Source organism: Mesorhizobium sp. ESP-6-2 (genome assembly GCF_020164675.1).
Lineage (GTDB): Bacteria > Pseudomonadota > Alphaproteobacteria > Rhizobiales > Rhizobiaceae > Mesorhizobium.
This window is the reverse complement of sequence record NZ_JAIUGT010000001.1, coordinates 390418-615607: the sequence shown is the minus strand read 5'-3', so window position 1 is coordinate 615607 and position 225190 is coordinate 390418. Positions and strand designations below refer to the sequence as shown.

The window sequence follows — 225190 nt, the reverse complement described above, 5'->3', positions numbered from 1 at the left end:
GGCACCGGCGCCGCCCTTGCCGCGGCCATTAATCGTCGGCGTGCCGGTGGGGCTGGCCATCGGCATCAGGACCATCGGCCGTGGCGTCTTCGATCCGCTGCTCGAGTTCCTGCGATCGATCCCGCCGCTCGCCTATATGCCGCTGGTCGTCATCTGGTTCGGCATCGGCGAGCCGTCGAAGATTCTTGTCATCGCCATCGCCATGCTGGCGGTTCGCCTTGCGGATTGCGTCGGTCCGGGCCGCTTGCGTGTTCGTCCTTTCGGACAAAGGCCACGGACCTGCTCTCACTCCCCCACCCGACCGGCCGGCTTTGACCTCATCTTATGCGGCCTGATTTGCCGCTCTGCGCTATCTGCCGCCGGCCCCACCATTGCCACCCGTTCCTCCAGTACCGCCGGTGCCAGCAGCGCCTCCGGTGCCTCCCGTGCCGCCATTGCCGAACAAGCCGCCGGCGCTGCCTCCGGTCCCGCCAGTGCCACTGCCGGACAAGCCTCCGGTGCCTCCGGACCCTAGCACGCCGCCCGTGCCACCTGCGCCACCATTGCCGAACAAGCCGCCAGCGCTGCCGCCAGTGCCACCACTGCCGGACAAGCCTCCGGTGCCTCCGGACCCCGGCACGCCGCCTGTGCCACCTGCGCCACCATTGCCGAACAAGCCGCCAGCGCTGCCCCCTGAGCCTCCGGTACCTCCGGCGCTGCCAGTGCCTCCAGTTCCTCCGGTGCCACCACTGCCGGACAATCCTCCGGTGCTTCCGGACCCTGGCGCGCCGCCCGTGCCGCCCGTGCCACCATTGCCGGACAAGCCGCCAGCGCTGCCCCCCGAGCCTCCGGTACCTCCAGTACCTCCAGTACTGGTGCCGCCGTCACCGGACACGCTTCCAGCGTTGCCTCCTGTACCGCCATTGCTGCCCGTAGCTCCGGACCCTGGCGCGCCGCCACTGCCTCCGGTGCCACCCACGCCGCTCGAGCCCTCCGCGCCTTGGCCACCGGTACTGCCTCCGCGATCTCCGACGCGGCTACTCCCGGCGGAGCCGCCAGCCCATGGAGAACGCTCGCTCGGCTTGGTATTTGACGCCGTCAATATGCAAATCCCGTCGGCGTGCATCTGCGGGATAGATGAGCCAGGTACCGAAGCGCAAAGCGTTTCGAACTGGGCTCTGCTGATCAACATCTCACGCGCGGATAGTTCCGCGTGAGCGTTAGTCGGCAGGATAGGCGAAATTCCAAGCAATATCGCCGCACCAATCGCCCAGTCCTTCGGAAGTTTGCTTGCCATCGCCATCGGAAACTCCAACTAACCGGCCTATATAAAAGCAATACCTAACATAGATGGTGCATTATACATCGACAAAGGACTTATCGGAGACTCAACTGCGCGAACGGTTCGCCCACACCAGGCCGGCGAGACCGAGCAGCATGACGACGATGCCGATGGTGAGCCATTGCGACTGGCCGGTCATGAAGCTGCCGCCGATCGCGCCGATGCCTTGCAGCGACCACAGCGCGCCGACGGCCACCACAATCAACGCCAGCAAATTTTTGGTCAGTCTCATTGCCGGATTCTTCTTCCCAAGTTGATCGGTTGCATCGCCGCCGTCGCGATGAAAAAGGCAAAGGAATCGGGTCAAGCGCAACACCTTCTACTAGGTTGTTGCCGCTCGATCTTGTCAAACAAGACATGGATGTCGACTGGAACATCATCGTGACTTGATCGCGGATCACCGAAAAATCACTGACAGACTGTTACCGGGCGACTCTAAACGTGTGCCGATGCCATGGAACTGCCAGATGATTGCCGCATTTCGTGCCTTATTGTCTCCGTAACGGCTGGGGTCTGTCAAAAACGGAGCCATCCCCCAGATATGAATAACAACAACCGGACCGCGCTTGTCGCGGGGACGATCGCTGCTGGCCTGATGGTCGGCGCCTCGGCCACTCCAGCCGCCGCCGCCCAGTGCGGCCGCGCTTCCTGGTACGCCCTGCACTCGCGCACCGCATCGGGCGAACGCATGAACCCATCGGCGATGACCGCCGCGCATCGCACCCTGCCTTTCGGCACCAAGCTGCGGGTAACCAACAAGAACAACGGCCGCAGCGTCGTGGTGCGCATCAACGATCGCGGCCCCTTCATCCGGGGACGCGTGCTCGACCTGTCGAAGGGCGCGGCCGGCCAGCTCGGCTTCATCGGTTCGGGCCATACCGCGGTCTGCATGGCGCGCGTCTGACCACGTTGCCCGGCCGAGGGGCCGGGCCGCCTGGCGGGCCTTCGCACCTGCACAATGCGCCGGCTTGTACCGTCCGAGGCTGATTTCCAACGCTTTGGACCAAGAATGCGTATAGATCACGCCCTGTGACGTATTGCATCGCAGCAATTAGTTGTTAACTTCCCCGCGAGACAGTTAGGGCCAGGCGCTGCTCGCCGCCCCTTCGGTCGCAGGCCGCAGCGGGGTAAACGGATGTTCTACCAGCTCTATGAAATGAACCACGCCGCCCTGCAGCCGGCACGCCTCTATGCCGATGCGGTGCGGCTGTTCTACTCCAACCCGCTCAATCCGTTCTCGCACACCTCATGGGGCCGCTCGATCGCGGCGGGCGCCGAGCTGTTCGAGCGCACCACACGCCGCTACGGCAAGCCGCAATTCGGCCTCGACAAGACGGTGGTCGACTGGAAGAGCGTGGCAGTGACCGAGAAGACCGTCTGGTCGCGGCCGTTCTGCAATTTGGTGCGTTTCGAGCGCGCCGTGCCTGCCGGACGGCGGCGCGATCCGAAGCTGCTGATCGTGGCGCCGATGTCGGGCCACTATGCGACGCTGCTGCGCGGCACCGTCGAAGCCATGCTGCCGCATGCCGACGTGCACATCACCGACTGGATCGACGCTCGCATGGTGCCGCTGGCCGACGGCCAATTCGATCTCGACGACTATATCGACTACATCATCGAGATGCTGCACACGCTGGGCCCCGACACGCATGTGATGGCGGTGTGCCAGCCTTCCGTGCCGGTGCTGGCGGCCGTGGCGCTGATGGAAAGCAAGGGCGACCCCTTCGTCCCTTCGACGATGACCCTGATGGGCGGGCCGATCGACACGCGCCGCAACCCGACCGCGGTCAACCTTCTGGCCGAGGAGAAGGGCATCGACTGGTTCCGCGACAATGTCGTCATGCGCGCGCCCTGGCCGGTGCCGGGCTTCGGCCGCGAAGTCTATCCAGGCTTCCTGCAGCTTTCGGGCTTCATGAGCATGAACCTCGACCGCCACATCATCGCCCACAAGGACTTCTTCATGCACCTTGTGAAGCATGACGGCGACAGCGCCGAGAAGCACCGCGACTTCTACGACGAGTATCTGGCGGTGATGGACCTGACGGCGGAGTTCTACCTGCAGACGGTCGACACGGTGTTTGTCCGCCATGCCTTGCCCAAGGGCGAGATGACGCATCGCGGCACGCCGATCGATCCCTCGGCCATCCGCAATGTCGCGCTGTTCACGGTGGAGGGCGAGAACGACGACATTTCGGGCCTCGGCCAGACGCGGGCGGCGCACGATCTGTGCGTCAACATTCCCGCCGACAGGAAGGCGCATTACATGCAGCCCGCGGTCGGCCACTACGGCGTCTTCAACGGCTCGCGCTTCCGGTCCGAGATCGTGCCGCGCATCGTCGACTTCATCACCAGCTATGGCCGCCAGAACCGGGTCGCGGTGAAGCCGAAGCTGGTCCGCACCGCCAAAAGATAGGCAGCCGGCATTGCCGGCCCGATAGCGCCGGACAGGCCGGGCAGGCCTGTCGCACGGGTGCCGCTGCCATGCGTCTCGCGGGTAACCATGTCGCAAATCACCCAATCGTGGTAATTGACACGGACTGTAGATCGCCCTTAACCTTTCATTAATAACAAGGGCGAGCGGGGACAATGAATTCCTCACCAATGGCGCGAACGCTTCGTGCGTGCGCAGTAGCCGGACTGGCGACAATGATGGGAGGCTGGGTTGCGCCGGCCCTGGCGGCTGGAGCGATGACGACCGGCGGTATCGCGTCGCAACCGATCGGCCACTATGATTTCTGCAGGCTCAATGCCCGCGAATGCGCGATCCGTCCCGGCAATCTTGCGCCGGCCGCCATGACGGACAGGTTGTGGAGCAAGCTGGCCAAGGTCACCGCCAGGGTGAATGCCGCCGTCAAGCCGATGAGCGATATGGACATCTACGGCAAGGACGAGGTCTGGGCCTATCCCGCCAAGGGAGTCGGCGACTGCGAGGATTATGTGCTGGAAAAGCGGCGCCTGCTGTCCCGGATGGGCATATCGCTTGCCGATCTTCTCATCACCGTGGTGCGCAAACCCGATGGCGAAGGGCACTCGGTGCTGACGGTGCGCACCGACAAGGGCGACTATGTGCTCGACAATCTGACCGACAAGGTCAAGGCATGGGACCAGACCGGCTACCGCTTCCTCAAGCGGCAGGCGATCGACAACACCGGCCGCTGGGTCTCCATCCGCGGCGGCCAGCAGGTGCTGGTGGGGTCCGTGCAGTAGGACAGCGGCGGCTCCCTTGCTTCGTCATTCCCGGGCGGAGCAGGAGCGAAGCTCCGTCGCGGAGACCCATCAATGCGGTCCGCAGCGGTCCAAGACCGGGGTTCTTTTCACAGACATCGCCCGCCCTTTTTTTGCACCGTCGCGGCGCTCGCCGTTCGCGGCATGGAATCCTCGGGTCTGCGCCTCCGCTTCGCTTCCGCTGCGCCCGTGGATGATGAAAGCGGGGAGGCTTCGCGAACTATGCCGACCCGTGCCCGAGCGCTCGCCACGCACCTGCGAAAACTTTCTGCATCCCTCCGTGAACCATTTTCGGCCCGGCCGGCGACACACAGCCGTGAACCGAAACCAACCATGGAGACTTCAAATGACTGCTTTCCTGCGCAACACTCTTCTCGCCGCCGTCGCGGTGTCGGGCATGGCCGGATCCGCTTTGGCCGACCAGACCATTCCGAGCTGCGCCAACACCAACCTCAACGACCTGTGGAGCGGCCGCTGTTGCGGCGCCGCCGGCGCATCGGACTGCCTGGGTGGCGGCAATGGTGGCCGTGGCCATGGTGATCACGGCCGCGGCGGCAATGGCGGCAGCACGGCCGGCAAGAACTGATCTCATCACGGCTGCCCGCCGGCTGCTGCTGGCGGGCAGCGTTTTGCGATCGGGAGCTAATGCATGTCGCCCAAAAGTGACCTCGGTTTTGGGAGAACGACATGCATAAAAACAAAGACCTAAAGCGCGTCGCATGAATCCGTTTCGACGCGACGCGCTTTAGAGCCGCCGCGAGAGCCGGGCAAACCCGGCCTACCGCCGCCGCCCCAGCGCCGCCCGGATAGAGGCGGTTATGCCGCGCAGTTCCTCCTCGTCGAGCTTTTCGATGTTCTCGGCCAGGAGGTTGGCAAGCTCGGTCGCGGCCGGGCTCAGGCCCGACGTGTCGAGCCTGACGCGCGGATGCGAGCCTTCGGCCAGTCGCGCCAGTTCCTCGGCGTCGTCCCAGATGATGTTGAAATAACCAATGATCTTCTGGATCAACGTCCAGGTCGGCGCGCCGCGCCTTCCGTGCTCGAGCGCGGACAGATAGGCGGCGCTGACGCCGATGGCGGCGGCCATGTCCTTCTGGGTGACGCCGCGCTCGGCCCTCAGCGCCCGCAGCCTCTCGCCGAACGGGGTCACGACCCCATCCTCACGACCGGACCCGCCGCAGCCTGACATAGAGCGCGCCCGAGCCGCCATGATTGCGCGCGGCGTGGTCGTGACTGGAGACCAGCGGCCGGAACGCGGGCGTCGACAGCCAGGCCGGCACAGCGCGGCGCAGCACGCCGTCGCCGCCCGACGACGAGCCCTTGCCGGTGATGACCAGGACGTAACGGATGCCGCCGGCATGGGCGCGGCGCAGGAAGGAGAACAGCAGCGAATAGGCTTCGTCCTGCGTCATGCCGTGCAGGTCGACCCGGCCTTCGATGGGCAGCCGGCCTTTCGACAGCTTGTCCAGCGTCGGCTCGTCGAGCGCATGGGAGACATGCTGGGCCTTCGGCTTAGGCGCGCCGGCCGGACCGGCAACGGGCGGGGCTTTTTGCGTCGGCGCCGGCTTCGCCTCGATGCCGAAATCCGGAACGGGCACGGCGGCCTTGCCTTTCAGCGGCTTGGCCGTGCGCGCCACCAGGTTCCACAGCACCCGGTCGTCCTCGCTCAGCCTCTCGGTGCGGCCGGTCACGGCTTCGACCCCGAGACGAGCGGGCGCGGCACCAGCGCGTAGAAATCGGCCGGATTGCGCACCACGCCGGCGATCTCGCCGGCGGCGTCGCCCGAGCCGGCGAAGAGATCTCCGCGCGCCGGCCCGGTGATGGCGGAACCGGTGTCTTGCGCGATCATCAGGCGCCGGAACGGTTTTACCTCGAAAGCCGTCAGCGATGGCGCATCGACGTAAAAGGGCGTGCCGAATGTGTGCAGCAGCCGGTCGACGGCGATCGAGCGGCCCGGCGTCAGCGGCACCTTGGCGGCAGCGATCGGCCCGAGCGTTGCGTCCTCGACCGAGGCCTCACGGAAGAAGATATAGGAGCGGTTGCGCCACAGGATCTCGTCGACGCGGCCGGGATGCGCCCTGAACCAGGCGCGGATCGACTGCATCGTCACTTTTTCCAGCGGGATCTCGCCGAGTTCGCTCAACACCTTGCCGGGTCCGGTGAAGCGCTGGCCGGACTTGGCGGCATAGGTGACGCGGCACAGCCGGCCGTCGGTCATAAGAAGCCGCGCCGCGCCCTGCACATGGATGAAGAAGGCGTCGACCTTGTCGGCCAGCCAAGCGATTTCCAGGCCCTTGCCGGCGAGCGCGCCGCGCTCGATCGCGCCACGATCGAAATATTCGGCCGGCCCGTCCGGCGTCCGGCGCGCGAAAGCGAGATAGGGATCCATTGCGTCGGGCCGGTTGGCGTCGTCGATGTCGACGAGATCGGCGGGACGCGACAGCAGCGGCACGGCAAAACGCTCCGTGCGCACCGGCGAGGCCTCGACCTCCGGTTCGTAGAAGCCGGTGACGAGGCCGGCGCTGGTCTCCGGGCGCACCAGCATGGGGACGAAATGACGCTCGAAGAAGCGCCGCGCCTCCGACCGGCTGGCAGGAGGCGCCGCCCGCGCCTCGGCATAGGCACCGGCAAAGGCGTCAAAATCGACGCCGAGCGCGCCGCTGCGATAGGGCTTGGCCAGGACATGGAAGGCGGAGCGGCGAAAGGCTTCGAAGGCCGCCAGATGGTCGTCGTCATCCCAGCCGGGCAGAGCGCCGAAGGATCTTTCGCTGAATGCCTGATGGAAGGACACGACAGGCCCGCCGCGGTCGGGGATTCAATCTTCTTCTTCGGTGGCGACGAGCTTCCAGTTCGGATCGCGCGAGCGCGTGTCGCGGGCGAAGGTCCAGACGTCCTTGACCTCGGCGACGGTTTCGGGGTCGCCGTCGATGACCGCACCGGCCTTGTCGCGCGTCGCCGAAATCAGCTCGCTGATGATGCGCAGCGTGACATGCGCCTCGCCGCCCTTCATCTCGGCCGAGACGATGTCGGCCTTGTCGATGCCGACGAAGGAAGACTGGATCTTTTCCGACCGCGCCTCGCGCTCGCCGATCGCGGCGACGAAACCGTCATAGACGTCGCGCGACAGAAGGTTCTTCAGCGTTTTGCGATCGCCGTCGGCATAGGCCATGACGATCATCTCGTAAGCCATCTTGGCGCCGTCGACGAAACCCTTCGGGTCGAAGGACGGATCGTTGTCCTTGATCGTGCGCAGGCCCTTGTTGAGGTCGGTGCCGGGCTTGGCAAAGGCGTCGATGGCCGCATAGACCTCGCCGGCCGGCTCGCCGGGCTGGCGCTTGCGCGGCAGCGACACGACATTCTCGGATTTCTGCGCATCCTTGTCGCCGGTCCGGGCGGCGGTATAGGGGTCGAAAGGCGGCCGTTCGCTGCCGGTACGACGGCCCAGCACATTGCGCAGCTGGAAAAAGATCACAACTGCCGCAATCAGGAAGAAAATCGTGCCGAAGTCGAAGAAGCCCATATCTTCCGCCAATCAATCCTGCCCTCGGCCGGACCGCCCGGCCAACAGGGCAGCGGTCGCATAGCGTTCAACATGCAAACCATATAGAACGCAAGGCGCAATCATTCAAATCAAAGGCAGCCATACCTATCTAACAGCCTCGGCGCCAGCGGCCGGCGGCCGCTGGCAGGCAAAACAGACCAACGCCAGAACGATCGGAAGGATCGGCAAGACTTGCGCATTTCGTTATTTCCCGTTTTTCTTCTGGCGCTTCCGCTGCTGGAGATTGCCGGCTTCGTCATAGTCGGGCGCCAGATCGGCGCGCTGGCGACGGTCGGCCTGGTGCTCGCCTCGAGCATCGCCGGGGCGCTGCTGCTCAGGCGTCAGGGTTTTGGCGTCATGAGCCGCATCAGCACCGAGATGGGCGCCGGCCGCGATCCGAGCCGTCAGCTCGCGCACGGCGCCATGATCGTGCTCGCCGCAATCCTACTGATCATCCCCGGCTTCATATCGGACGTCTTCGGCATTCTCCTGTTCCTGCCGCCGGTGCGCGACCTTGCCTGGCGCAGGCTCAAGGGCCGCATCGTGGTGGCGACGAATTTCTCGGGCGGCGGCTTCCGCGGCCGGCCGCGCGACAGGGTCATCGACCTCGAAGACGGCGATTATTCGCGCGAAGACGATTTCAAGCGCGGGCCGGACCACAATTCGCCATGGCGCCGCCTGAAGGACGACTGAGGCGCTGCCTCCCCTCGTCATCCTGGGGCGAAGCAAGGAGCGGAGCGACGCGCGCAGACCCCAGGATCCATGCCGTGACGTGGAAGCGCTCTGACGGTGCTGAATTTCGTTCTACTCTAACCGTGGAAGTCGGTCGCGGCACCGGTCACTGGCAAGGTGTGCATTGGCTATTTTGGGCCGCTTCATTCTCCGGCCGATGTAACGGCATGGATCCCAGGGTCTACGCTCCGCTTCGCGTCGCTTCGCCCTAGGATGACGACGCGACAAGCAAGGCGGCAAACCTTGTCTTGTCATGCCGGCCATGGTAGCGAACGCCCGATTTCAATTCGGTCAGCAATGCTGCCCAGGCAAAAGGACACAAGGCTCATGGCCAGCAAAGATGACGCGCCGGTCGGCGCCAACGGAAACGGCAACACGGCGCAGCCCTCGCTCAACGTCCTTGCCCAGTATGTGAAGGATCTTTCCTTCGAGAGCCCCGGCGCGCCGAACTCGCTGCGCGGCCGCGACAAGGCGCCCGGCATCGCCATCAACGTCAACGTCAACGCCAATCCGCTCTCCGACAAGCAGTTCGACGTCAATCTGACGCTGAACGCCAAGGCGTCCTTCGACCAGGAAGTGCTGTTCAACGTCGAGCTGGTCTATGGCGGCGTTTTCGCCATCAGCGGCTTCCCGCAGGAACACATGCTGCCGATCCTGTTCATCGAATGCCCGCGGCTGCTGTTCCCGTTCGCCCGGCAGATCATCGCCGAGGCGACGCGCAATGGCGGCTTCCCGCCGCTGATGCTCGACCCGATCGATTTCGCGCAGATGTTCCAGCAGAAGCTGGCCGAGGACCAGGCAGCGTCGAAGGTCCAGGTGAGCTGAGGCGACGATAGCGGCAATTACAAGGAACCCGGCCTTTGTGCCGGGTTTTTTTGTAGGTGGGGTTGCACCAACATTCACCGTTCGTTGATGAACAATCGCCAACATTGGAGACTAGCCAAAATGATCCGTCCTTCGTCATCCTAGGGCGGAGCAGGAGCGAAGCGACGTCGCGGAGACCCTAGGATCCATGCCGTGACGTTGGCCATAGGGGTGCGGCCGATCAGAATGGCACGGGCAGTATCCTGAGTAATGACCGGCTACGTTTACATGATCGCAAACCAAAAGCGTGGCACGATTTATATCGGCGTCACCAATGACCTCGGTCGCCGCATACCGGAGCACAAATTCGGCCAGGGTTCCCGCTTTACCAGCCGCTACGTCGTGCAGCGGCTGGTGTGGTATGAGGAATTTTTCGACATCACTGACGCCATCCAGCGCGAGAAATCACTAAAGCGCTGGCCGCGTCAGTGGAAGATCGACCTGATCGAGAAGACCAATCCAGAGTGGTTCGAGCTTTTTCACGGGACGGGATGGTAGGCTAGGTTTTTGCACCCCCGGAGCACTACACGACCGTCACGGCATGGATCCTAGGGTCTCCGCGACGTCGCTTCGCTCCTGCTCCGCCCTAGGATGACGAAGGTGTGGAGTATCACCCAGCCATAATCTTCAGCCAAAGCGCCTTCTCGCCAAGCGTGGCGATCATGGCCGCGTGCGCCGCGCGCTCGGCTTCGCTCAGGCGCGGGGGGAGGGCGATCGGCCGCGCGCCGACCGAGATGTCGATGTCTGCCACTTCGCCCGCGCCGTTCATCTGCACGGCAACGGTGTCCAGGATCAGAGCCGTCTGCTTGCCGCCGATCAGCTCGATGTAGACTTCGGCCAACAGCTCCGAATCCAGCAAGGCGCCGTGCTTGGTGCGCCGCGCATTGTCGATGCCGTAGCGCCGACAGAGCGCGTCGAGCGAATTGGGACCCATCGGATGCCTGCGCCGCGCCAGCGCCAGCGTGTCGACGACGCGGCCGATGTCGACGGCCGGATGGCCGAGCCGGCCGAACTCGACATTGAGGAAGCCGATGTCGAAGGTGGCGTTGTGGGCGACCAGCTTGGCGCCGTCGGTGAAGGCGATCCACTCCTCGACGATCTCGGCGAAGGACGGCTTGCCCTGCAGGTCCGCCATGCTGATGCCGTGCACGGCCTGAGCCTCGGCGTGGATCGAGCGGCCCTGCGGGTTGATGTAATGGTGGAAGGTCCTACCGGTTGGAAAGCGGTTGACCAGCTCGACGCCGCCAAGCTCGATGATGCGGTCGTCGCGCATGTCGAGGCCGGTGGTTTCCGTATCGAAAATGATCTCACGCATCGAATCAGTCGCTCCTGGTGAGCAGAATCGTGAGAGCGGAACAAAATGGCAATGGGCAATGGCCTTTTTCCTTCTCCCCTTGTGGGAGAAGGTGTCGCCGAAGGCGACGGACGAGGGGTGTTCCAGGGAACGCCAACGCCTCATTCCGCTGGAGCACCCCTCAACCGTCTCGGCGCTGCGCGCCGATGCACCGCCCTGGGGCGAGCCACGGGTCTCGCCCCGTCCTTCGGACCCCACAAGGGGAGAAGGAAAGCGTCAGCGTTTCCCGGAGACTTTCGCGATGATCTCGGCGACCTCAGCCCGCGCGGCGTCCAGGCCCTGGCTGGTGTCGATGACGAAATCGGCGCGGCGGCGCTTTTGCGCATCCGGCACCTGGCTGGCCAGGATGGAGGCGAGTTTCTCTTCGCTCATGCCGGGCCGCGCCAGCACGCGCTGGCGTTGGACTTCGGCCGGCGCGGTAACGACGACGACCCTGTCGACCCGATCGCGGCCGCCGGTTTCGAACAGAAGCGGAATGTCGAGGACGGCAAGCGGCGCGCCGGCGGCGCGGTTGCGCGCCAGGAACGCGTCGGCATCGGCGCGCACCAGCGGATGTATGATCGCTTCCAGCCTTTTCAGCGCGGCCGCATCGCCAAGCACCCGAGCGCCGAGCTTCGCGCGGTCGACGCCTCCGGCGCCGGTGGTCCCGGGAAAGGCGGCCTCGACCAGCGGGGCTGCCTTGCCGGCATAGAGGCGATGCACCGTCTCGTCGGAATCGTGGACCGGCACGCCGGCATCGGCAAACATTTTTGCGGTGGTCGACTTGCCCATGCCGATCGAACCGGTGAGGCCGAGAACGATCATGGTTTTGGCACCAGATCGGCTTCAATGAGCGCGCGCAATTCGGGTGTGACCCGGGGCCGCACGCCGAACCAGCGCTCGAAACCCGGAACCGCCTGGTTGAGCAGCATGCCGAGGCCGTCCACCGTCTTCAGCTTGCGCGCGCTTGCCGCGGCAAGCAGCGGCGTCTCGAGCGGCACATAGACGATGTCGGTGACGATCGCGTGGTCCGGCAAAAGGGCCGGGTCGGCGGCCAGACCCTCATTGCCTTGCATGCCGAGCGCCGTGGTGTTGATGAGCAGGCCGGCATCGGCAAGCAGTTCACCGGTCGCCGCCATGCCATGCGCCGAGACACCGGCGCCGAACCGGTCGCGCAATTCCACCGCCCGGGCAAGCGTGCGGTTGACGATGCGGATATCGCTCATGCCACGCTGCTTCAGCGCGTGGATGACGGCGCGCGAGGCCCCGCCAGCGCCGAGCACCACCGCCGGGCCAATGGACGCCCAGCCCGGCGCATGATCGTCGAGATTGGCGGCGAAGCCATGGCTGTCGGTGTTGCCGCCCCAAAGGCGACCGTCCTCCAGCCACAGCGTGTTGACGGCGCCGATCTGCTGGGCTGCCCCATCGCGGCGCTCGACCAGGGCGAACGCCGCCTCCTTGTGCGGGATGGTGACGTTGCCGCCGAGATAACCGCTCGCTTGCAATGTCTTCAGGAATTCGGTGAAATCCTGCGGCGCCACGTCGATCGCCTGGTAGCTGCCGTCGATGCCGTATATGGCCAGCCAGTGGCCGTGGATCTTCGGCGAGCGCGAATGCTTGATCGGGTGACCGGTGACGAAGGCCTTTTTGGTCGCCTCAGCCATCGATCGCTCCCAGCGTGCGCAGTTCGGCCAGCAGCGGCAGCAGCGGCAGGCCGACAATGGTAAAATGATCGCCCTCGATCTTCTCGAAGAGCTGGATGCCTTCGCCTTCGACCTGGTAGGCCCCGACGCTCGACAGCGCCCTTGAGCCGACGCGCGCCAGATGGCGGCCGATGAAGGCCGGATCGAGCTTGCGCATGGTGAGGCTGGCTATGCCGACATGGCGCCACAGCACCCCGCCGTCGCGGACCAGGACCGCGGCGCTGTTGAGCTGATGGGTCTTTCCCGACAGCGCCAGCAGATGGCGGCGCGCCCCTTCCATGTCGGTTGGCTTGTGGAACACCTCGTCGCCGAGCGACAGCGTCTGGTCGCAGCCGAGCACCAGCGCACCGGGCCTGCGCTCGCTTACTTCGGTGGCCTTGGCCTCAGCCAGCACCAGCGCGACATCCTCGGGCGAGGCGCCGCTGCCTTGCAGGGGCGCCTCGAGCGCGCGCTCGTCGACCTCAGGCGCAACCGCCTCGACGTCGATGCCGGCAGCGAGCAGCATCGCCTTGCGGAATGGGCTGCCGGAAGCGAGGATGATTTTTTCGGTCATGGGCGTCTCGTTCCTTCGCGCCAGCGTTCCGGACCTAGCGCGTCTTCCCCCGCAGGGCAACGATGGCCGCCGCCGTTTCCTCGATCGAGCGGCGGCTGACGTCGATCATCGGCCAGCCGTGGCGGGTGCAGATCTGGCGGGCATAGGCGAGTTCCTCGTTGATGGCGGCGCGGTCGACATAGTCGGTCGGCACATAGGCGCTCGAGTTGCCGAGGATGCGGTTCTGGCGGACATGCGAGATCCGCTCGGCGGTGGCGACGAGGCCGACGATCAGCGGCGTCCTGGCGTTGACCAGGCTTTCGGGCACCGGCACGCCGAGCACGATCGGAATGTTGGCGGTCTTGATGCCTCTGTTGGCGAGATAGATGCTGGTCGGCGTCTTGGACGTGCGCGAAATGCCGACCAGCACGATGTCGGCATCGTCCATATTGGCCGGCAACTGGCCGTCATCATGCTCCATGGTGAAGTTGAGCGCGTCGATGCGGCGGAAATATTCGGCGTCGAGGACATGCTGGGCGCCGACGCGGCGGCCGGCCGGCGTGCCCAGATAGGACTGGAAGACGGTGAGCACCGGCTCCAGCACGGAGACGCAGGGCAGGCCCATCGCGGCGCAACGCTCGTCGATGCCGCGCGCCAGCTTCTGGTCGACGACGGTATAGAGGATGATGCCCGGCTCCTCCTCGATGTCCTCGAACACTTTGGCCACCTGTTTTTCGGTTCGGATGAGCGGGTAGATGTGCTCGATGGCGCGCGCATCCTTGTATTGGGCCGAAGCCGCGCGGCCGGCGGCGAGCAGCGTTTCGCCGGTGGCGTCGGAGATCAGGTGCAGGTGGAAGAAGCTCTGGGGTTTGTTCACAGGGTTTTACCTAGGGCTGTGGGCGGATGTGGATAAAGCAGGGTTCGGAAAACCCGCCGGCCGGAGCGACTGTATCAGATGCCGGTTTGTCCACAATTCGACGCGCTGTAGGCTTCGTCGGGCGGCTGGGGACAAGTCCGTGGACGAAGATTTTTGCCTTTTGTCTGTCCACAGGACCAGCCTGCAGGATCGCTGCTCTAGCGTATTGAGTCCAATGGAAGATTCCGGCTCGTCCCCAGAACCCTGCAAGGGGCGATTGGAAATGCGCGACAATATGCTTGCTGGTGTTTTGACGGCCAAAGCGGGACAGGTGACAACCACCACAACCAACAGACTCTTAGAATCAGAAGATTCTCTAGAAATAAGATATTTGTTTAAGGGAAAGCCGGGAGAGGCGAGCGCTCTATGCCTGCAAGACGGATCATGCTGGACGTGCTGAAGGGTGAGACGGTGTTTCCGCCGCCGCTCTGGATGATGCGCCAGGCCGGGCGCTATCTGCCGGAATACCGCGAGACGCGCCGACGCGCAGGTTCATTCCTCGACCTCTGCTATGATCCCGACCTTGCCTTCGAGGTGACCATGCAGCCGATCGAGCGCTTCGGCTTCGACGCCTCGATCCTGTTCTCCGACATCCTTGTCGTTCCGCATGCGCTTGGCCGCGACGTGCGCTTCGAAGAGGGGCGAGGGCCGCTGCTGACGCCGATCACGGCGGCTGAAATCGCAGCCCTGGACAGCACGGTGTTTCACGTGAATCTCGAACCGGTCTACGAGACGGTTCGCCGGTTGCGGGCGAAACTGCCCGATGAAACCACCTTGATCGGCTTCTGCGGCGCGCCATGGACGGTGGCGACCTACATGATCGCCGGGCACGGCACGCCGGACCAGGCGCCGGCGCGGCTGTTCGCCTATCGCGAGCCGGCGGCGTTTCGTCAGTTGCTCAAGGTGCTGGCCGATCATTCGGCCGCCTATCTCATCAGGCAGATCGAGGCTGGCGCCGATGTGGTGCAGATATTCGATTCCTGGTCCGGCGTGCTCGACGATGCTTGTTTCGAGCTGTTCTGCGTCGAGCCGGTGGCCGAGATCGTCAGGCAGGTTCGAGCGGTCCATCCCGATGTGCCGATCATCGGTTTTCCGAAGGGCGCCGGCACGCGCTACCGCAGCTATCGCGAGAAGACCGGCGTCACGGGGCTGGGGATCGACTGGACGGTGCCGCTGGAGACAGCGAAGGCGTTGCAGCGGGAAGGAGCCGTCCAGGGCAATCTCGATCCACTGCGGCTGGTCGCCGGCGGCAAGGCGCTGGCCGACGGCGTCAGCGCGATATTGGAGAGCCTGGGAAGCGGACCGCTGATCTTCAATCTCGGCCACGGCATCACCCCGGAAACGCCCATGGCCCATGTCGAGGCGATGGTGAAACTGGTGAGGAGCGCGACACGCTGATGGCCGGAATGAGCAACACCAACAGCACGGGCCAGGCGATGATGCGCATGGTGATCGGCATCGCCGCTTTGGTCGTGCTGACGGCGCTGCTGTTTCTGGCAGCGCCCGACGGCTTTTATCTCTGGGCCAAGGCGATCCATGTTCTTGCCGTCATCTCGTGGATGGCGGGCATGCTCTATCTGCCGCGGCTGCTGGTCTATCACGCAGACGCCGAGAAGGGTTCGGTGCAGTCGGAGACCTTCAAGGTGATGGAGCGCCGGCTGCTGCGCGGCATCATCAACCCGGCGATGATCGTCACCTGGGTGTTCGGCCTGTGGCTGGCCTGGAAAGGTTTCGGTTTCCAGGGCGGCTGGCTGCATGGCAAGATCGCGCTGGTGCTGGTTCTGTCGGGCATCCACGGCTATCTGGCCGGCGCTGTGCGAAAATTCGCCGAGGACCGCAATGAAAAGCCCGCGAGGCACTGGCGGATCGTCAACGAGATCCCCACATTGCTGATGATCGCTATCGTGATCCTGGTCGTCGTCAAGCCGTTATGAACCTTCAGACCTCTCTCACGACTTGCTAAAAGGCGGCTTGCTCTTTCAGCCGGCCGACGATAAAAGACGGGTCTTCCTTCCCGTCATGCGCCGCCCTTCATTGCTTTTGGCCGCGCCCGGCATTTATCGCATCCCGCCGATTTCCTCCCAAAAGCCTACCCAGAGTCTATCCTAATGCAAGAAATGAAACTCACCGAGTTCAAGAACAAGAAACCGCCAGAGCTGATCGCCTATGCCGAATCGCTCGAGGTGGAGAACGCCAGCGTCATGCGCAAGCAGGAGCTGATGTTCGCAATCCTCAAGAAGCTGGCCGCCCAGGACATCGAGATCATCGGCGACGGCGTGGTCGAAGTCTTGCAGGACGGTTTCGGTTTCCTGCGCTCGGCCAACGCCAATTATCTGCCGGGTCCCGACGACATCTATATTTCGCCCTCGCAGATCCGGCGCTTTTCGCTCAAGACCGGCGATACGGTCGAAGGGCCGATCCGCAGCCCGAAAGAGGGCGAGCGCTATTTCGCGCTGCTCAAGGTCAACACGATCAATTTCGACGATCCCGAGAAGATCCGCCACAAGATCCACTTCGACAATCTGACGCCGCTCTATCCGACCAAGCGGCTGAAGATGGAGATCGATAACCCGACCTCCAAGGATATCTCGCCGCGCGTGATCGACCTGGTGGCGCCGATCGGCAAGGGACAACGCGCGTTGATCAACGCGCAGCCGCGTACCGGCAAGACGGTTCTCATGCAGAACATCGCCCACTCGATCACCGCCAACCATCCGGAATGCTACCTGATCGTGCTTCTGATCGACGAGCGGCCGGAGGAAGTGACCGACATGCAGCGCTCGGTGAAGGGCGAGGTGATCTCCTCGACCTTCGACGAGCCGGCGGTGCGCCACGTGCAGGTCGCCGAGATGGTCATCGAGAAGGCCAAGCGGCTGGTCGAGCATGGCCGCGACGTCGTCATCCTGCTCGATTCCATCACCCGTCTTGGCCGCGCCTACAACACCGTGGTGCCGTCCTCGGGCAAGGTGCTGACCGGCGGCGTCGACGCCAACGCGCTGCAGCGCCCGAAGCGCTTCTTCGGTGCTGCCCGCAACATCGAGGAAGGCGGTTCGCTAACCATCATCGCCACGGCGCTGATCGATACCGGCAGCCGCATGGACGAAGTAATTTTTGAAGAGTTCAAGGGCACCGGCAACTGCGAAATCCAGCTCGACCGCAAGGTCGCCGACAAGCGCATCTACCCGGCCATGGACATTCTGAAGTCGGGTACCCGCAAGGAAGACCTGCTGGTGCCGCGCGCTGACCTGCAGAAGATCTTCGTGCTACGCCGCATCCTGGCGCCGATGGGAACGACCGACGCGATCGAGTTCCTCATCGACAAGCTGAAGCAGACCAAGACCAATGCGGACTTCTTCGATTCGATGAATACGTAAGCGGGCAAGGCGGGCCTCGCTTTCGTCATCCTCGGGCTTGACCCGAGGATCGATGCCGTCTCCCCGGAGGGTGCGACGGGAGCAGAACTGGCACTGTTGCAACGCTCTGATGTCACGGCATGGATCCTATGGTCTGCGCCGCGTCGCTTCACTCCTTGCTCCGCCATAGGATGACGAACTCTATCGTCTTCGCCGCAAAAATCCTTCCAGTTCATCACCATCCGTGATGACCGGCAGACACACCTGCCCCGTACAGAGCCACGCACCGGGCTTGTCCGTCGGCGGCAATACTCCACCCGGCAAGGAAGCTCGATTCGCCTGCGTACCGATCGCCAGCACAATATCCACCCGACGCGGATCGGGATTGCGATTCGCGACCGGAGCGAGCCCTGGATTCGCCAGATCGTCCACAAGCACCAGCTTTAGCGGCTCTATGGCGAGCGCCGAAGCGTTGACGATGCCGGCCTGGCCATAGGCCTGGTGCGCCGCGCGGCCGGCGGCGTGTTCGGCGACTTTCGTCGCTTTCTCCTGCAGGTCGAGATCGCCGGTCAGCGCGGCGAGCCGGACCAGCGCCTCGATGACCTGACCGGTGACCGACGCAATAGCCTCGTCGACGTCGCCCCTGATGCGGATCGGCACGTCGGTGCTGTCGGATGCGGTGAGATAATAACCGGTGCCGTCGGCATCGGCATGCCAGCGGTCGAGCTGCTCGACGAATTGCCGGGCCCGATCGGCGTAGCTCCAGTCGCCGGTGGCTTCGAACAGGGCGATCGCCGCATTGGCCATCGCCGCATAGTCGCTCGACAGGGCCGGGAACAGTTTCTTGGGGCCGAGCATGGAATGGGGCAGCCGTCCGCCCTCGGCGGAGGAGGCGATATGATCGAATGCGGCCTTGGCCGCGTCGATCCAGTCTTGGCGCGCCAGCGCGCGGCCGGCCTCGGCGAGTGCCAAGATCATCTGGCCGTTCCAGTCGGCGAGGACCTTGCCGTCGCGGCCGGGCCTGACGCGCCGTTCACGGACCGCCAGCAGCCTTGACTTGAGAGCGGCCAGAAGCGGTTGCTCGGCAATGCCTTGCACCTGCTGGGCCGGCGTCTGGTGGATGACAGGCTTGCCTTCCCAACCGGGTGGGCTGGAGAGCATGAAGTGATTGAAAAACAACGGAGAATCGTCGCCGAGCGCGGCCTCGATCTCTTCCCGGCTCCAGGTGTAGAAAAGGCCCTCCTCGCCCTCGCTGTCGGCATCGAGACTGGCGGCGAAGGCGCCGCCCTCGACGCGCATCTCACGCAGCAGCCAGTCGACGGTCTCCTCGATTCGGACCCGGAACAAATCCTTTCCGCCCGCGGCGTAGGCCCAGTTGCAAAAACGGATGAGCTGCGCGTTGTCGTAGAGCATCTTTTCGAAATGCGGCACCAGCCATTGCGCGTCCGTGGAATAGCGGCTGAGCCCGCCGCCGACATGATCGTAGATGCCGCCGGCCAGCATCCGTTCGAGGCTCAACAGGACATCGTCGCGGTGACCGGCATTGCCGTCGCGCAGCCACGACAGCCACAGTGTCTGCATGAACGGCGCGTTGGGGAATTTCGGCGCGCCGCGCAGGCCGCCGAGATCCTTGTCGATCATGCCGTCTATGCCTCTGGCGAGCGCGGCCAGCGTGTCGCGGTCGAGCGCGGTGCGGGCATGCGCTCCTGCGAGCCGGGTCTCGACATGCGAGGTCAGCCCATCGGCGCTCTGGTTCAGGCTTGCTCTTTTCTCGCGCCAAGCCTTGTCGATCGCCTCCATCACCTGAATGAAGCCCGGGCGGCCATAGCGCGGCTCGCGCGGGAAATAGGTGCCGCCCCAGAACGGCTTGCCCTGCGGCGTCAGGAACATGGTCAGCGGCCAGCCGCCCTGCTCGCCCATCGAGGACAGCGCCGCCATATAGATCTGGTCGATGTCGGGACGCTCCTCGCGGTCGACCTTGATATTGACGAACAGACGGTTCATGACGGCGGCGACGTCGTCATTCTCGAAGCTTTCATGGGCCATGACATGGCACCAGTGGCAGGCGGCATAGCCGACCGACAGCAGGATCGGCCGATCCAGCACCCTCGCCTCGTCAAGCGACGCCGGCGACCAGGCCCGCCAATGCACCGGATTGCCGCTGTGCTGCTGCAAATAGGGGCTGGCTTCGTCGGCAAGCAGATTTTGCGCAGGCAGTGTCACAATGAGCGGTCCGGCGAAACAGGGGTTGGATAGTGAAGCTAGGGCGGTCCAACAAGGCGGGCAAATGATTTCGGCCGACACCATCGTCGCGCTTTCCAGCGGGCGCCTGCCCGCCGGCGTCGCCGTCATTCGCATTTCGGGGCCAAAGACTCGATTCGTTATCGAAACGATTGCCGGCGGCATGGTTAAGAGCCGCGTGGCCAGCCTGCGCAGGCTGCGGGAGCCCGATGGGGGCGTGCTAGACAACGGCCTGGTGATCTTTTTCCCGGGCCCCGGTAGCTTCACCGGCGAGGACGTGGCGGAATTCCAGGTGCATGGCGGCCGCGCCGTGGTGGCGAGACTGTTGGAGACGATCGCCGGCTTCGAAGGCGTCAGGCACGCCGAAGCGGGCGAGTTCACGCGCCGGGCCTTCCTCAATGGCAAGGTCGATCTGGTGAGGACGGAGGCGCTGGCCGATCTGGTCAACGCCGAGACCGAGGCGCAGCGGCGCTTCGCGGTGCAGAATGCCGAGGGTGCGCAGGCCGAGCTTTATCTGAGCTGGCGGCAGCGGCTTATCCATGCGCGCGCCATGATCGAGGCCGAGATCGACTTTGCCGACGAAGACGACATTCCCGGCTCCGTTTCGGATACGGTCTGGTCTGATGTTTCGGCGCTGATCGGGGAGATCGAGCGCCACATTGCCGGGTTTCGTGCCGGCGAAATCATCCGCGACGGATTCGAGGTCGTTATCCTCGGTGCCCCGAATGCCGGCAAGTCGAGCCTGTTCAACGCTTTGGCGCGGCGCGATGCAGCTATTGTAACGGATGAACCGGGCACGACGCGGGATCTGCTCGAGATCGTGCTTGACCTCGAAGGCCTGCGGGTCAGGCTGACCGATACCGCCGGCCTGCGCGATACCGCCGGCAAGGTGGAAGCGATCGGCATCGAGAAGGCGCGAGCCAAGGCGCATGGCGCCGACCTCTTGCTTTTGCTCGAGGACATCGCCGACCCGCATCCCCTTGCTCTGCCACGCGAGGGTGTCGCGACATTGCGCGTGGGCACCAAGCTCGATCTGGTGCAGGAAAGAGCCCCCGCCTGGGTTACAGGTGGTTATGATCGCGTCATTTCGACCAAAGACGGGACGGGCGTGACGGAACTGCTGGCCGAAATCGCCAGGCTCGCGGCTGCGCAGGTCGGCGAAGCGGGCGACATCCTGCCTTCGCGGCTTCGCCATGTCGAGTTGCTCAGGGAAGCCAATCGCTTCCTGCTGCGCGCGGCCGAGAGCCCGGACGCCGGGCAGGAACTGCGCGCCGAGGATCTGCGGCTGGCCGCCGACCGGCTCGGCCGTATCGTCGGCGCGGTCGATGTCGAGGACATGCTGGATGTGATTTTTTCGCAGTTCTGCATCGGGAAATGATTCACGTGGAACATCGTCGGGGTGCGGAGGCCGCCGAGCTTCCCTTCTCCCCGGCGCCATACGGGGAAGGTGCCGGCAGGCGGATGAGGGGCAGCGCTGACTTCGGCTCGTGTTACTCCGGACCCGGCCGATGACTCACGTGAAACAGGGACTGTCCGACCGGCGCCGTTTCACGTGAAACGGCTGCGCCGAACCAGTCGCCAGCTGACCTTAGCGTTTGACTCACGTGAAACACGCAACGAAGTTCGCCGTCCTGTTTCACGTGAAACTCCCGCGAAGTTTCTTGACACCGTCCCGCTGCGGGGACATCTCTCCACCAAACTTCGAATCCAGGGCGTTTGAAATGACCGATCACTATGATGTGGTTGTGGTGGGTGGCGGCCATGCGGGCAGCGAGGCGGCCAGCGCGGCTGCGCGTGCTGGCGCCAGGACAGCGCTGGTGACGCTGCGTTTCGACACGATCGGCGTCATGTCCTGCAATCCGGCCATCGGCGGGCTCGGCAAGGGCCATCTGGTGCGCGAGATCGATGCCATGGACGGGCTGATGGGCCGGGTGGCGGATGCCGCCGGCATCCAGTTTCGCCTGCTCAACCGGCGCAAGGGGCCAGCCGTGCGCGGCCCGCGCACCCAGGCCGACCGAAAGCTTTACCGGCTCGCCATGCAGGAAGCGATTCGCGAGCAGAACGATCTCGACGTGGTCGAGGGCGAGGTGCTCGATTTCGACATCGACGATCCGGGGTGCCTGCGCGCCGTTATCCTGGCCGACGGCCGGCGCCTTGCCTGCGGCGCGGTGGTCCTGACCACCGGAACCTTCCTGCGCGGGCTGATCCATATCGGCGAGAGGAAGATCGTCGCCGGCCGCATGAACGAACAGGCGAGCCTTGGGCTGTCGGCGACGATGAGCCGCGCGGGCTTCAAGCTCGGCCGCCTGAAGACCGGCACGCCGCCGCGCCTCGACGGGCGAACCATCGACTGGGCGTCGCTTGAAAGCCAGGCGGCGGATGACGATCCGGTGCCGTTCTCGCTGATGACCGACCGCATCGAGACGCCGCAGATCGAGTGCGGCATCACGCGCACGACCGCGGCTACGCATGAGCTGATCCGCGCCAATCTCGGGCGCTCGGCCATGTATTCGGGTTCGATCGAAGGCGTCGGGCCCCGCTACTGTCCGTCGATCGAAGACAAGATCGTCAAGTTCGGCGACCGCGAAGGCCACCAGATTTTTCTCGAACCGGAAGGCCTGGACGACGACACGGTCTACCCGAACGGCATCTCGACCTCGCTGCCGGAGGAGGTGCAGCTCGAAATCCTGAAGACCATTCCGGGGCTGGAACGCGCGGTGATGCTGCAGCCCGGCTATGCCATCGAATACGACCATGTCGACCCGCGCGAGCTCAACCCGACGCTGGAGACCAAGCGCGTCGGCGGCCTGTTCCTTGCCGGGCAGATCAACGGCACGACCGGCTATGAGGAGGCCGCCGCGCAAGGCCTGCTGGCGGGCCTCAATGCCGCAAGGCGGGCGTCGGGCAGCGAGCAGGTCGTGCTCAGCCGCACCGAAGCCTATATCGGCGTGATGGTCGACGATCTGACCAGCCGCGGCATCAGCGAGCCCTACCGCATGTTCACCTCGCGCGCCGAATTCCGGCTTTCGCTGCGCGCCGACAATGCCGACGAGCGGCTGACGCCGCTGGCTGCAAGTCTGGGTATGGCGTCAGCCGGGCGGATGCGGCGCTTCGGCGAGGTGGAGCAGCGCCTCGACGAAGCGCGCCGGCTGGCGCTCGGCGTCAAGCTGACACCCAACGAGGCGGCGCGACACGGGCTGGAGGTCAATCGCGACGGCGTGCGCAGATCCGCCTATGAACTGCTCGCCTATTCCGGCGTCGATGTGGCCTGGCTGGCCCGGATCGATGGGAATTTCGGGACGATCGACGCCAGGACGGCGGAGCGCCTCGAAACGGAAGCGAAATATTCGGTTTATCTCGATCGCCAGAAGAGCGACGTCGCCCAGATCCGGCACGAGGAAAGCCGGCTCATCCCCGAGACGCTCGACTTCGCCGAGGTGCCGGGACTGTCGAACGAGCTGAAGCAGAAGATGCATGCACGGCGGCCGCGTTCGGTTGCAGATGCGCAGCGCATGGAAGGCATGACGCCAGCGGCGCTGGCCATCATCGTCGCTCATATCAGGCATTCTGAGAGCGCGCAAAGGGACGTCGCGTGAGCGCTGCTTCCTGGGAGAGCCTGCGCAACGCCGCCGGTTCGGTTTCACGTGAAACATTCGATCGCCTGGTGGCGTTCGAAGAGATGTTCCAGAAATGGAACCGCAGCATCAATCTCGTCGCGCAGTCGACGGCAGGCGATGTCTGGCAACGCCACATACTGGACAGCGCGCAGCTCTGGCGAATCGAGGATAAAGCGCGGCGATGGGTCGATATCGGCTCGGGCGGCGGATTTCCGGGACTGGTGCTGGCGTTCCTGCTTGCCGAGCGTGACGGCGCCAGCATCGATCTGGTCGAAAGCAATCGCAAGAAAGCGGGATTCCTGCAAACCGTCGTCGGCCAGTTCGGCCTGCCGGCGCGTGTCGTGGCGCGCCGCATCGACGAGAGCCATGCGCTTGTCGCGGCACCGGAAATCGTCACGGCGCGGGCGCTGGCGCCGCTTTCGACCTTGGTTGAGCTGGCGGGGCCGTGGCTGACATCGGGCGCGCGGGGGCTGTTCCACAAAGGCCGGGATTACCGCGCCGAAGTGCAAGAAAGCGTTAACCGCTGGAGCTTCGATCTGGTAGAACATCCAAGCATGACCGACCCTGGCGGTGTCATCCTTGAACTGTCCAATGTGCGACCTGTCTGAACAAAGACCTGTCCGAATCCGTGTTGGCGACCCAAAATGAATTCCTGGCATAGACCCATGATGAAGAACGGCCCCCGAATCATCACCGTAGCCAATCAGAAGGGCGGTGTCGGCAAGACCACCACTGCCATCAACCTGGCCACCGCGCTGGCGGCGATCGGCGAGAAGGTGCTGATCGTCGACCTCGATCCGCAAGGCAATGCCAGCACCGGCCTCGGCATCGACCGCAAGGACCGCACGGTGTCGTCCTATGACGTGCTGACCGGCGAGCTGGAGCTGGAGGAGGCGGCGATCCCTACGGCGGTGCCCGGCCTGTCGATCGTTCCGTCGACGCTCGACCTGCTCGGCATCGAGATGGAGATCGCCTCGGCGCCGGACCGGGTGCTGCGGCTGCGCAACGCCCTGCGCGCCGCATCTGGGCGTTCGGCCGGGTTTGGCTATGTGCTGATCGACTGTCCGCCGTCGCTCAATCTCTTGACCTTGAATTCGATGGCGGCGGCCGATTCCGTTCTGGTGCCGCTGCAATGCGAGTTCTTCGCGCTGGAAGGTCTCAGCCAGCTGCTCGAAACCGTCGAGCAGGTGCGCCGCTCGATCAACCCGGATCTCACCATCCAGGGCATCGTTCTGACCATGTATGACGGCCGCAACAACCTCGCCAACCAGGTGGTGCAGGACGTGCGCGAGCATATGGGGGACAAGGTCTATGAGACCATCATTCCGCGCAATGTGCGGGTGTCGGAAGCGCCGTCCTACGGCAAACCGGCGATCCTCTACGACCTCAAATGCTCCGGCAGCCAGGCTTATCTGCAGCTTGCCTCGGAAGTGATCCGCCGCGAGCGTAAATTACGCGCCGCTTAACAAGCGGCCGCGCATGGGGCAAAAGCCGATTCGACACCGAAACAATCTGGAACCGAAATGAGCGAAGACCTTTCGAGAAAAAGACTGGGCCGCGGGCTGGCGGCGCTGATCGGCGAGATCGACCGTCCGAGCGCGCCGGAGAAGCCTGGCATGAGTGCCGACGGCAAGGTGCCGATCGAGTTCCTGACGCCCAATCCGAAAAACCCGCGCCGGCATTTCGGCGACGCCGAGCTGACCGACCTGGCGCAATCGATCCGCGAGCATGGCGTGGTGCAGCCGGTGGTGGCGCGGCCTTCGCCGGCACAGGCCGGGCGCTACGAGATCATCGCCGGCGAGCGGCGCTGGCGTGCCGCGCAACGCGCCGGATTGACCGAGATCCCGGTCATCGTGCGCGAGGTCAACGACCGCACGGCGCTGGAACTGGCAATCATCGAGAACGTCCAGCGCGCCGACCTCAACCCGGTCGAGGAAGCGCTCGGCTATCAGCAGCTCATCGATGATCACGGCTACACCCAGGCCGATCTCGGCCAGGTCATCGGCAAAAGCCGCAGCCATGTCGCCAACACGCTGCGGCTGTTGAAGCTGCCCGACGTGATCCGCGACATGCTGGTCGACGGAGTCTTGTCGGCGGGCCATGCCCGCACGCTGGTGACGGCGGAGGACCCGGCGGGGCTTGCCAAGCGCATCGTCGAGGAAGGCTTCTCGGTGCGCCAGGCCGAAGCGCTGGCGCAGATGCCGGCCGGGACGCCGGCCAAGCCGAAGCAGGCGAAAAGCGCGCCGGAAAAAGACGCCGACACGCTGGCGCTGGAAAAGCTGATGACCGGCACGCTCGGCATGATCGTGACCATCGACCACACGAACAAAGGCGGCGAGATTCGCGTGGCGTACCGGACGCTGGAGCAGCTTGACGAGCTGTGTCGGAGATTGAAACAAGAGCGGTAGTTAGCCGGCGAACTTTAACAAAGCGGAAGCTACAACGCAGGAAAAACGAGGGCTTGGCTGTCCGCCAACCCTTTCGTTTGAGCGTCGGCGATCGGCGAAAAAGCCGCGCCATCAGTATCTGTCGCCAGCCGCGCTCGCGGCTTGACAGTGCCCGGCAACGGCGTAACCTCTATTAGACAAGGCTTAAATGAATTGCCCTGGCGTGCCGATCAGTCGCGGCGAGGGCTATCTGCCATTCCTCCAACAGGCGTGAAATGGCACCGCCTCGCCAAAGCGACATGCCGACGCGCGCCTGACGCAAATGGGAGGTGCAAATGGCAGTCCGCTGGCAATTGTCCGGAAGTTACTTCGAAAACTGTAGCTGCGATGTCGTGTGTCCTTGCCTGCTGTCCACCAACGCGCAGCTGACATCAAGGCCGACGAAAGGTTTTTGCGACGTCGGTCTGGTTTTTCATATCGATACGGGCAGTTACGGCGACGTTCGGTTGGATGGGCTGAGCGTCGCCATGGTTGCCCACACGCCGGGTCCGATGGCAGACGGCAATTGGACGGCCGCCGCCTATATCGACGAACGGGCCGATGACAGGCAGACAGAGGCGCTAGGCGCCATCTTCACTGGCGTCGCGGGCGGCCCCATGGCGGTGCTGGCACCCATGATCGGCACGAATCTCGGCGCCAAGAAGGTGCCGATAAGCTACCGGATAGACGGCAACAAGCGGTCGGCGGAGATTGCCGGCGTCATGCGGATGGCGGTCGAGCCGCTGCCGACGATGCGCGAGGACGGGCAGATGTGGGCGGCCACCGGCCATCCCGTCAATCCCGACTGGCTCGCCTTGGCGATGGGGGCGGAAGGCAGCACATTCAGCGACCATGGCATGAGCTGGGACAATTCCCGTCGAAACGGACATTACGCACCAATCAATTGGTCTGGCCAGCAGTAGCCGTTGGCCGCAGAGTACGGGACGTACTTCGTCCATGGTGCAGACGTTGCAGCGATACATCATTCTCGCGCTGCTGATCGCTATCGCGGCGGCGGCGTGGACCTTGCTTATCTGGCAGCAGACGGGCATGGACGCGGACATGCGCATGGAAATGTACTCACTCACCATGGGCATGAAGGCGCCGCTGTTTCTTGCCGTCTGGATGATCATGATGATTGCCATGATGTTTCCGACGGCCGCGCCCATGATCCTGACATTTCACCGGGTCCAGGCCGGCAAACGGGGCCGGGGCGAGACCTTTGTCTCGAGCTGGGTGTTCGTGGCCGGGTACATGCTGGTCTGGGGCGTGATGGGCGTTATCGCTTTTGCCGGCGCGGCGGGTGCGGAGATGCTTGCCGGGCATGTGGGATTGTCCACGGCGACGGCCGCGCGTATCGGCGGCGCGCTGCTGATGCTTGGGGGCGCCTATCAACTTTCCCCACTGAAGGATCTGTGTCTGGCCAAATGCCGCACGCCGATCGGCTTCATCCTGACCTCATGGCGCGATGGTTACTGGGGCGCGGTTCGCATGGGCCTGGAGCATGGACTTTTCTGCCTGGGCTGCTGCTGGCTTTTGTTTCTCGCCCTCTTTCCTCTCGGGATCATGAACGTTGCGGCAATGGCCGTGGTCACCTTGCTTATATTCGCGGAAAAGATCCTGCCGTCTGGAGATGGGATCGCGAAGCTGTCGGGTATCGCTCTGCTGCTCTACGGCGCTGCGGTGCTGGTCTTTCCACAGGCGCTGCCGACCTTTGAGCCGGTGGGCGCCATGACAATGAATTGACCAACGGAGGCAGGCGCCCGGCGCCGAAAGGGCCTAACGCTGCGCCAGCCTCGCGCTTTCCACCGCGATGCCGAGCAGCGCCTGCCTAGCCAGCGCCACCGACAGGTCCGGCCTTCGCCGTGTCTGCAGCACGGCGGTCTGCAGCCGGGTCAGCGCGCGGCCGAGCGCCTCGACGCTCCAGCGTTCCAGCGCCTTCTCCACCAGCTTGCGGCGCGAGAAGAAAACCGGCGGGCGCGCCGCCGCCACCACCGACGCGGCATTGCGGCCGCCGGCCTCCATCTGGCCGCGCATGGACTGCATCGCCTGAAACTGCCGCATCGCCGAGGACAGCACCAGGAAGGGCTGGCCGCCTGCCTGGCAATGGCGGGTGAAGGCGGTGTCGAACTCGCCGACCTTGCCTTCGAGAAGCGCGTCGACGGCATCATCGAAGGACGCGCCGGACACGTCGCCGGACATCGCCCTGACGTCGTCGAGGCCGATTTCCTTCTGGCCATGGACATAGAGCAGCAGCTTGTCGATCTCGCCGCGCGAGGCCAGCCGGTCGCCGCCGAGATTGCGGCGCAGCGCCTGTCTTGCCTCAAGCGTCATCGTCGCGCCGATCTTGCGCAGCTCGTCGTCGATGACGGCATCGATGTCCCTGGCCTCGTCGGCATAGCAGGGCAGCGCCATGGCGTTGTCGGCCGCCTCGACGACGGCGCGCAGCCCGACGCCCTTCTTCAGATCGCCGGCCTCGATGAGGATGATCGCGTCCCGCACGGGCTCCGCCGTCAGCGCCTTGACGTCGTCGGCAAGCGCCTTCTGGCCGCCGGCATTGCGCACCCACAGCAGGCGCCGGTCGGAAAACATCGGCACGGTGCGCGCCTCGTCGAGCAGGCGGCCCTCGTCGCGCTCGACTTCGGAGCCGTCGAGCCTGACCACCGAGAAAGGGTCGTCGAGCGGCAGGCCGGTCGCGGCCGCAAAAGCCTTGGCGCGCTCCGAGACGAGGCCGCGATCGGGACCATAGAGCAGCACGATCGCCATGCGCGGATCGGGCTTCGCGAGCCAGGAATCCACCTCGTATGCTTTCTTCTGTGCCATCGAGGGTGGTTAGCATGATGTTGGGGCGGAGTGAACGTTTTCCAGTTCAACTCCGAAGGACTGCTTCGAGGGAAGATCGCCCCCCACTCCGTCGCCTTCGCTCGACACCTCGCCCCCGATCGACGGGGGAGAGGAAGGGCGCCAGGTTTGGCGAACCCGCGCTTTTCCTCTCCGAGAACCCAAGTCTTGCCACCCAATTCTCTCATCTGGCGGCAAACCTGCTGCGATCTTGCGCCAAGTTGCGCGCCGCACCGCAACATCGACAAGAAATTTCGCGGACATACTTTATCCTGGTGCGGGGGGGCTGCATCGGCCGGCGTGGTCGGCGCGATGCGCGGAGGCTTGCCCGACGAATTGGCACTGGTGGGGCGATATGCGAATATCCACATCAGGCAACATTGGAGGACAGAGGTCATGGCCGATGCTGGGATGTTGCGCTTCCATGTTCCGGAGCCCGAGGTACGGCCGGGCGGCACGCCTGATTTCTCCAACGTGACCATCGCCGCTGCCGGCTCGGTGCCGCGCCCCGAAATCGATGTCGATCCGCGCACCATCCGCGACATGGCTTTTTCGATCATCCGCGTGCTGAACCGCAACGGCGAAGCCGTCGGGCCGTGGGCGGGGCTGCTTTCCGACGAGGAACTGCTCGAAGGCCTGCGCCACATGATGACGCTGAGGACCTTCGACGCGCGCATGCAGATGGCGCAGCGGCAGGGCAAGACCTCCTTCTACATGCAGCATCTGGGCGAAGAGGCGGTGAGCTGCGCCTTCCGCAAGGCGCTCGCCCCCGGCGACATGAATTTTCCGACCTATCGGCAGGCCGGGCTGCTCATCGCCGATGGCTACCCGATGGTCACGATGATGAACCAGATCTATTCCAACGAGGCCGACCCGCTGAAAGGCCGGCAGCTGCCGATCATGTACTCCTCGAAGGAGCACGGCTTCTTCTCGATCTCGGGCAATCTGGCGACGCAGTATATCCAGGCGGTCGGCTGGGCGATGGCCTCGGCCATCTCGAACGATTCGCGTATCGCGGCGGCCTGGATCGGCGACGGCTCGACCGCGGAATCCGACTTCCATTCGGCGCTGGTGTTCGCCTCCACCTACAAGGCGCCGGTGGTGCTCAACGTCGTCAACAACCAGTGGGCGATCTCGACCTTTCAAGGCATAGCGCGCGGCGGTTCGGGCACTTTCGCGGCTCGGGGCCTCGGCTTCGGCATCCCGGCGCTGCGCGTCGACGGCAACGACTATCTGGCCGTCCACGCCGTGGCGAAATGGGCGGCGGAGCGGGCGCGGCAGAATCTCGGGCCGACTCTGGTCGAATATGTCACCTACCGCGCCGGCGCGCATTCGAGCTCCGACGATCCCTCGGCCTACCGGCCGAAGACCGAATCCGACGCCTGGCCGCTCGGCGACCCGGTGGTTCGGCTGAAGAACCATCTCATCCGGCTCGGCGTCTGGTCGGAGGAGCGGCACAAGCAGGCCGAAGCGGAAATCCTCGACACGGTGATCGCGGCGCAGAAGGAGGCCGAAAGCCACGGCACGCTGCACGCCGGCGGCAAGCCGTCGACGCGCGACATGTTCGAGGGCCTCTATGCCGAGATGCCGCCGCATCTGCGGCGCCAGCGCCAGCAGGCGGGGGTCTGAGCCATGCCGAGGCGGACCATGATCGAGGCCATTCGCGACGCGATGGACGTGTCGATGGGGCGCGACGCCAAAGTCGTCGTGTTCGGCGAGGATGTCGGCTTTTTCGGCGGCGTGTTCCGCTGCACGCAAGGCCTGCAGGCGAAATACGGCAAGAGCCGCTGCTTCGACGCGCCGATCAACGAATCCGGCATTGTGGGCTCGGCCATCGGCATGGCCGCCTACGGGCTGAAGCCCTGCGTGGAAATCCAGTTTGCCGACTACATGTATCCGGCCTACGACCAGCTGACCCAGGAAGCCGCGAGGCTGCGCTACCGCTCCAACGGCGATTTCACCTGCCCTATAGTCGTGCGCATGCCGACCGGCGGCGGCATTTTCGGCGGCCAGACCCACAGCCAAAGCCCGGAAGCGCTGTTCACCCATGTGTCGGGGCTGAAGACCGTCGTGCCCTCGAACCCGCATGACGCCAAGGGGCTGCTGATCGCCGCTATCGAAGATCCCGACCCGGTCATCTTCCTTGAGCCGAAGCGGCTCTACAACGGCCCTTTCGACGGCCATCACGACCGGCCGGTGACGCCGTGGTCGAAGCATGAGCTGGGCGAGGTCGCCGACGGCCACTACACCGTGCCGCTCGGCAAGGCGGCGATCCGCCGGGCCGGCTCCGCCGTCACGGTGCTCGCCTACGGCACCATGGTCTATGTCGCGCAGGCGGCGGCCGAGGAGACCGGCATCGACGCCGAGATCATCGATCTCAGGACGCTGTTGCCGCTCGACCTCGACACCATCGTGGCCTCGGTGAAGAAGACCGGGCGCTGCGTCGTGGTGCACGAGGCGACGCTGACCTCCGGCTTCGGCGCGGAGCTGGTCGCGCTGGTGCAGGAAAACTGCTTCTACCATCTGGAGGCGCCGGTGGCCCGCGTCGCCGGCTGGGACACGCCCTATCCGCATGCGCAGGAATGGGACTATTTCCCCGGACCGGCCCGCGTCGGCCGGGCGCTTATGGAAACATTGGAAGCCTAGAACGGGGAGGCCAGACATGGGCGAACACATCATCAAGCTGCCCGATGTCGGCGAGGGCGTCGCCGAGGCGGAACTCGTCGAATGGCATGTCAAGGTCGGCGACATCGTGCGCGAGGACATGATGCTTGCCGCCGTGATGACCGACAAGGCGACGGTCGAGATCCCTTCCCCCGTCGATGGCGAGATCCTGTGGCTGGGTGCCGAGATCGGCGACACGGTGGCGATCGGCTCGCCCATCGTGCGGCTGAAGGTGGCCGGGGAGGGCAATGCGACGACGCAAAGCGGCGAGGCCCTGGCTGCCGAACCTCCAGCGAAGTTACCGACCCCGAAGCCCGAGACCGCCGTCCCGCCCGCAAAGCCTTCGCTAAAGGCCGGCGAGCCGGACGTGAAACCCGCTCCGGCAATCTCGAAAAACATCAGACAGCCTTCCGTCTCCGGCGCTCCTCGCCCGGAGGGTGAAAGGCCGCTGGCGTCGCCGGCCGTGCGGCTGCGTGCGAAGGAAGCGGGCATCGACCTCCGGCAGGTCCAGGGAAGCGGCCCGGCCGGCCGCATCGGCCATGAGGATATCGAGGCGTTCCTGGCGCGCGGGCCGCAAATGGCCAAGGTATCCGGCCTCGCCCGCAACGATGCCGTCGAGGACATCAAGGTGGTGGGCTTGCGGCGCAAGATCGCCGAGAAGATGGCGCTGGCCAAATCGCGCATCCCGCACATCACCTATGTCGAGGAGATCGACGTCACCGCGCTGGAGGAGTTGCGCGCCGCGCTCAACAAGGAGAAGCGGGCGGCCAAGGGAGCTGAAAGGCCCAAGCTGACGCTGCTGCCGTTCCTGATGCGCGCGATGGTCAGGGCGATCGCGGACCAGCCCAGCCTCAATGCGCTGTTCGACGACGAGGCCGGCATCATCCACCAGCATGGCGGCATCCATATCGGCATCGCCGCGCAGACGCCGTCGGGACTGGTGGTGCCGGTCGTCAAGCACGCCGAAGCGCTGGACATCTGGGAATGCGGCGCCGAGGTCGTCAGGCTGGCCGAGGCGGCGAAATCGGGAACCGCGACACGCGACGAGCTCTCCGGCTCGACCATTACCATCACCTCGCTCGGCGCGATGGGCGGCGTGGCGACTACGCCGGTCATCAACCACCCGGAAGTGGCGATCCTCGGCGTCAACAAGATGATGGTGCGGCCGGTATGGGACGGCACCCAGTTCATCCCGCGCAAGATGATGAACCTGTCGTCGAGCTTCGACCATCGCGTCATCGACGGCTGGGACGCGGCGGTGTTCATCCAGCGCATCAAGACGCTCCTGGAAACGCCGGCGCTGATTTTCGTGGAATAATAGTATGGATACGGAAGTCGCCTCCTCGCCTTCGTCATCCTCGGGCTTGACCCGAGGATCCATGCCGCGACCCATGCCGAATGGCGCCGCCGAGCAGAAGTTCGCACCGGTGCGGCGCCTCGACATCACGGCATGGATCCCAGGGTCTCCGCGACGGAGCTTCGCTCCTGCTTCGCCCTGGGATGACGAACTCCGCGCGGCCCTAGCCAATCGCCAAGGTCTGCCCTTGAATTCCCGACATTCGTCGCCGTGGACCGCCTGCCCGCCAGAATCCCCGTGCTCAGCAACGAGGACCACATGAAAGAAATCTCCTGCAAGCTGCTCGTCATCGGCGCCGGGCCGGGCGGCTATATCTCAGCCATCCGGGCCGGGCAGCTCGGCGTCGACACCGTCATCGTCGAGGCTGGCAAGCCGGGCGGCACCTGCCTCAATGTCGGCTGCATTCCCTCCAAGGCGCTGATCCATGCAGCGGAGGAGTTCGAGAAGGTCGCGCAGATGGCGGGCGGCAAGAATCCGCTCGGCATTTCGTTGGCCGCTCCGGCGCTGGATCTGGGCAAGACGGTGGCCTGGAAGGACGGCATCGTTAGCCGGCTGAACAGCGGCGTCGCCGGCCTGCTCAAGAAGGCCGGGGTGAAGACCGTGCACGGCTGGGCGACGTTCCGAGACGGCAAGACGGTCGCGGTCGAGACCGAGACCGGAAGCCAGGTGATCCGCGCCGAAAAGGTGGTGATCGCCACCGGCTCGGCGCCGGTCGAGTTGCCGTTCCTGCCGTTCGGCGGGCCGGTGATCTCGTCGACGGAAGCGCTGGCGCTGAAAGAAGTGCCGCAGCGGCTGGCGGTGGTCGGCGGCGGCTATATCGGCCTGGAGCTCGGCACGGCCTTCGCCAAGCTGGGCGCGGCGGTGACCGTGGTCGAGGCCTTGCCGCGCGTGCTGGCGCAGTATGACGCCGAACTGACGCGGCCGGTGGTCAAGCGGCTGGCGGCACTCGGCATCGAAATAATGCCAGGCGCCAAGGCCAAGGGCCTGTCGACGAAAGGCGATGCGCTGCTTGTCGAGACCCCGGATGGCAAGGATGCGAGGATCGCCGTCGACAAGATCCTGGTCACGGTCGGCCGCAAGCCGGTGACGGAAGGGTGGGGGCTCGACCAGATCGACCTCGACATGTCGGGGCGATTCATCCGCATCGACGAGCAGTGCCGGACTTCCATGCGTGGCATCTTTGCCATTGGCGACGTCACCGGCGAGCCGATGCTGGCGCACCGGGCGATGGCGCAAGGCGAGATGGTCGCCGAAATCGTCGCCGGCCATAAGCGGAGCTGGGACAAGCGGGCTATCCCCGCTGTCTGCTTCACCGATCCGGAGCTGGTCACCGTCGGCCTGTCGCCCGAAGAGGCCAAGGCGCTCGGCGGCGAAATCAAGATCGGGATGTTTCCCTTCGCCGCCAATGGCCGCGCGATGACCAGGCTTGGCGAGGATGGCTTTGTCCGCGTCGTCGCCCGCGCGGACAATCATCTGGTGCTGGGCATCCAGGCGGTCGGCCAAAGCGTGTCGGAACTGTCGACGGCCTTCGGCCTGGCGCTCGAAATGGGCGCGCGGCTGGAGGACATCGCCGGCACCATCCATGCCCATCCGACACAGGGCGAAGGCTTCCAGGAAGCGGCCCTGAAGGCGCTGGGACACGCGCTGCATATTTAGAAGAGGATGGAGCCGCCCTTTTCTTCGTCATCCTAGGGCGGAGCTGAAGCGAAGCGGAAGCGCAGACCCTAGGATCCATGCCGTTCCTTCCGAGAGCGACTACGGTGCGGAATAGTCTTCTACCCTGCCAAAAGGACCCTTCTGACCGCTACGCACCTCGGCTGAGGTCACGGCATGGATCCTCGGGTCAAGCCCGAGGATGACGAAGGCGAGGTGGCGACCTGAGAGAGTTAATTCGCCGCGCTCATCGCCTTGTCGAGCGCTTGCTTCACGTCGGCCGGCCAGTCCTTTGCCGGCGGCCATGCATCCGGCTGGCCGTTCTCGCCGCGGCGAGCGAAATAGAGCTTGTGCTGGCCCGGGTCGACCGCCATGAAGCCGTCATTGCCGCCGCAATCGTGCGGCACGCAGCCGCTGGCGTAGAAGGCGCCGGACGCGGTCTTTTCAGTGCCGCCGCCGACCAGCAGGCTGGTCGCCATGTCGGGCATGTCCCTGCCGAGCAGCGCCTCGGCCGCCTTGTAGACGGCCTCATTGTGGAAGGCATCGATGATGTTGTCGTATTTCGACGGATCAATGTCCTTCCAGTCGGTGCCGGGTTCGGGCATGTAGGTCAAATTGCCGGAGATCGTCAGCCCCGATGTCGGCGACCACTGCAATGCCGGTTTCGAATCGCCGGGCAGGAGATAAGGCACGAAATAGATGGCGCTGTCGGAGACGGCCGTGGGCGGCGCGCCGCACTCGTCCTGCTCGACGGTGGTGCTCTGGATCTCCGCGCCTTCCGGTTTCCAGACGATCACCGTCGCCGGCCCGCACTGATTGCCGCCGTCGCCGACGTCGAACAGCGCCACCTTGACGCCGCCGACCTCGACGATCTTGTCGAAGAAGACGTCGTAATTGCTGGCCAGCTGCTTGCCGTCATAGGCAAGCACCTTCTCGCCATACTGTTCCTGCTGGGTGATGGTGAACTGGCCGCCCTCGAACGGGACCGGCGCCTGTTTGTCGTCGTCGGAAACGTCGGCGGCTCCCTGGTCTGTGGCCGGCGTCTCGCTTGCCGCCGGTGGCTGCGCCTCTGGCGTCTCGGCCTGCGCATGCGCGCCGGCCATCGTCGCCACGGTCATGGCCAGGGCGCAGGCGCTGGCAAGAAGCGGGCGTGTCATGACTGTTCCTCCTTCAGCCGCCGCAAACCCGGCCAGCGACGGCCGGGCCGATGTCGTCAGCCGCGCCACTCAGGCCCAGGGGCGCAGCTCGGCGTTCTTCTTCTCGAACGAAGCGATGGCGCCGGCCTTCTCCATGGTCAGGCCGATATCGTCGAGGCCGTTCAGCAGGCAATGGCGCTTGAAGTCATCGAGGTCAAACTTGACCACGCCGCCGTCGGGCCCGCGAATCTCCTTGGCCTCGAGGTCGATCGACAAGGTGGCGTTGGAGCCGCGCGAAGCGTCGTCCATCAGCTTGTCGAGATCCTCGGGGCTGACGGTTATGGGCAGCACGCCGTTCTTGAAGCAGTTGTTGTAGAAGATGTCGGCGAAAGAGGTCGAGATGACACAGCGTATGCCGAAATCGAGCAGCGCCCACGGCGCGTGCTCGCGCGAGGAGCCGCAGCCGAAATTGTCGCCGGCGACAAGGATCTGCGCCTTGCGGTAGGCCGGCTTGTTGAGCACGAAATCCGGATTCTCCGAACCGTCGTCCCTGTAGCGCATCTCGGCGAACAGGCCGCTGCCGAGCCCGGTGCGCTTGATCGTCTTGAGATAATCCTTGGGGATGATCATGTCGGTGTCGACATTGACGATCGGCATGGGCGCGGCGACGCCGGTGAGCTTGGTGAATTTTTCCATGGTCTTTGCCCGTCTTCCTGGCATTGCGGGGGATTGCTGGCGCCCGGTTTACACAAAGCCGGCGACAAATAAAAGGCAGGTGTTCGCGCGCGTCGGCACGGGTGCCGCACAAACGGCTTCGAATTCGCGGCCCGATGGTGCAGTCTGGCTGTGATGGCTGAAAAAATCCTCTATGCCCGCGAACCCGCGCTCGACGTCGCCGAATTCCGCCGCGTGCTGGTGGACTCCGGCCTTGGCGAGATCCGTCCCGTCGATGATGCCGACAGGCTGCGGGCGATGCTGTCGGGCGCCAATCTGGTGCTGACCGCGCGGCTGGATATCGAAGGCAAGCCGCTGGTCGGCGTCATCAGGGCCGTGACGGACTTCTCCTGGGTCTGCTACATCTCCGATCTCGCCGTTTCCGGATCGGCGCAGGGGCTCGGCATCGGCAAGGGACTGATGGACGAGGCGCGGCGGCAGCTCGGCCCGTCCGTCGCCATCAGCCTGGTTTCCGTGCCCGACGCCGTCGGCTTCTACGAACGCATCGGCATGATGCGCATGGCCGACGCCTTCTGGTTCTCCCGCACGCGCTGACATTTTTTTCCTGTGGCCGGATCCAGCAGCCGTTGGCATGACATGTCGCGCTTGACACGCAACCAAATGGTTGCATATTAAAGCCATGAGCATGGACGCCGTCTTTCGCGCTTTGGCCGACCCGACCCGCCGGCAATTGCTGGACAGCCTTCATGACAGGAACGGGCAGACGCTGAACGGGCTGTGCGCTGAGATGGATATGACGCGCCAGGCGGTGACCAAGCACCTGGCGATCCTAGAGGAGGCAAACCTCGTCACCACAATCCGCAAGGGGCGCGAGAAGGAGCACTACCTCAACCCGGTTCCGATCAACGAGATCGCCGAGCGCTGGATCGGCAAATTCGAGCGGGGGCGGCTCTCTGCCCTCAGCGATCTGAAGAGACGCCTCGAAAGGGAAGATCGATGAGCAATGCCTTCGTTTATGTGACCTACATCCGCACCACGCCCGAGAAGCTTTGGGAAGCGCTGACCGATCCGGAATTTCACGAGCAATATTTTCTCGGCGCCCGCATGCAGAGCGACTGGAGAAAGGGCTCGGCGTGGAAGATGGTCTATGCCGACGGTCGGGTGACCGATAGCGGCGAGATCCTCGAGATCGATCCGCCAAGGCGCCTGGTGATCAAATGGCGCAATGAGTTCATGCCGGACGTGAAGGCCGATGGCTACACCACCTGCACCTTTGTCATCGAGCAGGAGGGCGACATGATGAAGCTAGCCATCACCCACGCGGCCGACGGCCCGCACAAGCTGCTGGAGCATGTCGGCAAGGGCTGGCCGCTCGTCCTGTCGAGCCTGAAAAGCCTGCTCGAAACCGGGCGGGGCCTATCGCGGCCGGCGTCGAAAGGCTGAAAAAATCGTTTCCGAGCCGAAATAATCCTCCGGAGGCATCGATGTTGCTTGTCCCAATGCCAACGTCAACCGTGCAGAGCATGACCAATGGCGAGACCGTGATGGCCCAGGCCGAGATCGGCGCGCCGGCCGAGCGCGTTTTCCGCGCGCTGATCACCGACGAGGTCGAACAATGGTGGGGATCCGCCGACACCTGTCGGATGGTAAAATGGTCGGCAGACCTTCGCGCCGGCGGCCGATGGACTGTCACGGTCCGTGGAGCCGACGGCAGCGAGCTGCCGGCCAACGGGGAATTCCTCGATATCGAGGTGCCGCGCCGGATCGTGCAGACAAGGGCCTATGCCTGGGATCATCCGACGCTTGGCCGCCGGCAAACGACGGTCGCCTGGCTGCTGGAACCAACCGCCGCGGGCACGCGCCTCACCATCTGCCATGGCGGCTTTGCCGGACTGAGCGAAGCGGCAGCCGAACATGCCGAGGGCTGGGGACGCGTGCTGAGCTGGCTACAGGCGTATTTGGGTGCGGGAAGCCGAGTGGCGGGTTAGCCGACTGGTGGCGGTGCAGACCCCCCTTGATGTCAGCGTCAAAGAGGACCCTAAACTCGCCTCAAATCACATTCAATTCGCGGAACGCCCGCCCCTCGGCCACGCGTTCGTAGCCAAAGGGCGAGCAATCGACCGTGCGGTAGCCGCCATGGACGATCAGCTCGGCCAGCGCCTTGCCGACGGCGGGCGCCTGCTGCAGGCCGTGGCCGGAAAAGCCGTTGGCGAAGAGGAAATTGCCGACTTCGGGATGCGGGCCGATCACCGCGTTCTGGTCGAGCGTGTTGTAGTCGTAATGACCGGCCCAGGCGCGCGTCGGCTTGATTGCCTCGAAGGCCGGGATGCGGGTCGCCAGCACCGGCCAGATCACCTCTTCGAACAGCGGCCAGTCGACGTCGAAATCGGCGGCATCGGCCGGGCCGTCGCCCTCTTCCGGCTCGGCGCCGCCGGTGAGATAGACCGAGCCTTCCGGCCTGACATAGATGCCGGAGGGATCGACCAGCAGCGGCATGTCGGAATATTTCTCACGCGCCTCGAAGACGAACACGTTGCGCTTGCGCGGCTCGACCGGCAGCGCCAGCCCGGCGAGTGCGGCGACCTTACCGGCATTCGGCCCTGCGGCATTGATGAGGATGCCCGCCTCGAGCCGTTCGCCATTGTCGAGGCTGACGCCGGTAACGCGGGCACCCTGCCGCTCGATGCCGGTGACCGAAGCGTTGATGAAGTCGATCTTCTTCTCCCGCAACGCCTTGCGGAACAGCGTCAGCATGGCATGCGCGTCGAACCAGCCCTCGCCGCTGCGGCCATAGGCGCCGGCGGTGATGCCCTCGGCCGACAGCCAAGGGAAACGGCGCACGAGCTGTTCGGCGTCCTCCAGCAAAATGTCGGCGCCTTCGGCAAGCTGTGCCTCGTGGTTGGCCCTGAGGATCGGCAGCCCGGCCTCGCCGGCGAGAATAAGATAGCCGCCCTCGCGAAAACCGATGTCGGCGTCGGCGCCGAATTCTTCCTTCAGCCGACGGAACAGTTTCAGCGTGAATTGCGACAGGCGGATGTTTTCCGGAATCGAGAATTGCTGGCGGATCGAGGCCATGGATAGCGTCGTCGCCGCATGGGAAAATTGCGGGTCGCGCTCGACCAGCGCGATCCTGCCGGAAAAGCCCTCCTCGCGCAGATAATAGGCGATCGAGGAGCCGACGATGGCTCCGCCGATGATGACAATGTCGTAGCGCACTTTTTTCTCCGATCGCTGCCGGCGTCCTTACGCGACCGGCAAAACAATCTCGAAGCGCGTGCCGCGCTCGGAGTCAACCGGCCTGATCGTGCCATCCTGCGCTTTCAGGAGGGCCAGCACGATGCCGAGCCCCATGTCGGTAGCGCCGGTAGAGCGCCGCGCGATGCCGCCTGCTCCCTTGCCTCAACCCGCGGCAGGCGGCATAGATTTGGCATGACGACCGATCCCTACCGCCCGCGCCGCTCGGTGCTCTATGTCCCCGCCTCGAACGACAAGGCGCTGGCCAAGATGGCGCAGCTTGTCTGCGACACCGTCATCATCGACCTGGAGGATGCCGTCGCCCCGGCCGACAAGGCCGTGGCGCGCGAAAGACTGGCCGGCATCTTCAGCAGTCGTCCTGATACCAACCATAGTGGCCGGCGCTGCGAGATGGTGGTGCGCATCAATGCGCTCTCGAGTGAATGGGGTGGCGCCGACCTGCTGGCGGCGGCCAAGGCGGAGCCGGACGGCATCCTGCTGGCCAAGGTCGACACGCCCCGCGACGTGCTCGAGGCCGGTGACGTGCTCGACGACAATTCCGTTCCCGACAGCGTGAAACTATGGGCGATGATCGAGACACCCAAGGCCGTGCTCAATGTCGGCGCCATCGCCGAACTTGGCCGCGATCCTGCCTCACGGCTTGATTGTTTCGTTGCCGGAACGAATGACCTGACCAAGGACACCGGCATTCTGGCGACGCCGGACCGGCGTTATCTCCTGCCGTGGCTGATGCAGATGGTGCTGGCGGCGCGTGCCGGCGACCTCGATATCGTCGACGGGGTCTTCAACGATTTTCGCGCGCTCGATGCTTTCAGCCGCGAATGCACGGAAGCGGCCGCCATGGGCTTCGACGGCAAGACGCTCATCCATCCCGCCCAGATCGAGGCGGCGAACCGCGCCTTTGCGCCATCGGCGGAGGCGGTGGCCAAGGCCCGCGCAGTGAAGCAGGCCTTTGCGCTTCCGGAAAACACCGGCAAGAACGTGATTGCGCTGGAGGGAAGGATGGTCGAACGGCTGCACCTTGCGCAGGCCGAAAAACTGCTGGCGAAGACGGCGGCCGTCGGCGCATGATGTGCCGTGTTGGATTGCCGATCGCGGGCGATGGACTGACGACAGGAATTGAATGATGAAACTCTACCGCTTTCTCACCGCTCCGGACGACGCCAGCTTCTGTCACAAGGTGACGGCGGCGCTGAACAAGGGCTGGCACCTGTTCGGCTCGCCCACCTACGCCTACGACAAGAAGACCAAGACCATGCGCTGCGGCCAGGCCGTGGTGAAGGATGTCGAGGGCCAGGAATACGGGCCGGACACCAAGCTCAGCGACTGGTAGGCGAAAGCGCTGAAGGGGCCTACTCGGCTGCCTCTTCGATCTTCTCCATATCGTCGTCCGACAGGCCAAAATGGTGGCCGATCTCGTGGATGAGCACATGGGTGACGATGTCGCCCAAGGTCTCCTCGTTCTCGGCCCAGTAGTCGAGGATGGCGCGGCGGTAGAGCGTGATGCGGTTCGGGCCTTCGCCGGTCTGCGGGTTCCAGCGCTCGGCAATGCCGCGTCCCTCGAACAGGCCGAGCAGGTCGAAGGGGGTTTCCAGCGACAGGTCGTCCATGATCTCGTCGGTGGGGAATTCGGCGATCTGGATGACGATCTCGCCGGTCAGCTTGCGAAAATCCTCGGGCAGATGGGCGTAGGCCTCTAGCGCCAGGAACTCTATCTCGTCCATCGACGGCGAAAGCTGGTCGTGCCAAATGCGGGTCTTGTAGATGCGGGCCATGCTTTGTCCTTTGATCCCGGCATATAGGCTTTCGCGCCACAATCGGCAAATGACGCGGCGGCCAACCCCGGGGAATTGCTTACGGCGCCGGGGAGCCGTTTCGCATGGCTTGCGGCGCTGACCGGCTTTGCCGACCCGCGTTGAACCTTCTTATTGAAGAGGAATAAATTCCCCATGAGTCTGCTTGACTCTTCGGGTCGCCTCTGGAATCAATAGGAACATAACAGGAACAATTGTGAGTGGAAGCTGACCGTCATGGCGATGACCGCCGTGGCGCGGGAGACTGTTTTTGCCCTGCGCCGCCAGATCTCGAAAATCGAGGGAACGCTGCCCGAGCGCCTGCAGGCGCCGGCCGGCGCGGCTTCCGGCGCCGGCATGGCCGACGCGGACCGCACCGTGGTCCGGCGCGGCATCGCCGTGGCCAGGCCGGATGCTTTCCTGCGCACCGGCATCGGCCGTCTCGATGCCGCCCTCGGTGGCGATTGGGGCGGCAATTTGGGCGGCGGCCTGCCGAAAGCGGCCTTGAGCGAAATCCATGGCGTCGAGACCCGCGATGCCGGCGCCGTCGCCGGCTTCGCCCTGTCGCTCGCCAGCCTGATCCTCAAGCCCAGCCTGATCCTCAAGCAAGGGCCGCGATCGCCGGTGCTGTGGATCGGCACCCAGGAGGTTTTTCGCGAGGCGGGCTTTCCCTATGCCCGGGGCCTCCACGCCGCCTTCGGCATCGAGCCGGAGCAATTGCTGTTTTCCGAGGCGCCACGGCTCGCCGATGCGCTGTGGGTCGCCGAGGAGGCGGCCCGCATGACGGCGCTCGCCGCCGTCATCCTTGAAGTCCGCGGCAATCCGCAGCGGCTGGACCTGACCGCGACGCGCCGGCTGCACGCCCGCGCGCAGAGCGCCGGCCGACCGGTCTTCCTGCTGCGGCAGGCGGCCGAACCCGAACCGACGGCGGCGCCCGTCCGCCTCATCGTCTCGGCGGCGCCGGCAGGGCCGCGCGACACGGTGGCCGGGCCGCTTGCCGGCTCGATCGGCCGCCCCGCCTTCACCATCAGCATCGGCAAGAGCCGCACGGCCCTGCCAGGACAATTCATATTGGAGTGGAACCCCGATGAACGCATATTCGATGAAAGAAGGATTGGGGAAAGAAGGGCCGGGGAAGAACGAGCAAAGAATCCTGTCCCTGTGGTTTCCCTATCTCGCGGCCGAACGGATCCTGCGGCAGCGCCTGGGGCGGTCCTGGCGTTCCCGGCCGTCGGATCACCGGCCGCTGGTGATCAGCCATCGCGACAGCAACGCGCAGCGCATCTTAGCCCTCGACGAGCGGGCTGAGGCGCTGCATCTGAAGCCCGGCATGGGCATCGCCGATGCGCGCGCCATGCATCCGTCGATCGACATAATGGAGGCCGATGCCGAAGCCGACCGGCGCCTGCTCGAAGGCCTTGCCGACTGGTGCGACCGCTATACCCCGCTGGTGGCGCTCGACGGGACCGACGGCCTGTTCCTCGACGTCACCGGCTGCACCCATCTTTTCGGCGGCGAACGCACCATGCTGGACGAGATCCTGTCGCGCTTCTTCCATCAGGGCTTCGACGTCCGCGCCGGGCTTGCCGCGACGCCCGGCGCCGCCTGGGCGGCGGCGCGGTTCTGCGGCGACCGCATCGTTGCCGGCGGCGAGGAGGAAGCGCTTCTGGCGCCCTTGCCGTTGGCGGCGCTGCGTATCGCGCCGGAAACCCGCGCCAGCCTGGAAAGCGTGGGCCTGCGCACGGCGGGCGCGGTCCTGGCCGCGCCGCGCGCGCCGCTCGCCCGCCGCTTCGGCGCCTCCCTGCTCTTGCGCCTCGACCAGGCGCTCGGCCGTCTCGACGAAGCGGTGTCGCCGCGCCTGCCCGTCGCGCCGCTTTCGGTCGAACGCCATTTGGCCGAGCCCGTCACGCTGACAGAGGACATAGAACGGCTGGTGGGCATGCTGGCGACGACCCTGAAGATCGACCTCGAGCGGCGCGGCGAAGGCGCGAGAAGCCTGGCGCTGCTCTTGTTCCGCGTCGACGGCGCCGTCAGCCGCATCGCGCTCGGCACGTCGCGGCCGATGCGCGAACCCCGGCTGATCCAGAAATTGTTCCATGAGCGGCTGGCCGCCCTCGAGCAGCATATCGATGCCGGCTATGGCTTCGACCTGGTGCGGCTCTCGGTGCTGGCGGCGGCGGCCTTCGACATGCCGCAGGCCGACCTGACAGGCGAAACGACCGACGACGGCGCCGATATCGCGCTGTTCGCCGACCGCATCCGCGCCCGGCTCGGCGAGGGAGCGGTTCTCAAGCCGGTCGCCGTGGAAAGCCATCTGCCCGAGCGTGCCGTCGTCACCATCCCCTTCACGGAAACCCCGCGCCGCACCACGCCGCCGAAGAAACCGGACAGGATTGAGGCGCCGATGACCATCTTCCCGCCGGAGCGGCCGATCCGGCTTTTCCGCTCGCCCGAGCCGATCGAGGTGCCGGCCACCGAAATGCCCGAGGGACCGCCGCTGAATTTCCGCTGGCGGCGCGCGCTCTACCGGGTCACCCGGGCAGAAGGGCCCGAACGCATCGCGCCGGAATGGTGGCGTGAATTTTCGAGCGACGAGGCGGCGTCGACACGTGACTATTTCCGCATCGAGGATGCCGACGGCCGCCGCTACTGGCTCTACCGGCAAGGTCTCTATGGCGGCTCTGAAATCCCGCCGCGCTGGTTCCTGCACGGGGTCTTCGCATGAACGCGCTGACCGCCATTCCCTATGCGGAATTCGGCATCCAGTCGAATTTCTCCTTCCTGCGCGGCGCCTCCAAGCCGGAAGAGCTGGTGGTCGCGGCCAAGCTCATGGGGTTCTCCGCGATCGGGCTCGCCGACCGCAACACGGTGGCGGGCGTGGTGCGCGCCTGGCAGCAGGCCAAGGTCGAGACGTTTGCCTACCACCCCGGCTGCCGGCTGGTTTTCTGCGACGGCACGCCTGATATTCTCGCCTATCCGCAGAACCGCAAGGGCTGGGGGCATCTGTGCCGCATGCTCACGCAAGCCAATCTGCGCGAGGAGACCGAAAAGGGCGCGACCTTTTTGAGGCGCAGCGACCTTCTGGAATGGGGCGATCTGATGTCGCTGGCGGTCCTGCCCGACCTGACGACGGGGGCCGAGGGCACACTGGCCCTGCTTGGCGAGCTCAAGCACCGTTTCGGCGAAAGCCTGCGGCTTGGCGTTTCGCCCGACTATGCGGGAAACGACCGCTTCAGGATCGAGCAGGCGGCGGCGCTGGCCGAGAGTGCCGGCCTGCCCTTGATGGCGACCAACGACGTTCTCTACCACACGGCCGAACGCCGCCCGCTGCAGGACGTGCTGACCGCGATCCGCCTCAACATTCCCGTTTCGGAGGTCGGGCTGGAACTCACGGCGAATGCCGAACGTCATCTGAAGCCGCCGCTGGAGATGGCGCGCCTGTTCCGCAGGCATCCCGACGCGCTGGCCGAGACGCTGCGCTTCGCGCAGGAATTGACCTTCTCGCTCAGCGACCTTCAGTACAATTACCCCGACGAGCCGACGCAATCGGGCCTCGGCCCGCAGGCGGAGCTGGAAAGGCTGGCACGGGAGGGGGCGGCCAGGCGCTATCCCTCGGGCGTGCCGCAATCGGTGACGAAGCGCATCGAGGAAGAGCTCGCCCTCATCGAGCGCCTGAACTATGCCCGTTATTTCCTGACCGTCCACGACATCGTCACATTCGCCCGCAGCCAGGACATTCTCTGCCAGGGACGCGGTTCGGCCGCCAATTCAGTCGTCTGCTTCTGCATCGGCATCACCGAGGTCGGGCCGGATCGGATCGATACGCTGTTCGAACGCTTCATTTCCGAGGAGAGAAACGAGCCGCCCGACATCGACGTCGATTTCGAGCATGAAAAGCGCGAGACGGTCATCCAATATATCTACGAGAAATACAGCTCCAAGCGCACCGCGCTGGCCGCCGCCGTCATCAGCTATCGCGGCCGCTCGGCGCTGCGCGAAGTGTCGAAGGCGATGGGCCTGTCCGAGGATGTCAGGGCATCGCTCTCCGGCTCGATCTGGGGCTGGTCGACCTCGGAGCTTGGCGAGAAGGAAGCCCGGGCCGGCGGCCTCGACCGCGCCGATCCCATATCGCGACATGTGATGGAGCGCGCCAACGAGATCATGGGCTTTCCCCGTCACCTCTCCCAGCATGTCGGCGGCTTCGTTATCACCCGCGACCGGCTCGACGAGATCGTCCCCATCGTCAAGACGGCGATGGAGGAACGCAAGATGGTCGAATGGGACAAGGACGATCTCGACGCGGTCAAGATCCTCAAGGTCGACGTTCTGGCACTCGGCATGCTGACCTGCCTGAAGCGCGCCTTCACTCTGCTGACTGAGCATTATCCGCAGGCGCGAGACCCTTACGGGCAGCCCTATGTCCTTGCCACCCTGCCGGAAGAGGACGAGCAGGTCTATAAGATGATCGGCCGCGCCGACACGATCGGCGTCTTCCAGATCGAATCGCGCGCGCAGATGTCGATGCTGCCGCGTCTCAAACCAAAAAAATTCTATGACCTCGTCATCGAGGTGGCGATCGTGCGGCCCGGTCCGATCCAGGGTGACATGGTCCACCCCTATCTGCGCCGCCGGCAAGGCAAGGAGCAGCCCGAGTATCAGAAACCGGAGCTGGAGGCGATCCTCCGCAAGACGCTGGGCGTTCCTCTGTTCCAGGAACAGGCGATGAACATCGCCATCGTGGCCGGTGGCTTCAAGCCGGGCGAGGCCGACGAGTTGCGCCGCGCCATGGCAACCTTCAAGCGCACCGGCACGATCGGCAATTACCGCCGGCGCATGATCGACGGCATGGTCGGCAAGGGCTACACCCGGGACTTCGCCGAGCGCTGCTTCAAGCAGATCGAGGGTTTTGGCGAATATGGCTTTCCCGAAAGCCATGCCGCCTCCTTCGCGCTGCTGGTCTATGCCTCCTGCTGGTTCAAGACCTTCTATCCCGACGTGTTCTGCGCCGCGATCCTGAATTCACAGCCCATGGGGTTTTACCAACCGGCCCAGCTTGTTCGTGATGCGCGCGACCATGGCGTCGACATCCGCGAGGTCGACGTCAATTTCTCGGTCTGGGACTGCACGCTGGAGCAGGCGGCTTTCGACCCGGCCCGCATCCTGCCGCGCCATGCCGAAATGCGCGGCGTCATCGCGACGCAGCACGCGGTGCGGCTCGGCTTCAGGCAGATCAAGGGACTTTCCAAGGAGCGCATGGACGCCTTCGTCGAGCGGCGCGGTTCAGGCTACGCATCCGTCCGGGATGTCTGGCTGCGCTCCGGCCTCGATGTCGCCGAGATCGAAAGACTGGCGCAGGCCGATGCCTTCCGCTCGCTCGGCCTCGACCGCCGCGCCGCACTTTGGGCGGTGCGCGCCCTCGACGGCAAGAGTGCCGCCGAAAAGCTGCCGCTTTTCGACCAGCCGGCGCTGCGGCTACGCGAGCTGGAGCCGGAGACGAAGCTGCCGAAAATGCCGCTCGGCGAGCATGTCATCCACGATTATCGCTCGCTCGGCCTCTCCTTGAAGGCGCACCCGGTCGCCTTCCTGCGCGAGCGGCTCGACCGGGCCGGGGTCACGCCCAATGCCAGGCTGGGCTCCGTACGCGACGGACGGCGCGTCTCGGTCGCCGGGCTCGTTCTGGTGCGGCAGCGCCCCGGCAAGGGCAATGCGGTCTTCCTGACGCTGGAGGATGACGAGGCGGTCGCCAACGTCATCTTCTGGGAGCGGACCTTCGACCGCTTCCGGCCCATCGTCATGGGCGCGCGCTTCGTCAAGGTCACCGGCAAATTGCAGTCGGAATCGGATGTCGTCCACATCGTCGCCGAGAAGATCGAGGATTTGACGCCCTGGCTGACGGTGTTGCTGGAGGAAGTGACGCCCGACGCGGCTGCGCGACGGGACATCGCGACGTTGTCGGGAAAGGCGGAAGAGGTCATGCCGAAGGGGCGGAATTTTCAATGATGCTCAGGAGCGTCGCGGGACAGCGCCGTAGAACGCAGACCTTAAGAACCGCCTCACTCAGCCACAACGTCACGTCGAATTGCCCGGCCCGCCCAGCCGGGGCGGCGACAGCACGTCTTCCGCCGGGATGCTCCGCGCCTCCGAAGGCAGCATGATCGGGATGCCGTCGCGCACGGGATAGGCGAGCTTGGCGACCCGCGAGATCAGTTCGCCGCGCTCGGGATCCCAGGCCAGCGGCCCCTTGGTCAGCGGGCAAGCCAGCAGCTCCAGCATCCTGGGGTCGACATTCGTGTTCTTGCCGTCCCGTCCGTCCGTCGCCATGGTGCCCTCTCCATCTGCAGGCCGGCATCACCCGATATCGACGCATCTTACTGCAGGCTCGAGCCAAAATCCTCGTTCTCGCGCGCCAGCGCCATTTCGGTGATGGCGATCAGCGTTTCGGCGCGGGTTTTCAGATCGGCCGCTTCGAGCAGCGCCTGCTTCTCGGCCGGTCCATAGGGCGCCATCATCGACAGCGCGTTGACCAGCATGGCGTTTTCGGCACGGCTGACGCTTTCCCAGTCGGCCTCCAGGTCGTTGGCCTGCAGATAGGAGCGGAACGCCCGCAGCAGCGCCGGCCGGTCGACCTCGGCGGCCGCCTGGTCGTCGTCGAGATCGGCGAGAAAGGGGGCGATCTTGCCTTGGCGGAACGGCGTCTTGACCGTCAGCTCATGGGTGACACGGAACCGGCACACGCCCTGCAGCGAGATCAGATAGCGGCCGTCGCCGGTCTCGGAAAGCGCTATGATGCGGCCGGCGCAGCCGACATTGCACAGTTCCGGCTCGCCATCGTCGCGCAAGGCGCCGTCGAGGCTGGGCTGGATGACGCCGATGAGACGGGAGCCGGCGATCGCCTCGTCGACCATCTGCAGGTAGCGCGGCTCGAAAATGTTGAGCGGCATGCGGCCGCCCGGCAGCAGAAGCGCGCCCTCGAGCGGAAAGACCGGAATGGTCGACGGCAGGTCCTTGCCGAGCCGGTAGTGAGCGTTTCCCGCTTGCACCTCGTTCCTCCGATCGCTTCGCCCGGGAAGCGCGTCCATGCCGCGATCCGCCTGCCGCCGCCCGGGTTGTTGGCTTCCCGAGGGAAAGGCGGGCCGGATTCGTCCTATCTGGCGCGGCTGGCGCCGGGTGCAAGCCCCGCGCGACCATTCGGCCGCGCCGGCTCAGGAAAACAGCAGCGACGACAATTTGCGCCGCGCGGCAAGCGTCGCCTCGTCGGTCATGCCCCAGGCCTCGAAGAAGCGCAGCAATTGCGCCCTGGCGCCGTCCTCGTTCCAGCCGCGGTCAGCCTTGATGATGGCCAGGAGATTGTCGGCGGCCGCGTGGCGCTCGCCCCTGGCGTTCTGGACCATGGCCAGATCGAAGCGGGCCTGATGGTCGCCGGGATTCTCGGCCAGGCGGCGCTCGAACTCCGCCGGGTTGCCGAGTTCGGACGCTTGCGCGGCCAGTGTCATCCTGGCGCGCAGCGCGGCCAGCGGCGGCGCATCGGCCTTGGCCTCCGGCGCCCGCGCCAGCATTGCCTCGGCGCCTTCGGTATCACCAGCCTCGAACAGCAACTCGCCCAGCCCCGCTATCGCCTCGATCGTCTCCGGCGCCTGCTCGAGCACGGCGTCATAGATGTCGGCCGCCGTCTGCACGTCGCCCGCCGCGCGCGCCTCGGCCGCCGCCGCCAGCGCCTCGGTCACATCGGGGGCGCCATTGCCCTTGCCGCCGACCTTGTCGATGAACTGGGCGATCTGGCTCTCGGGGATGGCGCCCATGAAGCCGTCGACCGGCTGGCCGTCCTTGAAGGCGATGACCGCGGGAATGGACTGGATGCCGAGCTGGCCGGCGATCGAGGGATGGTCGTCGATGTTCATCTTGACCAGCTTGACCTTGCCGCCGGCGGCGCGGACTGCCTTTTCCAGTTGCGGCGTCAGCTGCTTGCACGGCCCGCACCACGGCGCCCAGAAATCCACCAGCACCGGCTGGCGGCGCGATTCCTGGATGACATCGGCGGCAAAGGCCGCGGTGGTCGTATCCTTGATGACGTCGCCGGCGGGCGCGGCGCCGGCCGCGGGTTTTTGCGGTTCCGCGCCGCCGCCATACTGCACCGTCGTCGCATACTGGCCGCTGCTGTTGCCAAAGGAGCCGCCAAACGGATTGTTGTCACTCATGTCGTCGCCCTTTCGGTGGCGCCAGCGGATCGGCGCACTGTCCTTGGTTGGAAACCGGTTTCGCCATCCATGTGGCGATCATGCCGAGACTTTCAAGATAGCAGCATCGTGCCCGGTTGCCTCGACGAATCTGACGAGGTCGCCCGATGCGATCGACGTCGTCGCCTCATTGGTCAGCGGGTGCGCGTTGATCACCGCATGCCGCATCAGCGCCTCGTCGAGCACGACCTTGACCCTGTGCTGCGTGTCGTTGATCAGGCCAAACACCGTGACTGCGCCCGGGGCGACGCCCAGAAGCTCCATCAGCATCTCCGGCTTGCCGAAGGAAACGCGGCCGGCGGCGCCGATCACATGATGGATCTGCTTCAGGTCGACGACAGCGTCCTCGCCGACCGTGACCAGGAAGAAGGCGTCCTTCTTGTCCTTCAGGAACAGGTTCTTGGTGTGGCCGCCGGCGATTTCGCCGCGCAGCGCCTGCGAATCGGCGACCGTATAGAGCGGCGGATGGCGTTTCGTCGAAACGGCGATGCCGAGTTCGGCAAGAAAGGCAAAGAGCTCGGCTTCGGTCCTGGGCATGGGGTTCTCGTCTTCGGCTGGTTTCCAGCCATGCCGTTTACGGCCAATGACAGGGTCGAGACAAGACCGCCGCGCGACGCGGCGCCGAATCCTTCCGCCTGTCGACTGCGGCCCCGCCGGCCTCGTCCGGCGCAATGAAAAAAGCCTGCGATTTCCCTGTTGCAATCGCCGCGCTCTTCAGCCATATAGGCCCGGCTTGCGGCCCAAAGCCGCGCGAGCGGGTGTAGCTCAGGGGTAGAGCACAACCTTGCCAAGGTTGGGGTCGAGCGTTCGAATCGCTTCACCCGCTCCAGTTTCCTTCCAAGGGAATCAAGCAATTAAAAGAAAAGCGCCGCCTAGTGCGGCGCTTCTTTTTTTGCCCGTAGGTCATAGATATCTCCCATGACTTGGCAAGCCAGGGCACGATCTTTGTCGGTTCGCCATAGCTCTGGTCTGTTAGCGAATCGACAAGCTGACAAACGTCAACCGATCCATACCCGTAGTTGCTTTCTTGCGAATCGATGCAATCCGCCTGACTCGGACTGTCGCACCATCTCCGCTACGCACTGCCCAGAGCGATCGCGATACCCTGTCCGACACCGATGCACATCGTCGCCAGGGCCAGTCGTGCTTTTCGGGACCGCAACTCAAGCGCGGCAGTGCCGGTGATGCGAATGCCCGACATCCCAAGCGGGTGCCCGAGCGCGATCGCTCCGCCGTTCGGATTCACATGCTCCGCGTCCTCGGGGATCCCGAGTTCGCGGAGCACGGCGATGCCTTGGGAGGCAAATGCTTCATTCAGCTCGATGATGTCGAAGTCCGAAGGCGCGATGCCGAGGCGCGCGCAAAGCTTGCGTGTTGCCGGAGCCGGGCCTATCCCCATGATCCGTGGGGCAACCCCGGCCGTCGCGACGCCCAGAATCCGGGCGATCGGTGTGAGCCCGAATGCCTTGACGGAAGCTTCGGACGCGATGATCAGCGCTGCCGCTCCGTCGTTCACGCCAGAAGCGTTGCCCGCGGTGACGGTGCCGCCTTCCTTTTTGAACGGCGCTGGAAGCTTGGCGAGCGACTCGGTTGTCGTTCCGGCGCGTGGATGTTCGTCGCGATCGACCACGATCGCAGCGCCTTTGCGCTGGGGTACGATCACCGGAGTGATCTCCAGCGCCAGCCGGCCATTTTCCTGAGCGGCGGCGGTCCTGGCCTGGCTGCGTGCCGCGAATCTATCCTGATCGGCGCGGCTGACCTTGAAGGCTTCCGCAATGTTTTCGCCCGTCTCCGGCATCGAATCGACGCCATACTGCTTCTTCATCAATGGATTGACGAAGCGCCAACCGATCGTGGTGTCGTAGATCTCGGCGTTGCGCGAGAACGCCTCGCCCGCCTTCGGAAGCACGAACGGCGCGCGGCTCATGGATTCGACGCCACCGGCGATGATCAGGTCGGCTTCGCCGGCCTTGATGGCCCGTGCGGCGATGCCCACGGCGTCCATTCCAGAACCGCACAGGCGGTTGACCGTGCTGCCGGGGACTTCGATCGGCAGTCCCGCCAACAGCGATGACATGCGCGCGACATTGCGGTTGTCCTCTCCTGCCTGGTTGGCGCAGCCAAAGATGACCTCATCCACTGCGAACCAGTCCAGGCCTGGATTGCGTTGCTGCAGCGCTCTCAGCGGCACTGCGCCGAGATCGTCGGCCCGGACCGAGGACAGCGAACCGCCAAACCTGCCGATCGGGGTGCGGATGAAGTCGCAGATGAAGGCCTCAGTCATTCAGAGCTCCGGTGCCGTCAAGGATTTGATTTCACCATCGACCTTAAGCTCTGCGCCCGTCAGCGCCTGCAATTCATCGAAGCCCAGCGCAAGCAGCTTCTCGCGCAGCACGAAACGACAATCGATGATGTCTATGACCGCCAGGCTCGTGTAGACCCTCGTCACGCAGTGCACGCCGGTCAGGGGAAGGCTGCAGGCTTTCACCAGTTTCGGACGACCGTCCTTGGTGACGTGATCGGTGATGACGGCCACGCGTTTTGCTCCGTGCACCAGATCCATGGCACCACCGACCGCTGGTATGCCCTTGGGTCCTGTGCTCCAGTTCGCGAGGTCACCGGTCTCGGCCACCTCGTAGGCGCCGAGAATGGCGACGTCGAGGTGTTCGCCACGCACCATCGCGAAACTGTCGGCATGGTGGAAGAACGAAGCGCCCGGATTGAGCGTGACCGCCTTCTTGCCCGCATTGATCAGATCCCAGTCCTCGTCGCCTGCCGCCGGGGCCTCGCCAAAATTGAGGATGCCGTTTTCGGTGTGGAAGATGGCCCGACGCCCAGGCGGCTGAAAGCTCGCCACCATCTCGGGAAAGCCTATGCCGAGGTTCACATAAGCGCCGTCCTCAATGTCCTGCGCGGCGCGCCATGCAATCTGCGCGTTGGTCAGCTTGACAGTCATGCGTATGCGACCCCTTGGCGGATAAGCGCCTCTTCCTGCATCGGATTCGAGACCTCGATCACCTGGTCCACGAAGATCCCGGGCGTCACGACCATCTCGGGATCAATCGCACCGGGCTGGACGATCCGGCGCGCCTGAACGACGGTCGTGCGCGCGGCCATCGCCATCAGCGGCGAGAAGTTGCGTGCCGCCTTCCTGTAGGTGAGGTTGCCATGATGGTCGGCAAGTTCCGCCTTGATGAGGGTCACATCCGCCTTTAGCCAACGTTCCTGCACATAGTGGCGCCCCTCGAACTCGGCCACAGGCTTGCCGGCCGCGAGATCGGTCCCGTAGCTCGTCGGCGTGTAGAAAGCCGGGATGCCCGCGCCACCGGCGCGGATTCGTTCGGCCAGGGTCCCCTGTGGAACCAGTTCGAGCGCGATTTCCCCGGCGAGGTACCGCTCGGTGAATGCCCGCGGATCGGACGAGCGCGGGAACGAGCAGATCATCTTGGCGACCATGCCACTGTCGATCATGGCGGCGATGCCGATCCCTCCGTTCCCTGCATTGTTGTTGACGATCGTAAGGTTTTTCGGGGCGCCGGTAGCGCGAAAGTGGTCAATCAGTGCGTGGATCAGCTCTATCGGAGCACCTGCGCCGCCGAAGCCGCCGATCATGACGGTCATGCCGTCTTCGACGACTGCCACTGCTTCCGCGAGGCTCGCGATTGTCTTGTCCACGTAACCAGCCTTTCCGGCACCAAGATCGATTTCGCCGCCACACGTATCGGCAGATGAGATCTTTCGGCAAGCTGGCTTGTGCGATATCATTCATTTGTTGACATATCGCACAAGGTGAATGGATGCCCATTTCCGAACGGGACACGATGGGTGGCTTAGCCAAGGGATTGTCTGTCATAGAGACGTTCACGGTGGAACGGCCACGGCAGTCGATCACGGACGTCGCGAATGCATCGGGTCTCGACAGGGCGACGGCCAGGCGCTGTCTCCTTACGCTTTCCCATCTCGGCTACGCCGACTACGACGGAAAGTTCTTCACGCTCACTCCGCGCGTATTGAGGCTCGGGACCGCCTGTCTGGCAACCATGCCGCTGCCGCATCTGGTGCAGCCTTTGCTGGATGGCCTTTCGGAGCGGCTCGGCGAAAGCTCGTCCGTCTCGATTCTGGACGGCACCGACGTCGTCTATGTCGCGCGCGCCGCGCAGCGAAAGGTGATGTCGATCGCGCTGATGCCCGGCTCGCGGCTTCCGGCGTACTGCACGTCCATGGGGCGCGTGCTCCTGGCAGCCATGCCTCCGGAACGCGCTGCACATCTTCTATCTTCCCATGCCCTGCCGGCGCGGACTGCTCACACCTTGACCGATCCCGACACCATCCTTGCGGAGTTGGGGCGGGTGCGGACGCAAGGGTTCGCGTTGATCGATCAGGAGGTCGAGCTCGGATTGCGCTCGATCGCCGTGCCGTTGATGACCGTGCGCGGGACAGTGATCGCAGCCGTGAACGTCGGCGTTGCGGCGACACAGGTGGGTGTCAGCAATCTCGTTCCGCTCTACCTGGAGCCGTTGCGCGCGCTTCAAGCTGAACTGCGGGCAGTGTTACGTTAGGGCGCAGCCACAGAGGGAACTAGCGTCCAAGTCGCTCGAGATAGGAGAGCATGTTCCCACCCATGATCTTGTCGATGCCCGCTTCATCGTAGCCGCGGCGGGCGAGCTCATGGAAGATCAAGGTCGCGGATCACGCCGAACACATCCGCGAGAAGGCGGTCCCAGCGCCTGCAGCCTTGGGCGCGAGGCGATATTCTATCCGGGCAGCAAACCCTGAACGCAATGGGCGAGGCCTTCAACCCCGAGGATTTCCATCGAGTGGTTTTCGGAGGGGTGGAGCCGGACATTCGCCGCCGTCGAGACGGAGATCGCGAAACTACATTCTCGGCTCAAGGCGCGACGGTTCTTCGCGCAGTGACCGGCCTCTTACGCACCGCCCTGTCGCTGATCCGCTGCGGCATTCTTTGTGGCCATAGCCGATCCGTTGTAGGCCTGCATCTGCGCCAGCTTCGCCATGCGCTGCGCGGCCTCTGCGAGCGCCGCGCAATGCTGTTTGAAGTTTTGCTCTATGATCTGACCGTAGGGTCCCGTAAGTCCCACCGCGTATATAACCTCACCGCTCGTCGGCCTTATCGGAAATGCGATCGAGCCCAGGCCCGGAACATGCTCGGCCAGGTCCATGGCGTAACCCTGCTCCCGAACCTCGGCCAATTCCCTGGTCAACTCCGCGATCTTCGTTTTCGTCCGATCGGTATAGCTGCGCAGCTCCATCGCCAGGATCCTCTTCACGGTCTCCTGCGGATGAAACGCAAGGATCGCCTTGGCGGAAGCGGTCGCATTTACAGGCATGGCCATGCCCGGCATGACATAGGTCCGGACCGGAGTGTCGGGCGCGACGCAGGTGACCGAGCGCACTTCGGTACCGTCGAACTTCGACAGGAACGCCGACTGGCCGGTGCGGTCGGCCAAATCCTGAAGCGGTCGCTGCGCGAGCGTCGTCAGCCAGCCGCTATCCGGAGACATCTGTAGCAGCTGCAGCAAGCGATCGCCGAGACGGTATGTCCGATTGCGAACGCTCTCGGCGGTGATCATCCCGCTTTCGATCAAGGCATGCAGCAGCCTGTTGATCGTGGTTTTGGGCAATCCAAGCGTCGTTTCGAGTTCGATCGCCGTCAGGCCATGCTCGAACGGCGCGACCGTCTCCATGATCGAGATGTAGCGCTCGAGGGGGCTGTCCTTGGCGCTCGGCTTCTTCGACTTCGTATTCAAGGGCACCTACGCCGATCTGACAATTGCAACTGCAAGAAGGTTATCGTTCAAAACAGACTTGAGGGGCAAGGTCGGCCCCTTGTTATTCCGCCGCGCCTTGAGTCCAGGGGCTCCGTAGAACAGCCGAACGGCCGCACGCCCTCGGTTGTCGGGCTCCCGTTAGTAACCCCGAATCCGAAATGTCCTCACGAGTAATTCCGAAATTCGGTATTATCCCCATTTTATGGTCCCCTCGGTTGACTCGCAAGCCAAATCCTGATTATCGGACTAAATACCGATTTTCGGAGGAACTTGAAATGGCTGAACTCCCGCGTGTGACCTACTCGAACATCGGAGTGGATTTTTCCCCGGTTCACGTTCACCTCGACGCAATGATCCCGGATTTCGAGAAGAACACACTGGGTCGCGAGTGGTCGACGCCGTTTGCGACTGGCGCTCGGAAAGAGATCCTGAGCCCTATCGACAAGAAGATCTCTCTCGGCAAGTTCCCGGTTTCAACCCCGTCAGACGTCAAGTCGGCGATCCAGGCTGCCCGAGCCGGGGCGAAGGCCTGGAACCGTTCGACGCTGGACGATCGCCTTGCATTCGGCGCTCGCTGGCGAGAGGCGCTGGCGGAGCGGAAGTATGACCTTGGTTTGGCGGCGCTCTACGAGATCGGAAAGTCCCGCATCGAGGCAGTCGGCGAAGCCGAGGAATGCCTCGACATGGTCGAGTACTATGCGTCGGAGATGAAGGCGAACAACGGGTTCGTCCGGCCGATGAACGTGTTGGTCGAAAACGAGACCGCTACCAGCGTCATGAAGCCCTATGGCGTCTTCGCGGTCATCGCGCCTTTCAACTTTCCGCTCGCCTTGTCGATCGGCATGGTCTCGGGTGCGCTGTTGACAGGCAATGCGGTGGTCTACAAGCCGTCGCCGGGTTGCGCACTGACCGGACTGCTCATCGCTGAAACTCTCCACGCAGCGGGATTGCCCGAAGGTGTTTTCAACATCGTGCTCGGCGATGGAGAGGTGGGGCGCCTTCTTGCCACCGACAACGGCATCGATGGAGTTGCATTCACGGGCTCCCATAAGACCGGCATGAGCATCTTCCGTCATATGGCAACGCTGCCCCACATGAAGCCTGTCATCGCCGAAATGGGTGGCAAGAACCCCGCCTACGTAACCAGCAAGGCCGACCTCGACCGCGCGGCGCAAGGGGTAGCGCGCTCCGCTTTCGGCCTGCAAGGCCAGAAGTGCTCCGCATGCTCGGTCGTGTATGTCGACGAGAAGGTCAAGGCGGAATTCATCGAGAAGCTGGTAGCATTCGCCGGAAAGCTGGTGGTCGGAGATCCTCGCAAGGCCGAGACCTTTATGGGCCCTGTCTATGGCGACGCCACAGTCGCCCGTTTCCAGGCCGCGCTATCGGAAGTCGAGGGCAAAGGCAAGGTACATTTTGGGGGCGCCGCCCTGGGCCAGGGCTTTGCGGACAACTACGTCCTGCCGACGGTCGTCGAACTTGATGGTCCAGGCCGGCTGACCCGCGACGAACTCTTCATGCCTTTCGTGGTCGTCCGCGGTTTCGATAGTCTCGATGCCGCGATCGAAGAGGGCAACGACGTCGCCTACGGACTATCCGCCGGCATCTTTACCAACGACCAGAAAGAGTTGCGCCACTTCCTCGACACCGCCGAAGCAGGGGTTCTCTACGCCAACCGTGCGAGCGGCGCGACGACGGGTGCATGGCCAGGCGCGCAGCCATTCTGCGGCTGGAAGGGCACCGGGGTCAGCGGCAAGGGCGGTCTCGGCTCCTGGTTCCTGCCACAGTACCTGCGCGAGCAGAGCCACACGATCATGACCAGGTGATCGAAAGAGGTCGCGCCCTTCGTCGCGGCCATCCAGGGCTGTCTCCTTCATCGGTTTACAAGATTATGCGCCACTATCCAGATTCAATGCCGAAATCCCGCGAGATGTTCGAACGGGCCCGCAAGGTCATGCCGGGAGGGAACACCCGGACAACGGTCTTCATCGACCCGTTTCCGATCTATGCCCAGCGCGGCGAGGGCTGCCGCGTCTGGGACGTCGATGGAAACGTCTACTACGACTGCATCAACAATTTCACGGCCATGATCCATGGCTACGGCCATCCCGCCGTCACGGCGGCGGTGGTGGACCAGATCTCCCTGGGATCGGCTTTCGGAGCGCCCACCGAGAGCGAACTTGATCTTGCTGAACTGTTGGTGGAGCGCCTCCCGTCGGTCGAGCAGGTTCGCTTCGCCAACTCCGGCACGGAAGGCGTCATGATGGCGATCAAGGCGGCTCGGGCGTTCACCGAGCGACCGAAGATCGTCAAGATCGAAGGTGCCTACCATGGCTCCTACGACTTCGCGGAAGTCAGCCTGGACAGCTCGCCCGCCAACTGGGGCGACATGCCTGCCTCCACGGCATACGCGAAAGGCACGCCGAAGGGCGTTCTCGATGATGTCATCGCGGTACCGTTCAACGATGCGGAGGCGCTGCGCGCCGTCTTCGACGCGCATGGCGACACGATAGCGGGTGTTCTGATCGACCCGATGCCGAACCGCGCCGGACTTATCCCCGCGCGGAAGGATTATCTCGACGCGATGATCGAGATCGCTCATGCCGCCGGCTCGCTGGTAATCTTCGACGAGGTGATCTCGCTCCGCCTTGGTTATTCGGGAGCGCAGGGCCTGTGGGGCATCACGCCCGATCTGACGGCTCTCGGCAAGATCATCGGCGGAGGCTTCCCGGTCGGCGCCGTCGGCGGCCGCGCCGACGTGATGGCGGTGTTCGATCCAACGCGAGGCAAGCCTGCATTGCCGCATGGCGGCACCTTCACCGCGAACCCGGTGACGATGCGAGCCGGTCTGGCGGCGATGCGCGCGTTGACCCCGGCCAGCTTCGCGCATCTGGACGCTATCGGCAGCCTGCTTCGCGAGGGCATCACGGCCTCGCTTGTGCGCCACGGCCTCAACGGGCAGTGCGTCGGTCTGGGCTCGCTCTTCAAAGTCCATTTCACGGCGTTGCCGATCACGGACTATCGGTCAGTCTATCCGGGTGCGTCCGAACGCACGAAGCTCGACCTGTTCCACAAGGGTCTGCTCGACCGCGGCGTGCTTTCGGCGAGTTATGGGCTCTTCGCGCTTTCCACCTCGATGACCGAGGAAGACGCACGCGAGATCCTTTCCGCAATCGACGGCGCCTTCGCAGCAATCGCGGCGAAGCGATGACGTAGCGCGTCCGGCGCCGGATCCATCCGGCACGGGACGACGCAGCAACAGATGGAAGTCACATGACAGCTTCTCCTCACGTCGTCGTCATCGGTGCGGGCACCCTCGGCATGTGCTCTGCGCACGCGCTCGCGGAACAGGGCGCTCGCGTCACCGTCATCGACGCACAATCCATTGCGTCAGGATCCAGCGGCCGCTCGGTCGGGGTCGTTGGCACACAGCTGACGGATCCGTTCGAGATCCAGCTGCGCATGCAATCCGTGCAGCGCATCCGCCGGTGGCAGGAGCGCCTCGGTCTCGGCTTCAACCATATCGGCTACCTGCGTCTGGCACGCACCTCCGAGCAGATGGAACTGTTCGCCCGATCGGTGGAGATCCAGCGCGATGCCGGCTTCAGATCCAGGGTCTACCAGGCGAACGAGCTTCAGCAACTCGTGCCGCACTTGAGTTCAGATGGGCTCGAAGGCGGCATCTTCGGGCCGGACGACGGCTTCCTCGATCCCCACGAAATGTGCACGTTGCTGGCGCAAGAGGTGAAGAAGCTCGGTTCCGAGGTTGTCCAGTTCCGCAAGCTGCTTGGTGTTGCGCGGACATCCGGTGGCTATCGGTTGGACACCAGCAAGGGTCCGATCGGCTGCGACTTCGTCGTGAATGCGGCAGGCGCCTGGGCACCACGCGTTGCCGAGATGCTTGGACAGACGCTTCACATCCACCCCGAGCGCCACGAGGCGCTGACAATCCACCTGGATGCGCCGCTCCCCTACACAATGCCGATGGTCATGGATCTGGTGAACGGGCAGGGCACCGGACTCAACTTTCGGCACGAGAAAGCGAGCGAGCTCATCGCCGAGATACACAAGGTAAGTTCGCCGTCGCCCGAGGATCCGGACAATTACAACGAGCAGTGCGAGGAAGGGTCCAAGGTCATGCTGGCCGAGATGCTGATCGAGCGCCTGCCTGATCTGCCGGGCGCCCGGCTCGGCCGGGGCTGGGCAGGGCTTTACCCTGTCACCGCCGACCACCGTCCCTATGTCGGACCAGTCGATCAGTCCGAGCCCGGTCTGATCACCGCGGCCGGTGCGGGCGGCTATGGGATCCAGCTCGCGCCGGTGATTGGCCTGATCGTCGCAGACTGGGTGCTCAAGGGCTCTCCCGCATCGATCCCAGGCACCGAGAGTCTCGCTCCAACTCCGGAAAGAAACGTTCCCGCCGCACATACTGCGGCGGCCTGACCAGTAGGACACCGGCGTTAGCGCAAGGACAAAGAAGCCATGCCCGAGGCAGAAAACATCGTCCGCATCAAGAACATCAACGTGATCTATGGCGGCCATCACGCCGTGAGGAACGTCTCGCTCGACATCACGCGCGGCGAGGTCGTGGCGATCGTCGGACCCAGCGGCGCGGGGAAGAGCACGCTGCTGCGTGCGATCAACATGCTCGAACAACCGTCATCCGGTACCCTCGAAGTGGGCGCCATCCGGTTTTCGGTCGACCGCAATCTGTCCGCCGGAGAGCTGTTGAGGCTCCGACGTTCCACCGGGATGGTTTTCCAGTCCTTCAACCTGTTTCCGCACATGACCGTGCAGCGCAACATTTCGCTGCCGCAGATGCGGGTTCTGGGGCGCACCAGGGAGCAGGCGGACGCGCGCACCGCCCAATTGCTCGAACGCGTACACCTGACGGACAAGGCGCACTCCTACCCGGCGCGCCTGTCGGGTGGCCAGCAGCAGCGTATCGCGATCGCGCGCGCCTTGGCTCTTGACCCCAAGGTGATGCTCTTCGACGAACCCACGAGCGCCCTGGATCCCGAACTCGGGCTCGAGGTGTTGGCCGTGATGCGCGAGCTCGCCCAGGAAGGCATGACAATGATCATCGTCACGCACGAGATCGCCTTTGCCGCAGATGTCGCCGACCGCGTGATCGTCATGGCCAATGGAGAGATCATCGAGCAGGGCCCGCCTGATGCCGTGATCCGCAACCCGTCGTCGCCCCGCACGCGGCAGTTCTTCCGTGCCGTGGTCGATCGCAGATGATCGACCTGCTGATTTCACTGCTCAGAGGCGTTCCGGCCACGCTGCTGGTGACCTTCGGCGCTTTCGTAATCGGGGCCATCGCAGCCGTGCCGCTGGTGCTGATGCGACGGTCCCGGTGGCTCCTGCTAAGCACGCCGGCGCGCATATACATCGACGTTGTCCGAGGAATCCCACCGATCGTCTGGCTGTTCATTATCTTCTTCGGATTGGGCAGCGGAGTGATCGTTCTCAGTTCTTATCAGGCTGCCATCCTGGGTATGGGGCTGGTATCAACGGCCTATCTCGCTGAAATCTATAGGGGTGGCTTCCTGGCCCTCGCGAAGGGCCAGCGGGAGGCATCCACGGCGCTCGGTATGACGCGCCTGGATACGCTGCGCTACATCCTGGCGCCGCAGGTCCTGCGCGTCTCGGTCCCGCCCATGGCGACCTTCCTCGTCAGCCTGCTCAAAGACACGACCGTGGCCTCCACGATCGGTGTCCGCGACGTGATGATGTACGCATCGCAGCAGGCTCAAGGCGGAGGCGGCAGTTTCATGCCGTTCATTTTCGCAGCGCTTCTCTACATCGTGCTGTCGATACCCGTTGTCGTGTTGGCACGCGCCATGGACGAGCGGCTGCGCTCAAGAGGGCAAGCGAAATGAGCGAGACGCTGGCTAACTGGCTGGACTGGTCCCCCCAGCTTTTCCAAGGAGTTATTGTCAGTCTCCAGTTGGCGGGCCTGGCGCTGCTGTTCGGATTGCCTATCGGCCTCGTTCTTGCGCTTGCCTCCTCCTCTGGAAACAGGCTCGTCCGCTATTTCGCGGTGGTACTGGTCGAGATCGGGCGCGGTGCGCCTGCGCTCGTCGTCCTGCAGATGGTCTACTATGGATTGCCTGCTTCCGGGATGACCGTAAGTGCCTTCACCTCTGGCGTGATTGCGTTGGCGCTAACGACAGGCGCCTACACCAGCGAGATCCTTCGGGCCGGTCTGAACGCGGTTCCGCATTGTGAGATCGAGGCGGGCTTGGCGCTCGGCATGACCCGCCGGGACATCCTGCGCTTCGTGGTGATCCCCCAGGGAATCCTGTTCGCAATACCCGCATTGATGGGCTTTGCCATTCTCATCTTCCAGGCGACGGCCCTTACATACACGATCGCCATCCCCGAACTTCTGGCGCGCGCCTATCGCGTGGGTGCGGCCACCTACCTCTACCTCGATGTCCTGATCTTGGCGGGCCTGTTCTATCTCGCCATCACCGTCCCGTTCGGGTGGCTGGTCTCGTACACCGAACGTAGGCTGGGCAGCCATCTCGGCTGACCTGCAATCAAAAACCATCAATGTCAGAGGAGAGCAAAGTGAAAAATTGGAGTAAGATTATCTCGGCCGCAGCCATTGCCACGGCCTTGGGTGCCAGCGTCGCGTCCGCACAGGATTGCAAGCCGCAGCATGCTTTTGAAACCGTGTCGGCGGGCAAACTCACCGTCGCGCTCACCAACACCGCTCCGTATTCGCTCGAAAAAGACAGCGGCATCGCTGGTATCGACGGCGATCTCGTGAAGCGTTTTGCCAAGGAGAATTGCCTGGAGATCGCGTATGAGATCTTCACATATCCAGGTGCGGTTTCCGCAGTTCAGTCGCGGCGCGCGGACATCGCGCTTGGCGGCTTCTATCGTACCGCCGCCCGCGCCAAGGTCGTCGCTCTGTCCACGCCGGTCTATCTCGACCAACTGTCCGTCACCTCGACCAACGGCATTGATACCGTCGATGGTCTGCTGGGCAAGAAGGTCGGCACCGTGGAAGGATATCTGTGGGTCCAGGACATGGAGAAGCTCTACGAAGGCTCCAAGACCTATCCATCGTCGCTGAATCTCGCTCAGGACCTTCATGCCGGCCGTATCGAGGCGGCGCTCGACGGCTTCGGCTCCGCTGTCATTCAGAACGAAGGGCAGAACTACAAGGTGCATGTCCTGAAGCCGGATCCGCGCATCGATGCGACCATGAACCCGTCGCAGACCGCCTTCCTGTTGGACAAGAGCAATGAGGGCTTCGTTAAGGCGGTTGACGCTTCGCTCGATGTCTACCGCAAGAACGGCGCTATCGCCGAAGCGCTCAAGGCTTACGGGCTGGATCCGTCGGCCGCAGATGTCGGTGAAGCCCGCGTCATCGAGTAAGCCGCTGGTATGAAGGGCCGCTCCGCCTGCGCCCCCCGCTCTAGGAAGAAAACCGGGTGCGGCGGGCGGCCTGTACATTTGCTGCGCGGCTGCCATCCGCGAGCGGAATCTCATCGCGGCGCGGGTGACGGTCGAGTTCCACTCGAGCGGCAGGCGGTTGACGGCTCCCGCAAGCCTGCTTCCTCGCAACGTGGCGACGAGGCCTGCCAGTACCGGTAATAGGCTGACCGGCTCACGCCAGCCAGCCCGGACGCCATCATCGACTGGATGACCGCGTAGATGTCGTCCCGCGAGGCGCGCCGCTACGCTGGTGCGCTTTCCCGACGTGCCGCAAGGCTTCTTGAAAAAAAATCGAGGTCGGCCGCCTGCTGTCCGACGAGACGCTCCAGTTCGCCGATCCGAGCCAATGCCTTCGAGAACTCGTCAAGTGCACCACAGACCCCTCCGGTCACATAAGGTTACAGCGAGGAACGGCACCGGTTCAGGCTCGTTACCCTGCATCCAATCCAACCATGGAGAAAACGATGCAGGATATTTCCGGCAAGCGCGTCGCCATCCTTGCGACGAACGGGTTTGAACAGTCCGAGCTTGAGGTGCCGCTGAACAAGCTGCGCCAAGCCGGCGCCGAGGTCGAAATCGTGTCGCTCGAAAGCGGCAAGATCAAGGGCTGGGACCACAAGGATTGGGGCCGCGACGTTCCGGTCGACAAGACTTTGGACGAGGCCCGGGCCGATGCTTACGATGCGATCGTTCTGCCCGGCGGCGTCATCAATCCCGACCTGTTGCGGGTCGAGCGCAAGGCGCTGGATTTCATCAGTTCGTTCTGGTCGGCCAACAAGGTCGTCGGCGCGATCTGCCATGCGCCCTGGCTCCTGGTCGAGACCGGGATCATCAAAGCCCGCCGCGTCACATCCTACAAGTCGGTCAAGACCGACGTGATCAATGCCGGCGGCCTGTGGCAAGACAGCGAGGTCGTCACCGACCAGGGGCTGGTCACCAGCCGCAATCCCGGCGATCTCGATGCTTTCTGCGACAAGCTCGCTGAGGAGATCAGGGAAGGGCGGCACGACAGGCGGGCCGCGGCTTAGCACCGAACTTGTTCACCAGCCGCGCCGCGAAGGATCTCGGCGTGGGTTGTTCAGGCGCTCTTCGCCCTCTCCGCCTTGCGCAGCGACGCCTGATGCACCAGCGACGTCCAGCTGTTGGTCGAGGCAAGGTGGCAGTAGAGCAGGCTGAGCGCGCCGGATTTCCTCAGGTCGAGGAAGGCCTCGTCGCTCAATTTGTTGAAGGCGGCCTCGTCGATCACCTGGAAATCGGTGAGGTTCAGGACCTCGCCTCCTTCCAGTGTCACCTTGCTCTGGCGCGGCGCGAACAGGGTATGCGCGTCGATCTTGTCGACCATCTCGCGGGTCGCCCTGAAGTCGATCTGGAACTGGTTGCAGAAGGCGAGCGCCTGCTTCGTCGCCTCCGTCGCCTCGTTGCCGCTGAAGAACGGCAGCACCTTGTCGTCGCGGAACGGCGCCAGCGGCTGGTCGATGACGCGCTCGCTCGCCCGGTCGACGCACAGCGTCAGCCGGCCGGGCTGCTTGGGATCGTCGGCGAGAATGAAGGGATAGCGGCGGACATAGGCGGGGATATAGTGCGGCCCGGCCCAGTTGCCGTCGGGGTCGACGAACAGGTTCTCGTCCTGGCGCAGGCCGGTGATGATGACGGGCGCCTTGGCTGCGCCGATGAAAACGATCGGGTAGGAGCGCATCGCCGCCGGCATTTCCGAGGCCACCACCGGGATGGCATGCGCCGAGCGGGCGAAGGAGAAGTCGCTGCGCGCCGTCAGGCCGAGCGAGCCGTGCCGCGCCGGATTGAGCGCCTCGGGCCTGGAATAGAACAGCGGCAAGGCCTCGCCCGCCGTTTCCGTCTTCGCGCCGCTGTCAGCCATGTGTCCGTTTTCCTCCTCGCGCCGGCCGACCGGGCGGGCCCGTCCAGCATTGAATTCCCAAAGCGGGATCTGTTCTTGTTGCGCCGGTCTTGCTTCGAAGCAACCCCGGGCAGGGACAAAGTACTACAGCGTCGACGGCGCGCATAAAAGGACACGCGCTGCTGTATTTTGGCCTTTGCGCCCTAATCGCCTTGCGGGGCGCCCGCAACCATGCGGTCCCTGGAGCGGTTCACCGTTCGCGGAAACGGCGAGCCGCTCTATCTCCTTGTTTTTGCGCAATTCCCCAGGAAAAGCACTGCGCGTTTTTCCCAGGAAAACCGAACACTTTTCCTGAAATTGCTCTATGGACAGCTTGCCGCGAAGCGGCGACAGTGGCCTCGCATGGGAAAATTCCGGGAGCCGTAGCGGTCTTGCGTCCGGAAATTGCGAGGAAATGAGGAGCCGGAGCGGGGCTGCCCTTGGCCGCCCGCTCCAGCAAGCGCTTTGAGGCGGGGTGGCATGGCGTCGGCATCGGATTTCGAACAGGCGGTCGGGCAGGCATTCACCGTCGAGGCCGGCGGCAGGCGGATCGCGCTCGAATTGAGCGCCGTCAACCGCATCGCCTCCAGCCCGCGCCCGGGCGGCGGTTTCTCGCTGCTGTTCAAGGGTCCGCGCGAAACCGCGCTGCCGCAGGCGACTTACCGCTTCGCCGGCAACGGCGGCACCCACGATATCTTCATCGTGCCTGTGGCCGCCGACGCGACGGGGCGGCTTTATGAGGCGGTGTTCAATTAGGAAGCAAGCGTGAGCGCAGCAGCGGTGCGGTTTGTGAGACGCTGGCGCGAAGGGATCGATACCGAACAAGCACCGCCGAATTGTGGGACGACCGGAACAGGAAGCGGATGGCGTCCCCGTTCACCTACTGTCCGCGCCACCCCGCGGCGGCGCGCACGCCATCAGGTCGTAGACGCCCTTGTCCTCGACCACCGCGAAGCCGAGCTCGAGATATAGCCGCCTGGCCGGATTGTTCTTCTCGACATGGATCGATGCCGATTTGCCCGATGACCATGCCTCGTCGATGAGGTCGCGCAGCAGTGCGGCGCCATGGCCCTTGCGGCGATGGGCCGGCAGCAAGGCGATGTCGATGATGCGATGCTGGCTCGGCCAGCGCTCGATGTAGAGGCGGCCTATGGGCTGTCCGGCCCGCTCCACCACCAGCCAGTCGGCCTCGGGATAATGCTTGCGGTAATGCGCGTGCTGCGCCTGGAACTGCATGTCGAGGAAGGCGGCTTTCTGCGCCTCGCTCCAGTCTGTCACGGCAAGTTCTTCGATACGGGTCGAGGCGTAGAGCCGCGCCAGGAACGGCATGTCGGCCTCCGCGGCGGGGCGGAAAGTGAGGCCAACCTGCCGCGACCGGGGCCAGGCCGGGGGCCGCTGCGCCTGTTTCGCTTCTGTCACGCTGCCTGACGTCACACCGGCGGCGTCAGGTCGCGCACCACGGCAATCTGCTTGAGGTTGCTGGTGGCCAGCGCCGTCCAGGTCCACTCCCATTCCGAACTGTCCATGGCCATCTGACTGATGGTCCACAGACCATTCGTGCCGTCGTTCTGGATCATCATCGAGAACAAGGCAAGACGGCCATCGGCATTGTAGTCGAGCGACAGGCGGGTGTTGGCGCCGGAGGCGCTGAAATCGCGCCATCCCGACCAGTTCTGGGTTGTGGCGTCGTGTTGGGCGTTGAAGGAGTGAACATGCTGCTGGTCGGAGGCGACCAGCACGATGTCGCCATCGCCCTGCATGCCGGCGCAGAGCGTATACCTGGGAACCCTGCTGTAGCCGGGCGTCGCCCAGGCCGTCCAGGTGTCGGAGCCGGCCGGCAATTGCTTGGTGTGCAGGACCTGGCCCTGCTGCGTCATGGCAAAGAGATTGGTGGCGCCCAGCGGACCGACAATCGGCGCCATTTCCGTGAACGGGTAGCCGGCGTCGATCTGCACCCATGGCGTCCAGTCGGCGACCGTCCGCGCCTGCGCCTTGGCCTGCTGGCAGCGATAGAGATGGAGAGCGGAGTTGATGCCGAACAGCGCGATGCGGCCGTCTGCCTGGCGCAGCGCGGTGATCGCCACAAGCTGGCCGGTCAGCTGGATCCAGGCGCTCCACGGCTGGGCGGGCGGCCTGAGCTCGTCGACGGTCACGATAATCGGTGTCGTCGTGCCGGGCGGGGTTATGGTCTTCTGCACTTGAACAATCACATCCGGGTTCTGGTAGATCCACCAGACGCGGCCCAGATTGTCGGTGAGGAAGATCTCAATGCGGCCGTCGGCATCGCGCGCCATGCACAGCTTCTGGTAGCTGGCGGCTCCGGGCGGAGCGCCGATGCCGACCGGCGCGGTCCACTTGTCGATCGGGCCGATCTGGTTGGCATCCTCGGTGATGAAGGACAGGCTGGTGGTGCCCGACGGCTGCGCAACCACGGCGACGCGACCGTCCTTGGTGAGGCCCGCGGTCATGATCACCCAGGCGCCGGGCGCGATGACAGACCAGGCCGACGGCCATGGTCCGTTCGGCGAGGTCTGCGCCTTCTGGATCAGTTGTCCCTTGGCGGAATCGATGCCGACCACCATCAGCCGCGACAGCTCGAAAAAGGACCCGCCGGCGGGCATGTGCTGGTAGGCGGGGGTGTCAGGCCGTCGCGAGCGGGCGCCTTCGCGGGCTTTGGAAGCCGTCCTCGGCGCGGCGGCCGACGCCTTGGCCGCAGGGGCTTTCGATTTTGGTTCTGCTGTCTTGGCCATGATATCGGTCCTGCCCTGTTGGCGGGGAATTTAGCCTCTCGGCGGGAAGACGCCTTGCAGCGCGATGCAGAAGTTACAGGTGAGGTAGGGTTGCAGGTTGTTGTGCGGCTGGTCGCCGCCGGCGGGGGGGAGCGCGTTGGGGCTCATGGCCACCAGATCGACGTTGGTGGCCTTTTGAAACACGGCGCCACCGATCGAGGTCGCCAGCGTTATACTCGGGGTCAGCGTGCCCTGCGTTCCGTTTTCGACAGTCGCCCGCATTATATGATTGTGCATCGGGATTTCGGATTCCAGCAGCGACACGGTCTCGGAGCCGCCCGTCTCGCCGAGATCGTGAAGGGAAAGTCCAGGTCCCTGTCTCGGGTGCATCGGTGCGCTGCCCTGCAGATCGGGCAGGGCAAAGTTCGACGTGCCGTTGCCGCCATAAGTGGTGCCAAGCAGAGAAAAAAGCGCAGTATTCTGCGACAGCGGCAGCAGCTGGCCATCGCACCATGCCCAGCCCTTGGGCGCGAAATTGAACGGAAAGATGCGGATTTCGGCGACGAACGGATCGGCCATGGCGGTCCCTCTTCAAGTCGGCGACGGGAAGATGCCGAACAGCGAAATGATAAAATTGACGCAGAGATAGGGTTGAAAATTCGTATGCGGCTGGCTACCGCCCACGGAGGAAATGGCCGAGGTCGCCATGTTGGCGTCCGCTGATTCCAGAGCGTAGAGCTGGATCAGGGTCGAGCTTGCAAGAACATTGTTCGCTGGTGAAGCCTGCGATCCATTGCCGGTGTTTCCCAGGAACGGATGGGAGTGCGCCGGAATCTGCTGAATCGTCAGCGCAATCTCCTCGGCGCCACCGGTTTCCGCAAGGATGAAGCCATTGCCCTGATGCAGAGGCAGGCGGCCGCGCAGGTCGGGCAAGGCGAAAGTGCTCTCGCCGTCCCCGCCATAGGTGGTGCCGATCAGTTGGAACAGCGTTTCGTTCTCGGAGATCGGCAGAAGCTGCCCTTCGCAGAACATCCAGCCCGCCGGCGCGAAATTGCCAGCAAACATGCGGACTTCGCCAACATAAGGTTGTGCCATGATCGCGTTCCTCAGGTCTGCGACGGGAAAATGCCCTGCAGGGCGATGCAGAAGCTGAGCGTCAGGAAGGGCTGCATGTTAAGATGCGCCTGGCTGCCGCCGATGCTGGACACGCTTCCGGCGTTCAACGCCGCGAGATTGGCGGCGGGACCATAGATATTTCCGGGGTCCCTCGCCAGGACATTGCCGACGCCGGCGAAATTCGGATTGGGGGAGTCGCCCTGCGTGAGGGACGCATTCGCGACATGCGTATGCTGGGGTATCTCGCCGATTGAGAGCGTATGCGCCTGCTCGCCGCCTCGCTCGCCCAGCGTATGGCCGCTGCCGACATGGATCGGGATGCGCCCGCGATAGTCGGGCAGAGCGAAATTCACCCGGCCGTCACCGCCGAAAGTGGTGCCCAGCAGCGAGAAAAGCGCCTGGTTCTGGTTGATGGGCAGAAGCTGTCCGTTGCATAGCGCCCAGCCCTTGGGCGCGAAGACGAACGACATAATTCGAATTTCGGAAAGAAATGGTTCCGCCACAGTAATCTCTCCCGCGGCAATTCAACATACGGCACCGAACATCGCAAGAAACACCGCGATTGCTTGGAAGCTAATACGTAAGTTTTTCAGTAAATTGCAATCATGTACCGCAAGCCCATTGAACAACCGATCGGATTACTTTGCAAGACAGTATTTTTAGCTGACGCTGTTAAACGCCATCTTTCTGCCTTGGCCGGTCGACTCAGGGCAGAGGATTGATCGTCGGCAGCGGCGGGGCGCCAGCCGAGAACGTCACCGTCCCGGATAGGTTGAACAAGGTCGGGTCGGTCGAGCCATTGGCATTGTCCAGTTCCGTGGCGGTGTTGCCGACTGTCGGCGTGCCCTGCGTCACGTTCACCGTACCGGCGAGCTGTCGAATGCGCATGAACTGGCCATTACCGGCTTGTCCCGCTACGTTCGCGAAGGAGTTGCCCTGCACATTGGCCCAGATGGTCGGGAAAGGTCCGAAGCCCGCTTGCTGGTTATCCTGGATGGTGATCGCGCGGCTGCCGTTGATATGGTCGAAGATGTTGTTGGTGATGGTGACGTCGGTCTCGCCGCCGCCCGTTGCCTGGCCGCCAAAGCCCACATTGACGCTAACTCCAGGGGCCGACGCGATCTGGTAGATCTGATTGCCGTCGATCAGATATTTGCCGTTGATGGCACCTTCGTTCTGGATGCTGATGCCCGTACCGACCTGCGAGCCGGAATTGGTCACCGCGTTGTTGCCGATGATGTTGTTCCTGATCGTGCCGTTCACCGTCCTGTTGAAAGGCCCGTTGCCATTGTCGAAATGATTGATCGCCGTCGAACGCTGGCCAATGAACGTGTTGTTCTCGATGTCGAAGGTAAGCGAGGTCGCGGCCGGGTCGGTGGAGACGTCCACGCCCGCATTGTTGTTGGTGAACGTCGCTCCCGACACGTTCACCGTCATGCTGGTGCCGCCGGAATTGCCGAAGATGCCGGTTCCGGTGATGATATGCGTCGCATCCGAGACGGTGTTGCCGGTGAATGTGCCACCGGTCGCGGTGAGGCCCATCACGGACGTCCCGGTGCCGAGGAAGTTGACGAGGTTGCCGTGCGGCGAGCTGGCATTGCCGTTGATCGCCAGGCCGTTCGCCGAAATCGTGTTGTTGATGAGCTGCAGATTCGTCAGCGTGCCGGAAGCGTTCGAGATTTGAATTTCGAACTCGTTGTTGTTGCTGATCACGGAATTGCTGATCGAAGTCGCATGTGCGCCGTTCGAGGCGGTTCCGGTCAACTGCGTTATGTTGATGCCGGACTCGTCGGTCGCCGCGTCGTTGCCGTTGCCCGAAATATTGAGCCGGTTCAGCACCAGGCCGTTTATGCCCGAGCCGCCGATGCCGTCGCCCAGATTGTTGATCACGTTCATATAGGCGAGGTGGACGTCCTGGGTCGAGATCAGGCTGATGCCGTCGCCGCTCGCATTCTGGATCGTGCCGCCCGAGCCGTTGTTCGAGCCGCCGCCATCGCCCGTCACCGTCAGCCCGCCGCTCATGCCGGTGTTGTTGAGCACGATGCCATTGGCCGCGCCGTTGGACGAAATGCTGCGGAATGTGAGGCCGCTCGCGCCGATCGCCGTGTTGGCGACGTTGAGCGCGGTGCCGGTACCGGACGTGATCGTGTTCGGATTGGCGCCGGTTGTCACTGTCACCGTGCCGCCGCCCGTGGCGCCGAAGCCGATGCCGCTGGTGGTGGTGATCGCCAGTCCACCATTGGTGAAGTTGATCGTCGCGCCGGTGTTGTCGGTCAGGTTGACTCCGGCCGCGCTGCCCGACGTGATCGACTTGGAGGCACCAGAGAAAGTAATCGTGCCGGCGGTGTTGTCGTCCAGCAGGATGCCGGTCTGGCCGGCCACATTGTGGCTGATGTTGCCCGACAGCGTGATGTTGCCGGCGCCTGCGGCGCGATCCTGGATATTGACCGCCTGGCCGGTTCCGCTGGTGATGGTGCCGGCATAGGTGAAAGCCGCCGTGCCGCCGGTGTTGGCGCCGCCCGCACCGTCGCCGATGCGGATCGTGGCACTGCCGCCGCCGACCAGCGCGCCACCGCCGAGGTTGACCGGTCCGCCGGTAACGGTGTCGAGGATCACGGCGCTGCCGCCACCGGCGCTCGTGTTCGTGGAAGCGAAGGTCATGCCGCCGGCGCCGAGAGCGACGGTGTCCATGTCGACCGCCGCGCCGCTGCCGGTCGAAATCGTGTTGCCGGAGCCGGTGACGCTCACCGTGCCGCCGCCCGAGGCGCCGAAGCCGATGCCGCTGGCGGTGGTGATCGCCAGGCCGCCATTGGTGAAGTTGATGGCCGTGCCTGCGTTGCTGGTCAGAAGCACGGCGGCGTTGATGCCGGTCGAGAGCGTCTTCACCGCGCCGCCGAAATTGATAATGCCGCCAGCATTGCTGAGCGCGACGATGCCCAGCCCGCCATCGTTTCGGGTGATGGAGCTTGCGGCATCGAAGTTGACGGAGCCGGCAGCCATGCCGCGGATGTTGGCGACATTGCCGCCAGGATTGGTGATGTCGACATTGTTGAGGTTGACGATGGCGCTGACGTCGTCGTTAGCCGGCGTGCCCTGGTCGCCGTCGACGACGAAAGCGTCATTGCCGGCACCTGTGGCGGTGTCGATCGCAACATTGTTGAAGGTGTACGTTCCGGTCGCGTTGTTCGCCGCGTCGCCGAGGATAGTGATGCCGCGCGTGCCCGAGAGGCTGGCATTGTTGATGGCGACGTTGCCCGCCGCGCCATCGATCACGATGCCGGTGCCGGCGGTATCGTTGAGGCCGTTCGCCAGGGCGGTGGTGAAGTTCACCGTGCCGCCGGTGGTGTCGGCAACGACGATCAGGCGCTGGCCGCCCATACCTTGCGTGATCGTGCCGGCATAGGTCACGGTGGCGTTGCCGCCGTTGACGTTAAACGCGGTTCCGCTCGGACTGGTGATGGAGGCGGCGGTGCCGAAGCCGAACGTGCCACTCGAGCCGTTGAGGATGTCGACGCTGGCATTGCCGCCATTCAGCGTCGTCGTGCCGTTAAAATTGTAGATGCCGTCGGCATTGTCGAACTGCAGGCCGGTGCCGTTGGTTGCCGACAGCGTGCCGGTCTGGAAGGTGATCGTTCCCGTGGTGTGGCCGGCGATGGCGATTAGCGCGGCATTGCCGGCCTGGGTGATGTTGCCGCTATAGGTGACGTTCGCCGCGCTTGCGTCGACGTTGAAGGCCGTGCTGTTCGGGTTGACGATCGAGGTGCTGGTGCCGAAGTTGAACGTGCCGCCCGAATTGTTGACGATATCGATGCCGGCGTCGCCGCCATTCAAGGTCGTCGTGCCGTTGAAATTGTAGGCGCCGTCGGCATTGTCGAATTGCAGGCCGGTGCCGTTGGTTGCCGACAGCGTGCCTGAGAAGGTCAGCGTGCCCGTATGGCCTGCTGAAACCGACACCAGAGCCGTGTTGCTCGCCTGGGTGATGCTGCCGCCATAGGTGGTGCTTACGGTGCCACCGCCGACGCTGAATGCCGTGCCACCGCCGCCGCTCAGCGTGCCGGTGCCGAGGCTGGCGGCGCCGGTGACATTGGTCAGGACGACACCGCCGCCACCGGATGACGTCGAGTCGAGCGCGATGTCGAGAGCGGCATTGGTGAGATCGATCGCCTTGTAGCTGGTGGAATTCACCGTTTCGCTGCCGGCGGTGGCGATGATGTTGATCGTCCCGCCGGGGCCGGTAATGCCAGCGCCGGTGGTGGTGTCGATTGTCAGCCCGCCGTTGAAGCTGGTCGTGCCGCCGCCCTGGAACAGGCCAGCTCCGCTGGTCGTATCTATGTCGGCGAGCCCGCCGACGTTGAGCGTGCCGCTCTCCCAGCCGATGCCGCCGCCCGTTGAGGCCGTGTTCTTTACCGTCACCGTGTTGAAATTGAAGGTGCCAGTGGGATTGCTGGCGTTGGAACTGATGCCTGCGCCCGTCGTGCCGGTGACGGTGGTCGCGCCCGTGACGGTGAAGTTGCCGGCGACGCCGTCGAAGATGATGCCGCTGGCGCCGCCGCTGGCGGTGACGCTGTTTACGACCATGTTGACGGTCAGCGGATCGAGATTGAACGCCACGCCGTTGATGGTGTCGACCGTGCCCCCGCTGCTGTTCAACGCAAAGGTTGTGGCCGGGGGGCCCTTGGTATCGACGAGGACGCCCGTGCCGCCATCATTGAACGTGGTGAACGTGCCGAGATCGAGCGTGCCGCTGGTGCTGGTAAAGGCAAGGCCGTTGCCCTGGACGCGCGCGCCTGATGTGCCGACGTCGAGCGTGCCCACGCTGACCGTGCCGCCGGCGCCAGTGGAATCGAACGTGACGTCGTCGAAGGCAATGCCGCCGCCGGTGCCGCCGACGACCGTGTTGCCGGCGAAGGAGCGGATGGCGATCGAATTGTCCGTCGCGTTGATGTTCTGGCCGGCGAAGAACGCGGCCAGCGCGGATCCCGTCGATCGCAGCGTATTGCCGTCGATCGAAAGCAGCAGCGTGTTGGCCGCCGCGCCGGTCGTGGAGAAGTCGAGCGCCCTGCCGCCGGCTGATATGTCGTTGTTGCGGAGGAAGAAACTCGACGCGGCCGACGCATCGACGGCAACACCGGCGCCGGTGCCGGTGTTGCGGATGATGAGATTCTCGATGCCGCCGGTAGTCGGGCTGGGACCAGTGGTCGCCAATGTGATCACCGAGCCAGCAGTGTTGCTCTGCAGGATCGGCCGCAGCGTGTCGATGCCGATCGGTGCGGCGATGATCGGCGAATTCTGCACCGTGCTGAAATGGAATGCCGCCGACGCGCCGCTGCTGGTGTCGACACCGAGCTGCGAGACATCGATGGCCGTATCGTTTTGCCCGAAGGCGAGCAACACCTGCCCGTCATCGAGCTGGAACGACGTGCCGCTCAGGTCGATCGTTTCCTGGCTACCGGTGCCGTTCTTGTCGATCAGCACGATGACATTGGCCGTGGACGCCTGGGCGTTGGCATAGGTGCCTGGATTGAGGAAGCTGCCGTCTCCGCCGACGGTGGCGTCGGTGGTGACGTAGTAGACCTTGTACGCTGACAGGTTCGAGATGTCGCCGGTGAAATTGACGTCGTTGAAATTGTAGTCGCCATTGGTCGGCAGCGTGTCGGTCGCGTGGATGACCTGGCCGCCGCCGAAGGTTGCGATCGTGGACTCGGCCGGGCCCTGACCGTCGCCGAAGACAAGCCTAGCGCTGGTGAAGCTGTTGAACTGAACGCCCTGCGCGACATTACTGATGGTCGATGAGGGCCCGCTATTGTTTGCGGTGTCACCGAGCTGGATCGTGCCGGTGCCCGTCGTGAACGCCATGTCGATGCCGAGCGTGCCGGCGAAGCCGCCGCCGGCGACGTCGAAATCATCAGCCGTGATGGTGCTGGCGCCGAGCAGGGCACCATTCAGGTCGAGGCCGATCGCGTTGTCGGCACCCAGCCCGACGTTCAGGCTGGCGAAATTCAGCGTCGAACCGAGCGTGGTCGAAACGTCGACGCCGCGCGAAGTGATACCCAGCAGGTTGACCGTGCCTAGGTTGATGGCGCCGCCGGAGACGTCGTCGAGCGCAACGCCGGTCGCCGCGCCGTTGACCGAGATGGAGCTGAAGTTGATGCCGCCCGCGCCGACCGTCGCGCCGTCGAGGTTGAGCGCCGTTCCGCTCTGCGCGGTGATCGTGTTGTTGCTGCCGATGACGCTGATCGTGCCAGCGTTGAAGGTGCTGGCGTTGAACCCGGTACCGCTGGTCGTGGTGATGGCAAGACCGCCATTGGCGAAGGCCAATGTGCCTGTGCCTTGCAGCAGGTCCAAGCTGGGAGCCTTGAAGATGGCATCATTGATGCCGGTGTCGAATGTCTTCGACGTGCCGGAGAAGGTAATCGTTCCGTCCGATGCGCCATCGACGGCGACGCCTCGGCCGCCGGTATGCTCGATGGTACTCGAAATCGTGTAGCTGCCGTCGGCGCCGGCGAAATCGAAGGCCGTGGATGCCGTGGTCGAAGTGACCGAACCGCTTAGGTTGAGGGTGGACAGGTCGGTGAAGGGGACGCCCACCACACTGCCACCGGTGACGTTGATCGAACCGTTGTAATTGAGCGCGCCACCGGTATTGCTGTCGAGCGCTATTGCCCGATCGACCGTGCTTGTCGTCGCGCCGATGCTGGCGGCTCCGCCATTGCCGCCGATGTTGACGCTGCCGCCCTGCACGCCGTTGAACCAAACGCCGGTCGCACCGCCGTCGATGGTTAGGCTGGACCCCGCGATATTGGCGATGTTGACGGTGCCGACCTCGCCAACGAACTGGAGAGCTGCGTTGCTGACGTCGAAATCGGACGTTCCAGTGAAATTGACTCCCCCGGTGCCGGTCACGCTGCCCAAATAGACGCCGATGTATCCCTTATCCGTCAGGCCGCCGATGTTGACATCGCCGCCAAGGTTGACACCGACTATCAACACGCCAGCGGCGGTACTGGTGGACACCGCCGAGATGCTGTCGAAGGTGACGCCGGCGCTGCGGACATTGGTGCCGCCGGCCAGCACCAGTCCATCAGCGCCGGAATTGATGGTGTTGCCGGCGCCGGTCACCGTGAGGATGCTGCTCCCAACGAGGAAGCCCGTCCCGGTTGTCGTCGTCAGGGCGAGCCCGCCGTCGGTGAAGCCGATCGTGGCGTCCGGATTATCGAGCAGGCTGACGGCGGCGATCGCGCCCGAGCTGATCTGCTTGGTCGTGCCGGAGAAGGTGACCGTCGCCGCCGTGCCGTTGTCGATGCCGGCAACGACGATATTGCCGCCGGCGCCCGCAAGGCCATCGGTCAGGATGCCCGACAGCGTCACAGAACCGCCGGTCAGTTCCTGGATCGAGACCGCCGCGCCGGTGCCGTTGCTGACGATGGCGCCGGCGTAGGATATGTTCGCGTTGCCGCCGCTCGCATTGGTGCCCGAGCCGACATTGAAGGCCGTGCCCGAACCGGTGTTGGTCAGCGTGCCGGTGCCGAAATTGAACGTGCCGCTGAGGTTCTGCAGGTCGATGCCGCTGCCGGAACCGAACGACGCGCTGGTCGAGGCGAAATTGATGTTGCCGGCGATGCCGTCGAGGGCCACCGCCTGTGCGTTGGTGGCATTGACTGTACCCGTCAGGACATTGACCGTGCCGACGCCGCTGGCGCTGAACGCTGTCACGCCGTTCGTGGAAATGTCCACATCCGTGAAGTTGATGGTGGTGCCGGCGTTGTTGGTGAGCGAGACGCCGTTGCCGCCAACAGTCACCTTGTCGGTGAAATTGATCAGACCGCCGCCGTGATTGGCGATCGAGATGCCGCCGCCGGTCAGCGTGCCGGCCGGCCCGCTGTTGGGCAAAGTGCCGCGCGTCACGGTGATGTTGCCGGCGCCGCCGTTGACGTCGAGCAGCGTGCCGGCGACGTTGACGTTGTTGTTGGTGATCGACAAATTGCTGTCGAGGCCGGCGACCTTGAACGCCGTCTGGCCGGCGCCGACATTGCCGACCGTGACGCCTTCGATGACGATGCCGCCGGCATTGTTGAAGCTGCCCGCGCTCTGGTCGATGGTGAAGATCGAGCCGCTGCCGCCGGTGAAATCGAAGGCGGTGTTGCGCACCTGGTTGCTGCCGAGCAGATGCAGGGTATCGCTGCCCGTGCTCTTGACCACGCCCTCGTCGCCGGTGACATCGCCGCCGGTGGCGCCGAGATTGCCCTGCACGTTCACCGGCTGGATGGTGCCGGTCGTGGTGATGGCGTTGCCGTTGCCGAAGCCGGTGATCGACTGGCCGGAATCGAGCGTGAACGGCGTGCCGCTGAGGTCGACCGTGCCGACGAAGGCAAAGGTCTGGGTGCCGGTCTTCAGATCGGCATCGGCAACCGAGACGGTATTGACTGACGTACTGAGCCCAAATGAGCCGGCGGCGATGACGCCGCCATTTTGCGACACCATGAACACCCCGCCGACGGCGCTGGCCAGATTCGCGCTGCCGGTGAAGAGCACGTCATCGAAATCATAATTGCCGAGCGCGGCGAGACCGACGGTGTTGACGGTGAAATTGCCCGCCGCCGCAGTGATTGTCGAATTGCGGCCGTTGGCGTCGGCGAATTCGCCGTCGCCGAAGGTGAAGCTGGCGTTGGCGCTGGTCGCCGCCGTCTGGCCGGCCGACAGATCGACGCCGATGCCGGCGCCTGAGATCGACGACCCGGTCAGGAAGGTGATGGTGCGGTTGGCTGTCGTCGAGGACAGGTCGATGCCGCGCGAGCTCGCGGCGTCGTTTCCGGTGATCGCCGTCAGCCCGAAATCGGCCGTCGTGGCCGAGCCGGAGAAGTCGATGGCGGTCTGGCTGGCGCCCGCGCCGAGGCCGCTGACGGTGGTCGTGCCGAAGCTGACGTCGTTATTGGTGCCGGAGAAATCGATGCCGGCATTGCTGTTCGCGCCCAGCGTCACATTAGTCGTGCCGAAGGTGGCGCTGCCGGCCGCGTTCGAGATGGACAGCGCGGCGCCCGTCGCGCCGGTGATCGACAGCGTGCCGCTGACCTCGAATGTCGAGTCGGCGCCAAGGCTGGTGATCGACGCGCCGCCGCCGCCGGTCGCCGTCAGCGGACCCGTGAAGCGGATCGCGGTGTCGGTGGGAGCGGTTATCTCCCCGATATCGAAGAGGCCGCCGGTGCCGGTCGAAGTGATGGCGCCGCCGAATGTGATCAGGCCGCCGGTGGTGCCGTCGATCCTGACGGCTTTTGCCGCGCTGCTCTGGTTGATCGTGCCGTCATAGGTGACGTCGGCCGACGAACTGCCGATAACGATCGCGCTGCCGCCGGTGTTGGCGATGGAGCTGGGCGCCCCGAAGGTCAGGCTTCCGCTCGAGCCGTTGAGGATCACGACGCCGAGGCCGCTGCCGCCTGATATGTCGAGATCGGCGAAATTGGCGGTGCCGCCGAAATTATTGACCAGCAGCGCGATATTGCTCCCGCCGGCGATCGTCGTGGTGCCGGTGAAGTCGACCGTCGCGGATGTGTTGGCCAGCACGACGCCGGTCGGCACCGACCCCTGGATGGTCAGATCGTTGACAGTGATCGCGCCCGACGAGCTGCCGAGGTAAAGCCCGATCGTCGCGCCCAGGATCGTCACGCCGGTGCTGGTGAGACCGTTGATCGACGCCGTGCCGTCGATCGCCAGGAACGAGCTGTTGACGCTGAGGTTGGAGACGGTGTTGCCGCTGGCGAGGTCGATGGTGTTGCCGGCGCCGTTGTTCAGCGTCGCGCCGCCGAAGCCCGTCGGATCGCTCATCGTCACGCCGGTGACGACCTCGGCGCCGGTGACGTTCGCGGGCGGCCCGCCCAGATCGACGGTCCCGGCATTGGCGAAGGAAACGAGCGACTGGCCGCTGGCCAGGGTGAAGCCGTCGGCATCGGTGTCGGTGGTCTGCACGGCCGCCGTCTTGACCAGCACGAAGGTCGTGTTGGCGTTGGTGGTCAGGTCGTCGGCCGCTGCGGCATTGATCAGGTTGGCGACGCTCGATCCGTCGCCGGTTCCGGTGTCGGTGGAACCGACATAGACGACATTGGCGACGTCGAACAGCTGCGGCCCGACCAGGTGCGTGCCGTTGAAAGCATAGGTGCCGCTGCCGGGCAGCAGGCCGCGCATGTCGAGCGAGGCGGTGACGCCGGTAATCGACGCGCCCCCGGCCGCGCCGAACGAGAACGCCGTGTTGGCGGTAGTTCCCGCAAGGCCGTTGGTGCCCATCTGGACGCCGGTGTCGGTGGAAATAACGCCGCTGCCGATCGTCACCGAACCGCCAACGGTGCCGGAGAGGTCAATGCCGGTCGAACCGGCGGGACCCGAAACGTCGAGCGTGGCGGCGGTGAAGACCGAGGTGCTGTCCGACAGGTCGAGGCCGATGGCGGAGCAACTGCACAGGTTGGTAATGTCGACATTGCCGAAGCTGATGGCGCCGTTGACATGCTTGACCGAAATGCCGTCGGACGGCTGATCGATCGTCACGTCGCCAAACGAGACCGCACCCGAATTGCCTGCGAAGAAGCCGAGCGAAATACCAGGACCGAAGGTCTGCGAAATATCGACCGGCGCGGCGAAGGTCACCGGCCCGCTGCTGTCGTCGACCTGGATGCCGGCCGAGCCGACATTGGTGATGTTGACCGGCCCGCCGAACGTGACGGCGCCGGTGGTACCCTGCACGAGGATGCCGCCGCCGAACGCGATATTCGAGATGTCGACGCTGCCGAAATTGAAATCGGCGGTGCTGTTGGCGATGATCACACCGCCGCCTACAACGTCGCTGACCGTCGTCGCGCCGGACACGGCGAAGTTCCCCGATACGCCGACAAGCAAGGCGCCGTACAGGCCATTGCCGCTGATGCTGTCCTGCGAGAGGCTATCCAGCGTGACGTCGAGGTTGGCGCCGAACACGGCGATAGCGCCTCCGTCATTGCCCGATATCGTGCCGCCGGTGGTGCGCAGCGTACCGGCGGTGGACATGACGCTGACGCCGAAGCCGAGATTGTCGGACGCATTCAGCGTTTGGAAGGCATAAGTCCCGTCGCCGTCGACGAACAGTCCGCCGCCGCCATTGCCCGAAAGCGCTGTCGTGCCGTTGAAGGCATAGGTGCCGTCGCCGTCGATACGCAGGCCGGCGCCGGCGTTGTCGCTCGAGGTCACATTGCTGGCGCTGACATTGCTGACGCCTTCGAACAGCAGCCCGTCCAGGCCGGCGCCGCTGACGCTGACGCCGCTTATCGTGACGCCGGTGACGTTGTTGCCATGGATGCCGTTGCCGCCACCCGGATTGGCGTTCGCCACGTTGAAATCGAGCAGCGCGGTGTCGTTGGCCAGCGTGACGGTGTCGGTGCCGGCCGAACTGGTCAGCGTCGCCGCGCCGCCCGCGTCCGAGATGGCGGTGGTGTGCGCGACATTGTCGCCCGTCACGTTGACCGGAATGCCGCCGAGCGAGAAGGTCCGGCCGTTGCCGAACGAGGCCAGCGTCTGGCCGGCGCTCAGCGAGAATCCGTCGGCGTCGTCGATGGCCGTGCCGCGATTGACCAGCACGAAGATCGCGGTGCCGTCGGTGTTGGCATCGGCCGTGGCGATCGAGGCGAGGTCGAGCAGCGAGGAGCCGGTGCCCGAGCCGGTCGCGGCGGCGCCGACGAAGATGACGTTCTGCACGTCGAACAGCTGCGGACCCGTGAACGTCGTCGAACCGAAGGCGTAGTGGCCGAGCGTCTGGTTGAGGCCGCGCGCGTCGAGCGAAGCGGTGATGCCTGATATCGAACCGCCGCCGAAGCTGAATTCGGCATTGGCCGAATTGGCGAGCGAGCCGGAAATGCCGAAGTGCACGCCGGTGTCGACGCCCGTGATCGCGCCGCCATCGGTGATGACGATCGTTGCCCCGCCCGAGCTCGGCGAGGCGAGGTCGATGCCGATCGAGCCGGCCGCACCGGTGCCGGTGATGTTGAGCGACTGCGCGGTGAAATTCGTATGGCTGCCGGAGAAGTCGAGCCCGGTGCCGACGCCCAGGCCGGAGATGACGATGTCGCCGGCCACCACCGCCGCGTTGACGCCGGCAAACGAGATGCCGTCGCCGGCGGGAGCGCTGATATCGATATCGCCGAAGCGGATCGCCGCCGGCGAATTGGAAATGGCGATCGCCGGGCCCGTCGTGTCCGAGATCGTCGTCTTGCCGTTGACGGTGAAGCTGCCCGAGACCTGGTCGAGCACCACGCCCGATGTGCCATGGTCCTGCGTGATCGAATCGAGCACCACATGCGCGGTGATCGGATCGATGAAGACGGCGGTGCCGCCATTGCCCGACACGGTGCCGCCGGTGGTGGTGAAGCTGCCTGAGGTCGAGGTGCCCTGAACGGTTATGCCGCGGTCGGCATTGTCCTTCGCGTTGAGCGTCGCGAATGTATAGGTGCCATGACCGCTGGCATCGAGCCCGTCGTCGCCATTACCCTGCAGCAGTGTCGTGCCGGTAAAATTGTAGGTGCCGTCGCCTTCGATGTGCAGGCCGTCGAGGCCGTTGCCGGTGGCGGTGAAATTGGAACCGGTGATGCCGGTCGAGGTGCCGGTGAAGGCGGCGCCGTTGCCGCCGGCGCCCGTCACCGTGACATTGGTCAGCGTGGCGCCGGTGATGTTGTTGCCGAAGATGCCGTCGGCGCCGCCGGTGATGGTGATACCGTTCAGCGTGTTGCCGTTGCCGAGCGTGATGACGTTGTTGGCGACATTGGTGCCCTGGATGGTGCCGTCGCTGCCGCCCAGGTTGAAGGTGCCGGTGCCGCCGCCGAAAAGCTTCGCGGTGACGCTTTGGCCGCCGCCGATCACGGTCTGGCCGTTGGCGAGCGTCGTGCCGGTGGTGGTGATGTTGCCGTTGCCGCCCAGCGCCACCACGAAGCCGCCGCTGCCGGCTTTGGTCACCGCGTCGTCCAGCGTCGTCGGGTCGGCCAGCGTGCCGGCGCCGGCCAGGCCGCCATCGGCGTAGTAGAACTTGCCGAAGGCCGCATTGGTGGCGGCGTTGATGGCGACGCGGGTCGTCGTGCCGCCGATCGAGTCCTGCGACTGGATCCTGACGCCGATGTCGCCGCGCACCCGCTCGTTGACGCGCTTGCGCAGGCCTTCGCTGACCGGATAGACCGGCTCCGGCCCGCCGTCCGCGCCGCCTTGGCCGGGATTGAACGGGATGTTCAGCCGCACGCTGCCGGCGAACTGGGTGTCGTCGCGGTTGTCGTTGCGTACCTCGCCCGTGAAGGTCAGCGACGTTCCGGTGCCGAAGACATCGCCGATCTCATATTCGATGCCGGCCTTGACGCCGGTGACGCTGCCGTCGTCGCCATGCGGATCCTCGAAATGGTAGCCGCCTATGTCGAGACGCAGCGAATGCTTGTCGGGCAGGTTGAGCGGCACCCGGGCGCCGACCTCGCCCTCTATGCCCCAGGCCGCGTAGTCGCGATGGTCGAGCACCGAGATCTGCTCGATCAACTGGTTCGAGACCATCGACAGGGTCGAGGAGACCGAATGGTCCGTCGTGTCACCCTTGATCGGCACGAACACGTTCACATGCGCGTCGAAATGCGGGGTGATGGCCTCGGCGCCCAGCGTGGCTGACGTGAACTGGTTGGAGTTGTAGTTCTCGACGTTGAGATAGGCGTAGCCGCCGAGCATCAGGTCGGGATTGACGATGCGGCGAATGCCCAGGCCGACATCCTGGCCGAACGCGTCCTTGAAATCGTGCTTGGCCCTGACATCCAGGAACAGCACCGATTCGGCGGTCTGCTTGATCGGGATGAAACCTTCGAGCGCGGCGTTGCCGCCATTGTTGTCGGCGCCGATGATGGCCCGTATCTGCGGCTGCCAGAGGGCGTCGCCGCCATAGGCGGCCACGCCTGACAGGGCCAGCGCCAGCGTCGAAAGCGCCGTCGTCTTCCAGAGATGCCTTGCAAAACGCGAACGACCATAGGCCATGCGCACGCGGAAATCCTCCCCGCGCGCTGCCATGCCCTCAACCTGCCGAGATGTCTCGGTAGTTCCCATCCCTGGCCGCCCTTTGGGGACTGCTCGCCCCCGCACCAATTCTTGCGCGAATTCTATTGTATAGCGAGTCGCCAACGTCGTGACTGCTGTTGTTGCGTCGTAAAGTTCTTACCTGTGGCTATACCGCAACAGTAATTTTGCCGGCTCTCCTCGCCGGGGCGCGGCTTTCGGAACAGTCAGGAGTATTGTATCAAGCCGCCGGCGGGAAAATATCTGCCGTATCGAGAAAAATGCGGGGGCATGAAGAACATGGCTGCCATTTTAGCGCGTGCTAATCTGTTAAATATGGCCGCAGCACTGGGCGCCTTGGGGCTGATCGCATCGGTCGCCGGGCCGGCGCTTGCCGAGGACGCCAAGCCGGCGCAGCCCCCGGCCGCTCAATCCAAGCCGGCCGACGCCAATCCATGGGCGGTGAACTGTTCAAGCGGCGCGGCCAACAGCGAGCTTCAATGCCAGGTGTCGCAGAACCTGACCGAAGCCAAGACCGGACGGCGCGTGCTGACCGTGACCGTGCGCCGCGACAACGGCAATGGCTCCCTCGCCATGCTGCTCGCTTTGCCGCACGGGCTGTTCCTGCCCTCCGGCGCCAGCTATCAGATCGATCAGGGCCAGAAGACGACGATCGCCATCCAGACCAGCGACCAGAACGGCGCCTATGCCGCCACGCCGCTGCCGCCGGAGCTGATCAAGGCGATGAAGTCGGGAACCAATCTCAACATCGGCATGGAATCGGTGACCCGCAAGCCGGTCACCATCCCGGTCTCGCTGGCCGGCTTCACCGCGGCAATCGCCAAGCTGGAATCGATCAAGTAGCGGGCTCGGCGTGCGTTGGGGTGGGCGCGCTGCTGAACGGATCGAATGCTCCTGCGATTGGCGGAGCGCCACCCACGACTTCGTCATCCACGGGCGGAGCAAGGAGCGTAGCGACGCGGCGCAGACCCGAGGATCCATGCTGGGACTCCAACGCGCCACCACGGTACAGAATTCTGCTCCGCTGCACTTCATGTCGAGGTCGCGGCATGGAGCCTCGGGTCTCCGCGACGGAGCTTCGCTCCTGCTTCGCCCGTGGATGACGACGTTGGTTGGCACCAAGGAACTCGCTTGATTGTCCGCGTCCGCAATGCTCCGATGTCCCTTCAGCCATTCGGAGAGAACCATGACCGGCTTTGTCGACCGCCAGCGCGCGACGCAACTGATGCAGCGCGCCGGCCTGCAGGCGCTGGTGCTCTCAGCGCCCGAGGCCTTCCACTATGCGACCAGCGTGTCGATCGGACCGGCGGGGCTGTTCCGGCGTGCCGGCGCCGGCTTCGTTGTCATCCCGGCTCGGCAGGACCTGCCGATCGGCGTCGTCGTCGCGGATTTCAACGCGGCGCAGCTGCGGATCGCAGCGCCCGAAGCGGTGGTGCGTTCGCACCCGATTTGGATCGAATCCGCGCCGGTCGAGACGGAAACCCGCGGCCTTCTTCTGGCGGAGCGCATCGAGGCCGGCCTTGTCTCGCTTGCCCGCGCGCCGGATTTCGCGCGCCCCGCCAGCTTCGATTTCGCCGGCTCGGTGCGCCAACTGCAAGCTTTGCTTGCCGAATTCGGACTGGAGCGCGCAACGCTCGGCGTCGACCTCGACTTTGTTCCGGCCGCCGATTTCGCGGCCATGCAGGCGCTGCTGCCGCATTGCCGGATGGTCGACGGCTCGTCGGTCTTGGATCGGCTGCGGGCGATCAAGTCGCAACGCGAGATCGAGCTCCTGCAGCAAGGCATCATCCTGTCGGAAGCAGGGCTGGAGCGGCTGCAGGTGGATGCGATGGCCGGCATGCGCCAGGCCGATCTCATCGCGCTCTACCGGCAAGGCGTGGCCGCGGCGGCGGCGGGCCTCTCCCATCCGGTCGCGACGGCGGAATATGTGACGCTCGGCGCCCGGGCCAAGGGTGCCGATGCCAAGGCAATGCCCGGCGATCCGCTGAAATGCGACATGGTCTGCACGGTCGGCGGGTATGCGTCCGACATGTCACGCAACTTCACTTTCGGCCCCGCTTCCGCCGACCAGGTCGAACTGCACGCGATTGCCGAGCGCGCCTTCGAGGACGGGCTGGCGGCACTCGTGCCGGGAAATTCGATCGGCCATGTGCACCGCGTCGCCACCGACAGCCTGGCGCGGCAAGGCCTGCGCTCCTACCGCCGTGGCCATTTCGGCCACGGTGTCGGGCAGTCTGTGTTCTCGGAGCAATGGCCGTTCATTGCGGCCGACGGCGATGTCCTGGTCGAAGCCGGCATGGTGCTGGCCTTCGAGATCCCGCTCTACATCGACGGCCTCGCCAGCTTCAACCTGGAGGACCAGTTCCTGATCACGCCGGATGGGCCAGTCGCGATGAACCGGCTGCCGAGACGGTTGGAGAGGATAGGATAGGGCTGGTTCTTGTCGCCACAGAACTCGGCGATGGGTGCCCTGCCGCGAGCGATTAACCGCTCACCGGCGGCCGCCGATCCCTCCACGGCAGCTCCCGTTCGAGCTGCGCCGACGCCGCCAGCACCGTCGCCTCGTCGCCATAGCGGCCGACAAGCTGCACCCCGATCGGCACGCCGTTTTTCGACCAGCCGAGCGGCAGCGAGATCGCCGGCTGGCCCGAGATGTTGAAGGGGAAGGCGAACACCGCATCAGTCCATTTGGCGTTGTAGCGGTCGATGTCGGTCTCCGACATGTCGTAGTAGCCGAACGGACGCGGCAGCTGCGTCAGCGTCGGGGTGACGAAGAGATCGTAGGGCGAAAGGTCGCCGACGATGTCGCGGCCGACCTGCCTGAGCTGCTCGACGTCGGAGATGTGCCTGATGCCGCTGGTCGCACGGCCGCGTTCGATGATCGCCCAGGTCACTGGTTCGACATCATCAGGCGTGACCGGGCGGCCGATCACCGTTTCATGATAGCCGAAGGTCGCCGCCGTCTGCACGCAGGTCATGTTGGTGTAGGTGGCCCACACGGCATCGGCATCGAGCGGCATGTCGTGTTCCTCGACATCATGTCCCAGCCGCTCCAACGCCGCCACGGTCGCCAGCACCGCCACCTTCACGTCCGCATCGATGGCCGTGCCGTTGGGCGGGGTGACGGTGAAGCCGATGCGCAGCTTCTTCGGCGCCAGTGACGACAGGCTGAGCCAGGAGGCGTCGGGGACCGGCGGCGTATAGGGGTCGCCCGGCAAGGCGCCGGCCACCGCGTCGAGATAGGCCGCAGTGTCGCGCACGCTGCGCGAGCAGCACAGGAAATAGGCGCCGCCATACCAATAGTCGCCGAACGGTGCCAGGCTGACGCGGCCGCGCGACGGCTTCAGCCCGACGATGCCGCAGCAGGAGGCCGGAATGCGGATCGAACCGGCGCCGTCGCTGGCCTCGGCGATCGGCACCATGCGCGAAGCAACGGCCGCCGCCGCGCCTCCGCTCGAGCCACCTGGCGTGATGCCTTCCTTCCACGGGTTCCTGGTCACGCCGTAGAGTTTTGGCTCGGTCGTGATCGACCAGCCATTCTCCGGCGCGTTCGACTTGCCGACCAGCACCAGCCCCGCCGCCTTCATGCGGCGCACGACTTCGGTGTCGAAATCGGCGACGACATCTTTCAGGTAGAGGCAAGAGTTGGTGTTCGGCGCGCCGGTCCAGGACGAGGCCAGTTCCTTGAGCAGGAACGGCACGCCGGCCAAGGGCGCCGATCTGTCGACGGTGCCTGCCTGCGCGCGCGCCATGTCGTAGAGGCGGTGGATAACCGCGTTCAGCGCCGGGTTGAGCCGCTCGACCAGCGTGATCGCCGCCTCGACCAGTTCCGCCGGCGAGACCTGGCCTCCACGCACCAGCGCGGTCAGATCGAGCGCGTCGGAGTCCGCGTAGGTTTTCAAGAGACTGTCGGTGACGGCGGCCATGTATTGCTCCTTTTATGGATCGATGGCTGCGTGACTTACCCTCACCCAGCCTCCGCTTCGCTCGGCTGACCTCTCCCCGAGGGGAGAGGAAACTGTCCCGCGCTGGCGCCTCCCTCTTCTCCCCCACGGGAAGAAGGTGGCCGCGAAGCGGCCGGATGAGGGGGCTGCCGCTACGTCAGGCCAGCTCGACCGTCCGCCCCAATTCGATGCTCTTTTCGGCGGCGAGCACGATGCGCAGGCTGTTGACGGCAGCGTCCATCTGTTCGGTCAAATCGAGATCCTCGCGGATGGCGCGCAGGAAGAAGGCCTGCTCGCGGTCGCAGAGCTCCTGGTGGCCGGGCTCGTCTTCCATGCTGACGATCTCGTCGGGTTTCGAAAAGTTCTTGTCGGCGTCGACCGCCGCATAGTGGATTTTCAGCGCGTCGGTCTTGGTGTGGCGGTCGATATCGGCCGAGTTCGAGACCTCCGCCGCTTCCGCTGCGCTGCTCGCCTGCTGGCCGGCGACGATCGACACCGCGCCCTTCGGCCCCACCACGTCCTTCACGAAATAGGCCGTCTCGCTCATCATCGGGCCCCAGCCTGCCTCGTACCAGCCGACAGAACCGTCATCGAAGGTGACGTGGAGGTGGCCGTAATTCTGCTTGTCGGCTTCCGCCCAGAGCTTGGCGCCGATGCCGTGCACGCGCACCGGCTTCGCCCCGGTCAATTGGCACATCACGTCGACATAATGCACGCCGCAATCGACGATCGGGATCAGCGAATCGATCAGGTTCTTGTGCCAGTGCCAGGCGCTGCCGCTGCTCTGCTGGTTGAGGTTGAGGCGCATCACCAGCGGCTTGCCCAGCGTCTTGCCGACCTCGATGAATTTTATCCAGGAGGGATGGACGCGCAGGATGTAGCCGAGCACCAGCTTGCGGTTCTTGGCACGCGCGGCCGCGACGACCTTTTCGGCATCCTCGATGTTGGTGGCGAGCGGCTTTTCCATGAACACATGGCAATTGGCCGCTATCGCCTTCAGCGCGTATTCGGCATGGGTGTTGGGCCAGCTGTTGATCGACACGGCGTCCGGCCTGGTCTCCGCAAGCGCCCGGTCGAAATCCTCGTAGAGGGGATAGCCGGACAGTTCCGCCGGGATCTTGGTATTGCTCTTGATCGAGCGGCTCATGATGCCAACGATCTCAAAGCCTTCCGAGCGGTGATAGGCGCTGGCGTGCGACGCGCCCATATTGCCCAGACCCACCACCAGCACTTTTACCCTGTCGGCCATGTCAGCCTCCCAATCCCTGTTCATTAAAACCGTTGCAGCCCGTGTTGATCACTTGCCCAGGGCAATCATCTTAGGTTTGCGCCGCCCCTCATTACCGGGCATTTCTCCCCGTATAGTGACGGGGAGAAAGACGCTGTCATCGCCGATTTCGCCAATCTCCAGCGTTGGAGCGGATGAGGGGCAGCGCCGACATCCAACAATTGCGCAACCCTACTTCACCGCCGAATCGAACAGATGCGCCTTGATCTTCTCGACATCGAGCGCGGCAAAGCCCTCCGACAGCTTGACGCCGTCGGCATCGGCCTTGACCTTGGCCTTGTCGAAGTCGTTGGCCGCGGGAATGAGATCGTTGGTGCAGACGTCCTCGGCCTTTACCGGATTGGTGATCTGGCCGATCTTGTGGATCTCGTCGAAGAAGCCCTGCCAGCTCGCCATGTCGTGCGAGCCCCAGCCGCCGCGCTTGTCCATGTCGCCGCGGAAGACGTTGATCTGCTGCAGGATCGATGTGGTGCCGAGCTCCGGCCCGAGGTTCTTGGCCAATGTCGGGAACTGCTCGAACACAGCTTCGACCGCCGCGCGCGGGTTCTGGTAGCCGAATTCGAGCCCCATCGCCCAGCCGCGCAGATATTTTTCCAGGAACGCCTTCTTGTCGGGATCTTCCAGATCGGCCGTGCGCACGACGAAGGTGTTGGCCGGCAGCTTGGAGTTCTTCACGCCGAGCCAGTATTCGAAGTCGAGACCCTTGGCGATCCATTCGGCGCGCAGCCCCTCCCACGACAAGGCAGCGTCGCCCTGGCCGCCGGCGAGCGCGGTGCCCCAGGTCGGCCAGCCGGCCTCGACATACTTGACCTTCTTGATGTCGACCCCTTGCGCGGCGAGCAGCGGATCGGTGATCGACTGCCAGGCGGCGGAGCCGAGCAGGATGGTCTTGCCTTCGAGCTTCTTCAGGTCGTTCGTGCCCTCGCCCTTGCGGAAGGCGATGGAGAACGTGTCGCGCGCGCCCATATGGAACACCGACTTCAGCTTCATGCCGTTCTGGATGGCGAAGGAGAACACGCCGGGCGAGGGAAAGCCCATATCGGCCTGGCCGACATCGACGAACTTCACCGTCGCCGTGCCGTCCGACGGGCCTGGCTGCATGTCGGTGCTGAGCCCGTCGAAATAGCCCGCCTTCTTGGCTGCCCAATAAGGATAGTCGTCGAGCACCTCGAGTGTGCCGCGCGGCGAGATCCAGGTGAATTTTTCATAGGCCGCCGCCCTGGCCTTCAAGCCCGATGCACCGAGCGCGGTGGCGGTCACGACGCCGGCCGCCGTCACCTGCAGGAAGGTGCGGCGGCTGATGCCCGTTCTTGTCGCCGTCTGGAATGAGTTTTGGTCGGTCATGGCATTCCCCTTTTGTTGATTGACCTTCTTATTGATCGATGGCCTTTCGCCCGCTCCCGGACGTTCATGGATCTCGTGCTCAAGCCTCCCAGCTCGCCCATTTCTTGCCGATCAGGAAGAACAGCACGTAGATCAGGATGCCGAGCGTCGACAGGATCAGCACCACGGCGAAGAATTGCGGCATCTGGATCATCGACGAATAGGTGGTGAGCCGGTTGCCGAGGCCGAAGCCGCCGCCGACCATCTCCGCGCCGACGGCAGTCAGCAGGCCGAAGATGGCGCCTATCATCAGCCCGACCAGGATCATCGGCAGCGCCATCGGCGCGCGGATCTTCCAGAACATCTGCAAGGTGCTGGCGCCGTAGGAGCGCGCCAGCGCGATCTTGGCGCTGTCGACGTGGCGGAAGCCGGTGGCTGCGTTGATCATCACCATCGGCCCGGCGGCCAGCGCCACCGCGATGATGCGCGGCGTGTAGCCGAAACCGAAGCGCAGGATCAAAAGCGGCACCAGCGCCAGCATCGGCGTGGTGACGAGCAGCAATATGTAGGGCGCGACGATCTTCTCGGCGAAGGGGAACTGGGTGATGACGGCGGCCAGCACCAGGCCGACGACGGCGCCGATGGCGAAGCCGGAAACCAGCTCGACCAGCGTATAGCCGAGATGCGGCGCGATCAGCGGGAACTCGTCGAACAGCGCGTAGGCGATCGAGCTTGGCGGCGGCATGATGTAGAGCGGCACATGGAACAGGCGCAGCGCCAGTTCGATGCCGCCGATGATGATCACGGCGACAGCGATGATGGCCGCCACCTCCTTGCCCGACTTGATGCCGGGACCGCTGGCGAAGGCCGAGAGATTGGTCAGGCTGACGTCCTGCCCCTCGCCGGACTTGGCACCCGATTTCGAGAATTCCGGGATGGCGTCGCTCACGGCCTGATCCTCACGATCTCGGCGCTGGCTCGTTCCTGTTCCGGTGCCTTGGGCCTGGCGCGCTCGCCGACGATGTCCATCTTGATCCGGTTGGTGAGGTCGAAAACCTCTTTCGTCGCCATGATCTCCAGCGAGCGCGGCCGCGCGAACGGCACGCGATACTCCCTCGCGACGCGGCCGGGCCGCGCGCTCAGCACCACCACGCGGTCGGAGAGGAAGATCGCTTCCTCGATGCTGTGGGTGATGAAGACGATGGTGGTCTTGGTGTCGAGCCAGATCTCCTCGACGAGACGGTTCATCTCCTCGCGGGTAAAACTGTCGAGCGCGCCGAACGGCTCGTCCATCAAAAGCACGGAGGGTTTTGGCGCCAGCGCCCGCACGATCGCGGCGCGCTGCTGCATGCCGCCCGAAAGCTCGCGCGGGAACTTGCCGCCGAAACCGTCGAGCCCGACGCGGTGGAGCAGATGCGCGATCCAGGCGCGGTCTGGTTTCTCGCCCTTGATCTCGAAGGGAAAGCGGATGTTGGCATCGAGATTGCGCCAGGGCAGCAGGTTCGCTTCCTGGAACACGATGCCGATGTCGGGATGCGGCCCGGTGATCTTGACGCCGTCGAGCCGGATCTCGCCGCCGGTCAGGCTGTGCAAGCCCGACATCGACCACAAAAGCGTGGTCTTGCCGCAGCCGGACGGGCCGACGATCGAAATGATTTCATTGGCGTGGACGTCGAGGCTGCACCGGTCCAGCGCCAGGAGGTCGCCGGATGCGGTGTGATAGATCTTGGTCGCTGCCTGCACACCAAGCTTCGGCGCTGTTGTTTCGCCTGCGTTCATCCGCCCCTCGGAGAGTGCGTCCAATCGACTGCCAAAAATCAATCTGTAACTATCCTACTTTGGTGTCAAGCGAAGAGCGCGATCGTTCCGCCTTTCAGAGCCGCCTATTCCTCCATATGTCTGCTTTCATTGTCTTTTCTTTATCTTGAAATGCGTGTTGCTTTCCTACATACTCGGGAAAAGTGGCACAAGAAGGCGGACGTTGCAGATGGGCAAAGCCGGGTGACATGCCGCAACGGCACGCAGCAGTTGCAGCGGGGCCGTGCACATGGAACGACAGCGTGCAAGCATGGTAAGAGGTCGACAAGGGACCAGGGAAGGCCACTTCATGACCGAAGCTGACAGCCGGGAAAACCTGATGACGGATGGCGAAGCGGACGGGCGCGAGCCTGTGCGGCGCATTCCCGACATCATCTCGCTGGTCAAGGATACCTATGCCGAGCTGCGTCCGGCCGAGCGCCGCGTCGCCGATGTCGTGCTCGACGACGTCAAATACGCGGTCGATGCCTCGAATGCAGCCCTTGCCCAGCGTGCCGGCGTCAGCGAACCGACGGTGACCCGCTTCTGCCGCGCTATCGGCTGCGAGGGCGTGCGTGATTTCAAGCTGAAACTGGCGCAGAGCCTGGTAGTCGGAGCGCTCTATCTGGACACTTCGCCAGCCAGGGAGAGCGACACCGGCATGCCGTTCTGGAACGCGGTGTTCGGCGAAGCGCGCCGGGCGCTGCAGGAGGCCGAGCGGCAGCTCGACCCGGTCCAGCTGCAGAAAGCCGCCGAACTGATCGCCAAGGCGCGCCAGGTCACGGTGTTTGGCCTCGGCGGCAGTTCCTCGGCGCTGGCGCAGGAAACGCAATACCGGCTGTTTCGCTACGGCATATCGATCAGCGCGCAATGCGACCCCTATCTCATGCGCATGACCGCCTCGACCTTGAAGCCCGGCGACCTGGTGATCGCCATTTCGGCGACGGGGCGCACGCGCGAGGTGATCGAGGCGGTCGAACTCGCCAAGCACTACCGCGCCAATGCCATCTGCGTGACGGCGCCCGACACCGAGCTCGCGCGCGTCGGCGATGTCAGGCTGACCGTGGCGGTGCCGGAATATCCCGATACGCTGAAGCCGACGGCGTCGCGCTTCGCCTTCCTGGCCATGATCGACCTCATGGCGGTAGCTGCCGCCTATAAGCTTGACGGCTCGGCCCGCGAGACGGTCCGCCGTATCAAATACAATGCCCAGATCCACCGCACCGGCAAGGAGATGGAGCCGCTCGGGGACTAGCGCACGTTTTCCTTCTCCCACAAGGAGAGAAGGACAGGACGCGCGGCGCTGACTTGAGAAGTTAAGAGGGAAAGAGAAAAATGCTCGAAATGGCACCGACGAAACAGGCAGCCGCATGGCTCGCATCCCTGGCGCAAGCGCTCGATGCCGGCGATGTCCCCGCCGCGACCAACCTGTTCGTCGACGATTGCTACTGGCGCGACCTCCTGACCTTCACCTGGAACATCACCACGATGGAAGGCCGCGAGGCGATCGCCGACATGCTGCAGGCGACGCTGACGACGACGCGGCCGGCAAGATGGCAGCTCACCGGCGAAGCCACCTCGGACGAAGGCATCATCGAGGCCTGGTTCACCTTCGAGACCGCTGTGGCCTCGGGCCAGGGCATCATGCGCCTGCGCGACGGCCGCTGCCGGACATTGTTCACTGCAATGACCGACCTCAAAGGATTCGAGGAGCGCAAGGGCGCGGCGCGGCCGCTGGGCGTGCGCCACAAGGCCGACCCGGAGCGCGAGACCTGGTCGGAGGCGCGGGCGCGCGAGACCCGCGAGCTTGGCGCTTCGGAGCAGCCCTATTGCCTGGTCATCGGCGGCGGCCAGGGCGGCATCATGCTGGGCGCGCGGCTCAGGCAGCTCGGCGTGCCCTCGATCGTCATCGAGAAGAATGCCCGGCCGGGCGATTCCTGGCGCAAGCGCTACCGCACCCTCGTGCTGCACGATCCGGTCTGGTACGACCATCTGCCTTATATCCCGTTTCCCGACAATTGGCCGGTCTTCACGCCCAAGGACAAGATGGGCGACTGGCTGGAAATGTACACGCGCGTCATGGAGCTCAACTATTGGGTCGCCACCAAATGCGTCAGCGCCAGCTATGACGAGGTGGAGAAGGTCTGGACCGTGGTCGTGGACCGCGTCGGCCAGCACATCACGCTGAAGCCGAAGCACATCGTCTTCGCCACCGGCGCCTATGGTCCGGCGCGGCCGATCGAACTGCCCGGCGCCGACCGGTTCAAGGGTGAGATCCTGCATTCCAGCCAGTATTCCAGCGGCGAGAAATTCCGCGGCAAAAAGGTCGCCGTCATCGGCGCGGCGAGCTCCGGGCATGACGTCTGCGTCGATCTCTGGGAAAGCGGCGCCGAGGTCACCATGATCCAGCGTTCGCCGACGACCGTGGTCAAGTCGGACACGCTGATGGAAGTCGGTTTCGAGATCTTTTCGGAGAACGCGCTGGCGCGCGGCATCACCACCGAAAAGGCCGACATGATCGTCGCCTCGACGCCCTTCGCGCTGGTGCCCAAGGGCCAGCGGGCGCTCTACGACGTCATCCGCGCGCGCGACGCGGCTTTTTACGAACGCCTCGCCGCCGCCGGCTTCGCCCTCGACTTCGGCGACGACGAGACCGGCCTGCTGATGAAGGCCTACCGCACCGGCTCCGGCTACTACATCGATGTCGGCGCTTCGGACCTGATCATCGACGGCAAGATCGGCATCCGCAGCGGCGTGGCGATCAAGTCGCTGACGGCGAAAGGCGTTCTCTTCGAGGACGGCAGCGAGCTTGAAGCCGACGCCATCATTGCCTGCACCGGCTATCAGTCGGTGAACGAGACCGTGGCGCAAATCGTCTCGCGCGAGGTCGCCGACAAGGTCGGCCCGTGCTGGGGCCTCGGCTCCGGCGTCAAGGGCGACCCCAGGCCATGGCAGGGCGAATTGCGCAACATGTGGAAACCGACGGCGCAAGAAGCGCTGTGGTTCCACGGCGGCAATCTGGCGCTCTCGCGCTTCTATTCGAAATATGTGGCGCTGCAGATCAAGGCGCGGATGGAAGGGATCGAGACGCCGGTTTACGGGGCCGTCAGCAACGCACAGCGGTGACGTTCTATCTCCCCCACGAGAGGGGAGATTGGCCAATCATCGCCCGAAATGCCTCGCCGCCACCTCGACATGCGTATGCGCGGCATGCGCCTCGAAACGCTCGGTGTCGCCGATATCGTTCACCGTCTCGTTCGGCCACCAGGCGCCGCCGATGGCGATGCCTTCGCAGACCAGCCGCTGGTCTGCGACCAGCGAGGCGCCGACCGCGTCGATGAAGGTGAAGCGGCCGGAGTGCTGCCGCAGCAGCGCGACGTCGCCGGCGGTTCCGACCTTGAGCGTGCCCAGGTCAGGCCGCGCGATCGCCTGTGCCGGCGCTTGGGTGGCCGCGCGCAGCACCTCGACCAGCGGCATGCCGAGCGCCAGCAGCTTCGACATGCACACCAGTATGTCGAAGGCCGGACCGTCGACGCAGTAGAGATGCACGTCGCTCGAGATGACGTCGGGCGCCAGCCCTTCGGCCAGCATGGCGCGAGCGACCTCGAAGTCGAACGAGCCCATGCCGTGGCCGAGATCGAAGATGACGCCGCGCTCGCGCGCCAGCCGCATGTCGGGCCGCACCGCGCCGGAGGCGAAGACCGGCGCGTTGGGAAAGGGCCGGAAGCAATGGGTGAGAATGTCGCCCCTGCGCAGGCGCGGCAGCACTTCCGAGCGTCCGGGCGGCGGCTCGTCTATATGCGCCATCAGCGGCAGACCGGATTTGTCTGATGCCTCCAGCGCCAGATCGACCGGCGCGATGCCGCTGGTGCCGCCGGCATGCTTGCCGGAGCGGACCTTGACGCCGACGACGACGTCGGCATGCTCGCGCACTGCCGCCACCACCTCGCGCGGTTCGCAGAGCCTGAGGTCGCTGCACTCGCCGACCGACACTGTCTGCGAGAAGCCGAAAATGCCAGCGAAGGAGATGTTGACATAGGCCAGGATGCGCACCTTCGAGCGCTCCATGACATGACGGCGAAAGCCGAGGAAATTGCCGGCGCCGGCACTGCCGGCGTCGACGAAGGTGGTGGTGCCGCTCTTGGCCGCCAGCCGGTCGGCATCGACGCCGAGCGAGGTGCCGCCCCAATAGACGTGGCTGTGCAGGTCGACGAGGCCGGGCGCGACGATGCGGTCCCTGGCATCGATGACGCGGGCCGCGCGGTCGGCGAGAATGTCGGCATCGATGGCGGCGATGCGGCCATCGGCGATGGCGAGATCGCGCGGCGCGTCGAGCCCGGCCGCCGGATCGATCAGCCGCCCGCCCTTGAACAGAAGATCAAATTGCATCGGGCGCGCCTCTCCGCTTCGTTCCATCCTCGCCGACGGCCGTCAGAGCGGCCGGTAGGCGACGGCTTCCACTTCGATCTTGATGTCGATCATCAGCCGCGATTCGACCGTGGTGCGGGCCGGCGGGTTCTTCGGGAAATGCCTGGCATAGACGGTGTTGAAGGCGCCGAAGTCGCGCGCGTCCTCCAGCCAGACGGTGGTCTTGACGACATCGTCCATGGTGCAGCCGGCCAGCGCCAGCGCCGCCTTGACGTTGGAAAGCACCTGCTCCGTCTGTTCCGTTATGCCGCCCTTGACGACGATGCCGTCGCCGCCGACCGGCACCTGGCCCGAGACATAGACGAAGTCGCCGGCCCGCACCGCGGGTGACAGCGGGACATGCGACGTTCCAAAACATTGCTTGGGCAAGAGCGGACCTCCTCTGACGATATGACGGGACACTATGGGAGCGCCCGCTTCGGCCGAGATTTACCCCGATCGAGGCGATCCCGATAGAGGCCTTGTTGGAAAGCAACATTCTTGGAAATCCACGTTGCTTTATTACAGAAGCGCTTGCATCGTGCGCTCGCCGGCCGAGCTCCAAGCCATTCGGGCCGGGCGCATTTCCAGAGCGGAGAACCGAGAATGACCTTCGACAAGAATCCGTTTCCATCCGGCGATGCCGACCGCCACGCGCTTTGGGAGATGCTGGTGCGGCGCGACATCGATGCCTTCATCGGTCAGGACTGGTCCATGGTCGAGGACGATTTCGTCGCCGAAAGCTTCTTCGGCATGCACGCGCATTTTCTGGCCAACGCCGACGCCTGGCGGCTACAGTTCCCACGGCTGGAGATCTACCGCGACGAGTGGCTGCGCCAGGCCAAGGAGACGGCGGCGACCAAATTCGCCGAGCCGCTGCGCGAGGCGCTGTTCCGCGTCACCAATCTGCGCGACATCGATGTCGACGGCGACCGCGCCGTGCTGCACAAGAAATTCGACGGCACCGTCGCCAAGGCGGATGGCGGCGTCGATCGGCTGAAATGGCAGACGCTGTATTTCTGCAGGAAGGTCGGCGGCAACTGGAAGATCGCGGGCTTCGTCGGCTACATGCCCTACCCGCTGGGAGGCTGAGGCCGCCGTCCGGGCCATCTGTGGCCGAGGAGGGCGAAAGGGCGCAAGTACCCAGGGAAGCCGGTTTCCCGGAACAGCCTAGCGATCGATCCGCGTCGACAGGATGATCGACGACGACGTCCGTTCGACCCCTTCGAGGGCGCCGATCTGGTCGAGCAGCGTGTCCAGGTCCTTGATCGACGGCGCGTCGGCGATGACGATCATGTCGAAATTGCCGCTTACCGAATGCAGCGTCCTGACCGGCGCCAGGGCGCGCAGGCTGCGCACCACCTTGTCGGCGAGCTTGGGCGTCACGGTGAGCAGCACATGCGCCCGCACCAGTCCCTGTTCATAATCGGGCGCAAGCTTGACGCCGTAGCCGGCTATGATGCCGCGCTGCTCCAGCCGTTCGATACGGCTCTGCACGGTGGTGCGCGACACGCCGAGCCGGCGCGCCAGCGCGGCGGTCGAGGCGCGTGCGTTCTCGCGCAGCAAGGCAAGCAGGGCTTGGTCGGCATCACTGAGCATTTCAACGAACCTGGTCGGCATATCGGCAAAAAGGGTACTTCATTTCGGACAATTACACGCTTCCTTTCGTCCAGCAAGCCGCGATTGTAGGGGAACAAATCAACTGTCGGGCGAGGGAACCGCATCATGAAGAAAATTGTTGTCGTCGGTGCCGGCAAGATCGGCTCGACCATTGCCGAGATGCTGTTTTCAACCGGGGACTATCACGTCACCCTCGTCGACCGCTCGGCCGCGCAGCTTGCCGCGGCCGAGCTGCCTGATGGCGTCGAGACGCTGGAACTCGACATCGCGGCCGCGGGCACGCTGGAAGCTGCGCTCGCCGGAAAATTCGCGGTGCTCAGCGCCGCTCCCTTCCATCTGACCACGCGCATCGCCGAAGCCGCCGCAAGCGCCGATGTGCATTATCTCGACCTCACGGAGGACGTCGTCTCGACCCGGCGCGTGAAGGAACTGGCGCGTTCGGCCAACGGCGCCTTCATCCCGCAATGCGGGCTGGCGCCGGGCTTCATCTCGATCGTCGCCAACGATCTCGCCAGCCGTTTCGACACGCTGGAAAGCGTGCGCATGCGGGTCGGCGCGCTGCCGCAATATCCCTCGAACGCGCTGAACTACAATCTGACCTGGAGCACCGACGGCGTCATCAACGAATATTGCGAGCCCTGCGAGGCGATCGTCGAGGGCGAGCTGGTCGAGGTGCCGCCGCTGGAGGAGCGCGAGGAATTCTCGCTCGACGGAGTGACCTACGAGGCCTTCAACACTTCGGGCGGGTTGGGCACGCTGGCCGAGACGCTGAAGGGCAAGGTGCGCACGCTCAACTACCGCACCATCCGCTATCCCGGCCACGCCGCCATCATGAAGGCGCTGCTCAACGATCTTGGCCTGCGTCACCGCCGCGAGGTGCTGAAGGACATTTTCGAAAGCGCGCTGCCAGCGACGCTGCAGGACGTGGTCATCGTCTTCGTCACCGTCTCGGGGCGCAAGAACGGCCGGCTGCTGCAGGAGACCTACGCCAACAAGATCTATTCGAAGCGGGTCGGCCAGACGGTGCGCAGCGCCATCCAGATCACCACGGCATCGGGAATCTGCGCCGTGCTCGACATGCTGGCCGATGGCACCTTGCCCGCGACCGGCTTCGTCAAGCAGGAGGACATCGCGCTCGACGCCTTCCTCGCCAACCGCTTCGGCCGCGCCTACGCCCAGCACGAGATGGTCAGCCGGCTGGCGAGCTGAGGCCCAGCGGACGATCAAGGTCATCGGGACAACGGCCAGCTCCGTCTGGCCTATGGCCGCGCGAGGCCTTTGCCCGCAAAGTGGTTGCGAACACCCCTTTGCGAGGATGCCATGCGAAAGCTGATCTCCACCGGTTCGCCCTTCGAGAGGACCGCCGGCTATTCACGCGCCGTGGTGCAGGGCGACTGGTGTTTCGTGTCCGGAACGACCGGCTATGACTATGCCTCGATGACGATGCCGGAAACGGTTGAGGCGCAGACGCGCAATTGCTTGGCGACCATAGCCAAGGCGCTGCGGGACGGCGGCTTCGAGATGGCCGACGTGGTGCGCGCCCATTACTACATCACCGACCAAGCCTTCGTGGATGTGGTGTTCCCGATCCTGGGCGAGGCGTTCGGCGACATCAGGCCGGCGGCGACGATGATCGTGTGCCAGCTCAACAGGCCGGAGATGAAGATCGAGATCGAGGTAACGGCGCTGCGGCGCACAGACTGAGGAGGGCCATGCCATGAAGGTGCGGCGCATCGTGGCCAATATCGAGACGCGGGACATCGCGGCGGCGAAGCGCTTCTATCACGACGTGCTCGGCCTCGATGTACTCATGGATCAAGGCTGGATCGCCACCTATGGTTCCGGGGAAAGAATGCAGGTGCAGGTCAGCTTCATGGCGCAAGGCGGGTCGGGCACGCCGGTGCCGGACCTGTCGATCGAGGTCGATGATGTCGATGCAGCGCTCGACGCCATGAAGTCAGCCGGCTTCGCCATCGAATACGGGCCGGCCGACGAGCCCTGGGGCGTGCGCCGCTTCTATGTGCGCGATCCCTTCGGCCGGCTGGTCAACATTCTCTCGCATCGGTGAACATGGAAGCCCCTTGCGGGCTTGCGCGGCAAGCGCTTGGCGTTTAGCAAGGCCGCGGTCGCACAGCGCCGCGCCTCCTGGCGGCCAAAGGGCGCTGTGCAAATCGAAACGAAATCTTTCTGGGACGGTTTCTCCATGGCAACGAAGCATCTTTTCCTGCTCCCCGGCGACGGCATCGGCCCCGAGGCGATGGCCGAGGTCAAGAAGCTGATAGCGGCCATGAACGAGAAACTCGGCAGCGGCTTCGCCACCGACGAGGGACTGGTCGGCGGCTGCGCTTACGATGCACATGGTGCCGCGATTTCCGATGCCGATATGGCAAAGGCTGTTGCCGCCGACGCCGTGCTGTTCGGGGCCGTCGGCGGTCCGAAATGGGATGCCGTGCCTTACGAGGTTCGTCCCGAGGCCGGCCTGCTGCGCCTGCGCAAGGACATGGAGCTGTTTGCCAATCTCAGGCCCGCGATCTGCTATCCGGCGCTGGCGGCGTCCTCCTCGCTGAGGCAGGAGGTGGTCGAAGGCCTCGACATATTGATCGTGCGCGAGCTGACCGGCGGCGTCTATTTCGGCGAGCCCAAGCAGATCATCGATCTCGGCAACGGCCAGAAGCGCGGCATCGACACGCAGGTCTACGACACGTTCGAGATCGAGCGCATTTCGGGCGTCGCCTTCGAATTGGCGCGCACGCGCAAGAACCATGTCACCTCGATGGAAAAGCGCAACGTCATGAAGTCCGGCGTGTTGTGGAACGAGGTCGTCACCCAGACCCACAAGGCCCGATATTCCGACGTCAAGCTCGACCACATGCTGGCCGATGCCGGCGGCATGCAACTGGTGCGCTGGCCCAAGCAGTTCGACGTCATCGTCACCGACAATCTGTTCGGCGACATGCTGTCCGACATCGCCGCCATGCTGACCGGCTCGATCGGCATGCTGCCTTCCGCCTCGCTCGGCGCGCCGGATGCCAAGACCAAGAAGCGCAAGGCGCTTTACGAGCCGGTGCACGGTTCGGCGCCCGATATCGCCGGCAAGGGCATCGCCAACCCGATCGCCATGATCGCTTCCTTCGCCATGTGCCTGCGCTATTCCTTCGGCATGGTCGCGGAAGCCGACAGGCTGGAAGGCGCCATCGCCGCCGTGCTTGATCAGGGCCTGCGGACGAAAGACATCATGTCCGAAGGCATGACCGAAGTCGGCACGGTCGAGATGGGCGACGCGATCATCGCCAAGTTCCTGGGCTGAGCCCATGACGGTCGACGTCCGCCGGGCGACGACCGACGACGCGACGGCGCTCGCCACCGTGCTGTGCGAAATGGCGGTGCAATACCGGCAACCGCCGCTCGACCACGCGCGCCTTGTCGGCGGCACGGAAATGGCTCGCGAGGAAGCCCGGCCTATCCGCATTTCGCGCTGGCCTTCGTCGAGGGCAAGGTCAGCGGCCTGGCGTCGGTGGCGATCGCGCATTCCGGCATCGATCTCGAGCGGTTTGCAGTTTCTCAAGGACCTGTTCGTGCGCGACAAGGCTCGCAACGCCGGCGTCCGCCGGGCGCTGATCAGCTTTCTCACCGGGCATTGCCGACGTCACGGCATCGGCCGCATCGACCTGACCACCGAGGACTGGAACGAAGGCGCGCTGCGCTTCTACGACCGGCTTGGCGCCGAACGTCATGGCCAGAAGCTATTTCTCAGGCTTTCGGGCGAGGCGCTGGAGGCGGTCAAACCCTGACTCCCGCCGGCACGGGTCCCCAAGGGTTGTCGCCCAGCTGAGGCGGCATAAGCCCGAAGACTAGCAAGGCGATGCCACCGATGAGCGGGATGAAGCAGAGCAGGGCAAACCAGCCGCTCAGGCCGGCGTCATGCACACGCCGCACGACGAGCGCAATCCAAGGCAGGATCAATCCCGAAAGGAAAACCAGGAGGGGTATGAACCCTGTGGACCCTATCGGCGCCCTGTCCGCGTTGGTTTCGAAGCCATTGATCGCCAGGTCAACAAGTATCCCGAAGCCGAAAAGCGTGAATATCCCGAGAGTGTAGAATAGCCAGAAGGCCCAGAATTCCTTGCGGCGGGAGCGTCCGTTGAAATTGCTGTAGTCCGCAATCACCGCGCGCCAGAAGTAAGCCCACAGCCCTGTGGGGTAGGCCGGCCGACTTGGGGCAGAACGACTGGTCTGCCGTGGCTGACCGGTACTAGACGGCGGTGCGGCCGAGGCCACCGCGACTATGTTATGCGCAGTGCCGTCGTCCGGCTGGAACTCGACAAGAGCACCCCTGACTAGGATGAGTTCCTGGCTCAGATCGGTACGGGAAAAGATATAGCGTTTGCCGTCGATTCCGTCGATGTAACCATAGTCCTGACCTTCGTCATAATGGAACACCGCCCCGCGCATGCTCTGCCCCCATTTCACATTGCGTCGCCACATACTACCCGAGATTGCGAAGCCCTGGGCCTCGTCATAGCGAAGAACTTCGCCGCGCATGTCCCGATCCCCGAACGCCCCGCCCAGACTGTTCAAAGTTCCGGCGGATCGCAAGGGCGGGCATGAAAATGCGACGGCTGCCTTGGCGCCGGAAGACTTCAGCTCGGCCGCTTCTTCGCCTTCTTATGTTTCGGCGGTCCGGCGTTGTCGAATTTCGGCTTGCCCGGCTTCTTCGCCCAAGGCTTCGCGTCCGATGCGGCGGGGCGCTGATCGCCAGCCGGCACGCGCTTCTCGAATTTGCGCTTCGGCGCGTTCGGGTCGAACGGTGTCTTGCCGCGATGCGGTTTCTTGTCGAGACTTGGCGGCTGGTAGCCGACGCGCGACAGGTCCGGCGTGCCGTCCAGCCGTTTCACCACGATGTTACCTTGCAATTTGCGGTCGGGACCGATGGCGGCGAGGAAACGGTCGGCCCAGTCGGCTGATATCTGCACGAAGGTCTCTTCCGGCTGCATCTTGATGGCGCCGATCTCGCGCTTGGTGATGCTGCCGGTGCGGCACAGCATCGGGATCAGCCAACGCGGCTCGGCATTCTGCCGGCGCCCCACCGAGAGCGAGAACCAGACGCTGGCGCCGAAATCGTCGCGGCGGCTGGGCGCCTCGTCGCGGCGCGCCAAGTTTTCGCCCGCCGGTCTTTCGCGCGATGGCGTGAACGGCGCGACGTCCATCAGATCCTCTGGCGCCGAGCGGCTGGAGCGGCACAGCCGCACGAAGGCGGCCGTCACCTGCTCAGCGCCATGCCTGGCGAGAAGCGCTTCGATGAAGGCGCGCTCGTCGTCCTTCACCGGTTCGTCGAAAGCGGGATCGGCAAGGATGCGCTCGTCGTCGCGCCGGATCACGTCGTCGGCGGATGGCGGACTTGCCCATGTCGCGGTCAGCTTTGCGCTCGCCAGCAGCCGTTCGGTGCGCCTGCGGGCGCTGCCCGGCACGATCAGCGCGCTGACGCCCTTGCGACCTGCGCGTCCAGTGCGGCCGCTTCGGTGCAGCAGCGTTTCCGGGTTGGTCGGCAGGTCGGCATGGATCACCAGTTCGAGATTGGGCAGGTCGATGCCGCGCGCCGCCACGTCGGTGGCGATGCAGACCTTGGCGCGGCCATCCCGCATCGCCTGCAGCGCGTGGCTGCGTTCGTTCTGGCTGAGCTCACCCGAGAGCGCGACGACGGAAAAATTGCGGTTGTTGAAGCGCGCCGTCAGGTGGTTGACGGCGGCACGGGTGTTGCAGAACACCAGCGCGTTCTTCGCCTCGTAAAAACGCAGCACATTGATTATGGCGTTCTCGCGGTCGGCCTGGGCGACGCTGAGCGCCCGGTATTCGATGTCGAGATGCTGCTTCTCCTCGCCGGCGGCCGAGATGCGCACGGCGTCGCGTTGATAGCCCTGGGCGAGGGTTGCGATCGAGCGCGGCACGGTGGCCGAAAACATCAGCGTGCGGCGCTCGTCCGGGGCGGCGTCGAGGATGAATTCCAGGTCCTCGCGGAAACCGAGATCGAGCATCTCGTCGGCTTCGTCCAGCACCACCGCCTTGAGCGCCGACATATCGAGCGAGTTTCGCGTGATGTGGTCGCGCAGCCGGCCGGGCGTGCCGACGACGATATGAGCGCCGCGCTCCAGCGCGCGCCGTTCCGTGCGCATGTCCATGCCGCCGACGCAGGAGGCGACCGTGGCGCCGGTCAGCTCGTAGAGCCATTCCAGTTCGCGCGTCACCTGCAGCGCCAGCTCGCGCGTCGGCGCCACCGCCAGCGCCAGCGGGGCCGCGGCACGGGCAAAGCGTTCGGCGCCGCCCAGGAGCGTCGGCGCCATGGCAAGGCCGAAGGCCACCGTCTTGCCCGAACCGGTCTGTGCCGACACCAGCGCGTCGGCCTGGCCAAGTTCCAGGACCGCCTTCTGCACCGGTGTCAGTTCGGCATAGCCGCGTTTTTCCAGCGCCTTTGCCAGCGCCGGAACGATACCTTCGAAGTTGGACATCTCGCTCTTTCGGAATTCAGGGTTCTGCGCTCATCATGGAGCACGAGGCGGGCCGGCGCCACGCCAGCCAGACAATCTTGGCCGTTCGTACTTGCTGGCGCCGCTCTTGTACAGGGCAAGCGGCTCCGCCTTCGTCAAGACGAGAGAAGGCCACGCCGCGCCTCATCGCAATTGACTCCTGCCGCAAACCGCGTAAAAGCCCGCTTCGAACGGGATCGTTTTTCGATGCGCGGCCTTTTGATGGCTCTTCTTGCATTCGACGCCCCCAGCCTCAATGAGCACCATTGGGCCGGGCGTCTCGGCGCGTCCCCCCGTTCCAGCAATATAACGGCCAAAACCACCACCAAAACGGTGTGATTCCCTTGGCCTGACCACCCTCTCCCGGGTTCGGCCCGGGGGACGGAACCCGCACCTGGCCGGCGGGTTTTCTCCAACAACCAAGCGGAGAGGGATAGGAGATCTTTATGAGTTTCAAGGTTGCGGTAGTTGGCGCCACGGGCAATGTGGGCCGCGAAATGCTCAACATACTGGAAGAGCGCGGTTTTCCGGTCAGCGAAGTGGTGGCGCTTGCCTCGCGGCGCAGCCAGGGCACGGAAGTGTCGTTCGGCGACCGCACGCTGAAGGTCCGGGCGCTCGACACCTACGACTTTTCCGACACCGACATCTGCATCATGTCGGCCGGCGGCAATGTCTCGAAGGAATGGTCCCCCAGGATCGGCAAGCAGGGCTGCGTCGTCATCGACAATTCCTCGGCCTTCCGCTACGACGCCGACGTGCCGCTGATCGTGCCGGAAGTGAACCCGGACGCGATCTCGCTGTTCACCCGCAAGAACATCATCGCCAACCCGAACTGCTCGACGGCGCAACTTGTCGTGGCGCTGAAGCCGCTGCATGACGCGGCCACCATCAAGCGCATCGTCGTGGCCACCTACCAGTCGGTGTCGGGCGCCGGCAAGGAAGGCATGGACGAGCTGTTCACGCAGACACGCGCCGTGTTCGTCGCCGACCAGGTCGACGTCAAGAAGTTCACCAAGCGCATCGCCTTCAACGTGATCCCGCATATCGACGTTTTCCTCGACGACGGCTTCACCAAGGAAGAGTGGAAGATGGTCGCCGAGACCAAGAAGATGCTCGATCCCAAGATCAAGCTGACGGCGACCTGCGTGCGCGTGCCGGTGTTCATCGGCCATTCGGAAGCGGTCAACATCGAGTTCGAAAAGCCGATCACCGCCGACGAGGCGCGGGACATCCTGCGCGAGGCGCCGGGCTGCCAGGTCTTGGACAAGCGCGAGGACGGCGGCTACATCACGCCGCTGGAATCGGCCGGCGAGGACGCCACCTTCATCTCACGAATCCGCGAGGATTCGACCATCGACAACGGCCTGTCGATGTGGATCGTTTCCGACAATCTGCGCAAGGGTGCCGCCCTCAACGCCGTGCAGATTGCCGAACTGCTGGTCGAGCGCGGCCTGATCCAGCCGAAGAAGAAGGCGGCCTGACGGCTGTTTGGCTGTCGCTCAGGGCCGCACCGCCGCTTGCGCGGCTGGCCCTCCGCGCGGGCGCCGGACAACCGGCGGCCCGCAGTCGCGGGCTCGGCCTTCGGCCGGGTGCTTCTCCCTTCTCCCTTGCGGGAGAAGGTGGATCGGCGCGTTGCGCCGAGACTGTTGAGGGGTGCTGGACGGAGTGCAGCCGGCGCCGTTTCAGCCGGCGCTGTCCTTGGCCAGTTCCCGCAGCAGATGCAGTGCTTCTTCGGCCCGGTCGGCCGGCACGAACAGGTGGTCGTGATAGAAGGCGGAGACGGGATTGACGCCGATGCCCGCGGCAGCAAGGCGCGCGGTGATGGCGGCGAGGAAGCCGACGGCTTCCAGCGACGAATGGATGTTCAGCGTTATCATGCGGCAGCGGAAAGCGGCTTCCAGCCCGGCTGCCTGCGCCTCGTCTCCGAGCAGGATCAATGTCGTGCCTTCGCGTTCGCGAAACAACATGACCGCTTCGAGCCCTTCCGGAACCGATACGCCCGCCGGCAGCGTGACGAAGACATGGATGCCGGCAATCAACTCCGGCGTCATCGACGCCAGCAATGCCTTCAGATCTGTCTCTCCGGCCATGTCGCCTGCTCTTATCTGACGGGCCACGCCCGCCGGCTCTTCATATACGCGACCGAAGCGCGCCGATAGCCGCGCCGGCGCGCTGCACGGACGAATCGGCGAAAGAACTGTGCTACGGCGTGAGAACATCAACGATTTCACATGCTTGCCGGAGATCGGTATGGCCTTGGCAGGCGCGGCGAAGCGCCGGCCTTCAATGTCTAGGGATCAAATTGGCCGCCTGGGAGTTAAGAACATGGCGGCGAGGACGGCGATCCCCGTGAGAGAGGAACGACAATGAAGAAAATCATGACCATTCTGGTGCTGACGGCAGCGCTTGGCGCCTGTTCGCAGACGGAAAAAGGCGCGGCCGTCGGCGGCCTGGGCGGAGCAGCGGTTGGTGCGGCGGTGGCGGGCGATCCCGTCCAGGGCGCCGTGGTTGGCGGCGCGGTCGGTGCCGTGGCCGGCGCGCTGATCGGGCGGGCCAGCGAACCGGGCCGCTGCCGTTATCGCGATAGCCGCGGCCGTGTCTATATCGATCGCTGCCCGAGCGGGTATTGAGAGGCAGCATCCGTCGAATGAATTCGAAATAGCAAACGGCGGGCCCTTAGCCCGCCGTTTCGAAAACGCCGATCGATGATCGATTACTCGGCCGTGGCGGGCTCTGCCTCGGCCGGTGCGGCCGCGGCCGCCGCGACGGCGGCAGCGGCGTCGTCCTGCGCCTTCTTCAGAAGCGCGGCGCGCTCCTGCGCCTTCTTTCCGGGCTCGGCCTTCTTCGGGTTGGAACGGGCGTCGCGCTTGGCGAGGCCGGCCTCGTCGAGGAAGCGCAGCACGCGGTCGGTCGGCTGGGCGCCGTGCGAAAGCCAGTGCTTGACGCGCTCGGCGTCAACCTTGACGCGCTCGCCGTCCTTCGGCAGCAGCGGGTTCCACGAGCCGAGCGACTCAATGAAACGGCCGTCGCGCGGCGAGCGCGCGTCGGCGACGACGACGTGGTAGTAGGGACGCTTCTTCGAGCCCGCGCGGGCCAGTCTGATCTTCAGTGCCATTTCTTATCTCCTAAAAGCTCTGATCTCGTTGATAGGTTGCGGCTAAATCTCTGTCTTCAGCCGGTTTTCGTCACGCCGTTGGCAGCGGCGATCTGTTCGTGGTGGCGGATCACTTCGCGGACGACGAAATTGAGGAATTTCTCCGCGAAATCCGGGTCGAGATGCGCATCATCCGCCAGCTGGCGAAGACGGGCGATCTGCTGCTGTTCGCGGGCCGGGTCGGCCGGCGGCAAGCCATGCTCGGCTTTGAGCAGGCCGACCGCCTTGGTGCAGCGGAAGCGCTCGGCCAGCATGTGGATGAGGGCGGCATCGATGTTGTCGATCGAAGCACGGTAGCCTGCCAGGATGGTGCGGGCGTCCGCCATGTCCTTTTCCTCGTTCATCCGTATTCTCACTTCTTCTTGCCAAGGCCCGGCAGTCCGCCTCCGCCGAGGCCGGGAAGCCCCGGAAGTTTCATGCCGCCGGGCAGGCCTGGCAGGCCGCCGCCGGGAAGTCCGCCAGGTAGGCCCTTCATGCCGCCGAGGCCGGCGGCCTGCGCCTGCTTCTGCAAGGCTTCAAGCTGCTTGGGATCCATCTTGGAGAGGTCAGGCATGCCGCCCATGCCACCGGGCATCATACCGCCGAGGCCCATCTTGGAGGCGAGTCCGCCCATCATGCCGCGCATCAGGCCGCCGCCTTTGCCCTTGCCGCCCATCGCCTTCATCATGTCGGCCATGCCGCGATGCATCTTCAACAGCTTGTTGATCTCGGCGGCATCGGTGCCGGAGCCGGCGGCGATGCGCTTCTTGCGCGAATGTTTGAGAATATCGGGGTTGGCGCGCTCGGCCTTGGTCATCGAGGAGATGATGGCGAGCTGGCGGCCGAACATCTTGTCGTCGAGACCGGCTGCGGCCATCTGGTCCTTCATCTTGCCCATGCCGGGCATCATGCCCATGATGCCGCCCATGCCGCCCATTTTCGACATCTGCTGAAGCTGCTGGGCGAGGTCGTTCAGGTCGAACTTGCCCGACTGCATCTTTTTGGCCATCGCCGCCGCCTGCTCGGCGTCGATGTTCTCGGCGGCTTTTTCGACAAGCGAAACGATGTCGCCCATACCGAGAATGCGGTCGGCGATGCGCTTTGGGTGAAATTCCTCCAGCCCGTCCATCTTCTCGCCGGTGCCGATCAGCTTGATCGGCTTGCCGGTGACGGCGCGCATCGAGAGCGCGGCGCCGCCACGGCCGTCGCCGTCCATGCGGGTCAGCACCAGCCCGGTGATACCGACGCGCTCGTCGAAGCTCTTGGCCAGGTTGACGGCGTCCTGGCCGGTCAAGGAGTCGGCCACCAGCAGGATCTCGTGCGGGCCCGACACCTTCTTGATGTCGGCCATCTCGACCATCAGCGGCTCGTCGATATGGGTGCGGCCGGCAGTGTCGAGGATGACCACGTCGTGGCCGCCGAGCCTGGCTGCCTGCACGGCGCGCTTGGCGATATCGACCGGGTTCTGGCCGGCGACGACAGGCAGCGTCGCCACCTTAACCTGCTCGCCGAGCTGGCGCAACTGCTCCTGCGCGGCGGGGCGCCGCGTGTCGAGCGAGGCCATCAGGACCTTCTTGTTCTGACGCTCGGTGAGCCGCTTGGCGATCTTGGCCGAGGTCGTCGTCTTGCCGGAACCCTGCAGGCCGACCATCATGACGACGACGGGCGCCGGTGCGTTGAGGTCGACGGCGACGCCTTCGGCGCCGAGCATGTCGACCAGCTCGTCATGCACGATCTTGACGACCATCTGGCCGGGCTTGATCGACTTCAGCACCGCCGCGCCGACCGCCTTCTCGCGCACCTTGTCGGTGAAGGAGCGCACCACTTCCAGCGCCACGTCGGCCTCGAGCAGCGCACGGCGCACCTCGCGGAGCGCCGCCGAGACATCCGCCTCCGACAGCGCGCCGCGGCCGGTCAGGCCGTTCAGGATGGAGCCAAGGCGCTCCTGAAGTGATTCAAACATTCTGTTTCCTTTTCCCTGGCAACCGGATGGTGCCCGAGAGGTAATGCGTTCGCGCCAAGTGTCCAAGTCTCGTGGCAAGCAAAAGCCAAAACCAAAAAGCACCCGGGGGCGCACAGCGCTGCCGGGTGTTGGCCTCCAGGATCTGTTTACAGCACTTGGCCTCAAAGAGGCTTCGGCGTCCTGGTCGGCTTGCTCGGAGGGATACTCGTCGCGGAATTCGGGGCTGTAGACATGAAAACGGCCGCGGAGTCAAGACAAGGATCCGCCGGTCTCCCTGCGCAGCAATCAGGTCGCCTTCGTTCCGTCTGCAGGTTCGGCCGAGACCCTCAGCGGCGAGCGCGGGTGTAAGAGCAGCAGTATCGTCAGCAGGCTGCAGGCGATGCCGATCATGGCGATGAGGACCGCATCCGATGTCGCCCAGCCCGGCCCTTCGAGAGGTCTGGCGGTAAACAGGGCGAAGGAGTTGTAGCTTTCCTGATGCGAGATCAGCAGGAAGCCGGTCAGATTGTTGCCGAGATGGGCGCCAAGGGCCGCGCCGAGATTGCCGGTGGCATAAACGACAAGCGTCAGAAGCAGTGCAAAAGCGGCGATCGAGACCAGTACGGAGGCGTTAATGGCCGCCGAGGAGCTCGGGCTCCAGTGGAGCGAGGTGAACAGCAGGCCCGGCAGCAGCGCCCAGATCAACGGGCTCTTGAAGCGGTACGCCAGACCGCGCAGCAGGTAGCCGCGGAACAGCACCTCTTCCGACGACGTCTGCAGAAAAGTGAGCGCGAGGATCGGGATGAGGAACAGCAGCCAGGACGACAGGGCGATCGAGCCGCGCGCGATCTCGGGCTGCATCAGGTAGAGCAGGACCTCGGATACAAGCGACGTGACCAACACCGCGACCAATCCCTTGACGAAGCCCGAGCGCGAAATGCGGCGGCTGTTGCCGAGGAGCGCCGACAGCTTCTCGCCATGCACCCAGCGCATGGCGATCCACAAGCCGATCCAGATGCCGGCGAAAGACGCGAGCGCAGTGAGAATGCCTATGGGCGACGCAAGGAAGCCCTGCATGCCGCCGGCTGGCGCAGCCCCGCCTTGCGCTGTCCGCCAGGCGAAAAAGGCGTAGGTGCCGCCCAGCAGCACGACCACCGTCGTTGCGGCCCAGAACAGGACGACGATCCCGGTCCCGAGAAGCAGGCGCGGCAGGGTCGTCTTTTCGTTGGCTGTGTTTCGATAATGCTCGAAGGCGGCAGGGTCCGATATCACGCTCTCTCGCAAGCTGGTGCTTCGCGTCGCATGATCTATGGGATCGGGCGGTTCTGCGCAATCATTCCTGTTCGGTACGCCCCGCCAGCCTTCGGCACATTCGAGCCGCCCTCGCCTGCCTGTCGGCAGGCGAAAGGCATGCTCCGATATTAAACTCGTGTGCTATCCGCCTCAACGCACCACATACACGATGCGCCGCGTCTGCGGGTCGATCAGCGCCGGCTGGCCGTTCACATAGACATAGCGGTAGTCGTAATCGGGAATCTCGCGCAACTCGACGCTCTCGGGCAATACGGCCCCGGTGACCACCTCGCCCTCAAGATAGACAGGGTCGACGCGATGCGTGTCGACATAGGTCCTGACTTCGGCGGGAGGCTGCGGGATAGCGTCCTCGACCGGCTCGCCGGCGATGATCGAGCCGGTGTAGTCGGTGGAATAGCCCTCGGGCGGCGACACGACGGCGACGCTGGAGCCGAGCGGACGTCGCGTCAACACGACCCGGTTGCCGCCGAAATCAGCCGTCACATAGTCCGAATAGACCCAGCCCTGGCCACCGGCTTCGGCGATGGTGCACCATTTGCTGTTTTCGATACAGCCATTGAGCGTAGCCGACTGGCCGGCGGCGAGCACGCCGATGACAGGATATTGCGGGCCTGGGCCGGCGCGGACGTTGAGATCGGTGATTGCGGAGACGGGGGTGTCGGCCATGGCGGCGCCCGAGAAGAGCGTGAGCATCCCGGCGACCGCGGGAAACAATACGGATTTCATGTTTTCTCTCCGTTTCATGGTCCCTCGGCAGCGAAAACGGGAGAGCGGCGCATGCGTTCCAGCTAAAATGTTGAAGCCAACTCACGATTTGTTCCCGTTTCTTGCGGCGGGCCGGTCAGAAGGTCGTGAACGAAGGCCAGTTTGCGCGCGGCGACATCCGAGATGACGAAGGGGTAGAGGTCGGGCAGGCCCATGCAGCGATTGATGGAATTGGAGGCTTCCGACAGCACCAGCCAGCGCGACAGAATCTTTTCGAACGGTTCGGGAGCGGGTGTCGGCTCGGACGGCGCTGGTTGCAGCATGCCCCCGGTGTCGCCCTGGGGCAATTCGTTGGCTTCCACCGTCTCCAGCCGGCCGAGCGGGAAGTTCAGCGCATGGACCATTTCCAGCGTGTCGGTGATGTGCAGGTGGTGGGCCCAGCTTTCGGCCCAATCCTCCCAGGGATGGGAGGTGGCATAGGGCGAGATGTGGCGTTGCTGCCAGTCGGGTGGGGCACCATTGGCATAGTGGTTCTTCAATGCCTGCTCGTAGCCGGTGCGCTCGTCGCCGAACAGCGCGCGGAAGGCGTCAAGCCTTTGCGGATTGTCGCGGATCAGCCGGTCCCAGTAGTAGTGGCCGAGCTCGTGGCGAAAATGGCCGAGCAAGGTGCGATAATTCTCGCCCATCTCAACGCGCCGCCTTTCGCGCTCGGCGGAGTCGGCTTCGGCGACGTTGAGGGTGATCAGGCCATTGTCGTGGCCGGTCAGGATGCGCTCGCCGCCCGGCCCGCCGCCGATCGGATCGGCAAGGAAGTCGAAGGCAAGGCCGGCCTCGTCGGCGGGGTTCTGCTTGGGCGTCACCGGCAGTCCGAAAGCCAGCAGCGAATAGACCGCGCGCTTCTTCGCGGCCTCGACGCGTATCCAGCGGCGGCGGTTGCCGTCGACGGAGAGGTCGGGGATCAGCTGGTTGAGCGCGCAGGCGCGGCAGAAGGGCTGTCCCGGCTCGGCCATCCAGTTGCAGGCGCATTCGTCGGCGTTGGCGCATGGGGAGCCGCCGTCGGCACCGGACAGGGCAAAGCGGGCGCGCTGCGGATCGTAGAGCACGGCACTGGAGCAGTTCAGGCACCGGGCGTTCTCGAAATAGAGACGATGGCCGCAATGAGGACAGTCGAAGAGTTTCATCTCGGTCTCGGACCAGGGAACAGGGGGAAGGCGCGTCGTGCAAAACGCCGGCCGACAGACGTCGTTCCCGACTGTGACGTCATTGAGCAACATGGCGCAAGGATCGTCAGGCCATGGGTGGTTCTTGCCACAATATTTGCTTGATCGTAGGCAAATTCCCTTCCATTGGCCAGCTTGCGCGCGCGACAGTGACAAGTGCGCGTTTCACTGGCAAATTCCGGCCGGGACGTGATTCAGGCAACCAGGAGAGAACAACATGGCATTTCTTGCCAAGGGTAAGATGTTTGCAGCGGCCACTGTGGTGGCGATGCTTGCGCTGGCGACGGGCGCACAGGCGGCGGCCAGCTGTGGCAAGACCGGAGCCGGCTTCGATGCCTGGAAGCAGGACTTCGCAGCGGAGGCCAGGGCCGAGGGCGTGGGTTCGAGAGGACTGGCCGCCCTGGCCGGCGCGACCTACGCGACCAGGACCATTTCCGCGGACCGCGCCATCCACAAGGCTTTCAGCGGCTCGGTGGAAGCCTTCATGAAGCGCCGCGGCGGGGCGGCGATCATTTCCAGGGGCCGGGCGCTGAAGAAATCGAATGCGGCACTGTTCGACAAGATCGAACGGACCTACGGCGTCTCGCCGGGCGTGCTGCTTGCCATCTGGGGCATGGAGACGGGCTTCGGCGCCTCCATGGGCAATCAGAACACGGTGTCCGCCATTTTGACGCTTGCCTATGACTGCCGCCGCCCGGACTACTTTCAGCCGCATGCCATTGCGGCCCTGAAGCTGGTCGATCGCGGAACGTTGACCGCCTCGTCGGTCGGGGCCATGCATGGCGAGATCGGCCACACGCAGTTCCTGCCCGGAAATGTCCTGAAATATGGGGTGGGCAGCGGAAACCTGCGCGACAAGAGCACCGCGCTGGCATCCACGGCCAACTTCCTCAAGGCGCATGGTTGGCAGGCCGGCGCGAGCGCTCAGTCGAATATGGGTGCAATTGCCGGCTGGAACTCGGCGAGTGTCTATCAACAGGCCATCGCCCGTATCGCCACCGCAATCGATGGCGAGTAATCGTCAGGGCAGTTCACCGTTTCACGGAAACGGCGAACCGCAATAGGGAAAGCGCTGCGCGCTTTCCCGGGAAAACTGTACACACTTTCCTGGAATTGCTTTTCAGCAGAAAGCCCGGCCGCGACGCCGGGTTTCCTGTTCGCTGACTGGGAGAGTGGTCAGTCCCGGCGGTTGCGTGCGGCCAGTGTGCGCAGCCTCAGCGCATTGAGGCGGATGAAGCCGGCGGCGTCCTTCTGATCGTAGGCGCCGCGGTCGTCCTCGAAGGTCACCAGCGCGTCGGAATAGAGCGTCTTCTTCGACTTACGGCCGGTAACGATGACATTGCCCTTGTAGAGCTTCAGACGCACCGTGCCTTCGACATCCTCCTGGCTCTTGTCGATCATCGCCTGCAGCATCAGCCGCTCGGGCGCGAACCAGAAGCCATTGTAGATGAGTTCGGCGTAGCGCGGCATGAACTCGTCCTTGAGGTGGGCAGCTCCCCTGTCGAGCGTGATAGATTCGATGGCTCGGTGGGCAGCGATAAGGATGGTGCCGCCGGGGGTCTCGTAGACGCCGCGCGACTTCATGCCGACGAAGCGGTTCTCGACGAGGTCGAGCCGGCCGATGCCGTTGTCGCGGCCGAGGTCGTTGAGTGCCGCCAGCATCGTCGCCGGCGACAGTTTCTTGCCGTCGAGCGCGATCGGATCGCCCCTCAGGAATTCGATCTCGATCTCGGTGACCTTGTCCGGCGCGTCCATCGGCGAGACGGTGCGCTGATGGACGAATTCCGGCGGCTCGCTCCACGGGTCCTCGAGCACCTTGCCCTCGGAGGACGAGTGCAGGAGATTGGCGTCGACCGAGAACGGCGCGTCGCCCTTCTTGTCCTTCGGCACCGGGATCTGGTGCTGCTCGGCGAAGTTGATGAGGTCGGTGCGCGACTTGAACGACCAGTCGCGCCAGGGCGCGATAACTTTGATGTCGGGATTGAGCGCATAGGCCGAAAGCTCGAACCGTACCTGGTCATTGCCCTTGCCGGTGGCGCCGTGAGCGATGGCGTCGGCGCCGGTCTCCTTGGCGATCTCGACGAGATGCTTGGAGATCAACGGCCGGGCGATCGAGGTGCCGAGCAGATAGGTGCCCTCATAGACGGCGTTGGCGCGAAACATCGGGAAGACGAAGTCGGCGACGAATTCCTCGCGCACGTCGACGACGCGGATGTCCTTGATGCCCATCAACTCGGCCTTGCGGCGCGCCGGCTCCAATTCGCCGCCCTGGCCGAGGTCGGCCGTGAAGGTCACGACCTCGGCGCCGAGCTCGGTCTGCAGCCATTTCAGGATGATGGATGTGTCGAGGCCGCCGGAATAGGCGAGCACGACCTTCTTGACGTCTTTCGTTTTCGACATTTGGCGGTTCCGCGACAAGAGTTCTCGGCCGGCGAGGTATCACGCCGTTTCCGGTCACCGCAAGGGGATGAACGCGGCAAGGCGCGGAGAAACAGGCATCCGGGACAGCTGGATCATTCTTTCCGTCGCACAGCCGCTGGCAACCACAGTAGCCATTCGTTATAGCAGCGTCTTTAGAGCCAACGGACCGCCCATGTCCTTCATTCCCGACACCGCTACGCTGATCCAGTTCGCCATCGCCACGGTCATCCTGGCGATCACGCCGGGACCGGACATGACGCTGTTCGTCTCGCGCACGCTTAGCCAGGGCCGCGCCGCCGGCTTCGCCTCGATGGCGGGGGCGCTGTGCGGCACGCTGATCCACACCACGCTGGTGGTGGTCGGCGTCTCGGCGCTGATCGTCGCCTCGCCGATGGCCTTCTTCGTACTGAAGATCTTCGGCGCCGGCTATCTCGTCTTCCTGGCCTGGCAGGCGATCACCAAGGGTTCGGCCTTCTCGCCGGAGAAGAAGACGGGCCCACAAATCTCGCTGTTCCGGAGCTGGATGGTGGGACTGGGCGTCAACCTGCTCAACCCGAAGATCATCCTGTTCTTCATGACCTTCCTGCCGCAATTCGTCTCGGCGCATGATCCGCACGCGCCGGGAAAGCTGTTCTTCCTCGGCGCCATGTTCGTGGTGCTGTCGACCCCGGTGACGACCCCGATGGTGCTGGCGGCGGAGAAATTCTCGGCGGCGATGAAGGCCAGCCCGCGCGTGACGCGGGTGGTCGACTATCTCTTCGCCGGCGTGTTTTCCGTGTTCGCGCTCAAAATCCTGACTGCCCAGGCGAAGTAGGATTTTGCTGTTCGCTGCTGATCTCTTCCGAACCGGAGGTCAGCAAAGCTCCCCGCTTACGCGGGCGCTCGGTTCGGGGTCACGGTTCGGCTTTCCACCAGCTTCCGGCCCAGCGCCCGGCGCTGAGCCAATAGAAGATGCCGCCGACCATGCCGCCGCCGATGACAGCGGCCATGGCGCGCGGCTCGGTGACGGCGAATGGCGTATCGCCCATCTGGTCGGCGAAGCCGAGGAAGACGGCGGCGACGATCGCACCGGCCAGCGCATAGAACAGCCAATCGCGTCGGCCGAGGATTTCGGCGATCAGGATCGCGAGGGCCGCCGGCATGAAGGCGAAATAGGCGGCAAACAGCGCGACGAAGGGGATCGAGAAATAGAGCGAGGCGGTCGCCGCCGGCTCCGCATGCGCCGGCGTATAGCCGAGCGAGGCCAGGAACAGGACATTGAGGAACGCGCTCGCTGCCAGCGCGGCGACGGCATAGCCGAACAGGATGACGGCAAGGCGCACGATATAGGCGACGAGACGGGTCATTGCTGATCCCGGCGCATGAGATGACCGGACTTGCGCCCGGCCAGAAACCAGTAAACCGAACCGGCGGCAATGCCGGCGGTGGCCAGGAAGCCGAGAAAGCCCGGATTGAAAACGAACCCTCCGGCCGAGCCCGGGATCAGAACCCCGAACGCGATGGACGTGATCGCGCCCGTGGCCGCGAAGTAGAACCACCCCCGAAGCGACAAGCGTTCGGCCATGAAGATCGCGGGGCCGACGATCAACAGCGCGCAGACCGCCACGGTCACTACCGCGAGCGGGAAGGAAACCAGCCAGTCGAACGCGAAAACGATGGACCAGTTGCCATATTCGAGCCCTTCCAGAAGAGCGATCAGCAGCACAGGCACCAGGATCGAGGTCAGCACGGCGGCGATATAGCCGACTGCTATGATGACGAAGCGCTTGAGCCCGGCGACGAGACGCCTCACGCCTCGCCGTGCCCTGCGATCATCATGGCTTCCAGCGCCAGCCGGTCGACCTTGCGCATGCGCTCCGATTCCGACTTGAGCTGGCCGCAGGCGGCGAGGATGTCGCGGCCGCGCGGCGTGCGGATCGGCGAGGCATAACCGGCATTGTTTATGTAGTCGGCGAATTTCTCGATCGTCTCCCAGTCCGAGCACTGGTAGTTGGTGCCTGGCCAGGGGTTGAACGGGATCAGGTTGATCTTGGCCGGAATGCCCCTGAGCAGCTTGACCAGCGCCTTGGCATCGTCGAGGGAATCGTTGACGTCCTTCAGCATCACATATTCGAAGGTGATGCGCCTGGCGTTCGACAGGCCGGGATAGGCGCGGCAGGCGGCGATCAGCTCCTTGAGCGGATATTTCTTGTTGATCGGCACAAGCAGGTCGCGCAGATCGTCATTGGTGGCGTGCAGCGAGATCGCCAGCATGACGCCGATCTCCTCGCCGGTGCGGAAAATCTCCGGCACCACGCCGGAGGTCGACAGGGTAATGCGGCGCTTGGAGAGCGAAAGACCATCCCCGTCTGAAGCGATCAGCAGCGCTTTCTTGACCGCCTCGAAATTGTAGAGCGGCTCGCCCATGCCCATCATGACGATGTTGGACACTTTGCGGCCCTCGGCCGGCACGATGGCGCCGTCGGGCGTGTCGCGGTCGGGGAAGTCGCCGAGCCGGTCGCGCGCGGTGAGCAACTGGGCGAGGATTTCCTCGGCCGTCAGGTTGCGGACCAGTTTCTGGGTGCCCGTGTGGCAGAAGGAGCAGGTCAGCGTGCAGCCGACCTGTGAGGAGATGCAGAGCGTGCCGCGGCCTTCCTCGGGAATGTAGACGGTCTCGATCTCGACAGGGCGGCCGGCGCCGCGCGGCGGAAAGCGGAACAGCCATTTGCGCGTGCCGTCGGCGGAGATCTGTTCCTCGACGATCTCGGGCCGCGCCACGGTGAAATGCTTGTCGAGTTCGGCGCGAAGATCCTTGGAGATATTGAACATGCCGGCGAAATCGGAGACGCCGCGCACATACATCCAGTGCCAGAGCTGCTGTGCACGCATTTTTGCCTGACGCTCCGGCACGATGCCGGAAGCAATGAGGGCCTCGCCGAGCTCGGCGCGCGTCAGGCCGATCAGCGACGGTTTTTCGGCCGGCACGGCGCGGGCGCGCAACGCGTCACGGGCGCCTTCGGCGGTGAGGTCGAATGAAAGGGTCATGGTCGCACTGATATAAGCGGTTTGCGGCCGATTTCATCCATCGGCCCGATATGAAGCGCGGCCCATAGCACAGCTTGGCGGCGGAGTCATGCGATGGCGAGGCGATCCGTGTGCCGACCAATTGACAGATGCGCTGCCCGGTCAGACCTGCGGTCCCGTGTTTTTCGACTGAAAACGGATCACTTGATCGTGTTGAAGTAACGGTTCTCACCGCGTGTTCGAACCCCCTGAATGGGGCAACCATGCCCCGACAAATGGGAGTATGCAGCATGAACTCTATCAAGCTCGCCGTCATTGCCGGCTTCGTCGGCCTTTTCGCCTCGCAGGCATTTGCCGAAGACGCGATGGGCACGATGACCATGATGAAAGCAGGGCAAGTCACGGCAATCATGCCGGACGGGCATATGGGCACCATGACGCCGGACGCGAAAATGAGTGCCGAGATGATGAAGATGGCAAAGCCGATCAAGCACTGCATGATGATGATGACCGACGCCAAGGGCAAAGCCTTCATGATCGACACGTCGACCAAGAAGGCTCAGGCGGAATGCGAAAAAATGGCCATGTGAGGCCGGCCATCGATCGATGTTCCCGCCGGCTCGGAGGTCGGCGGGAGTCTATTCGAGCCTTGTCCCCGGACCGGGCATAGCTCATGGTTCCTTGTTAATGGTCCCGAACCGCCGCCATGGACATTTGGTCCACGTCCGTCGTCCAATCCACGTTCGATGCGAATGCTTGATCGAGCCCATGCCTGTGTTAGGGCTGGGTTTCCGTCGAGAGGACAGACATGGCCGGCACATCGCGAAAATACCCCTTGCTGCGGCGTTCGCGCGCGATGTGGGGCTCGCGGCGGGTGTGGCAGCCGCGGCTGGTGTTCTGGGCCGGCGCGGTCTGCATCGGCATGATCAGCGTTATGTTCGCGGTGCTGGCCGACAAAGCGCAGGCGCTGTTCCATGCCATGACCGGCGATGACGGCGGCTGGCGCTTCTACCTGCCTTTGGCGATCACGCCGCTCGGCTTCGTGCTGTGCGCCTGGCTGGCGCAAGCCTTCTTTCCGGGCTCGCAAGGCAGCGGCATTCCGCAGGCGATCGCCGCGCGGCATCTGCGCGACGATGACGACCGCGGCCATATCCTGTCGCTGAAGCTGGTGGCGGGCAAGATCGCGCTCACCCTGGTCGGCCTGTTCTGCGGCGCTTCGATCGGCCGCGAGGGACCGACCGTGCAGGTCGGCGCGTCGCTGATGCTGCAGGCGGCACGCTGGGGCGGCATGGCGCAGGCGCGCGGCCTGATCCTGGCCGGCTCCGCCGCCGGCATCGCAGCCGCCTTCAACACGCCGCTCGCCGGCATTGTCTTCGCCATCGAGGAAATGGGCCGCACCTACGAAGCGCGGACCAACGGGCTGGTGCTGACGGCGGTGATCCTGGCCGGCATCGCCTCGCTCGGCCTGCTTGGCAACTACACCTATTTCGGCGTCTCGAAGGAGACGATCTCGTTTGCCGTCGAGTGGCCGCTTGTCATTGCCTGCGGGATCATCGGCGGCGGCTTCGGCGCGCTGTTCTCGCTCCTGGCGCTGAAGGCGACGCGCCGGATCCGGCGCTGGAACACGGGGCAGCCCTTGCGGCGCGTCCTGCTGGTCGCCGCCATCTGTGGGCTCGGCGTCGCCGCGATCGGCATCGCCTCGGGCGGCTTGACCTTCGGCACCGGCTACGCGCAGGCGCGGGGCGCCGTTGAAGGCACGCCGCTGCCCTGGTTCTTCTTCGCCGAGAAGTTCCTTGCCGGGCTGCTGTCGATGGTCTCGGGCATTCCGGGCGGCATCTTTGCGCCTTCGCTTTCGGTCGGCGCCGGCATCGGCAGCTCGCTCGGCCTCGTCTTCGGCGCCAGCACGGGTGCGGCCGCGCTGCTCGGCATGGCCGGTTATTTCGCCGGCGTCGTGCAGGCGCCGATGACGGCCTTCGTCATCATCCTGGAGATGACCGGCAATCACGACAATGTCATCGCGCTGATGCTGGCCTCGATGCTGGGTTACGGCACGGCGCGCATGATCTCGCGCGAGCCGCTCTATCATGCGCTGTCGCGCGTCTTCATCGCGGAAGCCATCCGCCGGCGCAGGGCGGAGGCGGCGCCGGAACCAGGTCCGGCGTGAAAAACAGAGGCCGGACTCAAGGGTCCGGCCTCTCTGTTCAAAGCGAAATTTCGATTATTTGCAGTTGGCGATCGACGACAGCGCCGCCGAGATGCCTTTCAGCGAGAAGACGTAGGAAGTGGTGTTGCCGCGGCCGGACTTGGCCTGCACCTTCATGTCGGTGCCGGATTTCATGGCGGCGATCAGCACCGGCTCCTCGGCGGCGTTCTCGACCCAGGCCGACTTGCCGCGCGTGAACATCGAAAACGTCTTCTTGTCGATGGTGACGGTGGCCTTGGAGTTTTCCTGGAAGGTGTAGCCGGCGATGAATTGCGGCTCGTAGGACACCTGCTGGCCGGGCCGCTGGCTGACGAAGAAGAACATGTCGCCATGGTCGAGTGTCGGCGGCTGCTTGTCGGTCGGCACGGTGAGGACGTAGCAAACCTTGCCGCCCGATGCCTGGTAGCTGTAGGTGCCCCAGGCATTGTGCTGGCCGATCTTGGTCGCCTGCTGCGCCATCGCCGGCGCTGCGAAGGCCACCAGGACCAGGCTCGAAACTGTAGCAATCAATCCGCGCATCGTTTTTCCCGTATTCCAAATGGTGCGGAGGCGGGCCGCGTGGCGTCCTGCCGTCGCTTCATTTTGATTTAATCTGGGTTACCAAACGGTGAATACCTCTGAGAAAAGGACGCTCACCCCAGGAAACCGCCGCCGTCTTCGCGCCGCCGCCTTTGAAGCGGCTGGCGCGATGTCCCTTCGGCGACTTGGAGGGCACGAAAGCGGCAAGAGTTTGACTTTTCCACAAGCCCTCTGAACGCTGGTGTCCAGAGCGCGCGAAGGCGGTGTCAGGGCTCAGCCCCTGTCTGATATGGCGTCTTTCGCGGCTTGCCGGTGCGCCGGCGTGATATGGGCGCTGACGGCGGTGATCGCTGCGGTGAGCACGGCGATATCATCGGTGAAGCCGAGGCCGAGGACGAAGTCGGGGACCATATCCACCGGCAGGACGAAATAGCCGAGTGCCGCCACCAGGATGCCTTTCGCGCGCAGCGGCGTGTTCTTGTCCATGGCGCAGTAATAGGCCGCGACGACATCTTCCATGAACGGGATCTGCCGCGCGGCCTTCTTGGCGGTGCGCCAGAATTTCTCGCGCACCTCGCCCTCACCGCCCAGCCTGTCGCCAAAGCCGAAGAAATCAAAACCGGATTTTTGCGCCATCAATTTCTCCTTGCGGGCTCATGCGCTTGCCTGCGCCTGGTCGCGGGGCAAAATGTGGTGAAACCCGACGCTTGCTGCAAGAGCTTGGCGGATCGCTGGGCTGAAAATCGGAATCAGTCTTGACCGCGTCGAGCCAAAGTCTAGGGACGTTGCACTGCGTCGCCCAACCACCCTAGCCAACAAAGCGGTTCATTTTCTTCGCCAACTCGATGTCGAGCGCCGTGACGCCGCCGGCATCGTGGGTGTTCAGCGTCACGTCGACGGTTTTGTAGACATTGGACCAGTCGGGATGATGGTCCATCTTCTCGGCAGCAAGCGCGACGCGGGTCATGAAGGCGAAGGCTTCGGAGAAATTTCTGAAGGTGAACGTCCGTTTGATGGAAGCGCCATCCGCAGCCAGCGACCAGCCTTCGAGGTCTGTCAGCGCTGCGATGATGGCTTCCCTGCCAAGTTTCTCTCTCGTCATGTCCGGTTCCTGTGCTATTTCGAAGATGACCTTCACCATAGCGCCGGATCGATGAGCACGAAGCCCATAAAATCCATTCTGTTCGTCTGCCTGGGCAACATCTGCCGCTCGCCGCTGGCGGAAGGCGTGCTTCGTTCCGTGCTGACGGAACGTGGACTGGGCCAGGACATAGTGCTCGATTCGGCCGCAACCAGCGACTGGGAGGCGGGCTCCGCCCCCGATCGGCGTTCGATCGCCATCGCGTCGGCCCACGGCATCGACATATCGGAACTGCGGGCACGCAAGATCATGCCCGAGGATTTCTCGCGTTTCGACCTGATCTTCGGCATGGACAGATCGAACGTCGCCGACCTGAAGACGCTGGCGCCCGCCGCCGTGCGCGACCGCATCCACCTCTTCCTGGAATTTGCGCAGGGAAAGGGCCGCGACGTGCCGGATCCCTATCACCACGGCGAGGAAGCCTTCGCCGAGGTCTACCGCATGATCCGCGAAGCGTCGGAGGCGCTGGCGACCCGGCTTGCCGCGCGCGTATCGGCGCCCGACAGCGGCCAGGCTTCCTCGACGATGTAGGGGCCGCCGCCGACCGAATCGCGCGACGACATCAAGACGAACCGGCTGATGCGGAACGGCAATGTCGAAAAATTGCCGCGCGCCGAAAGATATTGGGCGACGTCCAGCGGGCTCGAATTGCGCAGGCGCGCCAGTGTGACATGCGGCATGAACTTGCGCGGATCGGCCGGAATGCCGAGCCGCTGGCAGATGCGCTCGATTTCAGCCTGAAGCGCCGCGAGGTCCGGCGAGGCAGAGACCCCGGCCCATACGGCATGCGGTTTCTTCTGGCCGAAAGCGCCGACGCCCGACAGCGTCAGCGGGAAGGAGGGGCGGTGGACGCGGTCGAGCGCGTTGGCGATTTCGTCGGCGACATGGCCTTCGACATCGCCGATGAAGCGTAGCGTCAAATGATAGTTCTCGACGTCGATCCATCGGGCCCCGGGCAGGCCGCCCCTGAGCAGGGACAGCGAAAGGGCGGCGTCACGCGGAATTTCGAGGGCGGTGAAAAGACGCGGCATGAAGAGCCTCCCTTCCTCGAATCGAACTGTGCCCCTAGCGAATCATCGATAATCAAGCGGGGCAAGAGATTTGTTGGTCACAGGTCTCGTCAAAAAGATTTCCCCAACGGAAAGGACCTATCCCGTCTCACGATCCTCCCGGCGCTGCCGCGATAGCCTTCTCGACCGCAGGCAAGATGCGCTCGACCATCTGGGCGACCCCCTTGGCGTTCGGATGCAAGCCATCCTCAAGCTGCAGGGCGGACTGGCCGGCTACGCCGTCGAGAAAGAACGGGTACAAAGTAACGCCATATTTTGCGGCCAGTTCCGGAAAGATGGAGTCGAAGGCATTCTGATAATCGGCGCCGAGATTGGGCGCTGCGCGCATGCCGGCCAGCAGAACGGCGATCTTGCGCTCTTTCAGCTTGGCCAGCATCGTATCCAGGTTCTTGCGGGTGATGTCGGGCGAAACGCCGCGCAGCATGTCGTTGGCGCCGAGTTCGAGGATGACAAGCTGCGTGCCGTCCGGCACCGACCAGTCGAGCCGCGCCAGCCCGCCGCTGGAGGTGTCGCCGGAAACGCCGGCATTGTCGACGGTTACATCCCTGCCCCTGGCGCGCAGCGCCGCCTGCAGCCTGTCGGTAAAACCCTCGTCGGGTCCGAGGCCGAAGCCGGCCATAAGGCTGTCGCCGAAACCGACGATCTTGAAAGGCTCGGCGCGTGCCGACGAAATGGCGCCGCAACTGGCGAGGAAAACGATCAGGCCTGCGGCAATTCTGCGTTGGAAAGACATGCGGCAGGTCCCATATGACAGAGAATTCTTCCGGCGACGGCCCGGCAGGCGGAGCCCTCATCTCCATATAGGACGCTTTCATTTTGACAGAAGCCGTCATCGAGCTGAAAGACGTATCGCTGACATTGGGCGAAGGCGCCTCGTCCGTCCATGTGCTGAAGGGCGTCAGCCTCGATGTGGCGCGCGGCGAGGCGACCGGCATCGTCGGACCGTCGGGGTCGGGCAAGTCGACGCTGCTCATGGTTCTCGCCGGTCTGGAAAGGGTCGATTCGGGCACGGTACGAATTGCTGGCGAGTTGCTCAACGGCAAGAGCGAGGATCAGATCGCATCGTTTCGGGGGCGAAACATCGGCATTGTGTTCCAGTCCTTCCATCTCATCCCCAATATGACGGCGCTCGAAAATGTGGCCGTGCCGCTGGAGCTGGCCGGCCATGCCGATCCGTTCTCGGTGGCGCAACGCGAGCTGACGGCGGTGGGTCTGAGCGACCGCGTCACGCACTATCCCGGCGAACTTTCGGGCGGCGAGCAGCAGCGCGTCGCGATCGCCCGGGCGCTTGCGCCGTCGCCGCGCATCCTCATCGCCGACGAGCCGACCGGCAATCTCGATCAGGCGACCGGCAGGCAGGTCGCCGATCTCCTGTTCGCCAAGGCGGCCGAGCGCGGCATGACTCTGGTGCTGGTCACCCATGACCAGGCGCTCGCGGCGCGCTGTTCGCGCCAGGTCTCCATGCGCTCCGGCAGGATCGAGGCACCGGCGCCGACCAAGGCCATCGCCTGATGTCGCCGGCGCGGACGTTAAAACTCGCCGTCCGCTTCTCCCTGCGCGAAATGCGCGGCGGCCTGTCCGGCTTTCTGATCTTTCTTGCCTGCATCGCGCTCGGCGTCGCGGCGATCGGCGGCGTGAATTCCGTCGCGCGCTCGATCAGTGCCGGCGTCGCCAACCAGGGCCAGACGCTGCTTGGCGGCGATCTGCGCTTCCAGCTTAACCAGCGCGACGCAAGCGAAGCCGAACGCGGCTTCCTCGATGGACTGGGCACCGTGTCGAGAACCGCCAGCATGCGCTCGATGGCGCGGCTTGCCGACGGCTCCGATCAGGCGCTGGTCGAGGCCAAGGCCGTGGACGAGGCCTATCCGCTTTACGGTGCGCTGGAAACCGAGCCGGCGCTGACGAAGAAGGAACTGTTCGGCGAACAGTTCGGTGTTTTCGGCGCGGCCGCGCCCGACCTGCTGTTCGAACGGCTGCATGTGAAGCTCGGCGATCGGTTGAAGCTCGGAACCGCCACCTTCGAACTGCGCGCCAGGCTGGTCACCGAGCCCGATGCCGTGTCCGAAGGCTTTGGTTTCGCGCCGCGCCTGATGATCTCGACCGAGGGTCTGGCCGCCACAGGGCTGGTTCAGCCGGGCAGCCTGGTCGAGAATGCCTACAAGGTCCAGCTGCCTGCCGACGCCGACGAGGCGCGGCTCAAGGCCATCCAGGACGAGGCAGCCAAGGATTTCCCCGAGTCCGGCTGGTCGATCCGCACGCGCAGCAATGCGGCCCCGGCGCTCTCTTCCAACATCGAGCGCTTTTCGCAATTCCTGACTTTGGTCGGGCTGACGGCGCTGGTGGTCGGCGGCGTCGGCGTCGCCAACGCGGTGCGCGCCTATCTCGACGGCAAGCGCGGCGTCATCGCCACCTTCAAGAGCCTGGGCGCATCAGGCGGCTTCGTCTTTGCCGTTTACCTCGTGCAGATCCTGATGATCGCGGCCCTCGGCATCGCCGCCGGTCTGGTGCTCGGTGCGCTGATGCCCTTCGCCGCGAGCGCCGCACTTCAGTCGGTCATTCCGGTGCCGGCGCAAGGCGGCTTTTATCCCGGCGCGCTCGGCATGGCGGCTCTGTTCGGGTTGCTGGTGACGCTGGTCTTCGCGCTGCTGCCGCTCGGCCGCGCCCACGATGTACCGGCGACCGCGCTGTTCCGCGAGATGGGGCTGGAAGGCCGCGGTTTTCCGCGCCCTGTCTATGCCGTTTCGGCGCTCGGCATCGCAGTGCTTCTTGCAGCGCTCGCCATCCTGTTTTCGGGCGACCAGCGCATCGCTTCGATCTTCGTCGGGGCCACCATCTTCGCTTTCCTGGTGCTGCGCCTGGTTGGTGCGCTGGTGCAATGGGCGGCAAGGAAGAGCCCGCGCGTGCGCTTCGTGGCGCTCAGGCTCGCCGTCGGCAACATCCATCGGCCAGGCGCGCTGACGCCGTCGGTGGTGCTGTCGCTGGGGCTTGGGCTGACGCTGCTGGTGACGCTGGCGCTGATCGACGGCAATCTGCGGCGGCAGATCTCCGGCAGCCTGCCGGAGCGGGCGCCGAACTTCTTCTTCGTCGATATCCAGAGCAGCGATGTCGACGGCTTCTCTAGCCTGATCAGCAAGGAGGCCCCGCAGGGGACGCTGGCCAAGGTGCCGATGCTGCGCGGCCGGGTGATGGCCCTCAACGGCGTCGCCGTCGACAAGGTCAAGGTGCCGGCGGAGGGCGCTTGGGTGCTGCGCGGCGACCGCGGCCTGACCTATGAGGCCAAGCAGCCGGACAACGCGACGCTGACCGAGGGGAACTGGTGGCCGGCCAATTATACCGGCGAGCCGCTCGTCTCGTTTTCCGACAAGGAAGGCAAGGAAATCGGGCTCAAGCTCGGCGATACCGTCACCGTCAACGTGCTCGGCCGCAATGTCACGGCCAGGATCGCCAATTTCCGCCAGGTCGAATGGGAGACGATGGGCATCAACTTCGTCATGGTGTTCTCGCCCAACACATTTGCCGGCGCGCCGCATGGCTGGGTGGCGACGCTGACCGAAAAGAGCGCCACGGCGGCCGACGACGCCCGCATCCTCAATGCGGTCACCCGCGCCTTCCCGGCAGTCACCACGGTGCGCGTCAAGGACGCGCTCGACATCGTCAACCGGCTGGTCGGACAGCTCGGCGCGGCGATCAGGGCCGCGGCCGGCGTGGCATTGATCGCGTCGGTGCTGGTGCTGGCCGGCGCGCTCGCCGCCGGCAACCGGGCGCGCATCCACGACGCGGTGGTGCTGAAGACGCTCGGTGCGACGCGGCTGACGCTGATATCGGCCTTCTCGCTCGAATACATGCTGATCGGCCTCGCCACGGCTGTTTTCGCGCTCGCCGCCGGCAGTGCCGCTGCATGGTTCGTCGTCGCCCGCATCATGACATTGCCGTCGCATTTCATGCCGGAAGTGGCGGTGGCGACCATTCTCTTTGCGCTGGTCATCACCGTCGGCATCGGTCTCGCCGGCACCTGGCGGGTGCTCGGCCACAAGGCAGCGCCCATGCTGCGCAACCTCTGAGTCCGCATCGGTTCCACCCCGCCGACGGCCGTCATTTGGTTAAATCGGCGTAATGTTTGGCGGCCAAAGGGCTGGAAAACCGCGCCATGCGTGCCTCACGAAGCATTACACCCGGTTACGGTCTTGTTCTTGGCACGAATAACCATCATATTTCGCCGCAGGCATGCTGGAGTCCCGCCAGCGGCGCCTGGGTCCGGGTGGACCCGACACCGGACGGGGCAGAAGCAATAGAGGACCACAATGGCTGAACCCATTCGCAACTATCAGACGCGCGCCGTGCCCGGCGCAGCCGTCGACATCGATCAGGGCCTGCGCGCCTATATGATCAAGGTCTACAATTTGATGGGGCTTGGTCTCCTCATCACTGGTCTTGCCGCCGTCGGCACGATCATGCTGGCCACAACCACCGATCCGGCCTCGGCTGTCGCGACGCTGCCGAGCGGCGAGATGCTGACCTCGTTCGGCTACGCGATCTTTGGCTCGCCGCTGCGCTGGCTGGTGATGCTGGCCCCGCTGGCCGCCGTTCTGTTCCTGTCGTTCCGCGTCCAGTCGATGAGCGTGTCGGCGGCGCAGACGACGTTCTGGGTCTATGCGGGCCTGGTCGGCCTGTCGCTGTCGTCGATCTTCCTGGTCTATACCACCGCCAGCATCTCGCAGACCTTCTTCGCCACCGCCGCGGCCTTCGGCGCGCTGTCGCTGTTCGGCTACACGACCAAGCGCGACCTGACGGCGATGGGCTCGTTCCTGATCATGGGCGTGTTCGGCATCATCATCGCGATGGTGATCAACATCTTCCTGCAGTCGTCGGCGCTGTCCTTCGCCGTCTCGGCGATCGGCGTGCTGGTCTTCGCCGGCCTCACCGCCTACGACACGCAGAAGATCAAGGAGATGTATTTCGAGGGCGACGCTTCCGACGTCGCTGGCCGCAAAGCCATCATGGGCGCGCTGACGCTCTATCTCGACTTCATCAACCTGTTCATGTTCCTGCTCCAGTTCATGGGCGACCGCCGCTAAGGCCTGGTCCGCGTCAGGGTCTGACTGGACCATCGGGTTGGAAGGGCGGCCCAACGGCCGCCCTTTTCTTTTGCGCCGACCTTTGCTGTTATTGCAGGCAGAGAAAGAGATCTGCATAAAGAATGAGCACTATCGTTATACGGGCCGCACGCGCGGCCGACCTCGACACCATTACCCAAATCTATGCCGACGCTGTGACCCGCGGTACGGCGAGCTACGAGCTGGAGCCGCCGGGGCGCGCCGAAATGGGCACGCGATTCGACACGCTCCAGGCCGGCGGCTTCCCTTACCTTGTGGCAGAAAAGGCTGGCGCCGTGCTCGGCTATGCCTATGCCGGTCCCTTCCGGCCCCGCCCGGCCTATCGCTTCATCGTCGAGGACTCCGTCTATGTCGCGCCTGATGCCAAGGGCCAGGGTGTCGGCCTCAAACTGATGCAAAGCCTGATCGCGGCGGCCGAGGCGGCGGGCTTTCGCCAGATCGTCGCTGTGATCGGCGACGGCCATCCCGACAGCGCTTCCGTCAAGCTGCACGAAAAGCTCGGCTTTCATCATTCCGGCCGCCTCGAAGGCTCCGGCTACAAGCACGGACGCTGGCTGGACACGGTGTTCATGCAACTGGCGCTGAACGGCGGTGCATCGGTGCCGCCCGATCCGGACTCGCTGCCGGAACGAAAGTTCCGCGAGGCGTCAGAGAGAACTGAAGAAATGAAGAAATGAAGAATTGAAGAATTGAAGAATTGAAGAATTGGCACTCAGCGTCTGACATGGCGGCCGTCTTCTTTGTTCTTCAGTTCCCCAATTCCTCAATTCTCAGGCCTCGACCAGCTTCAGCTTGCTGTCGAAGACGCCGAGCACACGGCCAAGCTCCTGCCCGCGCTTGAGGATGCGGCCGCCCGCGGCGATGACGGCGAAGGCGCCTTGCTTGCGTGCCAGCTTCGGGTCCTTGACGATCTGGAACAGCGGCACTTCGCTGGCCCGGCGGAACACCGAAAACACGGCCCTGTCGGTGAGATGATCGATAGCGTAGTCGCGCCATTCATTGGCGGCGACCATGCGCCCGTAGAGTTTCAGGATCTGGTCCAGTTCGCGCCGCTCGAAGCGCACCGGCTGGTCGAGGCGCGCACGGCGTGCCTCGTGGAGCGGGATCAGTATTGCGGATGCGTCGCCATCCTCCGTCCCGCCGCCGTGATCGGTCATGCCTCGATCCTTCAAAAATGAATCTTTGCCAACCAAAGTTGGCGCTTTCGCCATCGAATTGCAAGTGCCGGCGAAGCGGTGCGGACCCGCGCCATTTCCGTCGCGTCCAGTCACGTTTGCAAACGACATGTTGGAATTGGTGATGCTCCGCCACATTCTCGCCATTTTTTATCCGCGCTCATGCCCCAATGTCCGACGAATTTACCGGCGTTGCCTGAGACGGTTCGGTCCGGCACCGGCTCGTAAACCCCAAGCCCCCCGCCCACGGGTCTGCGTCGGATCGAACCAACCTCGGTTTTTCTTCGGAAAGACCGGGTGCGACGATCCCAAACCTAAATGACCGACGTCAGAAGCAAGCTGACGTCGGTTTTTTCATGCCTGGATCGCCGCGCAGGTGGATTTCCCGCCGCAGGGACGGTTTTCAGACCGATCCCGGTGCGACCGACAGAATCGATGCGCACCGAAATCTTGACACGCCGCCGTCGCTTGCAAACGCCATCGCCACTTAATAAGGTGTTAAGTGAAACGGGAGCGGCAATGCCACGCGTATCGGACTCCACGGCGAAAGAGGTGAATGGCACGGTCGCGGCCACCCCTGAGGCCGGCGGCGTCGGTCCCCGCATCAAGGCGCTGCGCATGGCAAGGCGCGTCTCGCTGCGCCGCTTGGCCGACATGACCGGCACGACGGCGAGCTTCATCAGCCAGCTCGAGCGCAATCTGTGCGGCGCCAACACAGGCACGCTGCTCAAGATCGCCGCCGCTCTCGATCTCGGCATCAACGACCTGTTCGAGGGCAGCAGCCGTCCGTTGCACAAGGTGCTGAGGCGCGAGGAACGGCCCGTCGTTCCCGTCGGCGTGCGAGGCCGCAAGATGCTTTTGTCGCGGCGGCCGATCCACCAGTTCGAGGTCTATGCGGGCCATTTCGAGGTCGGCGGCTCGACTGGCGATGACGCCTATGTGCATGGCGGCGAGCATGAGATGTTCATGGTGCTCAAGGGAACTGTCGAACTGACGCTTGCCGACGAGCGCCATCTGATGCGCGAAGGCGACAGCGTCGAGTATGCGACCTCGGTGCCGCACCGCACGGTCAATGTCGGCGACACGCCGGCGGAGGTGCTCTGGATCATCGCGCCGCCGACCGCCGGCGCGCTCGAACTCGATCAGTACAGGCCCGGAAACCGCTCGCATCCGGGTGAATGAGAACAAATGCGAGCTCTGGAATGGGAGAGTTGAACATGAAAGTGAAATTTGCACATGCGGCGTGCCTGGGCGTGCTTCTGGCGGCGACGGCCGCGCTCGCGCAATCGAAGCCGGTTGCCGGAGAGGTGGCCGAAGGCTCGCTGAAGGGCAAGACGCTGACCTTTGTGTCCTATGGCGGCATCTACCAGGACGGCCAGGCGGCGGCGCTCAAGGAGTTCGTCGACAAGTCGGGCGTCAAGCTGCTCAATGACGGCCCGACCGAGATCGCCAAGCTGCAGGCGCAGGTCGAGTCCGGCAATGTGACATGGGACGTTGTCGATACCGACGATCTGCCGCCCTATGTCTATTGCGGCAAACTGTTCCAGAAGCTGGACCTCACCAAACTCGACATCTCGAAAATTCCCGAGGGCCAGGTCGGCGAATGCTCGGTGCCGGCGATGAACTACGGCGTCGTGCTGATGTACAACACCGAAAAGTACAAGGATAATCCGCCCAAGAGCTGGGCCGACTTCTTCGACACGCAGAAATTCCCGGGCGTGCGCGGAATCGACGGCTCCGGCAGCCCAACCGGTGGCTTGCTGGAACAGGCATTCAAGGTTGCCGGCGGTGACCCGAAGGCGATGACGGTGGCCGATATCGACAAGGCCATCGATGTGGTTCGCAAGCTCGGCCCCGATACCATCTTCTGGAAGACGGGTGCAGAATCGCAGCAACTCGCCGAATCCGGCGAGGCCGACATGCTGATGATGTGGACAGGCCGCGCCATGACCGCGGTCAAGAACGGCGCCAAATACGCACCGGCCTGGCAGGACTGGCTGGTGGTGATGGATCAGATGACGATCCCTGTCGGCGCCAAGGACACGGAGGCATCCTACGCGCTGCTCAACGCCTATCTTGGCAAGCACGCGCAGGAGGTGTTGACGGAGCAAACGTCTTACACGCCGATCAACAGTGAAGCGCAGCCCAAGGTCGACGCTTCCGTCTCCGCTTTCCTGACCAACACGCCCGAACGCCAGAAGCAGGGCTATAAGCAGAACTTCAAGTTCTGGGTCCCGAATTTCGCGGTGGCGCAGGAGAAGTGGTCCGCGCTGATGTCCGGCAACTGACTAACTGAGGGAGGCCAAGGCCGTGAGCGTGTCCAAGCCAACCATTCCGGCCGCCGAAAGGCGCCGGGCATGGCGGCCGTTCGCGCTCGCGCTGCCGGCGCTGGTCCTGCTCTTCGCGGTGATTGGCTATCCGCTGCTCACCATCGTCGTGCGCAGCCTGTCGGAGCCGCAGTGGGGCCTTCAGAACTATATCTGGTTCTTCGGCGCGCCCATCAACCTGGCCGTGCTCCAGCGGACCTTCCTCATTTCAGCGTGGGTCACGCTGGTCTGCGTGGTTTGCGCCTATCCCTATGCCTATCTGATGACCGCGGTCCGACCACGCGTGCGCTTGGTGCTGCTGCTCTGTGTGCTGATCCCGTTTTGGGTGAGCGGCGTGGTACGCACTTTGTCCTGGGTGATACTGCTGCAGGATTCGGGGGTCATCAACTCGATCCTGCGGGCGCTCGGGTTCGGTGGCATCAGGCTGATCCGCACCCAGACGGGCGTGGTCATCGGCATGGCGCAGGTGCTTTTGCCTTTCATGATCCTGCCGCTCTATTCGGTCATGAAAGGCATCGATCTCAGGCTGGTGCAAGCCGCGCGGAGCCTCGGGGCAAGACCCTCGCGCGCGTTCCTCACCGTGTATCTGCCGCTGTCGCTGCCTGGCGTCTATGCCGGCGCGATCATCGTCTTCATCCTGGCGCTCGGCTTCTACATCACGCCAGCCCTGCTCGGCGGACCGCGCTCGACGATGCTGTCGACGCTGGTACAGACACAGGTGCTCAGCCTCCTGCAATGGGGCAGGGGCGGCGCCATGGGCGTGGTGCTGCTCGTCGCGACCTTCGTGCTGCTGGCCCTTGCCGCGCCCGTGATGCGGTCCAGCCATCGGCAAGCGGCGCGGCCCTGATGGAAATGAAGCCGCTCACCCGCGTCATGCTGGGCCTTGTCTGCCTGCTGGTAGCCATCTGGCTGGTGGCACCGACGCTTGTCGTGGTGCCGATGTCATTCAACGAGAACAAATCGCTGGCATTTCCACCGCAGGGCTTCTCCTGGCAATGGTACGAAAATTTCGTCACCAATCCGGATTGGTCGACCAGCTTCCTCAATTCGCTGAAAGTCGCATCGATCGTTGCGGTTCTGGCAACCGTGCTCGGCACCCTTGCCGCGTTCGGCCTCGACCGCATGCAGGCGCGGCCGGCAAACCTCCTGCGCATGCTGATGCTGACGCCGATGGTGGTGCCGGGCGTGGTCCTGGCCATCGGCATCTACGCCGTCTATCTCGACACGCGGCTTGTCGGCACGCTGCTCGGCTTCGTGCTGGCTCACACCATCCTTGCGCTGCCTTTCGTGCTGATCGCCGTTTCGGCCAATCTCGAAGTGTTCGACAAGCGGCTGGAGACAGCCGCGGCGAGCCTGGGCGCAGGTTCGCTCACCACGTTCCGCACGGTGACGCTGCCGCTGATTGCCCCCGGGATACTGTCCGGCCTGCTGTTCGCCTTCGCGACCTCCTTCGACGAGATCGTCGTGTCGCTGTTCATCACCAATCCCTATCTCAAGACGTTGCCGGTGCAGATCTTCGCTTCCATCACGCGCGACGCCGATCCGACGGTCGCGGCCGTCGGCACGATCCTCTTATGCGCAACGACACTGCTGATCGGCGGCGGCATGCTGCTTCTTGGCCGTGAGCGGAAGGGAGGCTTATGAATCAGAAAGCGGAAAATCGCGGTGCGGCGATCGACCTGGAGTCGGTAAGCAAGGCCTATGGTTCCTTCAAGGCGCTCGACGGCGTGTCGCTGCGAATCGAGCCGGGCGAATTCATGACGCTGCTCGGTCCGAGCGGCTCAGGCAAAACGACGACTCTGAACGTCATCGCCGGCTTTACCGACCTGACCAGCGGCAAGCTGCTGGTCAGGGAAAAGAGCGTGGTCGGCGTGCCGGCGCACAAGCGCAACATCGGCGTGGTCTTCCAGCATTATGCACTGTTCCCGCACATGACGGTCGGCCGCAACGTCGCCTATCCGCTGAAGCTGCGCGGCGTCACCGGAGCAGAACGCGAACGCCGCGTCCGCCACGCGCTCGACATGGTCAAGATGGCCGATTTCGGCCACCGCTTCCCAAGCGAGCTGTCGGGCGGCCAGCAGCAGCGCGTAGCGCTGGCCCGCGCCATCGTCTTCGATCCGCCGCTGCTGCTGATGGACGAGCCGCTCGGTGCGCTGGACAAGAAACTGCGCGAATGGCTGCAGCTCGAGATCAAGCGCATCCACCGCGAACTCGGAACCACCTTCGTCTATGTGACGCACGACCAGGAAGAGGCGCTGGTGCTCTCCGACCGCATCGCCGTGTTCAACCGCGGCGGCATCGAGCAGATTGGCACCGGCCGCGAACTCTACGACGAGCCGGCGACGCTTTTCGTCGGCAAATTCATCGGCGATTCCACCGTGCTGCGCGGCCCCGCCGCCACCTCGGGCAACGAGACGGCGATCGAGATATCAGGGCAGAGAGTGGCGACCGCCAAGCGTCTCGCCAATGGCGGCAAGCCGGTGATGTTGCTGCGTCCCGAAAAGCTGGCGCTTGTTCGTCGCGGCGGCGGCGGGGATGGCCGCAACCGGCTCGCCGGGCGTATCGGCGAGGCCATCTATCTCGGCTCCGGCTCCAAATACGAGGTGGAGCTCGCCGACGGCTCGAAAGCCATCGTGCGCTCGACGCTCGACGCGGACACTTTTGCCATTGGAGACGAGGTCGACGTGCTCTTCGCCAGCGGCGACGTGAAACTGCTCGCCGATGACGACAAGGCCGACCTGACCCTTACCTGAAACAAAGCGGCCTCGCCTTTCCATGGAAAACGACGGGCCGCTTCCTCTCTTGGTTTTGAACGCAGTTCCGGACGGGAAACCGCTCCACACTTTTCCTGAAATCGCACGGAGAACGGATCACAAGATGCAAGCCCAGCGCAATGGCGACGTGTCGTTCTGGTATGCCGACATAGGTGGCCCGCCGGCCAGCCGCCCACCTTTGCCCGGCGACATCGAGGCCGATGTCTGCATCGTCGGTGCCGGCTATACCGGACTGTGGACGGCCTATTATCTCAAGAAAGCGGAGCCCGCGCTGCGCATCGCCATCGTCGAAAAGGAGTTCGCCGGCTTCGGTGCCTCGGGCCGCAATGGCGGATGGCTGTCCGGCGGCTTCAGCTGGTCGCGCGAGAAATATGCAAAAACCTCGTCGCGCGGCGCTGTGATCGACATGCAGCGCGCCATGTCCGGCACGGTCGACGAGGTGATCGCGATCGCCGCTGCCGAAGGGATCGACGCCGATATCCGCCGCGTCGACAACATCACCGTCGCCACCAATGCCGCGCAGCTTGAGCGCGCCAAAGCCGAGTACGAAGAGGCCCGGCACTGGGAAATGCCGCCCGAGCGGCTGGCCTTCCTCGGTGCGCAGGAGGCGCGCGAGCGCATCGCCATCGACAATGTACTGGGCGCTTTCGTCGTGCGCGACGTCGCGCGCGTGCAGCCGGCCAAGCTCGTGCAGGGTCTGGCGGCGGCGGTCGTTCGACTCGGCGTTCCGATCTACGAGCGGACGCAGGTGCTGGCACTCGAGAAGGGCAAGGTCACCACCGATCGCGGCATCGTGCGCGCCGGAAAGATCGTGCGCGCCACCGAGGGCTTCACCGCCGGCATTGCAGGCTACGAGCGTCTCTGGCTGCCGCTGAACAGCGCCATCGTGGTGACCGAGAAGCTGCCGCAGAAGCTCTGGGACGAAATCGGCTGGAGCGGCTACGAGGTGCTGGGCGATGCGGCGCACACCTATTGCTATGCGCAGCGCACGCGGGAAGGCCGGATCGCCATGGGCGGCCGGGGCGTGCCCTACCGCTTCGGATCGCGCACCGATACGCGCGGCAAGACACAACAGGCGACCATCGACCAGCTGCACGAGATCCTGACCAGGCTGCTGCCGCAGACCAAAGGCGTGCGGCTCGACCATGCCTGGTGCGGCACGCTCGGCGTGCCGCGCGACTGGTGTACGACATGCGGCTTCGATCGAGAAAGCGGCATCGGCTGGGCCGGCGGCTATGTCGGGCTCGGCGTTTCCAGTTCGAACCTGTCCGGCCGCACCTTGCGCGATCTCTTACTCGGACACGACACGGAACTGACCCGGTTGCCTTGGGTCAACCGCAGGGTGAAGAAATGGGAGCCGGAACCGCTGCGCTGGCTCGGCGTGCATGCCATGTACCAGCTCTACCGCATCGCCGACCGGCGCGAGGCGAACGGCCTGGGGCGGACGTCGCGCCTCGCCGCTTTCGCGGATCGCCTGACCGGCCATTGAGGCAGGTCACTCAAACGTGATTCCGTTTGGTCGACAGGCATGAATGGAGACCGACAGCGCGTCACATCATTTCCGTTTTCGGCGGCGCGCTTCACAGCCTTCGATCGAACGGCGCCTCGGAACCGGGGCGGTGAATGAAGGCGGCGCCCAGGATGGGGCCCGGCAGGCCATCCTTGCCGACGGACTGCAAAAGCACGGCGCAGCCGCCCTTCTTGGAAATCTCACTCATCGGCAATTCGTAGCGCTGCGCCTTGCCGTGCCAGATGCCGGCGGTCTGGATGCCGGTCACGGCGTTCCAATAGGTCATCTTGCGGCCCGTGTTCTCGCCCTGGCCGATCGTGACCGTCTGCGGCGGCTCGAAATAGACGATGACGACATGGGCATCGCTGGGACCGGTCCCGCCATCGCCGGCATCGATCATGACACGGTCGCTGGTCCGACTGACTTTGATGGCGACCCGCATGTCTTCGCCGATCCTTGCCATGCGGGCGATCTGGCCATCGACCTCGCCGCGATTGGCGCCGTTGACATGAACCCGGCCGTTGATGACCGCCTGCGGCGTATAGACTGAGCGGTTGCCGAAGGCCCGCATATACTCATATTGCCGCTCGGTGTTCTCCTTGCTGCTCAGCGTGTCGCGCCAGCCGAGATAATCCCAGTAGCCGACGTGATAGGAGAGCGCGACGAGATCCTGCCTGGCGGCAAGTTCGGAGAAGAAGGCGTCGGCAGGCGGACAGGAACTGCAGCCTTGGCTGGTGAACAGCTCGACCACGCCCACGGGCCTGTCGCCCTGGGGCTTGTCGGCCGGGAGCCTGCCGGACTCGCCGGCGTGCCCGGCACCGGCAAACGCCGAGAAGGCCAGCGCGAACGCTGCCAGCCACAATGATCTACGCGAGGCCATGACCATCCAATTCCCGCCGGTGATGCCGGCTTTGTTTTGATTGGCTGAAATATGTGGCAGAACCGGAAGTCAACGGGAAGTCACGTTGCGGTGAAATTTTGCCATTGCAAGCCTGGGTAGGGCGGCAATAGGAGAAAGCCACTGCATTTCAACCTGCGGTTCGATTCGGGGACGGGATCATCATCATGTGGCAAAGTTTCCTGGCTCCAGTCGATCTCTATTGCGAGCGAACGGGTCCTGAACTTTGGGCAGAGCCGGCGAATGCTTTGACAAACCTGGCTTTTATTGCCGCGGGACTATGGGGCGTCCGCGAAGTGCGGCGATGCAGAACCGGCATTTTCGCCGAGGTCCTGGCCTGGTGGGTGGTGGCGATCGGCGTCGGCTCGACGATCTTTCACATCTTCGCCACCAAGGGAACGGTCTGGGCCGACGTGGTGCCGATCGCCGGCTTCACGCTGGCCTACACGCTGTTCAACCTGCGCCGCTTCCTGCGCCTGGAATGGGGCAAGGCAATTGCGGTCTTCGTCAGCTTCTATGTCGTTGCCGGGCTTATCACATTCGCGGTGCCGGACTGGCTGCGCCAGGCGTCGAACGGCACCACAGGCTACCTGCCGCCGTTCCTTGCGCTCGCCTTCTTCGGTCTATGGGTGGCGGCGAGCGGCAATCGCGCCGGCTGGTACAATCTGGCCGGATCGGCGATCTTCGTGCTGTCGGTCATCTGCCGCATGGTCGATCCGCTGGTCTGCACCAGCTTCCCGCTCGGCACGCACTTCCTCTGGCACCTGCTCAACGGGCTGATGCTGGGCTTGCTGCTGGCCGCCGCGGCGCGCTACGGCGCGCCACAGCGAGGCAGTAGGCAGTAGGTCCTATTCCCTACTGCCTAAGCCCTGCTCCCTTGCCGCTACGCGGCAAGATCGCGCAGTACGTATTGCAGGATGCCGCCGTTCTTGAAGTAGTCGAGTTCGTCAAGCGTATCGATGCGGCAGATGATCGGCACCTTCTTCACCGTGCCGTCGCCATAGGTGATCCTGGCTTCCATCTTCTGGCGCGGCCTGAGGGCGTCCAGGCCGTCGATCTCGACCAGCTCATCCCCTTTCAGGTTGAGCGAAGCCCATGAGGTGCCTTCCTCGAAGACGAAGGGGATCACTCCCATGCCGACCAGGTTGGAGCGGTGGATGCGCTCGAAGGACTGGGCGATGACCGCGCGGACACCAAGGAGATTCGTTCCCTTGGCCGCCCAGTCGCGCGACGACCCGTTGCCGTATTCGACGCCGGCGAAGATGACCAGCGGCACGCCTTCCTTCTTGTATTGCATCGCCGCGTCGTAGATCGATTCCTCTTCCTTCGAGGGATAGTGGATGGTGTAGCCGCCTTCCCTGCCGTTCTCACCCAGCATGTGGTTGCGGATGCGGATGTTGGCGAAGGTGCCGCGCATCATCACCTCATGGTTGCCGCGCCGCGTGCCGTACTGGTTGAAGTCGGCGACGCCGACGCCATGCTCGGTGAGGTATTTGCCGGCCGGCGAGGCGGCCTTGATCGAGCCCGCCGGCGAGATGTGGTCGGTGGTGATCTTGTCGCCGAACAGGCCCAGCACGCGGGCGCCCTTGATGTCGCCGATCTTGCCGAACCCCGTGGTCATGCCGGCGAAATAGGGCGGATTCTGCACATAGGTGGAATTGTCGTCCCAGGCATAGGTCTGGCCTTCCGGCGCCTTGACGTTCTGCCAGTTCTCATCGCCCTTGAAGACGTCGGCATACTTGCGGGCGAACAGCTCGCGCGTCACGTTCTTCTCGATGAATTCCTGGATTTCCGCCGAGCTCGGCCAGATATCCTTGAGGTAGACCGGCTTGCCGTTCCTGTCCTCGCCGAGCGGCTCGGTGGTCAGGTCTTTCGTCACCGTGCCGGCCAGCGCGTGCGCCACGACCAGCGGCGGCGAGGCGAGATAGTTCGCCTGCACGTCGGGCGAGACGCGGCCCTCGAAATTGCGGTTGCCGGAAAGCACCGCGGCGGCAATCAAACCCTTATCGTTGATTGTCTTGGAGATCGGCGCCGGCAGCGGACCGGAATTGCCGATGCAGGTGGTGCAGCCGAAGCCGACCAGGTTGAAGCCGATCTGGTCGAGCTCCTTCTGCAGGCCGGATTTCTCGAGATACTCGGCGACCACCTGGCTGCCCGGCGCCAGCGAGGTCTTCACCCAGGGTTTCTGCTTGAGGCCAAGGCGATTGGCGTTGCGGGCGAGCAGGCCGGCGCCGATCAGCACGCTCGGGTTCGAGGTGTTGGTGCAGGAGGTGATGGCGGCTATGACGACGTCGCCATGGCCGAGATCATGGCCGGTGCCTTCGACGGCGTAGCGCTTCGAGATTTCCGCCGCCTTCTTGTATTCGGTGTCCATAGCCTTGACGAAGCCGGCCGGGATGCCTTCCAGCGCCACGCGGCCCTCCGGGCGCTTGGGGCCGGCCATCGACGGCACGACGTCGCCGAGATCGAGCTCCAGCAAATCGGTGAAGACCGGGTCGGCGGAGCCTGCGTCACGCCACATGCCTTGCGCCTTGGAGTAGGCTTCGACCAGCGCGATGCGGCTTTCCTCGCGGCCCGACATTGTGAGGTAGCGGATGGTCTCCGAATCGACCGGGAAGAAGCCGCAGGTGGCGCCATATTCAGGCGCCATGTTGCCGATGGTGGCGCGGTCGGCCAGCGTCATATTGGAAAGGCCAGGGCCGAAGAATTCGACGAACTTGCCGACGACGCCCTTCTTGCGCAGCATCTGGGTGACGGTGAGCACGAGGTCGGTGGCGGTGACGCCCTCCTTCAACTTGCCGGTGAGGCGGAAGCCGATGACCTCGGGCAAGAGCATGGAGACGGGCTGGCCGAGCATCGCCGCCTCGGCTTCGATGCCGCCGACGCCCCAGCCGAGAACGCCCAGGCCGTTGATCATGGTGGTGTGCGAATCGGTGCCGACGCAGGTGTCGGGATAGGCGGTCGTTTCGCCGTCCTCGGTGTTGGTCCACACCACCTGGCCGAGATATTCAAGGTTGACCTGGTGGCAGATGCCGGTGCCGGGCGGCACGACGCGGAAATTGCGAAACGCCTGCTGGCCCCATTTCAGGAACTTGTAGCGTTCCTCGTTGCGCTCATATTCGAGCTCGACATTGCGGGCGAAAGCCATCGGCGAGCCGAATTCGTCGACAATGACGGAATGGTCGATGACGAGGTCGACCGGCACCAGCGGGTTGATCTTTTGCGGGTCGCCGCCGAGCGAGGCCATGGCGTCGCGCATCGCCGCCAGGTCGACTACCGCCGGAACGCCGGTGAAATCCTGCATCAGGACGCGGGCGGGGCGATAGGCGATCTCGACGCCGGCCGTCCCCTTGTCGGTCAGCCAGCCGGCGACGGCCTTGATCGAGTCCTTGGTGACGGAGCGGCCGTCCTCGTTGCGCAGAAGGTTCTCCAGCAGAACCTTCATCGAATAAGGCAATTGGGCGATGCCGGTGAGGCCGTTCTTCTCGGCCTCGACGAGGTCGAAATAGGCATATTCGGCGTCGCCCGCTTTCAGCGTGCGGCGGCAATTGAAACTGTCGAGGGATTTTGACACGTGCGATCCGTCCTTGTCTGTTCAGCCTGAAAGGGAACGGACGCCGATGGCATGCAATCACGCGCAAAGGTGCGGGTACGGCCATTTCCGCTGTCCGCTCCCAAGCAACCCGAGCCGTTCAAGGCGGCGCGTGCGCTGGTTCGGCGCTAGTTCTGTTCCCGCGCCGACCGCTGGCACGGATGCACCGCATATAGAGAATTTTCTGGAATAGTTCTAGACAGTTAAAAAGCAAATTTGTGCGATGCGGCAGGGGCCGAGGCGGATTGTTTCAGGGCGGGCGAGGGATGCGGCTTATCGCCGAAAATCTAGGCGGCGAACGCGGCGGCGAGACGGTGTTTTCGGGCATTGGCTTTGACCTCGATCAAGGCCAGGCGCTTGTCGTCACCGGGCCGAACGGATCAGGCAAATCGACCTTGCTCAGGATCGTCGCCGGACTGCTGCCGAAGGCTGAAGGCAATTTGCTGATCGAGGGCGGCGGGGATGAATTTCCGTCGATCGCTTCGGCCTGCCACTATCTCGGCCATCAGAACGCGATGAAAACGGCACTCAGCGTGACGGAAAACCTGCGCTTCTGGCGCGACTTCAACGGCGGTGGATCCTTCGGCGTCGAGGAGGCGCTGGAGACGGTCGGACTGGGCGGCATCGGCCATCTGCCGTTCGGCTATCTCTCGACCGGGCAAAGACGACGCGCGGCGATTGCGAAACTGCTGGTCAGCCACCGGCCGATCTGGCTGCTCGACGAGCCGACGGCGGGTCTGGACAGGGATTCGGAGGCGCGATTCGCGGGATTGATGAGGGGGCATTGTTCCGAGGGCGGGATAATCGTCGCGGCAACGCATCTGCCGCTCGGGATCGAGGGAGCGACGGAATTGAGGATGGGGGAGTAAATGCCGCGCTTGAATACCCCCCTCTGTCCTGCCGGCCATCTCCCCCGCAAGGGGGGAGATTGGCAGCTTCGGCGCCTCGCCCGCCTTCCAACGTTGAAAATTGGCGAAGGCCGGGGTGACATCCGATCTCCCCCCTTGCGGGGGATATGGCCGGCAGGCCAGAGGGGGGTGCTCAAGCGCGAGCATCTCAAATCATGCTAGCGCTCTTCCTGCGCGACATCCGCCTTTCGATCCGGGCCGGCGGCGGGGCGCTGACGGGCGTGATCTTCTTCCTCGCCGTGATCGCCACCATTCCCTTCGGCGTCGGGCCGGACCTGAAACTGCTTGCCCGCATCGGCCCGGCGATCCTGTGGATCGGTGCGCTGCTCTCTTGTCTGCTCGGCCTCGACCGGCTGTTCCAGGCCGACCGTGAGGACGGCTCGCTCGATCTCCTGGTGCTTGGCAGCAACGACCGCCACATGCTGGCGCTGACCGTGCTCACCAAATGCCTGGCGCATTGGGCGGGCAGCGTGCTGCCGCTGGTGGTCGCCGCGCCGCTGCTCGGCCTGTTCATGAACATGGAGCCGGTCGCCATCGGCGCCACGGCGCTTACGCTGCTGGTCGGCACGCCGGCGATCACTTTCATCGGCGCCGTCGGTGCGGCGGTGGCGGTGGCGCTGCCGCGCGGCGGGCTCCTGATCTCGGTATTGGTGCTGCCGCTGACCATCCCGGTGCTGATCTTCGGGGTCTCTGCGAGTTATGGTGCGACGGCCAGTCCCGATCCGTTCCTGCAACCTTTCCTCATTCTTGCCGCGCTGACGTTGTTTCTTGCCGTGGTTGGACCGCTGGCGGCGGCGCTGGCGCTGCGCCATGGCACGGATTGAGGCTCCTACGACCGGCAGAGGCTGCGGCGCGGCGGCCAATTGCGCGGTCACCGGCGTGGGGCTAAGGGGAAGGAATGATCGAGCGCGGCAGAAGGATCGAATTGGCGGGCGGCATGCCGACGAGGCAGCCGGCATGAGCCCGCATGCGCTCTACGTCACGGCCGCCTATGCCGTCACGGCGATTGCGCTGGCCGGGCTGATCGGCTGGATCCTGCTCGATCAACGGGCCCGCAAGCGCGAACTGGCCGAACTCGAGGCGGCGGGCGTGCGCCGACGCTCCGACAAGGGCGGGGAGCGCGCGTCATGAGCACGGATATGCCAACGCCGGCACCGGCCCGGCGCCGCCTGTTCGTGCTGTTGCCGCTGCTGGTCTTCCTCGGGCTGGCGGGGCTGTTCCTGGCGCAGCTCCTGTCGGGGCGCGACACTTCGGAGGTGCCGTCGGCGCTGATCGGCCTGCCGGCACCGCCGACCAACCTGCCGCCGCTGGACGGCACGAACCTGCCGGGGCTCGATTCGAAATCGTTCGCCGGCAAGGTGACGCTGGTCAACGTCTTCGCCTCATGGTGCGCGCCTTGCCGCGAAGAGCACCCGGTGCTTTTGGGGCTGGCGCAGGACAGGCGCTTCACCATGGCGGCTCTGAACTACAAGGACCGGCCGGAAAACGCCCGCCGGTTCCTCGGCGATCTCGGCAATCCGTTCCAGGCGATCGGCGTCGACGAGGCCGGCCGCACGGCGATCGACTGGGGCGTCTATGGCGTGCCGGAAACCTTCGTCATCGGCAAGGACGGCAAAATAGCCTACAAGCATGTCGGGCCGCTGACGGCCGAGGCGGCTCAGACGCTGCTGTTGCCGCAGATCGAGAAGGCGCTGGCCGCGCCGAACTGACGTGACCGGCCTTCTTACTTGCCTGCCTTGGCCCGCTCGATCGCGTCGACGATCATCTTCTTGGCGTATTTGGAATCGTGCCAGCCCTCGATCTTGACCCATTTGCCGGGCTCGAGATCCTTGTAGTGCTCGAAGAAGTGCTGCACCTGATCGCGGGTGATCTCGGGCAACTGCGTGTATTCAGTGACGTTCTCGTAACGCAGCGTCAGCTTCGGCGACGGCACGGCGATGACCTTCTCGTCCTGGCCCGCATTGTCTTCCATGATCAGCACGCCGATCGGCCGAACATTGATGACGCAGCCGGGCACCAGAGCGCGCGTGTTGCAGACCAGCACGTCGATCGGATCGCCGTCGCCAGACAGCGTGTGCGGAACGAAGCCGTAATTGCCGGGATAGCGCATCGAGGTGTGCAGGAAACGGTCGACGAACAGCGTACCGGCCTCCTTGTCCATCTCGTATTTGATCGGCTCGCCGCCGATCGGCACTTCGATGATGACGTTGACGTCCTCGGGCGGATTCTTTCCGGTGGCGATGGCTTCAATACGCATGACTTAATCCCTCTCTCGATTGGCAGACCGATAGCGGGCGGCGCAAAATGGTGCAATGCGGCGAATGGTGCTCAAGAACGCCCAGCAAGACGCAATGGCATTCAACGCGTTCAATCATTGGCAGAAGATGTTTCAGTGTTGTGATTGCGTAGGTTGCGCTTCGCGCCGCTTACGCGATCGTTCCTCGCCGGTCATTCCCAGACGAAAGCAACCTTCTTCAGCGCCTTCTGCTCGAATATCTCGACGCCTTCGGCGATATCGCGGCCGCCGGCGCCGGAATAGAAGGCGAGCGCGTTCTGATTGTCTTCCAGCGCCCACACCACCGTGCCCTTCAATCCGTGATCTGCAAGCCGCGCCCGTCCCGCCTTGAAAAGCCGGCTGCCGAGCCCGATGCCCTGATATTCCGGCCGCAGGTACAATTCATAGATCTCGCCCTGCTGCTTGAGTTCGCGGGCCCGGTTCTTGCCGATCGTGGCGTAGCCGGCAACCGTGCCGCCGATCTCGATCACCAGAACGGTGGCGGCGCGGCGGATGGCATTAGCCCACCAGTCGGCGCCGCGACGGTTGATCATCGATGTCAGGGTGCGGTGCGGGATGATGCCGCTGTAGGCGCCGCGCCAAGCCTGCAAATGCACGTCGGCGATCGCCGCGGCGTCGCGCGATTCGGCTTTGCGGATGTCGATGCTCAGCGTATTCATGATTTGTTAACCATAAACCCGCATCGCTCGAATGCAAGAGTCCGGGCAGTCCGGAGGCCGCTTTCTCACAGGCCGTCATCGCCTGCGCGATGCGCGTTCGAGGCTGTCGGTGGCGCTCAAATCTCGACCAGATGATCGTCGAGCTCGTTGGTGTCGCCCGACGTGACCGGGAAGTGCTCGGCGAGCACCGCTCCAACCGATTGGATCGCCTTGACGAAGCCGTCGGCAAGCCGGTCGTCGCCAGCATGTGCGGTAAGCTCGCGTACCACATCGTCCCAGACATGCTGGCCGACCTTGGCGTCAATGCCTGAATCGGCGACCACCTCGGCGTAGCGCTCGGTGACCGAGACGAAGACCAGCACGCCGGTGCGCGCGGTTGTGCGGTGGACGTTGCGAGCCAGGAACTGCTTCAGTGCGTTGTCATGTGCGGTCTGATAGCGCAGCCGTCTCGGCACCATATGGATGCGAAGCCCCGGAAAGGCCCATAACAGCAAAAGAAAGCAGGCCAGCGCCAGAAGCTGGGCAATGACGAAGTGCGGCAGGCGGATGGTGAGCCACCAGGCCTCCAGCCCATAGGCGACCGCGAGGCTGACCAGCAGCGTGGCGAGAGCAGCCACGAAGGCAGCCGGAAAGAAGTAGTTGCCGCTGCCATGCGCCACCACGCAGTAGATCTCGCCGTCGGTCCTTGATTCGGCGGCGCGGATCGCTCCGGCGATGCGCTCATGGTCCTGCGGACTGATCGGTCGTATCGCCATGGTCCCTCTCACCAGCTTCCCGAAGAGCCGCCGCCGCCGGAAGAGCCGCCACCACCGGAGAAACCACCGCCGCTACCGCCCGAGGACCAGCCGCCGCCGCCCGACCAGCCGCCGCCACCTGACGACCAGCCGCCACCTGACGATCGCCGGCTCGGCTCGAACGTCATGCCGAGCCAGCGGTAACGGCCGGGACCGATCTTCTGGCCGAAGATCGGCGGCAGCACCGAGGCCGCTATGCTGCCGAAGAAGATCAGCGCCCAGATACCGATGAAGATGGCGAAGAATAAATCGTCGGAATTGAACGGCGCCTGCTGGTTGCGCTTGCCGCGTGCTTCCAGCTCCTCGGGATTGCCGTTGAGCATCATGATCATGTCGTCGACGGCCTTGGTGATGCCGCCGGAGAAATCGCCGGCACGGAAGGCCGGCACCATGTCGTTTTCGATGATCAGCTTGGTGTGCAGGTCGGTCAGCGTGCCTTCCAGCCCGTAGCCGACCTCGATGCGCATCTTGCGGTCGTTCGGCGCGACCAGAAGCAGCACGCCGTTGTTCTCCTTCGCCTGGCCGAGTTTCCAGAACCGGTACAGCCGGTTGGCATAGGGCTCGATCTCCTCGCCGCCGAGACTGGGGACGGTGGCGACGACGATCTGATCGGAGCCTTTCGTCTCGAAATCGGCAAGCTTCCGCGTCAGTGCCGCCCTGGTCGCCGCATCGATGATGCCTGCATTGTCGACGACACGGCCGGTCAGCGCCGGGAGCTCGGCGGCGAGGGCCGCAAATGGCAGCACAAGAACGAGGATCAAGACAGCGACGCGATACATGGCGCGTCGTCCCTCATTGGCGGGCAGGATCACCACGTCGGAATCCGGCAATCATCCGCCCTGTTTCGTGCCGAAATCGACCTTCGGCGTCTGCAACTTGTCCTCCTCGACCGTGAAATTGGCGAACGGCTCGTTGCTACGGAACCAGAACGTCGCCCACAGCACCGAGGGGAAGGTCCGCAGCGTCAGATTGTAGTCCCTGACCGCCTGGATGTAGTCACGCCGCGCCACCGCGATGCGGTTCTCGGTGCCTTCGAGCTGCGCCTGCAGCGCCAGGAAGTTCTGGTTGGCCTTCAGGTCCGGGTATGCCTCCGACACAGCGAGCAGCCGCGACAGCGCGCTGGTCAGCCCTGCCTGGGCGTCCTGAAACCTCTTGAGGGCTTCGGGATCCTTCAACGTCTCTGGCGTTACCGTGACCTGCGTCGCCTTGGCGCGCGCCTCGACCACGGCGTCGAGCGTGTCCTTTTCGTGCGAGGCGTAGCCCTTGACCGTCTCGACCAGGTTGGGGATGAGGTCGGCGCGGCGTTGATACTGGTTCAGCACCTCGCTCCACGCGGCCTTGGCGTTTTCCTCCGCCGTCGGGATGGTGTTGTAGCCGCAGCCGGCAAGCAGCGGCAGCATGACGGCCATCACCAGCAAGGCGGGCAGCGTGCGGAATGTCGGGAAAGCAAGGCGCTGGGCAAACATGATCGGTCCCCTCGGTAGAAGTTGCATGCGAAGCATTACCACAATCGGCGCGCAAGAAAACGACCTCGGCGCAGACGGTTGTCGATGGCATCACGGTCGGTCGCAAGACGCTGTAATTGACGGGGCGAACGCGCTAAGGTCGCCACGAAACAGGACAGCATCATGGCGCAGCGCCAGGACAGCGACACCGAATCGCGCCGCATCCTCGAGCGCGTCGCGCGCGAGACCGATCCGGCCGCCACTTCGCTCGCGGCGCAGACCGCGAAGGCCGTGCGCGACCACGTCGCGGCGGCCGATGCCGACCGCGCCGATCCGATCGAAGTATGGGGCACGCGCATTGGCCGGATACTTGGCCTGCTCCTGGCGCTGGGCCTGATGGTCTGGCTCGTGCTTTTCCTCGCCAGGGGCAGTTAGGAATCCAATGAGCACCGAGCAAGCCGACGCGCCGCGCGCGGTCATCGTCATTTCCAGCCATGTCGCACGCGGCTCGGTCGGCAATCGCGCCGCCGTCTTTGCGCTGGAATCGCTGGGTTTCCCGGTATGGGCGGTGCCGACAATCATCCTGCCCTGGCATCCCGGCCATGGGCGCGCGACCCGCATCGTGCCGCCGCTCGATCAGTTCATGGCATTGATGGCCGATCTGGAGCGCGCGCCGTGGCTGGGCGAGGTCGGGGCGGTGCTGTCGGGCTATCTCGGCGAGGCCGGCCAGGCCGAAGCCGTCGCCTCGCTGGTTGCCGCGGTCAAGGCTAGGACGCCCGACGCCGTCTATATCTGCGATCCGGTGATGGGCGATTCGGGCGGGCTTTATGTACCGGAACCGACGGCGATCGCCATGCGCGACCGGCTGATGCCGATCGCCGACATCGCTACCCCTAACCGCTATGAGCTGGAGTGGATGGCCGGCGTGCCGTTGCCCGACCTGAAGTCGGTGATGGCGGCCGCGCTCCATGCCGGGCCGTCGACCATGCTAGTCACCTCGGCGCCGTCGATGATTTCAGGCGGCACCGGCAATCTTCTGCTCGACGGCAGCCAGGCGCTGCTCGCCGAGCACCGCGTTATCGAAAAGCCGCCGAACGGTTTGGGCGACCTGACGGCGGCGGTGTACCTGGCGCGCATCCTCTCCGGCCAGCCGGCGATCAAGGCGCTGCAATCGACGACCGCGGCGGTCTACGAAATCCTGGCGCGCACGGCCAAACGCGGCGGCGACGAATTGCAGCTCGAAACCGATGTACAGAGCCTGTCGCACCCGATGGCGATGGTGCAGCTTCGCCATCTCACGCATCCGGGGCGGGACCGCCGCGCGTGACATCGGCACGGGTGCTGGTCGGCGCGGACGGCTGCAAGGCCGGCTGGGTCGCCGTTCGGAGCGCTCCGAACGCGGCGCCTTCGGTCGAGGTCTTCGCCAGCTTCGCCGCACTGCTGGCGGCGGTTCCCGACGACGCGATCATCGCCGTCGACATGCCGATCGGCCTGCCTGAATTTTCGAGCAAGGGCGGACGCGGGCCGGAGGCGCAGGTCAGGCGGCTGCTCGGGCCACGCCAATCCAGCGTCTTCTCGATCCCGTCTCGTGCGGCACTCTACGCCGATACCGCCGAGTTCACTTCGATCGAAGCCTGGTACGCCGCGCACCGCCGGGCGAGCGACGTGGCCAGGACGACATCCGATCCGCCGCGCGGCGTTTCGATCCAGGCATTCGGCATCTTTGGCAAAATACGCGAGATCGATACGTTGCTGATCGCGCGGCCCGAACTGCGTGGCCGCGTCTTCGAATCGCATCCGGAAGTGGCTTTCTGTCGGCTCAACGGCGGGCAGGCCATGCTGCTGCCGAAGAAGGTCAAGGGCAGCATCAATCCGGCCGGCATGGCGGAACGCAAGGCGCTGCTTAGCCGGCACGGCTATGCCATAGACTTCCTCGATCAGGCGCCGCCGCGCGGTGCGGCCGCCGATGATTTCCTCGATGCGGCGGCGATGATGCTGATCGCCGGCCGCATAGCGAACGGCGCGGCAAGGCCTTTTCCCGACCCGCCACTCACCGACGGCTTTGGAATACCGGTCGCCGTCTGGGCGTGACAACATTGGCCAGCGTCGCGCCTGACGCATGGCATTTCTCGCCAACCCTACAATTCTGCATTGCTCGCGACGGGCTTTTACCGCTAGAGCGTTTCTCGACCGCAACGCGCTGCCGCCCTCCAACCGGAAAGCCGCCCATGCCTCACCTTCCCGATCACCTTCTCACCGGCTACCGCAATTTCATGAACGGCCGCTATCTCACCGAGAGCGGCCGCTATCGCGAGCTCGCCCGGGAGGGGCAAGCGCCGGAAACCATGATCGTCGCGTGCTGCGATTCCCGCTCTGCACCCGAGGCTATCTTCGACGCAGGGCCCGGCGAACTCTTCGTGCTGCGCAATGTCGGCAATCTTGTGCCGCCTTACGAGCCGGACGGCGAGTTCCACTCGACCTCGGCCGCGCTCGAATTCGCGGTGCAGAGCCTCAAGGTCAAGAACATCGTCGTCATGGGCCATGGCCGCTGCGGCGGCATCCGTGCCGCGCTCGACGCCAATTCCGCGCCGCTGTCGCCGGGCGACTTCATCGGCAAATGGATGAGCCTGATCGCGCCGGCCGCCGAGACCGTGTCGGCCAGCACCTTCATGACGGCGACAGAGCGCCAGACGGCGCTGGAGCGCATCTCGATCCGCTATTCCCTAGCCAATCTCAGGACCTTTCCCTGCGTCTCGATCCTTGAGGGCAAGGGGCGGCTGTCGCTGCACGGTGCCTGGTTCGACATTTCGACCGGCGAGCTCTGGGTGATGAACAAGGAGACCGGCGATTTCGAGCGCCCGGTGCTGGAATGACCGAAACGGCACGCCAAGCGATGAGCATCCGGCCGGTCATGTTCACCGCCGCCGCACTGCTGATGGCGATCATGGCCGCCCGCGCCGATGACGGCGCCATCATCAGCCGCTGGTATTCGGCCCTGCTGGTCGCCGACCGCACCGAACTTTCCGACCTGCTCGCCGACAATGTGCGCATCGAACTCGACGACCTCGGCATCGTGCAGGGAAAGCAGGAGTTCATCGCCTCGCTCGACGAATGGAAAGGTGCGGTTGCGGGTGCCGCGATCCGACACCGGATCGAGAAGAACGAAGGCGGCGTCACCACGGTGATCGCCTGCTACGACTTCCCCGACAATGACATGCTGATGCATGAGACCTTCGCCATAGCGGGCGATCGCATCACGGCCAGCACGCAGAAGGCGCTTGCGGAAAGCTGCGAAGCCTACTGACCGGCCACGCTGTTGCGCGCGCCGGACGAGCGCCCTACATCGGTGATTTCAGCCCTTCCCGACCTGCCAGCCCGAAAGACAATCCATGCTCGCCACGAAAGCCGTCGACCTCGCCGCTCATCCGCTGACCACGTGGCAAGGGCCGCTCGGCCTGCCCGATTTCGCCCGATTTGGCGACGACGAGTTCGCACCCGTCTTCGACGCGGCGCTGAAGGCGCATGAGGCCGAGATCGAGGCCATCGCCGCGAACGAGAATGCGCCGACCATCGAGAACACGCTTCAAGCCCTGGAGCTCGCCGGCGAGGCGCTCGACCATGTCTCGTCGATCTTCTGGTGCCGCGCCGGGGCCCACACCAACGAGGATATCCAGGCGCTGGAGCGCGACATCTCGCCAAGGATGTCGAGGCATTTCTCGGCGATCTCGATGAATGAAAGGCTCTTTGCCCGCATCGACGATCTTTACCAGCGCCGCGAGACGCTCAAGCTCGATGCCGAGACGCTGCGGGTGCTGGAAAAGACCTGGAAGGGTTTTGTCCGCTCGGGCGCGAAACTCGATGCCGAGGGCAAGAAGCGACTGGCAGGGATCAACGAGGAACTGTCGTCGCTCGGCACCAGCTTCGGCCAGAACGTGCTTGCCGACGAACGCGACTGGGCGCTGTTCCTGGATGAGGCCGACCTGGCCGGCCTGCCGGATTTCGTGAAGAGCTCGATGGCCGAAGCCGCCGAGATGCGCGGCCAGAAAGGCCGCTACGCCGTCACCTTGTCGCGCTCGGTCTACGAGCCGTTCTCGACCTTCTCGGAGCGCCGCGACTTGCGAGAGATCGCCTTCCGCGCCTTCACCATGCGCGGCCAGAACGGCGGCGCGACCGACAACACGGCCGTGGTGCGCGACATGCTGAAGCTGCGCGCCGAGAAGGCGAAGCTGCTCGGCTACGGCTCCTTCGCGGCGCTGAAGCTCGATGACACCATGGCCAAGACGCCCAAGGCGGTGCACGACCTGCTCGATCCCGTCTGGGAAAAGGCGCTGGAAAAGGCCGCCGCCGACCAGAAGGAGCTGGAACGGCTGGCGGCGGAAGCCGGCAGCAACGAAAAATTCGCAGCCTGGGACTGGCGGTTCTACCAGGAGAAGCTGCGCGCGGAGAAATTCGCCTTCGACGAGACGGAATTGAAGCCCTATCTCCAGCTCGACCGGATCATCGACGCCTGCTTCGACGTCGCGACAAGACTGTTCGGCATCACCTTCGAAGAGAAAAAGGGCATTGCCGCCTGGCACCCGGACGCACGCGTGTTCGTGGTGAAGAATGCCGACGGCAGCGAGCGCGGCCTGTTCCTGGCCGATTATTTCGCCCGGCCGTCGAAACGCTCCGGGGCCTGGATGAGCGCGCTGAAGTCAGGCTATCGCCTGGGTCGCGGTGCAAGGCCGATCATCTACAACATCATGAATTTCGCCAAGCCGCCCGTGGGCGAGCCGGCGCTGCTGTCGGTGGACGAGGCGAAGACCTTGTTCCATGAATTCGGCCACGCCCTGCACGGCATGCTGACCGACGTCACCTGGCCTTCGGTGTCGGGCACGTCCGTCAGCCGCGATTTCGTCGAACTGCCCTCGCAGCTCTACGAGCATTGGCTGACCGTGCCGGCGGTGCTGGAAAAGCACGCTTTGCATGTCAAGACCGGCCTGCCGATGCCGAAGGCGCTGCTCGACAAGATGCTGGCTGCGCGGACTTTCGGCGCCGGTTTCGCCACGGTGGAATTCACGGCTTCCGCGCTGATCGACATGGCCTACCACGCACGGCCGGACGCCCCGCAGGAGCCGCTTCGTTTCGAAGCCGAAACGCTCAAAGAACTAGACATGCCCGACACCATCGCCATGCGCCACCGCACGCCGCATTTCGGCCATGTCTTTGCCGGCGAGGGCTATTCGGCCGGCTACTATTCCTACATGTGGTCGGAAGTACTCGACGCCGACGCCTTCGCAGCTTTCGAGGAGACGGGCGATCCCTTCAACCCCGCGCTGGCCGAGCGGCTGCGCAAGAACATCTATGCCGCTGGCGGCTCAAAGGATCCGGAAGAGCTCTACACCGCGTTTCGAGGCAAGATGCCGTCGCCGGAAGCCATGATGGTGAAGCGGGGATTGGTGTGATTAGCCGATCTCCCCCTTCGTCGGGGAGATTGGCTGCTTCCACGGATCCACTACCCTTGGCCAGATCGCCCGCTTCAGTTTCTTGTAATCCGTCACCGCCGGATTGCTGGGGTACGCGCTCGGCGCCGAGACGTAGATGATCTCGGCGGCGATCGGTTCGAAGCCGGCGTAGAAATGGTTGGTCGATTTGATCAGCAGCATGTCCTTGGCCAGCGGATCGACGCCGATGTTGGAAAAAATGTCCGGCTCGAAGGTCTGCGTGCGGTTGGTGTTGAGGATGATGTCGACCTCGGTGCCCTCGATGCGGATCAACGCGGCGGGCCCGAGCGTCACCCGGCTCGGCCCGAAGCTCTGCCAACCTTCGGCGAGAACTTTCAGCACGGTGACACGGGCGTCGATCGGCTCGCCGGCCTGGGGCCCGGACTTGCCGCCGAAACGCAGGTCGATGACGGCGCCCTCGCCCGCGGCCTGGCAGAAGGTCACGGCGATCGGATCCCAGATCGTCGCCACGCCGACCTTATCGATGCCGCGCGCCAAAAGCTCCCGCAGCACGATGGTGCCGTCGCCCGGAACGCCGCCGCCCGGATTATCCCAGATATCGGCGATGACCACCGGCCTGCCGCGCTTTTCCGCACATACGGCCTGTGCCCGCTCTATGCCGTCCTTGGCGCTCAGCATCGTCATCGCCGTTTTTTCGCGCATCGCGTAGAGCTCGCGTCCGAGCGTTTCGGCCAGCGCGTCGCCCTTGGCCTTGTCATTGTCGGTGACGACGAGGATACGCGTGCCCATTTCGGGCACATCCGCCGCCATGAAACCATGGATGACCGAGACCGACAGCACGCCGTCCTTGCCGTGCAGCGCCTTGATACGGTCGACGAAGGAGCGCATCGGCTCGCGGCTGGTCGGCAGCACCTGGATCATGCGGCAGTCGAAGGTCGAGATGACGGGCTTGATCTCGCCACGCGCCGCGGCGAGGCCGAGCTCGACGACGTGCTCGCCGCGCTCGTAGAAATCGGTGTGCGGGAATTCGAGGAAATAGGCCATGACGTTACAGGCCGCCACGCGCTTCGGCGTCAGATGGCTATGCGGATCGAACTCGCAAGCGATCACCACGCCAGGCCCGACGATCTCGCGCACCCGTTCGAGCAGGTCGCCCTCGCAATCGTCATAGCCTTGCGCCACCATGGCGCCATGCAGGCCGAGAATTACGGCCTCGACCGGCAGCGCCGCCCTGAGCTGGCCCAGAATCTCGTCGCGCAGCGCCTCGTAGGTCTGCCGCTGCACAAGGCCGCCGGGTTCGGCCCAGGTGGCGGTACCCTCGACGACGTCGAGCCCCTCGCCGGCCGCGCGCCGGCGCAGGGCGACGATCGGCGAGGAGCACAGCGTCGGCGTCTCCGGATGCTTGCCCGGCCCGGCATAGAAGGCCATCTCGAACGATGCCCTGTCGGTCGGTACCGGCGAGAAGGTGTTGGTTTCCGTCGCCAGCGAGGCGGTGAAGATGCGCATGAAAGCTCCGTGGACAGGTTACTCTTCGCTCTCGCAATTCCGGACGGAAAAAACCGCCATACACTTTCATGAATTGCTATTTGACGGCCCCGAGCGCCAGCCCTCGCACGAGGTAGCGCTGCAGCCAGATGAACAGGATCGCCACCGGCAGCGTCGCCAGCAGCGTGGCGGCCATGACGTGATGCCATTCGATCGTGTAGCGCCCGGCGACCAGCGAGAACACCTGGATCGGCAGCGTGTAGCTCTCCTGGCTGCGCAGCATGGTGAGCGCCACGACGAATTCGTTCCAGGCGTTGATGAAGGTGAAGATGGCGGTGACGGCAATGGCGGGCAGGCAGAGCGGCAGGAACACTTTGCGCAGCGTCAGCCAGCGGCCGGCGCCTTCCATCCAGGCCGCCTCCTCGAGATCGCGCGGGATGGTGTCGAAATAGCTCTGCAGCATCCACACCGTGAAGGCGACGTTGAAGGCCATGTAGATGAAGCCCAGCGCCGTGGTGCTTTCCACCAGCCCCCAGGCGGCCATCAACCGGAACAGGCCCAGCACCAGCACGATCGGCGAGATCATCTGCGAGATCAGCAGGAACTGGCGGAAGGCGCCATAGCCGGCAAAACGAAAGCGCGACATGGCATAGGCCGCCGGCACGGAGATCAGGATGGCGCCGACGGTGGCGATCACCGAGACATAGAGCGAATTGGTGAGCGCCCGGCCGAAGCCGGTCGCCACCCACATGTCGGCGAAATTCGACCAACGGAACTCGCTCGGCCACCAGGTCGGCGACAGCACCTCCTGCCGCGGCTTGACCGACGTCAGGAACATCACCGCGAAGGGGAAGACCGTCACCATGATCAGCGGCGAAAGCAGCAGCCAGGCGATGATGGTGCGCTTCAGCTTGCCCGTCATGAGCCTGTTTGTCATGCGCGTTGCTCCCGCATAGCCAGCCGCACATAGATCATGGTGAAGACCAGCAATATGGCGAACATCACCAGCGACACGGCGGAAGCCTCGCCCAGTTTGCCGATGCGGAAGGCGAGCTTGTAGAGGTGAGTGACCAGGATGTCGGTCGAATTGGCCGGCCCGCCCTGCGTCATCACCCAGATGATCGGGAAGGAGTTGAAGACGTAGATGGTGTTGAGCACGATGGCGATGTTGATGAACGGCTTCAGGAGCGGAAAGGTGATCTCGCGGAACTGCTGCGCCGGCGTGGCGCCCTCCAGTGCCGCCGCCTCATAGAGGTCGTCCGGGATCGAGGACAGGCCGCCGAGGAAGATGGTGGTGGTGAACGGCACCGTCACCAGGATGCCGATCAGCACCTGCATGGGAAAAGCGGTCTCGGCGCTCGCCAGCCACTGGATGTTCTGGCTGATCAGGCCGAGACCGATCAGCGCCGAATTCAGCATGCCGCTTTCGCCGCTGAGCGCCCAGCGCCAGACCACCGCCGTCATGGTCAGCGACACCGCCCAGGGCAGCATGATGATGACGCGAGCAAGGCCGCGGCCATAAAAATCGGTGTTGAGGATGATCGCCACCGGGACCGATAAAAGCAACGCGCCGCCGACCACCAGCACGGTCCACAACCCCGTGCGCCAGAGTGCGGCGATGAAATCGGGATCGTCCAGCAGTGTCGAGAAATTGGCCAATCCGGCGAACTCGCGCAGCTGGCCGAAGCGGTTGACCTCGTGGGTCGATATCTGGATCAGGTCCCAGACCGGCCAGAAGATGACGATCGCCGCCAGGAACAGGCTGGGAAAGGTCAGGAGGTAGGGCAAGAAACGATTTTGCATCGGCTGGCTTGGGACCATGTTGCAGTGGACTTGAGTGGCCTCGAATTCCTTACACGCGTTGGCGCTGCCCTTCACCTGCCTGCCCGTCTTCCACGGCAGTTGCGGAAGGGGGCCCTTCCTCTCCCCCGTCGATCGGGGAGAGGTGTCGAGCGAAGCTCGACGGAGTGGGGGTCGACCCCAGCGCAAAGGCGAGGCGATGCTTGCGCCTAGTGCCCTTCCTATGTCCGTTCGCGGCAGTTGCCAGGTGGTTCCCCCACTCCGTCTCGGCTTCGCCGAGCCACCTCTCCCCCTCCGGAGGGAGAGGAAAGGAGCCTGGCTGGGCGGCGCTGACATCGACGAACTGTTTTTCTGCTAAAGTCTGGAAAAGTGTGGCGCGCCCCGCCTGAGTGGGCGCGCCACGGGCGCAGGGAGATACGCCCTATTTCTTCAGCACCGCGTTCGCCTTCGCGGCCGCATCCTTCAAACCTGCCTCCGGGTCGCCGCCGAGATAGATCTTTTGCATGGCGTCCGAGGTGATCTGGGCGATCTCTTCCCAGCCCGGGATGACCGGCGCGAAGCGGGCGTCCGGCAGAAGCGCCGTGAAGGCGGCGAGGTCGGCATTGTTGACGTAATAGTCCATCTTGGCCTCTTCCTTGTTCACCGGCAGGAAGCCTTCGCCTTGCGTGAACTTGGCGCGCTGTTCCGTGGTGAACAGGAAGTCGAGCAGCTTCCAGGCCTCGTCCTTGTTCTTGGAGTTCTTGAACATGATGATGGAATCGGTGACGCCATAGGTGCCACGCGCGCCCGTCGGGCCGGCCGGTATAGCCGCCACGCCATATTTTAGGCTCGGCGCCTCTTCTTTGATCTGGTTGGACAGGAAGGGCGCGGTGATCATCATGCCGACCTTGCCCTGCTTGAACAAGTTCTGCACGTCCTCACGGTTGTTGGAGGTGACGCCAGGCTCCGTCAGGCCCTCGTCGATCATCGACTTGTAGAGCTTGGCGGCTTCGAGCGCGCCGGGCGTGCTCAAGCCCGATGTGCCGTCCTTGTTGAGGATCTCGGTGCCGTATGACCACATCGCATAATAATAATAGACGTCGGTCTCGATCTCCTTGCCCTGCAGGCCGAAGCCGAATGTGCCGGACCCCAGCGCCTTGATCTTGCGGGCGTCCTCCTGCAGCTCGGTCCAATTGGCCGGCGGCTTGGCGATGCCGGCCTTCTCGAACAACTCCTTGTTGTAATACATGGCGCGCGCCGAAGCGGCGATCGGCAGGCCGTAGGTCTTGCCGTCCATGATCGAGGGCGACAGGAACGTGTCGATGAAACGGCCCTTGAAATCTGGCGTGATGTAGCTGTCGAGCGGCTCGGCGACGTCCTGCTGCACGAAGTCGATCAGCCAGCGCGTGCCGATGATCGAGAGATCCGCATTGGTGCCGGCGGTGATGTCGGTGGTCAGCTTCTGCAAGAGCACATCCCATGGCACCACTTCGAACTTGACCGTGATGCCGGGGTTCTTTGCCTCGAACTCCTTCTTGACCTCCTCGAAGTAGGGGCCGGTCTTGGCGCTGTATTCGGCGACGGTTACGCGCACCTCGCCGGCTTGCGCCTGCGCCGCGAAGGCCAGCATGCTCATTCCGGCCATCAAGCCGACAGTCCATTTCGCAATGCTCATCCGATCTCTCCCATTTTGTTCCGCGCTTTTGCGCTCCTCACGCCGATGTGGCGCAGGATTATGTGACTTTCCTACATTATCGAGGAATTGCCCGCACGCAAGCAGATTATCGTGTTGCTTAATTACATTCCATTCACTAGCCTGCCGACATCTGCCTAGAGCAGTTCACCGTTTCACGGAAACGGAGAACCACTCTAACTCTTTGTTTTGACGCAATTCCGGACGGAAAACCGTATACACTTTTCCTGGAATTGCTCTAACTGCCGGAGGAGCAAGCGCCGTGGTTTCGAAAGCCGAATTCGAAGGCCGCACTGTCGTTGTCACGGGCGCCGGCGGCGGCCTTGGCACAGCGATCGTCGCGTTGCTGGCCGGGAGAGGCGCGCGGGTGGTCGGCTGCGATCAATCGGAGGAGGCTTTGGCAAGCCCGCACCTCGCCTCGCGCCATGTCTTCAACCTTCTCGACCGGGTGTCGGTCGAGGCAGCCGTCGCGGCCGTGCTCGACAAAGACGGCGTGCCCGACATCCTGATCAACAATGCCGGCTGGACGCGCGCGGAGACGCTCGGCGCATTGAGGGCCGACAGCATAGAGCAGGAACTCGATCTCAACCTGACCGGCGTGATGACGTTCGCCGATCCGCTGGTCAAGGCGATGGCGGCGCGCGGTTCGGGCAGCGTCGTCTTCATTTCCTCCGTCAACGCCATCGCCCATTTCGGCAACCCGGCCTATGCCGCCGCCAAGGCCGGCATCAACGCCTATGCCAAGGCGATCGCCGTCGAGCTCGGCCGCAGCGGCGTTCGCGCCAATGTCGTCTGTCCGGGATCGATCCGTACCGCCGCCTGGGATCATCGCCTGGCCAAGAACCCCGACATTCTCGGCAAGCTCCAGCGGCTCTATCCGCTCGGCCGCATCGTCAATGCCTCGGAGGTGGCGGAAGCCGTGGCGTTCCTTGCCTCCGACCGGGCGTCCGGCGTAACGGGCGTGGTGATGCCGGTGGATGCCGGCCTGACCGCCGGCTGCCTGCCGTTCATAGACGACATAGTGGGAGCGTGACCATGACCGACGTCCAGTTCCGCGGCCTTTCGAAATCCTTCGGCCAGCACAGCATCCTCGAGAACATCAACCTCGACATCGAGAGTGGCGAATTCGTCGTGCTGGTCGGCCCGTCCGGCTGCGGCAAGTCGACCCTGCTGCGCATGCTGGCCGGACTGGAAACGATAAGCTCCGGCGATCTGGTCATTGGCGGCGTGCGCGCCAACGACCTGCCGCCGCAGCAGCGCAACATCGCCATGGTCTTCCAGTCCTACGCGCTGTTTCCGCATCTCAAGGCCTCCGACAATATCGGCTTCGGACCGAAAATCCGCGGCGAGAGCCGCGCCGTGGTCGAGGACAAGATCAAGAAGGCATCCGGCATCCTCAACCTGTTCTCCTATCTCGACCGCTTCCCCCGGCAATTGTCGGGGGGCCAGCGCCAGCGCGTCGCCATGGGCCGCGCCATCGTGCGCGAACCCTCGGTCTTCCTGTTCGACGAACCGCTGTCCAACCTCGACGCGCAATTGCGGGTGCAGATGCGCACCGAGATCAAGGCGCTGCACCAGAGACTGAAATCGACGGTCGTCTACGTCACCCACGATCAGATCGAGGCCATGACCATGGCCGACCGCATCGTGGTGATGGATCGCGGCCGGATCCAGCAGGTCGGGCCGCCGCTGGAGCTCTATGACCGGCCGGCCAACAAGTTCGTCGCCGGCTTTCTCGGCTCGCCGTCGATGAGTTTCGTTTCGGGGTCCCTCAAGACGACGGCCACGAACAGCTGGTTCGAATCGACCGGCGGCGGAAGGCTCGCGCTTGCCGGCAAAGAGGTGCCGACCGGCGGTGCGGTGGAGGCCGGCATCCGGCCCGAGCATTTTGTCATCGGCGAAGCTGCCGGCGCGATGACCATCAAGGTGGACGTCGTCGAGCCGACGGGCTCGGAAACCCATGTCTACGGCGCTATTGGCGGCGATACGGTGCGCGTCGTCTTCCGCAACCGGGTGCCGGTGAAGCCAGGCGACCGCCTGCCGGTCTCGGTCGAGCCGCGCAACATCCATCTTTTCGACAAGGCGACGGGCCTGCCTCTATGAAAGCACAAGCGTGAAGACACCGGCCGACATCATCACCCGGCTGCAGCTGATGTCGCAGGACGGCACCAAGTCGGATCGCCGGCTGGCGGGCCTGGTCCTGTCCGATCTCGATTTCGCCTCCAAGGCGGCGATCTCGGAGATCGCCGCGCGCGTCGGCGTCAGTGAGCCGACGGTGACCCGCTTCTGCCGCAATCTCGGCTGCGAAGGCCTGCGCGACTTCAAGTTCTATCTGGCGCAGGCGATCGCTATCGGTGGACAGTATCTGTCGCCCGAGCCGCTGAGCCGCGACGCCCGTGAGCAGCGCATCGCGTCGGCCATCACCGAGGCGGCGATATCGGCCATCCAGCGCGCCAGCGAAAATCTCGACATGACGACGCTGGTCGACGTCGCCGCGCGCATTGCCGCGTCAGGCAACGTGCTGTGCGTCGGCTCCGGCGGCATTTCCTCGATGATGGCGACCGAAATGCAGAACCGGCTGTTCAGGCTGGGCCTGCCGGTGCTGGCGCAGATCGACGGACAATTGCAGCGCATGTACGCCGCCGTGGCCACGCCAGAGACAACGCTGGTCGCGTTCTCGGTTTCCGGCTATGCGCGATCGGTCATCGAGGCGGTGCAGGTCGCGCAGCAATATGGCGCCACAACGGTTGCCGTCACCGCGCCGGACTCGGCATTGGCCAGGGCCGCCGACACCGTCATCCATCTGCAGCCGCTCGAGGACGGCAACATCTACAAGCCGACATCGTCGCGCTACGCGCTGCTGGCGATCGTCGACATGATCGTCACGTCGGTGGCCGAGACGCGCGGCCCGAAGGTGCTGGAAAATTTGCGCCGCATCAAGCAGAGCGTGAACACGCTGAAGGTCGACGATCCGCGTTTGCCGCTGGGCGACTGAACTTCAGGCCGAAGCACTGAGCGCCTCGATACGCTGCATCAGCACCTCGGGTTCACCCGTCACGCGCAGCGTCTTGAGCCGTGCCGTGCCGCCAGCGACAACCGAGACGGCCGAGGCCGGCACTCCAAGCGTCTTGGCGGCCAGCTTCTCCAACGCTTGATTGGCGGCGCCGTTTTCGGGCACGGCGCGGACCCGTGCCTTCACATGACTTCGCCCGTCAGCCGATGTCTCGATGGCTTCGAACCTGTCAATGGAAGACTTCGGCGTCAGCCGGACAAACAGCTCGATGCCGTTCTCGCGGATGCGGAACGGGGCACTCATGCGATCGCCGGGTTCACAGCACCAGCGGTGCCACGGTGGTGAGCAGGAACTGCCTGAGGAAGAACAGGATCAGCAGCAGGATGATCGGCGAGATGTCGATACCGCCAAGGTCCGGCATGAAACGGCGGATCGGCCGCAGCGCCGGCTCGGTCAGGCGGTAGAGCATGTTGCCGATGCTGCCGACAAACTGGTTGCGCGAGTTGACGACGTTGAAGGCGTAGAGCCAGGAAAAGATCGCCGAGATGATGATGACCCACCAATAGAGGTCGAGCGCCATGACGATTGTTTGAATGAGGGCGAGCATGCCGGTCTCCAATTGTTGCCGACATGTAGCCATTGCGCGCGAAACCGGCAAGGGCAGGCTTCGGCCGCCAGGATTCGGCAAAACGTCGCCTTGACAGAAAACTGCCGTGCCCGATAAATGCGCCATCCGCTGGACGGGGCTGTAGCTCAGCTGGGAGAGCGCGTCGTTCGCAATGACGAGGTCAGGGGTTCGATCCCCCTCAGCTCCACCAGCGGAATAATCGCTTTTCCGCTCTTCGCTGCATCTGCAATGTCCAAAGCGCATGGTTCGCTTCGGCGCGACGTGTCGCACCACCAGTGCCCGCCCGGCCCGCGGCGATTGCGTGGGCCTTGCAGGCCAAACGCTTGCCAATTGGACCTATGCGATGGCCGCCGTCCAATCGACGCTTTTTTGGGAAGGCGTTTCGGGAGGGCGAGCCGTCTAAATTCCTGACCAGAAGCGTGTTTGACCGCAGCTCCGAGGCTAATGCCGAAGGCTGAACACGAACGGCGCCGTGCGGCTGACGCGCGAACCGAGCTCCGGCGGCGGCGCCGGCACCGTGGCGCCCTGCAGCACGGCGAGCGCGGCCCGATCGAGGTCGGGATCGCCCGAGGAGCGGACGACGCGCGCCGACGTCACCCGGCCGGAGGCGTCCACCGTGAAGGCGACGTCGGCATTGCCTTGAGAGCGCCTGGATCTCGCAGCGCTCGGATAGCGCGTATGCCGCTTGATCCATGACAGCAGCCGCGATTCCCATTTGGCCGGGCTGACACCGGCTGCCCCGGCTGCCGATTTCGGCGCGGCTGTCCTGGCGGCGGGCTTTGCCTCCGCGCTCGCGGCGGTTACAGTCTTCGGCGGCGGCGCCTTATTCTTCTTCGGCTTGGGCTTCTCGACGGGCTTTTTCACCTTGGCCTGGACGGGTTTCTTTTCCTTGGGCGTCTCGACCGGCTGTGGCAGCGGCACGGCGACGTCGGGCGCGACCGTCTCGGCGATATCAGGGACGACCTCTTCGAGCGGTGGTTGGTCAACCGGCTCAGTCCGCATCGTCTCAGTCGGTTCGGTTGCGTCAGGCGGCGGCGCATCCGGCTCGGCAACGGGCTCCGTTTGCTCGGCCACTTTCTCGGGTTCGGCTTCAGGCGCTTTTTCGGTCTCCTCGACCGGCTCGGCCTGGTCGGGCACAGCGGCGTCCAGCGTCGCGGCCTGTTCGCGCACGGCCGGCGTCACCACCATCGGCGCCATCTCGATCGCCAGCGCCGGCGGCGGCCCGCCATCCGCCGGGTCGACCGGGCTGAAGCTCTGCACCGCATAGGCGACCGCAACATGCGCCCCAAGCACCAGCGCGGCCGCAACCGCCCACAGGCCGAGGTCGCGCCAGCCGAGGCGCGACAGCTCCACCGTGGGCGAGGCGGCCGCTTGCCGGGTCATGGACCAGCGGCTCCGCCTGGCGCCGCTGCCGGAACATCGCCGGCGGGCGCAGCCTCCAGGCCGACCAGGGCGATCTTCAGATAGCCGGCGCCGCGCAGCAGGTTCATCGCCTGCATCAGGTCGCCATAGGCAACCGTCTTGTCGGCGCGAAGGAAGATGCGCGCCTGCTTGTCGCCTTTGGTCCTGCCGTCCAGCGTGGCGGCGAAAACCTGGCGCGGCACGGTGTCGTTGCCGATCGCCAGCGAGAGATCATCCTTCAACGTCAGGAACAGCGGCGTCTCCGGCCGCGGCGCCGGCGTCGCGGTCGAGCCCGGCAGGTCGACATTGACATCCACCGTCGCCAAGGGCGCTGCGACCATGAAGATGATCAGCAGCACCAGGATGACGTCGATGAAGGGCGTGACATTGATCTCGTGGCTTTCCTCGAGGTCATCGTCCATGGTCTGACGGATGCGGCTGCCCATGGTCTTGCTCCGCTACTGCGCCGCCAGCGCCGTTGCCGGCGCCACCGTGCGGAAATCGAGGTCGCGGCTGACCAGCCGCTCGACGCCAGCCGAGGCGTCGGCGAGGATCTGCCGGTAGCCGGCTATCGAGCGCGCAAAGACGTTGTAGATGACGACGGCCGGTATCGCGGCGACGAGCCCCATGGCGGTGGCGAGAAGGGCTTCGGCAATGCCCGGCGCCACCACCGCCAGGTTGGTGGTCTGCGCCTGCGAAATGCCGATGAAGGCGTTCATGATGCCCCATACGGTGCCGAACAGACCGACGAAAGGCGCGGTCGAGCCGATCGTCGCCAGCAGGCCGGTGCCGCGCGACATGCGTCGCGCCGCCGCCGCCTCGATGCGTGTCAGGCGCGAGGCGACCCGTTCCTTCAGCCCGTCGCCGCCGGCATGGTCGAGCGCGCCGGCCGAAAGTGCCGCTTCTTCCTCCGCCGCCCGCACCAGCAGGGCGCCGGTGCCGCCGTTGCGGCCGAGCGCGCGGCTCGCCTGCTTCAGCGTCGCGGCATTGCCGATGGCCCGCGCGGCGCGACGGGCGCCAAGCTTGCCGGCAAGCACTTCCAGCGACTTGGCCAGCCATATCGTCCAGGTGACGAGCGAGGCGAAGGCCAGCCCGATCATCACCGCCTTGACGATGATGTCGGCAGCCATGAACATGCCCCATGGCGACAGATCGTGCGGCAAGGTGAACGCCGGCGTCGTCGAGGGCTCGGCCGCCGTACCGGCCCCGGCTTGCGGCTGTGCAGGCGCTGCGGCTCCCACGGGGGCGGCAGGCGTGGCCGGCGATGGTGCTGGCGCCGTAATGGTGGCGGGCGTGCCGTTTGCCGGCTGCTCCTGCGCCGGCGCGCTGGCGGCCGCCAGCATGGCGGATGCAAACAGCGCTGCGACCAAACCGGTTCTCGACATCGTCTTCTTCCTCGTTCTCACAGCCGCCAGCCTTCCCCGCCGCGGCCCTGAAGCGTCACTGGACATAGCCGACGGGCTGGCCTGTGACGGGGTGCGCGAACACGCCCATCTCCACTCCGAAAATGCCCTCAAGCACATCGCCTTGCATGATTTCGCCGGGCGTGCCGCGCGTCAGCAGCCTGCCGTCCTTCAGGGCGATCAGCTCGTCGCAGTAGCGCGCTGCCATGTTGGGATCGTGCAGCACCACGACGACGCAAAGGTCGCGCTTGCGGCTGAGGTCCCTGACCAGCCCAAGCACCTCGACCTGATGGGCGATATCGAGCGCCGAGATAGGCTCATCGAGCAGCATGACGCCGGCGTTCTGCGCCACCAGCATGGCGAGCCAGGCGCGCTGGCGCTCGCCGCCCGACAGCTCGTCGACCAGCCGGTCGGCAAAGCCGGCCATGTAGGTCAGGGCCAGCGCCTCCTCGACATGCCGCCTATCGTCCTGGCCGAAGCGGCCGAGCGCGCCATGCCAGGGATAACGTCCGAGCCCCGCCAGCTCGCGCACGGTCAAGCCGGTCGCCGCCGGCGTCGTCTGCGGCAGATAGGCAAGCGCCCGCGCCAGTTCGCGCGCACCCCACTGGGCCAAAGGCCGCCTGGCGAAGGTGATGGCGCCAGAGCTTGCCGGCTGCTGGCGCGCCAAAAGCTTGACCAGCGTCGACTTGCCGGACCCGTTGTGGCCGATCAGCCCGTAGACGCGCGCGCGCTGCAATTCGAACGAAACCGGGCCGAGCAGCGTCCGCTCGCCCACGGCAAAGCGCACCGCGTCGATGTGGAAAGCAGTCTGGGTGTCTGTTCCCGTCAAGGTCCATCTCCAGTACGGCTGCGGGCATGCCATCAATCCGGTTTTCGGCAACCGTGCCCGGTTGACTATGAAACATGACTTTACTAGTCAACAATGAAGTTGAGTTTTTGCGTCAACAAAATATCGTGACGCCTGATGCCGCTTCGAATTCCAGGCAACGAAGCGTTTCCGTGGAGCGATGAACCGCTCTAAGGTCTTCGCTGAAACAGGAAACCGCGCATGATCAAGGCGACACCCTTCGACTTCCCCTATGACGGCAGGCTGGTGGCCGAGAACACCGCGCTGGTGGTGATCGACCTGCAGCAGGATTTCCTGTCTACGACGGGTTACTTCGCCAGGAAGGGATATGATCCGTCGCCGTTGAGAGCGATCCTGCCCGCGGTGAGCCGGCTGATCGCCGCTGCCCGCGAGGCGGGCGTCAGCATCGTCCATACAAGGCAAGGCTACCGGGCCGACATGGCCGACATGACACCTTACGAGAAATGGCGCCGCAGGCGGGCCGGCCTCGACGGCGCCGAGATCCTGCTTCGTTCGGGTCCGGGTTTTCAGATCGCTCCGGAGATCGACGTCGCGCCGCAGGACATCATCGTCGACAAGACCTGCAACGGCGCCTTCACGTATACGGATTTCGAGCTCGTGCTGCGCGCGCGAGGCATCACGCGTCTTCTGTTTTGCGGATGCACTACGGATGTTTGCGTGCACACGACGCTGCGCGAAGCCTGCGACCGCAACTTTCAGTGCCTGACGATCTCCGACGCCTGCGCCAGCGGCGACAGACGGGCGCATGAGGCGGCCCTTCACATGGTGACGGTCGAGGACGGCGTCTTCGGCGCGCTGGCGGATTCTGGTGCAGTCCTCGAAGGCCTGTCACGGCTGGGTAGCAAGGCGCGTTAAAGGATTAGGTACCGCAGAGCAGCCTCGCAGGTTATAGACACGGCAGGGATAGCACCCTCCGGCAGGCCAGAGCGGTTGGAAAGGAAATTTCTCCGCAGTTCAGCCCGTTGCCCGTGTTTCCAGTCCCATGCGCTGCGCGAAAGCCCCATGCTGGAACTCGCCGCTTTCACGCCGCGCCAGCGAATTGCGCAGCAGCGCGATCGTCTCGCGGCCGACTGTCGCGATCTCGCGCGGCGTGTCGACGCCGACGATCATGAATTCATCGATGCCGAGAGCCGCGTAAGCAAGCAGCGACAGGGCGGCCTGGGCCGGCGGCCCGGAGACATCGACCGCCTTGTGCCCTGCCGAGGAAACGCCCCGGTGGATGCGGACCGGAAGGGCGAAGCGCAGTCTGGCGGCCCGGCCATGTTCGGCGGCGGCGCCGCGCACCCGTTCCATCAACTGCCTGACATCGTCGATCGAACCGGGCGCCAGTTCGAAGACGTCGGCATGCCGGCCGGCTACTTTCAGTGCCGTGCCGGATTGCCCACCCATGCGGATGACGAGGTCGGCACCATGCGGTCCCTTGCGCTCGATATAGCCGCCCTTGATGCTGTAGAACGCGCCTTCATGGTCGAAAGGCCGCTCGTTCGACCACAGCCGCTTCAACAGAACCAGATACTCGTCGATGCGCTGCCAGATGACGCCGTGTCCGACCGGCCGCGTTTCGGCGTCGTCATCGCTCAACGGCTCGCTGATCATCCTGAGCGCAAGGCGGCCGCCGCTGCGGGCGTCGATCGAGGCAAGCTGCCGCGCCGCCACGGTCGGTTGGACCACGCCGGCCCAATGGGTGAGGACCACTTCCAGAGACGAGCTGCGGTCCAGCACCTGGGCGGCAAGATCCATATTGGTCAGCAGGCCGGCCGGATCGTCCACCACGAGGTTGCGGAAACCGCCATCCTCGATCAGCGCCAGCCTGGTCGCCGTCTCGGCAAAGTCGTAGAAAAAGGAAACTGCGCTATCGGCAGAGGTCTTGCCGGGGACATGCGTGAATTCGATCGGCATTGCCATCTCCTCCATCTCTGGAATCACGGATGCGGTCAAATACGAATCAATGGCGCGCGCGAAAGCGCACCGGGATCCGGTTCATTCAGCTCCGATTGCCTGAAGGCGGTGGGTCGTCAGCCTGGCCGGACCACGGCTCAGGGAATGAGGCCCAGAACAACAGCCCCGGTGAACACGAACGCAAGGGCAAAGACGACATAGGCGAAAGCACCGGCATAGGCCGGGCGGAAGCTCTGGGCATTGGCCAGCCTCTGGCCGCTGCTGCGGGTCTCGGTGTTCTGCATATAGGACATGTCGACCTCCGTCTCGCCGGTTAATCTATAAAATTTGTAGACTTTGTCGATTGCTATTTTCCGCCATGCGCAGAATTTTTTTCTAACAGCGCCGAGAAAATTGGCGCTGAGTTGCTGCAGAGCGGCATCGACGTGATCGACGGACATGGCAGCGTCGGTTGCACTTCCGGCGCTCGACGGCACTTCACTTGCCGATCCATTCGCGCATTGGCCGCCCCGCGCGGGCAGGATAGCATCGCGGCAGAGCGACAACGCGAGATCGTCCAAAGGACATTTGGGAGGAGCAAGGAAATGGGAGCAAGACTGGCCGGCAAGGTCGCCATCGTCTCGGGGGGCGCGACGGGAATGGGCGGGGCGGCCTCGGAACTGTTCGCGGCGGAAGGCGCAAAGGTGGCGATCATCGACCGCAATGGCGAAGCGGCGGCAGCCACCGCCGCGGCGATCCGGGCGCGCGGCCAAATCGCGGAGCATTTTATCGCCGACGTTTCCGACGAGGCGCAGGTCGAGGCGGCCGTGAGGGGCGCGGCCGAGAAGTTCGGCGCGGTTACCGTCCTGTTCAATCATGCCGGCACCATCGTGATAAAGCCGTTCCTGGAAACCAGCGTGCAGGAATGGGACTGGCTGCATGCCGTCAACGTGCGCTCAATGTTCCTGATGACCCGCGCCGTGCTGCCCGGCATGATCGCGGCCGGGGGCGGCTCGATCGTCTGTACCTCGTCGATCTCGGCGGTGGCGGCGACGCCGAACGAAGTGCTCTACGACACGACCAAGGGCGCCTGTCACATGTTCGCGCGCGCCATCGCCGTGGAATTCCGCGACCGCAACATCCGCTGCAACGCCGTCTGCCCCGGCTTCATCCGCACACCGCATGGGCTGCGCGAGGTCGCCGATCTGGGCAAGCTCGGCGTCGATGTCTCCGACGCGGCGCTGGCTGCACAGCAGGGGCGGATCGGCGAACCGGAAGAGGTGGCAAAGGCGGCGCTGTACCTCGCCAGCGACGAGTCGAGCTTTGTCAACGGGGCCCATCTGTTCGTCGACAATGGTTTTACCGCGATGTGAGGTGTCCCAAGGTCCAGGGTCTTCGTCCCAAGCCCTACTCGTCTATCGTTCTTCCCGTCGAAACGGCTTCAGCAGCGCCGACGGCGCCACCGCATTGCGCGACATCACCGCCATGGCGACAATGGTGAAGATGAAAGGCAGCATCAGGAACGCCTCGTAGGGGATATGCCCGAGGCCGCTCGCCTGCATGCGCAACTGCAGGGCATCGACAAAGGCGAATAGCAGCGCGGCGCCCGCCGAGCGCCACGGGTCCCAGCGGCCGAACACGACCAGGGCGATCGCCACCCAGCCGCGCCCGGAGACGACGCCGAAGGTGAAGGCGTTGAACTGCGCCATCGACAGGAAGGCGCCGGCCAGCCCCATCAGCGCCCCGCCGAGAATGACCGCCTGAAAGCGGGTGAGAATGACGCTGACGCCGGCGGAGTCTGCGGCGCGCGGGTTTTCGCCGACCATGCGCACCGACAACCCCCATGGCGTGCGGTAGAGCACGAAGGCGGCGATCGGGATGGCCAGGATCGCCATGTAGACCAGCGCGAACTGGTTGAACACCGCCGGCCCAAGCACGGGAATGTCGGAGAGGACCGGGATCGGCAGCGTCTGAAAACCCTTGATGCTCGGCGGCACCGATTGCTGGCCGAAGATCAGCCGGTAGAGAAAATAAGCCAGACCCGACGCAAGCAGCGTCACGCCGATGCCGCAGACATGCTGGCTTAAGCCCAGCGCCACCGTGAACAGCGCATGCAGCGCCCCCATCAGCATGCCGGTCAGCACCGCCGCCAGGACGCCCAGCCACAGGTTGCCGCTGAGGCTGGCGGCGGTGAAGCCGGCCATTGCCGACAACAGCATGATGCCTTCGATGCCGAGATTGAGCACGCCGGCGCGCTCGGAGAACATTTCGCCAAGGGTAGCGAAAGCCAAGGGCGTGGCGATGCGGATGATGGCGGCCAAGAAGCCGACCTGGAAGATCTGTTCGAACACCGCGCTCATTGGGCGGCTCCGACGCGGCGGATGCGATAGGCGGTGAACAGCAGCGCCACCAGCATGGCAAGCAGTGCCGTGCCCTGGATGACATCGCTGAGGAAGGCCGGCACGCCGGTCGCGCGCGACATCGCCTCGGCGCCGGTCATCACGGCAGCCAGGAAGATCGCCGCCGGCACCACGCCGAGCGGGTTGAGCCGCGCCAGCATTGCAACGACGATGCCGGAATAACCGTAGCCCGGCGAGATGTCGCTCATCACCTGAAAATGCACGCCGCCAACCTCGCCGACGCCGGCCAGGCCCGCCAGCGCACCGGACAGCAACGCCGTCGAGAGCAGCACCCGCTGGACATTGATGCCGCCATATCTGGCCGCTTCCGGATTTTCGCCGGTGACCCGGATCCGGAAGCCGAGCGTGGTGCGCACGATCAGGAACCAGATCAGCGGTGCCGCGATAAGCGCCACGATGACGCCGAGATGCAGCCGCGTGCCCTCGATCAGCACCGGGAAATTGGCCGAATCCTCAATCGGAGGCGAGATCGGATAGCCACTGAAACTATCCTTCCACGGCCCTTCGATCAGCGCCATCAGCGCGTAATAGATGACCGAATTGAGCAGCAGCGAACTGACGACGTCGTCGACCTTGAATTTCACCCGCAGCGTTGCCGGCACGAGCGCGACGGCTGCACCGGCCGCAGCGCCTGCCAGAGCCATCAAAAGCATGGCGAGCGGTCCCGGCATCGGGATCGCGCCGACGAAGCAGCTCGCCACCGCGCCGGCAAGCAGTTGCCCTTCGGCGCCGATGTTCCAGAATTTGGCGCGGAAGGCGACAGCCACCGCCAGCCCGGTGAAGATCATGGGCGCGGCGCGCACCAGCGTTTCGGTAATCGCATAGCTGTCGCCGAGCGAAGCCGTGAACATAACGCCGTAGGATTCGAGCACGCCGGCGCCGGCCAGCGCGATCAGGCCGCTGCACAGCACGAGCGCGGTACCGATGGCCAGCAGCGGCAAAGCCAGGTTGAACCAGGCTGGCGTCGAGCTGCGGACTTCGAGGCGGAACATCAGCTATGGCCCTCCGCCCCGGTCATCAGCAGCCCCAGCCGTGCGATCGTCGCATCGGCGCTGGGAAGCGTGCCGGCGATGCGGCCCTCATACATCACCGCGATGCGGTCGCAGAGCACGAGCAACTCTTCCAGATCCTCGCCGATGACGATGATGCCGCAGCCCTTGGCGCGCATGTCGAGGAATTTTTCATGGATGAAGCGGGCGGCTCCGATGTCGAGGCCGCGCGTCGGCTGCGAGACGACAAGCACCTTCGGATCGAAGGCGAGCTCGCGCGCCAAAAGCGCTTTCTGCAGATTGCCGCCGGACAGCGCGCCGGCTCGCGTCATCGGCCCGGGGCATCTGATATCATAGGCCTTGATCTGCGCCTCGGCGAAGGCCCGGATCGCGTCCGGCTTGAGCAGGCCCTTGCTGCTGAAAGCGGCGGTGCCGATGCGCGGCAGCACCATGGAATCGGCGAGCGGCAAGTTGGTGACCAGTCCCGTCGTCATGCGGTCTTCCGGGATGCGGCCAAGGCCCAGCGCCTGCACCTCGCGCGGCGAGAAGCGAGACACTTTCTGTCCCGCAATCGTCATCCGACCGGCATCGGGCGCTCGCACGCCCGAGATCACCTCCGCCAGTGCCCGCTGGCCATTGCCGGAGACACCGGCAATGCCGAGGATCTCGCCGGCGCGCACGGATAGCGACACATCGCGCAGCGGCGTGCCCGAATGGCTCGAGGTGGAAATGCCGTCGAGAGTGAGCACCGCTGCCCCCGGCGTCGACGGCCCCTTGGCCGGCGGCACGATCTCGTGGCCGCACATCAGTCGCGCCATTTCCGCCGACGTGGTGTTGGCCGGATCATCGACGCGGCCGGCAACGCGGCCATGCCGCAGCACCGTGCAGCGGTGGGTGAGCGCACGCACCTCGTTGAGTTTGTGCGAGATGAAGATGATGCCCAGACCCTGCGCCGCCATCGACCGCAAGGCCGAAAACAGCCCGTCGACTTCGCTCGGCGCCAGCACCGCGGTCGGCTCGTCGAGAATCAGCAGCTTTGCGCCGCGAAACAGCGCCTTGACGATCTCGAGACGTTGCTGCTCTCCGACAGACAGCGCCGAGACCGGCAGGCTGGGATCGAGTGTCAGCCCGTGCTGGCGGCTGATTTCGGCCAACCGCGCCAGTCCGCCGGACCGGTCGATCCGTCCGGACTTGCCTGGTATGCCGATAAGCAGGTTTTCCAGCACCGTAAGCCGTGACGCCAGGTGAAAATGCTGGTGCACCATGCCGATGCCCGCGGCCAACGCATCGGCTGAACTGGTGATCCGCACCTTCCGGCCCTGGATGAGGATCTCGCCGGCGTCGGGCGCATAGGCGCCGAACAGCACGTTCATCAGCGTCGTCTTGCCGGCGCCGTTCTCGCCCAGCAAGCCGAGGATCTCGCCGGGCGCCACGCTGAGGTCGACGGCTTCGTTCGCCTTGACGGCGCCGAAACTCTTGGTGATGCCACGCATTTCGATGAGGGGGGCGGGCAAGGGCGCTCCTGGCGAGGGGTTGGCTTTGCGGTTCGGTTTTATAGGGATGCGCTGCACCCCCTCTGGCCTGCCGGCCATCTCCCCCTCAAGGGGGGATCAGATGTCACTTCGGCTTTCGCCAATCTGCACCGCTTGAAGAGACAAGCACCGCCGGCGAAGCTGCCAATCTCCCCCCTCGAGGAGGGAGATGTCCGGCAGGACAGAGGGGGGCGCCATGCGCCAACCCCTCAAATAGCGACACTCAATCCGAGACCGGCGTATTCTCGTCGACATCCACCCGGAAATTGCCTTCGAGAATCTCGGCCTTCTTCTTCTCGACCATGTCCTTGACCTCGGCCGGCAGCGTCTTGTCGAACTTATGGTAAGGCGCGAGGTGAGAACCGCCCTTGGCCATGCGCGAGAAATCGCCATAGTCCTGCGCCGTAAAGACGCCGGCCTTGACCAGCTTGATGGCCTGTTCGACGGTGGGATACATATCCCAGACCGGGCCGGTAATGACGGTGTCGGGGCCAAGGGTCGACTGGTCGGACATGTTGGAGATGGCGTAGATCTTTTTCTCCACCGCCGCCTCGATGACACCGAAGCGCTCGGCATAGATGACGTCAACGCCGGCGTCGATCTGAGCGACGGCCGCCTCCTTGGCCTTGGGCGGATCAAAGAAGGAACCGATGAAGGCGACCTTCTTCTTGATGTTCGGATTGACCTCCTTGGCGCCGGCGAAGAAGGCGTTGACCAGCCGGTTCACTTCCGGAATGCCCATCGCCGCGACGGCGCCGACCGTGCCCGACTTCGACATCTTGCCCGCGATCATGCCGGAGAGATAGGCGGGCTCGTGGATCCAATTGTCGAAGACGCCGAAATTGGGCTCCGCCGGCCCGGCGCCGGAGCCGAACAGAAAAGCAGTCTTCGGGAACTGCTTGGCGGTGCGGCGCGATTCACGCTCGGCGGCGAAGGCATCGCCCAGCACCAGTTCATAGCCGCCCTGTGCATATTCGCGCATGACGCGGCTGAAGTCGGCGGTCTGCACCTTCTCCGACCATTTATACTCGATGCCGAGTTCCTTCTCGGCCTTCTGCAAAGCGACATGGATCTGATTGTCCCACGGCTCCTCGATGGGCGTGGCGAAGATCGCCGCTACTTTCAGCTTCTTGTCCTTGGCGAAGGCGGCGCCCGGCAGCATCGCCGCGGCCAGGCCAAGCGCGCCCAGCCCCAGCACGTTGCGCCGCGAAAGGCCTTCGCGCGCTGAATGAGATTTGTTCTTCCGGTTTTCCATTGCAGTCCCCTCTGTTCGACAGCCGTGTCGAGCCGACTGTTCTTAAAAAATCAGACGGGGAACTATGGAACGGGTCCGGACTTTTGTCCACATGGTCAAATTTGGCAGATCGATCATATCCGCTCTTCTGGACTAGCCGGGAGAGCGATTGTTCAGACCCCTTCGAGCGCGATGGCGATGCCCTGGCCGACGCCGATGCACATCGTCGCCAGCGCGTAGCGGCCGCCGCGTTCGCGCAGCTCCAGCGCCGCCGTGCCGGAGATGCGCGCGCCCGACATGCCCAAGGGGTGGCCGAGCGCTATGGCGCCGCCATTCGGGTTGACGTGCGGCGCATCCACCCCGATGCCGAGCTGGCGCAGCACCGCGATTCCTTGCGAGGCGAAGGCTTCGTTGAGCTCGATGACATCGAACTGTTTTGGCGTCAGGCCAAGCCGTGCGCACAGTTTTTGCGTCGCCGGCGCCGGACCGATGCCCATGATGCGCGGCGCGACGCCGGCGGCGGCCCCGCCGAGGATGCGGGCGATCGGCGTCAGGCCGTATTTCCTGGCCGCCGCTTCCGAAGCGACGATCAGCGCCGCCGCCCCGTCATTGACGCCCGACGCATTGCCGGCGGTCACCGTGCCGCCTTGCCGGAACGGCGTCGGCAGCTTGGCCAAAGCCTCTATCGTGGTGCCGCCGCGGGGATGCTCGTCCTTCGAGACGACGGTCGGATCGCCCTTGCGCTGCGGAATGGTCACCGCGGTTATTTCCTTGGCCAGCCGGCCATTGGCCTGCGCAGCGACGGCCTTGTCCTGGCTGCGCACCGCGAAAGCGTCCTGGTCCGCGCGTGAAACCGAAAAATCCTCGGCGACGTTCTCACCCGTCTCCGGCATGGAATCGACGCCATACTGGCTCTTCATCAGCGGGTTGACGAAGCGCCAGCCGATCGTGGTGTCGTAAATCTCGGCATTGCGCGAAAACGCCGTCTCGGCCTTGGGCATGACGAAGGGCGCGCGGCTCATCGATTCGACGCCGCCCGCGATCATCAGCTCGGCCTCGCCGGACTTGATTGCACGGGCGGCGATGGTCAGCGCATCCATGCCCGAGCCGCACAAGCGGTTGACGGTCGAGCCGGGGATTTCCTTCGGCAGGCCGGCCAGCAGGAGCGCCATGCGCGCCACGTTGCGGTTGTCCTCGCCGGCCTGGTTGGCGCAGCCGTAGACAACGTCGTCGACGGCCTGCCAGTCGACGCCGGCATTGCGCCCGATCAGTGCCTTCAGCGGAATGGCGCCGAGGTCGTCGGTCCGTACCGAGGACAGCGAGCCGCCAAAGCGGCCGATCGGCGTGCGGATATAGTCGCAGATATAGGCTTCGGCCATGTCAGGCAGCTCTCCCGTTTCCCTCATGCGCCGCCTTGGTGCAACGCGTGCAGGTCGCGCAATGTCGTAGCTCGGTTCGCTTGGCGCCGGCATTTCGTCAAGCGCCTGCGCGAACTTAACCACTCAGCCACAGCTCTCCTGCCCTTGCTGGCGGATCACACTTGGATACAGCGCCACGATCAGCGGGTTGGCCGCGAGCTCAATGCTTCATCCGATCCCTCATGGCATACCACAGCATTCCCAGCACATAGAGCGGCCCGCGCAGCGCCGTACCGCCGGGGAACGGCATCGGGGTCAACGTCGAGAACAGGTCCAGCCGCCAGGCGTCGCCTGTGATGGCTTCGGCGAGCAGCTTGCCCGACAGCGTCGACAGGATGACGCCCTTGCCGGAATAGCCGTGCGCGTAATAGACCTCGCCATAGTGCCCGACATGCGGCAGCCGCGACGTCGTCACCGACACCAGCCCACCCCAGGCATGATCGATCCGGCAGCCCTTGAGCTGCGGGAAAGTGCCTTCCATGTGCGGCCTCACGAAGCCGGCAATATCGGCCGGCGGTGACGGTGTGTAGCGCTCGCCGCCGCCGAACAGCAGGCGACCATCCGCCGACATGCGGTAATAGTTGACGACGAAGCGCGTGTCGGACACTGCGACATTGGCGGGGATGACGTTGCGGGAGCCCTCCAGCGGCTCGGTGGCGACGATGTAGTTGCCGACCGGCATGATGCGGCTGTTGACGCGCGGCTCCAGCCCATTGAGCAGTGCGTCGCCAGCCAGCACGACATGCTTTGCGCGCACCGATCCTTTTGATGTCGAGACCCGGATCGAAGGCTCGCACTCAAGCCGCACGGCCACCGAATTCTCGTGGATGATGACGCCCGCCGCGCTTGCCGCGCGGGCAAGGCCGAGCGTGTAATTGAGCGGATGCATGTGGCCGCCAAGCGGCTCGTACATTGCGCCGTGATAGGGCGTGTCGACCTTGGCCCGCGCCTGAGCTGCTGACAGGATTTCGACGTCGCGGAATCGCATCACGCTCTCGAGGCATTTCGCCTCTTCCTCCAGATCCCTGAGATCGGAGCCGTTGACTGCGCCGACCAGATGGCCGGTCAGCCTGAGATCGCAGTCGATCGCATGGCGCTCGATAATGTCGAGCACCAGGCTGCGCGCCTCGAAGGCGAGGTCGAACAGCGCCTTCGCCCGTTCAGGCCCGTAAAGCTTGACCAGGCCCTTGGCGCCCTTGCGCAGGCCGGGGATCATCTGGCCGCCATTGCGGCCCGAAGCGCCCCAGCCGATCTTGCCGCCTTCCAGCAGCACCACCTTCAAGCCGCGTTCGGCGGCGTGAAGAGCGGCCGACAGACCGGTGCAGCCGCCGCCGACGACCACCAGGTCGGCCTCGACATCGCCGATGAGTGCCGGATGGTCCGGCGCCGGATTGGCGGTGGCGACATAGTAGGACTTGCCGATGTCGAGACCGGAATTGAAACCCGTTGAAGATGCCATGATCACACCTTCAAGAGCAGGTGGTCGCGTTCCCAGCTCGTCACCACGCTCTGGAACAGGTCAAGCTCGACGCTTTTCACGCGCAGATAGGTCTGGAAGAAATCCTCGCCGAGCAGTTTGCGCACCGGTTCGCAGGCCTCGAAACGATCCAGCGCCTCCTCCATTGTTTTCGGCAGCGTGCTCTTGATCTTGTAGGCATTTCCAGATGCTTCCGCCGAGCGCGCCAGCTTCTGTTCGACGCCCAGATAGCCCGCCAGAAGCGAGCCGGCGATCGCCAGATACGGATTGCAATCGGCACCCGGCAGCCGGTTCTCCACCCGCCGCGCGGCGCGCCCGCCGGCCGGCACGCGCAGGCCGCAGGAACGGTTGTCATGCGACCATTCGATGTTGGCCGGCGCACTGTGGTTCGGTCTTACGCGCCGGAACGAATTCACGTTGGGCGCGAACAGCGGCATGATTTCGGGAATATATTTTTGCAAACCGCCTATGAAATGACCGAACATCGCGGTATCGGCATCGTCGCTGCCGGCAAACAACGTGTTGCCGGCCTCGTCGATGACGGACATGTGCAGATGCATCGAGCTGCCGGCCTGTGCGGCAATCGGCTTGGCCATGAAGGTCGCATACATGCCGTCTTGCCGGGCGGCCTGGCGCGTCAGCCGTTTGAACAACAGCACCTTGTCGGCCAGCGGCAGCGCGTCGCCATGCAGGAAGTTGATCTCCAGCTGCCCCGGTCCCGATTCATGGATCAGCGTGTCGAGCGGCAGTCCGGCCGCCGCCGCATAGTCATAGACGCGCCGGACCACCGGTTCGTATTCCTCGAGCGCCGCCATGTCATAGGGATGCTGCACGGCCTCGGCGCGGCCATTGCCGCCGGTGGGCGCGGTCAGCGGCTTGTCTGGATCGGGATTGGGCGCGGTCAGGTAGAATTCGAGCTCCGGCGCCACTACCGCCCGCCAGCCGCGCTGCCGGTAGAGATCGAGCACGGCGCGCAGAACATGGCGCGGCGAGGCCATCCAGGGCCTGCCGTCCATGTGGAAGGCGTCGGCGAAGACGTAGGCCTTGCCAGTGCCGGCGCCCGGCGCCAGGCAAAGCGTCGAGACATCGGGCACCATGCGCATGTCGGGGTCCGAATACGCAAAACCCTCGTCGATGGAACCGGAATAGCGGCCGTCTATGCTGACCAGGAAGGCGCTGCTCGGCAGATAAAGCGCACGGTCTTCCAGCGCCTTGAGGAATTTTGCCGTCGGCAGCGCCTTGCCGCGCAGCACGCCGTTCATGTCGGGCACAAGGCATTCGACCTCGTTGATGCCGTGCTGCGCCAACCAGGCCTTGGGATCGGTGGAGGGCGCGGTATTCGTGTTCTTCTCAAGCATTTCATTCAAATCCGTATCAGAGAGAGTATGGCTTGCGCGGCCACGTCCGTTCCGGGGTTCAGCGCCATCTGGCTGCATTTCCCTTGAGGCGGGCGCGCATGGCGTCGTCGGCCAGCAGGCCGGGAATTGCGCTCTCCAATACTCCTTCGGTCCAGCCGTCACGGCCGATATGGTCGCCGGTGCCGGTCTCTTCGGCGCGGCGTGCATTGTCGTGGCCGTCCCGGCAATAGGGCATGATCAGCGACGCCACACGGAAGCGCTGCGCCTCAAAAAAGCAGTTGCTGCCGCCATGGTGGATGAAGAAATCCGACTTCGCTGCGGAAACCAGGGGTCGAGATAGACATTGTCGGGCACCGCTCGGTAAGCGTCGCGCAGGCCGCCGACATTGACGATGAAGCGCGCCGGCAGCTTGTCGGCAAAGACACCGGAAAGGCGGGGTTGGGAGATGAAGACGGGGCGGGCGCCCCGCACGGCCTGCGCGATCCCGACGCAATTCAACGCCGCGCCGAAGCCCGCTTCGGGAAACAGCGCGATAGTCGGGCTGGCTTTACGCGTCAATTATTCCTCTTCATTCCGGCCGGCTGATCATGCCGAACGGCGCGAGAGCGCCGTGGCCGGCCGCTTGCGGTCGCAGTTTGCGAGAGCCGCAGATGGACGCGAAGCAGATCGGCAGTCACCTAATACTGCCGGCTTTCGAGCTGGTCGAGTATTTTCAGATGTTCGCACCGCGATTGCCGCAGCCGGAAGCCATTGGCGGCCGCCGGCATAGATGCCGGCAGCCGCCGCAGCTTGAGGTGATCGGACAAGGCATCGGCCACGAAGCGATTGGCCGCAATCACGTGTGCAGGCCGGATGCCCCGTCGTCCTTGGCGATGCTACGGCGTCGGTTGCATTGCCGCGGCCGTCTCGTCGATCTTGCCGGCAAGGACGCCTTGAGCCCAAGCGGTGACCTCGGCGTCGACGGGCTTGTTGGCCATATCCGTCAACGCCGCATCGAGCGTGGCCGGGTCGGTACCGACCGCCGCCGCGTCGACCACTTCCTGCTGGGCGGCGATCTGGTCCTGCAGAGCCGATATCTGTCCAGGCAGTGCCGCCTGCTCCTCGGGGGTCATCGCGGCGATCTGGTCCGGCGTCAGCGATGTCAGTGCGTCCAGCTGTGAATTCAAAGCGTCCAGCTGGGTTTGTGCGACCTTGGCTTTTGCCGACTGCGTCACGAAGGCTTGAAGCGCAGCGAATTTCTTGCTCTTGGAATTCATATAGGCGTTGACGTTGCGCTGCAGCGAGTTCAGCCGACCAAGCTTGGCGTGGAGGTTCTTTTCCTTGGGCAGGGACGAGACCTTTGTCTTCGTATCGACCGTGGTCATTGTGTCCGTTGTCGCCTTGGCTACCTGCCCCCGGGCCGACGAGGACTTGCCGTGCGCAGCGCCGCTGTTGCCGTGGGCGCCACCATTGCCATTGCCGTTGCCGCCGCTGTGACCACCACCATTGCTATGCCCGTTGCCGCCGGCTCCGGCGAGCGCCGGAGAAGCGAGAAGCGCCAGTGCGGCTAACGCCGCGAAAACAGTTTTCCGGTTTGTCATGATAGTCTCCTCGGGAAACGCCGCCCCGCGCCCGCTGCTATGGTAAGTTCGTATGAGAAGCCGCTAACTATGCGCAGTAAACTTTGGACAAAGACTGTCTCAATCAGAGAGCTGGGCAACCTGTCGGCACAGTAACTAGTTGATATACAAAGGAAATCTATGCCTTTGAACGGCTGAGGTACTGAAGTCCCACGCCGGTCGGACCATGGTCCGAACTGTCGGTCAGAGTTGATTTCGGCGCTGCCGGCCGGCGACGCGGCTCTGGCCCAGAACGCGCAGGCGACGGCGCTTTTCACCAATCGGCCGAAGGCCAAAGACGGCTGATTCAGCCGATGCTTTCGCCACCGTCGATCACCAGCGCCTGGCCGGTCATGAAGGATGACCGATCGGACACGAGGAAGAGGATCGCCTCGGCGATCTCCTCGGCGCTGGCCCAGCGGCCCATCGGGATCTTGGTGCGGACATAGGCTTCGATTGCCTCGCGTCCGCCCATCTGGGCTATGAACGGTCCATTGAACGGCGTGTCGACCCAGCCGGGGCAGAGCGCGTTGACGCGCACATTGTGGCGGGCATAGTCGAGCGACATTTGCCTGGTCATCGCCACCACGGCATGTTTCGAGGTCGCATAGGCGATCATCTCGCGGTCGTAGAACACGCCCGAATTGGAGGCCGTGTTCAGGATGACGCCGCCGCCCTGTGCGACCATCGATGGCATGACGATCCTTGCCGCCAGGAACTGCGCCCGCACATTGACCCGCCAGGAAGCGTCCATGCCGCCGGTCTCGACCTCGGTCAGCGTGCCGCCGACCTGGATGCCGGCGTGATTGTGCAGGATGTCGATGCGCCCATGCTGGTCGAGCGTGCCGGCAAGGAGCTGCTCGACCGCATTGTCGTCCGAGACGTCGGTGGCTACCGCCTCCGCCCGGCCGCCCGCGGCGCGTATATCTGAAGCCGTCGCCTCGCCGCTGGTCCGATCCCTGTCCGCGATGATGACCACCGCGCCTTCCCTTGCCATGATCATGGCGCCGGCGCGCCCGATGCCGGAACCGGCGCCTGTCACCACGGCGATGCGGTCTTCGAGGATCATGATGCGGCCTTCAGTTTGACGGCTTGCGCTGGCGCAGCTGCCATTGGGCAAGCACCACGAGCAGGACGGACGCGACGAGCACGATCGTCGCGATGGCATTGATCTCCGGCGTCACCCCGCGCCGGATCGACGCAAAGACATAGATCGGCAGCGTCGTCTGCGCGCCGGCGACGAAGAAGGCGACGATGAAATCGTCGAAGGAGAAGGTGAAGGCGAGCAGGAAGCCGGCGACCACCGCCGGCATGATCTGCGGCAGGACGATGGAACGGAACGTCGTCAGCGGCGTGGCATAGAGATCGCTCGAGGCCTCGACCAGATTGCGGTCGAGGCTGCCGAGGCGCGTGCCGACGATCATCGTTACCAGCGCCATCGAAAACAGGCCGTGCGCGGCGATGATCGAACCATAGCCAAGGGAGAGTCGCGGCGGCTGGTCGTCAGGCCAGACCGAGGCGAGGAACGGATTGACGACGGCGAACAACTGGACGAGCGCGACCAGTGTCGAAATGCCGATCACGACGCCGGGAACGACGATTGCGGCTCCAAGCAAGGCGTCGAAGACAACGCGGGTCCGCACCCCGACACGTGCCAGGCCGAGCGCGGCCGCCGTGCCGAACACCGCCGCCAGCAAGGCGCTGGTGGTGGCGATGAACAGGCTGTTCTTCAGCGCCTCGACCAGGAATGGGTTCGCCAGCGCCTTGCCGTACCATTGCACCGAAAAACCGGTGAACTCGCTGGCGTGGTGACCGGCGTTGAAGGAAAACAGCACGACCAGCGCGATCGGCAGGTAGAGGAAGGCGAAAACGGCAATGACGAAGGCGCGCATCAGATCAGATCCACCCGGCGGGCGCCCGAGACGCGGGTCGAGATGCGGTTGGCGGCAATCAGCACCACGACCGAGACCAGCACCAGCGTGATCGCGATGGCCGATCCGAACGGCCAGTTGCGCGACTGCAGGAACAGGTCGACCAGCGCATTGCCGATGAAGAACACCTTGCCGCCGCCGAGCAGCGTCGGAATCAGATACTCGCCAAGCAGCAGGATCATCACCAGCGAGAAGCCGGTCATCACGCCGGGCAGGGACAGTTTCAGGGTCACGCCCAGAAAAGTGGAGAGCGGCGTCGCGCCGAGATCGGCGGAGGCCTCCAGCAGGCGACGGTCGAGCCGCTCGAGGCTGACATAGATCGGCAGGATCATCAGCGGCAGGTAGCCGTAGACGATGCCGAGCAGGACGGCGCCCGGCGTGTTGATGAGCCTGACATCCTCGATGCCGACAAAGGTGAGCAGCGCCGGGATGCCGCGTCCGCCCAGAATGTACATCCAGGCATAGGTGCGCATCAAAAGGCTGGTCCAGAACGGGATGACGACCAGCGCGAGCAGGATCAGCCGCCATCGCGCCGGTGCGCGCAGGGCCAGGTAATAGGCGACGGGATAGGCGACGAGCAGACAGGCGAGCGCGCCCGCCGGAGCCAGCACCATCGTGTTCCAGAACGCGGTCGCCCGCGCCGGAAGATTGGCATATTGCGCCAGCGTGAAGGCCGCCTGATAGCCGCCCTCCGGCGCCCGCTCGCCGACGCTGAAGACGGCGATGGCCATGAACGGCAGCACCAGGAACACGACGAGCCAGGCGGCCGCCGGCCCGAGCAGCATGGCCGTCAGCAGATTTTTGCGAATGCCCCGCATCGAAGGATTGCCCCGGTGCCGGCGGATCTGGGCCCGCCGGTCAAGTTGTCTCGAATGGGATTTGTTGCCCGCCTGGCTCAAGCCGACTTGAAGCGCGCCATCAGCTCGGCGCGGCCCGGATCGGTCAGCGTTGCCGCCGCGCCGAACTCCAGCGGCGTCAACAGGTCGGCCGCCGGATAGAGGATCGGATTGTCCAGCACTTCCTTGGGCAGCAGCTTGTTGACGCGCGCGTCGGTGGAAGGCGCGCCGTTGGCGAGGTGTTCCTTGACCGCGACCTGCGGGTTCATCAAGTAGTTGAGCAGGGCATAACCGGCCGGCTTGTTCGGCGCGTCCTTCGGAATGGCGTAGAAGTCGGTCCAGATCTCGCCGCCTTCCTTGCCCAGCACATAGGCGATCTCCGGAATGTCGCGATGAAGCTGCGCGCCGTCATTGGTCCAGCACATTGTCATCCAGGCATCGCCCGCGCGCATGCCAGGCTGGTAGTCGGATGACACCGCGAACAGATGCGGCTTGACCTTGAGCAACAATTCCTCCGCCTTGGCGAGCTCGTCCTGCTTCAGCGAGTTGAAGGAGTAGCCATAATATTTCAGCGCATTGCCGATCGTGGTCAGCTGGTAGTCGTGGACCATGGTGCGGCCATCGCCTTCCGCCATGGCCGTGTCCCAGAACTCCTTCCAGCTCGTCATCGGCTTGGTCAGTTTCTTGGTGTTGACGGCAAAGCCAGTGGTGCCCCAGTTCTTCGGCACCGCATAGATGGTGCTGTCGATCGTGCCTTCCGAGGTGAAGCGCGGATCTTCCTGCGTGCCGTCGAAATTCGGCAGCTTGGCCATGTCGAGCGGCTCGATGATGCCGAGTTTCTTGTAGGTCGAGATCGTGTAGTTGGTCGGGACGAACAGGCTCCAGCCCGAGGCCCCGGCCTGCAATTTGGCCAGCATCTCCTCATTGGAGCCGAACACATTGACCTCGACAGCGACGCCGGTGTCCTTCTTGAAGTTCTCGAAGGTCTGGGGATCGTGATAATTGGGCCATGTGGCGATCGACATGCGGTCGCCGAGGTTTTCGTCGGCGAAGGCCGGCGTCGGCATAATGCCGACCTCGCGCGCCATCACCGCCGTCGCGATGCCGAGGCCGGTGAGGCCAAGGAAGTCGCGGCGGCCGATCGAGCCGCGCTTCAAACGCATCAGCTGGTCGACGAAATTCTCGGGGCTTATCGGCAGTCCGTCACGATATGATTTCGACATGTTTTTCTACCCTCTGGTTGGTCCCGTTGTTCTTTGGGTCCGCAAACGCCAGCGGCGTTCCGGCGGCAAAGCCGATGGCGACGGGTTCACCCGGCTTGAAGAGATTGCCATGGCCGATCACATGGTCGGCCTTGGCCAGCAGCGTTCCGATGCCCTGGATCTCGACCGCGTATTCCGCCGTCGAGCCAAGAAAAATCCGGTTGCGGACGATGCCTCTGAGCGGCCCGCTTTTAGGGCCACCAAGGCTGAGCGATTCAGGACGCAGGCTGACCGAAACGGTTTCGCCCTGCCGCAAGGCCGCCCGCTTGCGCGCCACAATGACCGTACCATCCGCCAGCTTCACATCCACCAGATCGCCTGAATGGCCGGCGACGGCGCCGCTCAACAGATTGGTCTTGCCGACGAAATCGGCGACGAACAGGTCGGCCGGTTCGTCATAAATCTCGCTCGGCTGCCCAAGCTGAACGATGCGGCCGCCATTCATGACGCAGACGAAATCGCTCATCGACAGCGCTTCCTCCTGGTCGTGGGTGACGAGCACGAAGGTGATGCCGATCTCGCGTTGCAGGTTCTGCAATTCGATCTGCATGTCGGTGCGCAGCTTCTTGTCGAGCGCCGCCAGCGGCTCGTCGAGCAGCAGCACCGCCGGCTTGTTGACCAGTGCGCGGGCAAGAGCGACGCGCTGCTGCTGGCCGCCGGACAGTTCGTGGACCTTGCGGCCGCCATACCCGGCGAGCCGCACCATTTCCAGCGCCTTGCCTGCCCGCAGGCCGATCTCGCGCGACGACAGCCGCGGTCGTGCCTGGCGCAATCCGTAGGCGACATTGTCGTTCACATCCAGATGCGGGAACAGGGCATATTGCTGGAACACCATGTTGACAGGCCGCCTGTAGGGGGGCGTGCCGGCCATGTCCTGGCCGCGGATGAACACGTTGCCCTCGCTCGGCTGCTCGAAGCCACCGATCATGCGCAGGCAGGTCGTCTTGCCGCAGCCGGATGGTCCGAGCAGGGCGACGAAGGCGGAAGGCGGCACGGCCAGATCGATGCCGCTGACCGCGGTCACCGCGCCATAGCGCTTGGTGACGCCGCGAAACTCGATGTCGGGCACTACGGTCAAGGCTGCGGGCTCCAGCGACAGGACGATGCGATTTCGGGACGCTACCAGAGCTAATGGCAGCTAGTATATACCTCGCAGGTGGTATATCTGACCTATTTTCTCGTTTAAGGGGGTATTGGGATGTCCCGCAGCGACGACTACAGCCGGCTCGCCGCGCTGGTCACGGCGACGCGGGAGACAAGCGGCGACGTCTTCGGCAAGGCGATGGTCGCTTGGCTGCGGCAGCATGTCGGCTTCGACCACTGCGTGGTCTTCGGCTATCGCGGCGCTGCACGCCCGCCGCTGCTGTTCGAGACCTTCTCGTCGGCCGAGAGCCATGTCTTCGTTGCGCTCTACCAGGAAGGCCCATACCTGCTGGATCCGTTCCACCACGCGGCGGTCGAGCGCAAGGAAGGATTCTGGCGCATGCGCGAGCTGGCGCCCGACCGCTTCTACGCCAGCGAATATTTTCGCTCCTATTACAGCCAGACCAGGCTGGCCGAGGAGGTCGGCTTCTTCGTGCCGCTGTCGGGCAAGGATGCGCTGGTGCTGTCGCTGATGCGGCTCAGCGCTTCAGGTCCATTCGGAACCGCCGACGCCAGACTGCTGCGCGACATGGCGCCGGCGGTGGTCGCCTTCGCCCGGTTGCGCTGGCCCGCCCTTCCCGCCGACGAGCCGGTCGAGGCCAGGCAAGACGAGGCGTTGGCGGCGGTCAACGAGTTCGACCGCGCCCATATCTGGAAGAGCCTGTCGCTGACGCCGCGCGAAAAGCATGTCGTCGACCTGGTGCTGCAAGGGCATTCCACCGAATCGATCGCCCGGGCCATGCGCATCGTGCCGGGGACGGTGAAGGTTCATCGCCGCAACATCTATCGCAAGCTCAAGATCAAGTCGCAGGCCGGCCTTTTTGCCCGCTTTGTCGAAATCATCGACGCGCGGATAAGATAGTCCAACGCTCTTCGACCACCTTTCGATCAGGGTCTTGCGCCAGCCTCCCAGGAGCCGGTCTCGGCCATCCGTTTCAGCAGCCGCACCGGCTTGAAAACATCCTTGCCCGTCCGCTGATGCCAATATTCGAGCCGCTGGACGATCCCGGTCGCGCCTTCCAGACCGGCCCAGAACATCGGCCCGCCCTTGCCGATGGGAAAGCCATAGCCGTTGACCCAGATGACATCGATGTCGGAGGCGTGGGCGGCTATCCCTTCTTCGAGGATTTTCGCTCCTTCATTGATCAGTGGGTAGTGCGTGCGCTCGATGATTTCTTCCGCGCTGATTTCGCGCGACGCGATGCCCTTCTCGGCGGCCTTTTCGCGGATCAGCGCCTCGACCTCAGGGTCGCTAACCGGCATGCGCGCCCCGGCCTCGTAAAGATAGAACCCACGGCCGGTCTTCTGGCCGAAACGCCCCTGTTCACACAACGTGTCGGCGATCACGGCCGCCTGGCCTCGCGCCTTGCGGTTGCGCCAGCCAATGTCGAGGCCGGCGAGGTCGCTCATCTGGAAGGGCCCCATCGGCCAGCCGAAATCGGTGAAGGCCTTGTCGATCCGGCTGGGCGTCGCGCCCTCCAGCAGCAACGCTTCGGATTCAGAACCACGCGCAGCCAACATGCGGTTGCCGACGAAGCCGTGGCAGACGCCGACGACGACGGCCACCTTGCCGATCCGCCGCGCCAAATCGACTACGGTTGCCAGCGCGTCGGGCGCGGTCTTGTCGGCGCGCACGATTTCCAACAGCTTCATGACATTGGCCGGCGAGAAGAAGTGCAGGCCGAGCACGTGTTGCGGGCGCGAGATCGAGGCGGCGATCTCGTCGATATCGAGATAGGATGTGTTGGTGGCGAGTATCGCTCCCGGCTTGGCCACGGCATCGAGCTTGCCGAACACCTCTTTCTTGACCGCCATGTCCTCGAACACCGCCTCGATGATCAGGTCGCAATCGGCGAGATCGGAATAGTCGGTGGAGCCCTTGAATTGAGCGAGGCGTTGGCGCCTGGCGTCTTCGGTCAAGGAGCCGCGCGAAACGGAGACGGCATAATTCTTCTCGATCATGCCGAGCCCGCGCTGCAAGGCTTCCTCGCTGGTCTCCAACAAGGTGACTGGAAAACCGCCATTGGCGAAGGCCATGGCGATGCCGCCGCCCATCGTGCCGGCGCCGATGACGCCGACGCGGGCGATCCTGCGCCGGACAAGATCCTTGCCTGGGACCTTTGCGGCTTCACGCTCGGCGAAGAACAGATGCCGCTGCGCACGCGACTGATCGCCGGCGACCAGCTTCATGAACAGCGCGCGTTCGGTAGCCAGAGCTTCCTCGAACGACATCGTGACGGTATTGCGCACCGCTTGCGCGCAAGCGATCGGTGCGTCGAGGCCGCGCGCTTTCCTGGCGAGATCCGCCGCCTCGGCATCGAAAGCGGCCAGCTCGGTTTTCTTGATCTCGTCATCGCGATCGCGCACCGGCGTGAACGGCCCGCCCTTGCGGGCGATCTCTCTGGCGAAGTTCACGGCATGCTTGGTCACGTTACTCTCGAAGACTGCATCGACCAGTCCGGCTTCATGCGCCTCATCGGCACCGATCGGCGCGCCGGAAACGATCATCCTGAGCGCTTTGATCGCGCCGACGAGGCGCGGCAGCCGCACCGTGCCGCCGCCGCCCGGTAGCAGCCCAAGCCTCACCTCGGGCAGGCCGAGCCTGGCGCCGGCATCGGCAATGCGGAAATGACAGCCGAGCGCCAGTTCCAGGCCACCGCCCAGTGCCGTGCCATGAATGGCGGCAATGGTCGGTTTGACGATGGTCTCGAGCGCGGCGACGATGGCGCGCAATTCCGGCTGCTGCACCGGCTTGCCGAACTCGGTGATGTCCGCGCCGGCAATGAAAGTCCGGCCGGCGCAAGCGATGACGATGGCCGCGACCGATTGATCGTCACGCAAGAAGGTCAGCGCCTGCATCAGCGGCGCGCGGACATGGAAGCTCAGCGCGTTGACCGGTGGGTTGTCGATGGTGACGATGGCGACATCGCCGTCACGGCTGATGCTGACGAAATTGGACAAGCAAAATCTCCCCGTAATGGTGAGCGGCCGTGGCCGCGCAAAGGGGATTTACAGCGCCGTGACCTGGATGGAAACCGGATGCCCGCCTGGCACAATGATTAGCGCCGGCCGGCAGCCTCCGCCGCGATCATCTCCGGCACCATAGCACCAGCATTGCGGCCGCCGCGCCAGGAGGCGAACGCCGCTATCAGATAGAGGATGGCCGAGAAGGTGAAGGCGAAGACCAGGCCATGCTTGAACGGTCCCGACATCAGTTCTGGGAAGAAGGCATGGCCGGTCAGCGTGTCGATGCTCTGCTGCGGCAGCGCATTGAGCACATCGGCCGGGATCAACTCGCCCATCGGGTTATAGCCCAGGAAAGCGGCGAACAGATTGGCGACCGGCGGCATGTTGGCGATCTGGTGCGCGACAGCCTCCGGTACATGCTGCGCCAGCAGGCCGGCCTCCATGCTCTGCGGCAGGCTGGCGGCAAGGCCGACGATCATCAGGCTGAAGAACAGACCGATCGACAGGACCTGTCCGGCGTTCGTCGTCGTGGCGCGCATGCCCGAGGCCTGGCCGCGTTCGCGCGCCGGCACCGAATTCATGATCTGCGTCGAGTTCGGCGCCACGAACAGGCCCGAGCCAAGGCCGTTGAGGAAAAGAAGTGCCGCGAAAGCCGTGTAGGAGAAGTCGGCCGGCAGTGCCATCAAGGCCACGAAGCTCGCAGCCCCCACGACCATGCCGCCGACCGCGAAGGGCACGCCGCCGACGCGGTCGGAAAAGTAGCCGGACACCGGTCCGGCGATGAGGAAGCCGACAGTCAGGGGCAGCATGAAGATCGCCGACCACAGCGGCGTCTCCTCGAACGAATAGCCGTGCAGCGGCAGCCAGATGCCTTGCAGCCAGACGATCAGCATGAATTGCAGCCCGCCGCGCGCAATGCCCGATGCGAGATTGGCGATGTTGCCGTAGGCAAAGCCTGGAATGCGGAACAGCTTGAGGTCCAGCATCGGCTTGGTCACGCGCTGTTCGATGACAATGAAAGCAATCAGCGAGATAAAGCCGATGGCAAACAGCGCCAGCACTTTCGGGCTGGTCCACGCCATCACTTGGTCGCCATAGGGCTGCAGGCCATAGGTTATGGCGGTGAGGATGAGCACGAGGCCAAGCCCGAAGCTGATGTTGCCGAGCCAGTCGATGGTGTGCGTGGAACGGTTCGGCGCGTCGTGCAGTTTCAGGTAGGCCCAGACCGTGCCGACGAGGCCGAACGGCACGTTGATCCAGAACACCAGCCGCCAGTCGGTATCGGCGAGCAGGCCGCCGATCAGAAGGCCGACGAACTGGCCGCCGATGGCCGCCACGACATTGATGCCGAGCGCGAAGCCGCGTTCGTTCTCCGGGAAGGCGTCGGTCAGCAGCGCCGTGGAATTGGCCATGATCAGCGCGCCGCCGATGCCCTGGATGATGCGCACCGATATCAGGTACATAGCGGCAAAGTCGCCCTGGCCGGGCAGCACGCTGAGCGCAATCGAGGCGGCGGTGAAGATAGCGAAGCCGAGATTGTACATCCTGGCGCGGCCGAACTGGTCGCCGAGCCGGCCGAAGGCAACGACAAGCACTGCCGTGGCGATCATGTAACCGATGATCGCCCACAAGAGATAGTTGATGTTGCCGGGGTCGAGTGCCTTGAGGCCAATGCCGCGAAACACCGCCGGCAGGCTGATCAGCAGGATCGAGCCATTAATGGCGGCGGCCAGCATGCCGAGCGTGGTGTTGCTCAGAACCATCCATTTGTGGCTCTGCGGGCGGCTGTCTGCGACGGCATTCATGGTGATAACTCTCGAAGGTGCTGGCGTGGTCGATGCCAGCGCTATATATGAGGATAGTCTCAGGTATGGAAATATGAGGATGACCTCGGAAAAAGCAAGAGCCTCGGCGTCGAATCCGCGTGCGCCGCAGCAAAAAAGAGGGCGCGAACGGGTCGCGGCGCTTATGGGGAGTGCTGCGGCACTGTTCGTCGAGAAGGGTTTCGACGCCACGACGATGACCGAGATCGCCGTGCGAGCGGGCGCGGCCATCGGCACGCTCTACCTGTTTTTCCCAACCAAGGAGGCGTTGGCTCAAGCCATATTGGCTGAGAACGCGGAAGGCCTGTCGGCACGGCTAGATGCCTTGCGCGAACGCACCGCGGGCCTGAATGCGGCCGTGATCGCCGATACGCTGTTTGACCTGCTTGGCGACTTCCTGTCCACGCATCCGGCCTACTCGGCGCTGCTCGATTTGCCCGGCGACGAAGGCTGGCGGCGCAAGATGCGGGCGCGCCGGCGCGAGCAGATCGCCGCTCTGTTCGCGCAGGCCAAACCGCCGCTGCCTGCGGGTCAGGCCGAGCGGCTGGCCGTCATCGTGCCGCAACTGATGCGCATTCCCTTGGCGCTGGTCGGCGAGAAAAGACTGCGCGACGGCGTGCTGGAGGAATTGCGGCTGATGCTCGCCCGGCATCTGGGGTCGTAACGCGAGCGTTACCGCAGCGCCTTCTCCCCACCCGCCGCCGTAATCACGCCAACGATGATCAACCCCGTCAGCAACAGCCGCACGCCGGCGCTGACGCCGAATGTGTTGAGCATGGTCAAAAGCAGCACCAGGAACAGCGCCGCGCCCCAGACGCCGGGGACATTGGCCTTGCCGCCGGCCACCGACGTGCCGCCGATGACCACCACGGCGATCGAGGCCAGCAAATACTCGTTGCCGATATCGACATTGGCGCCGCGGAAATAACCGGCGAGCAGCGCGCCGTCGATGCCGCCGAGCGCCCCCGACAGCGTGTAGGTGAGGAAACGGACGCGGCCGACATTGATGCCGGCGAGCCAGGCGGCACGGATGTTCTGGCCTATCCCCAGCACCGAGCGGCCATAGATCATGCGCTGCAAGGCGATGGCCGCGCCGATGGTGAACAGCACGGTGAGAACCGCCAGCACCGGAATGCCGAGAACCTGCCGGTTGGCGAAATCGGCAAAGCCCGGCGGCGGCTTGATCTGCAATCCGCGCCCATAGCTGATGTCGACCGACTGGATGATGAAGCTCGCCGACAAAGTGGCGATGATCGGCGGTATTCGCAGCGCCCAGATCAGCAGATAGTTGACGGCACCGATCGCCGCACCACAGGCAAGCGCGGCCAGCAGCCCGACCACGATCATGGCATCGCTGCCGCCCATCACCTTCATGGCCACCGCGCTGGCGAGCCCGATATTGGCCGGCAGCGACAGGTCGACATTGCCCGGCCCAAGCGTGATGACGAACATCTGGCCGACGCCGACGATGACGGTGAACACGGCCAGCGACAGCGCGGCGGTGACCATGCCGCCGGCGCCATAGCCGCCGGTGAAAGCGATCGTCGCCAGCCACACCACAAACGCGCCGACGAACGACCAGATCCAGGGTTTGGCGGTCAGCGACCTCAGCAATGTCATCGCTCACCTCTCTTTGCGGCTGATCAGCACCCGCGCCGCCAGCACGATGATCAGGATGGCGCCATTGGCGGCCACCTGCCAGTCGGGTGGGATGTGCATGAAGGTGAGCAGCGGCGATGCCGCCAGCGCCAAGGTCAGCGCGCCGATTACTGCGCCGATCGGCGACACGCGGCCGCCGACGAATTCGCCGCCGCCGAGGATGACGCCGGCGATCGAAAGCAGCGTGTAGCCATTGCCGATATTGGCATCGGCCGAAGTGGTGATGCCGATCAGCGCCATGCCGGACAGCACGCCGAACAGACCCGTCAGCGCGAACAACACGACCTTGGTCTTGAGCAGCGACCAGCCGGCACGTTTGAGCGCAGCCGGGTTGCCGCCCGAGCCGCGCAGGATGACGCCATAGGAGGTGCGCATCAGGCCGAAATGGACGATGAGGCCAATCAGCAGCGCGGCGATGATCGGGAAGGGCACAAAGGGCGGCTTGAAGGCCATGATCGCCAGCAGCCAGTCCGGCGCTTTGCCGCCGGGCTTGGGCAGGACGAGAATCGCCAGCCCCTGCCAGACGAAACTCATGCCCAGCGTCACTACGATCGATGGCAAATTGCGCAGGTGGATCAGCGCGCCGAGCAGCGCATAGACGCCGATCGATCCGAGCAGGACGAGGACGCCGATGAGCGGTGCGTCCTTCAACCAGGTCGCGGTTACGCAGCCGACGAAACCGACAAAGGTGCCGATCGACAGGTCGAGCTCGTTGCCCGATATGACGAACATCTGCGCGATCGTCGCCAGCGCGATCGGGATCGCCAGGTTCAGCATCAGGCCGAAGCCGAAATAGCTGATGGCGCGCGGATTGAGCCAGGCGATGGCGAGCAGCACCAGCACCAGCGACAGCGCCGGCAGCAGCCCGCGCAGCAGGCGGGCGCGTGCCGCTCCGCTCCCAAAAGTCTTCGAACCGTTTTGAACAGAGACGGCCGTCATCTCAGGCCGCGTCGCCGAAGGAGGACTGGATGATCTTTTCTTCCGTCAGCTCGTCGCGCGTCAGATTGGCGACGATGCGGCCGTTCTTGAAGACGTAGACATGGTCGCAATTGTCGAGTTCTTCCGTTTCTGTGGTGTACCAGAGGAAGGTGCGGCCCTTGCCGGCCTCCTCGCGCACGAGATCGTAAACCTCGAGCTTGGTGCCGATGTCGACGCCGCGCATCGGGTCGTCCATCAGCACGATCCCGGCATCGGAGCCGAGAGCCCGGGCGAACAAGGCCTTCTGCTGGTTTCCGCCCGACAGCGAAAAGATGTTGTTGTTCATATCCGGCGTGCGGATGCCGATCTTCTTTTGCCAAAACCCGGCCAGTTCGGCCTCGCGCCGCGGCGAGATCAGCAGCCCGTTGCGCAGCCGAGCCAGCGAGCGGATGCCGATATTTTCAGCGATCGACCACTGCGGAAAGATGCCGTCCGCCTGGCGGTCGCCGGCCACAAGCGCCACCGGCGCGGTGACCTCGATGCCGGCCTTGGCGCGGTACGCGGCGGCGAAGATCGCCAGCAGCAGGTCGGTTTGGCCATGGCCGGCCAAGCCGGCAAGTCCGATGATCTCGCCGGCACGGGCCACCATCTCCTTGCCGTCCTGTTGCCGCACCGGCCGGGCGCGCACGCGCAACGGGCCGGCCTCGGCTTTCCGGATTTCGGTGGCGGTCCTCCGATGTCCTTCGGCACCGCCCATGGTGGCCACCAGCCTATCGCGGTCGAAAGCGTTGGCCGCGTCGGCGGCGACAACCTTGCCGTCGCGCATCACGACGATGCGATCGGCGTTCTGCAGCACTTCGCCCAGCACATGCGAGATGAGAATGCAGCTCCCGCCCGACGCGACGAAGCGGCGCACGAAGGCAAGCAGCTGACCCGCCGTGTGCGCGTCGAGCGAGGACGTCGGCTCGTCGAGGATAACCAGGTGCAGCGGCTCGCGGGTCAGCGTGAACGCGCGCGCCACCTCCACCATCTGGCGCCGGCCGATGGAAAGGTCACCGGCGATGTCGGACGCCGAGATGCCATGGTCCGGAAAGATTTCGTCCAGTTTGGCCGTGATCAGCTCGGCCGCCTTGCGCCGCCAGCCGAAGCCGGTGAGCGAGGCGTGGTTGATGCGCGTGTTCTCGGCGACGCTGAGATTGGGGCACAGCGACAGTTCCTGGAATACGCAGCGTATGCCGAGCTGCTGCGCCCGCGATACCGAGTAACTCCCCTCGCTCTCGCCATGCACGCCGATCGTGCCGCTGTCGGGTGTCAGTGTGCCCGCCACCATGTGCATGAGCGTCGATTTGCCAGCGCCGTTGTGGCCGACGAGGCCGACGCACTCGCCGGGCCCGACATTGAAGTCGACGCCGCCAAGCGCGCGAACGGCGCCGAAATGCTTTTCGGCGCCGTTCAGTCTGATGATGTACGCGTTCCCTTCGGCCATGCTCAACGATATCCGGTCGGCGATGCGCAGGGCAACGCGTGTGCGATGTTCACTTGATGTTGGCTTTGATGGCCGCGATGGCATCTTCCTGCGTGTATTCGTGCGTGGCGACCCCGCCCTCCTTGATCTTCGGCAGGGCGGCCTCGAAATCGTCCTGGGTGAAGGCAAGATACGGCACCAGCAGGTCGTGCGGAATGTCCTTGCGGCCATCGAGCACCTGTTGTGCCACCCAAAAGGCGAGCGTCGACACACCTGGCGCGATCGAGGCCGACCAGGTCTGATAGCCGTCCTTTTCCTTCTGTTCCTTCCACCACTTCAGCTCGTCCTGCCGATTGCCCATGATGATGGTCGGGCGTGGCTTGCCGGCCGCGGCGAAGGCTTGCGCTGCGCCATAGCCGTCACCGCCCTGGTCGACGATGCCGACGACATCCGGCAGCGAGGGCAGGATGGTCGCCACCGCCTTCTGCGCCGTGGTCTGGTCCCAGTCGCCGGTCACCGAGCCGACGATCTTGAATTCGGGATGAGCGGCGACGCCTTCGAGGATGCCGGCATGGATGGCATCATCGATCGATGTGCCCGCGAGGCCGCGGATCTCGAGCAAGTTACCGCCCTTGGGCTGGAACTTGGCCATGTGCTCGACTTCCTGCTTGCCCATGTCCTTATAGTCGACGACGACCCGGTAGGCGCATGGTTCGGTGACTATGCCGTCGAATGAGACGACGACGATGCCGGCATCGCAGGCCTGCTTGATGGCGCCATTGAGCGCATCGGGCGAGGCGGCGTTGATGACGATTGCGTCATAACCCTGCAGGATCAGGTTCTGCACCTGGGCTGCCTGGGTCGGTACTTCCTTGTCGGCCGTCGTGAAGACATCGGCGGCCCCGACCACCTTGTCGGCCACCGCCTTCTTGGTGACGGCGTTGTAGCTGTCGAGCATCGCCTGCCGCCATGAATTGCCGGCGTAATTATTCGAGAAAGCAATCTTCTTGCCGCTGGTGTCGGCCATGGCCGTACCGGCTGCGAGCACTATCGCAAGGGTGCCCAGAACGAACAGTTTCTTCATGTCATACTCCTCCCATAGAGTTGCTGATTTGCTGGCTGCTGATGAGTTTTGGGCTCGCGCACCTGTTTTTTATCTATTGTCAGACAAAAGTGCAGAAGGGCGGCGAGCTGTCAACTGCAATCCATAAGAAGCCACCGATCACATTGCGGTGCGACGATTGAAAAGGCTTCGGTGGATGGGCTAGGCATGCAGGTAGGAGGCCGCAGACGCATGGCAGTGACGCCGATCGTTCCCCCGGGGGCTCCGGGAATTCCGGCGCGCTGGACGTCAAGCGCCAAAAGCGGCGTCGGCGCGGCGCTTTCGCCGTTGAGCCGCGTCTGGTTCACGCTCAGCCATGGCATCCTGAACGAGATCTACTATCCCGGTGTCGACAGTGCCTGCACCCGCGACCTCGGCCTGATCGTCACCGGCCCGAACGGATATTTCTCGGAAGAAAAACGTGATGCCGCGCATGGCATCGAACCGTTCGAAGAAGGCGTGCCAGCCTACAGGCTGGTCAATACCGCTGATGACGGCGCCTACCGGATCGAGAAGCGCATCCTGGCCGACCCTGCACGACCCACCTTGCTGCAGGAGATCACCTTCACGCCGCTCAAGGCCGCCACGGGGGACTACCGCGTCCACGCCTTGCTGGCGCCGCATCTGGTCAATGCCGGCATGGGCAACACCGCCTGGGTCGGCGACCATGACGGAGAGCCTGTGCTGTTCGCCTCGGGCCGCGGCACCTGCCTTGCGCTGGCCTCGTCGCTATCCTGGCGGAACTGCTCGGCCGGTTATGTCGGCGTCTCCGACGGCTGGCAGCAACTCAAGCACACCGGTCGGCTTGATCCAGCCTTTCAGCGAGCCGAGGACGGCAATGTCGCGCTGACCGGCGAAATCGGGTTTTCCGCCAACAGCACCAAAACGGTACTGGCGCTGGGCTTCGGGGCGACGTCCGAAGAAGCCGCTCGAAATGCCTTCGCCAGCCTCAGGGAGGGTTTCGCGGTGGCGGCAACATCCTACGCCGAACAATGGCGCGAATGGCAGGCGGGCCTGCTGCGGCTGGATCGCCACGGCGCGTCCGGAGTGAACAGCTACAGGATCTCCACCGCCGTGCTGGCGACGCACCGGTCATCGCTCATGCCGGGCGCAGCGGTCGCCAGCCTGTCGATTCCGTGGGGCTTCGACAAGGGCGACGACGATCTCGGCGGCTACCATCTGGTCTGGCCGCGCGATCTGGTCGAGACAGCGGGCGGCTTTCTCGCCGCCGGCGATGTCGCCTCGGCCCTGCAAACCCTCGACTATCTCTGCTCCATCCAGCAGCCGGATGGCCACTGGCCGCAGAACGCCTGGCTCGATGGGACAGCCTATTGGCCGGGCATCCAGATGGACGAATGCGCCTTTCCGCTGCTGCTGGCGGATGCGCTGCGGCGCCAGGGCCATTTGCCACGCGTCAGGCTCTTGTCCTTCCTGCCAATGATCGAGCGCGCCGCTGCCTATGTCGTGCGCAATGGACCCGTCACCGGCGAGGACCGCTGGGAGGAGGATTCCGGTTACAGCCCGTTCACCCTCGCCGTTGAGATCGCGGCGCTGCTTGCCGCCGCGGATATGCTGGAGGCGTGCGGCAAGCAGGACGCAGCAAGCTATCTGCGCGAGACCGCCGACGGCTGGAACGATCAGGTCGAGCGCTGGACCTATGTCACCGGCACGGCAAGCTGCGAGGCGGCCGGCGTCGCGGGTTACTATGTCCGCATCGCACCGCCCGACAGCGCCGAGGCCGGTTCGCCGAAGGACGGCTATGTGCCGATCAAGAACCGCCCGCCTGGCGATACCGACCGGCCGGCGCAGGAAATCGTCAGCCCGGACGCATTGGCCCTGGTGCGCTTTGGCCTCAGGGCAGCCGACGATCCGCGCATCATCGACACGGTCAAGGTCATCGACGCGCAGCTGCGCCGCCAGCTGCCGCAGGGGTCGCTCTGGTATCGCTACACCGGCGACGGCTATGGCGAGCACGAGGACGGCGCGCCATTCGACGGCACCGGCCAAGGCCGCCCCTGGCCGTTGCTCGCCGGCGAGCGGGCCCATTACGAGCTGGCGGCCGGACGCAAGGACAAGGCGACCTTGCTGCTCGCGGCAATGGAGGGCTCGGCCGGGCCGGGCGGCCTGTTGCCGGAGCAGGTCTGGGACGGCGCCGACCTGCCCGAGCGCGAACTGCTGCATGGCAAGCCCTCGGGCAGCGCCATGCCGCTGGTCTGGGCGCATTCCGAGCACATCAAGCTGTTGCGCTCGCTGCGCGACGGCGTGGTGTTCGACAGGCCGCCGCAAGGCGTCGAACGCTATATCGACAAAAAGACCGTCTCGCCGTTCAGGACTTGGCGCTTCAACAACAAGATCCGTTCCATGCCGGCCGGCAAGACAATGCGCCTCGAGCTCTTGGCGAAGGCAACCGTCCATTGGAGCGTCGATAATTGGGCGACCGTGCATGACAGCGCGACCAGGGAGAATGCCCTCGGCATCCACCTCGCCGATCTGCCGGTCGCCGGCCTGCCCGAGGGGAGCACGCTGATCTTCACTTTTTTCTGGCCCGGCAGCGGGGATTGGGAGAATGTCGACTTCTCCGTCATCATCGGTGAACAGAACAGAGTGTAGATCCTTCCCACCAGATCCTCTTCAAGACACAAGGACGAGACCATGCAGATCGGAATGATGGGACTGGGCCGGATGGGCGCCAACATGGTCCGGCGGCTGATGCGCGACGGCCACGAATGCGTCGTCTACGACATCAACCCGGCAAGCGTCGCCGCCTTGGTCAAGAACGGCGCGATCGGCGCAGCCTCGATGGAGGAGTTTGTCGACAAGCTCGCCAAGCCGCGCTGCGTGTGGCTGATGCTGCCTGCGGCCATCACCGGCACGATCGTCGATCAGGTGGCAGCGCTGATGGAACCCGGCGACATCATCATCGACGGCGGCAATTCCTACTATCACGACGATGTCGATCGGGCCGCCAAGCTCGCCGCCAAAGGCCTCAACTATGTCGATGTGGGCACCAGCGGCGGCGTCTGGGGCCTCGATCGCGGCTACTGCCTGATGATCGGCGGGCCCGACGACGCGGTCCGCCATCTCGATTCGGTCTTCGCCACGCTGGCGCCCGGCGCGGATGCCGGTGCGCCCGCTCCCAACAAGACGGCCGGCACGGCGCCCTTCGGCTATCTGCATTGTGGCCCGAGCGGCGCCGGCCACTTCGTCAAGATGGTCCATAACGGCATCGAATACGGCGTCATGGCCGCCTATGCCGAAGGCATGAATATTCTCAAGGCCGGCAATGCCGGCAAGGTCAAGCGCGAGGCCGATGCCGAGACCAGCCCGCTCCAGAACCCTGAATACTACCAGTTCGACATCGACCTTGCCGAGGTGGCCGAGGTCTGGCGGCATGGCAGCGTCATCGGCTCGTGGCTGCTTGATCTCACCGCCGGCGCGTTGAAGAGCGATCCCGGCCTGACCCAGTTCGGCGGCCGGGTATCCGATTCCGGCGAAGGCCGCTGGACCCTGAAAGCGGCCATCGACACCGGCGTGCCGGCGCCGGTGCTGTCCTCGGCCCTGTTCGACCGCTTCTCCTCGCAAGGCGAATCCGAATTCGCCGACAAGCTCTTGTCGGCCATGCGCTATGCATTCGGCGGCCATGTCGAAAAGCCCAAGGCCGGCAAGTGACGGCGGCACGGGAGACGCACTCATGAGCCAGGAACGGTCCGACACGCTGGTGCTCTTCGGGGCGACCGGCGACCTCGCCCACAAGAAGATATTTCCGTCCCTCTACGCCATGGTCGCCAAAGGGACGCTCAGCGAACCGGTAATCGGCGTCGCCTTCGACGCCTGGGATTTGAAGAAATTGCAGGATCGCGCGCGTGACGGCATCGTCAATGCGCTCGGCAGGATCGACGAGAAGGTGTTCGCCAAGCTCGCGTCGCTGCTGCGCTATGTCAGCGGCGACTATCGCGATCCGGCCACGTTCGAGAAACTGAAGAGCGCGCTGGGCACCGCCCAGCGGCCGCTGCACTATATGGCGGTGCCGCCGACCATGTTCGAGACGGTGGTCCAGGGCCTGGAGCAATCGGGCACGGCGCGCGGCGCGCGGCTGATGGTGGAAAAGCCCTTCGGCCATGACCTGCAATCGGCACGCTGGCTGAACCGGGTGCTGCATCTGGTGTTCGACGAACAGTCGATCTTCCGCATCGACCACTATCTCGGCAAGGAAGCGATCCAGAACCTGCTCTATTTCCGCTTCGCCAATTCCTTCCTGGAACCGATCTGGAACCGCAATTTCGTCGAGAGCGTGCAGATCACCATGGCCGAGGATTTCGGCATCGACGGGCGCGGCCGCTTCTATGACGAGGTCGGTTGCGTCAGGGACGTGATCGAGAACCATCTGCTCAACATCCTCCTGCTGCTGGCGATGGAACCGCCTGTCGGCCGTTCCGCCGACGACCTGATCGATGAGAAGGTGCAGGTGCTGCGCGCGATCCGCACCTTGACCAAGGACGATATCGTGCGCGGCCAGTTCGACGGCTATCTCGCCGAGCCCGGCGTGGCGCCCAACTCGCCGGTCGAAACCTTCGCCGCGGTGCGCTTCCTCGTCGACACCTGGCGCTGGCGCGACGTGCCGTTCTTCATCCGCGCCGGCAAGAACATGCCGGTGCATGCCACGGAGGTGATCGTGCGGCTGAAGCGGCCGCCGCTCGATGTCTTCGACCCGATCAAGCCGAACGACGCCAATTATGTGCGCTTCCGCATCGACCCGCAGGTGGCGATCTCGATCGGCGCGCAGCGCAAGGCAGCGGGCGACGACATGATCGGCGAGCAGGTCGAACTGACGGCGCTCGACGACAGCAAAGGCGACATGCCGCCCTATGAACGGCTGATCGGCGACGCCATGAACGGCAATGGCCAGCTTTTCACCCGTCAGGACGCCAGCGAACTTGCCTGGCGCATCGTCGGGCCGGTCCTCGGCGACACCACGCCGCCGCATCTTTATGAACCGAAGACCTGGGGGCCGGCCGAGGCGATGAACGGCTTCGGGCCGCCGAACGGCTGGATCAATCCGTCGAAATAGGCTGGGAGACGGCAGCATGGGCAGGACGGCAAGGTCGAAAACGGCGAGCGGCGACCCGACCGTGCTGTCGATCGACATCGGCGGCTCGCACATCAAGATCCTTACCAGCGCAGGCGGCACTGAGCACCGCGCCGATTCCGGGCCGGATCTCACACCGCAGCAGATGATCGATGCGGTGAAGGCGCTGGCCGACGGGCTCTCCTACGACGTCGTCTCGATGGGCTATCCCGGCCCGGTGCATCACAACAGGCCGTTGCTCGATCCCGCCAATCTCGGCAAGGGCTGGGCCGGCTTCGACTTCGCCGCGCAATTCGGCAGGCCGGTCAAGGTGGTGAACGACGCGCTGATGCAGGCCATCGGCAGCTATGAAGGCGGTCGCATGCTGTTCCTGGGGCTGGGAACCGGCCTGGGTGCGGCGATGATCGTCGACAACGTAGCCCAGCCGATGGAGCTCGCCCATCTCCCCTACAAGAAGGGCAAGAGCTTCGAGGACTATGTCGGTGAACGCGGCCTTGTGAAACGCGGCAAGAAGAAGTGGCGCAAATCCGTTTTCGACGTCGTCGAGAGGCTGCGCGCCGCCATGCAGCCCGATTATGTCGTCATCGGCGGCGGCAATGTCGACAAGCTCGACGATTTGCCCGCCGACAGCAGGCGCGGCGACAACACACGCGCCTTCGAAGGCGGATTTCGTCTGTGGCGAGACAAGGCCCTGATCGTCTGATAGTATTACAGTTCAGTATAGTTATTCAAAATAATGTGTGACACTGGGCCAAGTCGTTGCATTGCGCAGATTTGCCGACTAGGAATTCCGGCGCACTACATCGCGACGCACCGCGAGGGACGTGCAAAGACGCCGCCGCACTTTAACTTTGCGCATCATCCCATCCGAAACTGTGCCGATTTCGGGCCCCATACGCCATAGACGGAGGAAAATAGATTGACCGACGACAGCAACGACGCTCGCAAGGATATCGACCTTCTCGAGCTGACCGCCCATATCGTGTCGGCTTACGTCGAGAAGAACCGCCTGCCCGCCTCCGGCCTGGCCGACCTCATCGCCAGCGTCAGCGCTTCGATCAGTGGGCTCGGCCAGCCGGCCGTACCCGTGGCGGCGCCGCTCGTGCCGGCGGTCAATCCCAAGAAGTCGGTGACGCCGGATTTCATCATCTGCCTGGAGGATGGCAAGAAGTTCAAATCGCTGAAGCGTCATCTGGGCGTGCATTTCGGCCTGACGCCGGACGCTTACCGCGCCAAATGGGGCTTGCCGTCGGACTATCCGATGGTCGCTCCCAATTACGCGGCCTCGCGTTCGGAACTGGCGAAGTCGATCGGTCTCGGCCGCAAGGCCGTCGCCCCGAAAGCGCCGGCCAGAGGCAGGAAAGCCAAGGTCTCGGCCTGAGCGCGCATTCCGGCGCTGAGCCAATGGTTTGATTGAGGCCTGCCGGCGGTTCCGTCTTGGCAGGCTTCATGCTTTTTGGCCTGGACGTGCCAAGCCATGAACTACACCAGGATGGTGATCGAGAAAGAGGCGCCGGAGGAATAGGGCTACGACCGCATCCGTTACAATCTCTCCGAAATTCGATCGCTGACCAGAAGCCATTCGACCTCGGCCTGTCGCTGCCCGATCTTACGCTCTTCCATGGCGAGCGCGCAATTGCAGGGTGGGCTCGACGCCATCTCCGCCGCGCTGAGGGAATGATTTTCCACCCCGCCTTCAGGCGGGGTGGAAAGCTCAGTTCGCTGCCGGAACCGAACAGCTCAGATCGCCTTCCTTGCAGTTCAGGTAACCCTCGAAATCCTTGACCCGGGATTGCGTCAGGCCATCCATGCACATCGAGAGGAGCATGGGGACCACGCTGCCTCCGGCCGCTCCCGCGGTCTGGAAATTGCACTCGGCGTCGCGGAACTTGATCCAATCCTGCTGCGCTTGGACAAGAAGCTTCTTGGTATCCGCGTCGTCCTTCAGGCGGGTTTCGATCTGCTTGTAAAGTTCGTTGAGCTTCTTGTCGGATTTCCTGAACGAAGCATCGGCGCACTGGTTCATGGTGGCCTGATCCTTGGCGTCGGCGCACTTGTCCTTGGCAAAAGCGAAAGCCGGCATGGCCAGAACCACGGCGGCGGTCAGAATTGCGGTTTTCATTGGTTCTCCTCCTCTTTGCAGGTGAGCGTCGTCATTCCGTAACGGTTTCGGCGAAACACCTGGCCAGCTTTTCCGGCGCTCCGAGCTTCTTCGCCCAGGATACCAGTTCAGGCTTTTCCGATGGATCGGCATAGCCGCCCCATACGTCACGAAACTGCTTCCTTCCGTCGACGGTCTGGAAGAACATCACGCCGTCATCACTAACAGGCGTGGAGACATACGCGGCGCTCCAGTTGCCGCTTTCCAAGATGGTGATGAACTTGGCGCGGGCGGGCTTGAACTTATTGTCCATCGCCGAAGCGACGAGCGGTGCATATTCCTGTTTGCGCGCCTTCGTCACTTCGACCTTGACGCCTTCGCAGGCATCGTTCGCGAAAGCAGATGTCGGTATCAACCCCGCCAGCCCGATCATGACGATTTTGGCGTGCCGTCGAACCAAGTCGCCGAGTTCAGACATAGGTGATTTCCTCTTCCTTCACGGCGTGTGGCTGTCAGTCGGAATCGCCGTCATCCGACGAATTGTCATCGTCAGGCGCATCGACCTGGCAGCCAATGCCATTGCACCCCTGATAGTTGCCCTGCGTATCGAAGTTTGGATTGCCTTGCCTGTCGTATTGCGGCCTGTCGTCGATGCTTTGATCCCCATCATCAGGGTCATCGACTTTGCATCCGATCCCATGGCAGCCAATGTATCTGCCTCGCGTATCGAAATTGGGATTGCCTTGCTTGTCGTATTGCGGCCTGGCGTCGATGGTCTGATCGTCGGTGGTGCAGCCGGCGACCGCCAGTAAAACACTGGCGATAACCGAATAAACTATACGTTTCATGATTTATTCTCCTCGCTCCCCGGCGGCGGTTCATCCGTCGATCGGGGGACGATCGGAAGAGGACAAAAGCTTCGCGGACCACGAAACGCCCGGGCTGTGGTCCATGCATTCGACGACTTTGCGGCCAGCTGTCGCAATTCCTCAAGTCGAGGGGAACGCTCCCAGCGGGAGCCGCCTTGGCGAATGTCCATTTCCCTCTCCATGCCTAGCGCCCATCCGCCCAAGCATGCCAACGATCCGCCGGCGCGGTTGATGTATCCATAGGTTGTAACCGATTTCGCCGGCTAGCAAGGGAAAATTGCCCGATCTTGAGTTCTGTTTTGAAAATGCTTAATAATCCAGTAAGCACCATGCTTGGTTTAGCAAGTACTTAAATGCACGTGACAGAAAGGAGCCAGCAAAAGATTGCTGATTACGCCTACGTTTTTTCGCACTATTCCAAAATAAAATGGTCTATTATTCCCAATTCACAAGGGACGACGATATATAAGGGTAAAATGACGCTCGGCATTATCGCCAGAACCTCAATGTATTGGTAAGTTTCGGCCAGGCCAGTGGGCAAGCCGAAAAGAATGCTGCTCACTGATCGGCTTTCAAGGCTATCGCGTGAACGATGGGGAGACATGCGGTCTTCGAGACACCCGATAGGCTTTTCTGTCCCGCTGGGTCTTGTGGGTGAGTTTCGTGTGCGTTCGATGGAACACGTCAGAAAATCCTTGATCCAGAACCTGTTTTTGCGCGCCTCATACGTCGAACTGGGCTAAAGGGTTCCCTGGCCGGACCAGCGTCCATCGTGGAAGTGCCCCGCCGGCCTCCATCCTTCTAACGGGGCCTCGTTCCATGACCTCCAAACAGATATCACCGGACCAGCGCTATGCCGCGTTCCGCCACCGCTCCTTCCTGAGCTATTGGGCGGCGCGCTTCCTCACCACGTTCGCCACCATGATCGTGTCCGTCGCGGTCGGCTGGCAGATGTACGACCTGACCCGCGACCCGCTCGATCTCGGCCTTGTCGGCATCGTCCAATTCCTGCCTTCGCTGCTCCTGGTGCTGGTCACCGGGGTCGTTGCCGACCGTTTCGGCCGCCGGCTGATCATGGCGCTGGCGGTGCTGCTCGAGGCGATCTGCGCGCTCGCGCTGCTCATCCTGACCCTGCGCGGCATCAGCGGCCCGCTGCCAATCTTCATCGTGCTCGCCATGTTCGGCATTGCCCGCGCCTTCTTCGGACCGGCCTCGTCGTCGCTGTTCGCCAATCTGGTGCCGCCCCGGGATTTCGCCAACGCCATCGCCTGGAACTCGTCGGCCTGGCAGACGGCGACCATCGTCGGGCCGGTCGCCGGCGGCCTGCTCTACGGCGTATCGGCCGAGGTCGCCTATGGCACGGCCACGGCGCTGATGCTCGTCGCCGGGCTGCTGATCTTCACCATACCGAGGCCGGCCCAGCGCAGCGAGACCGACAAGCCGACCATGCAGACCCTGTTCGCCGGCTTTGGTTACATCTGGGGCGAGAAGATCGTGCTTGGCGCCATCTCGCTCGATCTCTTCGCCGTGCTCCTGTCCGGCGCCTCGGCGCTGCTGCCGATCTATGCCCGCGACATATTGCAACTCGGCCCCTGGGGGCTTGGTTTGCTGCGCTCGGCGCCAGGGGTGGGTGCCATCTGTGTCGCCATCTGGCTCGCTGGCCATCCTATCCGAAACCACGCGGGCCTGATCATGCTCGGCTTCGTGGCCGCGTTCGGCGCCTTTACGGTGCTGTTCGGCCTGTCGACCATCGCCTGGCTGTCGATCCTGGCATTGGCCTTCCTCGGCGCCACCGACATGTTCAGCGTCTACATCAGGGAAACCTTGATCCAGCTCTGGACCCCCGATCATGTCCGCGGCCGCGTCAACGCCGTCAATCAGGTCTTCGTCGGCGCCTCCAACGAGCTCGGCGAATTCCGCGCCGGCACCATGGCGGCGCTGATCGGCACGGTGCCAGCCGTCGTCATCGGCGGCGTCGGCGCCATTGCCGTTGCCGGCCTGTGGGCCTACCTGTTCCCGGCGCTCCGAAGGGTGCGGCACCTCAATGGACGAAACTGACGGGGCATCGAATTCAGGTCCACCGGTATCGGCGGGCTGCGAATCTGTGCTAAGCCGCCGCCCGACCAACCAAAGGACGATACCTGTGAGCGAACCGACCGTGGCCGAGGCAACCGAGAGTATCTATGTGTCGCTGCGGGCGGACAATGCCGATCTCGACGCCCATATCGCGACGCTTAAGGCAGCGCTGGCACGAGAGGGGATAAAGCAGGCGGTGTTCGATCCCACCAAACTGGCGCAGAACAACCGCTCGGGCCGCAAATTGATGCAGGCTTATTTTCGCCACCGCGGTGTGAGCGTGGCGTTTTCGGACTAGCAGGCGTTAAACGATCCGCTGTCAGGGGATGGTGGTGCCGCGACCGCGCCGTCGGCCGCCGAAAATCAGGATCAGGAACTCGTCCAGCCAGCGCTTGAGGTGCATGTCCCAGATGAGCCGGCCGCCGAGATGGTCGCGGCCGGGCTGGGCGCCCGGCAATTCGAAGCGGTGCGCGCCGCGCACCACCCAGCGCTGCATCATCACTCGGGTCAGTTCGCCATGGAACTGGATGCCCCAGGCATTCTCGCCGTAGCGAAAGGCCTGGTTGGGATAGGTCTCGTTCGTAGCCAGCAGTGTCGCGTCGCTGGGCAGCGAAAAACCTTCGCGATGGAACTGATAGACCATTTCGGGCCAATGCATCAGCTTCCTGCCGGCTTCGGTCGCCTTGAGCGGATACCAGCCGATCTCGACCAGACCTTCGCCATGGCCCTCGACCTTGCCGCCGAGATGGTTGGCCAGCATCTGCGCACCAAGGCAGATGCCCAGCAGCGGCCGGTTCTCACGCAGCGGAACCTCAAGCCAGTCGGTCTCGCGGCGGACGAATTCGTCCTCGTCATTGGCGCTCATCGGCCCGCCGAACACCACGGCGCCGGCATGGGCGTCGAGTGTCTCCGGCAAGGCATCGCCAAGCGGCGGACGGCGGATGTCGAGATCGAAGCCTTCTTCGAGAAGCATATGGCCGACCCGCCCAGGGCTCGAATTCTCCTGATGCAGCACGATCAGGATTCTTGGCTTCGAACGCGACGGCTTCGGCGGCATCGTAAGATGGGACCCTATTCGTCGCTAGACGTTCCAAGGGCGCCCGGCGACCCGGCCGCCGCCTTGCGGCGCGCCTCGATCCGGTCGTGGCGTTCGACGCCGATCAGCTCGGCAACGCGCCAGACCGTGTTGTCCTCCAGCTCGTGCAGCTCGCCATCGGCATAGACGATCTCCCACATCAGGCCGATAAAAGCCTTGCGCCCTTCGGCATCGAGGTGACGCTTCAGCACGCTGGTGAAGGCATAGAGGTCGATCGCCTCGTTGTCGGCGCGCTCGCCGGCCGCAGCCAGCGCGTCTAGTTCGTTGCCGTTGATCGAATAGGTCTGCGCCAGCACTGCCTTGAACCGCTCCCACTCGACATCCTGGCGCACGCCGTCCGCGTTCATGACATGGTAGAGCAGCGCCGAAGCCGCCACGCGTGGATCATCGGCGCTGGCGCGGGCACCGGCGCCGGTCGGCAAATCCCTCAGAAACGACAGAACGCGTTCGAACATCAATCCATTCCCAAACGACCGGGCCACCCGGACAACTCAAAACAACCGGAACCGGCGCGGCGATTTTTCCGCCTCGTCGTCCGGATCGACGCCGGGATCGTCCGGCAGGCGCGCCAATTCCTCCGCCGGCTCGACGGCCTCGGCATCGTCAGGCGCCGCGGCGAAGGCCTGCGCCGTCACCGGCCTGACATCGCCCTCGTGGGTCTCGGCCTGCTTGCCTGCCGTCTCGCTCCCCGAAGCGGCATGATCGATCACCTCGACCGGCTTTTCCGGCGCTGGCCTGCCGGGCGCTTCGATGGCCACCACCGGGGCGTCCGGCGCCTCGTCACGACTGTCGATCAGTTGGCCCAGGCGCTCCGTCGGTGCGCGCCACTCGAAGGCATCGAGCCGGCCGGTGACCGGCGATACCGGCGCCCAGCGCTCCGAGACCACGCCGTCGGCGACCCAGGCCGGATCGCGCGGCGCCCGCACCGCCTTGGACAAGAGCTGTCGCACCTTGCCCTGGTCGCCGGTCTCGGCTTCTTCGATGTCGGCCAGAAGCAGATAGGCGCCCTCGCGGCGGTCCATCCGGATTGCCGCCTCGGCCTCGTGGCGGGCGGTCGCAAAATCCTGCGCATCGAGCGCGGCGCGCGCCACCGTCATTGAGGATTCGGCGTGGTTCTTCCTCATCTCCTGCAATTTCTTCGCCCGGTTGAGGCGATCGAGCACGGCGTCGCCTGGCCTTGCATGGGTATAGAGCTCCGCTATCTCCGGATGCGGTTCGGCCCTCCAGGCCGTCTCGAGTATTTTCGAGCCCTTGCGCACGTCGTTCTGGCGAAACAGCAGCGTCGCAGCCGCGACCGCGGCCGGCGCGAACTCCGGCTGCAGCCGATTGGCCTCTATCGCCGCCGTGCGGGCGGCCGCGGAATCGCTGTCGGCGAGTGACTGCGCCTTGGCGGTCAACAGCACGGCGCGTCGGCGGTTGGCGGCGTCGCGTTCGATCTGGCGGGTCGCCTTCTGCGCCTCGACCAACTTCAGCGCGCCGTCCCAGTCGCCGCGACCGGTCAGCTCTTCAAGCGTCGATTCGGCCGCCCAGGCCAGTTGCGGCGCCATGCCGGCGGCGCGCCCGGCATAGTGCCTGGCGGCATTGCGGTCCCCTAGGCGCTCGGCTTCGAGATAAAGTCCGCGCAGGCCGAGCAGCCGCATCTCGGGATCGTCGAGCATGCTCTCGAATTTCTGGCGCGCGCCTTCGTGGTCGCCTTCGAGCAGCGAAGCCTGGGCCTCGAGCAGATGGATCAATGGCTCCTGGTCGGAGCGGATCAGCTTGGCCGCTTCCTTGGTCTTCTTGCGGGCCAGTGCGCCGTCGCCGGCGCCGGCGGCGATCATGCCGGTCGACAGCGCCTGATAGCCGCGGTCGCGGCGCCGCACCCGGAAATAGCGCGAAATGGTGTAGGGGCTGTTCCAGACCGACTTGATCAGCCACCACAGGATCATCACCGCCGCGACGACGGCGACCACCGCCACCGCCGCCACCATCAGGCTGACCTGATACTGGTAGCCGTTGAAGGTGATGACCATGTCGCCCGGCCGGTCCGCCAGCCAGGCAAAGCCTAGGCCCAGCGCGAAGACGACGGCGAGGAAGAGCAGGATTCGGATCATCGCTGGTTCCTCACGCCTTCATCGCGCCTGATATCAGCGCATCGATCAGCGTCTCGACCTCGATGCGTGCCTTCAGCTTGCCGGCAAAATCGGCGCCGGCCGCCTTTGCAGGCGCGGGCAGCGTCTCATATTCGGTGAGCGCCTTGGCATAGTCGCCCTGATTGACCGCCACCTCCATGCGCGCGATGGTTTCCGGTGCGCCGGCGCCCTGGACAGCGCCGATCGGCCGGACTTTGACCAGCGATTCGGCGCTCGACAGAAGGTTCTGCAGCAGCCCGGCATTTTCGTCCACGGGCGTGGCCGCCGCGACCATGGCGTTGGCTGCGGCATCCATCTGCGATGCGATCTCGGTGCGGGTCTGGACGCCCTTTTGCGCGTAGGCACGCAGAGCCGCAAGCTGCGGCGCGTCCGGCGCTATCGCGGCGAAGGTCTCAAGCTCGGCACCGAACGGCGCGCCACGGTCGAGCGCCGCCTTCAGCGCCGAAGCGGCGATGGCGAGCGCGACCTTCGGCTGTCCGGCCTGCGCCTCGACTTTGCCGGAAAGCTGCGCCACCGACTGCTCCAGCGCGGTGAGCCGGCCGTCCTGCTTCGCCGCCGCCTCGCCGGCCGATTTGACCAGCGCATCGAGGCCGGCCAGCCTCTCATTGAGCGGACCGAGATCCACTGGAGCCGGGTTGCCGGCCTTGCCTAGCGCCCCAACCGCCGTCTCGATCTGCCTGACCTTGTCGCCAAGCGCGGCCAGCCCGGCATTGTCGCCCGCTCCGCCTTGCTCGGCCGCCGATTTTAGCGCCGCGACATCCGTCCTGACCTGGTCCAACGCCGCGGACAAGCTGTCGACCTTGGCCGACGCACCGCCGTCGCCGGCTTGCTTCAGATCCGCGATCTCGGTTCTGAGCGCAGCGATTTCGCCGTTGACGCCTTCGAGCGAGACGCTGGCACCGGAGCCCGGCGCGCCGAGCAGGCCGGCAAACTGCAATCCGCCGGCGCCGACCAGCGCGATGACACCGCCGATGATGCCCGCCGCGATGCCGTTGACCCGCTTCGGCGGCGGTGGCGGTGCGGATGCGGTTTTCCCGTTCCCCGCCGAGGCGCCGGTCACCGGCCCGGCCGGATCAGGTTCGGCGCGCTTCGCCGATGCGTCCTCGAAACTGTAGTCGAAGGCGCCGGCCTTGCCAGCGGCGTCGTCCGGGGAACCGGGGTAGGCCGCCGCCGGTTCGTCCGCCTTGCGGGCGCTTTCCGCGGATCGATCCGATCGGCGCGCTGTCGCCTCGGCGTGCTCCCAGGGTTCGAGATCGGTCTGGTCGGCGTGCACAGGCTCTTCGGGCGCCTCCGGCTGCGAGGCGTTCGCGGCTTCCTCCGCCTTGGCCTCGTCGGTTTGCGCCCCGGCCTTGGCGGCATTCTCGTCGGCGATGCGGGAAACGGCGCCGGGCTCGAGTTCGATGGTCACCGGATCGCGGCGGCTTTTCGAATGTCGCATCTTCGGCGTCTTGACCATGCTTGGGCTCCGCGAATTCGCTTGGGGATGGTTCAAAGAGGGTCTAGCACATCACCAAGCGGTGAAAAGGGGCGGTGTGATGACGCGGCTCAGCGCCCGGGCCGCAAAAGCGAAAGCAGCGCATCCTCGTCGGGCCGTGCAGCTATGCGGATACGGTCGCCAGCGACGTCGCCAAGGACGGCGGCGATGCGATGCGACAGGGCAAAAACCCGCGTCTTGCCAAAGATTTCATGCAGCGCAGGCCGCCTGACCAGGACCCGCAGCGCGGCAGCCGCCCTGGCGGAATAGAGCAGCACCGCATCCGCGGTTTGCCCTGACAGACGGGCGAGCACGGCCTCGTCCGAATAGGTCACGGCGAGCGTGTCGTATGTCTCGACGGGGCGGACCCCGACATCGGCAGCTTGCAGCCCCTGCTCGAATGTCGGGAAGCGCACGCGTCCGCAGAGATAGACAATGGTCTTGCCCTGGAATTCGCCGGCAAGACTGCCGGCAAGACCCTCGGCATTGCCGGGACCTTCGCTGACGGACAAAAACCCTGCTTCACGCGCGGCTTGCGCGGTCCTCTTGCCGACGGCATGGCAAGGCAAGTCCGAAAGCCGGGCGACGACCTCCTTCGGCGCAAAGCGCACGGCATTGGCGCTGGTCACCGCAACGGCCCCGGCATTGACGATGACGAGGTCCGCATCGACCGGCAACGCCACCGTCTCGGTCAGCGGCAAAAGCACCGGTAGAAACCCCATGTCCTGCAGCAGTCGCGCGGTGCGGGAGGCGCCCAGTTCCGGCCGCGTCACCAGAACGCGCTGCACCGTCAGGCCCAGCCGTCGAAGAATGTCTCGCCGGCCCTGGCCCGCACCGTCCTTGCCGCCTCTTCACCGATGAGGGCGGCATCCAGCGCCGGGCCTTTCATCTCGACCATGTGCGACTGCGTACCATCAGGCGAGATGATCAATCCCGCGAAAGAAAGGTCCGCGCCGTCTATCACGGCATGACCGGCAATCGGTGTGCGGCAGGAGCCGTCGAGGGCCGCCAGGAAAGCGCGCTCGCAAGCCAGCGCCTGTCCGGTCGGCAGGTCATGAATGGCCGCCAGCATCTGTTCGACGTCGCCATCGCCGATGCGGGTTTCGATGCCGATCGCGCCTTGGCCCGGCGCCGGCGGAAAGATGTCGAGCGGGATCAGATCGGTGACTACATGGCCGAGCCCGAGCCGCTTCAGCCCGGCATGGGCGAGGATGGTGCCGGCGGCCACGCCTTCATCGAGCTTGCGCAGCCGCGTCTGGACATTGCCACGGAACATCACCACGTCGAGATCCGGCCGCATGCGGCGGATCAGCGCCTGGCGCCTGAGCGATGACGAGCCGACTTTCGCCCCTTTGGGCAGGTCGGCGATCGTCTTAGCCGCCCTGCCTACAAAGGCATCGCGTGCATCCTCACGCGGCAAAAAGGCTGAGAGCTCCAGGCCGTCGGGCAATTGCGTCGGCATGTCCTTCGAGGAATGCACGGCAATGTCGATCGCGCGGGCGAGCAGCGCCTCCTCGATCTCCTTGGTGAACAGGCCCTTGCCGCCAGCTTCCGACAGCGGCCGGTCCTGGATGCGGTCGCCACTGGTCGAGATGACAACTATTTCGAACGCTTCTTGCGGCAAATCATGCGCCGCCATCAGCCGCGCCCGCGTTTCTTGCGCCTGCGCCAGCGCCAGCGGGCTGCCGCGTGTTCCGATCTTCAAGATTGTTTGCATGGCGCGCGGTCCGTGATAACCCCCGGGCAGGCGAAGTCGCCTTTTCCGGGCGTCTCCTACCGGGGAAAGCCTCGATATACAATCTCTAGGGGATAGCGACCAGTTGATCCGCGTTCTGGGCATCGAAACGAGTTGTGACGAGACCGCCGCCAGCGTCGTGGCGCTGGAGGGCGATGCCGCGCCCAAAATCCTGTCCAATATCGTGCTGTCGCAGATCGAGGAGCATGCCGCCTTCGGCGGGGTTGTGCCGGAGATCGCCGCGCGCGCCCATGTCGAGGCGCTGGACGGCATTGTCGAGGCAGCCCTTGCCGATTCGGGCGTGGCGCTGGCCGACATCGACGCCATCGCCGCGACCGCAGGTCCGGGCCTCGTCGGCGGCCTCATCGTCGGGCTGATGACGGCCAAGGCGATCGCAGCCGCGGCCGGCAAGCCGCTGATCGCCGTCAACCATCTCGAAGGCCATGCCTTGACGGCACGGCTGACCGATGGGCTCGACTTTCCCTATCTGCTGCTGCTGGTTTCCGGCGGTCACACACAGATCCTGGCCGTGCGCGGCGTTGGCGACTACCAGCGCTGGGCGACGACCATCGACGATGCGCTCGGCGAAGCCTTTGACAAGACAGCCAAGATGCTTGGCCTGCCCTATCCCGGCGGTCCCAATGTCGAGAAGGCGGCGGCATCGGGCGATGCGGGCCGTTTTTCCTTCCCGCGTCCGATGAAGGGGTCGGCGCAGCCCGATTTTTCGTTCTCCGGCCTGAAGACCGCTGTGCGCCAGGCGGCGAGCGCGATCGAGCCCTTGAGCGACCGGGACGTCGCCGACATCTGCGCCTCGTTCCAGGCGGCGGTGGCCGACGCGCTGGGCGACCGTGTCTCGCGCGCGCTCGCCCGGTTCCGCCGGCAATTCCCCGGTACGGTAGCGCCGGCGCTGGTCGTCGCCGGTGGCGTCGCCGCCAACCACACGATCAAGGCGACGCTGGAACGGCTGTGCGCCGAGGCGTGCTTCGCCTTCGTCGCTCCACCGCTGAAACTTTGCACCGACAATGCGGCAATGATCGCCTGGGCCGGCATCGAGCGGATGCGCGAAGGCCTGGCGCAAGAAAACGGCTTCGATTTCGTGCCGCGCTCGCGCTGGCCGCTGGACAGCATCTCCGCGCCGATGATCGGTTCGGGCCGGCGCGGGGCCAAGGCATGAGCAAGGATGGCATGAGCAAGGAGGGCATGAGCGAAGAAGGCATGAGCGGCGTCGAGGCTGCGCCAACCGGCTGGCGCGTTGCCGTGCTCGGTGGCGGGGCCTGGGGTACCGCTTTGGCGCTGGCCATGCTACGCGCCGGCCATTTCGTCCGCCTTTATGCGCGCGACCCGGAGACCGTCGCCGCAATCGACCACGGCGAAAATCGACGCTATCTGCCTGGCATCGCGCTCCAGGCCGGCATCGTGGCGACGAGCAACATCCAAGCCGCGCTCGACGGAGCCGATTGCGTGCTGGCAGTGGCGCCTGCGCAATCGCTGCGGGCGATGCTGACAGCCACCAAGCCGCATATGCCTTCCGGCATTCCGCTTGTCCTTTGCGCCAAAGGCATCGAACGCGACACCGGCAACTTGCTCTCGGCGATCGTCGGGGAGATCCTGCCTGGGAGCCCGGTCGCCGCTCTGTCCGGCCCGAGCTTCGCTAGTGACGTCGCCCGCGGCTTGCCGACGGCGGTGGTGGTTGCCGCCCGCGACGAGGCGCTGGCGGCCAAGCTTGCCGCGCGCTTCTCGGCGGAAAATCTGCGCTGCTATTCGAATGATGATTTGATCGGCGTCGAGATCGGCGGCGCGTTGAAGAACGTCTTCGCCATCGCCGCGGGTGCCGTCACTGGCGCCGGGCTTGGCGCCAGCGCCCAGGCCGCCATGGTGACGCGCGGCTTCGTCGAACTGCGCCGCATCGGTGCCGCCTTCGGCGCCAGACCCGAGACGCTGATGGGGCTTTCCGGCCTTGGCGACCTGCTGCTCACCTGCTCGTCCGCGCAATCGCGCAACTTCGCCTACGGACTGGCGCTCGGGCAAGGCAAGCCGCTTGGCGGGCTGCCGCTGGCGGAAGGCGTGCCGACGGCGGCGATCGCCGCCCGCATCGCCACCGAGCGCGGCATCGACGCGCCGATCATCGCCGCCGTCGCCGCCATACTGGACGGCACCGTCACCATTCGCCAGGCTGTGTCGGCGTTGATGACCCGGCCGCTGAAGACCGAAACCGACGATTAATCCCCACGACTTTGATCCACCGACCAGGAGAAGACCATGCTGTTTGCTTTGATCTGCAAGGATAAACCGGGAAGCCTGCAGGTGCGCCTCGACACACGGCCCGAGCATGTCGTCTTTCTTGAAGGCCTTGTTGGCGAAAGGAGACTGGCGTTCGCCGGCCCGTTCCTCGACGCCGACGGCAAGCCGAATGGCACCTTGGCGGTGATCGAGGCACCCGACATGGCTGCTGCACAAGCTTTGTCGGCGGCTGATCCCTACGCCAAGGCCGGCTTGTTCGAAAGCGTCGAGATCCGCCAGTGGAACTGGACGATCAACAAGCCGGCGGCTAGTTAATCCCGGTCGCCCGCAAATGGGCCGCAAGGAGGAGAAAAAATGAACTACTGGCTGTTTAAATCCGAACCCTCGGTTTTCTCCTTCGACGCGTTGAAAGCCAAGGGCAAGGCCGGCACGCAATGGGACGGCGTGCGCAATTACGCGGCGCGCAACAACATGAAGGCCATGCAGATCGGCGATCTCGGCTTCTTCTATCATTCCAACGAGGGGCTGAACGTGGTCGGCATCGCCGAGGTCTGCGCGCTGGCTCATCCCGACACCACATCGGACGATCCGCGTTGGGAATGCGTCGACATCCGCGCCTTCAAGGATGTGCCGAACCCGCCGACGCTGGAGCAGGTCAAGGCCAATCCCAAGCTCGCCGACATGGCGCTGGTGCGGCTCGGCCGGCTTTCCGTGCAGCCGGTGACGCCGGCCGAATGGAAGGAAGTCTGCCGCATGGGTGGGCTGACGCCGGCTCCGTGACGGTTCTCACGAGCCATAGCGCGGAACGCTTCATCCTCGACAATACGACGCTGATGGCGCCGCCGCACGTGCCGGAGATTGCGCTGTATCTTGCCGACGAGGCGCATGATCTGTGGCAGCGGACCGAGGACGAACTGGTCGAGATCGGGCTGCCGCCGCCTTTCTGGGCCTTTGCCTGGGCCGGCGGCCAGGGGCTTGCCCGCCATATCATCGACAACCCCGCCATGGTGCGGGGCAAGCGCGTGCTCGACTTCGCCTCCGGCTCCGGTCTCGTCGCCATCGCCGCGGCCAAAGCCGGCGCGGCAGGGGTGACCGCCGCCGACATCGATCCATTCTGCGCCACGGCGGTCCGGCTCAATGCGCAAGCCAATGGCGTCGCGGTCGAATTCGTCCAGAATGACTGCGTCGGAACGGATGCGGACTGGGACGTGGTTCTTGCCGGCGATGTCTTCTACGACAAGCCGTTCGCAGACCGGCTGACGTCCTGGTTCGCGGCTCTGAAGCGGCGCGGCGCCGATATCCTGATCGGCGATCCCGGCCGCTCCTATCTGCCGCGGTCGGGGTTGGAACCGCTTGGCGTCTACCAGGTACCGGTGACGCGGGCGCTTGAGGATGCCGAAATAAAACGCACCACTGTCTGGCGGTGGAGCACCGCGCGCCCGGCTTGACGCCGCCACTGAACAGGCGTTTCCATGAGCTCCGGGTCAGTGGGGGATATCATGGATTTTTCAGCGGTTAACTGGCTGGCGGTGATCGTCGCCGCAATCCTGGCGTGGCTGTTCGGCGCCGGCTGGTACACCGGTTTGAGCAAGCCATGGCTGAAGGCTGCAAAACTCGATCCGGCAACCATGAAGAAATCGTTGCTGCCATTCCTCGTCTCTTTCATCGCCGAGTTGGTCATGGCGCTTGTGATGGCCCTGGTCGTCGGCGCGGTGACGGGCGGCGAGCCGACATTGCTGGCGGGACTGGTCTTCGGTTTCGTGCTTTGGCTCGGTTTCGTCGCAACCACGCTGTCGGTCAATCATCGCTACGAGAATTTCGGCTGGGACCTGACCGTCATTGACGGCGGCCACTGGCTTGGCGTGCTGCTGATCATTGGCGCCGTGGTTGGCTGGTTCGGCGCCGCGGCGAGCTGAAGGCCTCCGCTACACCCGGTCCGCAGTTTGGGATTTTGCCATTTCCTCCAGAATCCACGTGCGAAAGGCAATGATGCGTGGATCGTTCACCAGTTCCTTGGGATAGACCAGGAAATAGGCGAATTCCGGCGCGACCTTGATGCCGAGTTCGAACGGCCGCACCAACCTGCCTTCGGAAAGGTCGTTGGCCACCATGGCGAAATCGGCGAGCGCCACGGCGCTGCCTTCCATCGCCGCCTGGACCGCGTCGGCCGAGGTGCCGAAAACGATGGTGCGGCTGTCGTCGAAATCGTCGACCCCGGCTGCGGCCATCCACATGCGCCAGTTCGGCCAGGTCACGCCCTGCCGCGCCCATTCGATATGGGCAAGCGTGTGATGGAAGAGATCGCGCGGTTCGCGCAGCGGCGGACCTGATGCCAGCAGGCTCGGGCTGCACACGGGGATGATGACGTTGTCGAACAGCCGGTGCGCGCAAAGTCCCGGATATCTGCCGGCGCCGAAGCGGATGCCGACGTCGACATCGTCAAGGTCGAAATCCCGCAATCCGTAGGCGATGTCGAACCTGAGTTCGATGCCCTCATGTTTTTTTCGGAAATCCTCGACCCGCCGCATCAGCCATTTCGTCGCGAATTGTGCGTCGAGAGTCACTTTCAGCAGCGTCGTGCCGCGCGTCATCTTCTGTGCCCGCGAGACGGCCTTGCCAAGCAGGTCGAGCGCATCGGCAGAGGCCTCGAACAGCACCGTTCCGGCCTCCGTCAGCCGGATGCTGCGGCTGGAGCGCGTGAACAGGACGATACCGAGCTGGTCTTCGATCTCCTTGATCTGGTGGCTGACGGCGGCTGGTGTCAGGCCGAGTTCGTCGGCGGCCCGGGTGAAATTGAGATGCCGGGCCGCTGCCTCCAGCGTCCTCAGCGCCCGGGTTCCCGGCACCAGGCGGGCCATCAGCGTGGCCCCAGAACAGACGCGGTCATGGCGTCCTGATCCTCAAAGAAAACTTGATAATCCGGAAAGAACTACTCGTTTCTCTCCAATCTTTCAATCGGGCATGATGCGACCATCGAACCAATATCAAACCGGATTTTATATCCGGATGGAAGGAACCGCATCATGTCTCACATAGCTTTGAGAGCTCCCGCGAGCCGGCTGAACTGGCTGACCGCCGCGTTCGACTGGCTCCGCCAGGCCAAGGTCGCGGCAAGCCTGCCGCAGGACGATGTCGAGGACTTGTCGGATCGCCAGTTGCGCGATGTCGGCGCCACACGCAAAGACGTCTCCCGTGCCATGGACCGCGAACTCGGCCGGCTGGGCCTGCTCGACATCGGCTGGCAGCAGCCACGGAGGTAAAGGGGGTAGGCAGTAGGATTAGGAAGAGCCCTACTGCCTACTGCCTATTTCCCTACACCCAATCCCTACCTTACCACCCTCACCACCGTCCGGTCCGACAGCAGCGGCAAAAGTCGCGCCATCGTGCGTGCGGTCACCGCGACGCAGCCTTGCGTGGGCGTGAAGCCCGGGCGCGCCAGGTGGAAGAAGATGGCGCTGCCGCGTCCGCGTCGGCGCGGCGTTATATTCCAATCGAGCACAAGGCAGGCATCATAGAGCCTGTCGTCGCGCCGCATGCGTTCGTGGCTGGCGCCGTAGGGGATCTTGACCGGCCTGTTATAGTTTCGGTCGTCGGGCACTTCGCACCAGCCGAGATCAGGCCCGATCGGCGTCATCGCCAGCCGGGTGATGCGGCCGCTGGAGAAGTGGTCTCCCCGGAAATAACCCGACAGGATCCGCATTTGGCCAAGCGGCGTGGCGCCGTCGCCTTCGCGCTTGCCGGCCGAGATGCCGCCACGTCCCAGCGCGCAGGCAAACACCGTTCTGCCCGCCTGCAGCAGCCCCTGGCTGGGATGGCCGGGCCTCGCCCGCACGGTCAGCACCCGCAGTCCTTTTCGCAAAATTGCGCCGGCTGCATTGCGATCGTGTTTTTTCTTGTATGATCGTGCCACGGAACAAATCACTGTGATCGGCTGTTGTGCCGGTCAGCTTCCGCATAAACAGGCAGCGGTCAACTGAATTTTCTTTTCAAAACAACGGATTGATCCATGACTTCACGAACCATCCTGATCGTCGACGACGATGACGACCTACGCGGCACGTTGGTCGAGCAATTGTCCCTTTATGAGGAATTCGACGTGCTGCAGGAGTCCACTGCGGCAAAAGGCGTCGCCGCGGCGCGTGGCGGCCTCATCGACCTGCTGATCATGGATGTCGGCCTGCCCGACATGGACGGCCGCGAAGCGGTGAAGATCCTGCGCAAGGGCGGCTACAAGGCGCCCATCATCATGCTGACCGGCCACGACACCGATTCGGACACGATCCTCGGCCTCGAAGCCGGCGCCAACGACTATGTGACGAAGCCGTTCCGCTTCGCGGTGCTCTTGGCGCGCATCCGCGCGCAGCTGCGCCAGCACGAGCAAAGCGAGGACGCCACCTTCTCGGTCGGCCCCTACACCTTCAAGCCAAGCCAGAAGCTGCTGATCGACCCGCGCGGCGCAAAGGTGCGGCTGACGGAGAAGGAGGCCTCGATCATCAAATATCTCTACCGCGCCGACCAGAAGGTGGTGACGCGCGACGTGCTGCTCGAGGAGGTGTGGGGCTACAATTCCGGCGTTACCACGCACACGCTGGAAACCCATGTGTATCGCCTGCGCCAGAAGATCGAGCGCGATCCTTCCAATGCGGAAATTCTTGTGACAGAAAGCGGTGGCTACAAGCTGGTTCCTTAAACATTTTATTATCCAATAAGCGGTCTGGGCGGGGCTGCTTTTGGGTGCGATCCTGTTGGAGGGGGATTCTGGATCGTACCGCGAAGGAGGATTGGACTGACCGTTCGGGGACACAGCTAGATGGCGCTGGATGACGACATCCGCATCCTGTCCGCCGTGAGGCTTTTCGAGGGCTTCACGCAGGAACAATTGCGCCTGCTCGCCTTCGGCGCCGAGACCATGCTGCTGCAGGCAGACCACAAGCTCTACCGCGAGGACGACGTGGCTGATTCGGCCTATATCGTGGTCAGCGGAGAGATCGTGCTCTACCGCGAGCAGGCAGCCGAGCGCGTCCCTATCGGCACGGCCGGCCCGGGCACGATGCTCAGCGAACTGGCGCTGATCGCCGACACCAACCGGCTGACCAGCGCATCGGCCGTAGTCGATTCGGAGGTGATCCGGCTCAGCCGAAAGATGTTCCGCCGCATCCTGGAGGAATATCCTGAGCTGGCGGCACAGCTCCACCAGCGCATCCTGGAAGACTTTCAGGCACTGATCCACCGCATCGAGAAGCTGGCGCCGCGCTTTTCGGGGTGAACGGGAGAGTCGGGTGGACTTCCGGCTGGTTCGCGCCACCGAAAATGACCTTCCCTTCATCGTGGCGACCGAGCGGCTTGACGCAATTGTCGCCGGAGCGGGAAAGGCGCCGGCCCGGATGATCAGTCCAGGTTGAACCGCGCGATGACCGGAACATGGTCCGAGGGACGTTCCCAGCCACGCGCGGCCCTTAGGATTTCGTAGCCGGTGAAATCAGGCACCAGGTTCGGCGACGACCAGACATGGTCGAGCCGCCGGCCGCGATTGGACGCCTCCCAGTCCTGCGCGCGGTAGCTCCACCAGGTGTAGAGCTTCTGTTCTGATGGCACGTTGAGCCGCATCAGGTCGACCCAGTCGCCGGCCAGCCGCATGGCCTCGAAACTCTCCGTCTCGACCGGCGTATGGCTGACCACGTTGAGCAGTTGCTTGTGCGACCAGACATCGTGTTCGAGCGGCGCGATGTTGAGGTCGCCGACCAGGACCGAGGCGGACACTTCGCTGTGTTCGGCGCGGATTGCGTTCATCTCGGCGACGAAATCGAGCTTGTGCCTGAACTTGCGGTTGACGTCCGGGTCCGGTTCGTCGCCGCCCGCCGGAACGTAGAAATTGTGCAGCAGGATCGTCTTGCCACCGGCCCGCACGGTCACCGACAAATGCCGGCTGTCGTCGATGTCGCAGAAGCGGCGCTTCTCGACTACCGCGATCGGCCGGCGCGCGACCGTCGCCACGCCGTGATAGCCCTTCTGGCCATGAAAGGCGATGTGCTCGTAGCCGAGCTTGCGGAAAGCCTTTTCAGGGAACAGCTCGTCGGGAACTTTTGTTTCCTGCAGGCAGAGCACATCGGGCGCGTATTCATCGAGCAGACGCTCGATGATCGGCATGCGCAGGCGAACGGAATTTATGTTCCAGGTGGCGATGGAAAAGGGCATTTGGCGGGTCCGGCGAAAGATCGCCGAACTACTGCCAGCCGCGCAGCGCAAAGACAAGTACTGCAATAATGGCGGAGATCAGCGCCGCCCTCATGGCCCTGCCCACCCTTAGCAGCAACCGCGCTGCAGCCCAGGAGAGTGAACCGGGCATTTCTTCCGTAAACCGGCACGAATGTGAGGGAGAGGAAACACGCGAGCGTGGCCAGGCTGGCGCCCTTCCTTTCCCTACGGGAGGGCAGGGCAATCGCATATGACTTGCCGTAGCGACGGAAGCTATCTTGTCTTCGTATTCAGCTCGCGGTTGGCCGTATAGTCGATGGCAAACGTGTCGGGAGCGAAGCTGACGCCTTCCTTGGTGTTGAAGATCATCACCGTGGTGTCCTTGCCCTGCGCATCGGTGATCGTCCACTGGCGCAGATCATAGGTCTTCGGATCGAACATCATGGTGATCCGCGCATTGCCGAACACCGACTTGTCCGAGAGCTGGATGGTGGTGAGGTCATCCTCTTCCTTGACGCTCTTGACGCGGTTTCCGGAGAGGTCGATCCGGTCGTCGAGCAACAGTTTCAGCGGCGTCTTCGACAACGGATAAAGATCGGACGTGTTCAGTTTCTTGTTGAGGATGACTACCGACTTGCCGTCCGAAATCACTCGGAAATTCGAGGATCCGTCATAATTGAAGCGGATCTTGCCCGGTCTTTCCAGGAAGAACTTGCCGCCGGTCTGTTCGCCCTTGGGGCCGAACTGCACGAATTCGCCGCTCATCGACTTAACCGAGGAAAAATGATCGGCGATCTTCTGCGCGGCCGCCGGCACGGCCGCCTGCGCGGATGCCAGCAGCTCGAATCCGGGCACCACGTTGAGGGCGGCAGCGCCCGCAAGCACCAGGCCGAGGCCAAGCAGCTGACGGCGCGTCGGGGCAAGATCGCCGAGCGCGGAAAGATCGTTTTTCATGTCGGTCACTCTCATCTTGAATCCTGATTTGTTGCTGTCCTGAACCCCCAGTTGGGCTGAAGTTTGACGGCGCGAACGCTGCTTACCGCTTGAACGCGCCAGGAGGTTCAAAGTTGCCGCCGGTATCTTTCGCGATCAGAATTTGTCCTCTTCGGTCGGCACCAGGATCTCGCGTTTTCCGGCATGGTTGGCGGGGCCGACAATGCCTTCTTTCTCCATCTTCTCGATGATCGAAGCGGCGCGGTTGTAGCCGATGCCCAGACGCCGTTGGATGTAGCTGGTCGAGGCCTTGCCGTCGCGCAACACCACGGATACCGCCTGATCGTAAGGATCGTCGGAATCCTCGAAGTTGCCGCCGCCACCGCCGCCCGAGCCGCCCTTGCCGGAGGGCTCGTCCTCGTCCTCATCATCGTCCTCGGTGATGGCGTCGAGATATTCCGGCACGCCCTGCAGCTTCAGATGCGCGACGATCTTCTCCACCTCGTCGTCGGAGACGAACGGGCCGTGCACGCGCTGGATGCGGCCGCCGCCGGCCATGTACAGCATGTCGCCCATGCCGAGCAGCTGCTCGGCGCCTTGCTCACCCAGGATCGTGCGGCTGTCGATCTTCGACGTTACCTGGAAGGAGATGCGGGTGGGGAAGTTGGCCTTGATGGTACCGGTGATCACGTCGACAGACGGACGTTGCGTCGCCATGATGACGTGGATGCCGGCGGCGCGCGCCATCTGCGCCAGGCGCTGCACTGCACCCTCGATGTCCTTGCCGGCAACCATCATCAGATCGGCCATTTCGTCGATGATGACGACGATGTAGGGCATCGGCTCGAGGTCGAGATTCTCGGTCTCGTAGATCGCCTCACCGGTCTGGCGGTCGAAGCCGGTCTGCACGGTGCGCGAGATCTTTTCGCCCTTCTTCTCCGCCTGTTGGACGCGTGCGTTAAAACCGTCGATATTGCGCACGCCGACCTTCGACATCTTGCGGTAGCGGTCTTCCATCTCCCGCACGGTCCATTTCAGCGCCACCACCGCTTTCTTCGGGTCGGTGACGACGGGCGTCAAAAGGTGCGGGATGCCGTCATAGACCGAGAGCTCCAGCATTTTCGGGTCGATCATGATCAGCCGGCATTCCTGCGGCGTCAGCCGGTAGAGCAGCGACAGGATCATGGTGTTGATGGCGACCGACTTGCCGGAGCCGGTGGTGCCGGCGACCAGAACGTGCGGCATCTTGGCGATATCGACGATGACCGCCTCGCCGTTGATGGTCTTGCCCAGCGCCAACGCCAGCTTGGCCTTGGTGGTCTCGAAATCGCGGCTGGCCATGATTTCCCTGAGATACACCGTCTCGCGCTTGGCGTTAGGCAATTCGATGCCGATGGCGTTGCGGCCCGGTACCACGGCGACGCGGCAGGCGATGGCGCTCATCGAGCGGGCGATGTCATCGGAGAGGCCGATGACGCGCGATGATTTGATGCCTGGCGCCGGCTCCAGCTCATAGAGCGTGACGACGGGGCCGGGGCGGACATGGATGATCTCGCCCTTGACGCCGAAATCCTCCAGCACGCCTTCGAGCAGGCGGGCGTTCTGTTCCAACGCGTCTTTCGAGAGGCTCGGGTCGCGCGCGACGTTCTTCGGTTCGGACAGGAAATGCAGCGACGGCATCTCGAATTTTTCCGAGCCGATCAGCGAGGTCTGCGCCTCGCGCTGGACGCGCGCACCCGGGGCCGGGCGCGGCGCCGGCGCTTCAACGCGCGTGGCGGCATCCGAGCGGAACGGCTGGACCTTGGCGGTGGGAGCCGCGCGACGCTGGACGAGGGGTTCATCGTCGAAATCGACATCGTCATCGCCGGTGTCGAAGCGGTCGTCGAAGACGTCATCGTCCGGATCGACGGAAACGCTGCGATCGTTGACCATGGCGGCGAAGAATTCCGGTTCGACGCGGGCACGGCCACCCGGGCTCATCCGCTGCTCGGCGAACTCGGCCGATTCGACCCGTTCGGCGGCGCGCCGCCAGGCGCTGGCGCGCGGCTCCATTCCCGGCTCGAATTCGTCCCGCCGCTGCCTGCGGCGCACGGCGCGGCGGTGCATCCACGCGCGGAACGAAAGCCACCAATGGGTCATTGCGCCGAGCGCCAGTATGCCTTCGTCGCCTTCATCCTCGTCATTGTCGAACAGCAGCTCATCCTCACGCGGATCGGCGGCGGCCGGTTCCTCCATGACGGCGAAACCGTTCTTGCGCGCGATCAGCGCCGAACCGTAGGCGAACAGCCACAGCGCCGGCCCGGCCATCAAAATGGCGAGCACGCTGGCGACCAGACCGGTCGGGTAGCCGCCAATGACGAGGCCTGGAATCTTCAGCACCATGTCGCCGAACACGCCGCCGAGCCCCGTCGGCAGCGGCCAGGTCTTGGGCGGCACCACGCAGCCGGCGATCGCGGCGGCCAGCAGGGCAAAGCCGAACCAGAACAGACCGCGCCTGGGCAGCCTGTCGACGCCACGCGCCGAAAACAGCAGATATCCCCAGATCACGGCCGGAACCAGCGCCGCCACGGCGGCAAGGCCGAAGAACTGCATGGCGATGTCGGAGAAGACCGCACCCGCATAGCCCATGGCATTGGTGACGGTGTTAGCTGTGGCGTGGGAGAAGCTCGGGTCGGCGACATTCCAGGTGGCAAGGCTGGCGACGCCAAAAGCGGTGAACGCGAACATGCCGGCGCCGACAAGCCGGCCGACCTGGCGTCGCGCGAATGCCTGGATGCCGTGCCCCGTATCGGTCAGCGCGAGCGGTGCTGAAGCCCCTGAACGCATGCTCTTCCCCGTCAGTGATTGCCTGGCCCGAGCGCGTGACGCACTTCGGCAGATTTGGCTGCCAGACTATGCGTGGGAAGGTTAAGGCCGCATTAACCATGGCAGGGCCTCAGCCGCCTGCCGCAAATAACAATGGCGAGCCTCACGGCCCGCCATTTCTGCCTTGGCAACGGCAGGGTGATCAGGCTCGGTGGGCCTGATCCGCTGCGGTCTCAGTTGGCTCCGCCGAGCGCCTGGACGTTGGCGCAGAACTCGGCATGCGGCTTGCTCATCGCCGCGTCCTGGCATTCCTTCTTCATCGCATCCTGCTTTTCCATTGGCATGGCCATGAAAGCGGTCTTGAATTCCGCCATCGGCTTCATGGTTTTCATGCTGGAATCGGTGAAGAACGGGGCCATATTGTCGGGTTCGTCGAGAGCTCCGGCAAATGCCATGCCGCTGACCATGGAAAGAGCGAGCGCGCCGAGACAGATATTCTTGACGTTCATTGGATAGTTTCCTTCCCTATTGTTTGAAACGACCGCCGAACAGTGGTCGTGCCTGGGAGTTCGATGCCAAGACGGCGATGTTTCCTCGAAAATCTCAATCACGCGAACGTGATTGCGCTCGTCCAACCAAACGGGCTCCAAAAAAGAGGCCCGGAGCGATCCGGGCCTCAAGGCGTGAGCACCTTGCGGAGCGTCACGACGGGATTTCAAAACAGTTCCGGAAGACGTGCAGCGGTTTTCCGTACGCGTTTACAGAAAGAGATGGGACCGGCGGGAGGAGGTCCGCCGGTCCCATGGCAAAGAGGCCTTATGGCACCACTTCGCCGTGCTGGCTGATGTCGAGACCCTCGACCTCTTCCTGGGTCGACGGACGCAGGCCGACGAGCGCCTTGACGATGTAGAGGATGACGAAGGTGGCGATTGCCGTCCACAGGATGGTGAAGACGATGCCGTAGAGCTGCTTGCCGATCGACGCGCCCGAGGACAGGCTGTTGATTGCCGGGTCGGCGAGCACGCCGGTCAGCAATGCGCCGACCACGCCGCCGACGCCATGGACACCGAAAGCATCGAGCGAGTCGTCATAGCCGAACATGTGCTTTACCTTGACCGCCGAGATGTAGCAGACGACGCCGGCGACGATGCCGATGATGAAGGCGCCCGTCGGGTTGACGAAGCCGGAAGCCGGCGTCACCGCAACAAGGCCGGCAACGGCGCCGGAGATGATGCCGAGCACCGAGGGCTTCTTGGCGACGATCCATTCGGCGAACATCCAGGCCAGCGCCGCTGCCGCGGTGGCAACCTGGGTGTTGAGCATCGCGGCACCTGCGAGGCCGTCGGCGGCGAGTTCCGAACCGGCGTTGAAGCCGAACCAGCCGACCCACAGCAGCGAAGCGCCGATCACGGAATAGACCAGGTTATGCGGCGCCATGTTGGTGGTGCCGTAGCCTTCGCGCTTGCCCAGGACCAGGGCGCAGACGAGACCCGCGACACCGGCATTGATATGGACGACCGTGCCGCCGGCGAAGTCGAGCACGCCGGCAGCGCCGAGGAAGCCGCCGCCCCAGACCCAATGCGCGATCGGCGCATAGACGACCAGCAGCCACAGCGCCATGAAGATCAGCAGGGCCGAGAACTTCATGCGCTCGGCAAAGGCGCCGGCGATCAGGGCCGGGGTGATGATGGCGAAGGTCATCTGGAACATCGAGAAGACGAATTCAGGAATGTTGGCCACGCCCGGCGCCCACAGCGTCGAGGTGGTGATGCCGTGATGGAAGAACTTCGAGAAGCCGCCGAGATAGGCATTCATGCCGCCGCCGTCGGAAAAGGCCAGCGAATAGCCGAACATGAACCACAGCACCGTCACCAGGCAGGTGATGGCGAAGCTCTGCATGACGGTGGCAAGCACGTTCTTCTTGCGCACCATGCCGCCGTAGAACAGCGCCAGGCCGGGGATGGTCATCATCAGCACCAGCGCCGTCGAAGTCAGCATCCAGGCGGTGTTGCCGGTGTCGAGCACCGGGGTGGGAGCGGCCGGCGCGGCGGCAGCCGCGCCCGGAGCCGCTTCCTGCGCGAAGGCGGCGACGCTGCCCAACGCTGCGAGAGCGAGCGAGCCAAAAAGGGCGGCGCGTCCCGTCTTCTTCAAGGTGGAAGGAATATTCATTGAACTCTCCATTGGAATACGTGTTCGCCGCTTCAGAGCGCGTCGGTGTCTGTTTCGCCGGTGCGGATGCGCACCGCCTGGTCGATGCCGAAAACGAAGATCTTGCCGTCGCCGATCTGACCGGTCTTGGCGGCTGCGGTGATGGCCTCCACGGCCTTGTCGACCATGTCGGCGCTGACCGCGACCTCGATCTTGATCTTCGGCAGGAAACTGACCGCGTATTCCGCCCCGCGATAGATTTCCGTGTGCCCCTTCTGACGCCCGTAGCCTTTGACTTCGGTGACGGTCAGGCCCTGGATGCCGACGGCGGTAAGCGCTTCGCGTACCTCGTCGAGCTTGAACGGCTTGATGATTGCCATCACGATTTTCATAAGGTTTCACCCTTTTGCTGTTGCGGTCCCCCGCGTTTGCACACCTTCACCGATCCCGAGGAGCCGGAGAGTGCCGACGAGGATTCAAGCTCCGTGCCAATTGCCGAAGCAGCGTGTTAACTTGTTGTAAACAAAGGAATTGACACGCCGGCGATCGCACCGTGCCGATGAGCGCGGCACAGCTTCTGCTCAATAATTAAGCAATTTTCAGAAAACGCCTATTTGGGAGGCTTTGGTCGAACGGACTGCTCAACGCTTGAGCCGGATCAAGCCTTCCTGGGCCATCGAGGCGATCAGCGTGCCGTCGCGGGCATAAAGCGTGCCGCGGCTGAACCCGCGCGATCCCGAGCTCGAGGGGCTGTCCTGTGCGTAGAGCAGCCAGCCGTCGAGCGAATGCGGGCGGTGGAACCACATCGAATGGTCGAGGCTGGCCGCCTGGATGTCGGGATCGAACAGCCCGCGCCCATGCGCGAAGGTCGAGGTGTCGAGCAGCGTCATGTCGGAGAGATAGGCGAGCAGCACCGATTGCAGCGCGCGGTCGTCTGGGACGGGGCCGGCGAGGCGAATCCAGACATTCTGCCGGGGCGGCAGCTTGTCGCGGCTTTCATAGTGCTGGAGATTGACCGGCCTGAGCTCCAGCGGTCGCTCGCGCGCCCAGAAGCGTCGCACCGCTTCCGGCACCCGGTCGGCCTTTTCGAGCAGTTGGCGCTGCGTCTTCAGCCCTTCCGGCGGCGGCACGTCGTCAGGCAAAGCGAACTGGTGCTCCAGCCCCTTCTCATCGATCTGGAACGAGGCTTCCAGCGAGAAGATCGCGTTCCCGTGCTGGATCGCCAGCACCCGGCGGGTGGTGAAGGAGCCGCCGTCGCGGATGCGGTCGACCTCGTAGATGATCGGCACCTTGATGTCGCCCGGCCGCATGAAATAGCCATGCAGCGAATGCACGTAGCGGTCGGGCTCGACTGTCCGCTGCGCCGCTACCAGCGCCTGGGCGATGGTCTGGCCGCCGAACACGCGCTGCCACTCCACCTGGGGGCTGCGACCACGATACAGATTGTGTTCCAGCCTCTCGAGGTCGAGAATGCGCAGAAGCTCGTCCATGGCCGCCGTCATGTGTCGTGACCTCGCCTCAAGATTTCCTTGGCGGGTTTCCGACAGGAAGGACGGGCCGTCAAGGGCGGATGGCAGGCTGGCTTGCAAGGAGCGAAGACCATGGAAGGCAAGGCAGAGGCGAAAACCAGGTCCGGGCTCGATGTTCTGGTCGCCGGCGCCGGCTATGTCGGCCTGGCTGCCGCCGTGTCGCTGAAACAGGCGCAACCGGAGCTTGCCGTGGCCCTGGTCGATGCCGCGCCGGCCGGCTCCTGGCAAAGGGACGGGCGCGCCTCGGCCATTGCGGCGGCCGCCTGCCGCATGCTCGAGCGGCTCGGCGTCTGGGCCGAGATCGCGCCGGAAGCGCAGGCGATCACCGAGATGATCATCACCGATTCGCGTACCGCCGATCCGGTGCGCCCGGTCTTCCTGACCTTCGACGGCGAGGTGGCGCCGGGCGAGCCCTTCGCGCATATGGTGGCCAACCGGGTGCTGAACGGCGCCTTGCGCCGCAGCGCCGAAAAGCTCGGCGTCGACATCATCGAAGGCGTTGCCGTGCAAGGGTTCGAAACCAATGGTGCGGGCATCACCGTGCATCT

General features: G+C 64.4%; 218 protein-coding genes, 2 tRNA genes and 2 pseudogenes (1 of these 222 cut by a window edge). 105 read left to right on the top strand and 117 right to left on the bottom strand.

Annotated features, from left to right (window positions below; genetic code table 11):
* Window positions 1-28: 28 nt before the first annotated feature.
* Window positions 29-221: pseudogene (locus LB532_RS03055) on the top strand (taurine ABC transporter permease); the annotation flags it as partial.
* 289 nt (window positions 222-510) lie between these two features.
* Here LB532_RS03055 and LB532_RS03050 read toward each other — a convergent pair.
* Together LB532_RS03050 and LB532_RS03045 are read right to left on the bottom strand one after the other, a co-directional pair.
* Window positions 511-903, bottom strand: a complete 393-nt coding sequence (locus LB532_RS03050; protein ID WP_224556345.1) for a hypothetical protein — start codon at window positions 901-903, stop codon at window positions 511-513.
* Between the two features lie 464 nt (window positions 904-1367).
* Window positions 1368-1553, bottom strand: coding sequence for a hypothetical protein (locus tag LB532_RS03045; protein WP_181169343.1), 186 nt, complete (start codon window positions 1551-1553; stop codon window positions 1368-1370).
* 309 nt (window positions 1554-1862) lie between these two features.
* On the opposite strand from LB532_RS03045, the gene LB532_RS03040 reads away from it, so the two are divergent.
* The 4 genes from LB532_RS03040 to LB532_RS03025 all read left to right on the top strand — a co-directional run bounded on the left by LB532_RS03040 (window position 1863) and on the right by LB532_RS03025 (window position 5132).
* Window positions 1863-2225 carry a septal ring lytic transglycosylase RlpA family protein gene (locus LB532_RS03040; protein ID WP_140639471.1) on the top strand — a complete coding sequence of 121 codons (363 nt, stop codon included), beginning with the start codon at window positions 1863-1865 and terminating at the stop codon, window positions 2223-2225.
* 231 nt (window positions 2226-2456) lie between these two features.
* Window positions 2457-3734, top strand: a complete 1278-nt coding sequence (locus LB532_RS03035; protein WP_140639472.1) for a polyhydroxyalkanoate depolymerase — start codon at window positions 2457-2459, stop codon at window positions 3732-3734.
* A 173-nt stretch (window positions 3735-3907) separates the two neighbouring features.
* Window positions 3908-4528 carry a transglutaminase-like cysteine peptidase gene (locus LB532_RS03030; RefSeq protein ID WP_140639473.1) on the top strand — a complete coding sequence of 207 codons (621 nt, stop codon included), beginning with the start codon at window positions 3908-3910 and terminating at the stop codon, window positions 4526-4528.
* Window positions 4529-4892: 364 nt separating this feature from the next.
* Window positions 4893-5132 carry a hypothetical protein gene (locus LB532_RS03025; RefSeq protein ID WP_140524470.1) on the top strand — a complete coding sequence of 80 codons (240 nt, stop codon included), beginning with the start codon at window positions 4893-4895 and terminating at the stop codon, window positions 5130-5132.
* Between the two features lie 192 nt (window positions 5133-5324).
* Here the strand turns inward: LB532_RS03025 and LB532_RS03020 are convergent, their stop codons facing one another.
* Genes LB532_RS03020 through LB532_RS03005 form a run of 4 tightly spaced genes read right to left on the bottom strand, consistent with a single transcriptional unit; the run spans window position 5325 to window position 8063 of the window.
* Window positions 5325-5693: a helix-turn-helix domain-containing protein gene (locus LB532_RS03020; RefSeq protein ID WP_140639474.1), complete on the bottom strand. Its 369-nt coding sequence runs from the start codon at window positions 5691-5693 to the stop codon at window positions 5325-5327.
* Window positions 5694-5703: 10 nt separating this feature from the next.
* Window positions 5704-6234, bottom strand: coding sequence for a Smr/MutS family protein (locus LB532_RS03015; RefSeq protein ID WP_140639475.1), 531 nt, complete (start codon window positions 6232-6234; stop codon window positions 5704-5706).
* Complete coding sequence (locus tag LB532_RS03010) at window positions 6231-7334, bottom strand: murein transglycosylase A (RefSeq protein WP_140639476.1); 1104 nt, start codon at window positions 7332-7334, stop codon at window positions 6231-6233. The genes LB532_RS03015 and LB532_RS03010 overlap by 4 nt, the downstream gene beginning before the upstream one ends.
* 24 nt (window positions 7335-7358) lie before the next feature.
* Window positions 7359-8063: a Tim44/TimA family putative adaptor protein gene (locus LB532_RS03005; protein WP_140514105.1), complete on the bottom strand. Its 705-nt coding sequence runs from the start codon at window positions 8061-8063 to the stop codon at window positions 7359-7361.
* A gap of 213 nt (window positions 8064-8276) precedes the next feature.
* Here LB532_RS03005 and LB532_RS03000 point away from each other — a divergent pair, with 213 nt between their 5' ends.
* The 3 genes from LB532_RS03000 to LB532_RS02990 all read left to right on the top strand — a co-directional run bounded on the left by LB532_RS03000 (window position 8277) and on the right by LB532_RS02990 (window position 10178).
* On the top strand, window positions 8277-8777 hold the full coding sequence (locus LB532_RS03000; RefSeq protein WP_140639477.1) for an FxsA family protein: 501 nt from the start codon (window positions 8277-8279) through the stop codon (window positions 8775-8777).
* A 366-nt stretch (window positions 8778-9143) separates the two neighbouring features.
* Entirely contained in the window at window positions 9144-9641 is a 498-nt protein-coding gene (secB, locus tag LB532_RS02995; protein WP_140491875.1) for a protein-export chaperone SecB, read from the top strand.
* A 249-nt stretch (window positions 9642-9890) separates the two neighbouring features.
* Window positions 9891-10178: a GIY-YIG nuclease family protein gene (locus LB532_RS02990; RefSeq protein ID WP_140639478.1), complete on the top strand. Its 288-nt coding sequence runs from the start codon at window positions 9891-9893 to the stop codon at window positions 10176-10178.
* 112 nt (window positions 10179-10290) lie between these two features.
* Here LB532_RS02990 and dnaQ read toward each other — a convergent pair whose 3' ends face one another.
* The 5 genes from dnaQ to LB532_RS02965 all read right to left on the bottom strand — a co-directional run bounded on the left by dnaQ (window position 10291) and on the right by LB532_RS02965 (window position 14125).
* On the bottom strand, window positions 10291-10995 hold the full coding sequence (gene dnaQ / locus LB532_RS02985; RefSeq protein ID WP_140639479.1) for a DNA polymerase III subunit epsilon: 705 nt from the start codon (window positions 10993-10995) through the stop codon (window positions 10291-10293).
* A gap of 255 nt (window positions 10996-11250) precedes the next feature.
* On the bottom strand, window positions 11251-11838 hold the full coding sequence (gene coaE / locus LB532_RS02980) for a dephospho-CoA kinase (RefSeq protein ID WP_140639480.1): 588 nt from the start codon (window positions 11836-11838) through the stop codon (window positions 11251-11253).
* Window positions 11835-12677, bottom strand: a complete 843-nt coding sequence (locus tag LB532_RS02975; protein WP_140639481.1) for a shikimate dehydrogenase — start codon at window positions 12675-12677, stop codon at window positions 11835-11837. Before LB532_RS02975 ends, coaE begins: the two co-directional genes overlap by 4 nt.
* Window positions 12670-13269, bottom strand: coding sequence for a Maf-like protein (locus LB532_RS02970; protein ID WP_140639482.1), 600 nt, complete (start codon window positions 13267-13269; stop codon window positions 12670-12672). Before LB532_RS02970 ends, LB532_RS02975 begins: the two co-directional genes overlap by 8 nt.
* A gap of 34 nt (window positions 13270-13303) precedes the next feature.
* Window positions 13304-14125, bottom strand: a complete 822-nt coding sequence (locus LB532_RS02965) for a pyruvate, water dikinase regulatory protein (protein ID WP_140639483.1) — start codon at window positions 14123-14125, stop codon at window positions 13304-13306.
* 405 nt (window positions 14126-14530) lie between these two features.
* Here LB532_RS02965 and hemE point away from each other — a divergent pair, with 405 nt between their 5' ends.
* The 3 genes from hemE (at window position 14531) to rho (ending at window position 17538) form a co-directional block, all read left to right on the top strand.
* Window positions 14531-15562 carry a uroporphyrinogen decarboxylase gene (gene hemE, locus LB532_RS02960; protein WP_140639484.1) on the top strand — a complete coding sequence of 344 codons (1032 nt, stop codon included), beginning with the start codon at window positions 14531-14533 and terminating at the stop codon, window positions 15560-15562.
* Window positions 15562-16098: a protoporphyrinogen oxidase HemJ gene (gene hemJ / locus LB532_RS02955; RefSeq protein WP_140639485.1), complete on the top strand. Its 537-nt coding sequence runs from the start codon at window positions 15562-15564 to the stop codon at window positions 16096-16098. The genes hemE and hemJ overlap by 1 nt, the downstream gene beginning before the upstream one ends.
* Window positions 16099-16272: 174 nt before the next feature.
* Complete coding sequence (gene rho, locus LB532_RS02950) at window positions 16273-17538, top strand: transcription termination factor Rho (RefSeq protein WP_140491913.1); 1266 nt, start codon at window positions 16273-16275, stop codon at window positions 17536-17538.
* Between the two features lie 180 nt (window positions 17539-17718).
* Here the strand turns inward: rho and LB532_RS02945 are convergent, their stop codons facing one another.
* A complete protein-coding gene (locus LB532_RS02945; RefSeq protein ID WP_140639486.1) occupies window positions 17719-19740 on the bottom strand; it encodes a thioredoxin domain-containing protein in 2022 nt (673 codons plus the stop codon).
* Between the two features lie 64 nt (window positions 19741-19804).
* Between LB532_RS02945 and mnmE the strand changes: the two genes are divergently transcribed.
* From mnmE to LB532_RS02910, 7 genes are all read left to right on the top strand, one after another.
* A complete protein-coding gene (gene mnmE, locus LB532_RS02940) occupies window positions 19805-21136 on the top strand; it encodes a tRNA uridine-5-carboxymethylaminomethyl(34) synthesis GTPase MnmE (protein ID WP_140639487.1) in 1332 nt (443 codons plus the stop codon).
* Between the two features lie 343 nt (window positions 21137-21479).
* Window positions 21480-23354, top strand: coding sequence for a tRNA uridine-5-carboxymethylaminomethyl(34) synthesis enzyme MnmG (gene mnmG / locus LB532_RS02935; protein ID WP_140639488.1), 1875 nt, complete (start codon window positions 21480-21482; stop codon window positions 23352-23354).
* Window positions 23351-23983, top strand: a complete 633-nt coding sequence (gene rsmG / locus LB532_RS02930; protein ID WP_140639489.1) for a 16S rRNA (guanine(527)-N(7))-methyltransferase RsmG — start codon at window positions 23351-23353, stop codon at window positions 23981-23983. Before mnmG ends, rsmG begins: the two co-directional genes overlap by 4 nt.
* Window positions 23984-24040: 57 nt before the next feature.
* Window positions 24041-24841, top strand: coding sequence for a ParA family protein (locus tag LB532_RS02925; RefSeq protein WP_140639490.1), 801 nt, complete (start codon window positions 24041-24043; stop codon window positions 24839-24841).
* A 57-nt stretch (window positions 24842-24898) separates the two neighbouring features.
* Window positions 24899-25783 (top strand): ParB/RepB/Spo0J family partition protein, encoded by an 885-nt coding sequence (locus LB532_RS02920; RefSeq protein WP_140639491.1) that lies wholly within the window; start codon window positions 24899-24901, stop codon window positions 25781-25783.
* A gap of 314 nt (window positions 25784-26097) precedes the next feature.
* Complete coding sequence (locus tag LB532_RS02915; RefSeq protein WP_140639492.1) at window positions 26098-26724, top strand: DUF1326 domain-containing protein; 627 nt, start codon at window positions 26098-26100, stop codon at window positions 26722-26724.
* A gap of 34 nt (window positions 26725-26758) precedes the next feature.
* Window positions 26759-27547: a DUF2182 domain-containing protein gene (locus LB532_RS02910; RefSeq protein ID WP_140639493.1), complete on the top strand. Its 789-nt coding sequence runs from the start codon at window positions 26759-26761 to the stop codon at window positions 27545-27547.
* A 33-nt stretch (window positions 27548-27580) separates the two neighbouring features.
* Here LB532_RS02910 and holA read toward each other — a convergent pair whose 3' ends face one another.
* Entirely contained in the window at window positions 27581-28624 is a 1044-nt protein-coding gene (gene holA, locus LB532_RS02905) for a DNA polymerase III subunit delta (protein WP_140639494.1), read from the bottom strand.
* 414 nt (window positions 28625-29038) lie between these two features.
* Between holA and LB532_RS02900 the strand changes: the two genes are divergently transcribed.
* The 4 genes from LB532_RS02900 to lpdA all read left to right on the top strand — a co-directional run bounded on the left by LB532_RS02900 (window position 29039) and on the right by lpdA (window position 34319).
* Window positions 29039-30271 carry a 3-methyl-2-oxobutanoate dehydrogenase (2-methylpropanoyl-transferring) subunit alpha gene (locus LB532_RS02900; RefSeq protein ID WP_140639495.1) on the top strand — a complete coding sequence of 411 codons (1233 nt, stop codon included), beginning with the start codon at window positions 29039-29041 and terminating at the stop codon, window positions 30269-30271.
* A gap of 3 nt (window positions 30272-30274) precedes the next feature.
* The gene (locus LB532_RS02895; protein WP_140639496.1) at window positions 30275-31288 is read left to right on the top strand and encodes an alpha-ketoacid dehydrogenase subunit beta; all 1014 of its coding nucleotides are present in this window, start codon (window positions 30275-30277) and stop codon (window positions 31286-31288) included.
* Between the two features lie 16 nt (window positions 31289-31304).
* Window positions 31305-32624, top strand: coding sequence for a dihydrolipoamide acetyltransferase family protein (locus tag LB532_RS02890; RefSeq protein ID WP_140639497.1), 1320 nt, complete (start codon window positions 31305-31307; stop codon window positions 32622-32624).
* Window positions 32625-32921: 297 nt separating this feature from the next.
* Window positions 32922-34319, top strand: coding sequence for a dihydrolipoyl dehydrogenase (gene lpdA, locus LB532_RS02885; protein WP_140639498.1), 1398 nt, complete (start codon window positions 32922-32924; stop codon window positions 34317-34319).
* Between the two features lie 230 nt (window positions 34320-34549).
* Here the strand turns inward: lpdA and LB532_RS02880 are convergent, their stop codons facing one another.
* Window positions 34550-35473, bottom strand: coding sequence for a hypothetical protein (locus LB532_RS02880; RefSeq protein WP_140639499.1), 924 nt, complete (start codon window positions 35471-35473; stop codon window positions 34550-34552).
* Between the two features lie 69 nt (window positions 35474-35542).
* On the bottom strand, window positions 35543-36148 hold the full coding sequence (gene leuD / locus LB532_RS02875; protein WP_140639500.1) for a 3-isopropylmalate dehydratase small subunit: 606 nt from the start codon (window positions 36146-36148) through the stop codon (window positions 35543-35545).
* Window positions 36149-36301: 153 nt separating this feature from the next.
* Here leuD and LB532_RS02870 point away from each other — a divergent pair, with 153 nt between their 5' ends.
* The 4 genes from LB532_RS02870 (at window position 36302) to LB532_RS02855 (ending at window position 38115) form a co-directional block, all read left to right on the top strand.
* Entirely contained in the window at window positions 36302-36721 is a 420-nt protein-coding gene (locus LB532_RS02870) for a GNAT family N-acetyltransferase (protein WP_140639501.1), read from the top strand.
* 91 nt (window positions 36722-36812) lie between these two features.
* The gene (locus LB532_RS02865; protein WP_181169354.1) at window positions 36813-37127 is read left to right on the top strand and encodes an ArsR/SmtB family transcription factor; all 315 of its coding nucleotides are present in this window, start codon (window positions 36813-36815) and stop codon (window positions 37125-37127) included.
* Window positions 37124-37570, top strand: a complete 447-nt coding sequence (locus tag LB532_RS02860; protein WP_140639503.1) for an SRPBCC family protein — start codon at window positions 37124-37126, stop codon at window positions 37568-37570. Before LB532_RS02865 ends, LB532_RS02860 begins: the two co-directional genes overlap by 4 nt.
* A 41-nt stretch (window positions 37571-37611) precedes the next feature.
* Entirely contained in the window at window positions 37612-38115 is a 504-nt protein-coding gene (locus LB532_RS02855) for an SRPBCC domain-containing protein (RefSeq protein ID WP_140639504.1), read from the top strand.
* A gap of 61 nt (window positions 38116-38176) precedes the next feature.
* Here the strand turns inward: LB532_RS02855 and LB532_RS02850 are convergent, their stop codons facing one another.
* A complete protein-coding gene (locus LB532_RS02850; RefSeq protein ID WP_140639505.1) occupies window positions 38177-39343 on the bottom strand; it encodes an NAD(P)/FAD-dependent oxidoreductase in 1167 nt (388 codons plus the stop codon).
* Between the two features lie 213 nt (window positions 39344-39556).
* On the opposite strand from LB532_RS02850, the gene LB532_RS02840 reads away from it, so the two are divergent.
* Both LB532_RS02840 and LB532_RS02835 read left to right on the top strand, forming a co-directional pair.
* Window positions 39557-40453, top strand: coding sequence for an HpcH/HpaI aldolase/citrate lyase family protein (locus LB532_RS02840; RefSeq protein WP_140639506.1), 897 nt, complete (start codon window positions 39557-39559; stop codon window positions 40451-40453).
* 55 nt (window positions 40454-40508) lie between these two features.
* A complete protein-coding gene (locus LB532_RS02835; protein ID WP_140493464.1) occupies window positions 40509-40715 on the top strand; it encodes a DUF1737 domain-containing protein in 207 nt (68 codons plus the stop codon).
* Window positions 40716-40734: 19 nt separating this feature from the next.
* On the opposite strand, the gene LB532_RS02830 is transcribed toward LB532_RS02835, so the two are convergent.
* On the bottom strand, window positions 40735-41157 hold the full coding sequence (locus LB532_RS02830; protein WP_140491980.1) for a metallopeptidase family protein: 423 nt from the start codon (window positions 41155-41157) through the stop codon (window positions 40735-40737).
* Between the two features lie 255 nt (window positions 41158-41412).
* Between LB532_RS02830 and LB532_RS02825 the strand changes: the two genes are divergently transcribed.
* From LB532_RS02825 to LB532_RS02815, 3 genes are read left to right on the top strand one after another with little or no spacing between them, the layout of a single operon-like run.
* The gene (locus LB532_RS02825; RefSeq protein WP_140639507.1) at window positions 41413-42483 is read left to right on the top strand and encodes an ImuA family protein; all 1071 of its coding nucleotides are present in this window, start codon (window positions 41413-41415) and stop codon (window positions 42481-42483) included.
* Complete coding sequence (locus LB532_RS02820) at window positions 42425-43900, top strand: DUF6504 family protein (RefSeq protein WP_140639508.1); 1476 nt, start codon at window positions 42425-42427, stop codon at window positions 43898-43900. Before LB532_RS02825 ends, LB532_RS02820 begins: the two co-directional genes overlap by 59 nt.
* Window positions 43897-47175: an error-prone DNA polymerase gene (locus tag LB532_RS02815; protein WP_140639509.1), complete on the top strand. Its 3279-nt coding sequence runs from the start codon at window positions 43897-43899 to the stop codon at window positions 47173-47175. The genes LB532_RS02820 and LB532_RS02815 overlap by 4 nt, the downstream gene beginning before the upstream one ends.
* A gap of 69 nt (window positions 47176-47244) precedes the next feature.
* Here LB532_RS02815 and LB532_RS02810 read toward each other — a convergent pair whose 3' ends face one another.
* From LB532_RS02810 to LB532_RS02795, 4 genes are all read right to left on the bottom strand, one after another.
* A complete protein-coding gene (locus LB532_RS02810; protein ID WP_140639510.1) occupies window positions 47245-47496 on the bottom strand; it encodes a Trm112 family protein in 252 nt (83 codons plus the stop codon).
* A 47-nt stretch (window positions 47497-47543) separates the two neighbouring features.
* The gene (locus tag LB532_RS02805; protein ID WP_224556342.1) at window positions 47544-48215 is read right to left on the bottom strand and encodes an LON peptidase substrate-binding domain-containing protein; all 672 of its coding nucleotides are present in this window, start codon (window positions 48213-48215) and stop codon (window positions 47544-47546) included.
* A 162-nt stretch (window positions 48216-48377) separates the two neighbouring features.
* The gene (gene trxA / locus LB532_RS02800) at window positions 48378-49370 is read right to left on the bottom strand and encodes a thioredoxin (protein WP_140639512.1); all 993 of its coding nucleotides are present in this window, start codon (window positions 49368-49370) and stop codon (window positions 48378-48380) included.
* Window positions 49371-49448: 78 nt separating this feature from the next.
* The gene (locus tag LB532_RS02795) at window positions 49449-49946 is read right to left on the bottom strand and encodes a prolyl-tRNA synthetase associated domain-containing protein (RefSeq protein ID WP_140639513.1); all 498 of its coding nucleotides are present in this window, start codon (window positions 49944-49946) and stop codon (window positions 49449-49451) included.
* Between the two features lie 217 nt (window positions 49947-50163).
* On the opposite strand from LB532_RS02795, the gene LB532_RS02790 reads away from it, so the two are divergent.
* Window positions 50164-50238: transfer RNA gene (locus tag LB532_RS02790), tRNA-Gly, on the top strand.
* Window positions 50239-50484: 246 nt separating this feature from the next.
* On the opposite strand, the gene pcaF (LB532_RS02785) is transcribed toward LB532_RS02790, so the two are convergent.
* Genes pcaF (LB532_RS02785) through LB532_RS02775 form a run of 3 tightly spaced genes read right to left on the bottom strand, consistent with a single transcriptional unit; the run spans window position 50485 to window position 53084 of the window.
* On the bottom strand, window positions 50485-51693 hold the full coding sequence (gene pcaF, locus LB532_RS02785) for a 3-oxoadipyl-CoA thiolase (protein ID WP_140639514.1): 1209 nt from the start codon (window positions 51691-51693) through the stop codon (window positions 50485-50487).
* Window positions 51694-52365, bottom strand: a complete 672-nt coding sequence (locus LB532_RS02780) for a 3-oxoacid CoA-transferase subunit B (RefSeq protein ID WP_140639515.1) — start codon at window positions 52363-52365, stop codon at window positions 51694-51696.
* Window positions 52362-53084 carry a 3-oxoacid CoA-transferase subunit A gene (locus tag LB532_RS02775; RefSeq protein WP_140639516.1) on the bottom strand — a complete coding sequence of 241 codons (723 nt, stop codon included), beginning with the start codon at window positions 53082-53084 and terminating at the stop codon, window positions 52362-52364. Before LB532_RS02775 ends, LB532_RS02780 begins: the two co-directional genes overlap by 4 nt.
* A gap of 122 nt (window positions 53085-53206) precedes the next feature.
* Between LB532_RS02775 and LB532_RS02770 the strand changes: the two genes are divergently transcribed.
* Window positions 53207-53968 carry an IclR family transcriptional regulator C-terminal domain-containing protein gene (locus tag LB532_RS02770; RefSeq protein WP_140639517.1) on the top strand — a complete coding sequence of 254 codons (762 nt, stop codon included), beginning with the start codon at window positions 53207-53209 and terminating at the stop codon, window positions 53966-53968.
* 366 nt (window positions 53969-54334) lie between these two features.
* Here the strand turns inward: LB532_RS02770 and LB532_RS02765 are convergent, their stop codons facing one another.
* A complete protein-coding gene (locus tag LB532_RS02765; RefSeq protein WP_140639519.1) occupies window positions 54335-55177 on the bottom strand; it encodes an IclR family transcriptional regulator in 843 nt (280 codons plus the stop codon).
* Window positions 55178-55473: 296 nt separating this feature from the next.
* On the opposite strand from LB532_RS02765, the gene LB532_RS02760 reads away from it, so the two are divergent.
* From LB532_RS02760 to LB532_RS02725, 8 genes are all read left to right on the top strand, one after another.
* Complete coding sequence (locus LB532_RS02760) at window positions 55474-57021, top strand: aldehyde dehydrogenase family protein (protein WP_140639520.1); 1548 nt, start codon at window positions 55474-55476, stop codon at window positions 57019-57021.
* An 86-nt stretch (window positions 57022-57107) separates the two neighbouring features.
* A complete protein-coding gene (locus LB532_RS02755) occupies window positions 57108-58406 on the top strand; it encodes an aspartate aminotransferase family protein (RefSeq protein WP_224556338.1) in 1299 nt (432 codons plus the stop codon).
* Between the two features lie 62 nt (window positions 58407-58468).
* The gene (locus LB532_RS02750) at window positions 58469-59638 is read left to right on the top strand and encodes an NAD(P)/FAD-dependent oxidoreductase (protein WP_140639522.1); all 1170 of its coding nucleotides are present in this window, start codon (window positions 58469-58471) and stop codon (window positions 59636-59638) included.
* A gap of 39 nt (window positions 59639-59677) precedes the next feature.
* Window positions 59678-60439 carry an amino acid ABC transporter ATP-binding protein gene (locus tag LB532_RS02745; RefSeq protein ID WP_140639523.1) on the top strand — a complete coding sequence of 254 codons (762 nt, stop codon included), beginning with the start codon at window positions 59678-59680 and terminating at the stop codon, window positions 60437-60439.
* A complete protein-coding gene (locus tag LB532_RS02740) occupies window positions 60436-61080 on the top strand; it encodes an amino acid ABC transporter permease (protein ID WP_140639524.1) in 645 nt (214 codons plus the stop codon). Before LB532_RS02745 ends, LB532_RS02740 begins: the two co-directional genes overlap by 4 nt.
* The gene (locus LB532_RS02735; RefSeq protein WP_140639525.1) at window positions 61077-61736 is read left to right on the top strand and encodes an amino acid ABC transporter permease; all 660 of its coding nucleotides are present in this window, start codon (window positions 61077-61079) and stop codon (window positions 61734-61736) included. The genes LB532_RS02740 and LB532_RS02735 overlap by 4 nt, the downstream gene beginning before the upstream one ends.
* Window positions 61737-61774: 38 nt before the next feature.
* On the top strand, window positions 61775-62590 hold the full coding sequence (locus tag LB532_RS02730) for a substrate-binding periplasmic protein (protein WP_181169345.1): 816 nt from the start codon (window positions 61775-61777) through the stop codon (window positions 62588-62590).
* Between the two features lie 524 nt (window positions 62591-63114).
* Window positions 63115-63678: a type 1 glutamine amidotransferase domain-containing protein gene (locus LB532_RS02725; RefSeq protein ID WP_140639527.1), complete on the top strand. Its 564-nt coding sequence runs from the start codon at window positions 63115-63117 to the stop codon at window positions 63676-63678.
* Between the two features lie 50 nt (window positions 63679-63728).
* Here the strand turns inward: LB532_RS02725 and LB532_RS02720 are convergent, their stop codons facing one another.
* Window positions 63729-64526, bottom strand: coding sequence for a SapC family protein (locus tag LB532_RS02720; protein ID WP_140639528.1), 798 nt, complete (start codon window positions 64524-64526; stop codon window positions 63729-63731).
* A gap of 498 nt (window positions 64527-65024) precedes the next feature.
* Here LB532_RS02720 and LB532_RS02715 point away from each other — a divergent pair, with 498 nt between their 5' ends.
* Window positions 65025-65300, top strand: coding sequence for a DUF6916 family protein (locus LB532_RS02715; RefSeq protein WP_140639530.1), 276 nt, complete (start codon window positions 65025-65027; stop codon window positions 65298-65300).
* 120 nt (window positions 65301-65420) lie between these two features.
* Here LB532_RS02715 and LB532_RS02710 read toward each other — a convergent pair whose 3' ends face one another.
* From LB532_RS02710 to LB532_RS02685, 6 genes are all read right to left on the bottom strand, one after another.
* Entirely contained in the window at window positions 65421-65963 is a 543-nt protein-coding gene (locus LB532_RS02710) for a GNAT family N-acetyltransferase (protein ID WP_224556336.1), read from the bottom strand.
* 11 nt (window positions 65964-65974) lie between these two features.
* Entirely contained in the window at window positions 65975-67294 is a 1320-nt protein-coding gene (locus tag LB532_RS02705) for a hypothetical protein (protein WP_140639532.1), read from the bottom strand.
* A 30-nt stretch (window positions 67295-67324) separates the two neighbouring features.
* Entirely contained in the window at window positions 67325-67852 is a 528-nt protein-coding gene (locus tag LB532_RS02700; protein WP_140639533.1) for a phage tail protein, read from the bottom strand.
* 12 nt (window positions 67853-67864) lie between these two features.
* Window positions 67865-68368: a phage tail protein gene (locus LB532_RS02695; protein WP_140639534.1), complete on the bottom strand. Its 504-nt coding sequence runs from the start codon at window positions 68366-68368 to the stop codon at window positions 67865-67867.
* 11 nt (window positions 68369-68379) lie between these two features.
* Window positions 68380-68859, bottom strand: coding sequence for a phage tail protein (locus tag LB532_RS02690; RefSeq protein ID WP_246674433.1), 480 nt, complete (start codon window positions 68857-68859; stop codon window positions 68380-68382).
* Window positions 68860-69094: 235 nt separating this feature from the next.
* Complete coding sequence (locus LB532_RS02685) at window positions 69095-82429, bottom strand: right-handed parallel beta-helix repeat-containing protein (protein WP_140639536.1); 13335 nt, start codon at window positions 82427-82429, stop codon at window positions 69095-69097.
* A 321-nt stretch (window positions 82430-82750) separates the two neighbouring features.
* On the opposite strand from LB532_RS02685, the gene LB532_RS02680 reads away from it, so the two are divergent.
* Window positions 82751-83278 (top strand): invasion associated locus B family protein, encoded by a 528-nt coding sequence (locus LB532_RS02680; RefSeq protein WP_224556333.1) that lies wholly within the window; start codon window positions 82751-82753, stop codon window positions 83276-83278.
* Between the two features lie 343 nt (window positions 83279-83621).
* Complete coding sequence (locus LB532_RS02675; protein WP_140639539.1) at window positions 83622-84866, top strand: M24 family metallopeptidase; 1245 nt, start codon at window positions 83622-83624, stop codon at window positions 84864-84866.
* Window positions 84867-84918: 52 nt separating this feature from the next.
* On the opposite strand, the gene LB532_RS02670 is transcribed toward LB532_RS02675, so the two are convergent.
* From LB532_RS02670 to LB532_RS02650, 5 genes are all read right to left on the bottom strand, one after another.
* A complete protein-coding gene (locus LB532_RS02670) occupies window positions 84919-86361 on the bottom strand; it encodes an amidase (RefSeq protein WP_140639540.1) in 1443 nt (480 codons plus the stop codon).
* 175 nt (window positions 86362-86536) lie between these two features.
* Window positions 86537-87628 carry a Gfo/Idh/MocA family protein gene (locus LB532_RS02665; RefSeq protein WP_140639541.1) on the bottom strand — a complete coding sequence of 364 codons (1092 nt, stop codon included), beginning with the start codon at window positions 87626-87628 and terminating at the stop codon, window positions 86537-86539.
* A gap of 210 nt (window positions 87629-87838) precedes the next feature.
* Window positions 87839-89011 (bottom strand): ABC transporter substrate-binding protein, encoded by a 1173-nt coding sequence (locus LB532_RS02660; RefSeq protein ID WP_140639542.1) that lies wholly within the window; start codon window positions 89009-89011, stop codon window positions 87839-87841.
* A gap of 79 nt (window positions 89012-89090) precedes the next feature.
* Entirely contained in the window at window positions 89091-89939 is an 849-nt protein-coding gene (locus tag LB532_RS02655; protein WP_140639543.1) for an ABC transporter permease, read from the bottom strand.
* Window positions 89936-90769, bottom strand: coding sequence for an ABC transporter ATP-binding protein (locus tag LB532_RS02650; RefSeq protein ID WP_140639544.1), 834 nt, complete (start codon window positions 90767-90769; stop codon window positions 89936-89938). Before LB532_RS02650 ends, LB532_RS02655 begins: the two co-directional genes overlap by 4 nt.
* A gap of 328 nt (window positions 90770-91097) precedes the next feature.
* Here LB532_RS02650 and LB532_RS02645 point away from each other — a divergent pair, with 328 nt between their 5' ends.
* Both LB532_RS02645 and LB532_RS02640 read left to right on the top strand, forming a co-directional pair.
* Window positions 91098-92042, top strand: coding sequence for a MurR/RpiR family transcriptional regulator (locus tag LB532_RS02645; protein ID WP_140639545.1), 945 nt, complete (start codon window positions 91098-91100; stop codon window positions 92040-92042).
* An 80-nt stretch (window positions 92043-92122) separates the two neighbouring features.
* Entirely contained in the window at window positions 92123-93913 is a 1791-nt protein-coding gene (locus LB532_RS02640) for an NAD(P)/FAD-dependent oxidoreductase (protein WP_224556331.1), read from the top strand.
* 36 nt (window positions 93914-93949) lie between these two features.
* On the opposite strand, the gene LB532_RS02635 is transcribed toward LB532_RS02640, so the two are convergent.
* Both LB532_RS02635 and LB532_RS02630 read right to left on the bottom strand, forming a co-directional pair.
* Window positions 93950-95176 (bottom strand): amidohydrolase/deacetylase family metallohydrolase, encoded by a 1227-nt coding sequence (locus LB532_RS02635; protein ID WP_140639547.1) that lies wholly within the window; start codon window positions 95174-95176, stop codon window positions 93950-93952.
* Window positions 95177-95218: 42 nt separating this feature from the next.
* Entirely contained in the window at window positions 95219-95584 is a 366-nt protein-coding gene (locus LB532_RS02630; protein WP_140639548.1) for a RidA family protein, read from the bottom strand.
* 216 nt (window positions 95585-95800) lie between these two features.
* Between LB532_RS02630 and LB532_RS02625 the strand changes: the two genes are divergently transcribed.
* Window positions 95801-96286: a hypothetical protein gene (locus LB532_RS02625; protein WP_140639549.1), complete on the top strand. Its 486-nt coding sequence runs from the start codon at window positions 95801-95803 to the stop codon at window positions 96284-96286.
* 78 nt (window positions 96287-96364) lie between these two features.
* Here LB532_RS02625 and LB532_RS02620 read toward each other — a convergent pair whose 3' ends face one another.
* On the bottom strand, window positions 96365-96793 hold the full coding sequence (locus LB532_RS02620) for an Lrp/AsnC family transcriptional regulator (RefSeq protein ID WP_140492118.1): 429 nt from the start codon (window positions 96791-96793) through the stop codon (window positions 96365-96367).
* A 126-nt stretch (window positions 96794-96919) separates the two neighbouring features.
* On the opposite strand from LB532_RS02620, the gene LB532_RS02615 reads away from it, so the two are divergent.
* From LB532_RS02615 to LB532_RS02595, 5 genes are all read left to right on the top strand, one after another.
* Window positions 96920-98023: a saccharopine dehydrogenase family protein gene (locus LB532_RS02615; RefSeq protein ID WP_140639550.1), complete on the top strand. Its 1104-nt coding sequence runs from the start codon at window positions 96920-96922 to the stop codon at window positions 98021-98023.
* Between the two features lie 111 nt (window positions 98024-98134).
* The gene (locus tag LB532_RS02610; RefSeq protein ID WP_140639551.1) at window positions 98135-98518 is read left to right on the top strand and encodes a RidA family protein; all 384 of its coding nucleotides are present in this window, start codon (window positions 98135-98137) and stop codon (window positions 98516-98518) included.
* A 13-nt stretch (window positions 98519-98531) separates the two neighbouring features.
* A complete protein-coding gene (locus tag LB532_RS02605) occupies window positions 98532-98882 on the top strand; it encodes a VOC family protein (protein WP_140639552.1) in 351 nt (116 codons plus the stop codon).
* Between the two features lie 135 nt (window positions 98883-99017).
* Window positions 99018-100121, top strand: a complete 1104-nt coding sequence (leuB, locus tag LB532_RS02600) for a 3-isopropylmalate dehydrogenase (protein ID WP_140639553.1) — start codon at window positions 99018-99020, stop codon at window positions 100119-100121.
* A gap of 4 nt (window positions 100122-100125) precedes the next feature.
* On the top strand, window positions 100126-100605 hold the full coding sequence (locus LB532_RS02595; protein ID WP_224556330.1) for a GNAT family N-acetyltransferase: 480 nt from the start codon (window positions 100126-100128) through the stop codon (window positions 100603-100605).
* Here the strand turns inward: LB532_RS02595 and LB532_RS02590 are convergent.
* The gene (locus LB532_RS02590; RefSeq protein WP_224556329.1) at window positions 100595-101356 is read right to left on the bottom strand and encodes a DUF805 domain-containing protein; all 762 of its coding nucleotides are present in this window, start codon (window positions 101354-101356) and stop codon (window positions 100595-100597) included. The two genes, LB532_RS02595 and LB532_RS02590, sit on opposite strands and share 11 nt — an antisense overlap.
* A gap of 98 nt (window positions 101357-101454) precedes the next feature.
* The gene (locus LB532_RS02585) at window positions 101455-103317 is read right to left on the bottom strand and encodes a DEAD/DEAH box helicase (RefSeq protein ID WP_140639554.1); all 1863 of its coding nucleotides are present in this window, start codon (window positions 103315-103317) and stop codon (window positions 101455-101457) included.
* A gap of 464 nt (window positions 103318-103781) precedes the next feature.
* Between LB532_RS02585 and LB532_RS02580 the strand changes: the two genes are divergently transcribed.
* Window positions 103782-104816: an aspartate-semialdehyde dehydrogenase gene (locus tag LB532_RS02580; protein ID WP_140639555.1), complete on the top strand. Its 1035-nt coding sequence runs from the start codon at window positions 103782-103784 to the stop codon at window positions 104814-104816.
* 201 nt (window positions 104817-105017) lie between these two features.
* On the opposite strand, the gene LB532_RS02575 is transcribed toward LB532_RS02580, so the two are convergent.
* Window positions 105018-105425, bottom strand: coding sequence for an ACT domain-containing protein (locus tag LB532_RS02575; RefSeq protein ID WP_140639556.1), 408 nt, complete (start codon window positions 105423-105425; stop codon window positions 105018-105020).
* Window positions 105426-105701: 276 nt separating this feature from the next.
* On the opposite strand from LB532_RS02575, the gene LB532_RS02570 reads away from it, so the two are divergent.
* A complete protein-coding gene (locus LB532_RS02570; protein WP_140639557.1) occupies window positions 105702-105965 on the top strand; it encodes a YMGG-like glycine zipper-containing protein in 264 nt (87 codons plus the stop codon).
* Window positions 105966-106048: 83 nt separating this feature from the next.
* Here the strand turns inward: LB532_RS02570 and rpsP are convergent, their stop codons facing one another.
* The 6 genes from rpsP to LB532_RS02540 all read right to left on the bottom strand — a co-directional run bounded on the left by rpsP (window position 106049) and on the right by LB532_RS02540 (window position 111610).
* Complete coding sequence (gene rpsP, locus LB532_RS02565) at window positions 106049-106450, bottom strand: 30S ribosomal protein S16 (protein WP_140492156.1); 402 nt, start codon at window positions 106448-106450, stop codon at window positions 106049-106051.
* 56 nt (window positions 106451-106506) lie between these two features.
* Entirely contained in the window at window positions 106507-106833 is a 327-nt protein-coding gene (locus tag LB532_RS02560; RefSeq protein ID WP_140492160.1) for a chorismate mutase, read from the bottom strand.
* An 8-nt stretch (window positions 106834-106841) separates the two neighbouring features.
* Window positions 106842-108431, bottom strand: coding sequence for a signal recognition particle protein (ffh, locus tag LB532_RS02555; protein WP_140639558.1), 1590 nt, complete (start codon window positions 108429-108431; stop codon window positions 106842-106844).
* Window positions 108432-108716: 285 nt separating this feature from the next.
* Complete coding sequence (locus tag LB532_RS02550) at window positions 108717-109682, bottom strand: CPBP family intramembrane glutamic endopeptidase (protein ID WP_140639559.1); 966 nt, start codon at window positions 109680-109682, stop codon at window positions 108717-108719.
* A 171-nt stretch (window positions 109683-109853) separates the two neighbouring features.
* A complete protein-coding gene (locus LB532_RS02545; RefSeq protein WP_140559212.1) occupies window positions 109854-110450 on the bottom strand; it encodes a DUF1236 domain-containing protein in 597 nt (198 codons plus the stop codon).
* 62 nt (window positions 110451-110512) lie between these two features.
* Window positions 110513-111610 carry a putative zinc-binding metallopeptidase gene (locus LB532_RS02540; RefSeq protein WP_140639560.1) on the bottom strand — a complete coding sequence of 366 codons (1098 nt, stop codon included), beginning with the start codon at window positions 111608-111610 and terminating at the stop codon, window positions 110513-110515.
* A 256-nt stretch (window positions 111611-111866) separates the two neighbouring features.
* On the opposite strand from LB532_RS02540, the gene LB532_RS02535 reads away from it, so the two are divergent.
* Window positions 111867-112667 carry a lytic transglycosylase domain-containing protein gene (locus tag LB532_RS02535; RefSeq protein ID WP_140514033.1) on the top strand — a complete coding sequence of 267 codons (801 nt, stop codon included), beginning with the start codon at window positions 111867-111869 and terminating at the stop codon, window positions 112665-112667.
* A 158-nt stretch (window positions 112668-112825) separates the two neighbouring features.
* On the opposite strand, the gene LB532_RS02530 is transcribed toward LB532_RS02535, so the two are convergent.
* Window positions 112826-114049 carry an argininosuccinate synthase gene (locus tag LB532_RS02530; RefSeq protein ID WP_140639561.1) on the bottom strand — a complete coding sequence of 408 codons (1224 nt, stop codon included), beginning with the start codon at window positions 114047-114049 and terminating at the stop codon, window positions 112826-112828.
* Between the two features lie 193 nt (window positions 114050-114242).
* Here LB532_RS02530 and LB532_RS02525 point away from each other — a divergent pair, with 193 nt between their 5' ends.
* On the top strand, window positions 114243-114884 hold the full coding sequence (locus LB532_RS02525; RefSeq protein ID WP_140639562.1) for a LysE family translocator: 642 nt from the start codon (window positions 114243-114245) through the stop codon (window positions 114882-114884).
* A 79-nt stretch (window positions 114885-114963) separates the two neighbouring features.
* On the opposite strand, the gene LB532_RS02520 is transcribed toward LB532_RS02525, so the two are convergent.
* From LB532_RS02520 to rlmN, 3 genes are read right to left on the bottom strand one after another with little or no spacing between them, the layout of a single operon-like run.
* Window positions 114964-115416, bottom strand: coding sequence for a hypothetical protein (locus tag LB532_RS02520; RefSeq protein WP_140550603.1), 453 nt, complete (start codon window positions 115414-115416; stop codon window positions 114964-114966).
* Window positions 115413-115862 carry a hypothetical protein gene (locus tag LB532_RS02515; RefSeq protein ID WP_140639563.1) on the bottom strand — a complete coding sequence of 150 codons (450 nt, stop codon included), beginning with the start codon at window positions 115860-115862 and terminating at the stop codon, window positions 115413-115415. The genes LB532_RS02520 and LB532_RS02515 overlap by 4 nt, the downstream gene beginning before the upstream one ends.
* Window positions 115859-117094: a 23S rRNA (adenine(2503)-C(2))-methyltransferase RlmN gene (gene rlmN / locus LB532_RS02510; RefSeq protein ID WP_140639564.1), complete on the bottom strand. Its 1236-nt coding sequence runs from the start codon at window positions 117092-117094 to the stop codon at window positions 115859-115861. The genes LB532_RS02515 and rlmN overlap by 4 nt, the downstream gene beginning before the upstream one ends.
* Window positions 117095-117363: 269 nt before the next feature.
* Here rlmN and LB532_RS02505 point away from each other — a divergent pair, with 269 nt between their 5' ends.
* A complete protein-coding gene (locus LB532_RS02505; RefSeq protein WP_140639565.1) occupies window positions 117364-117663 on the top strand; it encodes a hypothetical protein in 300 nt (99 codons plus the stop codon).
* 218 nt (window positions 117664-117881) lie between these two features.
* Window positions 117882-119237 (top strand): chloride channel protein, encoded by a 1356-nt coding sequence (locus tag LB532_RS02500; protein WP_224556328.1) that lies wholly within the window; start codon window positions 117882-117884, stop codon window positions 119235-119237.
* Window positions 119238-119291: 54 nt separating this feature from the next.
* On the opposite strand, the gene LB532_RS02495 is transcribed toward LB532_RS02500, so the two are convergent.
* The 3 genes from LB532_RS02495 to LB532_RS02485 all read right to left on the bottom strand — a co-directional run bounded on the left by LB532_RS02495 (window position 119292) and on the right by LB532_RS02485 (window position 120897).
* Window positions 119292-119795: an invasion associated locus B family protein gene (locus tag LB532_RS02495; RefSeq protein WP_140492199.1), complete on the bottom strand. Its 504-nt coding sequence runs from the start codon at window positions 119793-119795 to the stop codon at window positions 119292-119294.
* Window positions 119796-120068: 273 nt separating this feature from the next.
* Window positions 120069-120431, bottom strand: coding sequence for a YkvA family protein (locus tag LB532_RS02490; protein ID WP_140550608.1), 363 nt, complete (start codon window positions 120429-120431; stop codon window positions 120069-120071).
* A 172-nt stretch (window positions 120432-120603) separates the two neighbouring features.
* Entirely contained in the window at window positions 120604-120897 is a 294-nt protein-coding gene (locus tag LB532_RS02485; RefSeq protein ID WP_140643491.1) for a 4a-hydroxytetrahydrobiopterin dehydratase, read from the bottom strand.
* A gap of 51 nt (window positions 120898-120948) precedes the next feature.
* On the opposite strand from LB532_RS02485, the gene LB532_RS02480 reads away from it, so the two are divergent.
* Entirely contained in the window at window positions 120949-121467 is a 519-nt protein-coding gene (locus LB532_RS02480; RefSeq protein WP_140643489.1) for a low molecular weight protein-tyrosine-phosphatase, read from the top strand.
* Here the strand turns inward: LB532_RS02480 and thpR are convergent.
* The gene (gene thpR, locus LB532_RS02475; RefSeq protein WP_140550611.1) at window positions 121371-121967 is read right to left on the bottom strand and encodes an RNA 2',3'-cyclic phosphodiesterase; all 597 of its coding nucleotides are present in this window, start codon (window positions 121965-121967) and stop codon (window positions 121371-121373) included. The two genes, LB532_RS02480 and thpR, sit on opposite strands and share 97 nt — an antisense overlap.
* Window positions 121968-122094: 127 nt before the next feature.
* A complete protein-coding gene (locus LB532_RS02470; RefSeq protein WP_140643487.1) occupies window positions 122095-122739 on the bottom strand; it encodes an arylesterase in 645 nt (214 codons plus the stop codon).
* A gap of 83 nt (window positions 122740-122822) precedes the next feature.
* On the opposite strand from LB532_RS02470, the gene LB532_RS02465 reads away from it, so the two are divergent.
* The 4 genes from LB532_RS02465 (at window position 122823) to LB532_RS02450 (ending at window position 127797) form a co-directional block, all read left to right on the top strand.
* Window positions 122823-123518: an ABC transporter ATP-binding protein gene (locus tag LB532_RS02465; RefSeq protein ID WP_140643485.1), complete on the top strand. Its 696-nt coding sequence runs from the start codon at window positions 122823-122825 to the stop codon at window positions 123516-123518.
* On the top strand, window positions 123518-126067 hold the full coding sequence (locus LB532_RS02460; protein ID WP_140643483.1) for an ABC transporter permease: 2550 nt from the start codon (window positions 123518-123520) through the stop codon (window positions 126065-126067). The genes LB532_RS02465 and LB532_RS02460 overlap by 1 nt, the downstream gene beginning before the upstream one ends.
* Window positions 126068-126307: 240 nt before the next feature.
* Window positions 126308-127081: a Bax inhibitor-1/YccA family protein gene (locus LB532_RS02455; protein WP_140492223.1), complete on the top strand. Its 774-nt coding sequence runs from the start codon at window positions 126308-126310 to the stop codon at window positions 127079-127081.
* Between the two features lie 122 nt (window positions 127082-127203).
* The gene (locus LB532_RS02450) at window positions 127204-127797 is read left to right on the top strand and encodes a GNAT family N-acetyltransferase (protein ID WP_140643482.1); all 594 of its coding nucleotides are present in this window, start codon (window positions 127204-127206) and stop codon (window positions 127795-127797) included.
* A 93-nt stretch (window positions 127798-127890) separates the two neighbouring features.
* On the opposite strand, the gene LB532_RS02445 is transcribed toward LB532_RS02450, so the two are convergent.
* Complete coding sequence (locus tag LB532_RS02445; RefSeq protein ID WP_140514020.1) at window positions 127891-128277, bottom strand: DUF2794 domain-containing protein; 387 nt, start codon at window positions 128275-128277, stop codon at window positions 127891-127893.
* A gap of 537 nt (window positions 128278-128814) precedes the next feature.
* On the opposite strand from LB532_RS02445, the gene LB532_RS02440 reads away from it, so the two are divergent.
* The 6 genes from LB532_RS02440 to LB532_RS02415 all read left to right on the top strand — a co-directional run bounded on the left by LB532_RS02440 (window position 128815) and on the right by LB532_RS02415 (window position 134885).
* Window positions 128815-129477 carry a helix-turn-helix domain-containing protein gene (locus tag LB532_RS02440; RefSeq protein ID WP_140643480.1) on the top strand — a complete coding sequence of 221 codons (663 nt, stop codon included), beginning with the start codon at window positions 128815-128817 and terminating at the stop codon, window positions 129475-129477.
* 35 nt (window positions 129478-129512) lie between these two features.
* Window positions 129513-130583: an extracellular solute-binding protein gene (locus LB532_RS02435; RefSeq protein ID WP_181169547.1), complete on the top strand. Its 1071-nt coding sequence runs from the start codon at window positions 129513-129515 to the stop codon at window positions 130581-130583.
* Window positions 130584-130605: 22 nt separating this feature from the next.
* The gene (locus LB532_RS02430; protein WP_140643476.1) at window positions 130606-131469 is read left to right on the top strand and encodes an ABC transporter permease; all 864 of its coding nucleotides are present in this window, start codon (window positions 130606-130608) and stop codon (window positions 131467-131469) included.
* Window positions 131469-132266, top strand: a complete 798-nt coding sequence (locus LB532_RS02425; protein ID WP_140643475.1) for an ABC transporter permease — start codon at window positions 131469-131471, stop codon at window positions 132264-132266. The genes LB532_RS02430 and LB532_RS02425 overlap by 1 nt, the downstream gene beginning before the upstream one ends.
* The gene (locus tag LB532_RS02420; protein WP_140643473.1) at window positions 132263-133375 is read left to right on the top strand and encodes an ABC transporter ATP-binding protein; all 1113 of its coding nucleotides are present in this window, start codon (window positions 132263-132265) and stop codon (window positions 133373-133375) included. Before LB532_RS02425 ends, LB532_RS02420 begins: the two co-directional genes overlap by 4 nt.
* 124 nt (window positions 133376-133499) lie before the next feature.
* On the top strand, window positions 133500-134885 hold the full coding sequence (locus LB532_RS02415) for an NAD(P)/FAD-dependent oxidoreductase (RefSeq protein ID WP_140643471.1): 1386 nt from the start codon (window positions 133500-133502) through the stop codon (window positions 134883-134885).
* A 91-nt stretch (window positions 134886-134976) separates the two neighbouring features.
* Here LB532_RS02415 and LB532_RS02410 read toward each other — a convergent pair whose 3' ends face one another.
* Window positions 134977-135792, bottom strand: a complete 816-nt coding sequence (locus LB532_RS02410) for a DUF1223 domain-containing protein (RefSeq protein ID WP_140643469.1) — start codon at window positions 135790-135792, stop codon at window positions 134977-134979.
* A 179-nt stretch (window positions 135793-135971) separates the two neighbouring features.
* Between LB532_RS02410 and LB532_RS02405 the strand changes: the two genes are divergently transcribed.
* Window positions 135972-136649: a ceramidase domain-containing protein gene (locus LB532_RS02405; protein ID WP_140643467.1), complete on the top strand. Its 678-nt coding sequence runs from the start codon at window positions 135972-135974 to the stop codon at window positions 136647-136649.
* Between the two features lie 38 nt (window positions 136650-136687).
* Here the strand turns inward: LB532_RS02405 and acnA are convergent, their stop codons facing one another.
* The gene (gene acnA, locus LB532_RS02400) at window positions 136688-139378 is read right to left on the bottom strand and encodes an aconitate hydratase AcnA (protein WP_140643465.1); all 2691 of its coding nucleotides are present in this window, start codon (window positions 139376-139378) and stop codon (window positions 136688-136690) included.
* A gap of 284 nt (window positions 139379-139662) precedes the next feature.
* On the opposite strand from acnA, the gene ccmA reads away from it, so the two are divergent.
* The 4 genes from ccmA to LB532_RS02380 all read left to right on the top strand — a co-directional run bounded on the left by ccmA (window position 139663) and on the right by LB532_RS02380 (window position 142013).
* Window positions 139663-140265 carry a heme ABC exporter ATP-binding protein CcmA gene (gene ccmA / locus LB532_RS02395; RefSeq protein WP_140643463.1) on the top strand — a complete coding sequence of 201 codons (603 nt, stop codon included), beginning with the start codon at window positions 139663-139665 and terminating at the stop codon, window positions 140263-140265.
* A gap of 194 nt (window positions 140266-140459) precedes the next feature.
* The gene (gene ccmB, locus LB532_RS02390; protein ID WP_140643461.1) at window positions 140460-141128 is read left to right on the top strand and encodes a heme exporter protein CcmB; all 669 of its coding nucleotides are present in this window, start codon (window positions 140460-140462) and stop codon (window positions 141126-141128) included.
* A 133-nt stretch (window positions 141129-141261) separates the two neighbouring features.
* The gene (ccmD, locus tag LB532_RS02385) at window positions 141262-141435 is read left to right on the top strand and encodes a heme exporter protein CcmD (protein ID WP_140514011.1); all 174 of its coding nucleotides are present in this window, start codon (window positions 141262-141264) and stop codon (window positions 141433-141435) included.
* Entirely contained in the window at window positions 141432-142013 is a 582-nt protein-coding gene (locus LB532_RS02380) for a DsbE family thiol:disulfide interchange protein (RefSeq protein ID WP_140643459.1), read from the top strand. The genes ccmD and LB532_RS02380 overlap by 4 nt, the downstream gene beginning before the upstream one ends.
* A 14-nt stretch (window positions 142014-142027) precedes the next feature.
* Here LB532_RS02380 and ppa read toward each other — a convergent pair whose 3' ends face one another.
* The 5 genes from ppa to LB532_RS02355 all read right to left on the bottom strand — a co-directional run bounded on the left by ppa (window position 142028) and on the right by LB532_RS02355 (window position 145519).
* Window positions 142028-142561 carry an inorganic diphosphatase gene (ppa, locus tag LB532_RS02375; RefSeq protein ID WP_140514009.1) on the bottom strand — a complete coding sequence of 178 codons (534 nt, stop codon included), beginning with the start codon at window positions 142559-142561 and terminating at the stop codon, window positions 142028-142030.
* Window positions 142562-142752: 191 nt separating this feature from the next.
* Complete coding sequence (locus tag LB532_RS02370; protein ID WP_140643457.1) at window positions 142753-143259, bottom strand: GNAT family N-acetyltransferase; 507 nt, start codon at window positions 143257-143259, stop codon at window positions 142753-142755.
* Window positions 143260-143375: 116 nt separating this feature from the next.
* The gene (locus tag LB532_RS02365) at window positions 143376-144014 is read right to left on the bottom strand and encodes a TPM domain-containing protein (protein ID WP_140643455.1); all 639 of its coding nucleotides are present in this window, start codon (window positions 144012-144014) and stop codon (window positions 143376-143378) included.
* An 8-nt stretch (window positions 144015-144022) separates the two neighbouring features.
* Window positions 144023-144832 carry a TPM domain-containing protein gene (locus tag LB532_RS02360; protein ID WP_140643501.1) on the bottom strand — a complete coding sequence of 270 codons (810 nt, stop codon included), beginning with the start codon at window positions 144830-144832 and terminating at the stop codon, window positions 144023-144025.
* A 51-nt stretch (window positions 144833-144883) separates the two neighbouring features.
* Complete coding sequence (locus LB532_RS02355; RefSeq protein WP_140643453.1) at window positions 144884-145519, bottom strand: LemA family protein; 636 nt, start codon at window positions 145517-145519, stop codon at window positions 144884-144886.
* A 162-nt stretch (window positions 145520-145681) separates the two neighbouring features.
* Here LB532_RS02355 and LB532_RS02350 point away from each other — a divergent pair, with 162 nt between their 5' ends.
* From LB532_RS02350 to LB532_RS02325, 6 genes are all read left to right on the top strand, one after another.
* Window positions 145682-145933 (top strand): hypothetical protein, encoded by a 252-nt coding sequence (locus LB532_RS02350; RefSeq protein WP_140643451.1) that lies wholly within the window; start codon window positions 145682-145684, stop codon window positions 145931-145933.
* Window positions 145934-145940: 7 nt separating this feature from the next.
* Window positions 145941-146825 carry a pyridoxal kinase PdxY gene (gene pdxY / locus LB532_RS02345; protein ID WP_140643449.1) on the top strand — a complete coding sequence of 295 codons (885 nt, stop codon included), beginning with the start codon at window positions 145941-145943 and terminating at the stop codon, window positions 146823-146825.
* A complete protein-coding gene (locus tag LB532_RS02340) occupies window positions 146822-147589 on the top strand; it encodes a DUF429 domain-containing protein (RefSeq protein ID WP_140643447.1) in 768 nt (255 codons plus the stop codon). Before pdxY ends, LB532_RS02340 begins: the two co-directional genes overlap by 4 nt.
* 137 nt (window positions 147590-147726) lie before the next feature.
* Complete coding sequence (locus LB532_RS02335) at window positions 147727-148371, top strand: carbonic anhydrase (RefSeq protein WP_140550632.1); 645 nt, start codon at window positions 147727-147729, stop codon at window positions 148369-148371.
* Window positions 148368-148802 (top strand): nuclear transport factor 2 family protein, encoded by a 435-nt coding sequence (locus LB532_RS02330; protein ID WP_140643445.1) that lies wholly within the window; start codon window positions 148368-148370, stop codon window positions 148800-148802. Before LB532_RS02335 ends, LB532_RS02330 begins: the two co-directional genes overlap by 4 nt.
* Before the next feature lie 85 nt (window positions 148803-148887).
* Window positions 148888-150942 carry a M3 family metallopeptidase gene (locus LB532_RS02325; protein WP_140643443.1) on the top strand — a complete coding sequence of 685 codons (2055 nt, stop codon included), beginning with the start codon at window positions 148888-148890 and terminating at the stop codon, window positions 150940-150942.
* Here the strand turns inward: LB532_RS02325 and LB532_RS02320 are convergent, their stop codons facing one another.
* From LB532_RS02320 to LB532_RS02305, 4 genes are all read right to left on the bottom strand, one after another.
* On the bottom strand, window positions 150943-152448 hold the full coding sequence (locus LB532_RS02320) for a M81 family metallopeptidase (protein ID WP_140643441.1): 1506 nt from the start codon (window positions 152446-152448) through the stop codon (window positions 150943-150945). It abuts the gene before it with no gap.
* A gap of 76 nt (window positions 152449-152524) precedes the next feature.
* Window positions 152525-153349 (bottom strand): carbohydrate ABC transporter permease, encoded by an 825-nt coding sequence (locus LB532_RS02315; protein WP_140643499.1) that lies wholly within the window; start codon window positions 153347-153349, stop codon window positions 152525-152527.
* 11 nt (window positions 153350-153360) lie between these two features.
* Window positions 153361-154230: a carbohydrate ABC transporter permease gene (locus LB532_RS02310; protein WP_140643439.1), complete on the bottom strand. Its 870-nt coding sequence runs from the start codon at window positions 154228-154230 to the stop codon at window positions 153361-153363.
* 418 nt (window positions 154231-154648) lie between these two features.
* Window positions 154649-155881, bottom strand: coding sequence for an ABC transporter substrate-binding protein (locus LB532_RS02305; protein WP_140643438.1), 1233 nt, complete (start codon window positions 155879-155881; stop codon window positions 154649-154651).
* Between the two features lie 280 nt (window positions 155882-156161).
* On the opposite strand from LB532_RS02305, the gene LB532_RS02300 reads away from it, so the two are divergent.
* The 3 genes from LB532_RS02300 to LB532_RS02290 are packed head-to-tail and all read left to right on the top strand — an operon-like array spanning window position 156162 to window position 158894.
* Window positions 156162-156932, top strand: coding sequence for an SDR family oxidoreductase (locus LB532_RS02300; RefSeq protein ID WP_140643436.1), 771 nt, complete (start codon window positions 156162-156164; stop codon window positions 156930-156932).
* A 2-nt stretch (window positions 156933-156934) separates the two neighbouring features.
* A complete protein-coding gene (locus LB532_RS02295) occupies window positions 156935-158002 on the top strand; it encodes an ABC transporter ATP-binding protein (RefSeq protein ID WP_140643435.1) in 1068 nt (355 codons plus the stop codon).
* Window positions 158003-158012: 10 nt separating this feature from the next.
* On the top strand, window positions 158013-158894 hold the full coding sequence (locus LB532_RS02290) for a MurR/RpiR family transcriptional regulator (RefSeq protein WP_140643433.1): 882 nt from the start codon (window positions 158013-158015) through the stop codon (window positions 158892-158894).
* Between the two features lie 3 nt (window positions 158895-158897).
* On the opposite strand, the gene LB532_RS02285 is transcribed toward LB532_RS02290, so the two are convergent.
* Together LB532_RS02285 and LB532_RS02280 are read right to left on the bottom strand one after the other, a co-directional pair.
* On the bottom strand, window positions 158898-159215 hold the full coding sequence (locus tag LB532_RS02285; protein WP_140643432.1) for a DUF167 family protein: 318 nt from the start codon (window positions 159213-159215) through the stop codon (window positions 158898-158900).
* A gap of 13 nt (window positions 159216-159228) precedes the next feature.
* Window positions 159229-159519: a YggT family protein gene (locus LB532_RS02280; protein ID WP_140492518.1), complete on the bottom strand. Its 291-nt coding sequence runs from the start codon at window positions 159517-159519 to the stop codon at window positions 159229-159231.
* A gap of 135 nt (window positions 159520-159654) precedes the next feature.
* On the opposite strand from LB532_RS02280, the gene LB532_RS02275 reads away from it, so the two are divergent.
* Window positions 159655-159730: transfer RNA gene (locus LB532_RS02275), tRNA-Ala, on the top strand.
* A gap of 251 nt (window positions 159731-159981) precedes the next feature.
* On the opposite strand, the gene LB532_RS02270 is transcribed toward LB532_RS02275, so the two are convergent.
* Genes LB532_RS02270 through LB532_RS02255 form a run of 4 tightly spaced genes read right to left on the bottom strand, consistent with a single transcriptional unit; the run spans window position 159982 to window position 163206 of the window.
* Window positions 159982-160923: an energy transducer TonB gene (locus LB532_RS02270; protein ID WP_140643430.1), complete on the bottom strand. Its 942-nt coding sequence runs from the start codon at window positions 160921-160923 to the stop codon at window positions 159982-159984.
* Window positions 160920-161387 carry a TonB system transport protein ExbD gene (gene exbD / locus LB532_RS02265; protein ID WP_140643428.1) on the bottom strand — a complete coding sequence of 156 codons (468 nt, stop codon included), beginning with the start codon at window positions 161385-161387 and terminating at the stop codon, window positions 160920-160922. Before exbD ends, LB532_RS02270 begins: the two co-directional genes overlap by 4 nt.
* Window positions 161388-161399: 12 nt before the next feature.
* Window positions 161400-162326: a tonB-system energizer ExbB gene (gene exbB / locus LB532_RS02260; RefSeq protein WP_140643426.1), complete on the bottom strand. Its 927-nt coding sequence runs from the start codon at window positions 162324-162326 to the stop codon at window positions 161400-161402.
* 55 nt (window positions 162327-162381) lie between these two features.
* Window positions 162382-163206 carry an ATP-binding cassette domain-containing protein gene (locus LB532_RS02255; protein WP_140643424.1) on the bottom strand — a complete coding sequence of 275 codons (825 nt, stop codon included), beginning with the start codon at window positions 163204-163206 and terminating at the stop codon, window positions 162382-162384.
* 186 nt (window positions 163207-163392) lie between these two features.
* On the opposite strand from LB532_RS02255, the gene LB532_RS02250 reads away from it, so the two are divergent.
* Window positions 163393-164067 (top strand): cysteine hydrolase family protein, encoded by a 675-nt coding sequence (locus tag LB532_RS02250; RefSeq protein WP_140643422.1) that lies wholly within the window; start codon window positions 163393-163395, stop codon window positions 164065-164067.
* Window positions 164068-164166: 99 nt separating this feature from the next.
* On the opposite strand, the gene LB532_RS02245 is transcribed toward LB532_RS02250, so the two are convergent.
* Together LB532_RS02245 and LB532_RS02240 are read right to left on the bottom strand one after the other, a co-directional pair.
* A complete protein-coding gene (locus tag LB532_RS02245) occupies window positions 164167-165111 on the bottom strand; it encodes an LLM class flavin-dependent oxidoreductase (RefSeq protein ID WP_140643420.1) in 945 nt (314 codons plus the stop codon).
* Window positions 165112-165248: 137 nt separating this feature from the next.
* On the bottom strand, window positions 165249-165404 hold the full coding sequence (locus LB532_RS02240) for a hypothetical protein (protein ID WP_140492547.1): 156 nt from the start codon (window positions 165402-165404) through the stop codon (window positions 165249-165251).
* Window positions 165405-165695: 291 nt separating this feature from the next.
* On the opposite strand from LB532_RS02240, the gene LB532_RS02235 reads away from it, so the two are divergent.
* On the top strand, window positions 165696-166463 hold the full coding sequence (locus LB532_RS02235; protein WP_140643418.1) for an SDR family NAD(P)-dependent oxidoreductase: 768 nt from the start codon (window positions 165696-165698) through the stop codon (window positions 166461-166463).
* Between the two features lie 42 nt (window positions 166464-166505).
* Here LB532_RS02235 and LB532_RS02230 read toward each other — a convergent pair whose 3' ends face one another.
* From LB532_RS02230 to LB532_RS02160, 15 genes and pseudogenes are all read right to left on the bottom strand, one after another.
* A complete protein-coding gene (locus tag LB532_RS02230; RefSeq protein ID WP_140643416.1) occupies window positions 166506-167450 on the bottom strand; it encodes an ABC transporter permease in 945 nt (314 codons plus the stop codon).
* A complete protein-coding gene (locus LB532_RS02225) occupies window positions 167447-168502 on the bottom strand; it encodes an ABC transporter permease (protein ID WP_140643415.1) in 1056 nt (351 codons plus the stop codon). Before LB532_RS02225 ends, LB532_RS02230 begins: the two co-directional genes overlap by 4 nt.
* A gap of 239 nt (window positions 168503-168741) precedes the next feature.
* Window positions 168742-169992, bottom strand: a pseudogene (locus LB532_RS02220) (ABC transporter ATP-binding protein); the annotation flags it as partial.
* 262 nt (window positions 169993-170254) lie between these two features.
* Entirely contained in the window at window positions 170255-171286 is a 1032-nt protein-coding gene (locus tag LB532_RS02215) for a BMP family protein (protein WP_140643412.1), read from the bottom strand.
* 152 nt (window positions 171287-171438) lie between these two features.
* Window positions 171439-172644, bottom strand: a complete 1206-nt coding sequence (gene pcaF, locus LB532_RS02210) for a 3-oxoadipyl-CoA thiolase (protein ID WP_140643410.1) — start codon at window positions 172642-172644, stop codon at window positions 171439-171441.
* A 199-nt stretch (window positions 172645-172843) separates the two neighbouring features.
* Window positions 172844-174142: an NAD(P)/FAD-dependent oxidoreductase gene (locus LB532_RS02205; protein ID WP_181169546.1), complete on the bottom strand. Its 1299-nt coding sequence runs from the start codon at window positions 174140-174142 to the stop codon at window positions 172844-172846.
* 2 nt (window positions 174143-174144) lie between these two features.
* Window positions 174145-175518: a glutamine synthetase family protein gene (locus LB532_RS02200; RefSeq protein ID WP_140643408.1), complete on the bottom strand. Its 1374-nt coding sequence runs from the start codon at window positions 175516-175518 to the stop codon at window positions 174145-174147.
* 58 nt (window positions 175519-175576) lie between these two features.
* Entirely contained in the window at window positions 175577-175846 is a 270-nt protein-coding gene (locus tag LB532_RS02195) for a glycosyltransferase (RefSeq protein ID WP_348641714.1), read from the bottom strand.
* Entirely contained in the window at window positions 175756-176076 is a 321-nt protein-coding gene (locus LB532_RS02190; protein WP_224556324.1) for a hypothetical protein, read from the bottom strand. The genes LB532_RS02195 and LB532_RS02190 overlap by 91 nt, the downstream gene beginning before the upstream one ends.
* 317 nt (window positions 176077-176393) lie before the next feature.
* Window positions 176394-177098, bottom strand: coding sequence for a hypothetical protein (locus LB532_RS02185; RefSeq protein WP_140643406.1), 705 nt, complete (start codon window positions 177096-177098; stop codon window positions 176394-176396).
* A gap of 325 nt (window positions 177099-177423) precedes the next feature.
* On the bottom strand, window positions 177424-178185 hold the full coding sequence (locus LB532_RS02180; RefSeq protein WP_140643404.1) for an SDR family NAD(P)-dependent oxidoreductase: 762 nt from the start codon (window positions 178183-178185) through the stop codon (window positions 177424-177426).
* Between the two features lie 10 nt (window positions 178186-178195).
* Window positions 178196-179008: an ABC transporter permease gene (locus LB532_RS02175; RefSeq protein WP_140643402.1), complete on the bottom strand. Its 813-nt coding sequence runs from the start codon at window positions 179006-179008 to the stop codon at window positions 178196-178198.
* Window positions 179008-179865, bottom strand: a complete 858-nt coding sequence (locus LB532_RS02170; RefSeq protein ID WP_140643400.1) for an ABC transporter permease — start codon at window positions 179863-179865, stop codon at window positions 179008-179010. Before LB532_RS02170 ends, LB532_RS02175 begins: the two co-directional genes overlap by 1 nt.
* A 77-nt stretch (window positions 179866-179942) precedes the next feature.
* Window positions 179943-181106, bottom strand: coding sequence for a PotD/PotF family extracellular solute-binding protein (locus LB532_RS02165; protein ID WP_224556323.1), 1164 nt, complete (start codon window positions 181104-181106; stop codon window positions 179943-179945).
* Window positions 181087-182223 carry an ABC transporter ATP-binding protein gene (locus tag LB532_RS02160; protein WP_140643396.1) on the bottom strand — a complete coding sequence of 379 codons (1137 nt, stop codon included), beginning with the start codon at window positions 182221-182223 and terminating at the stop codon, window positions 181087-181089. The genes LB532_RS02165 and LB532_RS02160 overlap by 20 nt, the downstream gene beginning before the upstream one ends.
* A 120-nt stretch (window positions 182224-182343) precedes the next feature.
* On the opposite strand from LB532_RS02160, the gene LB532_RS02155 reads away from it, so the two are divergent.
* Window positions 182344-183150 (top strand): response regulator transcription factor, encoded by an 807-nt coding sequence (locus LB532_RS02155; RefSeq protein WP_140643394.1) that lies wholly within the window; start codon window positions 182344-182346, stop codon window positions 183148-183150.
* Between the two features lie 26 nt (window positions 183151-183176).
* Here the strand turns inward: LB532_RS02155 and LB532_RS02150 are convergent, their stop codons facing one another.
* Window positions 183177-185249, bottom strand: a complete 2073-nt coding sequence (locus LB532_RS02150) for a 3-hydroxyacyl-CoA dehydrogenase NAD-binding domain-containing protein (RefSeq protein WP_140643392.1) — start codon at window positions 185247-185249, stop codon at window positions 183177-183179.
* A gap of 98 nt (window positions 185250-185347) precedes the next feature.
* A complete protein-coding gene (locus tag LB532_RS02145) occupies window positions 185348-187060 on the bottom strand; it encodes an MFS transporter (protein WP_140643390.1) in 1713 nt (570 codons plus the stop codon).
* A gap of 79 nt (window positions 187061-187139) precedes the next feature.
* Here LB532_RS02145 and LB532_RS02140 point away from each other — a divergent pair, with 79 nt between their 5' ends.
* Window positions 187140-187742: a TetR/AcrR family transcriptional regulator gene (locus tag LB532_RS02140; RefSeq protein ID WP_181169544.1), complete on the top strand. Its 603-nt coding sequence runs from the start codon at window positions 187140-187142 to the stop codon at window positions 187740-187742.
* Between the two features lie 8 nt (window positions 187743-187750).
* Here LB532_RS02140 and LB532_RS02135 read toward each other — a convergent pair whose 3' ends face one another.
* The 4 genes from LB532_RS02135 to LB532_RS02120 are packed head-to-tail and all read right to left on the bottom strand — an operon-like array spanning window position 187751 to window position 192204.
* Window positions 187751-188698: an ABC transporter permease gene (locus LB532_RS02135; protein ID WP_140643386.1), complete on the bottom strand. Its 948-nt coding sequence runs from the start codon at window positions 188696-188698 to the stop codon at window positions 187751-187753.
* A gap of 3 nt (window positions 188699-188701) precedes the next feature.
* On the bottom strand, window positions 188702-189676 hold the full coding sequence (locus LB532_RS02130) for an ABC transporter permease (protein ID WP_140559250.1): 975 nt from the start codon (window positions 189674-189676) through the stop codon (window positions 188702-188704).
* Between the two features lies 1 nt (window position 189677).
* On the bottom strand, window positions 189678-191141 hold the full coding sequence (locus tag LB532_RS02125; protein WP_140643385.1) for a sugar ABC transporter ATP-binding protein: 1464 nt from the start codon (window positions 191139-191141) through the stop codon (window positions 189678-189680).
* Between the two features lie 49 nt (window positions 191142-191190).
* Window positions 191191-192204 carry an ABC transporter substrate-binding protein gene (locus tag LB532_RS02120; protein ID WP_140643383.1) on the bottom strand — a complete coding sequence of 338 codons (1014 nt, stop codon included), beginning with the start codon at window positions 192202-192204 and terminating at the stop codon, window positions 191191-191193.
* 210 nt (window positions 192205-192414) lie between these two features.
* On the opposite strand from LB532_RS02120, the gene LB532_RS02115 reads away from it, so the two are divergent.
* The 5 genes from LB532_RS02115 to LB532_RS02095 all read left to right on the top strand — a co-directional run bounded on the left by LB532_RS02115 (window position 192415) and on the right by LB532_RS02095 (window position 198689).
* Window positions 192415-194832 (top strand): glucan 1,4-alpha-glucosidase, encoded by a 2418-nt coding sequence (locus LB532_RS02115; RefSeq protein WP_140643382.1) that lies wholly within the window; start codon window positions 192415-192417, stop codon window positions 194830-194832.
* A 42-nt stretch (window positions 194833-194874) separates the two neighbouring features.
* Entirely contained in the window at window positions 194875-195891 is a 1017-nt protein-coding gene (gnd, locus tag LB532_RS02110; RefSeq protein ID WP_140643380.1) for a phosphogluconate dehydrogenase (NAD(+)-dependent, decarboxylating), read from the top strand.
* 22 nt (window positions 195892-195913) lie between these two features.
* Window positions 195914-197290: a glucose-6-phosphate dehydrogenase gene (gene zwf / locus LB532_RS02105; RefSeq protein ID WP_140643378.1), complete on the top strand. Its 1377-nt coding sequence runs from the start codon at window positions 195914-195916 to the stop codon at window positions 197288-197290.
* Window positions 197291-197306: 16 nt separating this feature from the next.
* Window positions 197307-198011: an ROK family protein gene (locus LB532_RS02100; RefSeq protein ID WP_140643376.1), complete on the top strand. Its 705-nt coding sequence runs from the start codon at window positions 197307-197309 to the stop codon at window positions 198009-198011.
* Window positions 198012-198227: 216 nt separating this feature from the next.
* Window positions 198228-198689 carry a MucR family transcriptional regulator gene (locus LB532_RS02095; RefSeq protein ID WP_140492615.1) on the top strand — a complete coding sequence of 154 codons (462 nt, stop codon included), beginning with the start codon at window positions 198228-198230 and terminating at the stop codon, window positions 198687-198689.
* Between the two features lie 333 nt (window positions 198690-199022).
* On the opposite strand, the gene LB532_RS02090 is transcribed toward LB532_RS02095, so the two are convergent.
* The 3 genes from LB532_RS02090 to LB532_RS02080 are packed head-to-tail and all read right to left on the bottom strand — an operon-like array spanning window position 199023 to window position 200257.
* Window positions 199023-199430, bottom strand: coding sequence for a lysozyme inhibitor LprI family protein (locus LB532_RS02090; protein ID WP_140643375.1), 408 nt, complete (start codon window positions 199428-199430; stop codon window positions 199023-199025).
* A 31-nt stretch (window positions 199431-199461) separates the two neighbouring features.
* Window positions 199462-199887 (bottom strand): hypothetical protein, encoded by a 426-nt coding sequence (locus tag LB532_RS02085; RefSeq protein WP_140643373.1) that lies wholly within the window; start codon window positions 199885-199887, stop codon window positions 199462-199464.
* Between the two features lie 34 nt (window positions 199888-199921).
* Window positions 199922-200257: a hypothetical protein gene (locus tag LB532_RS02080; protein ID WP_140643372.1), complete on the bottom strand. Its 336-nt coding sequence runs from the start codon at window positions 200255-200257 to the stop codon at window positions 199922-199924.
* Window positions 200258-201097: 840 nt separating this feature from the next.
* Here LB532_RS02080 and LB532_RS02075 point away from each other — a divergent pair.
* Both LB532_RS02075 and LB532_RS02070 read left to right on the top strand, forming a co-directional pair.
* On the top strand, window positions 201098-202336 hold the full coding sequence (locus LB532_RS02075; protein ID WP_140643370.1) for an MFS transporter: 1239 nt from the start codon (window positions 201098-201100) through the stop codon (window positions 202334-202336).
* Between the two features lie 85 nt (window positions 202337-202421).
* Complete coding sequence (locus tag LB532_RS02070; protein ID WP_140643369.1) at window positions 202422-202652, top strand: hypothetical protein; 231 nt, start codon at window positions 202422-202424, stop codon at window positions 202650-202652.
* Window positions 202653-202673: 21 nt separating this feature from the next.
* On the opposite strand, the gene LB532_RS02065 is transcribed toward LB532_RS02070, so the two are convergent.
* The 6 genes from LB532_RS02065 to hemC form a co-directional block, all read right to left on the bottom strand.
* Complete coding sequence (locus LB532_RS02065; protein WP_140643367.1) at window positions 202674-203411, bottom strand: glutamine amidotransferase; 738 nt, start codon at window positions 203409-203411, stop codon at window positions 202674-202676.
* 14 nt (window positions 203412-203425) lie between these two features.
* Window positions 203426-203905 carry a TerB family tellurite resistance protein gene (locus LB532_RS02060; RefSeq protein WP_140643365.1) on the bottom strand — a complete coding sequence of 160 codons (480 nt, stop codon included), beginning with the start codon at window positions 203903-203905 and terminating at the stop codon, window positions 203426-203428.
* 36 nt (window positions 203906-203941) lie between these two features.
* Window positions 203942-205543 carry a heme biosynthesis protein HemY gene (locus tag LB532_RS02055; protein WP_140643363.1) on the bottom strand — a complete coding sequence of 534 codons (1602 nt, stop codon included), beginning with the start codon at window positions 205541-205543 and terminating at the stop codon, window positions 203942-203944.
* Between the two features lie 10 nt (window positions 205544-205553).
* A complete protein-coding gene (locus LB532_RS02050; protein ID WP_140643361.1) occupies window positions 205554-207038 on the bottom strand; it encodes a mitofilin family membrane protein in 1485 nt (494 codons plus the stop codon).
* A gap of 89 nt (window positions 207039-207127) precedes the next feature.
* On the bottom strand, window positions 207128-207844 hold the full coding sequence (locus LB532_RS02045; RefSeq protein ID WP_140643359.1) for a uroporphyrinogen-III synthase: 717 nt from the start codon (window positions 207842-207844) through the stop codon (window positions 207128-207130).
* Window positions 207845-207846: 2 nt separating this feature from the next.
* Complete coding sequence (gene hemC, locus LB532_RS02040) at window positions 207847-208773, bottom strand: hydroxymethylbilane synthase (protein WP_140643357.1); 927 nt, start codon at window positions 208771-208773, stop codon at window positions 207847-207849.
* A gap of 103 nt (window positions 208774-208876) precedes the next feature.
* Here hemC and tsaD point away from each other — a divergent pair, with 103 nt between their 5' ends.
* From tsaD to LB532_RS02010, 6 genes are read left to right on the top strand one after another with little or no spacing between them, the layout of a single operon-like run.
* The gene (tsaD, locus tag LB532_RS02035; protein WP_140643355.1) at window positions 208877-209965 is read left to right on the top strand and encodes a tRNA (adenosine(37)-N6)-threonylcarbamoyltransferase complex transferase subunit TsaD; all 1089 of its coding nucleotides are present in this window, start codon (window positions 208877-208879) and stop codon (window positions 209963-209965) included.
* A 26-nt stretch (window positions 209966-209991) separates the two neighbouring features.
* A complete protein-coding gene (locus tag LB532_RS02030; protein WP_140643495.1) occupies window positions 209992-211014 on the top strand; it encodes an NAD(P)H-dependent glycerol-3-phosphate dehydrogenase in 1023 nt (340 codons plus the stop codon).
* Between the two features lie 36 nt (window positions 211015-211050).
* Window positions 211051-211347 carry a YciI-like protein gene (locus LB532_RS02025; RefSeq protein ID WP_140643353.1) on the top strand — a complete coding sequence of 99 codons (297 nt, stop codon included), beginning with the start codon at window positions 211051-211053 and terminating at the stop codon, window positions 211345-211347.
* Window positions 211348-211386: 39 nt separating this feature from the next.
* Window positions 211387-211812, top strand: coding sequence for an EVE domain-containing protein (locus LB532_RS02020; RefSeq protein ID WP_140643351.1), 426 nt, complete (start codon window positions 211387-211389; stop codon window positions 211810-211812).
* On the top strand, window positions 211767-212480 hold the full coding sequence (locus LB532_RS02015; protein WP_411908870.1) for a class I SAM-dependent methyltransferase: 714 nt from the start codon (window positions 211767-211769) through the stop codon (window positions 212478-212480). Before LB532_RS02020 ends, LB532_RS02015 begins: the two co-directional genes overlap by 46 nt.
* A 51-nt stretch (window positions 212481-212531) precedes the next feature.
* A complete protein-coding gene (locus LB532_RS02010) occupies window positions 212532-212948 on the top strand; it encodes a DUF1761 domain-containing protein (protein ID WP_140643347.1) in 417 nt (138 codons plus the stop codon).
* A 9-nt stretch (window positions 212949-212957) separates the two neighbouring features.
* Here LB532_RS02010 and gcvA read toward each other — a convergent pair whose 3' ends face one another.
* Window positions 212958-213890, bottom strand: coding sequence for a transcriptional regulator GcvA (gene gcvA / locus LB532_RS02005; protein WP_140643346.1), 933 nt, complete (start codon window positions 213888-213890; stop codon window positions 212958-212960).
* A gap of 165 nt (window positions 213891-214055) precedes the next feature.
* Here gcvA and LB532_RS02000 point away from each other — a divergent pair, with 165 nt between their 5' ends.
* Window positions 214056-214292, top strand: a complete 237-nt coding sequence (locus LB532_RS02000; protein WP_140643345.1) for a hypothetical protein — start codon at window positions 214056-214058, stop codon at window positions 214290-214292.
* A 65-nt stretch (window positions 214293-214357) separates the two neighbouring features.
* Here LB532_RS02000 and LB532_RS01995 read toward each other — a convergent pair whose 3' ends face one another.
* The gene (locus LB532_RS01995) at window positions 214358-214873 is read right to left on the bottom strand and encodes a L,D-transpeptidase (RefSeq protein ID WP_224556321.1); all 516 of its coding nucleotides are present in this window, start codon (window positions 214871-214873) and stop codon (window positions 214358-214360) included.
* Between the two features lie 165 nt (window positions 214874-215038).
* Here LB532_RS01995 and LB532_RS01990 point away from each other — a divergent pair, with 165 nt between their 5' ends.
* Both LB532_RS01990 and LB532_RS01985 read left to right on the top strand, forming a co-directional pair.
* Window positions 215039-215722 (top strand): response regulator transcription factor, encoded by a 684-nt coding sequence (locus tag LB532_RS01990; protein WP_091576052.1) that lies wholly within the window; start codon window positions 215039-215041, stop codon window positions 215720-215722.
* A 120-nt stretch (window positions 215723-215842) separates the two neighbouring features.
* Window positions 215843-216298, top strand: a complete 456-nt coding sequence (locus LB532_RS01985; protein WP_140643341.1) for a cyclic nucleotide-binding domain-containing protein — start codon at window positions 215843-215845, stop codon at window positions 216296-216298.
* A gap of 122 nt (window positions 216299-216420) precedes the next feature.
* On the opposite strand, the gene LB532_RS01980 is transcribed toward LB532_RS01985, so the two are convergent.
* The 7 genes from LB532_RS01980 to tesB all read right to left on the bottom strand — a co-directional run bounded on the left by LB532_RS01980 (window position 216421) and on the right by tesB (window position 224615).
* Window positions 216421-217227 carry an exodeoxyribonuclease III gene (locus LB532_RS01980; protein ID WP_140643339.1) on the bottom strand — a complete coding sequence of 269 codons (807 nt, stop codon included), beginning with the start codon at window positions 217225-217227 and terminating at the stop codon, window positions 216421-216423.
* A gap of 273 nt (window positions 217228-217500) precedes the next feature.
* Entirely contained in the window at window positions 217501-218181 is a 681-nt protein-coding gene (locus tag LB532_RS01975; protein ID WP_140513951.1) for an outer membrane lipoprotein carrier protein LolA, read from the bottom strand.
* A gap of 135 nt (window positions 218182-218316) precedes the next feature.
* Window positions 218317-220986, bottom strand: a complete 2670-nt coding sequence (locus LB532_RS01970) for a DNA translocase FtsK (protein WP_140643337.1) — start codon at window positions 220984-220986, stop codon at window positions 218317-218319.
* Between the two features lie 212 nt (window positions 220987-221198).
* Window positions 221199-221474: a hypothetical protein gene (locus tag LB532_RS01965; protein ID WP_140513949.1), complete on the bottom strand. Its 276-nt coding sequence runs from the start codon at window positions 221472-221474 to the stop codon at window positions 221199-221201.
* Window positions 221475-221781: 307 nt separating this feature from the next.
* Complete coding sequence (locus LB532_RS01960) at window positions 221782-223134, bottom strand: ammonium transporter (protein ID WP_140643335.1); 1353 nt, start codon at window positions 223132-223134, stop codon at window positions 221782-221784.
* Between the two features lie 32 nt (window positions 223135-223166).
* Window positions 223167-223505 carry a P-II family nitrogen regulator gene (locus tag LB532_RS01955; RefSeq protein ID WP_013528889.1) on the bottom strand — a complete coding sequence of 113 codons (339 nt, stop codon included), beginning with the start codon at window positions 223503-223505 and terminating at the stop codon, window positions 223167-223169.
* 249 nt (window positions 223506-223754) lie between these two features.
* Entirely contained in the window at window positions 223755-224615 is an 861-nt protein-coding gene (tesB, locus tag LB532_RS01950; RefSeq protein ID WP_140643334.1) for an acyl-CoA thioesterase II, read from the bottom strand.
* 99 nt (window positions 224616-224714) lie between these two features.
* Between tesB and LB532_RS01945 the strand changes: the two genes are divergently transcribed.
* A protein-coding gene (locus tag LB532_RS01945) for a ubiquinone biosynthesis hydroxylase (protein WP_140643332.1) crosses the window boundary here: on the top strand, window positions 224715-225190 show its start. It continues 784 nt past the right edge of the window; the window shows 476 of its 1260 coding nt (coding positions 1-476); its start codon is at window positions 224715-224717; its stop codon lies off the right edge, out of view.

What these genes read in the sequence shown, in the direction of transcription:
- LB532_RS03005 (WP_140514105.1), bottom strand. Translation starts at nt 8,063, where the DNA reads ATGGGCTTCTTCGACTTCGGCACGATTTTCTTCCTGATTGCGGCAGTT.
- LB532_RS02090 (WP_140643375.1), bottom strand. Translation starts at nt 199,430, where the DNA reads ATGAAAACCGCAATTCTGACCGCCGCCGTGGTTCTGGCCATGCCGGCT.
- LB532_RS03035 (WP_140639472.1), top strand. Translation starts at nt 2,457, where the DNA reads ATGTTCTACCAGCTCTATGAAATGAACCACGCCGCCCTGCAGCCGGCA.
- LB532_RS02485 (WP_140643491.1), bottom strand. Translation starts at nt 120,897, where the DNA reads ATGACGAGAGAGAAACTTGGCAGGGAAGCCATCATCGCAGCGCTGACA.
- LB532_RS02225 (WP_140643415.1), bottom strand. Translation starts at nt 168,502, where the DNA reads ATGTTCCGCCTCGAAGTCCGCAGCTCGACGCCAGCCTGGTTCAACCTG.
- LB532_RS02060 (WP_140643365.1), bottom strand. Translation starts at nt 203,905, where the DNA reads ATGTTCGAACGCGTTCTGTCGTTTCTGAGGGATTTGCCGACCGGCGCC.
- LB532_RS02020 (WP_140643351.1), top strand. Translation starts at nt 211,387, where the DNA reads ATGAACTACTGGCTGTTTAAATCCGAACCCTCGGTTTTCTCCTTCGAC.
- lpdA (WP_140639498.1), top strand. Translation starts at nt 32,922, where the DNA reads ATGAAAGAAATCTCCTGCAAGCTGCTCGTCATCGGCGCCGGGCCGGGC.
- zwf (WP_140643378.1), top strand. Translation starts at nt 195,914, where the DNA reads ATGAGCCAGGAACGGTCCGACACGCTGGTGCTCTTCGGGGCGACCGGC.
- LB532_RS02380 (WP_140643459.1), top strand. Translation starts at nt 141,432, where the DNA reads ATGAGCACGGATATGCCAACGCCGGCACCGGCCCGGCGCCGCCTGTTC.
- LB532_RS02540 (WP_140639560.1), bottom strand. Translation starts at nt 111,610, where the DNA reads ATGAAACTCTTCGACTGTCCTCATTGCGGCCATCGTCTCTATTTCGAG.
- ppa (WP_140514009.1), bottom strand. Translation starts at nt 142,561, where the DNA reads ATGCGTATTGAAGCCATCGCCACCGGAAAGAATCCGCCCGAGGACGTC.
- LB532_RS02640 (WP_224556331.1), top strand. Translation starts at nt 92,123, where the DNA reads ATGCTCGAAATGGCACCGACGAAACAGGCAGCCGCATGGCTCGCATCC.
- LB532_RS02560 (WP_140492160.1), bottom strand. Translation starts at nt 106,833, where the DNA reads ATGAACGAGGAAAAGGACATGGCGGACGCCCGCACCATCCTGGCAGGC.
- LB532_RS02970 (WP_140639482.1), bottom strand. Translation starts at nt 13,269, where the DNA reads ATGACCGAAAAAATCATCCTCGCTTCCGGCAGCCCATTCCGCAAGGCG.
- LB532_RS02755 (WP_224556338.1), top strand. Translation starts at nt 57,108, where the DNA reads ATGCCGAAATCCCGCGAGATGTTCGAACGGGCCCGCAAGGTCATGCCG.
- LB532_RS02200 (WP_140643408.1), bottom strand. Translation starts at nt 175,518, where the DNA reads ATGCTTGAGAAGAACACGAATACCGCGCCCTCCACCGATCCCAAGGCC.
- LB532_RS02870 (WP_140639501.1), top strand. Translation starts at nt 36,302, where the DNA reads ATGGCTGAAAAAATCCTCTATGCCCGCGAACCCGCGCTCGACGTCGCC.
- LB532_RS02605 (WP_140639552.1), top strand. Translation starts at nt 98,532, where the DNA reads ATGAAGGTGCGGCGCATCGTGGCCAATATCGAGACGCGGGACATCGCG.
- LB532_RS02520 (WP_140550603.1), bottom strand. Translation starts at nt 115,416, where the DNA reads ATGACCCGTCTCGTCGCCTATATCGTGCGCCTTGCCGTCATCCTGTTC.
- ccmB (WP_140643461.1), top strand. Translation starts at nt 140,460, where the DNA reads ATGCTAGCGCTCTTCCTGCGCGACATCCGCCTTTCGATCCGGGCCGGC.
- LB532_RS02405 (WP_140643467.1), top strand. Translation starts at nt 135,972, where the DNA reads ATGTGGCAAAGTTTCCTGGCTCCAGTCGATCTCTATTGCGAGCGAACG.
- LB532_RS02230 (WP_140643416.1), bottom strand. Translation starts at nt 167,450, where the DNA reads ATGAGCGCGGTGTTCGAACAGATCTTCCAGGTCGGCTTCTTGGCCGCC.
- LB532_RS02890 (WP_140639497.1), top strand. Translation starts at nt 31,305, where the DNA reads ATGGGCGAACACATCATCAAGCTGCCCGATGTCGGCGAGGGCGTCGCC.
- LB532_RS02355 (WP_140643453.1), bottom strand. Translation starts at nt 145,519, where the DNA reads ATGTTTGCCCAGCGCCTTGCTTTCCCGACATTCCGCACGCTGCCCGCC.
- LB532_RS02215 (WP_140643412.1), bottom strand. Translation starts at nt 171,286, where the DNA reads ATGGAAAACCGGAAGAACAAATCTCATTCAGCGCGCGAAGGCCTTTCG.
- LB532_RS02490 (WP_140550608.1), bottom strand. Translation starts at nt 120,431, where the DNA reads ATGGCGCAAAAATCCGGTTTTGATTTCTTCGGCTTTGGCGACAGGCTG.
- rpsP (WP_140492156.1), bottom strand. Translation starts at nt 106,450, where the DNA reads ATGGCACTGAAGATCAGACTGGCCCGCGCGGGCTCGAAGAAGCGTCCC.
- LB532_RS02245 (WP_140643420.1), bottom strand. Translation starts at nt 165,111, where the DNA reads ATGCCGATCGAATTCACGCATGTCCCCGGCAAGACCTCTGCCGATAGC.
- LB532_RS02585 (WP_140639554.1), bottom strand. Translation starts at nt 103,317, where the DNA reads ATGTCCAACTTCGAAGGTATCGTTCCGGCGCTGGCAAAGGCGCTGGAA.
- tesB (WP_140643334.1), bottom strand. Translation starts at nt 224,615, where the DNA reads ATGACGGCGGCCATGGACGAGCTTCTGCGCATTCTCGACCTCGAGAGG.
- LB532_RS02235 (WP_140643418.1), top strand. Translation starts at nt 165,696, where the DNA reads ATGGGAGCAAGACTGGCCGGCAAGGTCGCCATCGTCTCGGGGGGCGCG.
- LB532_RS02825 (WP_140639507.1), top strand. Translation starts at nt 41,413, where the DNA reads ATGGCGATGACCGCCGTGGCGCGGGAGACTGTTTTTGCCCTGCGCCGC.
- LB532_RS02320 (WP_140643441.1), bottom strand. Translation starts at nt 152,448, where the DNA reads ATGCGCATCTTCACCGCCTCGCTGGCGACGGAAACCAACACCTTCTCG.
- LB532_RS02410 (WP_140643469.1), bottom strand. Translation starts at nt 135,792, where the DNA reads ATGGTCATGGCCTCGCGTAGATCATTGTGGCTGGCAGCGTTCGCGCTG.
- LB532_RS02570 (WP_140639557.1), top strand. Translation starts at nt 105,702, where the DNA reads ATGAAGAAAATCATGACCATTCTGGTGCTGACGGCAGCGCTTGGCGCC.
- LB532_RS02270 (WP_140643430.1), bottom strand. Translation starts at nt 160,923, where the DNA reads ATGACCCGGCAAGCGGCCGCCTCGCCCACGGTGGAGCTGTCGCGCCTC.
- LB532_RS02715 (WP_140639530.1), top strand. Translation starts at nt 65,025, where the DNA reads ATGGCGTCGGCATCGGATTTCGAACAGGCGGTCGGGCAGGCATTCACC.
- exbB (WP_140643426.1), bottom strand. Translation starts at nt 162,326, where the DNA reads ATGTCGAGAACCGGTTTGGTCGCAGCGCTGTTTGCATCCGCCATGCTG.
- LB532_RS02255 (WP_140643424.1), bottom strand. Translation starts at nt 163,206, where the DNA reads ATGGCATGCCCGCAGCCGTACTGGAGATGGACCTTGACGGGAACAGAC.
- coaE (WP_140639480.1), bottom strand. Translation starts at nt 11,838, where the DNA reads ATGATCGTTCTCGGCCTCACCGGTTCGATCGGCATGGGCAAGTCGACC.
- LB532_RS02545 (WP_140559212.1), bottom strand. Translation starts at nt 110,450, where the DNA reads ATGAAATCCGTATTGTTTCCCGCGGTCGCCGGGATGCTCACGCTCTTC.
- LB532_RS02480 (WP_140643489.1), top strand. Translation starts at nt 120,949, where the DNA reads ATGAGCACGAAGCCCATAAAATCCATTCTGTTCGTCTGCCTGGGCAAC.
- LB532_RS02505 (WP_140639565.1), top strand. Translation starts at nt 117,364, where the DNA reads ATGAACTCTATCAAGCTCGCCGTCATTGCCGGCTTCGTCGGCCTTTTC.
- LB532_RS02175 (WP_140643402.1), bottom strand. Translation starts at nt 179,008, where the DNA reads ATGCGCGCCTTCGTCATTGCCGTTTTCGCCTTCCTCTACCTGCCGATC.
- LB532_RS02580 (WP_140639555.1), top strand. Translation starts at nt 103,782, where the DNA reads ATGAGTTTCAAGGTTGCGGTAGTTGGCGCCACGGGCAATGTGGGCCGC.
- LB532_RS03030 (WP_140639473.1), top strand. Translation starts at nt 3,908, where the DNA reads ATGAATTCCTCACCAATGGCGCGAACGCTTCGTGCGTGCGCAGTAGCC.
- LB532_RS02100 (WP_140643376.1), top strand. Translation starts at nt 197,307, where the DNA reads ATGGGCAGGACGGCAAGGTCGAAAACGGCGAGCGGCGACCCGACCGTG.
- LB532_RS02495 (WP_140492199.1), bottom strand. Translation starts at nt 119,795, where the DNA reads ATGCGCGGATTGATTGCTACAGTTTCGAGCCTGGTCCTGGTGGCCTTC.
- LB532_RS02915 (WP_140639492.1), top strand. Translation starts at nt 26,098, where the DNA reads ATGGCAGTCCGCTGGCAATTGTCCGGAAGTTACTTCGAAAACTGTAGC.
- LB532_RS01975 (WP_140513951.1), bottom strand. Translation starts at nt 218,181, where the DNA reads ATGAAAAACGATCTTTCCGCGCTCGGCGATCTTGCCCCGACGCGCCGT.
- LB532_RS02620 (WP_140492118.1), bottom strand. Translation starts at nt 96,793, where the DNA reads ATGCTCAGTGATGCCGACCAAGCCCTGCTTGCCTTGCTGCGCGAGAAC.
- LB532_RS02925 (WP_140639490.1), top strand. Translation starts at nt 24,041, where the DNA reads ATGATGAAGAACGGCCCCCGAATCATCACCGTAGCCAATCAGAAGGGC.
- LB532_RS02130 (WP_140559250.1), bottom strand. Translation starts at nt 189,676, where the DNA reads ATGACGGCCGTCTCTGTTCAAAACGGTTCGAAGACTTTTGGGAGCGGA.
- LB532_RS02165 (WP_224556323.1), bottom strand. Translation starts at nt 181,106, where the DNA reads ATGTCGAAATCATATCGTGACGGACTGCCGATAAGCCCCGAGAATTTC.
- LB532_RS02295 (WP_140643435.1), top strand. Translation starts at nt 156,935, where the DNA reads ATGACCGACGTCCAGTTCCGCGGCCTTTCGAAATCCTTCGGCCAGCAC.
- LB532_RS02725 (WP_140639527.1), top strand. Translation starts at nt 63,115, where the DNA reads ATGCAGGATATTTCCGGCAAGCGCGTCGCCATCCTTGCGACGAACGGG.
- LB532_RS02590 (WP_224556329.1), bottom strand. Translation starts at nt 101,356, where the DNA reads ATGCGCGGCGAAGTTCTTCGCTATGACGAGGCCCAGGGCTTCGCAATC.
- LB532_RS03040 (WP_140639471.1), top strand. Translation starts at nt 1,863, where the DNA reads ATGAATAACAACAACCGGACCGCGCTTGTCGCGGGGACGATCGCTGCT.
- LB532_RS02770 (WP_140639517.1), top strand. Translation starts at nt 53,207, where the DNA reads ATGCCCATTTCCGAACGGGACACGATGGGTGGCTTAGCCAAGGGATTG.
- LB532_RS02460 (WP_140643483.1), top strand. Translation starts at nt 123,518, where the DNA reads ATGTCGCCGGCGCGGACGTTAAAACTCGCCGTCCGCTTCTCCCTGCGC.
- LB532_RS02595 (WP_224556330.1), top strand. Translation starts at nt 100,126, where the DNA reads ATGACGGTCGACGTCCGCCGGGCGACGACCGACGACGCGACGGCGCTC.
- LB532_RS03050 (WP_224556345.1), bottom strand. Translation starts at nt 903, where the DNA reads ATGGCGGTACAGGAGGCAACGCTGGAAGCGTGTCCGGTGACGGCGGCA.
- LB532_RS02745 (WP_140639523.1), top strand. Translation starts at nt 59,678, where the DNA reads ATGCCCGAGGCAGAAAACATCGTCCGCATCAAGAACATCAACGTGATC.
- LB532_RS02625 (WP_140639549.1), top strand. Translation starts at nt 95,801, where the DNA reads ATGACCTTCGACAAGAATCCGTTTCCATCCGGCGATGCCGACCGCCAC.
- LB532_RS02050 (WP_140643361.1), bottom strand. Translation starts at nt 207,038, where the DNA reads ATGGTCAAGACGCCGAAGATGCGACATTCGAAAAGCCGCCGCGATCCG.
- LB532_RS02610 (WP_140639551.1), top strand. Translation starts at nt 98,135, where the DNA reads ATGCGAAAGCTGATCTCCACCGGTTCGCCCTTCGAGAGGACCGCCGGC.
- LB532_RS02865 (WP_181169354.1), top strand. Translation starts at nt 36,813, where the DNA reads ATGGACGCCGTCTTTCGCGCTTTGGCCGACCCGACCCGCCGGCAATTG.
- LB532_RS02700 (WP_140639533.1), bottom strand. Translation starts at nt 67,852, where the DNA reads ATGGCCGATCCGTTCGTCGCCGAAATCCGCATCTTTCCGTTCAATTTC.
- mnmE (WP_140639487.1), top strand. Translation starts at nt 19,805, where the DNA reads ATGATTTCGGCCGACACCATCGTCGCGCTTTCCAGCGGGCGCCTGCCC.
- gnd (WP_140643380.1), top strand. Translation starts at nt 194,875, where the DNA reads ATGCAGATCGGAATGATGGGACTGGGCCGGATGGGCGCCAACATGGTC.
- LB532_RS02810 (WP_140639510.1), bottom strand. Translation starts at nt 47,496, where the DNA reads ATGGCGACGGACGGACGGGACGGCAAGAACACGAATGTCGACCCCAGG.
- LB532_RS02335 (WP_140550632.1), top strand. Translation starts at nt 147,727, where the DNA reads ATGCCTCACCTTCCCGATCACCTTCTCACCGGCTACCGCAATTTCATG.
- LB532_RS01990 (WP_091576052.1), top strand. Translation starts at nt 215,039, where the DNA reads ATGACTTCACGAACCATCCTGATCGTCGACGACGATGACGACCTACGC.
- leuB (WP_140639553.1), top strand. Translation starts at nt 99,018, where the DNA reads ATGGCAACGAAGCATCTTTTCCTGCTCCCCGGCGACGGCATCGGCCCC.
- LB532_RS01970 (WP_140643337.1), bottom strand. Translation starts at nt 220,986, where the DNA reads ATGCGTTCAGGGGCTTCAGCACCGCTCGCGCTGACCGATACGGGGCAC.
- leuD (WP_140639500.1), bottom strand. Translation starts at nt 36,148, where the DNA reads ATGGAAAAATTCACCAAGCTCACCGGCGTCGCCGCGCCCATGCCGATC.
- LB532_RS02665 (WP_140639541.1), bottom strand. Translation starts at nt 87,628, where the DNA reads ATGGCCGACAGGGTAAAAGTGCTGGTGGTGGGTCTGGGCAATATGGGC.
- LB532_RS02650 (WP_140639544.1), bottom strand. Translation starts at nt 90,769, where the DNA reads ATGAACGCAGGCGAAACAACAGCGCCGAAGCTTGGTGTGCAGGCAGCG.
- LB532_RS02675 (WP_140639539.1), top strand. Translation starts at nt 83,622, where the DNA reads ATGACCGGCTTTGTCGACCGCCAGCGCGCGACGCAACTGATGCAGCGC.
- LB532_RS02365 (WP_140643455.1), bottom strand. Translation starts at nt 144,014, where the DNA reads ATGGCGATACGACCGATCAGTCCGCAGGACCATGAGCGCATCGCCGGA.
- LB532_RS02815 (WP_140639509.1), top strand. Translation starts at nt 43,897, where the DNA reads ATGAACGCGCTGACCGCCATTCCCTATGCGGAATTCGGCATCCAGTCG.
- LB532_RS02080 (WP_140643372.1), bottom strand. Translation starts at nt 200,257, where the DNA reads ATGAAACGTATAGTTTATTCGGTTATCGCCAGTGTTTTACTGGCGGTC.
- LB532_RS02920 (WP_140639491.1), top strand. Translation starts at nt 24,899, where the DNA reads ATGAGCGAAGACCTTTCGAGAAAAAGACTGGGCCGCGGGCTGGCGGCG.
- pcaF (WP_140643410.1), bottom strand. Translation starts at nt 172,644, where the DNA reads ATGGCCGAAGCCTATATCTGCGACTATATCCGCACGCCGATCGGCCGC.
- rlmN (WP_140639564.1), bottom strand. Translation starts at nt 117,094, where the DNA reads ATGACCCTTTCATTCGACCTCACCGCCGAAGGCGCCCGTGACGCGTTG.
- LB532_RS02325 (WP_140643443.1), top strand. Translation starts at nt 148,888, where the DNA reads ATGCTCGCCACGAAAGCCGTCGACCTCGCCGCTCATCCGCTGACCACG.
- LB532_RS02530 (WP_140639561.1), bottom strand. Translation starts at nt 114,049, where the DNA reads ATGTCGAAAACGAAAGACGTCAAGAAGGTCGTGCTCGCCTATTCCGGC.
- LB532_RS02840 (WP_140639506.1), top strand. Translation starts at nt 39,557, where the DNA reads ATGACGACCGATCCCTACCGCCCGCGCCGCTCGGTGCTCTATGTCCCC.
- LB532_RS02780 (WP_140639515.1), bottom strand. Translation starts at nt 52,365, where the DNA reads ATGACTGTCAAGCTGACCAACGCGCAGATTGCATGGCGCGCCGCGCAG.
- holA (WP_140639494.1), bottom strand. Translation starts at nt 28,624, where the DNA reads ATGGCACAGAAGAAAGCATACGAGGTGGATTCCTGGCTCGCGAAGCCC.
- LB532_RS02445 (WP_140514020.1), bottom strand. Translation starts at nt 128,277, where the DNA reads ATGACCGATCACGGCGGCGGGACGGAGGATGGCGACGCATCCGCAATA.
- LB532_RS02030 (WP_140643495.1), top strand. Translation starts at nt 209,992, where the DNA reads ATGAGCGAAGAAGGCATGAGCGGCGTCGAGGCTGCGCCAACCGGCTGG.
- LB532_RS02185 (WP_140643406.1), bottom strand. Translation starts at nt 177,098, where the DNA reads ATGACAAACCGGAAAACTGTTTTCGCGGCGTTAGCCGCACTGGCGCTT.
- LB532_RS02525 (WP_140639562.1), top strand. Translation starts at nt 114,243, where the DNA reads ATGTCCTTCATTCCCGACACCGCTACGCTGATCCAGTTCGCCATCGCC.
- LB532_RS02615 (WP_140639550.1), top strand. Translation starts at nt 96,920, where the DNA reads ATGAAGAAAATTGTTGTCGTCGGTGCCGGCAAGATCGGCTCGACCATT.
- LB532_RS02705 (WP_140639532.1), bottom strand. Translation starts at nt 67,294, where the DNA reads ATGGCCAAGACAGCAGAACCAAAATCGAAAGCCCCTGCGGCCAAGGCG.
- LB532_RS01965 (WP_140513949.1), bottom strand. Translation starts at nt 221,474, where the DNA reads ATGAACGTCAAGAATATCTGTCTCGGCGCGCTCGCTCTTTCCATGGTC.
- trxA (WP_140639512.1), bottom strand. Translation starts at nt 49,370, where the DNA reads ATGAGTGACAACAATCCGTTTGGCGGCTCCTTTGGCAACAGCAGCGGC.
- LB532_RS02645 (WP_140639545.1), top strand. Translation starts at nt 91,098, where the DNA reads ATGACCGAAGCTGACAGCCGGGAAAACCTGATGACGGATGGCGAAGCG.
- ccmD (WP_140514011.1), top strand. Translation starts at nt 141,262, where the DNA reads ATGAGCCCGCATGCGCTCTACGTCACGGCCGCCTATGCCGTCACGGCG.
- LB532_RS02055 (WP_140643363.1), bottom strand. Translation starts at nt 205,543, where the DNA reads ATGATCCGAATCCTGCTCTTCCTCGCCGTCGTCTTCGCGCTGGGCCTA.
- LB532_RS02750 (WP_140639522.1), top strand. Translation starts at nt 58,469, where the DNA reads ATGACAGCTTCTCCTCACGTCGTCGTCATCGGTGCGGGCACCCTCGGC.
- mnmG (WP_140639488.1), top strand. Translation starts at nt 21,480, where the DNA reads ATGACCGATCACTATGATGTGGTTGTGGTGGGTGGCGGCCATGCGGGC.
- LB532_RS02855 (WP_140639504.1), top strand. Translation starts at nt 37,612, where the DNA reads ATGTTGCTTGTCCCAATGCCAACGTCAACCGTGCAGAGCATGACCAAT.
- LB532_RS02500 (WP_224556328.1), top strand. Translation starts at nt 117,882, where the DNA reads ATGGCCGGCACATCGCGAAAATACCCCTTGCTGCGGCGTTCGCGCGCG.
- LB532_RS02370 (WP_140643457.1), bottom strand. Translation starts at nt 143,259, where the DNA reads ATGAATACGCTGAGCATCGACATCCGCAAAGCCGAATCGCGCGACGCC.
- LB532_RS02285 (WP_140643432.1), bottom strand. Translation starts at nt 159,215, where the DNA reads ATGAGTGCCCCGTTCCGCATCCGCGAGAACGGCATCGAGCTGTTTGTC.
- LB532_RS02720 (WP_140639528.1), bottom strand. Translation starts at nt 64,526, where the DNA reads ATGGCTGACAGCGGCGCGAAGACGGAAACGGCGGGCGAGGCCTTGCCG.
- LB532_RS02470 (WP_140643487.1), bottom strand. Translation starts at nt 122,739, where the DNA reads ATGTCTTTCCAACGCAGAATTGCCGCAGGCCTGATCGTTTTCCTCGCC.
- LB532_RS02145 (WP_140643390.1), bottom strand. Translation starts at nt 187,060, where the DNA reads ATGAATGCCGTCGCAGACAGCCGCCCGCAGAGCCACAAATGGATGGTT.
- LB532_RS02115 (WP_140643382.1), top strand. Translation starts at nt 192,415, where the DNA reads ATGGCAGTGACGCCGATCGTTCCCCCGGGGGCTCCGGGAATTCCGGCG.
- LB532_RS02240 (WP_140492547.1), bottom strand. Translation starts at nt 165,404, where the DNA reads ATGTCCTATATGCAGAACACCGAGACCCGCAGCAGCGGCCAGAGGCTG.
- LB532_RS02015 (WP_411908870.1), top strand. Translation starts at nt 211,767, where the DNA reads ATGGAAGGAAGTCTGCCGCATGGGTGGGCTGACGCCGGCTCCGTGACG.
- LB532_RS02420 (WP_140643473.1), top strand. Translation starts at nt 132,263, where the DNA reads ATGAATCAGAAAGCGGAAAATCGCGGTGCGGCGATCGACCTGGAGTCG.
- LB532_RS02250 (WP_140643422.1), top strand. Translation starts at nt 163,393, where the DNA reads ATGATCAAGGCGACACCCTTCGACTTCCCCTATGACGGCAGGCTGGTG.
- LB532_RS02535 (WP_140514033.1), top strand. Translation starts at nt 111,867, where the DNA reads ATGGCATTTCTTGCCAAGGGTAAGATGTTTGCAGCGGCCACTGTGGTG.
- LB532_RS02735 (WP_140639525.1), top strand. Translation starts at nt 61,077, where the DNA reads ATGAGCGAGACGCTGGCTAACTGGCTGGACTGGTCCCCCCAGCTTTTC.
- LB532_RS02305 (WP_140643438.1), bottom strand. Translation starts at nt 155,881, where the DNA reads ATGAGCATTGCGAAATGGACTGTCGGCTTGATGGCCGGAATGAGCATG.
- LB532_RS01985 (WP_140643341.1), top strand. Translation starts at nt 215,843, where the DNA reads ATGGCGCTGGATGACGACATCCGCATCCTGTCCGCCGTGAGGCTTTTC.
- LB532_RS01960 (WP_140643335.1), bottom strand. Translation starts at nt 223,134, where the DNA reads ATGAATATTCCTTCCACCTTGAAGAAGACGGGACGCGCCGCCCTTTTT.
- LB532_RS02025 (WP_140643353.1), top strand. Translation starts at nt 211,051, where the DNA reads ATGCTGTTTGCTTTGATCTGCAAGGATAAACCGGGAAGCCTGCAGGTG.
- LB532_RS02425 (WP_140643475.1), top strand. Translation starts at nt 131,469, where the DNA reads ATGGAAATGAAGCCGCTCACCCGCGTCATGCTGGGCCTTGTCTGCCTG.
- LB532_RS02000 (WP_140643345.1), top strand. Translation starts at nt 214,056, where the DNA reads ATGTCTCACATAGCTTTGAGAGCTCCCGCGAGCCGGCTGAACTGGCTG.
- LB532_RS02360 (WP_140643501.1), bottom strand. Translation starts at nt 144,832, where the DNA reads ATGTATCGCGTCGCTGTCTTGATCCTCGTTCTTGTGCTGCCATTTGCG.
- LB532_RS02310 (WP_140643439.1), bottom strand. Translation starts at nt 154,230, where the DNA reads ATGCAAAATCGTTTCTTGCCCTACCTCCTGACCTTTCCCAGCCTGTTC.
- LB532_RS02880 (WP_140639499.1), bottom strand. Translation starts at nt 35,473, where the DNA reads ATGACACGCCCGCTTCTTGCCAGCGCCTGCGCCCTGGCCATGACCGTG.
- LB532_RS02330 (WP_140643445.1), top strand. Translation starts at nt 148,368, where the DNA reads ATGACCGAAACGGCACGCCAAGCGATGAGCATCCGGCCGGTCATGTTC.
- LB532_RS02140 (WP_181169544.1), top strand. Translation starts at nt 187,140, where the DNA reads ATGACCTCGGAAAAAGCAAGAGCCTCGGCGTCGAATCCGCGTGCGCCG.
- LB532_RS02155 (WP_140643394.1), top strand. Translation starts at nt 182,344, where the DNA reads ATGTCCCGCAGCGACGACTACAGCCGGCTCGCCGCGCTGGTCACGGCG.
- LB532_RS02895 (WP_140639496.1), top strand. Translation starts at nt 30,275, where the DNA reads ATGCCGAGGCGGACCATGATCGAGGCCATTCGCGACGCGATGGACGTG.
- dnaQ (WP_140639479.1), bottom strand. Translation starts at nt 10,995, where the DNA reads ATGCGTGAGATCATTTTCGATACGGAAACCACCGGCCTCGACATGCGC.
- hemJ (WP_140639485.1), top strand. Translation starts at nt 15,562, where the DNA reads ATGGCCGGAATGAGCAACACCAACAGCACGGGCCAGGCGATGATGCGC.
- LB532_RS02120 (WP_140643383.1), bottom strand. Translation starts at nt 192,204, where the DNA reads ATGAAGAAACTGTTCGTTCTGGGCACCCTTGCGATAGTGCTCGCAGCC.
- LB532_RS02350 (WP_140643451.1), top strand. Translation starts at nt 145,682, where the DNA reads ATGGCGCAGCGCCAGGACAGCGACACCGAATCGCGCCGCATCCTCGAG.
- LB532_RS02415 (WP_140643471.1), top strand. Translation starts at nt 133,500, where the DNA reads ATGCAAGCCCAGCGCAATGGCGACGTGTCGTTCTGGTATGCCGACATA.
- LB532_RS02455 (WP_140492223.1), top strand. Translation starts at nt 126,308, where the DNA reads ATGGCTGAACCCATTCGCAACTATCAGACGCGCGCCGTGCCCGGCGCA.
- LB532_RS02680 (WP_224556333.1), top strand. Translation starts at nt 82,751, where the DNA reads ATGGCCGCAGCACTGGGCGCCTTGGGGCTGATCGCATCGGTCGCCGGG.
- hemC (WP_140643357.1), bottom strand. Translation starts at nt 208,773, where the DNA reads ATGCAAACAATCTTGAAGATCGGAACACGCGGCAGCCCGCTGGCGCTG.
- LB532_RS02795 (WP_140639513.1), bottom strand. Translation starts at nt 49,946, where the DNA reads ATGCCCAGGACCGAAGCCGAGCTCTTTGCCTTTCTTGCCGAACTCGGC.
- LB532_RS02205 (WP_181169546.1), bottom strand. Translation starts at nt 174,142, where the DNA reads ATGGCATCTTCAACGGGTTTCAATTCCGGTCTCGACATCGGCAAGTCC.
- LB532_RS02180 (WP_140643404.1), bottom strand. Translation starts at nt 178,185, where the DNA reads ATGATCCTCGAAGACCGCATCGCCGTGGTGACAGGCGCCGGTTCCGGC.
- LB532_RS02440 (WP_140643480.1), top strand. Translation starts at nt 128,815, where the DNA reads ATGCCACGCGTATCGGACTCCACGGCGAAAGAGGTGAATGGCACGGTC.
- LB532_RS03025 (WP_140524470.1), top strand. Translation starts at nt 4,893, where the DNA reads ATGACTGCTTTCCTGCGCAACACTCTTCTCGCCGCCGTCGCGGTGTCG.
- ffh (WP_140639558.1), bottom strand. Translation starts at nt 108,431, where the DNA reads ATGTTTGAATCACTTCAGGAGCGCCTTGGCTCCATCCTGAACGGCCTG.
- LB532_RS02910 (WP_140639493.1), top strand. Translation starts at nt 26,759, where the DNA reads ATGGTGCAGACGTTGCAGCGATACATCATTCTCGCGCTGCTGATCGCT.
- LB532_RS02575 (WP_140639556.1), bottom strand. Translation starts at nt 105,425, where the DNA reads ATGGCCGGAGAGACAGATCTGAAGGCATTGCTGGCGTCGATGACGCCG.
- exbD (WP_140643428.1), bottom strand. Translation starts at nt 161,387, where the DNA reads ATGGGCAGCCGCATCCGTCAGACCATGGACGATGACCTCGAGGAAAGC.
- LB532_RS01980 (WP_140643339.1), bottom strand. Translation starts at nt 217,227, where the DNA reads ATGCCCTTTTCCATCGCCACCTGGAACATAAATTCCGTTCGCCTGCGC.
- LB532_RS03045 (WP_181169343.1), bottom strand. Translation starts at nt 1,553, where the DNA reads ATGAGACTGACCAAAAATTTGCTGGCGTTGATTGTGGTGGCCGTCGGC.
- LB532_RS02635 (WP_140639547.1), bottom strand. Translation starts at nt 95,176, where the DNA reads ATGCAATTTGATCTTCTGTTCAAGGGCGGGCGGCTGATCGATCCGGCG.
- LB532_RS02835 (WP_140493464.1), top strand. Translation starts at nt 40,509, where the DNA reads ATGAAACTCTACCGCTTTCTCACCGCTCCGGACGACGCCAGCTTCTGT.
- LB532_RS02685 (WP_140639536.1), bottom strand. Translation starts at nt 82,429, where the DNA reads ATGGCAGCGCGCGGGGAGGATTTCCGCGTGCGCATGGCCTATGGTCGT.
- LB532_RS02450 (WP_140643482.1), top strand. Translation starts at nt 127,204, where the DNA reads ATGAGCACTATCGTTATACGGGCCGCACGCGCGGCCGACCTCGACACC.
- LB532_RS02135 (WP_140643386.1), bottom strand. Translation starts at nt 188,698, where the DNA reads ATGACATTGCTGAGGTCGCTGACCGCCAAACCCTGGATCTGGTCGTTC.
- gcvA (WP_140643346.1), bottom strand. Translation starts at nt 213,890, where the DNA reads ATGGCCCGCCTGGTGCCGGGAACCCGGGCGCTGAGGACGCTGGAGGCA.
- rho (WP_140491913.1), top strand. Translation starts at nt 16,273, where the DNA reads ATGCAAGAAATGAAACTCACCGAGTTCAAGAACAAGAAACCGCCAGAG.
- LB532_RS02075 (WP_140643370.1), top strand. Translation starts at nt 201,098, where the DNA reads ATGACCTCCAAACAGATATCACCGGACCAGCGCTATGCCGCGTTCCGC.
- LB532_RS02660 (WP_140639542.1), bottom strand. Translation starts at nt 89,011, where the DNA reads ATGACCGACCAAAACTCATTCCAGACGGCGACAAGAACGGGCATCAGC.
- LB532_RS02010 (WP_140643347.1), top strand. Translation starts at nt 212,532, where the DNA reads ATGGATTTTTCAGCGGTTAACTGGCTGGCGGTGATCGTCGCCGCAATC.
- LB532_RS02860 (WP_140639503.1), top strand. Translation starts at nt 37,124, where the DNA reads ATGAGCAATGCCTTCGTTTATGTGACCTACATCCGCACCACGCCCGAG.
- LB532_RS02990 (WP_140639478.1), top strand. Translation starts at nt 9,891, where the DNA reads ATGACCGGCTACGTTTACATGATCGCAAACCAAAAGCGTGGCACGATT.
- LB532_RS02065 (WP_140643367.1), bottom strand. Translation starts at nt 203,411, where the DNA reads ATGCCGCCGAAGCCGTCGCGTTCGAAGCCAAGAATCCTGATCGTGCTG.
- pdxY (WP_140643449.1), top strand. Translation starts at nt 145,941, where the DNA reads ATGAGCACCGAGCAAGCCGACGCGCCGCGCGCGGTCATCGTCATTTCC.
- LB532_RS02740 (WP_140639524.1), top strand. Translation starts at nt 60,436, where the DNA reads ATGATCGACCTGCTGATTTCACTGCTCAGAGGCGTTCCGGCCACGCTG.
- LB532_RS02085 (WP_140643373.1), bottom strand. Translation starts at nt 199,887, where the DNA reads ATGTCTGAACTCGGCGACTTGGTTCGACGGCACGCCAAAATCGTCATG.
- LB532_RS02900 (WP_140639495.1), top strand. Translation starts at nt 29,039, where the DNA reads ATGGCCGATGCTGGGATGTTGCGCTTCCATGTTCCGGAGCCCGAGGTA.
- LB532_RS02975 (WP_140639481.1), bottom strand. Translation starts at nt 12,677, where the DNA reads ATGGCTGAGGCGACCAAAAAGGCCTTCGTCACCGGTCACCCGATCAAG.
- secB (WP_140491875.1), top strand. Translation starts at nt 9,144, where the DNA reads ATGGCCAGCAAAGATGACGCGCCGGTCGGCGCCAACGGAAACGGCAAC.
- pcaF (WP_140639514.1), bottom strand. Translation starts at nt 51,693, where the DNA reads ATGACTGAGGCCTTCATCTGCGACTTCATCCGCACCCCGATCGGCAGG.
- LB532_RS02435 (WP_181169547.1), top strand. Translation starts at nt 129,513, where the DNA reads ATGAAAGTGAAATTTGCACATGCGGCGTGCCTGGGCGTGCTTCTGGCG.
- thpR (WP_140550611.1), bottom strand. Translation starts at nt 121,967, where the DNA reads ATGCCGCGTCTTTTCACCGCCCTCGAAATTCCGCGTGACGCCGCCCTT.
- LB532_RS02830 (WP_140491980.1), bottom strand. Translation starts at nt 41,157, where the DNA reads ATGGCCCGCATCTACAAGACCCGCATTTGGCACGACCAGCTTTCGCCG.
- LB532_RS02760 (WP_140639520.1), top strand. Translation starts at nt 55,474, where the DNA reads ATGGCTGAACTCCCGCGTGTGACCTACTCGAACATCGGAGTGGATTTT.
- LB532_RS02670 (WP_140639540.1), bottom strand. Translation starts at nt 86,361, where the DNA reads ATGGCCGCCGTCACCGACAGTCTCTTGAAAACCTACGCGGACTCCGAC.
- LB532_RS01955 (WP_013528889.1), bottom strand. Translation starts at nt 223,505, where the DNA reads ATGAAAATCGTGATGGCAATCATCAAGCCGTTCAAGCTCGACGAGGTA.
- LB532_RS02690 (WP_246674433.1), bottom strand. Translation starts at nt 68,859, where the DNA reads ATGTCGTTCGTCTTCGCGCCCAAGGGCTGGGCGCTATGCAACGGACAG.
- hemE (WP_140639484.1), top strand. Translation starts at nt 14,531, where the DNA reads ATGCCTGCAAGACGGATCATGCTGGACGTGCTGAAGGGTGAGACGGTG.
- LB532_RS02315 (WP_140643499.1), bottom strand. Translation starts at nt 153,349, where the DNA reads ATGACGGGCAAGCTGAAGCGCACCATCATCGCCTGGCTGCTGCTTTCG.
- LB532_RS02280 (WP_140492518.1), bottom strand. Translation starts at nt 159,519, where the DNA reads ATGCTCGCCCTCATTCAAACAATCGTCATGGCGCTCGACCTCTATTGG.
- LB532_RS02170 (WP_140643400.1), bottom strand. Translation starts at nt 179,865, where the DNA reads ATGCGGGGCATTCGCAAAAATCTGCTGACGGCCATGCTGCTCGGGCCG.
- LB532_RS02695 (WP_140639534.1), bottom strand. Translation starts at nt 68,368, where the DNA reads ATGGCACAACCTTATGTTGGCGAAGTCCGCATGTTTGCTGGCAATTTC.
- ccmA (WP_140643463.1), top strand. Translation starts at nt 139,663, where the DNA reads ATGCGGCTTATCGCCGAAAATCTAGGCGGCGAACGCGGCGGCGAGACG.
- LB532_RS02125 (WP_140643385.1), bottom strand. Translation starts at nt 191,141, where the DNA reads ATGGCCGAAGGGAACGCGTACATCATCAGACTGAACGGCGCCGAAAAG.